Source organism: Pseudomonas sp. Irchel 3H3 (assembly GCF_900187635.1).
Lineage (GTDB): Bacteria > Pseudomonadota > Gammaproteobacteria > Pseudomonadales > Pseudomonadaceae > Aquipseudomonas.
This window is the reverse complement of the sequence record NZ_FYEC01000001.1, coordinates 282,814-507,588: the sequence shown is the minus strand read 5'-3', so window position 1 is coordinate 507,588 and position 224,775 is coordinate 282,814. Positions and strand designations below refer to the sequence as shown.

The window sequence follows — 224,775 nt, the reverse complement described above, 5'->3', positions numbered from 1 at the left end:
AGCACGGCCCATTGGCCCTGGTCGACAACGATATGCCAGTGGTCACCGTGGCGCCGAACAACGAGCTGCTGGAGAAACTCAAATCCAACCTGCAGGAAGTTCGCGCCCGTGGCGGCCAGTTGATCGTGTTTGCCGACGAGAAAGCCGGCATGAGCAACGGCGAAGGCACCCACGTGGTGAACATGCCGCACATTCACGACATCCTGTCGCCGATCCTCTACACCATTCCGTTGCAACTGCTGTCGTACTACGTCGCCGTGCTCAAGGGCACTGACGTCGACCAGCCACGCAACCTGGCGAAGTCGGTGACTGTGGAATAAGTTATCCACAGCGAAATAAAACATGGATTTCAGACAATAGTTTTTGACACGATGCCTAAAGCCTCTGATTTCAGGGGCTTTTTCTTTTTATGTCCTCCACTATATGTCCGATTTTGGTTTGTGATCTTGCCGAAGGCCTATGTGGATGGGGGGGGACGCTTGCCTTGATTTGGCTGTTGAGTCGGTCTAACTGTTACCGAAACATCGTGATCTTGATCAGCTCGCGGAAACGCGAGCACGGTGTGTATCTCGCCGATGTATAAAATACCGCGCTGACGTTTACACGCTATGTCCTAACAGTCAAAAGGACGTGACTCTTTTATTTAAGTTGGAGTTGTTCCAGTAGTGTCCTTGAATAATGGTCAGGGTTGCAGTCATGGGATACCCATTGCCTGCGCAGCATGTCAAATTTGAATGGCAATTTGCGTTATCACGGGAGGGTAGCGAAGTGTTGGATTTGAAGGATGAAAGCCAGCTTAAGGCAGCCTGCGAAGCGCTCGTACATCAAGAGCTGTCCAGGCCGGGAAATCAGCAGTGGATTGCTGAGCTTCTTGAGTGGATGGAGCGCGTTCGAGACGTGACCCGCGAAGAGTTTTTGACTGAGCAATTCCAGCTCGCCCTCTGGGATAACGAGGCGGTCACTTCCACCGGGATGGGCCAGGTCGACATTTCTAATGTGGCCCGTACCCAGGCGATAGCTGAGCAGCTATGGGACCTCAAGACCGGTTTTTCAGCCGCACCTACGGAGGCGGAAAAAGAATCGTTGATACAGGCCGCAAGATCGTCAGTTTCGAAGTCTGTCGGTCTGCTCACCAAGCGCAACCCAAAGCTCAAAATGTACCGGGTGTTTGCACTGTTGTGTCCGGGTGCCTTCACGACAATCGCGCACTATCGCAAGCTTAAAGAACTTGGAGCGTTACTTGGCATCCCTGTTCGGGGTGAGGCACGGCCTGTATTGCACAAGCTGGTGTTGAATCGTATCGAAGAAATCTTGGGGCCGGTGTCAGATCATCTATCTAAAGAGGGTGCGGCACGGTTGGCATTACCATGGATGCTGTACGTTCATTATGTACAGAGCCCCGAGTTTGAACCCACTGAGGTATCAGACCCTGTTACCGGTAAGGAGAAACTGAACCCGCTTCCGGCTGCGCGCAGGAGGCGGGGCATGCTCTCCATTGGGGGCGGGACTGAAACGATTCGGGCAATGATCGAGTTTGCGCTGGAGGGCTGCACGCGGGAAGACTTTATTGAGCATATGCAGTCACTGCACCAGGCGGCCAAAAAGTCTACTTTGAATACCCAGTTCAATGCACTGATCGCTGAGTGGGGTGTCATCAAAACAAACGGCAGCGACCTTGTGCTGACGTCCCGAGGAGAGGCCTTTCTGGAGTCTGGTGACCCTGATGAGGTTCTAGATTTGATGATCACCCGGATCTTGGGTTTCGATTACTTGCTCCATGCGCTGGCTCAAGGTCCGCGTACTATCCGCGAAGCAATTCTGATATTGCGCACAGCCAATCCTGGTTGGACCAAAGATTTTGGTCCAACTAGCTTGATTAACTGGTTCAAACACTTGCAGTTGGCGCACATTTTCGACAAAGAACTGCACCTCACGGGTACCGGGCAGGAATGGGCTCAGCGAATTGACTGGGAGCCTCAGGCACTGCCGGCCGCAGAGGTGCCCGATGCCGTGTTGTTACCGGAGAGTCTCAAGGCGATTCCCGCAACGTCGGTGGTAAGGCCTTCATTGCATCAAGTCATTGACGGCTTTTCGAAAGATTTTCCGTTCAAAAAAGAGCTGATTGCACAGCTTGATGCTGGATTGTGGAGTCACAAACGACGACACCTTGCGGTGCTGACGGGGCTCAGCGGCGCAGGTAAAACGCAGTTGGCCCGAGGTTATGCATTGAGCTTGTGGCAACTCGAAGCCAGCCCCGAAGAAGGACTACTAATAGTGCCAGTCCAACCGGGTTGGCACGACTATTCCAACCTGCTGGGCTACGTCAATCCGCTCGACTCGGAGTCGTACGTGCGCACGCGATTTCTGGATTTTCTCCTGCAGGCCAGTTCGGACCCGGGCAGACCCTATACGCTGGTACTGGATGAGATGAACCTGTCCCACCCAGAGCAGTATTTGGCACCATTGTTGTCTTCGATGGAGACGGGAGATGCAATTGAGCTGCACGGTCAGGCCGATGAGATCAATGGTGTTCCTTCCTGCATTCCTTATCCCAGTAACTTGGTAATCATCGGGACGGTGAACATGGACGAAACCACTCACGGGCTGAGCGATAAGGTTTTAGATCGGGCCACCGTGATTGAGTTCTGGGATATCGATGTTGACAGCTATCCTGGCTGGAAGACGAGCGGGCTCAGCGATGATCAGTGTTCGACCATTCGTGCACTGATGAACGCATTGATGGAGGTGCTGCGCCCCGCCCGCATGCATTTTGGGTGGCGTACATTGAGCGACGTATTGGGATATGTGGAGCAAACCGAGGCCTGCGGGGTCATCGGTTTTGAACATGCACTGGATCACGTCGTTTATGCCAAGCTGCTGCCCAAGCTCAGAGGTGAAGATAGCCCGCGCTTTCAGGAAGTATTTGTTGCCCTCAAGAAGGTCTTGGAAGGCAGGGGGCTGACCGACTCGCACCGAAAAGTCCGGGACATGCATGAAGATCTAATGCACACCGGTTCAACGCGATTCTGGCGGTAACCATGCCGGTCATTCAGTGTTCGACTGCCAAAGGCGTACAATTTGCAGTTGTGCGTGGTGAGATCACCTCGGGATTCTCCGAGCGCTTAACCTACCACTTCAGCGCGACGAAGGGCTGGTCGTTGTTCGTCGACGATGTGCGACTGGAGCTAATTCAAGTTGCAGGTGCGTCTGTATGGTGCTGGTCGCCTGGGTTCTACGCAGGAGAGGTCTGCGCTGAGCTCTTTGATGATCAAGATAAATATGTAGGGCACTACCGCTTGGATGTCGCACCTGACTCCAGCAAGCTGGGAGGTGAGACATTCGCGGCCATGCTGGAGGCTATTCAGGGGTTTGATCCTGTCTTGCTGTTCGGTACCGAGGAGGCTCAACGAGGTATTGGCAGTGAAAATGATATAACTACTCCCCACCTTCAATATGCGCGATTGCGTCGGTATGGTGATCGGCTGCTGGCAGGTCTCAAGCAGGTAACCCACAAACCTTTAACGTCCTTGCGCCGTCAGCGGCAACCTGTCAGTGCCCATCAGATCAAAAGTCTGGATGGTTCTGCGATTCGTAAGGCGCTTCGCAATCCATCAGGGTTGGCGTTGTTACACCCGGGGCCTATTGAGAGACCACCTCTCAATACTGTTTATTTCGATGTCTCAAAAGCCTACGAGGATCAGGACAACCCGGCGAACCAAGCGATGGGGCTAGTACTGTCTGAGGTGATACGGCGGTGTCGGAAGGTCAGCAGTGCTTTGGCGACAGTGGCGAGCAAGACCCGTGTTAGTGAAACTCGATCGCCATTGACGCCCCGCTTGGGGCGACGGATTGCGTATCTGGCCGCTTTGCAACGAAAGCTTGAGCTTCTGGAGCGTGCTCAGCCATTCAGAAACCTGAAGTCTCGGCGTCTGTCTGCAGCGGGATTGAATGCGATCTCTGCCCATCCGGCTTACGCGCGGGCGTATCGTTACGGCTGGTATGCCCTGCGCTCTGGTATCAGTGGAGAGGTCGGGGAGGAGTCTTTATGGATCAGTCCCACCTGGGAAATCTATGAGCGTTGGTGCTACGTGATGGCGGTGAGCGCGCTCAAGCAGCTGTTGCCTCATTTCGAGTGGAAGTGCAGTCGCTTCAAAACCACTGATCGTGTGCTATGGCGCGCCAAGCATGAGGGGGTCACGCTTGATATTTGGCTGCAGGTTGTATGCCCGGCAGTCGACAAAAGGCCTTACAACGACTTTTCGAGTCTGTCTCGACGTCGAGTTCCTGACATAGCCATCACCCTATCGGATGTAACAGGCCCGCAGCGTTTTATAGTTTTAGACGCCAAGTATCGCTCAAGTCGTTTCGGTGTGCTGGACGGGATGAAGTCAGCGCATTTGTACCATGACAGCTTACGCTGGCTGGGGCGTAAGCCGGACGCTTCTTTGCTTGTGATTCCGCGGGGCGGGGCGGTACGACAGTTGGAGGATATTGAGTTCCAGCAACAGCATGGCGTAGGTGTCATTGTTATGGGGACACAATTTGATGCAGAGGCCGTAGGTAAACGTCTGAGTCAAATGCTGGGCATTTTTATGTGTTGAAACCAACGCTACAAGTTCGGTGACCAACAGATGTGATAGGTGGTTTGTGTTGGCGCTGGTGCGTTTTTGACCCAGAGGGAGTGCATAGATAATCTTGGCCTAAGGTTTAACTTTTGTTGACCACAACGCAGGAGCCGGCTGGGTCTGTCCCACCGCCTCCTGCCTTTCGCAACTGGCTTCGCTCCTACCCTTGACCGTCCAACGGGCCGGGATCCTCGCACCTGATGGACGAACACTGAGCAAAAGGCGAAGTTACAGGTGGAAATCGCCCGCCGCCTCCGGCTGGTAAAGCACTTTCCTGATTTCAATCCGGCGGGTTCGGTCAGAAATTCGCCAGTCGATGGCGTCCCCCTCCTGATAGCCCAGGATGGCGGCGCCGATGTCGGAATACACGGAATGCTTCCCTGCGTTGCTGTCCGCGTCTTCGGGGTAGACCAGGACCACTTCGATCTCTTCGTCGTCCAGCTGCAGCAAGGCCCTGGAGTTCATCGTGACGACATTGCACGCCACCTGCTGCGGCTTGACGACAATGGCTCGCTCAAGCTCATGTTCGAGTTCAACCACGGTCGGGCCTTGCTCGAGCACGATTAGACTCTCGAGCCTGGCCTTGTCGATTTCAGTGATGTAGATCCTGGTGGAGTCGTCAACGGCACCTTCGCGCAAGCGCTGGAGGTAGCGCCCCGCCGTCATGGAAAATGACTTCAATGTCGGCGTTTCGCTCTCAAGCACAAAGCCGCTGCGCAAAAAGGCTTTCAGCGAGCGCGCGTTGTCCGGGTGGATCTTGGCGATGAGTTTCTCGGCCCGCATGTCGAGGAAGGCCAGTTTCATGCCTTCGCGGATCGTGCGGGCGCCAAGGTTTCTGCCCCATTTGTCGCTGTCTCCGATGACCAGGACTATCTCGCAATTTGAGCCGGTCTTGATCAGACGGACAAAGCCCACCGGGGCGTCATACCGGTCATAGGCCATGAAGAATCGGCCGCCCCGGTTGAATAGATGGGTCAGGATCGGCGATTGAGTCCGATCGATGACTTGCTCGATGGAGCGGGAAACATGACGCGAATCGCTCAGATAACAGGTGACGCGCTCATCCTCCAACCAATCCATCAGCGTCAGTGCGTGCGCCCGAGTAATTTCAGGGCACAGCGAAATGAAAGGCTTGTTCATCTTCACCACATTTATTTGTAAAGGATGAAAGCCCTTCATGGCTATGGCCATGACGGTTCTTTCGGCAACCGGCTATTTTAAGACATATCGCGAGTAATGCCGAACCCGAATCCGTCAAGCGCTCAAGCCTCGATGAAGCCGACTATCAGTCAGAATGATCAAACTCAATAAGACTTTGGAGGTTTCAATGATCGAAACTCGCCTGCTACAGCAATTCATTGCCGTTGCCGAAGAACTGCACTTCAATCGGGCTGCGGTGCGCCTGCATATGGCTCAGCCGCCCCTGAGCCAAGCCATTCGCCGGCTGGAGAGCGAGATTGGTTTCCCGCTGTTCGAGCGCACGAACCGCAGCGTATTGTTGACGCCTGCCGGCACAGCGTTTCTGCAGACTGCCAGGTGCATTCTTCAGTCTCTCGATGAGGGCGTGACGCATACCCGGCGTGTCGCCGAAGGGCTCGAGGGCCACCTCACGATGACATTCATCAACATTGTGTCCTATGCCCCGTTGCTGCGGGCGCTACGGGGCTTCCGGCTCGCGTCGCCAGGGGTAGCGTTTACCATGAAGGAGGCCACGACCCACGAGCAGGTGGAGGCGCTGGAGAGCGGCGCTGCTGATATCGGCTTCATGCGCACGCCGGGGACGACCACGCCCCATCTGCGCTTCGAGACTATCCTGCGCGAGCCGATATGCGTCGCGCTGCCTGCTGGGCATCGGCTTGAGGATCACGCATCCATCGAGTTGGCGTTACTCAAGGACGAGGCTTTCGTGGCATCGCCCCGACCGCTGGGGCAAGGCTTTCACGATCAACTTATCGGTCTTTGCCAAGCCGCAGGGTTCCTGCCAAACATTGTTCAACAAGCACGGCAATTGCAAACCTTGATCGCGTTAGTGGCCAGCGGGTTCGGCATTGCCCTGGTACCCGCATCGCTGGCGATGGGAATGCATGAAGACATTGTCTTTCGCCCCATCATCGTGGATGCGCCCGAAGAACTGCTGCATTTGGACCTGCTGATGGCGTGGAACGCGAATCAGGACTCGCCGATCCGGGACCGGCTAATCGAGGCAGTCCGAGGCGCTGTTCTGCCACTGACCAATTGAGACGTTCAGCGTCTTGTTTCGCGATAAAAACAGTATTTTACCAACATAGGCACTGGCACTACTGTACGGCAGCACCCGATCCCAGAGTGAGCCCAAGGTCACTCCACTATTGTCGAACCAGGGACTGCCATGCCTGCCGCCATTTATGTCTTTTCATTGTGTACCTTTGCATTCGGCCTCTCCGAGTTTGTCGTCGCAGGTTTGGTTTCCGCCATCGCGGCCGACCTCGACTCAAAAATTGCTGCAGTTGGCACCGCTATTGCCGCTTATGCCATGGGCGCAGCCATTGGCGCACCGTTCATCACAGCCCTCGTCTCGCACTGGAGGGACAAGCACATTCTGATGCTTGCCATGGCGGTCCTCGCTGTCGGCAGCGTGCTGATGAGCCTTTCGCCGAATCTGTCGATGCTGCTGGTGATCCGGTTTCTGGTGGGCCTGGGCCATGGTGTTTTCATGGCGGTAGCATCGGATGCCGCGACGAAGCTGGTTGATCAGAAGCGTTCGGGACGGGCGCTATCCGTGGTGTGGATAGGTTTGACCCTCGCGCTCGCCTTCGGCGTCCCGATTGGCACGTTTCTGGGCAGCATCTGGTCATGGCGGGGCATTTTCCTGTCTATCGGGGTACTCAGCCTGTTGAGCATGCTCGGACTGCTGCTTTTCATGACCAGCAGCACAGAGCCTTCGGACAGCAGGCAAGCGAGCGCATGGAAAGGGATCAAGGCCATCACCCATCCGCAATTGCTCATCACCGCCGGCATCGGCGTACTGGTGAGCATTGCGACCTTTTCATTCTTCACCTTCGTCTCTCCCTACTTGCTGAGAATCACCGAGGTGGACGTGCAGCGGCTGAGTCTGGGCATGCTGCTGTTTGGCCTGTGCTCCATCGTGGGGAATCTGCTTGGCGGCTATCTTGTGGACAAGATGGACGCCAACCGCAGCACCGTGATGGCATTGGCGGGCTTGGCCATAAACTTGATCGGACTTTATTGGTTTAGTGGCTCTGCGCTCATGATGACGCTCTTGGTCGGCACATTGGGGGTCTTTTTCTTTTCCATCGTGACCATGTTGACACTGCGTCTGCTGAAACAGGCCCAGTGCTATATCCCGGAATCAACCGCCGTGGCCGCCGGATTGAATATCGCGTCCTTCAACCTGGGCACAGCACTGGGTGGAGTACTCGGCAGCATCACCATTGCGTTCGGCAGCTTGTCGCACATCCCGCTAGTAGGAGCGTTGGTTGCTGCGTTGGCAGCCTCTGTGCTTTTCTTGCAAACCAAGCACTCCAGCCCGAGGACAGGCAGTGGACCGTTTTCAGGAAATGCAGGTGTTCATGGCCGTGGCCCATGACCAGGGCTTCGCGGCGGCAGCCCGGCGCCTTGGGCTGTCGGCTGCCAGCGTGACCCGGGCGGTGGCGGCGCTGGAAGTGCGGATCGGTGCGCAGTTGCTGATTCGCACCACGCGCACTGTGCAACTGACAGAAGCGGGGCAGCGGTACCTGGAAGACTGTCGACGGATTCTCGCCGATATTCAGGACGCCGAAGAGTCGGCGGCGGGTAGTCATGCCGACCCCCGGGGGCAATTGACGATTACCGCGCCGGTGCTGTTTGGCGATTTGTATGTCACGCCGGTAGTGGTGGGCTTTCTTGAGCAGTATCCGCAGGTCAGCATCAATGCATTGCTGGTGGACCGGGTGGTGAGCCTGGTCGAGGAGGGCGTTGATGTTGCGGTGCGTATTGGCGAGCTGCCGGACAGCAGCCAGTACGCGATTGCGGTCGGTGAGGTACGCCGGGTGGTGTGTGGCTCTGCCGACTACCTCAGGCGTTTTGGTCACCCCCTGCACCCAGAGGAACTCACCCGCGCGCGGATTATTGCCACCTCTGCCATCGGGCAGCAGCGCAGTTGGCCCTTTATGGCGGCGGGCGCCTCGATGAGTGTGCGCCTGGAGCCACGCATGGTGGTGACGGCCAATCAGGCGGCCATCACGGCAGCAACCCTGGGCCTGGGGTTGACCCGCGTGTTGTCCTATCAGGTGGCGGACAAGGTGGCAGCCGGTGAGCTGGAAATTGTCCTCGAGGATTTTGAGCTGCCACCGTTGCCTATCCACGTGGTGTATCAAGGTGGGCGCAAGGCACCGGCGCGGGTGCGCAGTTTTGTCGACTACGCAGTGCAGGCGCTGCGCGAGCATCCGGCATTACGCGGCTGAAGCATTATTGCGGTGGGTGAAATGGTGGATTGCCTTTTCTGGTGATTCTGTTGTTTTTTCAGCTGACGCAAGATGGACTCCATCAGCGCGGTTCGCTCCTGAGCGGCGCGATTTCCCCCTCTGGAGTCGACCATGCACAGCATCAAACTCTACAACTTCCCTCGCTCCGGCCACGCCCATCGGGTGGAGCTGATGCTGTCTTTACTGGATTTGCCCACCGAACTGATTTTTGTCGATCTGGCGAAAGGTGAGCACAAGCAAGCCGATTTCCTCGCGTTGAATGCGTTTGGCCAGGTGCCGGTGATCGATGATCAAGGCGTGGTGCTGGCTGATTCCAACGCCATTTTGCTGTATCTGGCGCAAAAATATGGCCAGGGCCGTTGGCTGCCTGCCGATCCCGTGGGCGCTGCCCGGGTGCAGCGCTGGTTGTCGGTGGCGGCCGGGCCAATCGCCTATGGCCCGGCCGCCGCGCGCCTGATCACGGTATTTGGCGCCTCCCACAACGCGCAAGAAGTCATCGCCCGCGCCCACGCACTGCTCAAGGTGATGGATCAGGAACTCGCCACCTCCCGCTACCTGGTGGGTGATGAGCCGACCATCGCGGATGTTGCCGGCTACAGCTACATCGCCCACGCCCCGGAAGGCAATGTTGCCCTGGACGAGTACACCAACGTGCGGGCGTGGCTGGCGCGAATCGAAGCGCTGCCGGGTTTCGTGGCGATGCCTCGCACTGTCGCCGGCCTGCAAACCGCCTGAAACTGCGCCAAGTGCGCAGGGGAGTTGTGTGATGGACGTTTCACCCTGGCACGCAGGTGAGCGGCAGTTGCAAACCCTGGTGGGAGTTGCCGAACGCATGGAGGCGTTCGGGCGCAAGGTGATCCGCACCGAGATGCCGGAGCAACATCGCCAGTTCTATGCTCAGTTACCCTTCATGCTGTTCGGTGCAGTCGACGCCCAAGGTAATCCTTGGGCCAGCGTTCTCGAGGGCCCACCCGGTTTTGCCCATTCACCGCAACCTGCGCGGTTGCGCCTGGACAGCCTGCCCAGTCTCGATGATCCGGCGCAGGTACGGGCCGGCGCGGCGATCGGGTTACTGGGGATCGAACTGCACAGTCGTCGGCGCAACCGCCTCAATGGCCGGGTGTTGACGGTCGATGAGTTGGGGTTGAGTGTTACGGTCGAGCAGGCCTTCGGCAATTGCCCGCAGTACGTCCAGGTCCGCCAGTTCGAGTCAGTGCCGCTGGCCGACCCATCCGCGCGCATCGTGCACTACCTGGATGCCCTGGATGACGCGGCCCGGGCGCTGATTCGCAGAGCCGACACCTTCTTTGTCGCCAGCTATGTGGATGTGGATAACTCACGGGCGGTGGATGTTTCCCATCGTGGCGGTGATGCCGGTTTTGTCGAGGTGCAGGGCAATCGCCTGACCATCCCCGACTTTGCCGGCAACCGCCACTTCAATACCTTGGGCAACCTGCTGCTCAATCCCCGAGCGGGGCTGCTGTTCATCGATTTCACCACGGGTGATGTGCTGCAGCTCAGTGGTCGTAGCGAAATCATCCTCGACGGGCCGCAAGTGGCGGCCTGCCAAGGCGCTGAAAGGCTGTGGACGCTGCAGGTGGAGCAGGTCGTGCGGCGTCCGGCGGCGCTGGCTCTACGCTGGCGCCGTTCAGGCATAGGACAGTGACTTCTCGGCCAGCACTTCCTCGTACAGCGCCGCCCACTGGCGACCCATTTCTTCAGCGCTGAACAACTGCCGGTAACGAGCCTCGGCCTTGATGCCCATGGCGGCGGCCTGTTGCGGGTTATCCCACAGGGTACGCATGGCCTGGCGCAAGGCCGGTGGGTCGCTTGGTGGCACCACCAGCCCGGTTTCGCCGTGACTGTTGATATAGCTGGTACCGGTACCGATCTCACTGGAGATCATCGGTTTGCCATACATCGCCCCTTCCAGCAGCGAAATGCCAAAGGCTTCCGAGCGCAGGTGCGAAGGAAACACGATGGCATAGCTCAGCTCCAGCAAGGCGGCCTTGTCCTCATCGTCGAGACGACCGAGGAACTGGATATTGCGCAGGCCCAGTGCGGCGGCCTGCGCGTGCAATTCGGCCTCCAGCGGCCCGGCACCGACGATCACCACCGGGTAATCGACACCCTTGAGGGCTTCGAGCAGGATGTGCAGCCCTTTGTAGTAGCGCATCACCCCGACGAACAGGAAAAAGCGCTCGCCCAGGCGCTCCCGCCAACGGGCCATACGCTCAGGGTCAGACGTGGGGTAGGCGGCCTTGTTCAGGCCATAGGGAATGACCCGGGTCTTGTCCGGGAATTTTTTCAGCACTTCGCTGGTATGCAGGTAGTTCGGCGAGGCTGCGACAATCCGATCGGCGCTGGCCAGAAACCGCGTCATCAACGGTTGGTAGAGTTTGAGCAGGAGCTTCTGGCGGATGATGTCCGAGTGGTAGGTCACCACGCTCGGTTTGTTCATGCCGCTGAGAAAATGCACTACATCCATGAACGGCCAGGGGAAGTGATAGTTGATCACGTCAGCTTCGGCCGCCAGCTCACGAAACTGTTTGAGCACGCTGTAGGAGAACCCGGTGGAGGCGATCTGCACATCGAGTTTGGCTCGGTGCACCTGGTGCTGGCCAAATGGGATAACCGCCGGCACGGGGTTGGCGCTCAATGTCAGCACCTGGCTCTCGATGCCATGGGCGGCGCCACTTTCACAGAGTTCGAACATCACGTGCTCGATGCCGCCGAAGGTTTCCGACAGATAGGTTTTATAGAAATGTAGGACGCGCATTCAACCTCCTAAAACCTGGCGATAGGCGCGCGCGGTGAGCGTCGCGCAGCGATCCCAGGAAAAAAGCTTCGCCTGTTGCAGCCCGGCTTCTCGGCTTACCTGCCAATGCACTTGATCGTCGGCCAGCCGGCTCATGGCATCACGCAAGCCGTGCAGGTCCTCGGGTTCAATATAGTTGCCCGCAGCCCCCGCGACCTCCGGCATGGCCGAGCGTCGGGTGAGGATGATCGGGGTACCACTGGCCATGGCCTCCAGCACGGGCAGGCCAAAACCTTCATAGATCGATGGAAATACCAGGGCCCGGGCGCCGGCCACCAAGTGGGCGACTTCCTCATCGGGCAGGTACCCGAGCAGGCAGACATGCCCGCTGGCCAGGCCTTTGCGCAGTTCATCGTCGAGCTGCTGGGCTTTCCAGCCGGCCATCCCGACAATCAGCAAGGGCATGCGCTGGCGCAGCGATTCCGGCAGTTGGGCATGGGCGCGCAGGGCCAGCCCGAGGTTCTTGCGCGGCTCCAGGGTGCCGACGCACAGGAAGTAGCCGCGCGGCTCCACCCCATGCGCCTGCAGTACCGGGTGCAAGGTCGAGTCGGTACGGGGGTGAAAACGCGGAGCGACTCCCAGGGGGGCGACCACGAAGCGTTCCGGACCGAGGCCAAAATACGCTTGTGCCTCATCGGCAATGAACTGGGAATCGGTGAGGATCAGGCTGGCCTGTTTCACCCCCTGTTCCAGGCGTCGCTCGATCTCTTTCAAGCGTGCCGCCGGCTGGGTGGCGGGGTAGTGCACGTGCGTCAGGTCATGCAGGGTGACGACCGTCGGCCCCTTGAATGCCAGCGGCCACAGGCTCGGTTCGTGGTACAGCTGGATGTTGCCGGGGCGGCCCTGATCGAAGCGCCGTTGCTCCAGCCAGCGGCGTGCCTGATACGCCCCGGGGATCTGCCGCAGCACCGGGCTCAGCCGTGAGTAACCGGGCATCGCGGCGCTCGGCAGCTGGGAGCTCCAGCCCCAGCCGTGGAACAACGACAGCGTGATGTCCGGTTCCTGGCCGAGGGCGTTGACCAGCTCCGCCAGGTAATGGCCAATGCCAGTGCGTGGCGCCTGCAGGATTCGCGCATTAAGAGCAATCTGCATGCTGCCTCTCAACCGTCGTCGGGGTCTTGCGCACATGGCGCAGGACGCGCTCCACCAGTTGTGCGCTGGCCTCGCGCCAGCCCAGCCAGCGCCACTCCTTGACGTCGCGCTCCGCCGGGAAGGTGCCGGTGGTTTCCAACTGCGACATCAGATCGACCAGGGTCTGCGGGTTGCTCAAATCGAAATACGCCATGAACGGACCACCGATCTCGCGGAACACCGGGATGTCACTGCCCATCGCCGGCAAACCGCGCTGCATGGCCTCCACCAGCGGCAGGCCGAACCCTTCGACATAGGACGGGAAGACCAGCGCAGTGGCGTTGGAGTAGGCGTACTCCAGGCTCTTGTCGGTGAGGTCATTGAACATGAACAGGCGTTGGTTGAGCTGCGGGTGCTGGCGGATCCGCTCGATCAGCGCATCGCACTTCCAACCGATGCGCCCGGCAATGCACAGCCGCGCGCGCGAACCTTTGGCCCAGGCCAGCTCGAACGCATCGAGCAGGTAGGCGTGGTTCTTGCGCGGCTCGATGGTGCTGACCATCAGGTACACCGGGTCTTTGTTCTTGAACATCTGCTTGAGGGCCGGCTCCACCGGCAACGCGTCGTCGCACAGGTCCAGCTCGCTGCCCAGGTGAAAGTGGTCGAACCAGCGTTGCGCCACTTGCTCGGGCCCGACACGGCGCAGCATCTCATCGCGTACCTGATCGGCAATGGTCGCGGAAATCGCCACGTAACCGTCGGCGGTCTTCGCGATCCAGTCGAACCAGTCGTTGAACACCCGGACCAGTCCGGCGTCGCAGAACTGCGGGTGGGTCAGCGGGATCAAGTCATAGATCACCGAGACAATGCCCACGCCATCGCGCTTGAGTTGTTCGGCCAGGGGGAAAAAATCGGCGTGCCAGGAAGAGTCCAGGAGCACCAGTTGATCACCCGCCTGATGCTGCAGGGGTTGGCAGCGGGTGGGGATCTCCTGGCGCCTGAGGCAGTAATTGAGCAGCCGGATCGGCACGCTCAACGCGGCAAATGCCGCCAGCCGGCAGCCTACATACAACACTCGGCGAGCGAACCGGGATTGGCGAAACGGCGTGCGCCGCTCCAGCGTGCGGTGCATCAGCCAGAACCGGTTGGCGATCTGCTCCAGCCGTACGCGCACGCCCATCAGGTCCAGCTTGGGCACCTTGAGTGGCGCCAGGCTGGTCACTTGATACAGCGCGCCCTTGAGCATCACCACGGGAATGCATTCGACGGCCGGGTTGTTTCTTGGCAGCTCGGTAATGACGTTGCGCACCACGCGCTGAATACCCGAGTTGGCTTGCGGGTGTTCGAACACATAGGTGCATTCAACCAGCAGTCGTGTCATGGGGCGGTCTCCGGCGCCTGAGGTTGTACCGAGGTTTCTGATGAACGGGTGATGCTGGTTTGTGCCTCCAGCCACGAGCAGCCGACAAAGTCTTCCTGGCGGTTGTTGATCACGTGGAACACCAGGCCGTAATCGCGCCATTCGAAGTTGCGGTCCAGGTGCGAGTCCAGGCGTGACAGGCTCAGGGCCACGGAGTAGTTGCCCTTGCCCAGGCGCATGGGGAACGCAAAGCGGTAAGTCACCCGCTCGCCGGCGTGCAGGTCCGTCAGCGCCTGGTCGAGTCGGTGGGTGTTGATGCCGTAGATCGCCTGGCCGAGGCGGTCCTTGATCATGAAGCCCAGCACTAGGCGTTCGATGTCCTGGCGAACATCCACCTGCACCTCCAACACCATGGGCTGACCGACTTCGGCGACTTCCACCGAACGCTGGCGCTGGTCCAGCAGGCGCACACTGTGGATGGTCGCTTCACCGGTACCGGAGATGGTTTGCACCTGGCCGTTGGCGAGCATTTCCTGGCGCACGATCTGGCCTTCGCGCTCGGCGAGCATGGCGTTGTAGTAGTCCATGACTTCTTCCGGCTTGCCGTGCATGGCCATGCGGCCCTTCTCCAGGAGGATCGCGGTGTCGCAGATCGACTGGATGGCCGAGCGATCGTGGGACACGATCAGCAACGTGGTGCCGGCGCGGCGAAAGCTACGGATGCGTTCGAAGCTCTTGTGCTGGAAGTAGGCATCACCGACCGACAGCGCTTCATCGACGATCAGGATGTCGGGTCGGCGCGCGGTAGCCACACTGAACGCCAGGCGCATCTGCATGCCACTGGAATAGGTGCGCACCGGGTGATCGATGGCTTCGCCGATCTCGGCAAACCCTTCGATCTCCGGCATCAGCGCCTCGATCTCCTCGACTTGCATACCCAGCAACTGACCGGCCATGAAGGCATTCTGCCGACCGGTAAAATCCGGGTGGAAACCCATACCCAATTCCAGCAGGGCCGCCACGCGGCCTTGCAGATGAATCTGCCCGCAGGTGGGCTGGGTAGTGCCGGTGATCATTTTCAACAGGGTACTTTTGCCGGCACCGTTGACCCCGACAATGCCCACGGCTTCACCGGCCGGGATTTCGAAATCGACGCCCTGCAGTACCCAATGCTGTTGATGGCGAGGACGGGAGAAGGGCACCAGCCATTCAATCAGCCGGCTCCAGCGGTTCGGGTATTGTTTGTAGGCCTTGCCCAGGCCACTGACGCGTATGGTTCCCATCAGAGCTCATCCACCATTTCACCGACACGCTGGCGGAAAAGCCGCAGCCCCATCACACAGAACAGCAGGCCGATCACCAGCACGGGGGTCAGCGAACTCCAGTCCGGCCACTGGTTGTAGAGAAACACATTCTGGTAGCTGTGCATCAAGGCGGTCAGCGGGTTGAGCGCCAGGACGCGCTGGATGCCTTCGGGCAGGATCGACATCGGGTAGACGATGGGCGTCAGCCAGAACCAGAACTGCAGGAGGATGCCGAAGAATTGCCCGACATCCCGGAAGAACACGTTCAGTACACCAAGAATCATCCCCAGCCCGGCCGAGAACATCACTTGCAGGGCCAGCAACGGCACCAGCGCCAACAACGCCATGCCGGGCAAGCGCCCGGTGATCAGCAAAAAGCCCAGGAACAGGCCGAGGATGATTGCGAAGTTGATCCCGGCGTTGAGCAGCACAATCACCGGCAGGCAAATCCTGGGGAAGCTGATCTTCTTCAGCAGGTTGGCATTTTCCAGGAACATGCTCTGGCTGCGCAGGGTGATCTCGGAGAACAGCCCCCAGGTCAGCAGCCCGGCGCACAGGTACACGCTATAGGCCAGCCCATCCTCCACGCCCGGCAACCGGGCGCGCATGATCTGGGAGAAGATCACCGTGTACACCACGATCATCGACAGTGGGTTGAGCACGGTCCACAAGGCACCGAACAGAGAGTTGCGATAACGCGACTGGAACTCGCGCTTGACGCTGCCGAGGATGAAACCCCGATAGCTGCGCAGTGAGCGATAAAGGTTGAGGAGCATTCAGACTGTCCTGCCGTACTGATCTTCGAACATGACCTACTCCTTGGCGACGCGTTTCATGTCCGCTTCCATCATCATGCGGATCAGGGTCTGCAAATCGGTTTTCGGTTTCCAGCCCAGCAGCCGTTGAGCCTTGGCCGGGTTGCCGAGTAACACGTCGACTTCGGCCGGGCGGAAAAACGCCGGGTCGATCTTCACGAAGTCGCGGTAGTTGAGGCCCACATGATCGAAGGCGATCTGGCACATCTCGCGCACCGTGGTGGTGATGCCGGTGGCAACCACATAGTCGTCGGCCTTGTCCTGTTGCAGCATCAGCCACATGGCTTCGACATAGTCACCGGCAAAACCCCAGTCGCGCTTGGCGTCGATATTGCCCAGGCGCAGTTCCTGCTGTTTGCCCTGCTTGATGCGGGCGGCGGCGTCGGTGACCTTGCGGGTCACGAACTCGATTCCGCGCAGCGGCGATTCGTGGTTGAACAGGATGCCGCTGCTGGCATGCAGGTTGAAGCTTTCGCGGTAGTTGACCGTGATCCAGTGGCCGTAGAGCTTGGCCACGCCGTAGGGGCTGCGTGGATAGAACGGAGTGTTTTCGTCCTGCTGTGCGGCCTGGATCAAGCCAAACATCTCGCTGGTCGAGGCCTGGTAGAAACGGGTGTGTGGACTGAACTGGCGAATCGCTTCAAGCAGGTGGGTCACGCCCAGGCCGTCAACGATTCCGGTGGTCACGGGTTGGTCCCAGGACGCCGCGACAAAACTTTGCGCCGCCAGGTTGTACACCTCATCGGGTGCCGACTTGATTACTGCGCGCTGCACCGAGCAGGCGTCGGCCATGTCGCCGTCCAGGTAGTGGATATCACCTTCCACGCCCATTTCCCGCAGGCGCCAGCGCGAGTCGCTGCTGCGCCGTGCGACCAGGCCAAAAACCTGGTAGCCCTTGTCGAGCAACAGTTTGGCCAGATAGGCGCCATCCTGGCCGGTGATCCCTGTGATCAGTGCACTTTTTGTCATTCTTGTCGTACCCGTGACTCCCAGTCGGACAGGATCGCCCGCAAGGATTGTTGTGTTGTAAGTTCAGGCGCCCATCCGGTGGTCTGGTGCAGCCGGGCATGGCTGCCGCAGACACGCCGCTGCTCGGCACGGCGCATGCGCGCAGGGTCTTGAATCAGTTGCACTGGGACCTGGGCCAGATCGGCCAATTGCTCGATCAGGCCACGTACGCTCTGCTCGATGCCGGAGCAGATGTTGTACACCTGCCCAGGCTCGCCCTTCGCCAGCAAGGCCAGGTAGGCCGACACCACGTCCGCGACGTCGAGGAAGTCGCGCGTCACATCGATATCGCCGACCTGCAGTTGCGCCGGTTGCAGGCCTTGTTTGATCCGGCAGATCTGCCGGGCGGCGCTGGCGACGACAAAACTGTCCATTTGCCCGGTGCCAATGTGGTTGAACGGGCGCGCGACAAGTACCGGCCAGCCCTCGGTCATGCCCCATTGCAGGCACAACAATTCTGCCGAGAGCTTGCTCACTGCATAGGGGTTGCGCGGGCAGGGTGGCTGGTGTTCGTCGATGGGCAAGGCGCTTTCGCTGACCTGGCCATACACATCGCCTGAACTGACATACAGGAAGGTGCCGCTGAAGCCGCGGGCCTTGAGTGCTTGCAACAGGTGGAGGGTGCCCAGCAGGTTGACCTGCAAGGTATTGGCCGGGTCACGGAAGGCTTCGGGAACGAAGGTTTGCCCCGCCAGGTGAATCACTGCGTCTGGCAGTTCCGGCCATAGGCCTTCGAGGCTTTTTGGCTCGCGCAGGTCGTAGCCCGGGGCAATAGGTAGCAGTTGCCACTGCGAGTCGACAGCGTTCAGGCGTGATTGGATATGACGGCCGACGAATCCATTCAGGCCTGTAACGAACAGACGCTTTTTCAAGCAACAGCCCCTCAATCGGTAAACTTTGCCATACCCCAATCAATTCATTGGGCGAACCCGAAAAGCTGTGCTCACTTTTCGGACTGTTCTGATATACAAAGTCGTTGTTGTAGTTGTTTGCGTCAATCTGTGCCAATTGCGCGGCAATTTCAACAGGTCTTAACGTGACCGGGCAGTTCTCGTCAGGACCGTCGGATTTATTCATCGCCGGTGTTCACGAATCCCCAACGGATGTGTTTAGAATGCCCCTCAGCACGATTGCCCAGCGATCAGCAAAGTGGTCCTTCGACCCCACAAAGCTGACCACAAAAACAAGAACGTAGACGGGCATGCAGGCGCTGGACGAACTGCGCTATGGCGGGTAAATCCAGGGCTGTGCCGTCATAAGAATGAGGCTGCCGAAAAGGCGGTTTCAGCGTGGGATGCCATGAATTTCATTCTTTACTCGGATGTGAACGAGCGCTCGATCAGCCAGAGCCTCGGCCGTCCTGAATACAGCTACTACTTCGTCCTCAAGGCTTATCGTCCGGTCCTTGAAAGCCTGGGTCGGGTCCATATGGTGGACGCGATCAGCGAAGTCGACCCACTTTTTCGACGCCTTGCCGTCGAGGGTGAAGAAAGCCTGTTCCTTTCGTTCGCACCGCCACACAAGACGCCTACCGACCTGAGCTGCCCGACGATTTGCGTGGTTGCCTGGGAGTTCGACACCATTCCCACCGAGCACTGGGACAACGACCCCCGGCAGGACTGGAGCCATACCCTGGCGCAGCATGGCCGGGTCATCACCCTGTCCAGCCATACGGCGCAGGCGATGCGTCGGGCCTTGGGCGAAGACTTCCCGGTGCTGGTGCTGCCGACCCCGCTCTGGGAACGGTTCGCCGATATTCGCCAACAGTCCGCGAGCCAGCCGGTCAACCCCGGCACCACCTTGCAGACCCTGGGCTGCATCATCGACAGCCGCACGTTGGGGCTTTCGGCGGACGGCCTGATCGCGCCGATCGTCGCTGAGGCTGAACCGCAACCTGAGCCGCAACCCGAGCCGCAACCTGAGCCCGCTCTTGAGCCTGAAGCGGTGGTTCTGGCGCCACCGCTGACCTGGCATCGGCGTCTGTTCATCACCAAACATTACCTGCGCCAGAGTCTGCGCGAGGCTGCCAGCCAACCCTTGCGCCGGCAGTTGGTGATCTTTCGCCATTACCTGCACCAGGTCTACGGCGAAGGTTTTCGTGATTTGCTGCCGCAAAGCCTGCGAGCACGCCTGCGCGGCGAGCGACCTGCCGCCGAAGTATCGCCGCTTGCCCCGGTAGTGGAGGTGGTTGAAAGGGCGCATGTGCCCCTCGAGGATTCACACCCGCAAGCAGTGTTTCCCGACACCGATCAAGTGGTCGAAATTCAGGTCGAGGGGGTGGTGTACGTCAGCGTGTTCAACCCCGATGACGGACGCAAGAACTGGCACCACTTGATCACTGCATTCTGCTGGGCCATGCGCGATGTCGAAGACGCCACCCTGGTGTTGAAGATGACCCAGAAAGACCTGTCCACCTACTACGTGCACATGCTGACCCTGCTGTCGCAGTTGTCGCCCTTCAGTTGCCGGGTGGTGGTCATCCACGGCTACCTGGAGGACCAGCAGTTTGCCCGGCTGTACGGCGCCGCCAGTTTTTATGTCAATGCCTCGCGCTGCGAAGGGCTGTGCCTGCCACTGATGGAGTTCATGGCCTGTGGCAAGCCGGTGATCGCCCCTCGGCATACGGCGATGCTGGACTACATCGACGACCGCGTGGCCTTTATCGTCGACTCCAGCCAGGAGCCGACTGTGTGGCCGCAGGACAGCCGGATCCTGTTCCGCACTGTCTACCAGCGTCCCGATTGGGGATCGCTGAAAAATGCCTACCTGGCCAGTTATCACATGGCCAAGGCGCAGCCCGAGCGTTACCAGGCCATGGCCAGTGCGGCCAACGAGCGGATGCGCGACTACTGCAATTTCCCAGGAGTGCAGCAACGCCTGGCGGACTTCCTGCGACTGCAACAGCCAACCAACCCGGTGCCTGAGTCGCCGGTCGCGACCGCAGGGGCGGCCTCATGCTGATCATCATTCATTCGGAAACCAACAAAAGTAACATCGAGCAGAATCTCGGCCGTCCCGAGTACAGCTACTACTTTGTGCTCAAGGAGTTCCGTCCGGTACTGGAGCGGCTGGGGCAGGTGATCGAGGTCAGCAACCCCGACGAACTGGTCGACCGCCTGTATTTCGACTGCCAAAGCCGTGGCGAAGACTGCGTGTTCCTGTCGTTCTCGCCGCCCCATCGCACACCGATCCACTACGCCTGTCCGACCATTCCGGTGTTTGCCTGGGAGTTCAGCACCATTCCCACCGACACCTGGCAGGGCGAACCCCGGCACGACTGGCGCATGGTGCTGGATAAAGTCGGCGCCGCGATTACCCATTCCAGTTTTACCGTGACCGCGGTGCGTGATGCCATGGGCCCGGACTATCCGATCAGCGCGATTCCGGCGCCGGTCTGGGACCGTTTTGCCGGGCGCGGGCGCGCGCTCGGGCAGCAGCCGTTGGCCGAACAGGTCAGCCTCAGCCTGCGTGGCCTGCTGATCGACAGCCGCAACCTGGACCTGCGGCCGTATGGCCCGGTGGCGTTGCGTGAAGGCGAGCCGGTGGATTTCGCCGCGCCTGCCGGCGAGCACGAACTGGTGCTCGACGGGGTGATCTACACCTCGGTGTTCAACCCCTACGATGGGCGCAAGAACTGGCAGGACATGCTCAGCGCGTTCTGCACCACGTTCCGCGAGTGTGCCGATGCCACCCTGGTGCTCAAGCTCACGCACCACGACATCACCGACGCCTTGAACGACATGCTGCACCACCTCTACAAGAACCAGCACTACCGTTGCCGCATTGTGTTGATCCACGGCTTTCTCGCCGATGCGGACTATGAGCGCCTGGTGCAGGCCACCAGCTTTGTGGTCAACAGTTCATTCGGTGAAGGCCAGTGCCTGCCGCTGATGGAGTTCATGTCCTGCGGCAAGCCGGCGGTCGCCCCGTGCAACACGGCGATGGCCGATTACATCGATGGGCAAAACACCTTCATCGTCGACTCGACCGACGAACTCACCGCCTGGCCCCATGACCCGCGTGCGGCCTACCGCACCCTGCGGTACGTCACCAATTGGGATTCGCTGTGTTCGGCCTACCAGGCCAGCTATCAGGTGGCGCGTAACGATGCGCCACGCTATGCACGCATGTCGGACCATGCCGTCACTCGTCTGCAGGCGTTCTGCAGCCAAGCGGTTACCGAGCAGCGCTTGCAGGCGTTTCTGGCAAGCGTGATCGCCCAGGCGAAACCAGCATGATCGGCCGCCTGCTCGACTGGCTGCGTCCTGCGCCCGTCCCGGTAGCGGAGCCAGTACCGGCCCCGGTCCCGGTGGTATCGCCGCGTGATTGTGGTTTCACCGATGCGGTACTCGACGGCTGGTTTCTCGGCGGTACTGGGGAATTGCTCAAGGGCTTTGCGATTGGCGCCGACGACACCCTGCTCGACGTCGGTTGTGGCGAGGGCGCGGCGACCTTGTTTGCAGTGCGCCAGGGCGCCGCGGTGATTTTTACCGACAGCGAACAGGACAAGGTCCGCGAACTGGCACGCCAGGTGGATGCCATGACCCAGGCCCCAGCCCTTGGCCTGGTCAGCAACAGCTTGCCGCTGCCGCTGGCGGACGGCTGTGCGAGCAAAGTGGTGTGCATGGAAGTGCTGGAGCACGTCGATACCCCCGAGCAGTTCATGGCCGAGCTGGTGCGCATGGGTCGTCCCGGTGCCCAGTACTTGCTCAGCGTGCCCGCGCCGGTGGGTGAGCACCTGCAACGAGGCATCGCGCCTGCCGCCTATTTCCAGGCGCCGAACCATGTGCAGATCTTTTCCCATGAACGCTTTGCCGCCCTGGTCGAAGACGCCGGGCTGATCATTGAACACCGCCAGGCCACCGGCTTCTTCTGGGTCATGGGCATGATCTTCTTCTGGGCCAGCGAGCGTGCGGCGGGGCGGGATATGGCGGGCGCGGTGCGTGACCGGATCCAGGCGCCTTACCCGCCCCTGATGGAAGGCTGGGCCCGCACCTGGCATGACTTGCTGATGCAGCCCGACGGGTTGGCCATCAAACAGGTGCTGGACCAGTTCATGCCCAAGAGCCAGGTGATCATCGCGCGCAAGCCCATGGCTGGTGAAGTAACGCCGGGGAGCGCGGGATGAGTGACAAGCGGATCATGGACATCGAACTGTTGCGCGGCATTGCCGTGCTCGGGGTGCTGTTCCATCACCTGCAAGACAGCCTGTTCGCCGGGCAGGTCCCGCTGTTGCAAGCCATCCATGCCCTGGGCCAGCCCTGGTGGGGCGTCGATCTGTTTTTCGCGATTTCCGGGTTTGTCATCGCGCGCAGTCTGATCCCCGCGCTGCTGGGTTGCAGTACGCGCCAGGAGTGCTGGGAGCAGACCCGCAATTTCTGGCTGCGGCGCGCCTTTCGACTCTTGCCGTCGGCCTGGTTGTGGCTAGCGCTGATGCTCCTGGCCTGCCTGTTCATCAACCGCTCAGGCGCCTTCGGTACCCTGGCCGCCAACCTGCAGGCGACGCTGGCCGGGGTGTTGCAGTACGCCAACTTCCGCTTCGCCGACAGCTTCTTCCACTATGAGTACGGCACCAGCTTCGTGTACTGGAGCCTGTCCCTGGAGGAGCAGTTCTACCTGTTGTTTCCGTTGTTGATCCTGGTCTGCCGCAAACATCTGGTGTGGGCCTTGCTGGCCCTGGTGGCGGTGCAACTGCTGACGTTGCGCACGCCGATCCTGATGGTGATCCGCACCGACGCGCTGGCGTTGGGGGTGTTGCTGGCCATGTGGAGTGCACAACCTTCCTACCGCCGTTGGCAGCCGACCTTCCTGCGCCGGCCCTGGGCAGGTATCGCGGTGCTGGTGGCCATTGCCATGTTGATGAGCTTTCTGGCGACCGATCGTTTTACCTTCACCTCCTACCGCATCGGCGCCATCGCGCTGCTCAGTGCGGTGCTGGTCTGGCTGGCGTCCTACAACTGTGACTACCTGATGCCACCGGGGCTGTTCAAGCGGGTGATGACCTGGATCGGCAGTCGCTCCTATGGCATCTACCTGATCCATATCCCGGCCTATGCGCTGGTGCGCGAATTGATCTTTCGCTTGCAGGCGGCGTCTTTGCCGAGCCCGGCCGGCCACCCGATCATCACGATCTTGCTGGCGTTCGGCCTGATCGTGCTGTTGAGCGAGCTCAACTACCGCTTTATCGAAATGCCCATGCGTAATCGCGGCGCGGCGTTGGTCAAACGCTTGAGTGCGTCCCGAGCGGCCACCCCATCCCCAGGAGTCACCTCATGCTGAGCCTGTTGAAGAAGCTGGCGGGGGGCGCTGTTGCCCCCGCTGCGGCCTGTCCCCCTGCGCCAGTCGCGCCCCCGGCGGCAACGCCTGCGCCGGCACCCAAGGTCGATCCCTACATGCTGGGCCTGCGCGATGCGGTGCTCAGTGGCTGGTTCAACCAGCAGACCGGCGAACTGTTCACCGGCTTCCCGGTAACGGCCGCCGACACGCTGCTGGACGTGGGGTGTGGTGACGGTGGCAACGTGCACTTCTGTGCTACCCGGGGGGCGCACATCATCATTGCCGACATCGACGCGGCCAAGGTCGAAGCCACTCGCCTGCGCCTGGGCGATACCATCGCGGCCAGCGTCGAGTGCCACGTCACCGACTGCGCGCCACTGCCGATTGCCGATCAGACGGCGACCCGGGTGGTGTCCACCGAGGTCATCGAACACGTCGACGACCCCGCGCAGTTTCTCGCCGAACTGGTGCGCGTCGGCAAGCCGGGCGCGCTCTATCTGCTGAGTGTCCCGCACCCCAGTTCGGAAAATCTGCAGAAAGACATCGCCGCCCCCGAGTACTTCCAGAAGCCTAACCACATCCGCATCATCAGCGAAGATCAGTTCAAGCAGATGGTCAGCGACGCCGGGCTGGAAGTGCTCAGCCACAGCCAGTACGGCTTTTACTGGTCGCTGTGGATGATGTTGTTCTGGGAAGCCAAGGTCGACCTGAGCAGTCCCGACCATCCGCTGCTCAACCACTGGGCCGAGACCTGGGCGGCGGTCCTGGAGTCGCCACGCGGCGAGCAGATCAAGCAGGCGCTGGATGGCGTAGTCGCAAAAAGTCAGGTGATCATTGCCCGCAAGCCATTGGCTGCGTAGGCTGACGCACCGGCCTGGCTGTGTGTGGGTGTGAATGTGGGAGCGAGGTGTATGCGGAATCTGTGGGCACCTAATATCACTGTAGGAGCGAGCCTGCTCGCGATGGTCGTCAACGATGACGCATCAAGCCTGATTCACCGCGGCGCTCTTGCGTCCATCGCGAGCAGGCTCGCTCCCACACAAACACCCACAACAAAACTATCACCCCCAGCGGGCCAGGTCAGTCCTTCAGCCACGGGCCCTTAATGTCTTCGATTTATCTTCTGCGTCGTGCGCTGTTGTTCAGCCTCGCGCTCCTGGGCGGTTGCCAGCAGTCGACCGCGCCCCCCCTCGATCAACAGCTCTACATCTGGCAGCGCCAATGGACCACCGCCCATGCCGAGGCGCTGGCGCAATCGCGTGCCGATTTTTCCACCCTGCGGGTCCTCGCCCTGCAGACTTATCCACAAGGCGGCTGGCGTCGCGCGCAGATCGATGGGTCGTTGTTGCAGCGTGACGGCCGGCCACTGATTGCGGTGGTCCGCCTGGATGGCCAGCTCAAGCACCTGGACCCGGTCGATACCACGGCGCAGATCCTGCAAATGGTCGCCGATTGGCAGGCCTTGGGCTTGACGCTGGCAGGTGTGGAAATCGATCACGATGCCGGGACCGCGCGATTGCCGGCCTATCGCGAGTTCCTGCTGGGTTTGCGCCAGGCCTTGCCCGCCTCCTTGAAGCTGAGCATCACGGCCTTGCCGGCCTGGCTCGACAGTCCCGAGCTGGCGGCCTTGCTGGCGGCGGTCGACAGCAGCGTCTTGCAAGTGCACGCGGTGAGCCGTCCGGAGCTTGGCCTGTTCGACCCGGTGCAAGCCAAGCAATGGGCTGAGCGCTGGAGCCGGATCACTCGGCAACCGTTTTACCTGGCATTGCCGGCCTATGGCATCGCCCTGCTGCCGGGAGAGGGCGGGGCGCCCCTGGTGGAGAGTGAAGTGCCGATCGAACGGGTCGGCCAGCGCCGCGAACTGATGGCCGACCCGCAACAACTGGCGACACTGGCCAGCCAGTTGCGTGCCGAGCCGCCGCCACACCTGGCCGGATTGATCTGGTTTCGCCTGCCGCTCAAGGGCGACCGGCGTGCCTGGAGCCTGACGACCCTGGGGGCCGTAGCGCGCTGTGAGCAACTGCACAGCCGGTTGGCGTTGAACCTTTCCAGCCAGCAAGGTCTGTACGACATCGTGGTCAGAAATGACGGCAACCTCGACGGCACCTTGCCGCAACGGGTGACCCTGGCCGTCAGCCAATGCGTCGCCGTAGATGCGCTCAACGGCTATGCCGTACAGCAGACGCCTGGACAACTGAGTTTCAGCCGCCTCAGGGACGGCCGCTTGCCCGCCGGTGCCGAGCGCACCCTGGGTTGGGCACGCTGCACACAAATTGATCAAGGAGGTTCACATGTATTCCCGTAACTGGTCGCGGCATTTGCTCGCGTTGAGTCTGTTTCTGCCGCTGGGCACTGCCACCGCCTGCGGGCCGGACTTTCCACTGCGCCTGTTGGGCGACCGGGCGATGACCCTGGGTGAGTTGCCGGAAGGCAGTTTCCAGTTCGAGATCAATCGCCTGGGCAAGGTCATCGCCGGCCTGAAACCAGCGGCGACAACTGGCCTGAGCCGCGATTACGACAGTGACCTGGACCCCTACGTACAGGCCCGGATCAACGCTGAACAGCTGGGTCTGACTGACGCGCAGCGCGCGCAGGTAACCCGGCTGCGAACCCTGCAGGACGCGCACCAGGTGTTGGCCGAGAGTGCCGGTCTGGCCCCGGAACTGAGCCTCTATACCGCGGGTGCGGTGGCGTTCAACGCTGGCGATGCGGCCACGGCAGCCGACTACTTCCGCCAGGTGCTGGCGCTCCCGGCCGACCAGCGCGCCCTGCGCAGCACCTGGGCCGCGTACTCGCTCGGCCGGGCATTGATGGCTATCAATCAGCAGGCCAGCGAGCAGAATCAACCCGCCAGCCAGGACGTCTTGCAACAAGCCCGGCAGGCCTTTATCCAGGCCCGTCAACTGAGTGTCGACGGCTTCAGCGACCCGCTCGAACTGGGTATTGCCAGCCTCGGTGAAGAAGCGCGACTGGTGCGCCAGGCGGGTGACTGGAACAGTGCCGTCGAGTTGTACGCGACCCAAAGCCGGCAAGGTTCGCCCGTCGGCTACAGCTCCCTCAAGCAGTTGATCGATGAACTCAATGCCATGCCTGAGGCGCAGCTCATCCCCTTGCTCGAAGGTCAGGCGGTCCAGCAATTGGTCACGGCGGCGCTGATCAGCCACGTAGGCTGGTCCTTCGGTGAGCAACCGCCGGCTGAACAGAAAATCATCAAGGCCCTGATACAGAGCACTACCGGCAGCCTGGAAAATGCTGACCGCCTGGCGGCGCTGAACTACCAGATCGGTGACTACGCCACCAGCAAAACCCTGCTCGAGCATGCCGGTGACGGTGGCCTGGCCTGGTGGCTGCGGGCAAAAATGGCGCTGCGCGACGGCGACAAGGCCTTGGCTGCCAGTGCGTATGCCAAGGCGGCCAAAGCCTTTCCCCAGGATGAAGACTGGGGCCTGCGCAACACCGCCAGCGGTGACTATGAAGCGCTGAAGCCCGGTTGCCGGGTCGAGGGTGAAAGTGCCTTGCTGGCCTTGGAGCGCGGCGACTACCTGCAGGCATTCGAGCAGTTGTACCGCAGCCAGGACCTGTATTGGCAGGATGCCGCGCTGGTTGCGGAGCGGGTGCTGACGGTGGACGAGCTCAAGCAGTTCGTGGACCAGCAGGTGCCGGCCCCCACACCACTGACCCAGGAGCAGCGTGACAACTACGAGCCCCTGCCAGTGAGCGCGCGCTTGCGCGACCTGTTGGGCCGGCGTTTGCTGCGCGAGGAGCGTTATGCCGAGGCCGCGGCGTACTTCGACAACCCTGGGCTGCAGGCGCTGGCCAAGGAGTACGTGGGCTTGCGCGAAACCGCGCAGTCGAGCTGGTGGCCGACCAAACGTGCCGCAGCCTTCTATGACGCGGGCCGGTTGGCCCGGGAACACGGCATGGAGCTGCTCGGTTACGAGATGGCCCCGGATTTCGCCACCTTCGAGGGCAATTTCAGCCTCGACATCCCCGAGATCAAGGCCGCCCCCCTGATCGCCCTCGGCGAAGTCCAGCGTCAGCACGCCAGCGTCGCCCAGCCAAACGAGCGGTTCCACTATCGCTACGTCGCCACCGCGCTGGCGAGCCAGGCGGCCGACCTGCTGCCCCATACCAGCCAGGCCTTCGCCGCCGTGCTGTGCAAGGCCTCGGGCTGGGATACCGGCCTTGAGGACCAGCGTGCGTTGTACCGGCGCTACGTCGAGCAGGGGCCTTATGTGCCGTGGGCAGAGAACTTTGGCCAGCAGTGTGAGGAGCCGGACTTCGCCGCCGCCAACCAGCGCTACGTGACCGAGGCGGTGGACAACGTGCGTTCGGACTTGCGGCCGTACAAGCGCGTGCTGCAGGTCGGTGGGCTGCTTCTGGTGGGGGTAGCGGGCCTGTTGTTGCTGCGGCGCCGGCGCCAGGCTTCCTGAGCCAGTAACGGCGTACCCCGCGTTCGGTTGGTAGCCAGGCGCGGGGTTCCACGTGGAACATGTAGGCGGGACAAATTGTGAACAATCGGCTTTATCGAACTGAAACCAGAAATGACAGTCAACCGCAGTGAGGGCGTGCCTGTGCAGTTGTCTGATTCGATAGCCAGCTAATTTTCTACGATGGTCTACCCTCATTTCAGACGTCTGAAACAAGGGGAATTTTCATGCTCGCGCAACTTCCACCGGCCTTACAGAATCTGCAACTGCCACTTCGCTTGCGACTCTGGGACGGCCACGAATTTAACCTGGGCCCTGCGCCCAGTGTCACGATTGTGGTCAAGGACCCGCAAATGGTCGCGCAATTTACCCACCCCAGCCTGGACCTGTTGGGCGCGGCCTTCGTCGAGGGCAAGCTGGAGCTGGAAGGGTCGATCAGCGACGTGATCCGGGTGTGTGATGAGTGGAGCCAGGCACTGCTCAACGAAGACGATGACGACCAGCCGGTTCGCAGCGTGCATGACAAGGCCACCGATGCGGCGGCGATCTCCTACCACTACGACCTGTCGAATGCCTTCTACCAGCTGTGGCTGGACAGCGACATGGCCTATTCCTGTGCCTATTTCGAAACCGGCAGCGAATCCCTGGAGCAGGCCCAGCAAGCAAAATTCCGCCACCTGTGCCGCAAGCTGCGGCTGCAACCGGGTGAATACTTGCTGGATGTCGGCTGCGGCTGGGGCGGGTTGGCGCGGTATGCGGCGCGGGAATTCGGGGTCAGGGTGTTCGGCGTGACCCTGAGCAAAGAGCAACTGGCGTTGGCTCGGCAGCGGGTCAGCGACGAAGGGCTGGAGGATCTGGTGGAGTTGCAACTGCTCGACTATCGCGACCTGCCGCAGGATGGCCGATTCGACAAGGTGGTAAGCGTCGGCATGTTCGAACACGTCGGCCACGCCAACCTGGCGCAGTACTGCCAGACTTTATTTGGTGCGGTCCGCGAAGGCGGCCTGGTGATGAACCACGGGATTACCGCCAAACATATCGATGGTCGGCCAGTGGGGCGAGGCGCCGGCGAGTTCATCGAGCGTTATGTGTTCCCCAATGGCGAGCTACCCCATCTGTCGATGATCTCGGCCGAGATCAGCGAGGTGGGCCTGGAAATAGTCGATGTCGAAAGCTTGCGCCTGCACTACGCGCGTACTCTGGATCACTGGAGCGAGCGCCTGGAAGACAACCTTGAAGCTGCGGCCAAAGAGGTGCCGGAGCAAGCGCTGCGGATCTGGCGGCTGTACCTGGCAGGCTGCGCCTACGCGTTCGCGCGGGGCTGGATCAACCTGCACCAGATCCTGGCGGTCAAGGCCCATGCCGATGGCAGCCACGAGCTGCCCTGGACCCGGGACGATATCTACACGCCCTAGAGAATCGGCGAAATCAGGCGGGCGACCCGCATACCGAGCTGCCTGAGGCGATGGGTCTCCCGGCCTTCGTCCTCGTTGATCTCGTGGGACACGGCGAAGTCGGCGTTGAGCATCTGTTCCACTTCGCCGGCAAAGGCGCTGTCGACGGTCAACAACATCACCTCGAAATTCAGCCGGAACGAACGGTTGTCCAGGTTGGCGCTGCCGATGGCGCTGATTTCGCTGTCGACCAGCACCACCTTCTGATGCAGGAACCCCGGTTGATAACGGAACACCCGGACCCCGGCCCGTACGGCTTCAAAGGCATACAGGCTGGAGGCGGCATAGACGATGCGGTGATCCGGTCGCGACGGCAGCAGCAACCGCACATCGACGCCACGCAGGACCGCCAGGCGCAGCGCGGCAAACACCGCTTCATCGGGGATGAAGTACGGGCTGGTGATCCACACACGCTGCGTGGCGGCATGAATCGCTTCGACGAAGAACAACGAGCAGGTTTCGTAGGGGTCTGCCGGGCCGCTGGCCAACAACTGGCACAGCACGCCGTCGTCGGGATAGCTCTGTGGCAGGATCAATGGCGGCAGTTCGCGGGCTGCCCAGAACCAGTCTTCGGCGAACGATTCCTGCATGCAGGCCACCACCGGACCGCTGACCGCCACGTGGGTGTCGCGCCATGGCGAGAGCGGGGGCTTGGCGCCCAGGTATTCGTCGCCGACGTTATGCCCACCGACGAAGCCTTGCCGGCCGTCGACCACCACGATCTTGCGATGGTTGCGAAAGTTCACCTGGAACCGATTGAGCCAGCCGCTGCGGGTGGCAAACGCTTTGACCTGGACACCAGCATCGCGCAGCTCCTGCACGTAGCGGTGGGGCAGGGAGTGGCTGCCGATGCGGTCATAGAGCAGGTAGACCGCGACCCCTTGCGCGGCTTTTTTGATCAGCAGGCTTTGCAGGCGCCGCCCGAGCTGGTCGTCATGGACAATGAAGAACTGGATCAGCACCGCTTCCCGGGCCTGCTCGATGGCTTCGAAGATCGCGTCGAAGGTGGCCTGGCCGTTGATCAGCAGGCGCAGTTGGTTGTTCGCCAGGCACGGCATGCGCCCCAGCTTCGGCATGGCGCGCAGCGAGTCGTAGGCATTGGAGGCACGGGCCGTCAGCGCTTCCTCGACCCAGGGGCGCCAGTTCAGGTCAGCGATGGCCTTGCGCATCTCTTCGTTGGCCTGGCGTCGAGCCTTGATGTACGCATCGAAGGTGCTGCGTCCGAACACCAGGTAGGGAATGAGCGTCAGGTAGGGAATGAAGATCAACGACAGGGCCCAGGCAATCGAGCCTTGGGCGGTCCTGACGGTCAGCACGGCGTGGACTGCGGCCATCGTGCCCAGGGAGTGAATGAGCGTGATCAGGTAGGCAAAAAGATGGGGGCCAAAAAAATCCATGGGGCAACCTTGCTCCGGAGAATTCAATGCGTAACAGACCATGTTCTTCGATGAATGTCGCTATTTAATTCGCCATGCAACCGAAGTAGATTGGCGACGTCTAACGGCCATTACTGACTAGGAGTTACTCAATGAACGTACGTCTGCTGGGTTTGGCCATGGCTGTTGGCTTGTCACTTCCTGTGGCCGCTCAGGCGCAGATGCTGCAACCGGGTCTGTGGGAATTGACCTCCAGCAACATGAAGGTCGACAACCAGAATCTGCCGGACCTGCAATTGATCCTCGGGCAGTTGGGTAACCAGATGACCCCGGCACAAAAGGCCGCCCTGGAGAAACAGGGGATCAACATGGGCGGCAAGGGCATCCGCGTTTGCCTGACACCCGAGCAAGTGAAAACCGACGACATTCCGCTGCAGGACGCGCAGTCGGGCTGCAAGCAAGAGATCACCGACCGCAGCGCTAACCAGTGGAAGTTTCGCTTCAGTTGCCCGAAAGCTCAGGGTTCCGGTGTTGCCACCTTCCTCAGCGACCGCGAGTTCAATACCAAGGTCAATGGCACCTTCAATGCCACCGGCATCCAGCAACAGGGCAGCATGGACACCCGTGCCGTGTGGTTGGGGCAGGATTGCGGCACCGTCAAGCCGCGGGCTTAAGCGCTTTGCTGTGGGGCGGCGGAATGCCGCCCGTCACTAACCTTCAGTAAGTATTCGCACACCGCCTGCACACTCATCCTGCCCAGGTCGTCTCCAAAGCCGTCGCGCAGGCTGACAAAACCGCCCTCCATCTCCCGTTGCCCAATCACCAGCACATACTCCACGCCCTGCGATCGATGCTGGCGGATCTTGCTGACGATATGCTCGTTGCGCAGGTCCGAGTGAGCGTGCACCCCGGCGCGGCGCAGGGTGTCGGTCAGCGCTTGGCTGTAGTCGATCTGGCGTTCATCGATGTTGATGACGACCAGTTGCGGGGTGGCTTGCCACGCCTGCAACTCCTGCTGGTCGGTCCAGCACACGCCATAGATGCGTTGCGTTCCCTTGCCACTCAAGTGGCTCAGGGCAAACGCGTTCATCACCCGGGTGGTGGGCACATAGGGGCCTGCGGCCAGCGCGGTGCCGTCCATCGACCAGTAGCTCGCCAGCACGTAATGCAGTGAATGGTTGGCGGCGGCCAGCGCGATCATCCGGGTCTCGATCCGTTGCAGATCTTCAGGGCCCAAGGCTCGCGCCAGGGTGAAATCACAGTAGAAACCATCACCGACTGGCGCTGCGGCAACCAGCTCGGCCTTGGCATGCAGTTGCTTGAGCGCCATGCCCAGCAGCAGTGCGCAGGAGCGCCGTAGAATCTCCAGGCCTTGCGGTTCGCGGGCGGTGATGAGGCTGACGCGGGCGTCCTGGCGGATCATGAACGCGCAGTCCACCAGCAGGCCGTTCACCCGTCCGGCGACCGCTGCTTTCGCTAGCCCCGGGCCTATGCTCGAGGCCAGCTCCGATACTGAGAGCGCCTGGTCGTACTCGCGCACGGTCCCATCGGCCAAGGTGATTTTCAGCATGCTCAGTGACCCCCGGCAGTTTTACGCAAAACCGGATTCAACGCATGAACCGTAAAGGTAAACCCTGGCAGCCGTCATTAATACTTTCGGCGTGCCAGGCGATTTGTCCCGAGACCAGAGTAGTGCTGACGCTGTGGCGAAACTGCCGTCCGGCAAACGGCGTCCAGGCGCATTGCGCGAGAATCGGCTGCTGGTCGACCGCCTTGCCCCCAGGTTCGGGACGGATCAGCACCAGGTCGGCCCAGTATCCTTCGCGCAGGTAACCGCGATCGGGAATAGCAAACAGGTCCGCTACCCGATGGCTGGTTTTCGCCACCAGCGTCGGCAGCGGAATCAGGCCGTCGGCCACCAGTTCCAACAGCGCGGGGAGGGCGTGTTGCACCAGTGGCAAGCCGGCGGGTGCCTGTGGATAAGGCAGCTGTTTCTGCGCCCAGGTATGCGGCGCATGGTCGCTGCCGATGACATCCAGGCGGTGACTCAGCAGGGCCCGGCGCAACGCATCGCGGTCAGCCTGGGTCTTGATGGCCGGGTTGCACTTGATCAGGTTGCCCAGGCGTGGATAGTCACGATCATCGAACAACAAGTGATGCAGGCAGACCTCGGCGCTGATGTGTTTCTGCGCCAGGGGCCGGTCATCGAACAGCGCCAGTTCGCGGGCGGTGGTCAGGTGCAGGACGTGCAGGCGAGTGCCAAACCGCTTGGCCAGGTCGACGGCCAGGGAGGATGACCGAAAGCACGCCTCGGCATCACGAATCAGCGGGTGGGCGCTGGCGGGCACACTGTCGCCGTAACGTTCGGCGAATTCGCTCTCGTTGAGGCGGATGCTGGGGCTGTGTTCGCAATGGGCCAGGAGCAAGGTCGGCACCTCGGCAAACAGCCGTTCCAGAACGCGCGGGTCATCCACCAGCATGTTACCGGTGGACGCGCCCATGAACACTTTGACCCCTGCCACCTCGCTGGGGTTGAGCGCCGCGACGGTGTCCAGGTTGTCGTTGCTGACGCCGAAGTGGAAGCCGTAGTTGGCCACCGAATGCATCGCCGCCCGGCGTTTTTTATCGGCCAGCGCTGCCAGGGTCAAGGTCGCCGGATGGGTGTTGGGCATGTCCATGAAACTGGTAATGCCACCGGCCACCGCAGCGCGCGACTCGCTGTAGAAGCTGCCTTTTTCCGGCGCCCCCGGGTCACGGAAATGCACCTGGTCGTCGATCATTCCCGGCAGCAGCCATTGGCCGTTGGCGTCGATTTGTACCGCAGCGTTTTCGCCGTCGATGCTGCTGGCAATTTTCACGATGCGCCCATGATCCACCAGCAGATCGGCATCGAATACTCGTCCTTCGTTGACCAGTCGCGCATTGCGAATCAGCACACTGGCCATGCTCAAAACTCGTTCTGCAAGGCTTTGTAGCCTCGCACCAGATCGACGTTGGTGCGTGCCACATCTTCGGAAAACTCCGAGGCGCTGACGCTGACCGGCGGGAACTGGGACAGGTCGGTATGGGGGCCGATGCGGGTGGTGGAGGGCACATAGAAATCCCGGGGCAAGTCGCGGCCATCGACCACCGAGTTGTGCCGCACGACACAACCGTCGGCGACCGCACAGTTGAACAGCACGCTGTTGAAACCGATGAACACCCGATTACCGACGGTGCAGGGACCGTGGACGATGGAGCGGTGGGCGATGGAACTGAACTCGCCGATGGTCACCGCCGCACCGGATTTGGAGTGGATGACCACGCCGTCCTGGATATTCGAATTGGCGCCGATGGTGATCGGTTGCATCTGGCCCGACTCATCGACTTCGTCGGCCCGAATCACCGCGTAGGGGCCGACGAACACGTTCTCGCCGATTACCACCTTACCGCAGATGATTGCGGTTTTATCGACGTAGGCGGACTCGGCAATGCGCGGCAAGTCGCCGGAGGGATTCTTGCGGATCATGGTTGCTCCCGGCGCCAGTGACTTTCGGCGACTGCATCATGGGCGTGCAGGCTTTCGGCGTGGACCACGCACACATCGAACGCCTGCAGCCCCGGGAAGCGTTGCAGCGCCAGGTGCAGGCGGCGTGCAGCGTCCTCGCAGAACATCAGGTTTTGCCCGTTGGCCAGGGCGAAGGCCTGCTCGTCCGCGCGCTTGACTGCGGTTTGTACCGCGGTGCCCAGGGCGGCTTCGGCGTGGTTGATGGCGGCGATCAGCGGCAGATCGTCGAGCGTCCCGTCCAGGTGCAAGCACAACTGGGCCGTGCTGCGCTGACTGTGGGGGGTGGCGACTATGCCGCGGGTGGAACCAAGCCAAGCCAGCACTTCGGCGTGCTGCAAAGGTGTGTTGGCAAAGTCATCGACGAACTGCTGCTGAATCAGTTGCCTGGACAGCGCCGCGGAGCAGGGGCAGGTGGAGGAGTAACTGACATCGACACGCAGTTCCACGTGGAACACCGCCCCTTGCAGGCGCGCATCGAGGCTGATCGGGTAACTTTTCCAGCCGGCCAATGGGCTGACCAAGGCTGAGCGCTGCAGCAGGACATCGCTGTGAATACGCAGGTAAGCAGAGGTCGCCAGGCCTTGATGGCTGTCGAGAAAATCTTGCAGTACGCGGCGCAGGAGCGCGGGTGTCAGGTTCTCCTGCTCCAGCATGGCCAGTGCCAGGTACAGGCGCGACATATGTATGCCACGGGCTTGCGCGTCATCGAGGCTGACGCCGGCATCGGCTTTGGCATTCAGGCGCTGGTCGTCGAATAGAACAGGAAGAGCAATGCCGCACATGCCCACCCAGTCCAGGGGCAAGGATTGGCGTGCGGCCTGCGCGGCGATATCCGGCAGAGTCAGCGCATTCATGAGCGGGTCCGTCGTAGGAAATGATTTCGAATGTTATATTATAACAGTAAAATCGACGACAGCTTTTTCAAGCCATGTCCCCTATTGCCCTCAACAGCCCGTAAGGCGGCTGCAGGTGAAACGGGCGCTGGCTCCCCCTGAACTGGAAAACCGGTTGAGGGTGGTCCAGCCAACACGCCGGCTGTAGCCGACCCAGGCCTCGCCATCGGAGGCTAGGCCAGTGAAGAACGTGAGCTGACCGTAACGGCTGGTGGTTTGCGCCCAGTACCGTTTGCCGTTTTGTTCAAAGCCGCGCATGTAGGTGGTATTGCCCGCCGTGGCGACGCTGTAGGCATTGCCTTGCGGGTCGACGCAGGCCAGCAGGGTGGCGCTGCGGGTACAGGTAGCCAGCCCCGGTAGTTGCGCCCAGGCATCGGCCGCGAACAGCAGCAAAAGGCCGAACAAGGTGCATTTCAGGGCATAGGGCATGGGGTTTCTCGGGCAGGTGGCAGGGCCAAGGATTGCGCTCTTCGTCGCGGGCGACAAGCACTGATTGGCTTATTTGCACTGTTATACTATAACATTTGCGCCTTGCCTGATCTGTGATCTCCCGTGACGCCTGCTGCCCAGAGGACTACCTGATGCCCAATCGCCTTCCCGTTACCGTGCTCTCCGGCTTTCTCGGCGCCGGAAAAAGCACCCTGCTCAATTATGTCCTGCGCAACCGCGAGCATCTGCGGGTCGCGGTGATCGTCAACGACATGAGTGAAATCAACATCGACGGCAGCGAGGTGCAGCGCGATGTCAGCCTGAACCGCGCCGAAGAAAAACTGGTGGAGATGAGCAACGGCTGCATTTGCTGCACCCTGCGTGAGGACTTGCTGGAAGAAGTCAGCAAACTGGCCCGGGACGGTCGTTTCGATTACCTGCTGATCGAGTCCACCGGGATTTCCGAACCGTTGCCGGTGGCGGAGACTTTCACCTTCCGTGATGAACAGGGGCAGAGCCTGGCCGACATCGCGCGGCTCGACACCATGGTCACGGTGGTCGACGGGATGAACTTCCTGCTTGATTACCAGGCCGCCGAAAGCCTTGCCTCCCGCGGACAGACCCTGGGCGAGGACGATGAGCGCTCGATCACCGATCTGCTGATCGAGCAGATCGAGTTCGCCGATGTGCTGCTGATCAGCAAGATCGATTTGATCAGCAGTGCCGAGCGGGAGGAGTTGATCGCCATCCTCAAGCGCCTGAATGCCCAGGCGCAGATCATCCCCATGGTCATGGGCGAGGTGCCGTTGCGGCAGATCCTCAATACCGGGCGTTTCGATTTTGCCAAGGCGGCCCAGGCGCCGGGCTGGCTCCAGGAGTTGCGCGGCGAGCATGTGCCGGAAACCACCGAGTACGGCATCGCCTCAACGGCTTACCGGGCTCGCCGGCCGTTTCATCCCCAGCGTTTTTTCAGCTTTATCGACCGGCCCTGGGTGAACGGCAAACTGCTGCGCTCCAAGGGCTTTTTCTGGCTGGCCAGCAAGCACCAGGATGCCGGCAGCTGGTCCCAGGCAGGCGGCTTGATGCGCCACGGTTTTGCTGGGCGTTGGTGGCGTTTTGTACCGAAAGAGCAGTGGCCGGACGATCAGGAAAGCACCGCGGCGATCATGCAAAATTGGCTGCCAGGCACCGGCGATTGTCGCCAGGAGCTGGTGTTCATCGGGCAGAACATCGACTTTGCCCAGCTCACTGCAGAGTTGGATGACTGCCTGCTCAGCGCTGACGAAATGGCCATGGGCGTGGAGGGGTGGCGTTCGCTGGTCGATCCCTTCGGTCCCTGGTTCGACGAGGAGGCGGCATGAGCCGGGCGCCTGCGCTCCAGGCCCGGCCGTTGGTCCGCCAGGCCATTGGCCAGACCCCCGAAGTGTTCACCCGGATCCTTGAGGACGGCACCAACCTGGCGCTGTGGCAGCGTCGGTTGCCATTGCATATCGTCGATTTCGCCACGCTGTTGTTGTCGCTGAACCAGCCGTTGGCCGAATCGCTGGTGGTCGAATTGGCCAATGACGAGGCGCAACCCGACCTGCGCAGCCTGGCGGCTTGTTGCAGTGATCTGCAGGGCTATGAGGGATTTATCGCCGATGTTGCCTGGCTGATCAGTGCCTTTGCCTGCCTGCTCGGGGCACGGCGGATCGGGGTGCGGGTGCGTACCCTGGATAAAGCCATGTGTCCTCGTTTTCACGTCGACCATGTGCCAGTGCGGCTGATTACCACCTACGCGGGGATCGGCAGCCAGTGGCTGGAAGAGGGCATGATCGAGCGTCAGCTCCTGGGCAATCCGCAAGCCGAGCCTGGGCAGTGCCAACAGATGCTCGGTGGTGAAGTGGCGTTGCTCAAGGGGGAGAAGTGGCAGGGCAACGAAGGCGCGGGCCTGATCCACCGTTCGCCGGCCCTGGCGGCGGGAGAGCGCCGCCTGATCCTGACGCTGGACTGGCTGGCGTGAGTCAGGTGGCGATAGTGAATCGGCCGGCGCTCAGGCATATTGCGATGATCTTCCTGTGATGCCGCTCTCTGCCGTGAAATCGCCAAGCCTGTTGCAGAACATCCCTACCCACGTGATTGCCGGCCCCCTGGGTGCCGGCAAGACCAGTCTGATTCGTCACTTGCTGGCGCAGCGGCCGGCGCACGAACGTTGGGCGGTACTGATCAACGAGTTCGGTCAGATCGGCCTCGACGCCGCACTGTTGACCACCGGCGCAGATGGCATTGCGCTGGGAGAAGTGGCCGGCGGCTGCCTGTGCTGCGTGAATGGCGCACCTTTCCAGATCGGCCTGGGTCGGTTGCTGCGCCGCTCACGTCCCGATCGCCTGTTCATCGAACCTTCGGGTCTCGGCCATCCGGCACAGTTGCTCCGGCAATTGAGCGAGGCTCCCTGGCAAGGGGTGCTGGCGCTCCAGCCGAGCGTGATGGTGCTCGACGCCCAGGCGCTGGCCGCCGGCAAGCCATTGCCCGCCGCGCAACAACAAGCGCTGCCCAGCGCCGGGCTGTTGCTGCTGAACAAGGCCGAGCACCTGGCTGCGGCCCAACGGCAACGAATTAGCGGGTTGTTGCCCCAGTGCCCGCTGATCTGGACCGAGCACGGTCGGTTGTCATTCAGCGAGCTGCCAGGCGGGCAAAGCCAGGCCCAGGCGCTTGTGGATAACTTTACTGCCGCCAGGGGCGTAGCACCCGCTCCATTGATCTGGACCGACCCGGCCTTGCCAATCTGTTTGAGTCATCAGCAGGAAGGGGGGTGGAGCATCGGTTGGCGCTGGCACTCGAGCCAGGTATTCGATCGCCAGCGCCTTGCCGCTTGGCTGCAGGGCCTCACCTGGCGTCGGGCCAAACTGGTTATCCACAGCGCCGAAGGCTGGATATCCGCCAATGCCCTGGAGAACGCGGCGCTGGATTGGCGGGCCAGTGAGTGGCGCCAGGATTCACGCCTGGAATTGATCTTCGAGGCGCCGCAAGCGGTGGATGAACTGCAACAGGCCCTGGCCGCTTGCCGGGTGACGCTGGCTTGAGGCCTTAGGGACGCTGCTTGCTGTGATCCTGGCGCCACTGGCTCAGCTCGATCACTTCGGCGCTTGGCATCGCCGGTTTTTCATCATAGGGCATCGGGTAGGGCGCGAGCTCGATCTGTGCGCTGTGCTGGCCGAACTGGGTGATGGTACCCGCATGCCGGGTTTCGCCGGTCACGGTGAACTCAAAATTGTAGATCCGCGCCAGGCGGCGTCGGCCGTTGGCATCTTTGACGAACGCGATTTTCTTCAGCGCCACGTTGCCGTCGAGCAATTCGATGTCGAGTTTGGCGCAGTGGCGCTTGACCCGTTCCAGCGCTCGCTCGCGCAAGCCGTGGTTGTGCCACAGCCATGCTGCACCGGTCGCCAGCAGCATCAGCACGAAGATATTTCCCAGGGTCAGCATCAAACGCACTCCAACTAATTGGTACCAGCTTAACTGCGACATTGGCCTGTCGTACAGGCTGCGTTTAGTCGCATACTGCGCGGCTCGAATTTCAATCGTTTTACGGAAATCCCGCATGAAACGTACACCGCATCTGCTCGCCATCCAGTCCCACGTGGTTTTCGGTCATGCTGGCAACAGCGCCGCGGTTTTCCCGATGCAGCGGGTTGGGGTGAACGTCTGGCCGCTGAACACGGTGCAGTTCTCCAACCACACGCAATACGGCCAGTGGGCCGGCGAGGTGTTGGCGCCCCAGCAGATTCCTGCGCTGGTGGAAGGGATTGCCGCCATCGGCGAGCTGGGCAATTGCGACGCAGTGCTGTCGGGTTACCTGGGCAGCGCGGCGCAGGGGCGGGCGATCCTCAGTGGCGTGGCGCGGATCAAGGCGACCAACCCACAGGCGCTGTACCTCTGCGATCCGGTCATGGGCCATGCCGAGAAGGGTTGCATCGTGCCCGCCGAAGTCAGCGACTTCCTGCTCAACGAAGCGGCGGCCGTGGCCGACTTCATGTGCCCGAACCAACTGGAGCTGGACAGCTTCTCCGGACGCAAGCCGCAGTCGCTGTTCGATTGCCTGGGCATGGCCCGCGCTTTGTTGGCGCGTGGCCCCAAGGCGGTACTGGTCAAGCACCTGGATTATCCCGGCAAGCTGGCGGACGGCTTCGAAATGCTGCTGGTGACCGCCGAAGGCAGCTGGCACCTGCGTCGTCCGCTGTTGGCGTTCCCGCGCCAGCCGGTGGGCGTGGGCGACCTGACGTCGGGGTTGTTCCTGGCGCGGGTGCTAATGGGCGACAGCCTGGTGGCAGCGTTCGAGTTTGCCGCGGCGGCGGTGCATGAAGTGCTGCTGGAAACCCAGGCCTGCGCCAGCTACGAGCTGGAGCTGGTCCGGGCCCAGGACCGCATCGCCCATCCGCGGGTGAAGTTCGAAGCCACTGCGATCAGCCTCTGATTGCTCAGACGTCGGCCTTGATTTCCTGGTAGCGCTTTTCCAGCTCCTGGCGGACCTGGCGCCGCTGTTTGCCCTGGATGTAGCGGCGGCGGTCTTCGCTGTTCTGCGGTTGCAGCGGTGGCACCGCCGCGGGCTTGCGCTGGTCGTCGACCGCCACCATGGTGAAGAAGCAACTGTTGGTGTGGCGCACCGAGCGCTCGCGGATGTTTTCGGTCACCACCTTGATGCCCACCTCCATCGAGGTGTTGCCGGTGTAGTTGACCGACGCCAGGAATGTCACCAGCTCACCGACGTGAATCGGCTCGCGGAAAATCACCTGGTCCACCGACAGAGTCACCACGTACCGGCCGGCATAACGGCTGGCGCACGCATAGGCTACTTCGTCGAGGTACTTGAGCAGGGTACCGCCGTGGACATTGCCAGAAAAGTTGGCCATGTCGGGGGTCATCAGTACTGTCATCGACAGCTGGGCATTTCCGGGTTCCATAGCACACTCACGGTTCTAGGCAGGGATTCAGGGGCGTACCTCTGCGGGCACTTGAGCTGTTTTTCAAAGCATCCTTAACGGGACGCCGCGCCGCTCGCGGTCGTCACGCTTGTATCCATCTGTTTCCATATATTGCACCGCGTTTCTGCCGGAAGTCGCGGTGTTACCCTTCAAAAGCCCGTTCGACAGGATTTTTCTCGCGTCACGCCTACAGCACCCCCATCAAGGAGCCTTCGCCATGCATGCCATCAGTTTCATTCAGGATTTGGCAGTGATCATGCTGGTGGCGGGGGTGGTGACCGTACTGTTCCATCGCTTCAAGCAGCCCGTGGTCCTGGGGTACATCGTTGCCGGCTTCATCATTGGCCCGCACACCCCGCCATTCGGCCTGATCCATGACGAGCAGACCATCAAGACCCTGGCCGAGCTGGGGGTGATTTTCCTGATGTTCTGCCTCGGCCTCGAGTTCAGCTTGCGCAAGTTGTTCAAGGTCGGCGCTACGGCGTTTATCGCGGCGTTCCTGGAAATCGTGCTGATGATCTGGATTGGCTACGAAATTGGCCGCTGGTTCGACTGGAACACCATGGATTCGCTGTTTCTCGGGGCGATCCTGGCGATCTCCTCGACCACCATCATCGTCAAGGCACTCAACGACCTGAAGATGAAGAACGAGCGTTTTGCCCAGCTGATTTTTGGCGTGCTGATCGTCGAGGACATCCTGGGGATCGGTATCATTGCCTTGCTGTCGAGCATCGCGGTGAGCGGTACCGTGAGTTCGGGCGAGGTGTTTTCCACCGTCGGCAAACTCTCGCTGTTCATGATCGTCGCGCTGGTCATCGGCATCCTGCTGGTGCCGCGGCTGCTGGCCTACGTGGCGAAATTCGAAAGCAATGAAATGCTGCTGATCACCGTGCTGGGCCTGTGTTTCGGCTTTTGCCTGCTGGTGGTCAAGCTGGAGTACAGCATGGTACTGGGGGCGTTCCTGATTGGCGCGATCATGGCTGAGTCGCGGCAATTGCTGAAAATCGAGCGCCTGATCGAACCCGTACGCGACCTGTTCAGCGCAATCTTTTTTGTCGCCATTGGCCTGATGCTCGATCCGCTGATTCTGTTGCAGTACGCCTGGCCGATTGCGGTGATCACCGTCGCCGTGGTACTGGGCAAGATGCTGTCCTGCGGCCTGGGGGCCTTTATTGCCGGCAACGATGGACGCACCTCGCTGCGGGTTGGCATGGGCCTGTCACAGATCGGTGAGTTCTCCTTCATCATCGCGGCGCTGGGCATGACCTTGCAGGTCACCAGCAATTTCCTCTACCCGGTGGCGGTCGCCGTCTCGGTGATCACCACGCTGCTGACGCCGTACCTGATTCGCGCGGCTGACCCACTCTCGATCAAGCTCGCCGCGGTCATACCGACGCGCCTTGGCCGGGTGCTGGGAATGTATGGCGAATGGTTGCGCAGTATCCAGCCACAGGGTGAGGGCGCGCTGCTGGCGTCGATGATCCGGCGGATTCTGCTGCAGGTGGGGGTGAACCTGGCGCTGGTGGTGGCGATCTTCCTGTCGGGCGGTTTTTTCGCCGAACGCATGTCGGCTTATCTGCAGGACTGGATCAGCGATCCGAGCTGGCAGAAGGCCCTGATCTGGGGTGGGGCGCTGCTGGTGTCGCTGCCGTTCCTGATTGCCGCCTATCGCAAGATCAAGGCGCTCTCGATGCTGCTGGCGGAAATGGGGGTGAAGCCGGAGATGGCTGGCCGCCACACACAACGGGTGCGCCGGGTGATCGCCGAAGTGATCCCGATTCTCTCGCTGCTGGTGATTTTCCTGCTGCTGGCAGCCTTGTCGGCCAGTATTTTACCGACCAACAAGTTGCTGTTGCTGATTGCCGTGGTCACCGCTGCGGTGGCGGCGCTCCTCTGGCGCTGGTTCATCCGTGTGCATACGCGGATGCAGGTGGCCCTGCTGGAAACCCTGGACAACCACAAGGAGTCGTCCGGCCATTGAAGCGCAGATCCGCAGACCCGTAGCAGCTGCCGAGCCTGCGAGGCTGCGTTCGGCGGCGTAGCCGTCGCCTGTTCGAGGGCCCTGGCGGTTGCTGCGCAACCGAACGCAGGCTTCGCCAGCGGCTACAGCAACCGCAGGCAGGGGGCCAGACTCAGCTTTCCAGCCAGACGTCCCGCGCCCAGTGCCATACCGATTCCCAGGTTTCTTCGGCAACCAGTTCGTCTTCGGCTTGCCACAGCACCACGGTGCCGTCTTCTTCGACGCAGTAGTAGTCGTCACCATCCTGGCAGATAGGGATCAGGCTACGGTCCACGCCTGCGTCCCAGGCGTTGGCGGCAACGTCCGGCAGGTAGGTGTGGGATTGCGGGTCTGTGACAGTCACAGGTTCCAGGCTGCCGTAGACCACGTCGCTGACGGTCAGCAGGAATTCCCTGAAGACAAACGGGATGTCGATGAACAGTTGTTCCTCGATTTCCACCAGTTGGTCTTCGTCAGGCAGCTCCAAGGGCACCGGTACCGGTTCGTTGGCTTCTCGCAGTTGTTCGATGATTTCTTCCACGTCCGGGATCCTCTTGCTCAATGGCGCGGTTTGGTTGGGGCGGTTTATACAGTAGCTTGCTATAGATGCAACCGCGAAATAGAAAACCCCAGCCGAGGCTGGGGTTTTTATTACTGCATGCGAACCGCGCGAGGTATTAGCCGTTCTGGCGAATACCGGCGACCAGCCAAGGCTGGTTGTCGCCTTGCGGACGTTCCATGTTCCAGCTTTCGCTGAACACTTCGCCCTGGTCGAAACGCGAGGTTTTCGACACGCCGCTGAAGGTCAGGGTGGCGATGGTCTTGTCGGCGCGATCATCCACGCCGTCCAGTTGCACGGTGAGGTTGTCGATGTAGGTCGACTGGAAGCCGTCGCCCAGGTCGGCACGTTCGCGCTTGAGGAACTCCAGCAGTTGTGGGGTCACGAACTCGGCGATCTTGTCCATTTCGTTAGCGTCCCAGTGCTGCTGCAGGGACTGGAAGTGGTTGCGCGCGGCTTCAATGAAGCGCTCTTCGTTGAACCAGGCCGGAGCGTTGATCACCGGACGAGCGGCAGCCGGAGCGGCAGAACCACCGAAGATCGAACCCATGGCAGGCTTGTTCTCGAACACTTCACGCTGCATTGGCGCGTGACCGGCTGGGGCCAGGTGCTCTTGCTGCTTGCGACGACGAGCGGCGATGAAGCGGAAGATCACGAAGGCGATGACCGCCATGATCAGGATGTCGAAGATCTGCATGCCCTGGAAGCCACCGCCCATGAACATGGACGCCAGCAGGCCGCCAGCGGCGATACCGGCCAGCGGGCCGAGCCAGCGCGAAGCACCGCCGGCCTTGGCCGCAGCGCCCGCGGCACCGGCAGCACCAGCGGTCGCCGCAGCGCCGCCCATGCCAGGAGAAGAAGGAGCCATTTGGCTGGTCTGGTGAGTCGGCGCAGCGCCGGAGCTCTTGCCGCCACCAAAGCGCTTGGCGTTGGCGTCCAGGCTCATCGTCAGGCCGATGCACAACGCCATGGCGATGCTAAGAAAACGTTTCATAAAGGGAGTTCCCATTTGTGGATGGCACGCGCGCCATGTTGCACAGGTGAAGTGTTGCTGGCTAGCGGCAGAGTGTTTCGGGCTTTTGCCTGACAGGCTGGGTTCAGCTCAGCCGGCCTGCGTAGGGCTATGTACTTTTGTCTGTGGGATGGGCCGACAAGTTCAGAAGGACTAGGAGCAAAGATCAACGCCGCATCCTGTAGGAGCGAGCCTGCTCGCGAATGCACACGCCTCGATGCATCTGATAAACGGCGGTGTAGCTATTCGCAAGCAGACGGAGCGCCGTCCGGCGCTCTCCCACAAGGACGCGCGCGAGCCTTTAGATCGCTTCCAGCTTGGCGTAGCCGAGCATCAGCCACTTGCTGCCTTCGCTGAAGTTCACTTGCACCCGGGCCTGGGCCCCGGCGCCTTCGAAGTTGAGAATCACCCCTTCGCCGAACACCGCGTGCTGCACTTGCTGGCCGAGGCTGAACGCGGTTTCGGGGATTTCCGTGCCGGCGAACATGCTGCTCGAACTCTGCTTCTGGCCACCGCCGAACGGCCGGCTGACGCTATTGGACAGCCGCACTTCCTGAATCAGGCCCTTGGGTACTTCGCGTACGAAACGCGAGACCTTGTTGTAGGTCTCGCTGCCATACAGGCGCCGGGTTTCAGCGTAGGTCATCACCAGGTTCTGCATGGCGCGGGTAATGCCGACGTACGCCAGGCGACGCTCCTCTTCAAGACGGCCGGGCTCTTCCAGGCTCATCTTGTGCGGGAACAGACCCTCTTCCATACCGACCAGGAACACGTAGGGGAATTCCAGGCCCTTGGCGCTGTGCAGGGTCATCAACTGGATGCTGTCTTCGTGCTCGTCGGCCTGGGTATCGCCGGCCTCCAGGGAGGCATGGCCGAGGAAAGCAGCCAGTGGCGTCAGCTCTTCGTCTTCTTCGCTGTTTTCGAAGTTGCGCGCGGCGCTGACCAATTCCTCAAGGTTTTCTACCCGGGCCTGGCCTTTCTCGCCTTTTTCCGCTTCGTGGTAGGCAATCAGCCCCGACTGCTCGATGACGGTCTGGGTCATCAAGTGCAGCGGCATCTCGGCGGTTTTCGCCGCCAGGTTGTCGATCAGCTTGATGAAGGCGCCCAGGGCGCCGGCAGCGCGGCCAGTCAGGCCTTTATTGGCGATCAGCAAGCGCATGGCTTCCCACATCGACACATCGCTGTGGCGAGCGTGGTCGCGGATGGCTTCGACGGTTTTCTCGCCAATGCCACGCGCCGGAACGTTGATCACCCGCTCCAGGGCCGCGTCGTTGCCGCGCCCTTCAAGCAAGCGCAGGTAAGCCATGGCGTTCTTGATTTCAGCACGTTCGAAGAAGCGCTGGCCGCCATAGATGCGGTACGGGATGCGTTCGCGCAGCAGGGCTTCTTCCAACACCCGAGATTGGGCGTTGGAGCGGTACAAAATCGCAATATCGCTGCGCGCCAAGCCGGTTTTCAGCGCACTTTCGATGGTTTCGACAACGTAGCGGGCTTCGTCGTGTTCATTGAAGGCGGCGTAGAGGTTGATCGCTTCGCCTTCACCGCCATCGGTCCACAGTTCTTTGCCCATGCGCCCGGTATTGTTGGCGATCAGGGCGTTCGCCGCCTTGAGGATACCGGCGGTGGAGCGATAGTTCTGTTCCAGGCGAATGGTCTCGGCATCCGGGAAGTCGTCGGAGTACTGATAGATGTTCTCGATTTTCGCCCCGCGCCAGCCGTAGATCGACTGGTCGTCGTCACCCACCACCATCAGGCTGTCGCCGCCCTTGGCCAGCAGGCGCAACCAGGCGTACTGCACGGCGTTGGTGTCCTGGAACTCATCGACCAGAATATGGCGGAAGCGTTTCTGGTAGTGCGCCAGCAAGCCCGGATGGTCGCGCCACAGGTCGAGGGCGCGCAGCAGCAACTCGGAGAAGTCGATGACACCGGCGCGCAGGCACGCGGCCTCGTAGGCCTCATAGATGCTGCGCATGGTGCCCAGGAACAGGTCGCCACTGGCCTGGATGTGTTGTGGACGCAGGCCTTCGTCTTTCTGGCCGTTGATGAACCACTGGGCCTGGCGGGCCGGCCAGCGCTGCTCGTCGAGGCCCAGCTCACGGATCACCCGCTTGACCAGCCGCTGCTGGTCGTCGCTGTCGAGGATCTGGAACGTCTGGCTCAGGCCGGCCTCCTGCCAGTGCGCCCGCAACAGGCGGTGCGCCAGGCCGTGGAAGGTGCCGACCCACATGCCGGCCGGGTTGATACCCATCAGTTGCTCGATGCGATGGCGCATCTCGGCAGCAGCCTTGTTGGTGAAGGTCACCGACAGGATTGAGTGAGGCGAGGCGTTTTCGACCTGGATCAACCAGGCGATACGGTGCACCAGCACACGGGTTTTACCGGAGCCAGCACCGGCCAGGACCAACTGACGACCCACGGAGGCAGCTACGGCCTGGCGTTGGGCATCGTTGAGTGAGTTCAGCAAAAGGGAGAGGTCATCGCGCATCGGGGCATTCTAGGGTGCCGCGTCAAACCGGGCAAACCGAGCTTTGCATTAACCGATGAAAGAGTTGCCGAGGGCGACCACCCAGTCACGCGGCAGCGGCCCTTACAGGCCGCGGCTCTGCGGTTTTGCGCGGTTTTGCCAGGCACTCGCTTTCGTCGATTTTATCCCTCGCGCCAGTTTGGTCAGGGTGCTTGCTTGTGTATGCTCCGTCGACGTTTCGGGCACGCATGCCCCCTCTATAAGAACAAGAATATCGCCTATGACCTTCAGCTCCAGCCTGGCAGGATCCTTCGTGGAGCCGCAGGTTATCCGCAAGCAGTACGCCATGGAGATGGCGGTCGAGCGCACGCGTATGCTGTACCAGGGCTCGCTGCTGCCGACCTTGCTGATGTTGCTCAATGGCCTGGTCTGCGCCGCTTTGCTCTGGGACCCGCAGCGTTATGTGCTGGTCAGTGCCTGGCTGGTCTGGTTGCTGTTGCTGGTGGCATTGCGGGTGATCCAGGTGGCAGCCTTCGACTCGGCCATGCCCAGCCGCCAGGCGCAGCCGATCTGGCGGCGCATGTTCCTGCTGGGGTCGGCCCTCAGTGGCCTGACCTTGGCCGCAGCTGGTATCGCCCTGGTGCCCACCGACAGTTTCCTGCAGCAAGCCTGGGTGTTTGGCCTGATCGGCGCGGCCACCCTGTGCGCCAGTGTCGCCTACGCGGTCAGCCTGTCGGCCTTCCTGTCCTTTACGTTGCCCTGCCTGCTGCCGGCCATCGGCTATCTGTTCTGGGGCGGCGATCAACAGCAGCAGGGCTGGGGCTGGCTCGGCCTGATTCTGCTGGGCTCCTTGAGTGTGGTGGCGTGGCAGGCCAACCGGCTGATCGGGCGAGGGTTGTTGCGCCGCTTTCAGAATCAGGCGCTGATCGAGCATTTGCGGCAGGCGCAAAGCGGTAGTGACCAGCTCAACCAGGAACTGGCGCGGGAAATCGACCAGCGCCGCCAGGCCGAAGCCGAGCTGCGCGCCGCGCAAGTCGGCCTGGAGACTCGGGTGGCGCAACGCAGCCTCGAACTGGACGCCGCCAACCAGGCGCTGAGCAAAAGCGAAGCGCGCTTGGCGCTGGCGTTGAAGGCCAGCGAACTGGGCTTGTGGGACTGGAATCTGCAAACCGACGAAGTGCATCACACCCAGCTCAAGGAGTTGTTCGGGATCGAGCCCGAGTTCATCACCGAGATGCTCAGCCACCTCAAGCCGCGCCTGCATCCCTCGGACTTGCCGCCGCTGCGGCGGGCACTGGTCGCGCATTTGAAGGGGCGCAGCGAGGATTACCAGATCGAGTACCGCGTGCGTCACGGTGACGGGCACTGGGTCTGGATTGAGGACCGGGGGCGCGCGGTGGAGCGCGACCCTGATGGTCGTGTGCTGCGCATGGTTGGCACGCGGCGCGACATCAGCGCCAGCAAAGGCCTGGAAGAACAGCGCCAGTTGGCGGCGACGGTGTTTGAGGCCGCCAGCGAAGGCATTGTGATTTTCGATCCGAATTACGCGTTGATTGCGGTCAATCAGGCGTTCAGCCGGGTAACTGGTTATCAGGCCGAGGACCTGCTGGGGCGCAATGTGATCGAGCTTCCCTGCAGTCGTGACGCCCGCCGCCACTACCCAACGATTCATCAGGCGCTGGAACAAAACGGCAGTTGGCAGGGCGAGTTGGTGGAGGCGCGCAAGAACGGCGAGCTCTACCCGCAATGGTTGCAGCTGAACGTAGTGCGCGATTCTCGGGGAACTGTGAGCCATATTGTGGGCTTCTTCGCCGATCTCTCCGCTCGGCGCGAATCCGAAGAGCGCATGCGCTACCTGACCCACTACGACGAGCTCACCGGGCTGGCCAACCGTGCGCTGTTCCGTGAGCGTCTGCAGGACGCTCATCAGCGGGTGCGCCAGGGCGGTCGCAGCTTGGCGCTGCTGCACATCAACCTGGATCGCTTCAAATTGCTCAACGACAGCCTGGGCCATGATGTGGCCGACCAGTTGTTGCAGAAAATGGCCCGGCGCCTGGTGAACGCGCTGCCGGAGGCGGACACCATCGCCCGTTTGTCCGGGGATGAGTTTGCCGTGCTGTTTGATGCCTATGGCAGCCTGTCGAGTCTGGCGCGGGTCGCCACCCGGTTGGCGGCGAAGCTGCGGGTGCCGTTGAGCATCGATGGGCATGAGCTGGTAGTCAGTGCCTCGATGGGTATCAGCATGCTGCCGGATAACGCGCGGGAAATTTCCGCGCTGGTCAGCCAGTCGAACATGGCCATGCAGCACGCCAAGCACCTGGGCGGCAACAATTTCCAGTTCTACACCGACAGCCTGCAGGCCAGCACCCTTGAGCGCCTGCAACTGGAAAACCAGTTGCGCAAGGCCATCGAAGAGCGACAGCTAAAAGTCTATTACCAGCCCAAGCAGTGTCTGGCCAGCGGTCGCCTGAACGCTGCCGAAGCGCTGGTGCGCTGGGACCATCCGACCATGGGGCAGGTGTCGCCGGCTGAGTTCATCGGCTTGGCAGAGGAAACCGGGTTGATCGGCCCGATTGGCGAATTCGTGTTGCGTCAGGCCTGCTGGCAGGCATGCGAGTGGCAGCGCCAGGGGCTGGCGCCGATCCGGGTTTCGGTGAATTTGTCGGTGCATCAATTGCGCCAGGGCAAGCTGGTCAGCCTGGTGCGCCAGGTGCTCGAGGAAACCGGCCTGGAGCCACGCTACCTGGAGCTGGAACTGACCGAAAGCCAGTTGCTCGACAGCGTCGAACACATCATCGCTACCTTCCAGCAGCTGCGTGATCTCGGGGTGAAACTGGCGATCGATGACTTTGGCACCGGGTACTCATCCCTGAGCTACCTCAAACGCATTCCGGTGGACTACGTGAAGATTGACCAGGCGTTTATCCGCGGCCTGGGCGAGGGCTGTGCCGATGCGGCAATCACCCGGGCAATCATTGCCATGGCCCATGGCTTGTCGCTGAAGGTCGTCGCGGAAGGCGTAGAACGGCAGGAGCAGCTTGAGTTTCTCAAGGCGTCGCGCTGCGATGAGGTGCAAGGCTATCTGATCAGTCGGCCTGTGGAGGCCGTTGCGCTTGCCGAGCAGTTGCGTACCCAGGATGGCAGATGAGGGTCGGCCTTAGGTATGCCAGCCACCGGCTCCTATGGGCCGTTGGCTGGAATGGTCAAGCTCCAGGAATGACTTCCTGAATTCAGTGAGTGACCTGGATCTCATCCAAGTGCACCAGCAAGTTGCCTTCGTAGAAAATGCTGACGGCCATCAGTTTCAAGTCGCCGGATTGCCTGAACTCGACAGTTTTATCCACCTCAACGAGTAGAGCGTTTTGCTCGGTATGCTCCAGCGTAAGGTCCAGTCTCAAGGTGCTTGGGTTAGGTTGCTGGCTGCTTTTGGTCAGCCTGGGGGTAATGCCCGAATGGGCGACGGTGACCGTGCCATAGGTGCGAAAGGTCGGGCTGACTGGCATCAGGTCCTGCTGGGCTACCCAGCCACGTGTAGTCAGACTCATGGTTGTTAACTCCTGTAATGAATAGTGTGTGTCCTGCAATGTCACTATCCTTCTACAGGGGAGGATGAATGCGCTACATAGGTAGTCCATTCGTATGTAGATGTGTTTTTCGTCGGCGTGCAGCGCCGGGTGCCAGGCCGGTCTGCGCTCTGAGGGCTACATGCAGCGCGCATGGCGCAGGCTGGGGACATGGAGTTATGCATTGAGCAGGCAAAAAGTGAATTCTTGTAGTATAACTACAAGCTTGCTACATCCCCGGCGCCTGCCCATAACAATGAGTCCTGCCCTTTGAACCTGTTGCAACATATCGCCCAGTCTCGCCACCTGTTACGCAAATCGGAACTCAAGGTTGCCGACCACGTGCTGCTTGACCCTGCGGCAGTGATGCACAGCTCCATGGCCGATCTTGCCCACAGCGTTGGCATCAGCGAACCGACCATCGTGCGCTTCTGTCGGGCCATCGGCTGTTCGGGTTTCCAGGACCTGAAATTGAAGCTGGCCCAGAGCCTGGCGGCGGGTGCGAGTTTCGGCCAGTTCGCGATCCACGAAGACGATTCGGTCGCCGACTACAGCCTGAAAATTTTCGACACCACCCTGCACACCCTGATGGAGGTTCGCGAGAAGCTCGATCCGATCGAACTGCAGCGGGCCGTGACGCTCATGTCCCAGGCCCAGCGTGTCGAGTTCTACGGTTTTGGTGCGTCTGGCGCGGTGGCGGCGGATGCCCAGCATAAATTCTTTCGCTTGCTGCTGACGGCTGCAGCGTATTCCGACCCGCACATGCAGGCGATGTCGGCGGTCACGTTGAAACCCTCTGATGTGGCGATCTGCATCTCCCAGTCCGGGCGTTCCAAGGACCTGCTGATCACCGCCAATCTGGTGCGAGAGAGCGGTGCATCGTTGATCACCTTGTGCCCGAGCCAGACGCCGCTGGCCGAGCTGTCGACCGTCAACCTGGCGATCGATGTGCATGAGGACACCGAAATCTACACCCCGCTGACCTCGCGTATCGCCCACCTGGTGGTGATCGACGTGTTGGCCATGGGCGTGGCCATGGCGCGTGGCCCGAGCCTGGTCAACCACCTCAAGAGCGTCAAGCGCAGCCTGCGCAGCTTGCGCTTGTCGCCCAAGTCGGTGAAGGCGCTGGACGACTGATTTCGATCGCGATGGTGGCAGGTCTTGGCGATCTTATCGCGAGCCTGCTCGCCAGGACGTCTGCCAATGTTCACATCCCTGTAACCCACGCGCAGCCAAACCGTCATCCCAGCGGCCTATCTTGAAACTCCCGTACTCGCCTTGGGAGACTCGAAATGGCCCAGCCCTACGAAGAACGCAACAGCGCTATCAAAACCCGCCGTCAGCAGGAAGACCAGCGCCGCATGGCGTTCCGCCGCGCGATTGAAGATCGTTGTGAGCGCCGGCAACTTCTCGCCGAGATTGGCGATTTTTCTGACAGCCTTGAGCTCAATTACTGGCAAGCGAGCCCGGCAGCTTCGCGTCGAAGCGCTCAACCAGCGCGCTGATCTGCACCCGTTCATTGCGGATAAATCCCAGGAACGCATGCGCGACCGGTGACAGGCGCTTGGCTTTGGCCTGCACCACGCACCAGCTGCGATACAACGGCAGCTCTTCGACCGGCAGCTCCTTGAGCCCGCCGGTCGCCAACTCCAGGTTCAGGGCGTGGCGCGTCAACAGCGCCACGCCCAGACCCGCCACCACACATTCGCGCTGGGCCTCGGCCGACGAGACCTCCTGGGTCTGGTTGAAGTGCACGCGCTTCTCCTTGAAATACTCTTCACAGGCCAGGCGCGTCCCGGAACCAGGCTCGCGCAACAGCAAGGTGTAAGGCTCAAGGTCCTGCAAGCGCAGGGGGCCCATGTGGCACAGCGGATGGTCAGGCGGGGCGACGGCGACAATCGGGTTATTGAGGAAGGGCAGGAATTCCAGGCCCATGTCCTGCGGCACCATGGACATGATCACCAGGTCGTCGCGGTTATCCGACAGGCGCCGGATCACTTGCCCACGGTTGACTACCGTCAGTTGCAAATTGACTTCCGGGTGCTGGCGCTTGAAGGCGGCGAACAGATGGGGGACGAAGTACTTGGCGCTGGATTCCACCGCCAGTTTCAGCTGTCCTTGCAGCGAACCCTGCATGTCGGACAGCTGCATATCGAGGTTTTCCAGGCGGCCAAAGATGTCCCGACTGGCCCGCTGTAACGCTTCAGCTGCTTCGGTCATGTAGAGCTTTTTACCGACATAATCGAACAATGGCTGCCCAACCAGCTCTTCAAGCTGACGAATTTGTAGGCTGACGGCCGGTTGTGTGAGTGACATTTCCTCAGCTGCGCGGCTGTAGGAACGTAAATCGCAGACTTCATTGAAGATCTGCAATTGCCGTAATGTCATACGCATCAATGACTTACGCATTATATAGGTGCTCTGGTGGCGGGCCTGTCGCTCAACTATAAGTCTTTACTTATAGCTAACCCAATAATTATTGATTTTTGTTAATCCCTTGCGCGGGATAGTGTGGCTCTGCGACTGGCTTGAAACATTTAGTCACTCGCCGACCCGGTCTAGCGGGTCGTGGGTAGCAACCGGCTCAAGGGAAACTCCAAGTGATAACAAAGATCCTGATCGCCAACCGTGGTGAAATTGCCGTACGAATCGTACGTGCCTGCGCCGAGATGGGCATTCGCTCGGTTGCCATTTATTCCGACGCCGACCGTCATGCCTTGCATGTGAAGCGCGCCGATGAGGCCCACAGCATCGGTGCCGAGCCATTGGCCGGTTACCTGAACCCGCGCAAGCTGGTGAACCTGGCCGTGGAAACCGGTTGCGACGCGTTGCACCCAGGTTATGGGTTCCTCTCGGAAAACGCCGAACTGGCAGATATCTGCGCAGAACGCGGGATCAAGTTCATCGGCCCGTCGGCAGAAGTCATTCGCCGCATGGGCGACAAGACTGAAGCGCGCCGCAGCATGATCAAGGCGGGCGTACCAGTAACTCCAGGCACCGAAGGCAACGTCGCGGGCATCGAAGAAGCCCTCACCGAAGGCGACCGCATCGGCTACCCGGTGATGCTCAAGGCCACTTCCGGTGGTGGCGGCCGTGGTATTCGTCGCTGCAACAGCCGCGAAGAACTCGAACAGAACTTCCCTCGCGTCATTTCCGAGGCCACCAAGGCCTTCGGTTCGGCGGAAGTGTTCCTGGAAAAATGCATCGTCAATCCCAAGCACATCGAAGCGCAGATCCTCGGCGACAGCTTTGGCAACGTGGTGCACCTGTTCGAGCGCGACTGCTCGATCCAGCGCCGTAACCAGAAGCTGATCGAAATCGCCCCCAGCCCACAACTGACCCCGGAACAGCGCGCCTACATCGGCGACCTGTCGGTGCGCGCAGCCAAGGCCGTGGGCTACGAGAATGCTGGCACCGTGGAGTTCCTGCTCGCCGAGGGCGAGGTGTACTTCATGGAGATGAACACTCGGGTGCAGGTGGAACACACCATCACCGAGGAAATCACCGGTATCGACATTGTCCGTGAGCAGATCCGCATTGCTTCCGGCCTGCCACTGTCGGTGAAACAGGAAGACATTCATCACCGTGGTTTCGCGTTGCAGTTCCGCATCAACGCCGAAGACCCGAAGAACAACTTCCTGCCCAGCTTCGGCAAGATCACTCGCTACTACGCCCCCGGCGGCCCTGGCGTGCGTACCGACACGGCGATCTACACCGGCTACACCATTCCACCGTTCTACGATTCGATGTGCCTGAAACTGGTGGTTTGGGCTTTGACCTGGGAAGAGGCCATGGACCGTGGCTTGCGCGCCCTCGACGACATGCGCCTGCAGGGGGTCAAGACCACCGCTGCGTACTATCAGGAAATCCTGCGCAACCCGGAATTCCGTAGCGGCCAGTTCAATACCAGCTTCGTTGAAAGCCACCCGGAACTGACCAACTACTCGATCAAGCGCAAACCCGAAGAGCTGGCCCTGGCCATCGCCGCCGCCATCGCCGCCCACGCAGGCCTGTGAGGAATATAACAATGTCCAAGATCCACGTTACCGACACCATCCTGCGCGACGCCCACCAGTCGCTGCTCGCCACCCGCATGCGCACCGAAGACATGCTGCCGATCTGCGACAAGCTCGACAAAGTCGGCTACTGGTCGCTGGAATGCTGGGGCGGCGCCACCTTCGATGCCTGCGTACGTTTCCTCAAGGAAGACCCGTGGGAGCGCCTGCGTAAACTGCGCGCCGCCTTGCCTAACACTCGCCTGCAGATGCTCCTGCGCGGCCAGAACCTGCTGGGCTATCGCCATTACAGCGACGACGTGGTCAAGGCCTTCGTCGCCAAGGCCGCGGTCAATGGCATCGACGTGTTCCGCATCTTCGACGCGATGAACGACGTGCGTAACCTGCGGGTGGCCATCGAAGCGGTGAAAGCTGCCGGCAAACACGCCCAGGGCACTATCGCCTACACCACCAGCCCGGTGCACACCATCGAGGCGTTCGTGGCCCAGGCCAAGCAGATGGAAGCCATGGGTTGCGACTCGGTGGCAATCAAGGACATGGCCGGCCTGTTGACCCCGTACGCCACCGGCGAACTGGTCAAGGCACTCAAGGCCGAACAGTCGCTGCCTGTGTTCATCCACAGCCACGACACTGCCGGCCTGGCCGCGATGTGCCAACTCAAGGCCATCGAAAACGGTGCCGAACACATTGATACCGCCATCTCCAGCTTCGCCTGGGGCACCAGCCACCCGGGTACCGAGTCGATGGTTGCCGCCCTTAAAGGCAGCGAGTTCGACACCGGCCTGAACCTGGAACTGCTGCAAGAGATCGGCCTGTACTTCTACGCCGTGCGCAAGAAGTACCACCAGTTCGAAAGCGAGTTCACCGCGGTCGATACCCGCGTGCAAGTCAACCAGGTACCGGGCGGGATGATTTCCAACCTGGCCAACCAGTTGAAAGAGCAGGGCGCCCTGAACCGCATGAGCGAAGTGCTGGCGGAAATCCCGCGGGTGCGCCATGACCTCGGCTACCCGCCGCTGGTGACCCCGACTTCGCAGATCGTTGGCACCCAGGCGTTCTTCAACGTGCTGGCCGGCGAGCGCTACAAGACCATCACCAACGAGGTGAAGCTGTACCTGCAGGGCGGTTACGGCAAGGCGCCGGGTGCCGTCGACGAGAACCTGCGTCGCCAGGCAATCGGCAGCGAGGAAGTGATCGACGTTCGTCCGGCCGACCTGTTGAAGCCGGAAATGACCAAGCTGCGTGGCGAAATCGGCGCGCTGGCCAAGTCCGAAGAAGACGTGCTGACCTACGCCATGTTCCCGGACATCGGGCGCAAGTTCCTCGAAGAGCGCGAAGCCGGCACCCTGACTCCGGAAGTGCTGCTGCCGATTCCTGAAGCTGGCGGCGTGACCTCGGCGGGTGGCGAAGGCGTGCCGACCGAATTCGTCATCGATGTGCACGGCGAAACCTACCGCGTCGATATCACCGGGGTGGGCGTCAAGGCCGAAGGCAAGCGTCACTTCTACCTGTCCATCGACGGCATGCCGGAAGAAGTGGTGTTCGAACCGCTCAACGAATTTGTCGGCGGTGGCAGCAGCAAGCGCAAGCAAGCCACGGCCCCGGGCCACGTCAGCACCACCATGCCGGGCAACATCGTCGATGTGCTGGTCAAGGAAGGCGACACTGTGAAAGCCGGCCAGGCCGTGCTGATCACCGAAGCGATGAAGATGGAAACCGAAGTGCAATCGGCCATCGCCGGCAAGGTCACCGCCATTCACGTGGCCAAGGGCGACCGGGTCAACCCGGGCGAAATCCTGATCGAGATCGAAGGCTGATTTAACGCCTTCATCTGCAACGTTTTACCTCGGGGGAGCACATGCTCCCCTTTTTTTTGCCTGCTCTACGGCCGACTGCAGGGGTCGGAAAGCCTGGAGGATGGGCTCGCTGGCGCCGAGCAAGAAAGCCTAGCCGCGCTTGGCGTAAGCCTTGCCGTAATGCTTTTCCATGCGCGCCTGAATCAGCTCCAGGCCGATCGACATCAGCCAGTAGATGATCGCCGCGGTGGTGAGCATTTCGATGTAGCGGTAGCTGGAGCGGCCGTAGGACTGTGCCAGGAACATCACTTCCCAGACCCCCATCACCGAAATCAGCGACGAGTCCTTGAGCATCGAGATGAACTGGTTGGTGGTGGGCGGGATGATGGTGCGCATGGCTTGTGGCAGGGTCACGCGCCAGAAGATCACGCTCTCGCGCATGCCCAGGGCGAGCGAGGCTTCACGTTGGCCGTAGGGGACGCCCAGGATGCCGGCGCGGAAGATCTCGCTCAGGTACGCGCCGTAGTTCAGCGACAGGGCAATGATGCCGGCGGCGATGGCGCCCGGGACGATGCCCAGTTGCGGCAGGCCGAGGTAGATCAGCAGGATCTGGATCAGCAGCGGTGTGCCGCGAAAGAACGATGCGTAAAAGCTGGCGATGCCGAAGGCCACGGCGCTGTTCGACAGACGCCCGAGCGCGGTGACGAAGCCCAGCAACGATGAAGCAACAATCGAGCACAGGCACAGGAACAGGGTCAGCGCGGCCCCTTGCAGGAAACCATTGGGGGCCAGGTGCAGGCCTACCAGGTTCGGTAGCTTGTCGAGGATGATCGAGAACTTCAGGTCGAAGCTCAGGAAGAAGCTGGCGAACAACCCGAACATCGCCGCCCAGGTCAGGTACAGGCGGGTGCGAAAACCGCAGAGGCGCTTGAGCAACGACTCAGCCACCGGTTGCGGTGGCTGGGGAGGAGGGAAGGAAGTCATTGGCTGATGTCGGCGCCGATCCATTTCTGCGACAGCTGGCTCAAGGTGCCGTCCTGTTTCAGTTGGGCGAACACCTCACGCACCTTGGCGTCCCACTGGGCATCGCCTTTCTCGATGGCCACCGAGTTGGGCTCTGAATACAGCGGCTCGCCGGCGAGCTTGAAGCGTTGGTCCTGGGTCAGGCGCGGCTGGGCGGTGACCAGGTTGGTGAGGATTGCATCCAGGCGCACACCGGCCCCCAGGCCGAGGTCCTGGAAGGCCACGTTGTCGGTGTCGTAGGGGGCGATCTGCACGTTCTCGAACGGGTACTGCAACTGGGTGTCTTCGGCGCCTTCGATCACCAGGTTCTTGTTCAGGTAGCTTTCGTAGCTGGAGGCGCTGGTGAGGCCGACCTTCTTGTCGCTCAGATCCTTGGCCCCGTGAATGCGCTCATCCTTGGCGTTGACCACGATCACCGCTGGCGAGGCGTAGTACTGCACCGGGAAGTCGAACACTTCGGCGCGAGCCTTGCTCGGGGTCATGGAGCAGATGCAGATGTCGTATCGACCGCTCCAGCGCCCGGCGGCGATCACGTCCCAGGACGGAGTTTCCAGGCGCAGCTTGACCCCCAGTTTGTCGGCAACGGCCTTGGCCACATCCACGTCGAAACCATCGAGCTGGTTCTGTTCGTTGAGGAACGAGAAGGGCGGGTAGCTCTCCATCAGCACCCCTACCAACTCCTTCTTCTGCTCGACCCGGTCCAGGGTTGCGCCGCCAAACGCTTGGGTGGAGGCAGCCAGAATCGTTAGGCCCAGGGCCAGCAGTGGTTGAAATTTCACGGTCGATCCCTGAACAAAAAAGAGGTTGTGATTAACTGAATGGTGCGTATTAAATAGTTATAAGGCTGACTCTGATAGTGAGTTATTTTCATAAGCATATGAGTGAAAAGCATATGGGCGTAGCAAGGACAGTGATTCTGGATGGCGGCATGGGCCGTGAGCTGCAACGCCGAGGAGCGCCATTCAGGCAGCCCGAGTGGTCGGCGCTGGCGTTGAGCGAAGCGCCGCAGGCGGTCGAGGCGGTGCATGCGGCTTATATCGAAAGCGGTGCCAATGTGATCACCAGCAACAGCTACGCAGTGGTGCCGTTTCATATCGGCGAAGCGCGTTTTGCGGTTGAAGGTGAGGCGCTTGCCGCCTTGGCCGGTGAGTTGGCGCGCCGGGCAGTGGACGCTTCGGGTAAACCAGTGCGTGTCGCGGGCTCCTTGCCGCCGCTGTTTGGCTCCTATCGTCCGGACCTGTTCGATGCTGCGCGAGCCAGCGAATTGCTCACGCCTTTGGTCAAGGGCCTGGCGCCCCATGTCGACCTGTGGCTGGCTGAAACCCAGAGCTCGATCGCCGAAGCGCGGGCGATTCACGCCGGGTTGCCCAAGGATGGCAAACCGTTCTGGCTGTCCTTTACCCTCAAGGACGAAGACACCGATGACGTGCCGCGCCTGCGCTCCGGCGAGCCCGTCGCCGAGGCTGCTGCGGTGGCGGCCGAGTTGGGGGTCCAGACCCTGCTGTTCAACTGCAGCCAACCGGAAGTGATCGGGGCGGCAATCGATGCCGCACGGCAAACCTTCGCCCGGTTGGCTGTGGACATTGATATCGGGGCATACGCCAACGCTTTCCCGCCGCAACCCAAAGAGGCCACGGCCAACGATGGTCTGGACCCGCTGCGCGATGACCTGGATCCGCCGGGCTATCTGCACTGGGCGGCCGACTGGCAGCAGCGTGGCGCCAGTCACCTGGGCGGCTGCTGCGGCATCGGCCCGGAGCACATCGCGGTGCTGGCGCAGAAACTGGTTTAAGCAGTTAGGGCCAAAGATCGCAGCCTGCGATCTTTGGCCCTCAAAGCACTTAGGCGCGGCACTCCACCAGGGTCTTCACCTGCCCCGAGTCCGTCTGGTTGTCATTTGCCAACCACTTCTGGAACCCTGCGCCAATCGTCGGCCATTCCGAGTCCAGGATCGAATACCACGCGGTGTCACGGTTTTGGCCCTTGACCACCATGTGCTGGCGAAACACCCCTTCAAAGCTGAAGCCCAGGCGCTCGGCGGCGTACTTGGAGCGGGCGTTGGCGTTGTTGCACTTCCACTCCAGGCGACGGTAGCCCAGGGCAAATGCCTCCTTGGCCAGCAGGTACACGGCCTCGGTGCTTTTCGGTGAGCGCTGCATCGGTGCGCCAAAGGTGACGTGGCCGATTTCGATGCGGCCCTGAGCCGGGACGATCGACATCAGGCTGAGCATTCCCTGTACGTCGCCGCTGGCGCGATCGATGACGGTGAAAAAATACGGGTCGCTGTGGGCGGCGTGGTTGTTCAGCCAGGCATCGAAGACGCTGCGCTCCGGGAACGGGCCGTAAGGCAGGTAGTCCCAGAGTTTCGGGTCGGCGCCGGGGCCTTGCAGGGCCTTGAACAGACCCTCGGCATGGCGCGCCGGGTCAAGTTTCTCCAGGCAGATGAAGCGCCCTTCGAGCCGTTGCGCAGAGGGCGGCGGGGCGCCTTGCCAGTCTGCAAGTGAAGTCGACATGTTGTTCTCCTTGAACCTTAAAGGGCTTTGCGAAACTGGATGAGACCGGGGCGTTCGGCGATGCGCTCGTAGAGTTGGATCGCGGTGGCATTGGTTTCGTGGGTCAGCCAGTGCACCTTGCAGCAGCCCTCGGCCTTGGCGGTACTGTAGACGAATTCGATCAGTTGACGGCCGACTCCAGTGCCGCGGGTTTGCGCTGCCACAAACAGGTCTTGCAGGTAGCAGGAGCTTTCGATGCTCCAGTTCGAGCGGTGGTAGATGAAATTCACCATGCCTATCGCCTTGCCGTCAGCCCAGGCCAGCGCTGCATGGGTCGGCTCGCTCGGGTCGAGCATGCGCTGCCAGGTGCTGTGGCTGACGGTGTCCGGCAGCTCGGTGTTGTAGAAGCCCAGGTAGGCCTGCCACAACGGCAGCCAGGCGGCGTGGTCGTCGGCGCTGACGCGGCGAATCTCGATCTGACTCATGTTCATTCCTTTGGCATCAAGTGGGCGAGTGCCTGGTCATGCGGGTCGGGGCTGGCAGCCAGCCCTTCACGTACGCCGGCGATATCTGTGGTGCTGCGGTTCTGGCTGAGCTTGCGCTTGCCTTCCAGGCGCTGGATGGGCAGGGCGAAGCCGACGATGGCCTTGAGCATACCGTCGATGTAATCGGTGGGCGCGTCGGCGAGTTTCCACGGCTGGGCACGGGCGCTTTCATGGCGCTCGGTCAGGGCGCCCACCAGGTGGCGCAGGCGCTCGGTATCGGTGAACACCTCGGCCGTTCCGTAGGCGTGCACGGCGATGTAGTTCCAGGTCGGCACGACCTTGCCGTGCTCGGCTTTGCTGGGATAAAACCCGGGGCTCACGTAAGCGTCGGCGCCAGCAAAGATCACCAACGCTTCGGCGCCGCCCTGGAGCTCCTGCCACTGCCGATTGGCCCGGGCAAAGTGGCCGTAGAGGGTGCCATGGGGACCTTCGTCGACCTGCAGCAGCAACGGTAAATGGCTGGCTTGCAGGCCCTGCTCGCCATGGGTGACCAGCAGTGCGAGGCGGCTGCCGAGCATTTGTTGCTGCAGTTCGGGCAAATCTTCGACGGCAAAGGCACTGGGTGTGTACATGGAAAAATTCCTTGGCGAATGCCAGCATCCTAGGCAGGCTATTGGTCTGTTGTAAGAGCCATTAACGGCTAATTTCATAGGTCCATTACCCATGACAAGCGTGCCACCTTCCTTGTCGTTCAACCCCGCAGGCATCGAGTTGGATCGACGCCAGGGCTTGAGCCGCCAGCTCTACCAGGCCTTGCGCATGCGCGTACTCGACGGTCGCCTGGCCAGCGGGACACGTTTGCCGGCGAGTCGCGACCTGGCGGCAGCGTTGGCGATTTCGCGCAACAGCGTGGTGCGCGCCTACGACCAGTTGTACGCCGAAGGTTTCATCGAGGGTCGGGTCGGCGATGGCACTTACGTCGCACAATTGCCGCAAAACGGGTTGCCGGCAAAAAAACTATCCACAAATCCATCCACAGGGTTATCAACAGGCTTACCCACAGGTTTATCCACAAAACAGGCAGAAATACCTGGAATTTTATCCAGTAAAGTTATCCACAATGCTGCCTTGGAACGGATGCAAAAGCATCATTTGCCCTCGCCACCGAGTGGCCCGCCGAGGGCTTTTCGGGTCGGCGTGCCAGCGTTCGATCTGTTCCCGTTCGAGGTATGGGCCAAGCTGAATGCGGCTTTCTGGCGCAAGCCGGACTTGCAGCAACTGTGTTACGGCGCCCCCGAGGGTGACGCGCGCTTGCGCGGCTTGATCGCCGCCTATCTGCGCAGTTCGCGAGGCATGCAGTGCAGCGCTGAGCAAATTGTGATCACCAGTGGCGCACAACAGGGGATTAGCCTTTGTGCACAGTTGCTGGTGGAGCCGGGCGATGGGGTAGCGGTCGAGAATCCGGGTTACCGCGCCGCGGGTCATGCGTTCGCGGTGGCAGGTGCGCGTTTGCATGGGGTGGCGGTGGATAGCGAGGGCATCGACTGCGCCGAGCTGGACAGGGTTACCGATTGCCGTCTGGCCTACGTCACCCCATCACACCAGTACCCCACCGGTGTGGTGATGAGTCTCGCGCGGCGTCTGGAACTGCTGGCCTGGGCTGAGCGTACGCAAGGCTGGATTGTCGAGGATGATTACGATGGCGAGTACCGGTATAGCGGAGCACCGCTGGCGCCGTTGGCAGCACTCGATCGCGGTGGCCGGGTGTTGTACGTCGGGACTTTCGGCAAAGTGGCATTCCCGGCACTGCGCCTGGGATACCTGGTATTGCCATTGGGGCTGGTTGAAGCCTTTTCCCGGCGGCGTGCCGTGGACGTTCGCCATTCTGAGGTCAGTACCCAGGCAGTGATGGCCGAGTTCATGGCGGCCGGGCATTTCCAGCGGCATATCCGGCGCATGCGCCGTGCGGCGCTGAGCCGGCGCAATACTCTGCTTAGCGGTTGGCCGGCGGATATCCCGGGCGTGGGCGAGTTACCTGCGATTGCCGCCGGACTGCACATGACCGTGCCTGTCGAGAGCGTGGCGCGTGAGCGTGAACTGATCGAGTTGGCGAGCAGTGTCGACGTCGAGATCAACGGCTTGAGCAGTTATTGGCTACCGACCTGCGCAACCCCGATAGATCAACGTGCGGGGTTGGTGCTGGGGTTTGCGGCAGTACCGGAGACCTCGATCAAGGCGGCGCTGGAACGATTGCGGCCGGTTTGGCGTGTTCGCTGAAGCGGGCGGATTACCCGCCCGCCCGCGGTCGTGCATCAGGGTTGGTCTTGCAGACTGAAGAACAGCGACGGATCACTGATGCGCCGCAGTACGTAGTCGATCGGCGCCAGGGTCGTGAGTACTTTGCGACGTTCGGCAGTGAACTGCTTCAACTTCTCGTCGGCGATCTTCAGGTGCGCCGCGGTGTACTGCGCCAAAGGAGCGTCAGGCGAGTTGTAGTGAAAATGCACAAGCCATAACGGCTGGTCGTTGTCAGTAATGTCGAGCACCTGGTACTCCTGAAAGTAGTCCTGGCGTTTTTTGGTCCTGATTCGGCCTTGTTGGTTGCGCACGACCCTTACCTGGTTGTTGTCCAGCAGCCACTGCAAATAGGCCTGCCGGGGCGGGCGCTCCTTGAGCAGGCTGGCGCGGATACTGATGCCTTGTGTGCGTAAACGAGCGGCGTACTCATTGAGATCTGAGCTCAGGTTAGCCACAGGAAGTCGGGTTCTTCCTGCCTTGTTGATGCGCGCCAGGGCAAGGTCGACATTGATCGCGGCTTGTTCCAGTCGCTGGGCCTGGATATCGAACAGATCCTGCATGTCTGCGGGAATACGGTTAGGTCTGAAGGCATCCTTGCGGGTTCGATCAATAAAACCCTGTACTTCTTCAGTCAAGGTCAGGGCATTGGCAATGATGTCGATATCGTCCAGTTCTGACATCGGTGCAGGACTTTTGCTGGTGGGAACCATTTCCTCGAGCAGTGGCTCGCCGGATGGCGAGGGTCTGGCGGGCACGGGATCCCGTGGTCGGCTCTTGGTGACTTTGCCAGCAGGCCGGGACGGGCCCGCAACTGCGGGTGCCGGTGCGGCCGGCACGGCGCTCGTCCCGCTCACGGGCAGCAGCGCATTGAGTTGTTCCTGCGCCAGTTGCCTGAACTCGCCGATCAATGTGCTGACCCGTTCAAGCCCAGTCGGCTCGACCTTGTCGGGGTATTCTTCGGGGAAGTCTTTAAGACGCTGATCGGCATCGACGTAAATATCGATCAGCCTGCTCAGGGTGTCGATGCGCTGCGCGCTGGTCGCACCGCTATCCGGCGTTCTGATCAAGGCCGTATGCCGGTGGGTGGCGGTTGCGGCCTCGATAATCACCAGGCCCACCGCTTCACGAGCCGGTTCAGCGTTCTGGGTGGCAGTGTTGCGCATGCACAACTCATGCGACATGCCGACTTCGTTGGACTTTAAATCCCACGCGGTGAACACCGGCATCAGTTTTCGCAGGCTTTGTGCAGTGGTCATGCCGGCGCTGCTTACCGCGGCGATTTTCTCCAGCGCCACTTGGGAAATGTGCAGACGGGCGATTATTTCCTGACTCAATGCCAACGCTTGCCTGACACTCTCAACGTGTAGCTGCAATGAGGCGTCTGAGTCGATGGCAGTGTCCTGAGCCAACATGTGGGTGAGTGTTGCATAGGCGTTGCGCTTGAGTACGAGCCATAGGGCGAGGTTCTTTTGCAGCTCGATGGTCATGTGCTGTAAATCTTGGAAATAGCCTTCACTTCCGCCGTTGATGCGCCATTGCTCGAGGTTTTTCAGGGCCTGTTCGTAGTCACCAATCAGTTTTTCCAAGTGAGTGAGGTAGCGCGCTGTCGCCTGTTCGTGCGCTTGCCCGATGGCGCCCATCATCTCTGCCTGGGCCTTTATCAAAATGGCATTGTTCGACGCTTCCAGGCGTTTGAAATTCTCCAGCTCGACACCCAGTTGTTTTTTCTGTTGTTCCTTGGCCTTGCGTTGTGCCTTGAGCTGGCTGCGCAGGCTGGTACCACCGGCACCTGCGCGCAAACGCAAACGAGTGTCGACGAACCACTGGCCTTGTTGGGTATGGCTCAACAGAGGTCCGGTTTTCGAGGGTGTTTGTGGATCAACGATTTGTATCTGCTCGTCGTCATTTTCGATAACGCGGTACCAGCGCTCGCCGACCTTTGCATAGGTCTTTGCATCCAGGCGATACAGGCGCGCGGTATCGCGCAGAAGGGTTTCCACGGTTGGGGCGGTGAGATCGGGAGGCGGTACGCTCAAGGCGCTCAGAAAAACCACCAGGGCCGAGGGCGAGCGATGGGGCACTGAGCCGCTGGCTTCAAGTGAGGAGTAATGGCTGGACGCTAGCTCACCGGTCATGGGAGTGGGAACCAAGGTCACAGTGGGGGCCGCCGGTTTGACCGTCGGCGTGATGTTGGTCTCGGGTAACCTGTCGTGGTCAACCTGCGGTGCCGATGCCGTTCGGGGGTCGGTCTTGCGACGTGTGGCGGCGTGATGTGCCAGGATCATGCCCAGGTTCAGCAGCATATCGGCAACCGCGCTCCATTGCGCATAGGCATCACCACGCTGATGGGCGTCCAGCACCTGCTCGATTTCACTGATGCTTTGCCAGATCCAGACCGCAGCCCCCGCCGGGCCGCTGAGAAAATTCGCGGCAACATTGAACAACGCCCAGCCGCTGTCACGCAGCAAGGCCCATCGTCGTTGTGCATTGGATAACGACTGGCGGTCGGAGAGTTCGGCCATGGCCAGGGCATGGGTCTTGAACAGGACCTTGAAGATGTCGCCGCTCAATTGCACTGACCCGAGTTCGACCGGCCCGGTCCAGTCCACGGTTGTCCAGGGCTCGGAGAGCAACTGCGCCGCCAGCCATGGACTGGGCAGGCCGACGGGGAATGTGTACTGGGCGTATTTGAAAGCGATATCCGAGTCTGGCAGCCACGCCAGCACCGAATCCCTCAACTCTCCCGGTTGATGCAGGGCATACAGCAGGTTCTGCGCTGAAGGGAACTGCAGCAATGGCTGTTCGAATAATGGCCGGTAGAGCAGGCAAGGCCCGGCTGCCGGCTCGCGCGGGGCGATGATGAACATGTTGGCGACGGTGTCGCCTGTGGTTTGCCCTGACTGGATGAACGTCAGTGGGCGAGTGACCACCGGCTGCGAGTGACCGAGGGTTGGCTTGAGCCATTCGCGCACGTAAAGGCAACCCAATTGATCAATGCCACCGATACCACGGATCTTGCTCTCCAGCGCTATCAGCGGCAGCAGGGCACGCATCTGGTCGATGTAAAAATGCTGCTGCAAGGGCGCCTGCAGCGGATCGTCGATCAGCTTGTCCTTGATCAGTTGGGGGTATGCCCCACCGACGTCGACCTTGCTCGCCATTTTCGTCAGGTAGGCAACGCTCAGCCAGTCAGGGAGCGGCTGTGTCGGCTTGAACCGCAGGGTGGCCTGATACGGTGCGCTGTTTTGCAAGGCGTACTCGCCGAGTGTTTCGGTGTGCACGTCGAGCGGATTGGGCAGTGTCAGTCCGCCGGATTCGAAACTGTTGGTGACAGTGATCTCGAGGCTGTCCAGCGGCAACCCGGCGGCGGGTTTCTTATCGGCAATGATTGCGTCGCGCAGGCGGTTCTGGGCGTAGGTCGTGAGGGGCAGAATCCGCACCAGTTTTTTGTCAGTCTGTTTGTACAGTTTTCCCAGCGCATTGACGGATTGGCTGTACTGATCCAGATCGGCAGCCGAAGCACCAAACAGCCAATCGGGTATTGAGTTATCGAGGCCAATGAGTGCCGTTTTTTCCTGGGCGCTGGCGTGTTCCGCCAGAGCGTTTGAATCGAATTTCTGCTGCGTTTCGGCCGTGAGGCTTTCGTGGCTGATTGCGGCAATGGCATCGAGCTGGGTGGTGATCAGCGCCCAAGCCATATGATCGAAAAAATTACCCTCGGGCTCGAACAGCTGCCACTTCAGGTTGCGCCCGGTCGGTTGCGCCTCCACGCGTTCCGGTAACGAAGCCCCCAACTGTTCCAGGGAGTCGAACGTTTCATAACCATTTTCAACGGTGTACATCATCAGCAGGTCACGTTGTTTATAACGGCCAGTGATCACGCAGGCACCGGCCAGTATCAAATGTCGGATATTGCCTTGGGCGTCGACCGAGTCAATATCGATCAGGCATACCCGGATAGTCGAAAGCGCGGAGTCGTGGGCTTGGCGCTGCTTTTTGTCCGGATGGAGCGATATGGCCCGGGCCACCAGGCACTGCTCGTCATCCCAATCCTTGAGGTGTTGCACCTCGAGGGTCTTGCGCAAGGCATCGGACAGTTGCAGCCAGTGCGGCGCCCGTTGCCCGGCTTCGTTCCAATACGCAAGCTGGTGTTCGCCGAAGGCCACGAAGAGCAAGGGGGCGTAGTCGTTGAGCAACCTGGCAATGGCTTCGATGCCGAGGTCCAGATGCACCACGGGCGAGGTTGGCGGATTTAATGTCAGGAAGTGCTCGCCTTCGAGATAGTTGGCAGTGGCCGAGCTGAAAAATTGCCGGACCAGTGCCTGGGTCAGTGATTCGAACCGGGTAGGCATGGCCACGAGCGTACCGTCGACGGACTGCCATTGAGGCGTGCCGATCAGCGTTTGGTCGGGGTCGATATTCCGTTCCGGATACAGCTCTTCCAGCGCCCGGCGCAGCAGTCGGGCGGCAACCTCATCGACAGTGGGACCCCGGCTGGTCTGATGAACGACCTGGCTTTTTTCCAGCAGGGCGTGGGTATCGGTGTTCTCAGTATGTTCAGTCATCGTCATTTTCCTTTTTGACGTCCGCGGCTTACGAAAAGAACAGCGAGTGCGCCAGTTGCGGGCTGATTTCGCTGCGATAGATGGCGATCATCTGGGCGCTGGTGGCCGCGTGTACGTCCAATGCTGCGGTCAGGAATCGCTGATCGCGCAGTTTCAGGTGGGCGGCGGTAAACGCTTTGAGCGGCGCGTCCTGGCTGGAGTAGTGGAAGTGTGCGTACCACAGCGTTTGCCCACCGCGGCGCTGGCGAATTTCATACTCCTGCAAGTAATCCCGGCGCGGGCCTTTGAGCCGGCGTCGATCACCAACCGAAACTATGTCGATTTCATTCTTGGCGAGTAGCCATTCGACACGGGCGGCTGTGGGCGGTTGTTGTTTGATCATCTCGACCCGTATCCGGTAGCCCTCGGCGTTCAGTCGATCGCGTGCCTGGTTGAGTTGCTCGATCTCTGGCACAGGCGCGTTGCTGGTATTGGCGCTGATCCGGGCCTGCTCCAGACTCCTGGCAGCTTCGTCGAGCAGGTCGGCTTTGTGCTGGAACAGTTCTTCGATTTCCACCGGGATACGTCCTGGTTTTTTCGCGCTCGCTTCGGTTTGTCGAATGAAGCTTTCCACGCCATCAAGCAGCGTCCGGCCTTGAGTGATCTGCGCCTGGAGATCGGCTAGTGGTACGGCCGGGCGAGGACGCCTGGGTTGTAACCGCTCAACCCAGACCCCGGGGGTTTTTTCGTGAAAGGTGGCAATCACGTCGCCGGTCATGGGCGCTTTTACGTCCAGCAATATCGGTTGTCCCGGCGCCGAGGGGCGGACCTCGCCAACGACCGTGCCCCGAAAGCGGGTCTTGATTACCCGTTTGCGCGACACTGGCGCCGGCCTTGAAGGGCCGGGCTGGGGCTCCAGCGGGAGTTGCTCGCGGAGCAACTGCGCCAGGTAACCCTCGGCGGCCTGCTGGAACCCGCTGATGCGCATCCGTAGATGTTTGAACGGTTGCTCCAGCACCGCGTCCTTGTGGTTGAGGGCGAAGTCTTCGAATGCCTGGTCGACGGCGGCAAACTGCTCCAGCGTCCCGTTGAGGCCCTCGATACGGTCGCCCGCAACCCAGGCAGCTCCTTCCAGCATCAATTCCTGCGAGGTCTGGATCACCAGATTGGTGGTGTCGAGCAGGCGTTCGAATGAGTTTTGAACTTCGATCAGCGCAGCGCTGGTTGCCTCTTTCAGGCAGACCTCGCGGGCCAGCGAGACCTGAAGCGCCTTGAGGTCATTAAGGCTGAACGCGGGCAGTCTTGCCTGATAGGTGCTGGTGACCTCGGCAGCGCTTCGACCCAGTCGACTCAACTCCTGGAAACGCGATTGAGCAAACTCGATTTTGCCGATCACCTCCTCGGTCAGGTCGATCATTCTCCGGTAGGTTGCGCGGTCGGCAGCCCCCCCTGTGGCTTCTTCGGCCTCAAGCAACACCAGGGTTTGCGTCAGGGTCTGAGCGAAGGTGGGATTGCGCTCATCAAGCCATGTCTGGTTAAAAAACAGCTGGGTACCGAGCATCTCGACCATGGCAGTTCGGTAATTGGGGGCCGAGTCGAGCAGGTTCAGCGATTTCAGCTGTTCGATAGGGGTGGCGTACTCCAGGGTGCGGCGCTCGAGCTTCTCGAGAAACTGCGTTTGGGCTGCAAGCAGGGCGTCACCACTGAGCGATTTCATCGCTTTGCGCGCATCCGTCAGCTCGGCACGTGCCAGTTCGCGTTCGTTATCAAATTCACCGAGTTGTTTTTTGAGCTCGCTGACGCGCGCTCGGTTTTGCTGTTTCAGTGCCTTGCGCCGACTCGACAAACCGCCGCCACGCAGGCGCAAGCGGGTGTCGATGAACCACTCGCCACGCGCATTGCGGATCAACGCAGGACCGCTGCGCACCGGGTTCTGTCGACTGTCGATAAGCGATACCTCACCCACGTCGTCCACGGCCACCTCGAACCAGCGCTCACTCACGGATACGTAGTACGTGTTCTCGTGATGGTAGAGGCCGCGCAGAACAGCGTTTTCACCGGTGGTCAGGGTGATTTTCTCGGGGCGGGTGATTGCGAAGCGATCCAGGGTGCTGGCCAGATTCAGGGTGGCGTCGGTCGTAACCGATGTGCGGTGTTGTGCAGGATGTTCGCCGATCACATCAGGCTGTTGAACAATGGTCTTAGGGGTGACTGCGGGTTTTTCCGGGCTCTCGGTTACTTCGGTTATCGGCACCTTTTCCTCGACTCTGCGGGCCGTCGGTTTGCGTGTGCTGGCGTGGTGGGCGAGGACCATGGCCAAGGTCAGCAACAGGTCGGTCATGGCGGTTTTTTGTTGTGCGCGGTCGCCTGTATCAGCGGCGTCCAGGGTTTGTTCGACGTCATCCAGCACCTGCCAGATCCAGGCGGCCGTCCCGACAGTGCGGCCAAGAAAGGGCAGTGCCGCGTTAAGGATCAACCAGGCTGCATGTTTGAAGGTGCCCCAGCGATTTTGCGCATTGGATACCGATTGTCGCTGCGCCAGCTCGACCAGCGCGTTGACGTTGGCCTTGTACAGCGTGGCCAGGGAATCGCTGGCGAGGACCTCAGAACCCAGGGCAAGCGTGCCGCCCATCTGCAAGGGGGTCAGAGGATCGGCCAGGAGTTGTGAAAGGGTCCAGACCGAAGGCCGGTCACCGGTGAATACGTAGTTGCTGTAATTGGCGCGCGCCGCGTCCGGCAGCCAGGCGAGCACCGATTGGCGTAATGTCGGGGAACGCTTGATGGCATAAATCAGGTTGGCTGGCGTCGGGTGTTGGCTCAGGGGCCGATCGAGCATGGGGCGGTAAAGCAGGCATGGCCCCTTATCCATCTGCCGAGGGCCGATCACGAACATGTTGGTCACTTTGTCGGTCGAGTTACCAATGCGCCAACCGGGTTTGAAAGCCAGTGGGCGAATGACGATCTCCTGACCATCGACCCAGCGATTGGCGTCTAGTACCTGGACCACGGCGGCGACGTAGCGGTAACCCAGTTCGTCGATACCAGCCTGCGCGCGAATCTTTTGCTGCAAGGCCAGCAGTGGCAGTTCGACGCGAAGGTGACTGGTGAACAGGTTCTGTCGCCGCAAGCTGTCCAGCGGATCGTCAAGCAACTTGCTTTTGATCAGTGCCGGGTAGGTCTTGCCGATGTCGACGCTGACGATCAGTGCCTCCAGGTAACTCACCGTCATCCAGGTGGGTAGTGCTGTGGCGCTGGTGCTACGCACGGATTTGTTGCCCAGCGGCAGGGCAATCAGGTTTTGCAGCGCCAGGTCGACCAGGCTCAGGGTGGTGCGCTCAGGCTCCACCAGGGGCGTAAAGCTGCCCCAGACCACCACGCTGTCGACCACGATTTCGATATCAGCCAGGTTCAGTCGCTCGGCATCGGCATGCTCTTTGAGCATGGCCTCGCGCAACTGATCCAGGGCGTACTGACGAATCGGCTTGATCCCATCCTCAAAGGACTGCCCGAGGTTTTGTTCCTGAATGGTTGCCAGGTCCATCAGGTGACGGCTGTAAGCGGTGAGATCGCTGGAGGAAGCGTTGGCCATCCAGTCCGGCAGTGCTTGCTCGACTCGGTTGAATCGCGAAGGTGCCTGTTTGTCCGTCGGATCGAGTTCGTTTTGCGTACGGCTGATGTGGGGCGCCAGGTCAGGGTTGTGGGTTGCGGTATCGTTCGCCAACTCGCCAATCGAGTCGGCTTGCAGGGCAATCAGGTTGCACGCCAGATGGTCGAAGTAATTGCCCTCGGGCTCAATCAGTCGCCACTGCAAGGTATTGTCCGCTGTCGACTCATCGGCGTATGCCTGCAAGGACTCGCCTAGCGCCTGCAAGGAATCATAGGTCTTGAAACCACTGGTGATGGAGTGACTGAGGATTAACGTGCGCGTGCCCACCGTCCCAATGAGTACAGCCATGTCGAGGATATTGAGGTGGTTCGAGAGACCCTTGTCCAGGTAATCCAGGTCGACCAGACATGCACGCGACCGATAGCGGTCGTGAAGCGTGCGAGCGCTTTTTTGCGGGTAGGTGAACAGGTTGCGGGCCATCGCACAGAGGTCATTGCTCCAGTTCGGGTTGGTATCGATGTTCCAGAGCTCGCGCAGGGATTTGGATAATTCTTGCCAACGCGGGGCCGAGGCGCGGGTGAACTGGTTCCAGTAATCGACCTGCTGTTCTTGAAACGCGACAAACAGCAACGGCACCAGCTCGTTTAGCAACTGCCCGATGGCGTCAATACTGACGGGCAACTGAGCCGGCGTCCGCTCCTGGGGTTGCAAGGTGAGGTAGTGCTCGCCATCGAGGTAGACCACCGGCGAACCGGCGACGCCATGGCGTACCAGGGCATCGGTCAGCGATTCGAAATGTCGCGGCCCAGGAACGACGGCTTGGTTGTGCAAGGTCCAGGTCGGCGTTACCACCATCGCCAGCCGTGGGTCGATAGACAGTAGCGGGTACAGGGTTTTCAAGGCGGGTTGCAGGGCATGGGTGGCGACTTCCCTGATCGAGGGGCCGGCCACCAATTGGGTGAGCAGGGCATCTTGATCGGGTGGTAGGCCTGGTACAGCAGAGGGGCTGGAAGACTCAGTCATGGTCACGTCCTTGCGGGGGGCAGAAGGCACCGTGGGATGTTGGGTGCGCAATCCGTTGCAAAGTAGTGATGGGTAGGGAGGCATTGGCGGTAAAAAAATATTGTGGGCAAAAAAAACCTGCGCTAGCGCAGGTCTGGTAACGGTGGAGCGAGGCGGCTATCAGATGCCCGACTCTTCAAGCGCTTTCAAAACCTTCTAGAACGTTCACCGCGTTGATGCCGATTTCTTCGACCGCATAACCGCCCTCCATGACGAACAGGGTCGGTACGCCGAGCCTGGCGATGCGTTTGCCCATGGCCAGGTAGTCCGGGCTGTCGAGCTTGAATTGCGAGATCGGGTCGTCCTTGAAGGTGTCGACACCCAGGGATACGACGACGATGTCGGCGCCGTAGCTTTGGATCTCTTTACAGGCCTGTTCCAGCGCTGCGCTCCAGGTGTCCCAGCCGCTGCCGGCCGCTAATGGATAGTTGAAGTTGAAACCTTCGCCCGCACCTTCGCCCAGTTCATCTTCGTAGCCAAGAAAGAATGGAAACTCGGCTTCTGGATGGCCGTGGATCGAGGTGAACAGCACGTCGCTGCGCGGGTAGAAAATCGCTTGGGTGCCGTTGCCGTGGTGGTAGTCGACGTCAAGGATCGCGACCTTTTGGTGACCCTGGTCGAGGAATGCCTGGGCGGCGATGGCGGCGTTGTTGAGGTAGCAGTAACCGCCCATCAAGTCGCCAGCGGCGTGGTGTCCCGGTGGCCGGCACAGGGCGAAGGCACTATGAGCCCCGGCCTGGATCGCCGCCTGCGCGGTCAGGGCAACCTGTGCAGCGCTGTAGGCCGCTTGCCAGGTGCCGGCGGTGATCGGTGCGCCGCCGTCGAAGCTGTAGTAGCCGAGTTGGCCGTGCAGGCTGGTGGGCCTGATCGCGCGCAGGGTGCGGGCGGGCCAGGTGTAGGGCAGCAGATCGCCGTCGGTGTTGAACTCGGTCCAGCGCGCCCAGGCGCCTTTGAAGAAGTCCAGGTAGTCGCGGCTGTGGATGCGCGCGATCGGCTCAAGACCGAAGTCCTTGGGCGTCTCGACCGGCCCCAGGTTCTGCTGTTGCACCCGTGCCAGCACATGGTCGGCGCGTGACGGCATCTCAAAGCATGGCTTGAGTTGCCCGTCGATCAGTTCGCAACGGCCGTGGTGCAGGTGGTGATCGTCCGAGTAGATGGTCAGCATGTTGTTGTTCTCCGCAGGGCTGATTCGGTTGAACACAGTCTTGCGGCACGCAGGGTTTCAGAGAACGGCAGGAAAGGCCAAAAGGGGATCGATACGGCCAAAAAAGATGACCGAAATTCGCCCCTTGATCCCTCAGGGCCTGAACTGGCTCGGCGCGACACCGCTCCAGCGCACGAACGCATGGCGAAAGCTGGCGGTTTCGCTGAAGCCCAATGCCTCGGCGATCCGGTAGATCGGTAGCTGGTCTTCGCAGAGCATTTGCTTGGCCTGCTCGAAGCGCAATTCGTCGAGCAATTCCTGATAACTGCAGCCCAGGTCCTTGAGGTGGCGGCGCAGGGTGCGCGCCGAGCAATTCATCTGCCCAGCCAGGCCTTCGAGCCCTGGCGCGGCGTTCAATTGCGAGCTGAGCAATTGCCGGATACGCCCCAGCCATGCCTGGCGCCCCGTGAATTCCAGGTTCTGCTTGCGGCAGCGTTCGGCCATGGCCTGGTGGGTGATGACATCGGCCAGCGGCAGCACTTGCTGCAACCAGTGCCTGTCGAAGGCAAACGCAGTGTCGCGTGCGCCAAAATGCAGAGGGCAGTTGAAGTGTTCGGCATAGCTCGCCTCATAGTCCGGTGCTGCATGCTCGAAGCGGACCCCGCGCAACGGCAGCGAATGGCCCAGCAGATCATCACAGATGACTTTCAGCGAGACCAGGCAGAACTCGGCATTGAACACCGCCATCGTCGGGCTTTCGCGGTAATCGGCCGCGACGAACCAGACGCGCTCGCCATCGTCCTCCAGGCTCAGCTCGAAGAGTGTTCCCAGAAGCGCCGGGTAGCGTATCGCCAGGCGCAATGCGTCACCTAAGGTGGCACTGGTGAGCAGGGCGTAACCGAGGATGCCGTAGCAGGAAACGTGCATTCGCCGGCCCAGTTCCAGGCCGATGTCACGCTTGAGCGCGACGGCATTGGCGCAGACCTGCATCTCCTGGTTGGTGGTGATGCGCGTGTCGGCCCGGTTCAGGTCCGCGGCACTGATACCGCTGCCGGCCAACAAGGCATCGCTGGAAAGTCCCTCGGCCTTGAAGGTGTTGAGCACCAGCGAGACGGCGTTGAGCGTGGTGAGGTGGGAGTGCAGCATGGGCAATTCCAGCGATGGGGTACTGGAATAGGCAGCAAGTTATGTGCCTGGCGATGAACGTAGTAGACGCTGTCTTGCCAGTGAAAGCGCGGTGTCAGGCAACAACGCTATCGCTGGCAAGACGTTCTGGGGTGGGCGGTGTGTCAGCTGAGTTCGCCACACAGGTCGAATTCGACCAGCCGCCGGACTTCAGCGGTTTGTAGCCCGGCTCCCAGCAGCGCATGCAGCTTGCCGAATGCCGCCTCGCGGGTCATGCCACCACCCGAGAGTACGCCGGCGTCGCGCAAGCGGCTCCCGGCTTCGTACACATCCAGCTCGACACCCCCTTCATGGCACTGCGTGACCGCAACGACCACTACGCCTTTATCGCGCGCCCGTTCCAGGCTGGCGAGAAACCCAGGGTTATCGCTGGGCCCGGTGCCGCTGCCATAGCATTCGAGCACCAGACCCTGGATGCCGCTGGCGAGCAAGCCATTGAGGATCTCGGCACCGATGCCGGGAAACAGTGGCAACACCGCGACGTTAGCCAGTTGTCTGGGCTGTTTATAGCCAAGCGCCGTCGGTATGCCAGCAGCCTTTTCGCCGCCACCCTGGCGCTCCAGGCGCTTGAACGGGTGCCGGCCGAAGCTGCGCACTTTCGCGCAGCGGGTCGGGTCCAGTAGTTCGCCGTGGAAGTACAGGTGCACGCCCGGTGCCAGCCCCTGGCCGAGGGCGACCAGGGCACCGCTGAGGTTTTCCCAGGCATCGCTGTCGGTCACGCCGGCCGGCAGCATGGAACCGGTGAACACCACGCGGGCGTGCAGGCCCAGCAGTTGGAAACTCATGGCCGCTGCGCTGTAGGCCAGGGTGTCGGTACCGTGCAGGACCAGCACGCTGTCACAGCCGTCGATCTCGACCGCCTCGACTACGGCCTCGCGCAGGCGCTGCCAGTAGGCCGGGGTCATGTTGGCGCTGTCGATCAGCGGCGCCATTTCGCGAAACCGCCACTGCGCCAGCACCAGCTCGGGCTGGCTGTGCAGGTAGTCGCGCATCCGTGTTTCAAAGCCGGACGCCGGCGCCAGGCCATGGGCACTGGCTTGCATGCCAATGGTGCCACCGGTGTAGAGCACCATGACGTGTTGGGCGGCGGGATAGGTAGATGAGTTCATGGTCATTCTCCGAGAACGATGACGGCGTACGACCGAGCATGACCCCGGTCGTACCTTGTGTCACGTCGGGCGCAGGGGATGCACCCGGTTTTTTACCGATCAGCGTTGCGCTGCGGTCACGCCTTGCAGTTGCTCCTGAGCCTGGGGCGCGGCGGGAGGGTTGGCTGGCCAGGCCTTGAGGTCCAGGTCCAGGTCGGGGAACTTGCTGGAGTCGAAAACCGGGGTCTTGATGCCGGCGGCACGCAGGTCATCGTAGTCGCGCAGGATGCGCATACCGACCTTGAACAGCAGGAACAGCGCGATCAGGTTGACGAACGCGAGCATGGTCATGGTGATGTCGGCGAACGCGAACACCGTGCTGAGGTTCTCGATGGCACCCCAGAAGATCAGCACCAGCACCAGGGCGCGATAGCCGATCAGCGCCTTGCGGTTCTCGCCGATCAAGTAGCGCAGGTTGCTCTCGCCCAGGTAGTAGTTGTAGAGGATCGAGGTGAACACGAACAACGCCAGTGCCACGGAGATGAACATCCGGCCCCACTCGCCGACGACGGCGGCCAGGGAGTTCTGGGTCAGGGCGATGCCGTCACCTTCGAACCCCGGGGTGTAGAAACCCGACAGCAGGATCAGCAATGCGGTGCAGGTGCAGATGATAAAGGTGTCGAGAAATACGCTGAACGCCTGGACCACGCCTTGCGCGACCGGGTGCTCGACCGATGCCACGGCAGCGACGTTGGGCGCACTGCCCAGGCCGGCTTCGTTGGCAAACACTCCGCGTTTCACCCCCATGATGATGGCGCTGCCCACCAGGCCACCGAAGGCCTGGTCCAGGCCGAAGGCGCTCTTGACGATGGTCATCAGCATGCCCGGCACCTGGTCGAACTGCAGCACGATCACGTAGATGGTCACCGCGATGTAGACCAGGGTCTTGACCGGCACCAGCAGGTCGGCGATGGCCGCGATGCGCTTGATCCCGCCGACGAACACCAGGCCCAGCAGCACCGCCAGGCCGAGGCCGGTGTAGGTGGTGTCGAGGCCGAAGGCGTTGTTCAGCGAGTGGGTCACGGCGTGGGCTTGCAGGCCGTTGAAGGCGAAGCCGAAGGTGATCAGCAGCAGGAACGCCATGATCATCCCCAGCCAGCGTTTCTGCAGGCCGTGCTGGATGTAATAGGACGGACCGCCACGGTACTGCCCTTCAGAGTCGCAGCGCTTGTAGAGCTGGCCGAGGGAGCATTCGAAGAAGCTGCTGGACATGCCGACCAGCGCGGTCACCCACATCCAGAACACCGCGCCTGGGCCGCCGAGGGTCACGGCAATGCCGACGCCAGCAATGTTGCCCGCACCGACACGGCCGGCGAGGCTGAGCATCAGGGCCTGGAATGAACTGAGCTGGCCAGCGCTGCTTTTGAGGCTGTCGCGGAACACCGCGAACATGTGGAAAAAGTGCCGCAATTGAACGAAACGCGAGCGGATCGTGAAGTAACCACCGAGCCCGACAATGAGCACGATCAGTACTTTCCCTGAGAGGAAGTCGTTAATGACTTCGAGCATGGAGTATTCCTCGCTGTTTTTTGTGTTGGCAAATGCTGACCAGGCAGACACATTCCGTTACACCCGTTTGTGCACAGCACTACAGGCCAAGCGGTATTTGTCCCGGCTTCATATCGCGGGTTTGTTATTAGTTCGGGTTTCGCACGGGTTGGATCTCGCTACCGACGACCGCTCCTGCGAAGAGGGGCGGCACTATACCTATCCATGGAGCACACGTCTGCAACAGCTGATTAAAGGATTCAGCTATAGCCCCCGTACCGAGGGTTTTGCAGGTAAAAAAAAGGGCTTGGAGAATGATCTCCAAGCCCTCAAAAGGTGAGAGGTGTCTAGTCCCTCGACCTGGTGAGCGGTGCTACAGCATCAGGCCTTCAGAGGTACCAGACGCGGGGCAATCATGTTTTCCGGGCGCAGGATGTCGGCGAGCATTTCTTCGTCGAGCAAGCCTTCTTCGCGCACCAGTTCCAGTACGCCGCGGCCGCTTTCCAGAGCGATGCGGGCGATACGGGTGGCGTTTTCATAGCCGATGTACGGGTTCAGCGCGGTGACCAGGCCGATCGAGTGCTCGACCAGTTCGCGGCAGCGGGCTTCGTTGGCGGTGATGCCGACGATGCAGTGCTCGCGCAGCATGTCCATGGCGCGTTGCAGCAGGCGGATCGAGTCGAAGATCTTGAAGGCGATCAGCGGCTCCATCACGTTCAGTTGCAGCTGGCCGCCTTCGGCCGCGATGGTCAGGGCCAGGTCGTTGCCGATGATCTGGAACGCTACCTGGTTGACGGCTTCCGGAATAACCGGGTTGACCTTGCCTGGCATGATCGAGCTGCCTGGCTGACGCGCTGGCAGGTTGATTTCGTTGATGCCGGTGCGTGGGCCGCTGGACAGCAGGCGCAGGTCGTTGCAGATCTTCGACAGCTTGACCGCGGTGCGCTTGAGCATGCCGGAGAACAACACGAAGGCACCCATGTCGGAGGTCGCTTCGATCAGGTCGGCAGCCGGGACCAGCGGTTGACCGCTGATCAAGGCCAGGCGTTCAACGGCCAGGTGCTGGTAACGCGGGTCGGCGTTGATGCCGGTACCGATCGCGGTGCCGCCCAGGTTGACTTCGGTCAGCAGCTCCGGAGCCAGAGTCTTCAGGCGTGCCAGGTCTTCACCCAGGGTGGTGGCGAAGGCACGGAATTCCTGGCCAAGGGTCATCGGCACGGCGTCTTGCAGCTGGGTACGACCCATCTTCAGGACGTGGCCGAATTCTTCACCTTTGGCGGCGAACGACTGGATCAGGCTGTCGAGGCTGGCGAGCAGGGCGTCATGACCCAACAGCAGACCCAGGCGGATGGCCGTTGGGTAAGCGTCGTTGGTCGACTGCGCCATGTTCACGTCGTTGTTAGGGTGCAGGTACTGGTATTCGCCTTTCTGGTGGCCCATGGCCTCCAGCGCGATGTTGGCGATCACTTCGTTGGCATTCATGTTGGTCGAAGTGCCAGCGCCGCCTTGAATCATGTCCACCACGAACTCTTCGTGGAAGTCGCCGCGGATCAGGCGAGCACAGGCTTCGCTGATGGCAGCGTGCTTGGCTTCGCTGAGGTGACCCAGCTCGCGGTTGGCGTCAGCAGCGGCCTGCTTGACCATTGCCAGACCCACAACCAGCTTCGGGTAATGCGAAATCGGAACGCCGGAGAGACGGAAGTTGTTCACCGCTCGCAGGGTCTGGATGCCGTAATACGCTTGAGCCGGTACTTCGAGTACGCCAAGCAGGTCTTTTTCGGTGCGGAAAGATGCAGCGGAGGACATGATAGAAATCATCTCGATATGGACCCGGTCTGTGCCGGAACGCTGTGAATGCTAGGCTTGTAGAGAATTTTGGGCCAATGCTGTTAAACACTGGCCTATGCGTATTCGGCATAATGCCGATGTGACGCCGCCCGAGCGGCGAGCGTGTGACCTAAAATGGTGCGTGTCCGGGAGGACCTGATGAATCTGGAAAGCAAATGGCTGGAGGACTTTAGTGCCCTGGCTGCCACCCGCAGCTTCTCCCAGGCGGCTGAGCGACGTTTCGTCACCCAGCCGGCGTTCAGCCGGCGAATCCGCAGCCTGGAGGCCGCACTGGGCCTGCAACTGGTCAATCGCTCGCGCACGCCGATCGAGCTGACGGCGGCCGGCCAGTTGTTCCTGGTAACCGCACGCACCGTGGTCGAACAACTGGGCGAAGTGCTGCGGCATTTGCACCACCTTGAAGGCGGCCAGGGCGAGGTCATGCAGGTGGCGGCCGCGCACTCCCTGGCCCTGGGGTTCTTCCCGCGCTGGATCGCACAATTGCGCAACGAAGGCCTGAACATCGCCACGCGCCTGGTGGCGACCAACGTCGGCGATGCGGTGCATGCGCTGCGCGAGGGCGGTTGTGACCTGATGCTGGCGTTCTACGACCCGGATGCCGCCATGCAAATGGACCCGGAGATCTTTCCTTCGCTGCACTTGGGCCACACCGAAATGCTGCCGGTGTGCGCGGCCGATGCCGATGGAAAACCGCTGTTCGATCTGGAAGGCGAGGGCAGTGTGCCGTTGCTGGCCTACAGCGCCGGTGCGTTTCTCGGCCGTTCGGTGAATATGCTGCTGCGCCAAAGGGCACTGCGTTTCACCACGATCTACGAAACCGCCATGGCCGACAGCCTGAAAAGCATGGCCTTGGAGGGGCTGGGCATCGCCTGGGTGCCGCAGCTGAGCGTGCGTGCCGAGCTGACGCGTGGCGAATTGGTAGTGTGTGGTGGACCGCAATGGCATGTGCCGCTGGAGATCCGTTTGTATCGCTGTGCGCTGGTGCGCAAAGCGAATGTCCGGTTGTTGTGGCGCAAGCTCGAGAGTGGCGTAGCGGGTGCTACTGTTTGAGTGCCAAAAATTCATGGCCACTGCTGTGGCCATGAATTGCTGTTAATTCGGCGTCAGCGTGTTAATAGCGCAAACACGCCATGCTCGGATTTCCGATCGCGCGATGCGAATCGAACTTACACAAAAGTACTAAGGTGTTTGCGAATGTTTTCCCTGTTCTTATCACTGTATCGATAAGCGTTTCCACGTGCGCTGGAGAATTCGTCCGAGAGCATGATCGTGTCGTGCCACCAGCCGTTATAGATGACTTCGCTGTCTTCATGTGTCGCGCCCAACATGTGGCCTATTTCATGTGCTGGAATTTGTTTGGAGGTGATCGCCGCAATTGCGCAATGACCTTTGACAAGGCCGTATCCGGCTATCCCTCCGAGGAGCCCCCCTGCCTTTGCGTAGATATTGTTTCGGGTCAACAAGAGGACTTTCGTCAGGCCCGGTTCATGTTCTTCGTATTTTAATATCTTTGTATACCAGTCCTGTATCAGGTTTACCCACCCTCGCAGCGCAGCTACACCATCTTCGTTTTTGTAGTTGTATCCTGATAAGTGCGGAACTTCATGATGAGAGTGCAACAAAAATCTGACGTACCGTTCCGAGATGGATTCAAGTTCTGTTTTCAACCAGGAAAAGTAATCAGTGTATAAATCATTTTTTTGATATTCCTGAAGGTCATTGTGAAGGACAACTATTATGGTAATAGGCTTTTTCATATTTGTACTCCCTGTTCAATTATGATTTTTGCCGTTTTATATTTACGTTGTCTGGCGGTGTCCGCAATTTTTTAGTGGGTTTAATTGTTTCGAGTAAGCGTTTTAATAAACTAGCGATCTCGAGATCCGAACACATTCAGGCAGTCAATTGACTGACTTGATAGTCAAGAAATACCTATTTTTCGAGCGCGTGACAGATGGTCGCCACAGGGGCTGTTTATCCGCTTCTTTGAGGTATACTGCGCGGCCTTCGGCCGGTTACGACTGGCCATAATTCGTACAAACAAGCCACGCATCCTGCGTGGCTTGTTGTTTTTTGATGCGCCTGCGGGCGCCCAGAGAGAAGAGGCGCGACGATGAGTGCACTGGTTGGCGTGATCATGGGCTCCAAGTCCGATTGGTCCACCCTTAGCCACACCGCCGATATGCTGGAAAAGCTCGGCATCCCTTACGAGGTGAAAGTGGTCTCTGCCCACCGCACCCCGGACCTGCTGTTCCAGTACGCCGAGGAGGCTGAGTCGCGTGGCATCGAGGTGATTATCGCCGGTGCTGGCGGCGCGGCCCACTTGCCTGGCATGTGTGCGGCCAAGACCCACCTGCCGGTCCTGGGCGTGCCGGTGCAGTCGTCGATGCTCTCGGGCGTTGATTCGCTGCTCTCTATAGTGCAGATGCCTGCGGGCATTCCGGTCGCCACCCTGGCCATCGGCAAAGCGGGCGCGATCAACGCAGCCCTGCTGTCGGCGAGTATCCTTGGCGCCAAGCACCCGCAGTTCCACGCGGTGCTCAAAACCTTCCGTGCTGAGCAGACAGACAGCGTCCTGGAAAATCCAGACCCACGCATCGCCTGAGGTTGTTGACGATGAAGATCGGTGTAATCGGTGGCGGCCAGTTGGGCCGCATGCTGGCCCTGGCGGGAACTCCGCTGGGCATGAACTTCGCTTTCCTGGATCCGGCGCCGGATGCTTGTGCCGCCGCGCTGGGTGAGCATCTGCGGGCCGATTACGGCGATCAGGATCACTTGCGTCAACTGGCCGACGAAGTCGACCTGGTGACCTTCGAGTTCGAAAGCGTCCCGGCTGAAACCGTGGCCTTCCTGTCGCAGTTCGTCCCGGTCTACCCGAGCGCCGAAGCGCTGCGCATTGCTCGCGACCGCTGGTTCGAAAAAAGCATGTTCAAGGACCTGGGGATTCCCACCCCGGCGTTCGCTGACATCCAGTCGCAAGCTGACCTGGACGCCGCCGTGGCTGCCATCGGCCTGCCCGCCGTGCTGAAAACCCGCACCCTGGGTTATGACGGCAAGGGCCAGAAAGTCCTGCGCACCGCGCAAGACGTGGAGGGTACCTTCGCCGAGCTGGGCAGCGTGGCCTGCCTGCTGGAAGGCTTCGTGCCGTTCACCGGCGAAGTCTCGCTGATTGCCGTGCGTGCCCGTGATGGGGAGACGAAATTCTACCCACTGGTGCACAACACCCACGACAGCGGCATCCTCAAGTTGTCCGTGGCCAGCACCGAGCACCCGCTGCAAGCCCTGGCCGAGGACTACTCGAGCCGTGTGCTCAAGCAACTGGACTATGTCGGCGTGATGGCGTTCGAGTTCTTTGAAGTCGACGGTGGCCTCAAGGCCAACGAAATCGCTCCGCGGGTCCACAACTCCGGGCACTGGACCACCGAAGGCGCCGAGTGCAGCCAGTTCGAAAACCACCTGCGCGCCGTTGCCGGCCTGCCGCTGGGCTCGACGGCGAAAGTCGGCGAAAGCGCCATGCTCAACTTCATTGGCGTGGTTCCGCCGGTGGATAAGGTCATCGCCATCGACGATTGCCATCTGCACCACTACGGGAAGGCGTTCAAGGTCGGGCGCAAGGTCGGCCACGCCAACCTGCGCTGCGCCGACAAGGTCACGCTCGAGCAGCAGATCCTCAAGGTCCAGGCGCTGATCGCCGAGCAATAAACCCATGGCGCGCTGGGAACCTTCGGTGCCCAGTGTTCTCTGATGGCAGGATGCCAAAGTCTGTCTAGGCTTTGGCATAGCTATTTCACTCAGAGGGAAGCGCCATGGGAATTATCGGAACCATCTTCATCGGATTGATCGTGGGCCTGCTGGCTCGTTTCCTGAAACCGGGTGATGACAGCATGGGCTGGATCATGACCATCCTGCTCGGTATCGCCGGCTCACTGGCCGCGACCTACGGCGGCCAGGCACTGGGCATCTACCAGGCCGGTCAAGGCGCGGGCTTCCTCGGTGCCCTGGTGGGCGCGGTGGTGCTGCTGGTGATCTACGGTCTGGTCAAAAAGAACTGATTCAAGCGATCAAGCCCGCTGCGCAGTTCACGCGCAGCGGGCTAGAATGCCCGGCGACCTGACTTCCCTTCTTTGCCGAGCACCTTCATGCGCCGTCTTCTGCTGACTCTTGTATTGCTGGGCACTGGCCTGGCCCATGCTGGCGACCTGCCGGAAACCGACTGGCTCGAACTGATGCCCAAGTCGGATCAGAAGGCGTTGGAAGCCATGCCGGAAATCGACCACAACTCTCCGGAAGCCAATGGCACTTTTACCGACAAGGGTGGCTTGAAGCAGAGCAAGGGCTTGCCGGCGGTGATGTATTCGACCAAGACCGTGGCCGCGATGAACCACAAGCAGGTGCGCATCGGTGGTTACCCGGTGCCGCTGGAAACCGACGGCAAGGGCCGCAGCACGCTGTTCTTCCTGGTGCCGTACCCGGGCGCCTGCATTCATGTGCCACCACCACCGCCCAATCAACTGGTGCTGGTGCGCTACCCCAAGGGCTTGAAGCTGGACGACATCTACACGCCCTTGTGGGTCAGCGGCACGTTGAAGATCGAGACGGTCAACAACGACCTGGCCGATGCCGCCTACGCCCTCGATGCAGCCCAGGTACGGGTGGTACAAGAATCCGACCTGTAGGAACTGCCGCAGGCTGCGGTCTTCTTGAGCTAGACCGCCAAACTCGCGATGCTCACACCCAGCGTATGACTCTCCCCGGGCGCCAACGTGACCACATCACCCAGCACATTGGCCGTCTCGATGCACAGCATGCGCTGCCAGCCATCGTCGGCCATGTCGCTGAACGCTGCTGCGCGTTCGATCCAGGGATTCCAGATCACAGCCGAGCGTGAACCGCGGGCGGTCAATTCGATACGTCGCTCCCAGGCCGGGTCGACAATGCTTAGTTTGTCCGGGGTATTGAGGTAAATCCGGTCGGTTTCGCCACTGAACCGCAGATCGCCGTGCTGAGTGACGGTGTTCCAGTTGTCCAGGGTTTCGATGTACTCCAGCCCGTCCACGCCTTCGACGTGCACGTTGCGCACGTCGCTGACCGCGAAGTAACTGTGCAGCGCCTGGCTGATGGTGACGCTGTCAGTGCCCCGGTTGTGGCTGGTCAGATCGATCTGCAGTTGCTCATCCAGACGAATGTTCAGCTTCAGGTCGACCTGATGGGGCCAGCCGGGCAGGCCGTTTTCCGGGATGGGCAGGGCAAACACTACGTTCAGGCTGTCGCCCTCGGTTTCGATGCCTTCCAGTTCCCAGTCCAGCGCCCGCACCAGGCCGTGGGCGTTGGCAGGCTGATCGCTGACGCGCATGGCCTGCACGCTCGGTGGGTTGCGTTCGAAGTTGCCGAACCACGGCCAGCACACGGGCACCCCGGCGCGGATGCTTTTGCCGGTCTGGAACACCGCCTCGTCGTTGAGCCAGATCAGGGGCGGCTGCCCGGCCAGTTGATAGCTGAGGATATGCGCGCCTTGCTGGGCTACCAGCAATTCGGCCTGACCCTGGCGAATCCGCCAGCAGTTCAGTTGATCCAGTTTTACCGCTTCAACATTGGGCGTGTTCATGGGACAGCTCTCGATCGGCAACAGGGGGGATTCAACAGGCTCGCGGGGGTACCGAGCGGGTACGACCGCTGCCGTCGATGGCAACAAACACGAACGCCGCCTCGGTGACCTTACGCCACTCGCTGGACAGCGGATCGTCGCTCCAGACCTCGACCAGCATCTTGATCGACGTACGACCGATTTCCTGGGCCTGGGTATAGAACGAGAGCTGTGCGCCAACGGCGACCGGTACCAGGAAAGCCATGCGATCGATGGCCACGGTGGCAACGCGCCCACCGGCGATCTTGCTGGCCATCGCCGTGCCGGCCAAGTCCATCTGGGACACCAGCCAGCCGCCGAAAATATCGCCAAAACCGTTGGTCTCGCGAGGAAGCGCGGTGATTTGCAGGGCCAGGTCGCCTTGCGGGATCGGATCGTCTTGTTCGAGTTCTATCATGCCGGGGGTGCCTCTAACCCGTGACTCTCATTGGTACTTCAGGTGAATAGCCGTCTTGAGAAAAACGATTCAGCCCGAACATACTACGTTCGTCGCGTTTTCCATAAGGCGTGCTAAAGGGAAACTCTGCGAAATCGACTGGTCGCACCAGCAGCGTCTTCGCACAGCAACCCTTGCAGCGTGTTGCAGGCTGCGAGTATATCGAGCGGTAGACCGCGCGACGACCGTCCGGTTCTCATTTTGACTGTCAATTACGCGCATCCCTGTGCTTTTTCGAACAATTTGCTATCGTGCCGAACCTGCCCAAGCCCCAGCCAGCGTTGTTGGGGTTGCAGATCTGACTATAAGAGAAGCCCTTGCCATGACCACAGCGCCATCGAGCATAGCGTCACCCGCGCAGCCCGCACGTCCCTTGACCCGCAACGACTACAAGACTCTGTCGCTTTCCGCCCTGGGCGGTGCGCTGGAGTTCTACGACTTCATCATCTTCGTGTTTTTCGCCACGGTGGTCGGCAAGCTGTTCTTCCCGGCGGACATGCCCGAGTGGCTACGCCTGATGCAGACCTTCGGGATCTTTGCCGCCGGGTACCTGGCACGGCCACTGGGTGGCATCGTCATGGCCCACTTCGGTGACCTGCTGGGTCGCAAGAAGATGTTCACCCTGAGCATCTTCATGATGGCGGTGCCGACGTTGATCATGGGCCTGCTGCCGACCTACGCGCAGATCGGCATGTGGGCACCGATCCTGCTGCTGCTGATGCGGGTGATCCAGGGCGCCGCCATTGGCGGGGAAGTGCCGGGGGCATGGGTGTTCGTTTCCGAGCACGTGCCTGGGCGGCACATTGGCTATGCCTGCGGCACGCTGACGTCAGGCCTGACCGCCGGCATCCTCCTGGGCTCGCTGGTAGCCACGGCGATCAACAGCATCTATACCCCTGAGCAAGTCGCCGACTACGCCTGGCGGATCCCGTTCCTGCTGGGTGGCGTGTTTGGCCTGTTCTCGGTTTACCTGCGTCGCTGGCTGCACGAAACCCCGGTGTTCGCCGAGTTGCAGCTGCGCAAGGCTCTGGCCGAAGAAGTGCCGCTGCGTGCGGTACTGCGCGACCATCGCGGGGCGATCGCCATCTCGATGCTGCTGACCTGGCTGCTGTCGGCCGGGATCATCGTGGTGATCCTGATGACCCCGACCGTGCTGCAAACCGTCTACCACTTCTCGGCCACCACCGCATTGCAGGCCAACAGCCTGGCGATCGTGTTCCTGAGCCTGGGCTGCGTGGCGTCCGGCGCCCTGGCTGACCGCTTCGGTGCAGGCCGGGTGTTTGTGTTCGGCAGCGGCTTGCTGCTGCTGAGTTCGTGGACCTTCTATCACAGCCTGTTCAATCACCCGGACTGGCTGTTCCCGATGTACTCCCTGACTGGCCTTTTGGTCGGCACCATCGGTGCGGTGCCCTACGTCATGGTCAAGGCCTTCCCGGCCGTGGTGCGCTTCAGCGGCCTGTCGTTCTCCTACAACCTGGCCTACGCCATCTTCGGTGGCCTGACACCGATGGTCGTCACCCTGTTGCTCAAGGAAAGCCCGATGGGGCCGGCCTACTACGTGGCGATCATCTGCGGCGTGGGGATCATCGTGGGTGGGTATCTGTGGAAGAAGGGGCGCTAGGCCCGACTTCTTGCATCATTAGTACTGACATCATTGCAAGCAGACGGAGCGCCGCCCGGCTCTGCGTCTGCTGGCGATTGGAGACACCACGAATCAGCGCGTAACAGCCCATGCTGGCCTTTCATCTAATTGTCATATTCAAGTCATAGAGTGTTCACACGGCCTGCCGATACTTGGCCCCGACCTAAAACACCCTATTACCAGGAGTAAGGCATGAAACTGAAGCGTTTGATGGCGGCAATGACTTTTGTCGCTGCTGGCGTTGCGACTGCCAACGCAGTTGCCGCTGTTGACCCTGCTATCCCGAGCTACACCAAGACCACTGGTGTGTCGGGCAACCTGTCCAGCGTCGGCTCCGATACCCTGGCTAACCTCATGACCCTGTGGGCTGAGAACTACAAAAAAGAATACCCGAACGTCAATATCCAGATTCAGGCTGCCGGTTCCTCGACCGCACCACCTGCGCTGACTGAAGGCACCGCTAACCTGGGCCCGATGAGCCGCAAGATGAAGGACAACGAGCTGCAGGCCTTCGAAACCAAGTACGGCTACAAGCCGACCGCCATCCCGGTCGCCGTGGATGCCCTGGCCGTGTTCGTGCACAAAGACAACCCGATCAAGCACCTGACCATGGAACAGGTCGATGCTGTGTTCTCCTCGACTCGCCTGTGCGGCGCCAAGGCCGACGTGAAAACCTGGGGTGACCTGGGTGTGACCGGCGACCTGGCCAACAAGCCGGTACAGCTGTTCGGTCGCAACTCGGTATCCGGCACTTATGGCTACTTCAAGGAAGAAGCCCTGTGCAAAGGCGACTTCAAGCCAAACGTCAACGAACAACCGGGCTCGGCCTCGGTGGTGCAATCGATCAGCTCCTCGCTGAACGGCATCGGTTACTCGGGTATCGGCTACAAGACCGCTAGCGTGAAGACCGTGGCCCTGGCCAAGAAAGGCAGCACTGACTTCATCGAAGACACCGAAGAAAACGCCCTGAACGGCAAGTACCCACTGTCGCGTTTCCTCTACGTGTACGTCAACAAGGCCCCGAACAAGCCTCTGGCCCCGCTGGAAGCCGAGTTCGTGAAACTGATCCTGTCGAAACAGGGCCAGGAAGTGGTCGTCAAGGACGGTTACATCCCACTGCCAGCCAAGGTAGCCGCCAAGGCACTGGCTGACCTGGGTCTGCACGAAGGTGGCGCTGAAGTCGCAAAAAAGTAAAACCCTGATCCGGGCTAGCCCCGGATCAATGTAGGAGCGGGCAAGCCTCGCTCCTACACATGCCGGTGTTTACCGGCCCTCAATTTTCTATCCGCTGCCAGTTTCCACAGGCGGCGGATTTGTTGCGTCACTGCATTGTCATCTTTCTGTCATACAGGATCGCTAGGGTGTGCGCATGAATGATCTGGCCAATTCCCCAATGACTACGACTTCCCCTCCCAAGCGCATTGATTTCAATACGCCTGAGCTGCAACGCAAGCGGCGCATTCGTGCGCTCAAGGATCGCCTGACCCGCTGGTACGTGCTGATCGGCGGCCTCGCCGTGCTCGGCGCGATCACCCTGATTTTCTTCTTCCTGGCCTATGTCGTCGCCCCGCTGTTCCAGGGTGCCGAGTTGACCGCCAAAGACTCGATCACGCCTGCCTGGATGCAAGACGCCGGCAAGCCGCTGATGATTTCCCTCGAAGAGCAGAACCAGGTCGCCATGCGGGTTTCCGACAAGGGCCAGGCGCTGTTCTTTGACCTCGACAGTGGCGCCGAACTGCGTCGCGTCGACCTGCCGATCCCGGCCGGTACCAGCGTTGCCTCGATCGGTGAAGACCAGCCCGGCAGCCCGCTGGTGATCGTTGGCCTGTCCAACGGCCAGGCCCTGGTGTTCCGTCACACCTATAAAGTCAGCTACCCGGATGGCAAGAAGACCATCTCGCCGGCCATCGAGTACCCCTACGGTGAGGCGCCGATTGCGCTGAACGAGCAGGGCGCCGCGCTGGAGCACGTCAGCCTCAATGCCACCGACACGACCCTGGTGGTCGCCGGTTCCAGCGGTGCGCAGTTGCACGTCCTGGCGCTGACTAAAGAAGAAAACATGATGACCGGTGAAGTCACCAGTGATCAGCAGCGCATCGATTTGCCGCAAATGACCGAGCCGGTGAAGAACATCTTCATCGACCCGCGCCAGCAGTGGCTGTACGTGCTTAACGGCCGGGCCCAGGCCGATGTGTTCAGCCTGCGGGAAAAAAACCTCAACGGTCGCTACAAGCTACTGGAAGATGGCGAAACCCAAGTCACCGCCAGCACCCAGCTGGTGGGCGGTATCTCGCTGATCATCGGTGACTCCAAGGGTGGCCTGGCCCAATGGTTCATGGCCCGTGATCCGGATGGCGAGCAACGCCTGAAGCAGATCCGGACCTTCCAGATGGGCACCGCGCCTATCGTTGAAATCACCGCCGAAGAGCGTCGCAAAGGCTTTGTTGCCCTGGACGCGTCCGGCAAACTCGGCGTGTTCCACAGCACCGCCCACCGCACCTTGCTGGTGGACCAGGTGGTCGACGGCCAGGGCATCTTCGGCCTGTCGCCGCGTGCCAACCGGGTGATCGTGGAGCAGGGCGGCAAGCTGCAACCGTTGCTGCTCGACAACCCGCACCCGGAAGTTTCCTGGAGCGCACTGTGGAGCAAGGTCTGGTACGAAAACTACGACGAGCCTAAATACGTCTGGCAATCGACCGCGGCCAACACCGACTTCGAGCCCAAACTGAGCTTGTCGCCGCTGACCTTCGGTACCTTGAAAGCGGCGTTCTACGCCATGCTGCTGGCCGCGCCACTGGCCATTGCAGCGGCGATCTATACCGCCTACTTCATGGCGCCTGGCATGCGCCGCAAGGTCAAGCCGGTGATCGAGCTGATGGAGGCGATGCCGACGGTGATCCTCGGCTTCTTCGCCGGCCTGTTCCTCGCTCCCTATGTGGAAGGGCACTTGCCGGGCATCTTCAGCCTGCTGCTGCTGATGCCAGTCGGCATCCTGGTGGCGGGTTTCACCTTCAGCCGCCTGCCTGAGTCGATCCGCCTGAAAGTGCCGGACGGCTGGGAAAGCGCAATCCTGATCCCGGTGATCATCTTCGTCGGCTGGCTCTCGCTGTACATGAGCCCGTACCTGGAGACCTGGTTCTTCGGTGGCGACATGCGCATGTGGATCTCCCACGACCTGGGCATTACCTACGACCAGCGCAACGCCCTGGTAGTCGGACTGGCCATGGGTTTTGCGGTGATCCCGAACATCTACTCGATCGCCGAAGACGCCGTGTTCAGTGTGCCGCGCGGCCTGACCCTGGGATCGCTGGCCCTGGGTGCCACGCCATGGCAGACCATGACGCGGGTGGTGATCCTGACCGCCAGCCCGGGTATTTTCTCGGCCTTGATGATCGGCATGGGGCGCGCAGTCGGCGAAACCATGATCGTGCTGATGGCCACCGGCAACACCCCGGTGATGGAGATGAACCTGTTCGAAGGCCTGCGGACCCTGGCGGCCAACGTCGCGGTGGAAATGCCGGAGTCGGAAGTCGGCGGCAGCCACTACCGCGTGCTGTTCCTCTCGGCCTTGGTGCTGCTGCTGTTCACCTTCGTCATGAATACCCTCGCGGAACTGATTCGTCAGCGTCTGCGCAAGAAATACTCGTCGCTTTAAGAAAGGTAGAAGTCTGTGAAACAGAACTCCCTGAAAGGATGGTTCAAGAGCGGCGCCCCCGGCGTCTGGATCAGCGGTGGCGCGGTGGCCATCGCCGTCATCATGACCATTGGTTTGCTGGCAGTGATTGCCGTGCGCGGCCTGGGCCACTTCTGGCCCGCCGACCTGGTGCATGCCCAGTACGATGTGCCGGGCCAGGCCAACCATGTGGTCATCGGCGAAGTGGTGCAGAAGGAACAAGTGCCACGTGAGCGCCTGAAAAGCGCGGGCCTGCCGGTCCCGGACCAGGGCCCTGAGTTCATGACCCGGGAGCTGATCAAGGTCGGCAACCGTGATCTCAACGGCAACGACTTCACCTGGATCGTCGGTGAATGGCTGACCAACCAGACCACGCCGCCGGAACTGATGGCAATCGAGCGTCGTGAATGGGGCAACTTCTACGGCTACCTGGTCAACGTCAAGCAAGACGGCAAGGTCATCGCTGAAGGCGAGGCCGCCTGGCCTGAGCTGCAAGCGCGGATCGAGCGAGTCAGCAAACTGGCGGCTGAACTCAAGACCCTGGAAAAATCCGACATTGGTGCGATCAACGCCGGCCTGGAGCGTATCCGCCTGCACGGTCGCAAGCTGGAACTGGACGGCAAGCTGGACGCCGCGGCCCAGGCCGACATGGAGTCGGATCGCGCCGAGCTCAATGCCCGCTACCAGGACATTGAAAAGCGCTTGGGCGATCTGCATGCGCAGGTCAATCGCGACAGCCTGACGGCCCGCGATGGCAACGGCAAGGAAGTCGAAATCGAACTGGGCAAGGTGGTTCACGCCTTCCAGCCGAACGCGATGAGCACCTTGACCAAGGTCGGCTTCTACTTCAGCAAGGTCTGGGAATTCCTCAGCGACGACCCACGTGAAGCCAACACCGAAGGCGGGATCTTCCCGGCGATCTTCGGCACCGTGATGATGACCCTGATCATGGCGATGATCGTCACCCCGTTTGGTGTACTGGCGGCGGTTTACCTGCGTGAATATGCACGCCAGGGCACCATGACCCGGTTGATCCGCATCGCGGTGAACAACCTGGCGGGTGTGCCGGCGATTGTCTACGGGGTGTTCGGCCTGGGCTTCTTCGTCTATGTCCTGGGTGGCTCGGTTGACCGCCTGTTCTTCCCGGAAGCCTTGCCGGCACCGACCTTCGGTACGCCAGGACTGCTCTGGGCCTCGCTGACCCTGGCACTGCTGGCGGTGCCGGTGGTGATCGTGGCCACCGAAGAAGGCCTGGCGCGGATTCCCCGCACCGTACGTGAGGGCTCGTTGGCCCTCGGTGCGACCAAGGCGGAAACCCTGTGGAAGATCGTGCTGCCGATGGCCAGTCCGGCGATGATGACCGGCATGATTCTCGCGGTGGCCCGAGCGGCCGGCGAGGTAGCACCGTTGATGCTGGTGGGCGTGGTGAAACTGGCGCCGTCGTTGCCGCTGGACGGTAACTACCCGTACCTGCACCTGGACCAGAAGATCATGCACCTGGGCTTCCACATTTATGACGTCGGCTTCCAGAGCCCGAACGTCGAGGCCGCACGCCCACTGGTGTACGCCACGGCGCTGCTGCTGGTCATGGTGATCGCCACGCTCAACCTGTCGGCAGTGTGGATCCGTAACCACCTGCGCGAAAAATACAAAGCACTGGATAGCTAATACAAGTCCTGTGGGAGCTGGCTTGCCAGCGATGGCAGCACTGCGGTGTTGCTGCCAGACCGAGTCGTCTGCTTCGCTGGCAAGCCAGCTCCCACAAGGATCGACGCAAGCCACAGATTTTGAGTATTTCATTGGCTAGGCCAGTGGCTCATAAAACCGAATTTGTTAGCACAGGGAGCCTCCCATGCAGCACGAAGCACATACCCACGGCATCAACATGTCGGCCCTGGGTCGCGACAAACAGAGCCTGAACCTCGAGCAGGAAACCGTAGCCATCGAAGTGCCGGGCCTGAGCCTGTTCTACGGCGACAAACAAGCTCTGTTCGACGTCAGCATGAACATTCCCAAGCAGCGCGTGACCGCCTTCATCGGCCCGTCCGGCTGTGGCAAGTCGACCCTGCTGCGTACCTTCAACCGGATGAACGATCTGGTCGACGGTTGCCGTGTCGAAGGCGCGATCAACCTGTACGGCAACAACATCTACCGCAAGGGTGAAGACGTGGCCGAGCTGCGTCGCCGGGTCGGCATGGTGTTCCAGAAGCCCAACCCGTTCCCCAAGACCATCTATGAAAACGTGGTCTACGGCCTGCGGATCCAGGGCATCAACAAAAAACGCGTGCTCGACGAGGCCGTGGAGTGGGCGTTGAAAGGCGCGGCGCTGTGGGATGAGGTCAAGGACCGCCTGCACGAGTCGGCACTGGGCCTGTCCGGTGGTCAACAGCAGCGTCTGGTGATTGCGCGGACCATCGCCGTGGAGCCGGAAGTGCTGCTGCTCGACGAACCCTGCTCGGCACTCGACCCGATCTCGACGCTGAAGGTTGAAGAGCTGATCTACGAGTTGAAATCCAAGTTCACCATCGTCATCGTGACCCACAACATGCAACAGGCCGCCCGGGTTTCCGACTACACCGCGTTCATGTACATGGGCAAGCTGGTGGAATTCGGCGACACCGACACCCTGTTCACCAATCCGGCGAAAAAGCAGACCGAAGACTACATCACCGGACGGTACGGCTAGTTGAAGCAGCTTCAAGCGGCAAGTTAGAAGCGAAGCGGCATGGATCACCACATAACAGCTTGCAGCTTGTAGCTTGCAGCTCTTGGTTAAACGCTTTTTCGGAGCGAACGCATGATTTCCAAAGAAGGCCTCACGCATCACATTTCCGCGCAGTTCAACGCTGAGCTGGAGGAAGTGCGCAGCCACCTCCTGGCCATGGGCGGGCTGGTCGAAAAGCAGGTCAACGACGCGGTCACGGCGCTGATCGAGGCCGACTCCGGCCTGGCCCAGCAAGTGCGCGAGATCGACGACCAGATCAACCAGATGGAACGCAACATCGACGAAGAATGCCTGCGCATCCTGGCCCGTCGTCAGCCGGCGGCGTCCGACCTGCGTTTGATCATCAGCATCTCCAAGTCGGTGATCGACCTCGAGCGCATCGGCGACGAAGCCACCAAGATTGCCCGCCGGGCCATCCAGTTGTGCGAAGAAGGCGAGGCTCCGCGTGGCTACGTCGAGGTGCGCCACATTGGTGACCAGGTGCGCAACATGGTCCGCGACGCGCTGGATGCCTTCGCCCGCTTCGATGCCGACCTGGCGCTGTCCGTGGCCCAGTACGACAAGATCATCGACCGTGAGTACAAGACCGCGCTGCGCGAGCTGGCCACCTACATGATGGAAGACCCGCGCTCGATCTCGCGCGTGCTGAGCATCATCTGGGTCCTGCGTTCGCTGGAGCGAATTGGCGACCACGCCCGCAACATCTCCGAGCTGGTGATCTACCTGGTGCGCGGCACGGACGTGCGTCACCTGGGTCTCAAGCGCATGAAGGAAGAAGTTGAAGGCACCAGTGGCGAAACCGCTAATGTTCCGGGTGAATCTGACGATAAGTAAGATTGCCCAAGTAAAAACGCCCGGCCATTGGCCGGGCGTTTTTGTTGGTCGGGACAATAACGAGGGGTGGTCGATGAGTAAGGTCAGTGTGTTGGTCGTGGACGATGCTGCGTTCATTCGTGATCTGATGAAGAAGTGCCTGCGCAACTACTTCCCGGGCATGCGCATCGAAGACGCGGTCAACGGCCGCAAGGCGCAAGGCCTGCTGACCCGCGAAACCTTCGACCTGGTGCTGTGCGACTGGGAGATGCCGGAAATGTCCGGCCTGGAGTTGCTGACCTGGTGCCGCGAGCAGGACGCCCTCAAGACCATGCCGTTCATCATGGTCACCAGCCGTGGCGACAAGGAAAACGTCGTCCAGGCGATCCAGGCCGGTGTTTCGGGTTATGTGAGCAAGCCCTTCACCAACGAGCAATTGCTGAGCAAGGTCAAACAGGCCCTGAATAAAATCGGCAAGCTCGATGCCTTGCTGAATCAGGCCCCGGCCAAGCTGGCACCGGCATTCGCCAATGACTCGCTGAATGCCCTGACCGCCGGCAAGGCGCCAGTGGCTGCGGCGCCAGCGCCCAACGCGTATCTGCAAAACCGCCCGGCGGAGCCCGCCAAGGGTTTGCTCAGCAGCCCGCCGATCAAGGCCCCGATGCCGTCGCCCGCCGGTGGCCGTGGCCAGGGCCAGTTGCGCCTGCCCAGCGGCATCCAGGCCTGCGTGATCAAGGCCCTGAGCATCAAGGAAGCGCTGCTGGTGGTCAAACGCAGTGAGACGCTACCGCAAGTGCTCGACAGCGCCGTGCTCGACCTGGAGCAGGGTGACAACGCCGAAATCGCCCGCCTCAACGGCTACCTGCATGCCATCGTCGCCCACGAGCCGAAACCCGACAGCGAGTGGCTGCAACTGACCTTCCGCTTCGTCGACCAGGATGCCCAGAAGCTCGATTACATTTCCCGGCTGATCGCCCGGGGCACGGCGCAGAAGCACTTTGTACCGGGTGCGTAATCAGCTTTTGAAACAGCTGGCGCCAGCCTGGGGCCATTCTGACTGCTAGGCTCACCTCAAGCCTGCCCCGACAGAATGCTGCCCATGCTCGCGCGATTGCTGATTTGCTGTGGCCTGCTCATGGCCTCGAGCCTGGCCGTGGCCACGACCATCTACAAGACCCAGCACGCCAATGGCGTGGTGTCCTATAGCGATCGGCCGTCCCGTGGGTCCCAGGTGTTTGTATTCCGCGACCGGATGGACGAGCGCCTCGACCGCCAGGTGCACCTGCAGATCAAGAAGCAGGCGGGCAGCCACAGCGTGTATGTGCGCAACGACCTGTATGCGCCGGTCGAGGTCGAGTTGAGTTTTCACCAGGTGAAAAACCTCAGTGGCGTGCCCGCCCAGGCCATCCGACAGGTCCTGCCAGCGCGTAGCAGCACCCGTCTGGCGCTGCTCAAGGCGTCCCGCGCCGGCAAGCCGCTGATCTATACCCCCAGGCTCAAATACGCCTTGGGCGACCCCTCAGGCGCCACGCTGAGCTATCGTTACCCGCTACCCTGGCGCGGCGGTCCGTTTCGCCTGAGTCAGGGTGCCAACGGCCAGTACAGCCATTACGGACCGAAGAATCGCTACGCCATGGACATCGCCATGCCTGAAGGCACGCCGATCATTGCGGCACGGGCCGGGGTGGTGGTGAAAACCGAGAACCGCCAGAGCGGTCGCGGCACGGATCCGGCGGGCAACTTTGTGCGGGTGCTGCACAACGACGGGACCATGGGCGTGTACCTGCACCTCAAGCAGGGTTCGGTACGGGTCCGTGAAGGGCAGCGGGTGGCGGTGGGCAGCGCCCTGGCGCTGTCCGGCAATACGGGCAACAGCAGCGGTCCGCACCTGCACTTCGTGGTGCAGCGCAATACCGGGTTGGGGCTGGTGTCGATCCCGTATCAGTTCAGCCAGCCGGTGGGCAGCCTGCCGAACTTCGCGTTGGGGAGATAGGTGGGCCTGCAGATAAAAGATCGCAGCCTGCAGGCTGCGATCTTTCCCGGGTTCAATCGAGCATCAGTACCTTGGCCAGGACGATTTTCGGGCCTTTCATCTTTTTGATGATGATCCGCAAACCTTCGACTTCCAGCACTTCTTCCTCTTCCGGTACCCGCTTGAGGCTGTCGTAGACCAGCCCGGCCAGGGTTTCGGCTTCGACGTGGTCCAGATCCACGCCCAGCAGGCGCTCGACCTTGAACAGCGGGGTGTCACCGCGGACCAGCAGCTTGCCCGGCTGGTAGGCCAGGATGCCGCGCTCGGCCTTGCGGTGTTCGTCCTGGATGTCGCCGACCAGCACTTCCAGCACGTCTTCCATGGTCAGGTAGCCGATGATGTTGCCGTCGGCTTCCTCCACCACGGCGAAGTGCGAGCCGCCTTTGCGGAACTGCTCCAGCAACTGCGACAGCGGCATGTGCCGCGACACGCGCTCCAGTGGGCGGGTCAGCTCGGCCAGGTTGAACGACTCGGGAATGTGGTCCAGCGCGGCCAGTTCCAGCAACAGGTCCTTGATGTGCAGCAGGCCGACGAACTCTTGGCGCTCGCTGTCGTACACCGGGTACCGGCTGAACTTGTGGCGGCGGAACATCGCCAGGATTTCCTTGAGCGGCGCGTTGAACTCCAGCGTCACCAGGTCTTCCCGGGAGTTGGCCCAGTCGACCACTTCCAGCTCGCCCATTTCCACGGCCGAGGCCAGCACGCGCATGCCTTGGTCGCTCGGGTCCTGGCCACGGCTGGAGTGCAGGATCAGTTTCAGTTCTTCACGGCTGTAGTGGTGCTCGTGATGCGGGCCGGGCTCACCTTGGCCGGCAATGCGCAGGATCGCATTGGCACTGGCGTTGAGCAGGTAGATGGCCGGGTACATGGCCCAGTAGAACAGGTACAGCGGCACGGCTGTCCACAGCGACAGCAGCTCGGGCTTGCGGATCGCCCAGGATTTCGGAGCCAGCTCACCGACCACGATGTGCAGGTAGGAAATGATGAAGAAAGCGGTAAAGAACGACACGCCCTTGATCACTTCCGGCGATTCGACGCCCACGGCGCCCAGCAGCGGCTCGAGAATGTGCGCAAACGCCGGTTCACCCACCCAGCCCAGGCCGAGGGAGGCGAGGGTGATGCCCAGTTGGCAGGCCGACAGGTAGGCGTCGAGCTGACTGTGCACGGTGCGCAGGATGTGGCCGCGCCAGCCGTTCTTGTCGGCAATCGCCTCGACCCGGGTCGAGCGCAGTTTGACCATGGCAAATTCCGCCGCAACGAAGAAGCCGTTGAGCAAAACCAGGATCAGTGCAAAAAGAATCATGCCGAAATCGGCGAAGAGTGTAGCGAGGGACAAGCCAGGGGAAGGGTCCATGATGGAGTTTTGCGGGTTCCGTATATTCGAATAAAGGGGGTGCAGACGAGCCTGAAAGGCAGGCCCAAGTCAGCCAATGTAGCGGCTGACAGGGCAATTGCCTAGGGGGAAGTAGCGCGGGGGGCTAGTCGGTCAGGCTGCTGGTGCGTGATTTGCTCACCTGCACCGGCACAAAATGGCAGGTGAAGGTGCTGCCATGGCCTGGCACGCTGCTGATTTCCATCCGGGCGCGGTGGCGCAGCAGCACGTGCTTGACGATCGCCAGGCCCAGGCCGGTGCCGCCGGTGTTGGAGTTGCGGCTCGAATCGACGCGGTAGAAACGTTCGGTCAGGCGTGGCAGGTGCTTATTGTCGATGCCGATCCCCGAGTCCTGCACGCTCAGGTGCGCGCCTTGCTCATCGCCCCACCAGCGGATGCGGATATGGCCTTCGGCCGGGGTGTATTTCACCGCATTGAACACCAGGTTGGAGAACGCGCTGCGCAACTCGGCCTCGCTGCCCTTGAGCTGAATCGAGGGGTCGGCCTCAAGGGTGATTTGCTGGTTGCGTTGCCCGGACAGCGCCAGGGCGTCGCCCTTGATCGACTGCAGCAGGCTGTCGATCGCCACTGGCTGGTTGTCCGAGGGATAGTCGGTGGCCTCGAGCTTGGCCAGTAGCAGCAAGTCATTGAGCAAGGTCTGCATGCGACCGCCTTGCTGCTGCATCTGCTGCAGCGCGCGGGTCCAGCGCGGGTTCACGTCTTCGACGTTGTCCAGCAGGGTTTCCAGGTAGCCGCTGATTACCGTCAGTGGCGTGCGCAGTTCATGGGAAACGTTGGCGATGAAATCCTTGCGCATCTGCTCCAGCTGATGGATGCGCGTCACGTCGCGCACCAGCATCAGGTGCTCATTGTTGCCATAACGGGTGATGTACAGCTGGATGCGCATCCGATCGTTGGTCGGCGAGGGGATTTCCAGCGGCTCGGCGTAGCTGTCTTGCTCGAAGTACTCCTTGAAGCGCGGGTGGCGCACCAGGTTGGTCACCGGTTGGCCGCTGTCCTGGGGCGTCTTGAGTCCCAGCAGGGTTTCGGCGGCGCGGTTCCACCATTCCAGGTTGCCATCGCTGTCGAGCATCACCACCGCGTCCTTGAGTGCCGCTGTGGACTCCTGGACCCGGTCGATCACCGCTTGCAGGCGCCCGCGCACCCGTTGATCGCGGCGTTGCAGGTGGTAGATGCTGTCGAATACTTCGCCCCACAGGCCGTAGCCATCGGGCGGTGCTTCATCGGGTTTGTGCAGGCGCAGCCACTCGTGCAGGCGCAGCAATTGCTTGAGGGTCCAGCCCAGGTAAAGACCCAGGCCCACGGCCAGGCTCCAGCCGTAATAGCCGGTGATCAGGCCGATCACCAGGCAGCCGGTGACCAGCAGCAGCATGTGGCGGATCAGGGTGCCATGCCAGTTTTGGTTCACGGGGGGTCCTAAAGGCAGCTTCTAGTTTCAAGCTGCAAGCTGCAAGTTGAAGCGGCTCTGCTGTTGCTTGCCGCTTGTAGCTTCAAGCTTGCAGCGGTTTTTATGCCTTGGTCGAAAAACGATAGCCGGTACCGCGCACGGTTTGTACCAGACTTTCGTAAGCATCACCCAGGGCTTTGCGTAGGCGACGGATGTGCACGTCCACCGTGCGCTCCTCGACATACACATTGCCGCCCCAGACCTGGTCCAGCAACTGGCCACGGGTGTAGGCGCGTTCCTGGTGGGTCATGAAAAACTGCAGCAGGCGGTATTCGGTGGGGCCCATCTCGGCCGGTTTGCCGTCGATGGTTACCCGGTGGCTGATCGGGTCCAGCAGCAGGCCGCCCACTTCAATCGGGGCTTCACCTTCGGTAGGGCCGGTGCGGCGCAGCACGGCCTTGAGGCGAGCGACCAGCTCGCGGGGGGAAAACGGCTTGGTGATGTAGTCATCCGCGCCCACTTCCAGGCCCTGGATCTTGTTGTCTTCTTCGCCCTTGGCGGTGAGCATGATGATCGGGATATCACCGGTCAGCTCGTCACGCTTGAGGCGGCGGGCCAGTTCGATCCCCGAGGTGCCAGGCAGCATCCAGTCGAGCAGGATCAGGTCCGGTTTGCGGTCGACGATAATGGCGTGCGCCTGTTGGGCGTTCTCCGCCTCCAGGCAGTCATAGCCGGCCATTTCCAACGCAACGGCGATCATTTCGCGAATGGGCGCTTCGTCGTCGACGATCAGAATGCTCCTGCCAACCATGGGTTTAATCCTCTTGTCATTTAACTGTCTTGCGCCGCATTAGATAACGGAATTATTGCAGTCGTGTTACAGCATTCCAGTGTCTCTGCGAGGCGCGTGATCCTGGGCTAAGCTCTAAGTCCGAATCCTGACTACCACAAAAGAAGGTTTCCATGACTGACTATGCTCACTCCTTCAAGGCCTTGGTACTCGCTGCTGCCCTGGCCTTGCCGGCAATCGCCATGGCTGCCGAGCCGGCAATGATGAAAGGCGGCATGATGGTCGATCCCCAGGGCATGACGTTGTACACGTTCGACAAGGACAGTGGTGGAAAGTCGATGTGTAACGATGATTGCGCAAAAAACTGGCCACCGCTGACGGCGCCGGCGGATGCCAAGGCCGACGGCAAATGGACAGCGATCAAGCGTGACGACGGCAAGATGCAATGGGCTTATGACGGCAAGCCGCTGTACACCTTCGTCAAGGACGAAAAGCCCGGCGAAATGAAGGGCGACAAGATGAAAGACGTCTGGCACGTGGTTCACCAGTCGCAGAAATAACCCGTTGTTGTAGCCGCTGGCGAAGGCTGCGTCCGGCTGCGCCAGCTGCTACAAAATCTCCACCGCCCCGTCAGCGCAACGCGTAATCCAGCACGATCCCGACAAAAATCGCCAATCCTGCCCAGTGATTGTGCAGGAACGCCCGGAAGCACTTCAGTCGGTCCCGGTCGCGGGTGTACCAGAACTCCCAGGCGAAACAGCCGGCAGCCGCCAGCAAGCCGAGGTGGAACCAGCCGCCCAGGGCGAACTTCGAGCCGGCCAGCCACAGGCAGCCCAGCGCCAGCCCCTGCAGCGTGAGAATGATTGCCCGGTCGGCATCGCCAAACAGGATCGCCGTGGATTTCACGCCGATCCTCAGATCATCATCGCGGTCGGTCATGGCGTAGTAGGTGTCGTAGCCAACCGTCCACAGCAAGTTGGCGATCCACAGCAGCCAGGCGATGGCCGGCAGCTCGCCGGTCTCGGCGGTGAACGCCATCGGCATGCCCCAGGAGAACGCGGCACCCAGCACCACTTGCGGGTAATAGGTGTAGCGCTTCATGAAGGGGTAGCTGGCCGCCAGTGCCAGGCCACCGAATGACAACCAGATCGTCGCCGCGTTGGTGCACAGCACCAGCAGGAAGCTCAGGCCCATCAGCAGCGCAAAGAACACCAGCGCCTCCCGGGAGCTGATTCTGCCGGCAGCCAGTGGGCGTTGGGCGGTACGCTTTACATGGCCGTCGACCTTGCGGTCGGCCCAGTCGTTGATCACACAGCCGCCGGCGCGGGTCAGTACCACGCCGAGGATAAAAATCACGATGTTGGCCAGGGACGGCGAGCCTTCACCGGCGATCCACAGTGCCCACAGGGTCGGCCATAGCAGCAGGTAGATGCCGATGGGTTTGTCCATGCGCGTCAACTGGACGAAGTCCCAGGCGCGCGGGTTCAAGCGATTCAGCGATTTGAGCAGGTTCTGGTACATCAGCCATTCTCCGCAGGCGCGCCAACCGCCCGCCACAGGGCCGGCAAGAAGATTTCTGCGACCAGCACGCTCAAGCCACCGCGGTCGAAACGCGAACGGCGGCCCCACAAGGCCGGGGCCTGAACCTCAGGGGGCAGCCAATCAACGGGGTAGTGGCAGACCTCGATGGCGCGGCGCTGGAACGCCTGGTCACAGAACAGCAACTCCCCCAGGGAGCGGCTGCCCAATTCATCCATGTTCAAGCCGCCATCGCGCAACGCACTGCGCGCCGCCACGCTGCGGGCAAATACCCAGGCCTGGCCGTGGCCGCGCAAATACACCTCGCGCACCCAACCTTCACTGTCCGCTGGCAAGTCGAGGACGGCGCATTCATCGGCGCGCAACGGCTGCCAACCTTCGTACAGCGGCGTGACGCTGAAACCGTCATTCGACAAGCGCGTCAGGCGTCGGGTGAGCGAGCCTTGATCGAACAGCCAGTCGAGGGTTTGCGCATCGGGAAGGGGTGTCAGCTGGCTTTGCGGTAGCCAGAGCGGAGTCGGGGCGAGGGCGTTTGAGTGCGGCACAGTGAGTCATTATTGGCAGCAAATGAGGCGGCGAGCTTAACATGTTGGTCGGCGATATTGAGTGATCGGACCGGCCTGTGGCGTCGAACACGCTTGCATCTGTCGAGTGCGATCAGTACAAAACGCCCTGAGCCGGACGGCGGACCCTTGGCGGGCGACTGTCCGCGCCAGATAAAGCCTGTGAATCCGAGGAAACAAGCAATGAAGAAGTGGCAATGCGTAGTCTGTGGGCTGATCTACAACGAAGCCGACGGCTGGCCGGATGACGGCATCGCACCGGGTACCCTGTGGCAGGACGTGCCAGAAGACTGGCTGTGCCCGGACTGCGGCGTGGGCAAGATGGATTTCGAAATGATTGAAATCAACTAACCGATTCGAGGAGTAAGGAATGAACGCACCTGTCGTGATCGTCGGCACTGGGCTGGCTGGCTACAACCTGGCCCGGGAGTTTCGCAAACTCGATGGCGAAACTCCGCTGTTGCTGATTACCGCAGATGACGGGCGCTCCTACTCCAAGCCGATGCTCTCCACCGGCTTTGGCAAGAACAAGGACGCCGACGGCCTGAGCATGGCCGAGCCTGGCGCCATGGCCGAGCAGCTCAAGGCCGAGGTGCGCACCCATACGCGCATCAGCGGCATCGACCCGGGCCACAAGCGCCTGTGGATTGGTGAAGAGGCGGTAGCCTATCGCGACCTGATCCTGGCCTGGGGCGCAGAAACCGTGCGTGTGCCGGTGCAGGGGGACGCGCCAGAGGCGATCTTCCCGATCAATGACCTGGAAGACTATGCCCGTTTTCGCGCAGCCGCCGCCGGCAAGCGCCGGGTGCTGTTGCTGGGGGCCGGGCTGATCGGCTGTGAGTTTGCCAATGACCTGATCCTCGGTGGTTATGAGGTGCAACTCGTAGCGCCGTGCGAGCAGGTCATGCCGACGTTGCTGCACCCAGCCGCCGCGGCTGCGGTGCAAGCCGGGCTGGAAAGCCTGGGGGCGAAATTCCACCTGGGGCCGGTGCTCAACCGTTTGCAGCGCACCGCTGACGGCCTGGAAGGGCATTTGTCCGACGGCCAGGTGCTGCCTTGTGACGTGGTGGTCTCGGCCATTGGCCTGCGCCCGCGAATTGATCTGGCGGCGGCCGCCGGTTTGCAGACCAATCGTGGGGTGATGGTGGACCGGCACCTGAAAACCTCCCACGCCAATATCTATGCCCTGGGTGACTGTGCCGAGGTCGATGGGCTGAATCTGCTGTACGTGATGCCGCTCATGAGTTGTGCGCGGGCGCTGGCACAAACCCTGGCCGGCAACCCGACCGCGGTGAGCTACGGAGCGATGCCGATCACCGTGAAAACCCCGGTGTGCCCGCTGGTGGTTTCCCCGCCGCCACGGGGCTCTGAGGGCGTCTGGACGGTGGAGGGGCAGGGCGCCGACATCAAGGCGCTGTGCCGCGACAGCAGCGGCAAGCTCCTGGGTTACGCCCTTACGGGGGCGGCGGTGATGGACAAATTGGCTCTAAACAAGGAGCTTCCGGCGCTTCTGGCATAAATACAGGTCGTTCTGTCGGAATCACCCCGCTTTAACCCCTACAAAGGTCGCGTCGAGACTGGCGTAGCCCGTATCCGCGTGCCATCCTCACACCCGTCTGCCGCAGAGTAGAGCCTGCGGCGCCTTGGGCGCTGTTCCGGAAGAACAGCACGGACATAACAACAAAAAACCGTCAAAGAGGCTTCACTCATGCGTAAACCAGAACTCGCCGCCGCAATCGCCGAAAAAGCTGATCTCACCAAAGAGCAGGCCAACCGCGTTCTCAACGCCGTTCTTGAAGAGATCACCGGCGCACTGCACCGCAAGGACAGCGTCACCCTGGTAGGGTTCGGCACTTTCCTGCAGCGCCACCGTGGTGCCCGCACCGGCAAAAACCCGCAGACCGGTGAGCCAGTGAAAATCAAGGCCAGCAACACCGTCGCGTTCAAGCCAGGCAAATCGTTGAAAGACAGCGTTAATCCGTAACCCCCGACCACCCTCCCGTATAACGGGTGAGCTGGATCGAAAAATGGGCACGCCAATCAGGTTGGGTGCCCATTTTTTGTGGCCGCTGACTTGGGCTGGCTGCGGGCAAAAACTGGCCAGCGGAGGTCTTTGGTTTGAATCGTTGACGGTGACTTGGTAGTCATCTTACGTAAAAAGCAGCTCATCTCCCGACAACGATAGGTAACAGTGGCGTTCCAGTTTGAACTCGTTAAACTGCCCCGGCGTTCACTTTTTTCTTCTGGGGCTTGAGCATGAAATTTCGTTTTCTCCTGTGGATGCTGGGCTTGCTGATGCGCAAGGCCAGCCGGACCAACCCGGCTTTTCAGCAGCAGTTGGCCGACAAGGACCTGGTGTTCCAGTTGCAGACGCAGGACGGCAAGGTGGCACGGCATTTCGTGGTCAAAGACCAGCGCATCACCAGCAAGTCCGGGCTGTATGCCGAGCCGGCCTTCGCCATCGCTTTCAAGGACGCAGCCTACGGTTTCGCCACGATGCAGGCGAAGAACAAGCAACTGGCATTCATGACCGGGATCCAGGACAAGTCGATCCAGATCAAGGGCAACCCAGCGCTGGTGATGTGGTTCCAGGGGCTGACCAAGTATCTGAAACCGCGCAAGGCCAAGCCTAAGGCGTGAGGCCGACGCTGGCGCCGGGCAGCGTAGTGCCTAGGTGTGGGAGAACTGCGACGCCAGTTCGCGCAACAGCACTTCGGCATCCAGCACCTTGCTGACCGCTTCCTCGGCTTTGTCGCGGGTCAGGCCCAGGCGCTCGAGCAGGGCGTCGGGGATGTTGGTGTCCGGGCCGGAACCGACGCCTCGGCTGCGCAGCAGGCGTACGGCCAGGCACACCAGATTGGCATACTCGGCGAATTCGCCGTCGTAGCTTGGGTCGTGCTGGAAGCGCAGGGCGGTGGCCAGTTCGTCGGGCATGTCCCAGTGGCGCATCAGCCAGGCGCCGATCTGTTCCCGGCTGATCCCCAGCAAATGCTGCTCAATATAGGTGTGGCACAGGTGCGGGTTGACCTCCAGGTGACGGCAGATCAGCGAGAAGTGTGGCGGGAAGACATGGGCCAACAGCAGGTAGCCAAAGTTGTGCAGCAGGCCTGCCAGGTAGGTCAGGCCGGCTTCCGGGCGTTGGGCCCGCGGCATGGCCCGGGTCAGGCCTTCGATGACGGCGGCGGTGTAGATCGACTGCTGCCAGTACGGCGTGGCCTGTTGTGGGTGATCCTTGGGCAGGCTCAGGGTTTTCCCCAGGGCCAGGCCCAGCGCCAGGTTGATCACCAGGTCAAAGCCCAGTACGCGGACAATTGCGTCTTCCACCGAGCGGATCTTGCCCGGTGACGCGTAGTACGGCGATGCCGCCCAGCTCACGACCTGGGCGGCGAGTGCCGGATCGGTTTCGACGACGCCGGTGATGTCGTCGATGGTGGCATTGGGGTCGACCCGCAGTTTGATGATTTTCTGTGCGGAACCGGCCAGGGGTGGAATCTCGATGGTCGCTTCCAGGCGTTGCTGGATGCGGCGCGCGGTGAAGGCCTGGACGGCCTGGGTGATTTCCTCGCGGTCATCTCCCGGGCGGTCGAGGTTCGGCCGGATGCGGCTCAGCGGCTCGCCAAAATTTGCGGCGCTGGCCTGGGTGAGCATGCTCTTGAAGTCTTCGCCGCGGATTTCCAGGAGCATGCCTGGCTCGCCGGAATTGATCAGCAGCAGTGGCTGGTCGAGCAGGCTTTGTTCGTACAGGCACGGAGAGCTGGTGAGGGCCGGCAGGCCGGGCAGCAGGCTCAGGTTGTGCTTGCCAAGCATGCGCTCCAGGCGGTCCTGCGGCACTGCGGTGAGGCGGCGACCGGTGAGTTCGGCCAGGCGATTGAGGTCCAGCAACTGGCTCTGCGGGAACAGCACCATGAGCGCACCGATGGCGTCGTCGAGCAGCACTGCCTGGACCTTGCGCTCGGCATTCAGGCCTGGATGTTCAAGCACTTCGGTGTAGCCGATGCCTAGCTTGCCGAGCAATAGCCGGATAACCGACGGCGTGTGCGGGGTTTCGCCAGCGAGAGCAACTTCAGTCATGGTCTGGATCCGATCCCTACAATTTCGAGAGTATAACCAGCTTGCGGGTGCCCTTGCTGGCCAAGCCAGGCGACACGTTACACCTGGCCGTATTGTTGACCATGGCGTAGCCAGCGATCCAGCAACGGGCTGACATGGTGCGGCCAACGTTCCAGCAGCGCCTGCGCCGCGTCGCGCACCGCGGGTAACAGGTCGGCGTCGCGCATCAGGTCGGCGACCTTGAATTGCAGCAGGCCGGTCTGGCGAGTGCCAAGCATTTCGCCGGGGCCGCGCAGCTCAAGGTCCTTTTCGGCGATCACAAATCCGTCGTTGGTTTCGCGCATGATGCCCAGGCGTTGCCGGCCGATCTGCGACAGTGGTGGGTGGTAGAGCAGCACGCAGTGGCTGGCGGCGCTGCCTCGGCCCACCCGGCCACGCAGTTGGTGCAATTGCGCCAGGCCCAGGCGCTCCGGGTTTTCGATGATCATCAAGCTGGCATTGGGCACGTCGACCCCGACTTCGATCACCGTGGTGGCCACCAGCAGTTGCAAGGCCCCGGCCTTGAACTCGGCCATCACCGCGGCCTTTTCCGCAGGCTTCATGCGGCCGTGGATCAGCCCCACCTTCAATTCGCCGAGGGCGGCGGTGAGGTCGGCAAAGGTGGTCTCGGCGGCCTGGCAGGTGAGTTCTTCCGATTCCTCGATCAGGGTGCACACCCAATACGCCTGGCGCCCTTCGGCACAAGCCCCGCGCACGCGCTCGATGACTTCGACGCGGCGCGTGTCGGTGACCAGCACGGTATTGACCGGGGTGCGCCCGGGCGGCAGTTCATCGAGGATCGAGGTGTCGAGGTCGGCGTAGGCGCTCATGGCCAGGGTGCGTGGAATCGGCGTGGCGGTCATGATCAACTGGTGTGGACACATCCGCCCGCCCACGCCTTTCTGGCGCAGCGCGAGGCGTTGCTGGACGCCGAAGCGGTGCTGTTCGTCGATGATCACCAGCGCCAGGTTCTTGAACTGCACTTCATCCTGAAACAGTGCGTGGGTGCCGACCACCATTGGCGTGCCGCTGGCGATCTGTTCGAGGGCGGCGACACGGTTCTTGCCCTTGAGCTTGCCGGCCAGCCAGGCGACTTCCAGGCCCAGGGGCTCGAGCCAGCGCTTGAAGGTGATGAAGTGTTGTTCGGCGAGAATCTCGGTGGGCGCCATCAGTGCCACCTGGTAGCCAGCCTCCAGCGCTTGCAGGGCGGCGAGGGCGGCGACTACGGTCTTGCCGGCGCCGACATCGCCCTGGATCAGCCGCAGCATGGGTTCGTGCTGGCTCATGTCGTAGGCGATTTCATTGCCCACCCGTTGCTGCGCGCCGGTCGGCGGGAAGCCCAGGTTGGCCAGGTATTGGGCCGGCAATCGGCTGGCTTTGGGCATGGCCGGCGCGCGTAGCGAACGCATGCTTTCGCGCAGGCGTTGTTGCGACAACTGATGGGTCAACAACTCTTCGAATGCCAGGCGATGTTGCGCCCAGTGGTGGCCCAGGGCGAGTTCGTCGACATCGGCATCGGCGGGTGGGTGATGCAGGTAGCGGATTGCGTCGTCCAGCGGCGCCAGTTGGTAGTCACGCGCCAGTTCGCTGGGCAACCAGTCCGGCAGGCTGCTGGGGCCGAGCAAGGTCAGGGTTTGCTGGCACAGTTGGCGCAAACGCTGTTGGGTCAGGCCTTCGGTGAGCGGGTAGACCGGGGTCAGGGTTTCATCTACCGGCGGCGGTTCGTCGCCGGTGATGGCGCGGTACTCCGGGTGGTAGATCTCCAGGCCCGATGCACCGGGCCGTGCTTCGCCGTAGCAGCGCACGCGGGTGCCACGTTTCAGGCCTTCCTTTTGCGCGTTGCTGAAATGGTAGAAACGCAGGCTCAAGCCGCCGGTGCCGTCCTGCAGGCGTACTACCAGGCTGCGGCGCCGGCCCATGACCACGTCGGCGCCGCTGACGGTGCCTTCGATCACAGCATCCTGCCCGGGCCGCAAATGACCGATGGGCACCACCCGGGTGCGGTCTTGGTAGCGCAGCGGCAGGTGGAACAGTACGTCCTGGAGGTTCTCCAGGCCGACCTTGGCGAGTTTTTCGGCCATGGCTTCGCCGACACCCTTGAGTGCCGTGACCGACACTTGCGACAGCTCCGTCATGGCGAACGCTTAACCCGCAGCCGTGGCCGGCTTGGCCACCGAGCAGAGACGGATCGAGTCGGCGAGGATTTCAATTGCTTTGGGCCGCGGGAAGCTGGCGCGCCAGGCGATGGCCACGGTGCGGAACGGCACCGGTGGGGTCAGCGGGCGCACTTCGATCACGCCGGGGGCGTAGTGGTGACTGTCGACGGCCGACAGCGGCAGGATCGAGATGCCCAAGCCCGAGGCCACCATGTGGCGGATGGTTTCCAGCGAGCTGGACTCGACCGTGGTGTGCTTGGCACCGTCGTTGCCCTTGGCCAGGGTCGGGCAGGCTTCGAGGACCTGGTCGCGGAAGCAGTGACCTTCACCGAGCAGCAACAGGCTCTTGTCGTTGAGCAGGCTGGCGTCGATGGTGTCTTTCTGGGTCCAGGGGTGCTGGGCCGGCATCAGGACGTAGAACGGCTCGTCGTAGAGTTGCAGGGTCAGCACGTCGGCTTCGTTGAACGGCAGGGCGATGATGATCGCGTCCAGCTCGCCGTTGCGCAGTTTGTCGCGCAGCACGTGGGTGAAGTTCTCTTCGATGTACAACGGCATCTGCGGGGCGACCCGGTGCAGTTGTGGAATCAGGTGCGGGAACAGGTACGGGCCGACGGTGTAGATCGCGCCGACCTTGAGCGGCGCGGTCAACTGGTTCTTGCCGGCCTGGGCCAGTTCACGGATGCCTTGGGCCTGCTCCAGGACCTTCTGCGCCTGGGCGACGATGCCTTCGCCGACCGGAGTCAGGCGCACCGCGCTTTTGCTGCGCTCGAAAATCAGCACACCGAGTTCGTCTTCAAGCTTTTTCACGCCCACCGACAGGGTCGGCTGACTGACGTGGCAGCGTTCAGCCGCGTGGCCGAAATGCTGTTCTTGGGCGAGGGTAACGATGTAGCGTAATTCTGTGAGAGTCATAGCGGGCGTCCGTGAAGTTGCGGGCCAAGCATACCGGCTGCAATCGATAGACGCACGTTATCAGACTGAGTGTGTGGAGTGACACTGGGCAATGCATCTTTGCCGTTGCCGGATATGCAGAAGGCACCTTTCGGTGCCTTCCTTGTAGGGCATTGTGTTGCTTAACGGCGCTTCTTCTCCAGCGAGTACACAAACGGTGCGACGATTTCGATCGAGCCGTTGTTGAGCATATCGGCCGGTGGCTTGGGCAGGGGCTGGGCGCGGCGGATCATTTCCAGGGTGGCCCGATCCAGATCGGCGTTGCCGGAGCGTCCAACCAGCTCATAGGACAACACCTTGCCTTCGGCATCGACCACAAACCGCAAGCGGTTCAGGCCTTCCTTGCCGCGTGCCTGGGCACCCGGCGGGTACTTCTTGTACTTCTGCAGGTGCGCCAGCAGTGTGCCTTGCCAACTGGCCTTGGCGGCATTTTGTGCTGCCGTTGGACCGGGGCTGGGCTGTGCCGATTTGGCGGGCGGTACGTTGCTTGGCTGGGCCTCGGACGGTGGCGTTTCCGAAGGTTTTTCCTTCACCGGCTCAGGCTTTTTCTCTACCGGTTTAGGCGGCTGAGGCTTGGGCTTGGGTTTTGGCTTGGGCACCGAGATCGTCGGTTTTGGCGCCTCGGCCAGTTTCGGCAGCGGCAGTTCTTCTACCGGTGTCGGCGGTTGGGGTGGCGTTACGACCTTGGGCGGTGCCGGTTGCGGTGGCGCCGGAACAGGCGCCAACTCGACCAGCATCGCCATCGGCGGCAGCGTGACGGGGGGCGAGGACTTCCAGTTGAGCGCGAGGATTACCGCGACCGCGTGGACGCCGAGCACCACCGCCAGGCTAGCGCTGTAACGCGTCAGCTTTTGGCGCGTCGTGATCATTTTTTGGCTGCCGTCTCAAGTCCGACCAGGCCGACCTTCAGGTAACCGGCTGCCCGCAGGGCATCCATTACGTGCATCAGGTCGCCATAGTCCACGCCTTTGTCGGCCTGGAAGAAGATGGTGGTGTCCTTCTTGCCCTGGGTGCGAGCATCGAGGGTCGCGCCGAGGGTCTCGGTCTTGACTTCGTCTTCGCCCAGGTACAGCCGTTGGTCGGCCTTGACGCTGAGGAACACCGGTTTCTCCGGTCGCGGCGCCGGCTTGGCGCTGGAGGCGGGCAGGTCAACCTTGATGTCCACGGTGGCCAGCGGGGCCGCCACCATGAAGATGATCAACAGCACCAGCATTACGTCGATGAACGGCGTAACGTTGATTTCGTGGTTCTCGGCGAGGTCGTCGCTCGCGCCTTCCTTCAAATGCAAGCCCATGGCTGATTACCCTACTTTGACCATATGCGGCTGCGAGGAGCGCTCGCTTGGCAGGTGATCGAGGTCGCGGCTGACCAGCAGCAGGACTTCAGCGGAGGCGTCGGAGACCTGAGCCTTGTAGCCGGCGATGGAGCGGGCGAAGACGTTGTAGATGACCACGGCAGGAATCGCCGCCACCAGGCCCAGCGCGGTTGCCAGCAGGGCTTCGGCGATGCCGGGGGCGACCACGGCGAGGTTGGTGGTCTGGGTCTTGGCGATGCCAATGAAGCTGTTCATGATGCCCCACACGGTGCCGAACAGGCCGACGAAGGGAGCGGTGGAGCCGATGGTGGCCAGCACGCCGGTGCCATTGCTCATGTTGCGACCGCAGGCCGCGACCAGGCGCTCCAGGCGGAAGCTGACACGTTCCTTGATGCCTTCCTTTTCACGGCTGTTGGCCGACAGGCGCATCTCTTCCAGGGCGTCATGGACCAGCAGGTTGGCCAGGGTCCCGGCCTTGGTGGCGGTAGCGCTGGCTTCCTTGAGGGTGGTGGCCTTTTTCAGGTGAGTGATTTCACTGCGCAGGCGACGCTTGGCAGCCATCAGCTCGAAGCCCTTGGCGATCCAGATGGTCCAGGTGATGACCGAGGCGATGGCCAGGCCGATCATCACGATCTTCACGATAATGTCGGCGTTCTGGTACATGCCCCACGGCGACAGGTCATGGGCCATGCCCAAGGTGTTGTCGGCTTCCAGGACTTCAGGCTCGTCAGCGCTAGGTGCGTCGCTAGCCAGTGCCGGGTCGGTAGCGACCGGCGTCACGGTTGGCGCTGCGTGGTCGGCGTTGCCATGGGCGGCGTCGGCGGCCGGTGCAGGTGCTACTGCTGGGGCTGGCGCGGTGGCGGAGGTTGGCTCATCGGCGAACGCTGCGGTGGGGGCCAGCAGGAGACTGAACACCAGTGCGGCTACGGCGCTCAAGGCGCGCAACGGGCGGACGGGTGTGGTTGGCGAAGCGGAGAGTGGATTGCGTGTCATGCTGGCCGGACCTGAGAGAAAAAGAGGGTTAATGTCCTTCCAGGCCTCGTGGGGCCGAGAACAAAGTGGCGGGCATTATTGCAATTAATTCTTGTTAACAGAAGTAATAGCGTCTCTTTTTTTCTTCTATTACTAGCCGCTCGTCCATTGTCGAGGCTAGTCTGTGCCTTTATCAGGGGAGTGAATTGATGTCCGCGCCTAGTGTATTGATCGCCGGTTGTGGTGATGTCGGCGGCCGTCTGGCTGAGCAAATGCTGGCAAAAGGCTGGCAGGTCTATGGGTTGCGTCGCACCATTGCCAACCTGCCGGCTGGGGTGATCGGGGTCGCCGGTGATCTGTTCAACGAAGATTGCCCAGAGACCTGGCCTGTCGGAGCTGTGGACTACCTGGTGTATTGCGCGGCAGCCACCGATCACGACGAGGCGGGCTATCGCGCGGCCTATGTGCAGGGCCTGCAGCATGTGCTGGGCTGGCTGGACGACTACGGCCAGGTGCCCGAGCGTTTGCTGTTTGTCTCCAGCAGCAGTGTCTACGAGCAGCAGGACGGTGGTTGGGTCGATGAAACCGCTCCGGCCAAGGCTTCGGCGTATTCCGGGCGGGTGATGCTGGAGGCCGAGCAGATAGCACTGGGCAGCGGCATCCCGGCCAGCGTGGTGCGCTTGACCGGAATTTACGGTCCGGGCCGCGAGTGGCTGTTGACCCAGGTGCGTCGTGGCTATCGTGTGGCCGTGGACCCGCCGTTGTATGGCAACCGGATTCACGCCGACGATGCGGCCGGGTTGCTGGCGTTCCTGCTCGATGCCAACCATCAGGGTGTGGCGCTGGACGATTGCTACATTGGCGTCGACGATGCACCCGCCCCGCTGGCCGAGGTGGTGATGTGGCTGCGCGAATACCTGGGAGTGACGGAGTGGGCCGAAGACGCCAGCGTGCGGCGTACCGGCAGCAAGCGTTGCAGTAATGCGCGGGCGAAGGCGTTGGGCTGGAAGCCCCGGTATCCGACTTATCGCGAGGGCTATGCGGCGATTCTGGCGGGCAAGGCCTGAGGCGGGAGCGAGTCGGGCGGGATTGCGGCTGCGCGCGATGCACGTCATCGATTACGCGCGCTGCCTGAGGCCATGCGTTAGCCCTGAGTTCATCGCGAGCAGGCTCGCTCCCACCGTTTCCTGGCGGCTTACTGCTTTTCCAGGGTCCACTGGCGAGTGCCAGGGGAGAACGACGGCTTTTCATCGGCCTGTGCGCCGTTGACCGCCTGGAAAATCTCCATGTCATCGCCCTTGCGGGTAAAGATCCATGGGTTGCCCTGCTCGTTGAGTTGCAGCCAGATGGTGTCATTGCCACCGCTCATCGACGCGCAATCACCGGCCAGGCACAAGGCGTAGCGATCGGCACCCGGCAAACCCTGCACTGAGCCGTCGGCCTGGAACTGCACAGTATTGCCTTCTCCAGGGCCGTTGACGATCTTCCAGCCACCGCCCAGGTAGGCCGAATAAAGTGCACGCTCAAAGCTGGCACCCAGCGGGGCGCCTACGGGAACGGCTTCCTTGGGCAGGTCAAACGTCTGCTCCGGCTCATTGTCGTTGGCCGCTTGTTGCAGTTGTTTGCCATCGCGTTTCAATTCGCTGCCGGAGCTGCCGTACACCTCGATCTTCCAGGTGCCGGATTGTTCGCCGAGGATCTTGCCTTCGATGTTTTCAAAGCCATTGGTGTAGCGCGCCTGGCTGGCCTTGGTGTTGACGTCCCATTCCAGGTTCGGGCCATTGGCTTGCAGGGCTTCACGCAGCGGAACGCCCTTGGCTGCGGCATCGATAGCCGCCTGGTTGATCCAGGTGCCGCTGATGTCGCGGTCGGCAGGGTCACTGGCACAGCCGCCGAGCAGCACCGCAAGCAACGAGAGAGCTAGCGCTTTGCGCATGAGGAAATCCTTTGGGAGCGGGGTCGGCGTTACCTGTCAGGTAACGCCGCGCGTGTTACTCGATTACCAGAATGGCGTCCATTTCAACCTGGGAGCCCTTTGGCAGGGCAGCCACGCCGATGGCGGCGCGGGCAGGGTAAGGCTGGTCGAAGTACTTGCCCATGATCTCGTTGACCTTGGCGAAGTGGCTCAGGTCGGTGAGGAAGATGTTCAGCTTGACGATGTCCTTGAAGGAACCGCCGGCAGCTTCTGCTACTGCCTTGAGGTTCTCGAACACCTGGACGGTCTGGGCTTCGAAGCCTTCAACCAGTTCCATGGTTTTTGGGTCGAGCGGGATCTGGCCGGACATGTAGACGGTGTTGCCGGCCTTGATCGCCTGGGAATAAGTGCCGATAGCGGCTGGGGCCTTGTCGCTGGTGATAACTGTCTTGGTCATTGATGACTCCTTGTAATGGCTTGGCTACGTTAGCGAGCTATGCACGCATGCGGGTGATGCGGATCACCCCGGTCAGGGCGCGCAGTTTCTTGATCACGCGGGCCAGGTGCACGCGGTCGTGTACGCTGACCACCAGTTGAACCACGCTGATGCGACCATCGCGTTCGTCCATGCTGATTTTCTCGATGTTGCCGTCGGCGGCATTGACGCTGCTGGCCAACAGGGCGATCAGGCCGCGCTGGTGTTCCAGTTCGACGCGCAGCTCGACGTTGAATTCGCCGGTGACATCCTTGGCCCACGACAACTGGATGCATTTTTCCGGGTTGTGGCGGATTTCGCTGATGTTGCGGCAGTTGTCCAGGTGCACGACCATGCCTTTGCCCGCGGACAGGTGGCCGACGATCGGATCGCCCGGAATCGGCGTGCAGCACTTGGCGTAGCTGAGCACCAGGCCTTCGGTGCCGCGGATTGCCAGCGGACCTTCCGGGCTGGGCAGTTGTTCGCCTTCGCCCAGCAGGCGGCGGGCCACGACATAGGCCATGCGATTGCCCAGGCCGATGTCTTCGAGCAGGTCTTCGATCAGTTCGAGGCGGTACTCGGCGAGCATGGCCTTGACCCGCTCGGCCGGGATTTTTTCCAGCGAGCTGTCAAAGCCGTTGAGCACCTTGTTCAGCAGGCGTTCGCCGAGGCTGATGGATTCGGAACGGCGTTGCAGTTTCAGGGCATGGCGGATGTGGGTGCGTGCCTTGCCGGTGACCACAAAGTTGAGCCACGCCGGATTAGGTCGAGCGCCCGGGGCGCTGACGATCTCGACTGTGGAGCCGCTTTGCAGGGGCTCGGACAGCGGTGCCAGGCGGCGGTTGATCCGGCAGGCGATGCAGCTGTTGCCGACGTCGGTGTGCACCGCGTAGGCGAAGTCGACCGCCGTGGAGCCTTTGGGCAGCTCCATGATCCGGCCTTTGGGCGTGAATACGTAGACCTCGTCCGGGAACAGGTCGATCTTCACGCTTTCAATGAATTCCAGCGAGTTGCCGGCGCGTTGCTGCATTTCCAGCACGCCCTTGACCCACTGGCGGGCGCGGGCATGGGTGCCTTTGGGCTGCTCGTCACCGCTGGACTTGTACAGCCAGTGCGCGGCGATGCCATTGTTGGCCATCTCTTCCATTTCACGGGTACGGATCTGGATCTCGATCGGTACGCCGTGCATGCCGAACAGCGTGGTGTGCAGCGACTGGTAGCCGTTGGCCTTGGGGATTGCGATGTAATCCTTGAAGCGCCCCGGCAGTGGTTTGTACAAATTATGTACAGCACCTAGCACGCGGTAGCAGGTATCGACCTTGTCGACGATGATCCGGAACGCGTAGACGTCCATGATCTCGTTGAAGGCCCGACGTTTGCCGCGCATTTTTTTGTAGATGCCGTAGAGGTGTTTCTGCCGGCCGCTGACTTCGCCCTGGATTTCATCGATGGCCAGGCAGTGGCTCAAGGACTCTTCGATCTTGTTGACGATTTCCTTGCGGTTGCCCCGGGCGCGTTTAACGGCCTGGTTGATCCGCGCGGAACGCATTGGGTGCATGGCCTTGAAGCCGAGGTCTTCGAACTCTATGCGGATGGCGTGCATGCCCAGCCGGTTGGCAATGGGGGCATAGATTTCCAGGGTTTCCTTGGCGATGCGCCGGCGTTTTTCACCGGACAGCACTTCCAGCGTACGCATGTTGTGCAGGCGGTCGGCCAGCTTGACCAGGATCACGCGAATGTCGCGCGCCATGGCCATGGCCATTTTCTGGAAGTTTTCCGCTTGGGCCTCAGCCTTGGTCTCGAAATTCATCTGGGTCAGTTTGCTGACCCCATCGACCAATTCGGCCACGGTTTCGCCGAACTGCGCTTGTAGCGCTTCCTTGGCAATACCGGTGTCTTCGATCACGTCATGCAGCATTGCCGCCATCAGGCTCTGATGGTCCATGTGCATGTCGGCAAGAATATTGGCCACGGCAAGAGGATGCGTGACGTACGCCTCGCCACTGCGGCGGCGTTGGCCGTCGTGGGCTTGTTCGGCGTAGAAATACGCTCGGCGGACCAGGTTGACCTGGTCATTGCCGAGGTAGGTCGATAAGCGATCGGCGAGGGCGTCTATGCTCGGCATGATGACTCCTGCCGATGGCTGTGATCCCGCGCCGTGCTACGTCGACCAGGCATAGGCTTAGACGGCCTCGTTGGACTCGTCCTCGAACGCTGCGAACAGCGGTTCGTCTTCGACGATTTCAGCATTGGCGATGAACTCGTAGCTCATCAGGCCTTCGGCGATTTCACGCAGGGCGACAACGGTAGGCTTGTCGTTTTCCCACTGGACCAGTGGCTCTTTGCCGCCGGTGGCCAGTTGACGGGCACGCTTGGTAGAGAGCATGACCAGCTCAAAGCGGTTTTCCACGTGTTCTAGGCAGTCTTCAACGGTTACGCGGGCCATGGTATTCCTCGGAGCGAATGCAATATGCGCGCTGCCCGGTTGGGCGAGCGGACTCAACAGTTTAAAAAATCACCAGCGATTAGGGAAGCGCTGATTTTTTAACCAAGCTCTTCAACGCGCTGCAAGTGCCAATGTAAAGCCCTTGCAGCGGTTTTGGGAAGTGCTGTTTAACCGAGCAATTCGGCCAGAAGTTTGCCGTGAAGCTGCTGCTGGCGCTTCTGATGCAGCTGATTGGCGCGAAAGATCGCCTGCAAATCGTGCAAGGCGTGGGCGAAATCGTCGTTGATGATCAGGTAGTCATAGTCGACGTAGTGGCTCATTTCGCTGACGGCTTCGCGCATCCGGCCGTCAATGATCTCGTCGCTGTCCTGGCCGCGATTGGTCAGGCGCTGGTGCAATGCCTGCAGGGACGGCGGCAGGATGAAGATCGAGCGGGCCTGCGGCATCAATTTGCGCACTTGCTCGGCGCCTTGCCAGTCGATTTCCAGGATCAGGTCATGGCCTTCGTCCAGGGTCTGCTGCAGGTGGCTTTGCGAGGTGCCGTAGAGGTTGCCGAACACCTCGGCGCGCTCGAGGAAGTCGCCGTGCTCGATCATCTTCACGAACTCGCTGCGCTCGACGAAGTGATAGTTCACCCCGTTCTCTTCACCGGGGCGCATGGCGCGGGTGGTGTGGGAGACCGAGACGCGGATCCGCTGGTCGGCGTCCGTCAGGGCCTTGACCAGGCTGCTCTTGCCTGCGCCCGAGGGGGCGGAAATGATGTACAGGGTGCCGGTGCTGTGGGTCATGTCGGGGTTGCCTTACTCAATGTTCTGCACTTGTTCGCGCATTTGCTCGATCAACACTTTGAGGTTGACCGCAGCCTGGGTGCTGCGCGGGTCGAAAGCTTTGGAGCCCAGGGTGTTGGCTTCGCGGTTGAGCTCCTGCATCAGGAAGTCCAGGCGCCGGCCGGCGGCGCCGCCGGACTTGAGGACGCGGCGAACTTCAATGATGTGGGTGCTCAGGCGGTCCAGTTCCTCGGCGACGTCGCTCTTTTGCGCGAGCATGACCATTTCCTGCTCCAGGCGCTGCGGGTCGAGTTCGGCCTGCATGTCGGCAAAGCGGTCGAGGACTTTCTGGCGCTGGGTGGCGAGCATCTGCGGGACCAGTTCGCGCAGGGTCACGACGTCTTCTTCAATGGCGCTCAGGCGCTCGCTGATCAGTCGCGCCAACTCCGCGCCTTCGCGCTCGCGGCCAGCCTTGAGCTCCTTGAGGCCCTGGTTGAACAGCGCCAGCGCCTCGGCATTCAGCGCTTGCGGGTCGCTGGCATCGGCCACCAGGACTCCCGGCCAGGCCAGCACTTCCAGCGGGTTGAGTGCCGCGGGATTGCTGATCAGGCTGGCAATGGTTTCGGCGGCGGCGATCAGTTGCGCGGCGCGCTCGCGGTCAACCTGCAGCGCCTTGCCGGCGGTTTCTTCGGTAAAGCGCAGGGTGCATTCGAGCTTGCCTCGCGACAGGCCTTGGCGCAGTGCCTCGCGCACGTTGCCTTCGAGGTCACGGAAGGACTCTGGCAGGCGCAGGTGCGGTTCCAGATAGCGGCTGTTGACCGAGCGCAACTCCCAGCTCAGGGTGCCCTGGCTGCCGGCTTTTTCGACGCGGGCAAAGGCGGTCATGCTGTGCACCATGGCGGTACCTCGCGATGCAGGTCGCTAGCGAACCCCGGGGTTCGGCGGACCTGCTTGAATGAATTAAAGCCCACAGGCAACAAAGGCGCGCGATTGTAGCGCAGTGCAGCGGGAGCTCCCAAACGAGGCGTGCGACAAAGCGCTGCAGCTCGTCGCAGCGTGCGCTGCAGAGCCCTCGCTCGTCGCCGGTTTTTTTTAGAAGTGCCCAGGCGTGCCCGGCCGCCCTATAATGCTCGGCAGATTTCCGTCCTTCGTACAGGTATCCCCTATGAAACGTCCAAGTGGTCGCGCTGCCGATCAGCTTCGCTCGATCCGCATCACCCGCAACTACACCAAACATGCCGAGGGATCTGTACTGGTCGAGTTCGGTGATACCAAGGTGATCTGCACCGTCAGCGTCGAGAACGGCGTACCGCGCTTCCTCAAGGGCCAGGGCCAGGGCTGGTTGACCGCCGAGTACGGCATGCTGCCGCGCGCCACCGGTGAACGTAACCAGCGTGAAGCGAGCCGTGGCAAGCAAGGCGGCCGCACCCTGGAAATCCAGCGCCTGATCGGCCGTTCGCTGCGCGCTGCGCTGGATATGTCGAAACTTGGCGATGTGACCCTGTACGTCGATTGCGACGTGATCCAGGCCGACGGCGGTACTCGTACTGCCTCGATCACCGGCGCCATGGTGGCCTTGGTCGATGCCTTGAAAGTGATCAAGAAGCGTGGCGGCCTGAAAGGCGGCGACCCGCTCAAGCAAATGATCGCAGCCGTGTCGGTGGGCATGTACCAGGGCGAGCCAGTGCTGGACCTGGACTACCTGGAAGATTCGGCAGCCGAGACCGACCTGAACGTGGTGATGACCAGCACCGGTGGTTTCATCGAAGTGCAGGGCACCGCCGAAGGCGCGCCGTTCCAGCCTGAAGAGCTGACCGCGATGCTGGAACTGGCGAAAAAAGGCATGGCCGAGATTTTCGACCTGCAACAGGCTGCGCTGGCTGACTGATTGTTCCGGTCGCCAGCAAGGAGAGCGTCATGAGTGATGAGCAACTGCCGCTGCCCGTGCCGAGCCGTGAGGTTCGCCAGTGGGCGATGTTCTGTCATCTCTCGGCCTTGCTGGGGATCTGGGTGCCCTTCGGCTCGCTGATCGGCCCGCTGATTCTGTGGCAAATGAAGCGTGAGATGGACCCGTTCATCGACGACCAGGGCAAGGAGGCGCTGAATTTCCAGATCAGCGTGGCCATTGCCTCGGCGATCTGCCTGCTGTTGATGGTGGTGGTGATCGGCTTCTTCTTGTTTGGCCTATTGGCCATTGGTGCGTTGGTGCTGACCATCATTGCCGGAGTCAAGGCCAATGAGGGGCAGGTGTATCGCTACCCGTTCACCTGGCGACTGATCAAATAATAACCAGGTGCATTGCCGGTGGGAGCGGGCTTGCCCGCGATAGCGATCTGGCAGGCAGCACATGGGCTGAAGGTCATGGCCTCATCGCGGGCAATCCCGCTCCCACAAAAAAGCCGACATCGCTGTCGGCTTTTTTGTGTCTTGCGAAACGACGCCTAGATGGTCAGCGTCCAGTCGTAGTCCACGATCAGCGGTGCGTGCTGCGAGAACCGCGGTTGACGTGGCAGGCGTGCACTGCGAACAAAGCGGCGCAGGCCTGGGGTCAACAGCTGGTAGTCGAAGCGCCAGCCCAGGTTGAGCATCTCAGCCTGTTCGTTGTCTGGCCACCAGCTGTACTGGTCGCCTTCACGGCTGACTTCGCGCAGGGCGTCGACATAACCCATGTTGCCGACAATCTCGTCCATCCAGGCACGCTCAGGTGCCAGGAAGCCCGGGGATTGCTGGCTGTCGCGCCAGTTCTTGATATCCAGCTTCTGTTGCGCCACGTACAGCGAGCCACAATAAATGTACTCGCGCCGCTTGCGCCGCTGTTTATCCAGATAACGGGCGAAATCGTCCATTAGCTTGAACTTCTGGTTCAAGTCTTCATCGCCGTTCTGCCCCGAAGGGAGCAGCAAGGTCGCGATGCTGACCTTGTCGAAATCGGCTTGCAGGTAGCGCCCGTAGCGGTCGGCCGTCTCGAAACCGAGACCGCTGATGACAGCCTTCGGTTGCAGCCGCGAATACAAAGCCACGCCACCTTGGGCGGGGACTTCGGCATCGCAGGCATAAAGGAAGTAGCCATCCAGTTGGAAGGCTGGATCGTCCAGTTCAAAGGCGGAGGCGCGGGTGTCCTGCAGGCAGATGACGTCGGCATTCTGGGCTTGCAGCCAACTGAGCAAACCGCGCTCGACTGCCGCCTGAATACCATTGACGTTCACACTGATGATCCGCATAAATGGCCCCAAAAATCGCGTGCGTGTATGATACACGGCGTCAAGCTAATTAGCTAAATCCGTGGTATTTGGGGTTTTTTGCATGCAAGCGTATCAGCGCGATTTCATTCGTTTTGCCATCGATCGCGGCGTTTTGCGCTTCGGTGAGTTCACCCTGAAGTCCGGGCGCACCAGCCCTTACTTCTTTAATGCCGGCCTGTTCAACTCCGGCAGCGCCTTGGCGCAGCTGGGTCGCTTCTATGCGGCGGCCATTGTCGAGAGCGGTATTGCCTTCGACGTGCTGTTTGGTCCGGCGTACAAGGGCATCCCGTTGGCGGCCACCACCGCAGTGGCCCTGGCTGAACACCACGACCGTGACCTGCCATGGTGCTTCAACCGCAAGGAAGCCAAGGCCCACGGCGAGGGCGGCAGCTTGGTTGGCGCGCCGCTGACCGGCGAAGTGCTGATCATCGACGACGTGATTACCGCGGGCACCGCGATCCGTGAAGTGATGCAGATCATTGCTTCCCAGGACGGTGCCAAGGCCGCTGGCGTGTTGATCGCCCTCAACCGTCAGGAGCGTGGTAATGGCGAACTGTCGGCGATCCAGGAAGTGGAGCGTGACTTCGCGATTCCGGTGATCAGCATCGTTTCGTTGAACCAGGTCCTGGAGTTCCTGGCCGATGATCCTCAGCTCAAGCAGCATCTGCCAGCCGTAGAAGCCTACCGCACGCAGTTCGGCGTCTGATACGCCGCCCTGTAGGAGCGAGCCGCAAGCGGGCACTCGCTCCTACAAGGACCGCAGGCAAAAAAAGACCCCGCTCAGCCAGGCTGAGCGGGGTCTTTTTGCAGGTGCCAGCGCTTAAGGACGCTTGCGATTGCTGATCAGGGTGCCCACGCCGGTATCGGTGAAGATTTCCAGCAGGATCGCATTGGGTACCCGGCCATCGATGATCAGCGAACTGCCCACGCCGCCCTGTACGGCCTCCAGCGCGCAACGGATCTTCGGTAGCATGCCACCGTAGATGGTGCCGTCGGCGATCAGTTCGTCGACCTGTTGGGTCGTCAGGCCAGTCAGCACAGTGCCTGATTTGTCCATCAGGCCGGCGATGTTGGTCAGCAGCATCAGCTTCTCAGCTTTCAGCGCTTCGGCCACTTTACCGGCCACCAGGTCGGCGTTGATGTTGTACGACTCACCGTTGGCCCCCACGCCGATTGGCGCGATCACCGGGATGAAGTCGCCCTTGACCAGCAGGTTGAGCAGATCGGTATTGATCCCGACCACTTCGCCCACTTGCCCGATGTCGATGATTTCCGGTTGGGTCATCTCCGGCGTCTGGCGTGTAACGGTGAGCTTCTTCGCGCGAATCAGCTCGGCGTCCTTGCCGGTCAGGCCGATGGCGCTGCCGCCATGGCGGTTGATCAGGTTGACGATGTCCTTGTTGACCTGACCGCCGAGGACCATCTCCACCACGTCCATGGTCTGGGCGTCTGTCACGCGCATGCCGTCGATGAAATGACTCTCGATCGACAGGCGCTTGAGCAGGTCACCGATTTGCGGGCCGCCACCGTGCACCACCACCGGGTTGATGCCCACGGCTTTCATCATCACGATGTCGCGGGCGAAGCCGGTTTTCAGCTCCTCGCTTTCCATCGCGTTGCCGCCGTATTTGATCACCAGCGTCTTGCCGACATAGCGGCGAATGTAAGGCAGCGCTTCGGACAGGACCTTGGCGGTGTTGGCGGCGGCTTCGCGTTCGAGGGTCATTCAGGGCTCCGGCACTTGTGTAAAAGGCGCTTCAAATAATCAAAACGGGAGTTGGAGGTCAGGTGCGACACGTTTCAGTTGAGCGTGGAACACATCCTTGATGCGCTGCAATTCGGCCTCGTCGTCGGCCTCGAAGCGCAGCACCAGCACCGGTGTGGTGTTGGAGGCGCGAACCAGGCCCCAGCCCTTGGCGTAGTCGACCCGTACACCGTCGATGGTGGTCAGGTCGGCGCCGTCGCCCCACTGGGCGTCGTGCAGTGCATCAATGATGCTGAATTTGCTCTCTTCGGTCACATGGATATTGATTTCCGGCGTAGAAATATCGTTCGGGAAGGTCTCGAACAGTTCCTGGGCCGTGGATTTCTCCTGGCTGAGGATCTCCAGCAGGCGAGCGGCGCTGTAGATGCCGTCGTCGAAACCGAACCAGCGCTCCTTGAAGAAGATGTGCCCGCTCATTTCGCCAGCGAGCAGGGCGCCGGTCTGCTTCATTTTTTTCTTGATCAGCGAGTGACCGGTTTTCCACATCAGTGGTCGACCGCCGTACTCCTTGATCAGCGGGGTCAGGCGACGGGTGCATTTGACGTCGAAGATGATCTCGGCGTCCGGGTTGCGTGCTACCACGTCCTTGGCAAACAGCATCAGCAGGCGGTCCGGGAACACGATGTCGCCGGTATTGGTCACTACGCCGACACGGTCACCATCACCGTCGAAGGCCAGGCCCAGGTCGGCATTGGTTTGCTTGACCTTGGCGATCAGGTCCACCAGGTTTTCCGGTTTGCCCGGGTCCGGGTGATGGTTGGGGAAGTTGCCGTCGACTTCGCAGAACAGCGGGATCACTTCGCAATTCAGGGCCTCGATCAGCTGTGGGGCAATCACGCCGGCAGCGCCGTTACCGCAGTCAACCACCACTTTCAGGCGGCGTGCGAGCTTGATGTCCTGGACAATCTGGGCGCTGTAGCGATCGAGAATCTCGACCTTGGTGATACTGCCTTGGCCGCTGGTCAGGTTGTTGCTTTTCAGGCGCTGGTGCAGGGCCTGAATCTGTTCGTTGGCCAGGGTGTCGCCAGCGATCACGATTTTGAAGCCGTTGTAGTCCGACGGGTTATGGCTGCCGGTGAGCATCACCCCGGACTTGCCCGCGAGGACGTTGGCGGCGTAGTACAGCGCCGGGGTTGGCACCAGGCCGACGTCGCTGACATGGCAGCCGGCATCGGCCAGGCCCTGGATCAGTTGCTCGACCAGTTCCGGACCGGACAGGCGGCCGTCACGACCGACGCTGATGTTCGGCTCATCCTGGGCCAGGGTCTGGGCGCCGATGGCGCGACCGATCCAGTAGGCCGTTTCAGCGGTCAGGGTCTGCGGGACCACGCCACGGATATCGTAGGCGCGAAAGATGCTGTCGGGAAATGCAGGGGCGACGCGGGTTGTGTTGCTCATCACTGGGGTTGCTCCAACTCAAAGGTTGCTGGACGGGCCGACGAGAGGTTCGTCGACGGGTTCAAACTGAAGGCTTTGACGGCGTTTTCGGTACAGAGTTCGTGGTGCACAAGTGCCATGCCATGGGGCTGGCACTGGTGCAGTCGACTGTTGTCTTGAATTCGCTCGCCAGATCCTGCAGTTGGCGTCTGTGCAAGGTTCATCCTGAAATGCAAAGCGTAGTGCCAGGGCCGTGCAGAGCGCCCGGTCCTGGCACTGGTGTTATCAGTGGCTGCCGGAATGGCCGAAACCACCGGTGCCGCGTTCGGTTTCAACGAACTCTTCAACTAGATCGAAGTGCGCCTGCACCACCGGTACCAGCACCAACTGGGCCAGCCGCTCACCCACCACGATGTTGAAGTCGGTCTGGCCACGGTTCCAGCAGGACACCATCAGTGGCCCCTGGTAGTCGGAATCGATCAGGCCGACCAGATTACCCAGCACGATGCCATGTTTGTGGCCCAGGCCAGAGCGCGGCAGGATCAATGCAGCCAGGCCCGGATCGCCGATGTATACCGACAGGCCAGTAGGGATCAGCAGGGTTTCTCCCGGCTTGATGACGGTGTCCTGTTCCAGCATCGCCCGCAGGTCAAGGCCGGCGGAACCGGGAGTGGCGTACTGGGGCAGCGGAAATTCGCTGCCGATGCGTGGGTCGAGGATCTTGGCTTGCAAAGCGTGCATACGAATTAAACCTGGTTCAGACGTTCGGCGATAAAAGTGATCAGCTGGCGGGCAATCTTGCCCTTGCTGGTCTGGGCAAAAAGGGTGGCGTGCAACTCACGGTCGATCACGCTGCAGGCGTTTTCCTCGCTGTTGAAGCCAATGCTGGGGTTGGCCACGTCGTTGGCGACGATCAGGTCGAGGTTCTTGTCCTTGAGCTTGCGTGCGGCGTAATCGAGCAGGTGTTCGGTTTCGGCGGCGAATCCGACGCTGAACGGACGATCAGGTCGGGTGGCAATGGTGGCCAGAATGTCAGGGTTGCGCACCATTTGCAGGACGAAGCCGTCGCCAGTCGTAGGGTCTTTCTTGAGTTTTTGCGGGGCGACGACTTCCGGCCGGTAGTCCGCAACCGCAGCAGACGCGATGAACAGGTCGCAAGGGATCGCAGCCTCGCAGGCGGCCAGCATGTCGCGGGCGCTGACCACGTCGATGCGCGTCACCCGGTCCGGAGTCGGCAGGTGCACGGGGCCGGTGATCAGGGTCACACGGGCGCCGGCTTCCACCGCAGCTTCGGCCAGGGCAAAGCCCATTTTTCCGGAGCTGTGGTTGGTGATGTAGCGCACCGGGTCAATGTTTTCCTGGGTCGGACCGGCAGTGATCAGCACGTGCCGACCGGTCAGCGCCTGACGCTGGAAGCAATCGGCGGCGCACTGGGCCAGGTCATCGGCCTCCATCATGCGGCCCATGCCGACGTCGCCGCAGGCCTGGCTGCCCGAGGCCGGGCCGAAGACCTTGAAGCCGCGCTTTTCAAGCAACTGGGTATTGGCCTGGGTGGCCGGGTCGCGCCACATCGCCTGGTTCATGGCCGGCGCCAGAGCCACGGTGGCGTCGGTGGCCAACACCAGGGTGGTCAGCAGGTCGTTGGCGATGCCTTGGGCCAGACGGGCGATCAGGTCCGCCGTGGCGGGGGCGATCAGCACCAGGTCAGCCCACTTGGCGAGCTCGATGTGGCCCATCGCGGCTTCGGCCGCAGGGTCCAGCAGGTCCAGGTGCACCGGGTGCCCGGAGAGGGCCTGCATGGTCAGCGGGGTGATGAACTCGCTGCCGCCGCGGGTCATGACCACGCGCACTTCGGCGCCCTGGTCGATCAGGCGGCGAACCAGTTCGGCGCTCTTGTAGGCAGCAATGCCGCCGCCGACGCCCAGAACGATGCGTTTCCGATACAGCCGCTGCATAGGTCTGCCTTTCAATTCGTTGGTGACATACGTGGCGAAACCCCCTCCCCAGGGAACAATCGCCCGCAAAAAAGATGGGCTACGATATCACAGCGACCGCTAGGGAACAGCGGCGCCCATCGACAGGGAGGTGCTATGAGCATTCGAGATTGGCCGACGACAGAGCGGCCGCGGGAGAAACTTCTGGAGCAGGGTCCGGCGAGTCTGTCCGACGCCGAATTGCTGGCGATCTTTCTGCGCACCGGGGTCGCCGGGAAAAGCGCGGTGGACCTGGCCAGGCACTTGCTGCAGCAGTTTGGCGGCTTGCGTAACTTGCTGGAGGCGGACCAGCAAACGTTTGTCGGCCAGTTGGGGCTGGGGCCGGCGAAATTCGCCCAGTTGCAGGCGGTGCTGGAGATGGCGCGTCGGCATTTGGCCGAGCACCTGCGCCAGGCATCCGTACTCAAGAGTCCGATCGAGGTGCGCAACTACCTCAAGGCCATGCTGCGGCATGAGCCCCATGAGGTGTTTGCCTGTCTGTTCCTCGATTCCCGGCATCGGGTCCTGGCATTCGAAATCCTCTTTCGCGGCTCGATCGACACCACCAGCGTGCATCCGCGCCAGGTGGTCAAGCGCGCCCTGGCACACAACGCGGCGGCGTTGATCCTGTGCCATAACCACCCCTCGGGAAACGCCGAGCCGAGCCCGGCCGACCGGGTGCTGACCAAGCGTTTGCAGGAGACGATGGAGTTGGTCGATGTGCGGGTGCTCGACCATTTCATCGTCGGTGATGGTGATCCGTTGTCGATGGCCGAATATGGCTGGATCTAGGTGCCGAATGCGCCCCCCATCCATGGCCATGCGGGAGCTCCGCTTGCTCGCGATAAACTAAATTCGCGAGCAAGCGGAGCGCCGCCCGGCTGCTCCTACGGTTTGATTTTCGAGAAGTCCTGGCGCCCGAACGGGCTGACCGAGTAACCCTGGACATCCTTGCGGGTCAGGGCATAGGCGGTCGGGTGGGCCAGGGGTAGCCACAGCGCCTGCTGCTGGATCTGCCCCTGGGCCTGTTCGTAGAGCTTGGTGCGCACGCCCTGCTCGGTGGTGGTCTTGCCGGCGTTGATCAGCTTGTCCAGGCCTTGATCGCAGTATCGTGCGAAGTTGGTCCCGGACTTCACACCCGCGCAGGAGAATTGCGGGGTCAGGAAGTTGTCTGGATCGCCGTTGTCACCGGCCCAGCCCATGAACAGCAGGTCGTGCTCGCCGGCTTTGGCCCGACGAATCAGTTCGCCCCATTCGATCACGCGTATTTCTGCCTGAATCCCGATTTCCGCCAGGTCAGCCTGCAACAATTGAGCGCCCAGGCTTGGGTTGGGGTTGAGCAGGCTGCCGGAAGGGCGGGTCCAGATCGTGGTCTTGAAGCCGTCCTTGAGTCCTGCCTTGACCATCAGCGCGCGGGCCTTGGTGAGGTCCTTCGGGTAGCCCGGCAGGTCCTTGGCATAGCTCCAGGTGTTGGGCGGGTAAGGGCCGTTGGCGGCTTGGGCGGTGTCCTCGAACACGGCCTTGAGGTAGCTGGCCTTGTCGAAGGCCAGATTGATCGCCTGGCGCACCTCCGGTTTGTCCAGCGGCGGATGCTGGCTATTGATGGCGACGAAGGCGGTCATGAAGGCCGGCGTGCTCTCGATCTTGAGGTTCGGCTCCTTGGCGGCAGCCTGGACGTCCAGCGGCTTGGGCGACAGGGCGATCTGGCACTCGTTGCGCCGCAGCTTCTGCAGGCGCACGTTGGCGTCCGGGGTGATGGCGAACACCAGGGTGTCGATCGCGGGCTTGCCAGCGAAGTAGTCGCGGTTGGCCTTGTAGCGGATCGATGCGTCTTTCTGGAAGCGCCCGAAAATGAACGGCCCGGTGCCAATCGGCTGGTTATTGAGTTTCTCGGGTGTGCCAGCCTTGAGCAACTGATCGGCGTATTCAGCCGAGTAGATCGAGGCGAAACCCATGCTCAGCGTGGCGAGGAAGGTCGAGTCGGGGTGGTCAAGGGTGAAACGAATGGTCAGCGGGTCGAGTGCGTCGATTTTCTTGATCAGCGCAGGCAACTGCATGGATTGGGCGTGCGGGAAGCCACTCTGGGCGATTTTGTGCCATGGCTGCGCGGGGTCCAGCATGCGGTCAAAGCTGAACTTCACGTCTTCGGCGGTCAAGGTACGCGTCGGGGTGAAGTACTCGGTGCGATGGAACTTCACCTCCGGGTGCAGCTTGAAGACATAGGTCAGGCCGTCGGCCGAGACTTCCCAGCTATCGGCCAGGCTCGGCACGACCTTGCCACTGGCGGTGTCAAAGTCCACCAGGCTATTCATCAACACGTCGGCCGAGGCGTTGGTGGTGGTCAGCGAGTTGTATTGAACGACATCGAACCCTTCCGGGCTGGCCTCGGTGCAGACGCTCAGGGCGGCAGCCTGGGCCAAAGGGCTCAGCAAGAGTGGGGCAAGCAACAGCGGTAGGGCAGCGAGGCGCATGTGTGGATTCCTTTGCAGATCGAAGGCCCATCTGCGAGTGCAGTCTGGAAAAGGCTTACCCTAGTGGCCTGCCCGGCAAATGACTATCCCCTTTTTGTTTTGTGTCCTGCTCGACGGTACGTATTTTTGCCGTTTATTGCGCTTCGGGCGCAGCGAATTAGCGTAAGGTGGCGTGCCGGTACCCTCCATATGGGGGAGCAGGGTGATGCTCTGCGACGAGCGGTCGCTACCATCGATAGCCTTTATCCAAGGCGTCTGGCGCCGTAATTCCGGGGTTTTTGAAAACTCTCTTCACACCAATAGTTGTTGCTATGGGGTCTTTCTGGTATAAAGCAGCGCTCTTTTCTAGGGGCCCGGTTCCTTCACTGTAGGTGTAGCCGGTAAGACCTCTAAAGAAACGCGGCGCCTGGCGCCAAATGACTGAGAGATTAAGCGGCCAACCCATGCCGGGTTGGGCATGTGGTTTTAGAGGGCTGAGGCATGTCGAGAGTATGTCAAGTTACCGGTAAGGGTCCGGTGACTGGGAATAACATTTCCCACGCAAACAACAAAACCCGTCGTCGTTTCCTGCCGAACCTGCAGCATCATCGCTTCTGGGTTGAAGAAGAGAAACGTTTCGTGCGTCTGCGCGTATCTGCCAAAGGCATGCGTATCATCGACAAGCGTGGCATCACTGTCGTGCTGGCCGAAATCCGCAAAGCTGGCAAGATCTAAGGGAGCTAATCATGCGTGAATTGATTCGTTTGATTTCGAGCGCCGGTACTGGTCACTTCTACACTACCGACAAGAACAAGCGCACTACTCCGGACAAAATCGAGATCAAGAAATTTGATCCGGTTGTTCGCAAGCACGTGATCTACAAGGAAGGCAAAATCAAGTAATTGATTTTTCCCTCTTGAGAAAAAGGCCCGTATCGCAAGATACGGGCCTTTTTTGTGGGCCTGGGAAAAGCTTCAGGTGCTCAACCGCACTGAATGCTGACGATGACATTGTCGGCATTGGTCAGCAGGCTGATCCGTCGCGGGACTCGCTTGCGGTCTGATGCATGGCGAGGGCCGGTGACCCGCACCGGTGCGCCATTGGCCAGTGCTCGCACTTCCTCGAGCAACTGAGGGGTGTAGGTCTGGCCGATGGTGTACTCAGCGATGGTGACGTCGCATGAGTCTGGAGTATCGGGCATGTTGCCTCCTTGCGTTGTAGGTCTGGATTGAGGCACGTCCTGTGCGCTCCTGTTGGAAAGGCCGGTATCGCGAGATGCAAGCCTTTTCATGGGTCCCTGGGGACGGCTCGATCCTCCTCCTGGCCATGACCCGCTATGCGGTATTTATTTATGGCTTTTGTTCAAACGCCACGTAGATCTTTCGGCACGTTTCCAGGACTTCCCAGGTGCCACGGAACCCGGCCGGGATGACAAATCGGTCACCGGTGCGCAGGGTCTTGGCATTGCCGTCGGTGTCGCGCAACACCGAAACCCCCTGGACGATTTCGCAGTATTCGTGTTCGGTGAAATTCACCGTCCACTGACCGACTGCGCCTTCCCAGACCCCGGCATTGAGCTGGCCGCATGGGCTGTTGTAGTGGTTGTAGACGGTCTGCTCAGGGTCGCCCTTGAGGATTTTGGCCGCGTCCGGGCGGTAGCGTTCGGCGGCGGTGCCGGCCTGGCTGAAATCGACGATGTGCTGGATGCTCATTCTGGTAATCCCCCCGTGTTTGCTTGGAAAGCCCCGAGTCTATGTTTATTAAAATGAACATCGCAAGGTCGTTTGCCGGCCTTGTGTCAAATATATTGAAACTTGAGGTGTGGCTGGTTTAGGGTGGCGGGTGCCTAGGGCCGATTGCAAGGCTGGCCGGGCAGAATTCCTGACAGCGCCCGCGAAGAACGCGGGTGTCGTATTCAATAAGAGGAGGACACTCGTATGACCACCCTGACTCGTGCCGACTGGGAACAACGTGCCCGCGACCTGAAAATCGAAGGCCGCGCCTACATCAATGGCGAATACACCGATGCGGTCTCCGGCGAGACCTTCGAGTGCATCAGCCCGGTCGATGGCCGTCTGCTGGGCAAGATTGCCAGCTGTGATGCCGCCGACGCCCAGCGCGCCGTGGACAACGCCCGCGCCACGTTCAATTCCGGTGTCTGGTCCCGCCTGGCCCCGGCCAAGCGCAAGGCCGTGATGATTCGCTTCGCCGGCCTGCTCAAGCAAAATGCCCAGGAGCTGGCCCTGCTGGAAACCCTGGACATGGGTAAGCCGATCAGCGACTCCCTGGACATCGACGTTCCTGGTGCCGCCCAGGCGCTGAGCTGGAGCGGTGAAGCGATCGACAAGATCTACGATGAAGTGGCCGCGACCCCTCATGATCAACTGGGCCTGGTGACCCGTGAGCCTGTGGGCGTGGTGGGCGCTATCGTGCCGTGGAACTTCCCGCTGATGATGGCGTGCTGGAAACTCGGTCCTGCGCTGTCCACCGGTAACTCGGTGATCCTCAAGCCGTCCGAAAAATCCCCGCTGACCGCCATCCGCATCGCGGCCCTGGCCGTCGAGGCCGGTATCCCCAAAGGCGTGCTCAACGTACTGCCAGGCTACGGCCACACCGTGGGCAAGGCCCTGGCCCTGCACATGGATGTCGATACCCTGGTGTTCACCGGTTCGACCAAGATCGCCAAGCAACTGATGATCTACTCCGGCGAGTCGAACATGAAGCGCGTCTGGCTGGAAGCCGGCGGCAAGAGCCCGAACATCGTGTTTGCCGATGCGCCGGACCTGCAGGCCGCCGCTGAATCCGCTGCCGGCGCGATTGCCTTCAACCAGGGCGAAGTCTGCACCGCCGGTTCACGCCTGCTGGTCGAGCGTTCGATCAAGGACAAGTTCCTGCCACTGGTGATCGAGGCCCTGAAAACCTGGAAGCCAGGCAACCCGCTGGACCCGTCCACCACCGTGGGTGCGTTGGTCGATACCCAGCAAATGAACACCGTGCTGTCGTACATCGAGTCTGGGCATACCGACGGCGCCAAGCTGGTGGCGGGCGGCAAGCGCATCCTCGAGGAAACCGGTGGCACCTACGTGGAGCCGACGATTTTCGACGGCGTGAGCAATGCCATGAAGATTGCCCAGGAAGAAATCTTCGGCCCGGTACTGTCGGTCATCACCTTTGATACCGCCGAGGAGGCTATCCAGATCGCCAACGACACGCCGTATGGCCTGGCCGCAGCGGTATGGACCAAGGACATTTCCAAGGCTCACCTGACCGCCAAGGCACTGCGCGCCGGTAGCGTGTGGGTCAACCAGTACGATGGCGGCGACATGACCGCACCGTTCGGCGGCTTCAAGCAATCGGGCAACGGCCGTGACAAGTCGCTGCACGCGTTCGACAAGTACACCGAGCTGAAGGCGACCTGGATCAAGCTGTAAGCCTTTCAGGGAGCCTGGCTCCCTGAACGACGTAGATCCCTTGTGGGAGCGAGCTTGCTCGCGATAGCGGTATGACAGTCGACGTCGTGTTGAATGTTGCGCCGCCATCGCGAGCGGGTTCGCTCCCACATTGCTTTGTGCCACACATAAGAATATCCACAGGAGCGTGGAACATGCGTTGGGCGACTTATTTCGCCGTTCTGGCCTCGGTCCTGAGTGTCGGCCTCGCCCTGGGCGTGAGCATGCCGTTGGTGTCGTTTCGCCTGGAAAGCTGGGGTTATGGCGCGTTTGCAATCGGGGTGATGGCGGCCATGCCGGCAATTGGCGTCCTGCTGGGGGCGAAGATCTCCAGCCACCTGGCGGCTCGCCTGGGTACGGCTAACCTGATGCGCCTGTGCTTGTGGGCCGGAGCCCTCTCCATTGGCCTGCTGGCGTTGTTGCCCAGCTACCCGGTGTGGCTGGTACTGCGGCTGATGATCGGGGTCATCCTGACCATCGTGTTCATTCTCGGCGAGAGCTGGATCAACCAGTTGGTGGTTGAGCAATGGCGTGGCCGGCTGGTGGCGCTGTATGGCTGCAGCTATGCCTTGAGTCAATTGGCTGGACCGTTGTTGCTGGGGGTGCTGGGTACCGACAACGATATCGGTTTCTGGGTCGGGGTCGCGCTGCTGGTGACTTCGCCGCTGGTCTTGATGGGGCGTAGCGGGGCACCGAGCAGCGAAGCCCTGAGTGTGACCTTCAGTGACCTGTTGGGTTTCTGCCGTGGCCTGCCGGCGATCGCTTGGGCGGTGTCGTTGTTTGCTGCGTTCGAGGCGATGATCCTGACCCTGCTGCCGGTGTATTGCCTGCAACAGGGGTTCACCGCAGAAATTGCCCTGGCCATGGTCAGCACCGTGGTAGTCGGCGATGCGTTGCTGCAATTGCCCATTGGCGCCCTTGCGGACTATCTGTCGCGGCGAACCTTGTTTGCCGGCTGCGCGGTGATACTGATGCTGTCGAGCCTGGCGATTCCGCTGTTGCTCGACACCTTGCTGATCTGGCCGCTGTGGGTGCTGTTCGGTGCCAGTGCCGGCGGCTTGTTCACCTTGTCGCTGATTCTGGTGGGCGAGCGTTATCGCGATGATGCGCTGGTGCGGGCCAACGCCCACATCGCCCAACTCTGGGGTATCGGTTGCTTGATTGGCCCGCTTGCAGCGGGTGCCGGCAGTCAGTGGGTCAGCGGACACGCCTTGCCATTACTGATGGCGGCCGGGGCCTTTGGCCTGGTGTTGTTGTTGCTGCGCCAAGGGGCGTTTGGCGAGGCGGCGGCGCCGATCTGAGATCCGGGTTTACAGTATCCGCTCCAGGCCCAGGGTGTCGCTGAACCAGGCATTGAAGCGGCGCCACCAGTTTCCCGGCTCGCGAGTCAGGGTGTGCAGCTTGCCATCGTCTTCAGTGACCCAGACCAGTTGGCCCTCCTGTAACCGCACCGCATAGCTGAGAGGAGGCGCCATGCCTTCCAGGGCGAGTTCGCGAACACGCTCGGCAAGCGCCGGGCTGTCGACCAGCACCCCGACTTCGGTGTTCCACAGCACCGAGCGCGGGTCAAAGTTGAATGAGCCGATGAACGCCTTTTGGCGATCGAAGATGATCGCCTTGCTGTGCAGGCTGGATTCGGAGCCGCGGTAGCTGGAACTGCGAAACAGGCTTGGCCCGCTACCGCCGCCTTCGCCCGGTTGCCGGCGTAGTTCAAACAGTTGCACGCCGTGCTCCAGCAGCGCCTTGCGGTAAGGGGCGTAGCCGCCGTGGACGGCGGGCACATCGGTGGCCTCCAGCGAGTTGGTCAGGAAGCTGACGGACACTCCGGCATCGGCCCGCCCGGTGAGATACACCAGTCCGGGTGGGCCGGGCACAAAGTAGGCTGAGATCATGATCAGCTCTTTGCTCACCCCTTGCAGTTCGGGGGCCAGTTGGGTAGTCAGTAGCAGTTGCGGATCCGGCTCACCCTTGGCCAGCACTTTGCTCGGAGCGTCCCACAACGCCTGGTTCCAGGCCCAGATCAGCTCGCTGCGCCAGAGGTCCAGGCGCGGATCGGTCTGGTAGGCCTTCAACTGCTGGTACAGGGCCTGGTTCTGCCGATGGCTTTCGTCCAGGGACGCTTGCAGCTGCGCGCGGGTCTCGGCCAGGTCCTTGGCCGTGGGCTGGCTGGAGACAAACTCATCGATCGGCTTGCTCAGGGCGCTGTTCCAGTACTGATCGAAGCTGTGGCCGAGCTGCTCAGCGACGGGTCCGACACCCAGCAGGTCGATGTCGGTGAAATTCAGCTTGGGCTGCGCATCGAAGTACTCGTCGCCCAGGTTGCGCCCGCCGACAATCGCGGCGCTGTTGTCCGCCAGCCACAGCTTGTTGTGCATGCGCCGGTGCTGCAGCGAGAGATTGAGCAGTCGGCCCATGGTGCGAGTGACGCCGGTGCTGCGGCCCAGTTCCAATGGATTGAACAGGCGAATCTGAATCTGTGGGTGAGCGGCCAGTGTGGCAATGGTCTGGACCTGGCCATCGCTGGTGAGGTCGTCGAGCAGGATGCGCACGCGCACGCCTCGGTCAGCGGCCTTGAGCAGTTCGCTGACCAGCAGTCGGGTGCTGATACCGTCGTGGACGATGTAGTACTGCAGGTCGAGGCTGCGCTGCGCATTGCGGATCAACTCGGCACGGGCGGCGAAGGCTTCGCTGCTGTCCGATAGCAGGCGAAATCCGGATCGCCCTTCATGGGGGGCGGCCTGGGCCTGGATCGAGCGCCCGAAAGAGGACTCGGCAGCAGGCAATGCCTGGCTAGGCTCGCGGGGCACGTTGAGCGAGGCGCAACTGCTCAGCAACGCGGCGAGTATCAGGCAGAGCAGGGCTTTTTTTCGGCGCAAGTCGAATGTTCCTGCAGATGGGCAGGTAGGGAGTATGGCACGGCTGGCGAAGTCGTCGCGGCGTGCCGATGGCGCCTGGGAAGCTCTCGGGCATCGAGTTCCCAGATGAACTAGCTGGCCTCGGCCAGCAGGGCGATCGCCGCTGCACCCACCTTACGCACCGCTTCCTCGACCTGAGCCGTGGGTTTGGCTGCGTAGTTCATTCGCAGGCAATTACGGTACTTGCCCGAGGCGGAGAAAATGCTGCCCACGGCGATCTGTACGCCCTGGTCGAGCAGCACCCGATTGAGCTTGAGCGTATCAAACCCTTCCGGCAGTTCGACCCACAGCATGAAGCTGCCCTGGGGGCGGCTGGCGCGGGTGCCGAGGGGAAAGTAGCGGCTGACCCAATCGAGCATCAGGTCGCGATTGCGCTGGTACTGGTTGCGCATCCGCCGTAGATGCGGCTCGAAATGCCCGGCCTTGAGGAACTCGGCGATGGCAATTTGCGGTTGTGGCGCGGTCGAGCCGGTGCTGATGTATTTCATGTGCAGCACCCGCTCCAGGTACCGTCCGGGAGCGACCCAGCCGATCCGCAGGCCAGGTGCCAGGGTCTTGGAGAACGAACTGCAGAGCAGCACGCGACCGTCTTCATCGAAGGACTTGATGGTGCGCGGTCGAGGGTAGGTGTAGGCCAGTTCGCCATACACATCGTCTTCGATAATCGCCACGTCAAACCGTTGTGCCAGGGTCAACAGCGCACGTTTACGCGACTCCGGCATGATGTAGCCGAGCGGGTTGTTGCAGTTGGGGGTCAACTGTATGGCTTTGATCGGCCACTGCTCGAGGGCCAGTTCAAGGGCGTCGAGACTGATCCCGGTGAGGGGGTCGGTGGGAATCTCCAGGGCCTTCATGCCCAGCCCCTTGAGAGTCTGCATGGCACCGTGAAAGCTCGGCGAGTCCACCGCGACGATGTCGCCTGGTTCGCAGATGGCGCGAATGCTGGTGGACAACGCTTCGTGGCAGCCCGTGGTGATCACCAGGTCGCTGGCGCTCAGTTGGCTGCCTGAGTCGAGCATCAGGCGGGCGATCTGCTCGCGCAGTTCCAGCACCCCGTAGATATTGTCGTAGTACAGCCCCGGCATGTCCTGGCGCCGACTGATCCGCGCCAGGCTGCGCAGCAGGGGCTGCATGGTCGGCGTGGTGATATCCGGCATGCCGCGGCCCAGTTGCACCACGTCCTTGCGTGGCACGGCGCGGATCAGCTCCAGCACCTGGTCCCACTGGGATATGTCGACCGGGCGCTGGGCCGGGCGGCCCACCGCCGGCAGTTCGGGCAGTTCCCGCCCCACGGGGACAAAGTAGCCGGACTTGGGCTTTGGCCGCGCCAGCCCGCTGTCCTCCAGCACTCGATAGGCCTGCTGCACCGTGCTCAGGCTGACCCCATGCTCGACACTCAAGGCCCGCACGGAAGGCAGACGGTCACCGGGCCGGTAGAAGCCCTGTTCGATGCGCGTGCCGAGCAATTCGGCGAGGTTGACGTACAGCGTCATGTTTTAGCCTCGGTGTGAGAGGAGGGACCAGTACAGATCAGGAAAAAAACCATCATTCAGCGGTTAATTCAGCAAATCTGTATGGAGGTAATACAGGTCCATTGAATCTGTAATGGTTTTGCCTGCCCGCGCATCATGGAATCTCTGGCTACCCAAGTAAACAGGAGCACTAAAAATGAACGGTTTGAGCGATGTGCGGCTGACGTTACACAGTCAGGAACTGGTGGCAGGGCACGACCAGGGCATGCCGACGGCGATCCGCAATGCCCCGTCCTGCCTGGGGCGCTGGGGTTTGCTGTGGCACCGTCTGCACACGCGCAAGACCCTGCTCGAACTCACCCCGGAACAACTGCGCGATGTCGGCTTGAGTCGTGAGCAGGCGAGGGAGGAGGGGCTGAAGCCGTTCTGGCAGCTTTGAGCGGCTCTTCGGATCAGGCCAGCTCTTTGAGTCGGTGCCACAACATCCCCAGGGCCAGCAATGGCGAGCGCAAGTAGCGGCCGCCCGGGAAGGTCACGTGCGGTACTTTGGCGAACAGGTCGAAACCGCCGCTATGCTGGCCGCTGATGGCTTCACCCAGTAGTTTGCCGGCCAGGTGAGTGGCATTCACCCCGTGTCCGGAGTACGCCTGGGCGTAATACACATTCGGCTGGTCCTTGAGCCGGCCAATCTGGGGCAGGCGGTTGGCGCCGATGCCGATCATGCCGCCCCACTGATAGTCGATCTTCACCGCGCTCAATTGCGGGAAAACCTCCAGCATCTTCGGTCGCATGTAGGCGCCGATGTCCGCCGGATCGCGGCCCGAATAGTGGCAGGCGCCGCCGAACAGCAGGCGTCGGTCTGCCGAAAGCCGGTAGTAGTCCAGCGCCACGCGTTGGTCGCACACGGCCATGTTCTGCGGCAGGAGGGCGTGGGCCTGCTCTTCACTCAAGGGTTCGGTGGCGATGATGTAGCTGCCGGCGGGCAGCACTTTGCCGCTCAGGTGCGGGTTGAGGTGATTGAGGTAGGCGTTGCAGCCCAGCACCAGGGTCTTGGCGCGGACCGAACCTTGCGCGGTGTGGACCTTGACCTCGGGGCCGTAGTCGATGCGGGTCACTGCCGATTGCTCGAACAGACGGACCCCCAGTTGCTGGGCGGCAGCGGCTTCACCCAGGGCCAGGTTCAGCGGGTGCAGGTGCCCCGAGCCCATGTCGATCAGTCCGCCCACGTAGCGGTCTGAGCCCACCACGCTGTGCATCTCGTGCGCTTGCAGCAGGCGGGTGGTGTGGCGATAACCGAGGCTGCGCAGTTCGTCCGCGTCCGCGGCGAAACCTTCCAGGTCGCGGGGTTTGTTGGCGAGGTCGCAGTAGCCCCAGGTCAGGTCGCAGGGGATCTGGAACTGCTCGACCCGCTGGCGAACGATGTCCACTGCCTCCAGGCCCATCAGTTTCATCTGGCGTACGCCTTCGGCCCCCAGCACATTGCTGAATTGGTCCAGGCCATGGCCGACACCACGAATCAACTGCCCGCCATTACGTCCGCTGGCGCCCCAGCCGATTTTGTGTGCTTCCAGCAGCACCACGCGAAGACCGCGCTGGGCCAGTTCAATGGCTGTGTTCAGGCCGGAAAAACCACCGCCCACCACGCACACGTCGGCCAGTTGCTCACCGGCAAGTACCGGATGATCCGGCTGCGGCAGGCTGCTGGCGGCGTAATAGGAGGCGATATGGGTGCTCGGGACAGGCGGCTGAACACGGGCAGTCATGGGTTGATCCTGATTATCGGGTGTTGAGTAAATTTTACGGAGCATAAGCCGGACCTTTCTGCCTGGGCAACACTGGTCGGTTGTTGCTGTCTGGCGCAGGGCTTTTAGGGCAAAATCCAACCTTGTTCACCTTAGGGGTATTTGTTTCGATGAGCTGCAACCGCGAGACCGTTCGTACCCTGCGCCAGCAGATTCCCTCGTTCGAGTGCGTGCCTGGCTGTCATGACTGCTGTGGTCCGGTCACCACCTCGCCGGAAGAAATGTCCCGCCTGCCGCGCAAGACTCGCGCCGAGCAGGATGCCGCCCTGGACGAGCTGAACTGCGTACACCTGGGTCCCAATGGCTGCACCGTGTATGGCGAGCGGCCGCTGATCTGTCGCTTGTTCGGCACCACCAAGACCCTGCCATGCCCCAACGGTCGCGGACCGGTGGAGTTGATCCACCCACGGGTCGAGGCGCAGGTGTTCGAGTACATGGCTGCTAACCGACAGGTTTTGGTGTAGGTCACAGCGCACGGACACTTACCACAGGCCTCAATCCGGAATCGGCAAGCTCAGGCTCTCCTTCACCTCTTCCATCACGATGTAGCTCTTGGACTCACGCACGTGGGGCAGTTTGAGCAGGATATCGCCGAGCAATTTGCGGTACGAGGCCATCTCGGAAATCCGTGCCTTCACCAGGTAGTCGAAGTCCCCGGATACCAGGTGGCATTCCAGTACGTGCGGCAGTTTCAGCACCGCGCGGCGGAACTCTTCGAAGGTGTCACCGGACTTGTAGTCCAGGCTGATCTCGACGAACACCAGCAAGCTGCCCTTGAGGTGTTGCGGATTGAGCCGGGCGTTGTAGCCCATGATGATCCCTTCGCGCTCCAGGCGCCGCACCCGCTCGGTACAGGGCGTGGTCGACAGGCCGACCTTCTCCCCCAGCTCAGTAAACGAAATGCGCCCGTCAGCCTGGAGGATGCGCAGGATGTTGCGGTCGATCTTGTCCAGCTCACGTTTGGTTTGAGTGTTGGTCCGCATAGGGGATGCGCCTCCGTGAAAAGCCAAATTGCCGAGAATTGTCGCCAAATATAGGCACTTATATAGTGAAAAGCACTGGCAAATGTTTTTTACACTGCGCTCATCATTGCTTGTACACAACAACGTCAGCGGTTTGCCGCGATGAGGGATAAAAAAATGCGCGTTCTGGTCTTGGGTAGCGGCGTAATCGGTACCGCCAGTGCCTACTATCTGGCTCGGGCCGGCTTTGAAGTGACGGTCGTGGATCGTCAACCGGCCGCTGCCATGGAAACCAGTTTCGCCAACGCCGGCCAGGTATCGCCGGGCTATGCGTCGCCATGGGCTGCTCCGGGTGTGCCGCTCAAGGCCATCAAGTGGCTGTTGCAGCGCCACGCCCCGCTGGCCATCAAGGCCACCGCCGATATCGATCAGTACCTGTGGATGGCGCAGATGCTGCGCAACTGTACCGCCAGCCGTTATGCGGTGAACAAGGAGCGCATGGTCCGCCTGTCCGAGTACAGCCGTGACTGCCTCGACGAATTGCGCGCCGAAACCGGTATCGCCTACGAAGGCCGCAGCCTGGGGACCACCCAGCTGTTCCGTACCCAGGCGCAACTGGATGGCGCCGCCAAGGACATCGCGGTACTCAAGGAGTCCGGTGTGCCGTTCGAGCTGCTCGACCGCGCCGGCATTGCCCGCGTCGAACCGGCCCTGGCCAGTGTCACCGACATCCTGGCCGGTGCCCTGCGCCTGCCGAACGATCAGACCGGCGACTGCCAGATCTTCACCACCCGCCTGGCGGAAATGGCGATCAAGCTGGGCGTTGAATTCCGCTTCGGCCAGGACATCCAGCGCCTGGACTTCGCCGGTGACCGGATCAACGGTGTGTGGATTGACGGCAAGCTGGAAACCGCCGACCGCTACGTGCTGGCGCTGGGCAGTTACTCGCCGCAGTTGCTCAAGCCGTTGGGCATCAAGGCCCCGGTGTATCCGCTCAAGGGTTACTCGCTGACCGTGCCGATCACCAATCCGGCCATGGCTCCGACCTCGACCATTCTCGACGAGACCTACAAGGTCGCGATCACCCGTTTCGACAACCGCATCCGCGTCGGTGGCATGGCGGAGATTGCCGGTTTTGACCTGTCGCTGAACCCGCGTCGGCGTGAAACACTGGAGATGATCGTCAACGATCTCTATCCTCAGGGCGGCGACCTGCAGCAAGCCAGTTTCTGGACCGGCCTGCGTCCGACCACGCCGGATGGCACGCCGATTGTTGGTGCCACCCCATTCAAGAACCTGTTCCTGAACACCGGTCACGGCACGCTCGGCTGGACCATGGCCTGTGGCTCCGGCCGCCTGCTGGCCGATCTGATGGCCAAGAAAACGCCGCAGATCAGCGCCGAAGGCCTCGATATTTCTCGCTATGGCAACACCCACCAGGAGTCTGCAAAACATGTCAATCCAGCGCCAGCTCACCAATGAGCGTTTGAGCCAGATCGTAGTCCACAGCGGTACGGTGTACCTGGCAGGACAGGTCGGCGACGACATGAACGCCGGAGTTGAACAGCAGACCCGCGAGACCCTGGCCAACATCGAGCGTTTGCTCGATCTGGCCGGTACCGACAAGACCCGGTTGCTGTCGGCGACGATCTACCTGAAAGACATCGATGCCGACTTCCAGGGCATGAACAGTGTCTGGGACAGCTGGCTGCCGAAAAACGTCGCGCCAGCGCGGGCGACGGTGGAAGCCAAGCTGTGCGAACCAGAAATCCTGGTAGAAGTGTCGATAGTCGCCGCGCTGCCGTAAACGATCCCTCTGCCGGTGCTGTCGGCGGTTCATACTGTCTTCAGCGCCGGTTTTTTCTTCCCTCCCCGCCAACCGCCTGGAAGCCTGCCGCCATGCGTCCTGCTCGTGCCCTGATTGATCTGCAAGCCCTGCGTCACAACTACCAACTGGCCCGTGAAGTCTCGGGGGCGCGCGCCCTCGCGGTGATCAAGGCCGATGCCTATGGCCATGGCGCAGTGCGCTGTGCCCAGGCGCTGGAAGCGGATGCCGATGGGTTTGCCGTAGCCTGCATCGAAGAAGCCCTGGAGCTGCGCGCTGCTGGCATCCGTGCGCCGGTGTTGCTGCTCGAAGGCTTTTTCGAAGCCGATGAGCTGTCGCTGATCGTCGAGCAGGATTTGTGGTGTGTGGTGCATTCGTTGTGGCAGCTCGAAGCGATCGAGCAGGCGACGCTGCGCAAGCCGATCACCGTCTGGCTCAAGCTGGACTCGGGCATGCACCGGGTCGGCCTGCACCCAGCGGATTATCAGGCGGCGTATCAACGGCTGCTGGCCAGCGGCAAGGTCGCGAAGATCGTGCTGATGAGCCACTTCGCCCGCGCCGATGAGCTCGATAGCAGCAGCGCAAGCGAGCAGGTCGCGGTATTTGAAGCGGCGCGCCAGGGCTTGTCGGCGCAGGTCAGCCTGCGTAACTCGCCGGCCGTGCTGGGTTGGCCGCAGGTGCCCAGCGACTGGGTGCGCCCCGGCATCATGCTGTATGGCGCCACCCCGTTCGAGGAAGCCAACTCTGTGGCCGCGCGTTTACAGCCGGTGATGACCCTGGAGTCGAAAGTCATCAGTGTGCGCGAATTGCCGGCCGGCGAACCCGTGGGTTATGGCGCCCGTTACATCACGCCAAAACCCATGCGCCTGGGTGTGGTCGCCATGGGCTATGCCGACGGTTATCCGCGGCAGGCGCCGACCGGTACGCTGGTGCTGGTGGCGGGGCAGCGCAGTCAGTTGCTGGGGCGTGTGTCGATGGACATGCTGTGTATCGATTTGACCGATGTGCCCCAGGCTGGCCTGGGTTCGACGGTCGAGTTATGGGGCAAAAACATCCTCGCCAGCGATATCGCGATGGCTGCGGGCACCATTCCTTACCAGATCTTCTGCAACCTGCGTCGGGTGCCACGCCTCTATTCCGAGGCCTGACGGGCCGCGGGGTACAGCCGCTGGCGTTCTGCCGAACCGGACCTGGGCTCAAGTGTTGTAAATACTGAACGCTGTCGCCATGATAACGCTCAATATTTACATAACCTGAATCCTGGGAGGCAAATGCATTGGACGTCGGTGAACGACTGCAATCGATCCGCAAACTAAAAGGTCTTTCCCAGCGTGAGCTCGCCAAACGCGCGGGTGTGACCAACAGCACCATTTCCATGATCGAGAAAAACAGTGTCAGCCCTTCCATCAGTTCGCTGAGGAAGGTGCTTGGCGGCATCCCCATGTCCATGGTCGAGTTCTTTTCCGAAGAGATCCTCCAGGAAAAACCAACGCAGATCGTCTATAAAGCCAACGAGCTGATCGATATCTCCGATGGCGCGGTGACCATGAAACTGGTGGGCAAGGCCCATCCGAGCCGTGCAATCGCCTTCCTCAACGAGATCTATCCACCGGGTGCCGATACCGGTGAAGAGATGCTTACCCACGAAGGGGAGGAAACCGGGATTCTGCTCGAAGGGCGCCTGGAATTGGTGGTCGGGCTTGAGACCTTCGTGCTCGAAGCCGGTGACAGCTACTATTTTGAAAGCACCAAGCCACATCGTTTCCGCAATCCGTTTGATGCGCCTGCGCGACTAATCAGCGCAGCCACACCAGCCAATTTCTAAGAAAAGAGGCGTCCGCCAAGGTTTTTCGAGGCGCCCGAGCAGTATTTCGCCATGACTTAATACCCCTAGGACTTTAGGGTTGTTTCAGTGTGGCGGGCTAACCGTTATACTTGCGCCCGCCTGCGAAACCGTGGCCGTGGGCGTGACTAGCCACCATTGAGGGTGTACGCGTGAACCTAATTATGAAAATGCTGGCCGCACCAGCAACCGTATTGGCCCTTTGGGCAGTCAGCGCTCAAGCTGCGACCAACGACGATATTGCCAAGCGCCTTGAACCAGTCGGCCAGGTCTGTGTGCAAGGTCAGGAGTGCAAGGGGATGGAAGTCGCTGCTTCGGCAGGCGGCGGCGGGGCGAAAACCCCGGATGAGATTATTGCCAAACATTGCAACGCTTGCCACGGTAGTGGCCTGCTGGGCGCACCGAAAATCGGTGACACTGCAGCCTGGAAAGAGCGTGCCGATCACCAGGGCGGCCTTGACGGCATCCTGGCCAAGGCCATTACCGGGATCAACGCAATGCCTCCTAAAGGCACCTGCGCAGATTGCTCCGATGATGACCTCAAAGGCGCCATCCAGAAGATGTCCGGCCTGAAATAAGCCGCCGTCTTCAGCAAAAAAAGCCGCTTGCGAGCGGCTTTTTTGTGCCTGGGATTTGACCTCAAGACTGGTCATGGCACGCAAGACCCGGCAAGCTCGGGTTAGCGTCATTCATGGATAGGTCGGGAGGGGTCTGATGGTGCAGTCCGTTTCAATCGAGCAGGCAGTCGATGAAGTACTGGCGCGGTTACCCGCGCACATCCACCTCGGCATGCCGTTGGGATTAGGCAAACCCAACCGCTTCGTCAACGCGCTCTATCAACGCGTCGCCCAACTGCCCGAGCGCCAGCTGACGGTCTACACCGCTTTGAGCCTGGGTCGTCCGCCCTTTGGTGACGGCCTGCAGCGACGGTTCCTGGAGCCTTTCATCGAGCGCGTGTTTGGCGACTACCCGGAGCTCGACTTCCTCGCTGACCTGCGTAAAGACCAAACGCCCGCAAACATCCACATCCAGCAGTTTTTCATGCAGCCTGGCAGCTTGCTGCACAGCGCTTCGGCACAGCAGGACTACGTCAGCAGCAATTACAGCCACGCCGCCCGGGATATCAACGCCGCCGGCTTGAACCTGGTGGCGCAACTGGTGGCCCACGACCCACGGCACCCTGGCCGCTTGAGCCTGAGCTGCAATCCCGATATCACCCTCGACCTGCTGCCCATGATTGCCAAGCGCAGGGCGGCGGGTGAAACCATCCTGATGCTCGGCCAGGTGCACAGCGACCTGCCGTACATGCCCGGTGATTCAGAAGTCGACCGCGAGACGTTCGACTGGCTGATCGACGAGGAGGAGCGCAGTACCCTGTTTTCCACCCCCAACATGCCAGTGGGTTTCCAGGATCATTTCATCGGCTTGCACGCTAGCACCCTGGTGCGCGACGGTGGCACCCTGCAGATCGGCATTGGCTCCATGGGCGATGCGCTGACCGCCGCGTTGCTCGCGCGGCAAGCGGACAACGAGCATTACCGCGCGCTGCTGACCGACCTCGACGCGCACTACTGGGCACCCCTGATCAGTCGCGAAGGGGGTGTCGAGCCTTTTGCCAAAGGGTTGTACGGTTGCAGCGAAATGTTCGTCAACGGCCTGTTGGCGTTGTCTGACGCCGGCATCGTGCGGCGCAAGGTTTACCCCGACGTTGCCCTGCAACAGCAGGCCAATGCCGGCACCCTGGATGAGTCGATGGCGCAGGGCGGCGTGTCGATTCACGGTGGATTTTTCCTCGGCCCGCGCAGCTTCTACCAACGCCTGCGCGATCTGCCCCAGGACCAGCTCGGCGAATTCAACATGACCGCCATCAGCTATATCAACGAGCTGTACGGGCAGGAGCAGCTCAAGCGCCTGCAGCGCCAGGATGCACGCTTCATCAACAGTGCCTTCACCATGACTCTGATGGGGGCCGGGGTAGCGGACCAACTGGAGGATGGGCGAGTGCTGAGTGGGGTCGGCGGGCAATACAACTTTGTCGTCCAGGGCCATGCCCTGGAGGGCGCGCGCTCGATCCTGATTCTGCGCAGTTGCCGTGAGTCGGGCGGCGACATCAGCTCCAACATCGTCTGGCAATACGGCCACTGCACGATCCCGCGCCACCTGCGCGACATCGTGATCACCGAGTACGGGATCGCCGACCTGCGCGGTCAAACCGATGCCAAGGTCATCGAATTACTGCTGAACATCAGCGATTCACGTTTCCAGCCGGGCTTGATCGAGCAGGCGCAGAAAGCCGGCAAGCTGGCCAAGGATTTCCGCCTGCAAGAGCGCTTCACCGACAACACCCCGCAGCGCTTGCAGGCCATCGCCGCACGGCACCCACAGTTGTTCCCGGAGTATCCGTTGGGCAGTGATTTTTCCAGCGAGGAACGGGACTTGTTGCGGGCGTTGAACTGGCTCAAGAGCAAATTCAAGCTGACCGAGATCCTCCAGTTGGGCAAGGCCGCGCTGGATGCGCCGCAGGCGTCGGAGTACCCGCAGCACCTGGCGCGCATGCAACTGACAAAGCCTGAGGGCTTGAAGGAGGATCTGTATCAGCGCTTGCTGCTGGCAGGCTTGAAGGCCACGGCGCAGTAGCAGCCCCCACCAAACACCGGTGGGAGCGAGCGGGGGGCATTACTCGATGAAGGTCACTACGCCGCCTGCCAGGGATTTGACCCGGGCCAGGGATTCCACGCGGTAGCCTTGGGAATCCAGCTCGGCACGGCCGCCCTGGAACGACTTTTCGATCACGATGCCCAGGCCGGCCACGGTGGCGCCTGCCTGCTTGATGATCGAAATCAGGGCCTGGGACGCCTTACCGTTGGCCAGGAAGTCGTCGATGATCAACACGCGGTCGCTGCTGGTCAGGTGGCGCGGGGAGATGGCCACGGTGCTTTCGGTCTGCTTGGTGAACGAGTAAACGGTCGCCGACAGCAGGTTTTCAGTCAGGGTCAGGGACTGGTGCTTGCGGGCGAAGATCACCGGAACGCCCAGGTTCAGGCCGGTCATGATGGCCGGGGCGATGCCCGAGGCTTCGATGGTGACGATCTTGGTGATCCCCGAATCCTTGAACAGCGCGGCGAATTCGTCGCCGATCAGCTTCATCAACGCCGGGTCGATCTGATGGTTCAGAAAGGCGTCGACTTTCAGGACCTGGTCGGAAAGCACGATGCCTTCTTCGCGAATTTTCTTGTGCAGTGCTTCCACAACAGCTTCCTCTGGTGGCGCGACGGGCGCCGAAAGTAGATTAAAAAGTAGTCGATTCTAGCGCTTTAACATCGCGCGTATATCTGCCAATGCGGTATTACCGCGCACGGCTTTGACTTCGGTCGGGGTGTCGTCATTGCCTTCCCAGGCCAGGTCGTCCGGCGGCAACTCATCGAGGAACCGGCTCGGGGAGCAGTCGATGATCTCGCCGTACTGCTTGCGCTTGGCGGCGAAGGTGAAGGCCAGGGTCTGGCGTGCGCGGGTAATCCCGACATAGGCCAGGCGCCGTTCTTCCTCGATGGTGTCGGCTTCGATGCTGGAGCGGTGCGGGAGGATTTCCTCCTCCATGCCCATGATGAATACGTAGGGAAATTCCAGGCCCTTGGAGGCGTGCAAAGTCATCATCTGCACGCCTTCGGCGCCGTCTTCCTCTTCCTGCTGACGTTCGAGCATGTCACGCAGGACCAGCTTGCCGATGGCATCCTCCACGGTCATGTCGCCTTCTTCGTCCTTCTCGAGGGTGTTCTTCAACGCCTCGATCAGGAACCAGACGTTGCCCATGCGGTAGTCGGCGGCCTTGTCGCTGGAGCTGTTGGTGCGCAGCCAGTTTTCGTAGTCGATGTCCATGACCATGCTGCGCAGGGCCGAAATCGGATCTTCGCCGGCGCACTGCTCGCGGACCTTGTCCATGAAGCGCTTGAAGCGCGCCAGGCGGTCGGTGAAGCGGCTATCCAGGTGCTCGCCCAGGCCGATCTCGTCGGTGGCGGCGTACATCGAAATCTTGCGTTCGGTAGCGTAGTTGCCGAGTTTTTCCAGGGTGGTCGAGCCGATTTCCCGGCGCGGGACGTTGATCACGCGCAGGAAGGCGTTGTCGTCATCCGGGTTCACAATCAGCCGGAAGTAGGCCATCAGGTCTTTCACTTCCTGGCGTCCGAAAAAGCTGTTGCCGCCGGACAGGCGATACGGCACCTGGTGGTGCTGCAACTTCAGCTCGATCAGCTTGGCCTGGTAGTTACCCCGGTACAGGATCGCAAAATCGCTGTATGGGCGGTCGGTACGCAGATGCAGACTGAGGATCTCCACGGCTACGCGCTCGGCTTCGGCATCTTCGTTGCGGCAGCGGATCACGCGGATCTCGTCACCGTGGCCCATCTCGCTCCACAGCTGCTTTTCAAACTCGTGGGGGTTGTTGGAGATCAGCACGTTGGCGCAACGCAGGATGCGGCTGGTGGAGCGGTAGTTCTGCTCCAGCATCACCACTTTCAAAGACGGGTAGTCGTCCTTGAGCAGCATCAGGTTTTCCGGACGGGCGCCGCGCCAGGCGTAGATCGACTGGTCGTCGTCGCCCACCACGGTGAACTGGTTGCGCTTGCCGATCAGCAACTTCACCAGCAGGTACTGGCTGGCGTTGGTGTCCTGGTACTCGTCCACCAGCAGGTAGCGAACTTTGTTCTGCCACTTTTCGAGGATGTCGGCGTGTTCCTGGAACAGCTTGACCGGCAACAGGATCAGGTCGTCGAAGTCCACCGCGTTGAACGCCTTGAGCGTGCGCTGGTAGTGGGTGTAGACGATGGCCGCGGTCTGTTCTTTCGGATTGCGCGCATTTTCCAGCGCCTCGGGCGGCAGGATCAGGTCGTTCTTCCAGGCGCCGATCATGTTCTTGATCTCGTCGACGCCGTCGTCGCCCGAGTATTCCTTCTGCATGATGTCGGTCATCAGGGCTTTGACGTCGGTCTCGTCGAAGATCGAGAAACCGGGCTTGTAGCCCAGGCGCACATGCTCCTTGCGGATGATGTTCAGCCCCAGGTTGTGGAAGGTGCACACCGTCAGGCCGCGGCCTTCACCGCCCTTGAGCAGGGTGCCGACGCGCTCCTTCATCTCGCGCGCCGCCTTGTTGGTAAAGGTCATGGCGACGATGTACTGGGCGCGGATGCCGCAGTTCTGGATCAGATGCGCAATCTTGCGGGTGATCACGCTGGTCTTGCCGGAGCCAGCGCCGGCGAGCACCAAAAGAGGGCCGCCGACGTAGCTCACGGCTTCTTGCTGCCGGGGATTGAGTCGGGACATGGCGGAAAAAGGAGTCGTTTGCGAAAAGGGCGGGCATTTTAACAGGATGCACGGATTCTGCCGCCTCTCTCCGACTTGTGACGTAGCACTCGATCTGTATTTGCCGGTTTTGTTACTTTCGCGCAGGATGCAGGGAGAATTTGCGTCTAATGTTCGATCTCTGAAGTGGCACAAATTTATGATTGAGAATCAATGACATTTGTCATTGTTCAGCTGTGCGTCATAATGCCACCGCCAACATCTTTGCAGAGTCTAGGGAGCTAGCTTGTCTACGCCTGTCGAACCCTTGCGTTTGCTGCTGCTGGCCGAAGAGCCAGTATGGGCAGCGTTGTTGCGCGAGTGTCTGGCTCCGATGGGGAGCTCGGCTGTGCTGATCAGTGCACCGACCTGGGAGTCGGTGAGCAGTCTATTTACCGATAACCGCTCTGCGGTCCTGCTGACTATTCCTGCTCTGCAACCGGAACCTGGGCGGTGCAGCCTGCCGACGGTGTTGCTGCTCGAACATGAACCCCTCAACCCACCGGACGGTGTCAGCGACTGGCTGGTGCGCGATGCGCTGGATGCCGGCATCCTGCGGCGTTGCCTGCGGCATGTGCGTGAACGTGGGGTGCTGGAAAACACCTTGCAACGTCTTGCCGAACAGGACCCGTTGACCGGCATCGCCAATCGCCAGGGCTTCCAGACCTTGCTAGCCACGCGCCTGGCGGAAAACGACGGCCGGGGCCTGGCGCTGGGGCACCTGGATCTCGACAATTTTCGCTACGCCAACGACGCCCTGGGCCATCAGGCCGGCGACCGGTTGATCCTGCAGGTGGTCGCGCGGCTCAAAGGCCAGCTTGAGGCCGGTGATCAACTGGCGCGCCTGGGCAGTGACGAATTTGCCTTGCTCATCGACACCCGCCGCGCGCCGCAACGCGCCGAGTGGATGGCCGAGCGCATCACCGAAGCCTTGTCCGAACCCTACTGGATCGACGGTGAAAGCCTGTTGATCGGCGCCAGCCTGGGGATTGCCCACGCGCGTGCCCAGGCCGGTGCCGACCCGCTGATGTGGCATGCCCATATCGCCATGCAGCAGGCCAAGAGCACCCAGGGTTGCACCTTCCATATCTTCAACGAGCGGATCAACCGCAACGCCCGCAGCATGGCTGACCTGGAAAGCGAGTTGCGCCGAGCCTTGCGCCGCGATGAGCTGGAGCTGCATTACCAGCCACGGCTGAACCTGGATGACGGGCAAATTGTCGGCCTCGAAGCCCTGGTGCGCTGGCGGCATGCCGAGCGTGGCTTGTTGCCGCCCAGTGAGTTCGTGCCGCTGGCCGAGCAGAGCGGGCTGATCGTGCCGCTCGGTTACTGGGTCATCTCCCGCGCCCTGCGGGACATGCAGGCGTTGCGCGAGCGCGGCCTGCCGCCGTTGCACATGGCGGTCAATCTGTCGTTCCGCCAGTTTCAGGACAGCCAGTTGCTCTCGACCTTGAGCCGCTTGATCGCCGAGCGGGGAGTCGATGCGCAGTGGCTGGAGTTCGAACTCACCGAAACCGCGGTGATGCGGCGCAGTGATCTGGTCCAGCAGACTATGGATGCCCTGGGTCGCCTCGGCGTGCGGTTTTCCCTGGACGACTTTGGCACCGGGTTCTCCTCGTTCGTGCACCTCAACAGCCTGCCGATCGCCTTGTTGAAAATCGACAAGAGCTTTGTTGGCGGTATGGAAGGGCGTGAAGAGAATCGCAAGCTGGTCCACGCGATGATCAACCTGGCCCACAACCTCCATCTGGAAGTCGTCGCCGAGGGCGTCGAAACCCCGGAGCAGCTTGAGTTGTTGCGTGGCTTTGGTTGCGACCAGGTGCAGGGCTACCTGATCAGCAAGCCGTTGCCGCTGTCTGAACTGGTGGAGTACCTGACCTTCGGCTCCAGCCAGCAGACAGTGCTGGAAATCGTCAACTGAGCTCGCCCCACAGGCAGGTCAGTCCGGCTGAGACATCTGGAAATCAGCTTGCGGCGCCGGCTCTTGCCGGATCATCCGCTTCATCTTCCACTCGAACCCCAGCGTCAGGCTCACAGCCGCGCAGGCCAGCCCCAGGGCCAGGCCCCACCAGACTCCGGTCGGCCCCCAGTGCAGGTGGAAGGCCATCCACCAGGCGGCCGGTGCGCCGATCAGCCAGTAGCAACCCAGGCCCACCAGAAAGGTGGTCTTGGCGTCCTTGAGGCCACGTATGCAGCCCATGGCGATGGTCTGCACACCGTCGAACAGCTCGAACCATGCGGCCACGGCCAGCAGGCTGACGGCCAGTTGGATGACGTCGGCAAACTGTGGGTCGTTGTGGTCCAGGAACAAACCGACCAGTTGATTGGGCAGCAGCCAGAACACCATGGCGAAACCCAGCATCGCCACCGCGCCAAAGCCGATCCCGACCCGTCCGGCCAGGCGTGCGTCGAGCAGTTGCCCGGCGCCGTAATGCTGGCCGATGCGCATGGTGATGGCATAGGACAGCCCTGCCGGCACCATGAACGCCACCGAGACAATTTGCAGGGCAATTTGGTGGGCACCCAGTTGCGTGCTGCCCATGGTGCCCATGCATAGGGCCGCGAAGGCGAACAGCCCGACCTCGACCGCATAAGTTCCGCCAATCGGCAGGCCCAGGCGCCACAACTCCCGCAGGTACTGGCGATTGGGCCGGGACAGGCCTGCGCGCAATGGGTACGCCTCGTACGCCGGGTGCCGGCGAATGTGCCAGGCCAGGCCCAGGGCCATGCAGTTGGCCACGATCGCGGTCACCAGGCCGATCCCCACCAGGCCCATTTTCGGCAGGCCGAACATGCCGGTGATCAGCGCGTAGTTGAGCAGGAAGTTGGCCAAGGTGCCGATGACGCTGATGACCATCACCGGAGTGGCCCGGCCGATGGCGCTGGTGAAGCCGCGCAACGCCATGAAGCTTAGGTAACCAGGCAGGGCAAACGGCAGGATCAGCAGGAACTGGCCGGCCATCTCGACGTTACTGGCCGTCTGGCCGAACAACAGCAACACCGGTTTGAGGTTCCACAACAGCAGGCCCGCGACCAATGCCATCAACCAGGCCAACCATAGCCCGGCCTGGGTCAGGCGTGCCGCACCGGGAATATCGCCCGCGCCCTGGCGGATCGACACCAGCGTGCCGACCGCGGCGATCACGCCGATGCAGAAAATCGACACGAACGAATAGGTCGCCGCTCCCAGGCCACCACCCGCCAGCGCCTCGGGGCTGATTTTGGCCATCATCAAGGTGTCGGTGAGCACCATCAGCATGTGCGCCAACTGCGAGGCGATCAACGGCCCCGCCAGCCGTAGGATGGCCCGCAATTCGGTACGTGCTGGATGCTGCATGGTCATCACGCGTGTTTCCTGGAAATAAGGGGGAGCCGCTGATTCTCGGCGCTCTCAGACGAATGCACAAAGGGATAAAAACGATCACTGGCATGATTAAAACTCATGCTGGCGAGTTTCTGCTAGGGTTTGCCCATTGCGCTATAGGAGCTTTCCTGATGTCCCGTCGTCTTCCTCCGCTGTATGCCCTGCGTGCTTTCGAGGCTGCGGCGCGGCACAGTTCGTTCACCCGTGCCGCGCAAGAACTGTCGATTACCCAGAGCGCCGTCAGCCGGCATATTCGTACGCTGGAAGAGCACTTTGCCTGCCGACTGTTTCAACGCAGTGGTCGCAACCTGCAATTGACCGAGGCCGCTCGCCTGTTGCTGCCCGGAGTGCGTGAAGGTTTTGGTGCACTGGAGCGCGCCTGCAACACCTTGCGCAGCGAAGATGACATCTTGCGCATGAAGGCTCCTTCGACCCTGACCATGCGCTGGTTGCTGGCGCGGCTTAGTCGCTTTCGGCATCTGCAGCCGGGCAATGAAGTGCAACTGACCAGCGCCTGGATGGACGTCGACTCGGTGGATTTCAATCATGAACCCTTCGACTGTGCGGTACTGCTGAGCAACGGGCATTTTCCACCGGACTGGGAAGCCAGTTACCTGTTCCCGGAGCTGTTGATACCGGTCGGTGCGCCGAACCTGCTCAACGATCAGCCCTGGGATCTCGAGCGGCTGGCCAGTACCGAACTGCTGCACCCCACCCCTGATCGTCGCGACTGGCGCAGTTGGCTGGAGCGCATGGGGCTCTCCGAGCAGGTGTCGCTCAAGGGCGGGCAAGTGTTCGATACCCTGGAACTGGGGATGATCGCCGCGGCACGTGGCTATGGTGTGTCCATGGGCGACCTATTGATGGTGGCCGAGGATGTGGCGCAGGGACGCCTGAGCCTGCCCTGGCCGACCGCCGTTGCCAGTGGCCTGAATTACTACCTGGTCTGGCCGAAAACCCGTCCGGGCGGTGAGCGTTTGCGGCGGCTCAGCGACTTCCTGCAAGGCGAGGCGCAGGCCATGGAGCTGCCGGACGTCGAGCGTCTGGACTGAGTCGGCAGCGGGGTTATTGATTGGCCGGCCGATAGTGCAGTGCTTCAGCCAGGTGTTCGCGGCTGATGCCCTGCGCCTGTTCGAGATCGGCCAGGGTCCGGGAGACCTTGAGTAGTCGATGGGCCGCCCTGAGCGACAGGGTCAGGCGTTCGCAGGCGCTTTCCAGCCAGCGTTCGTCCACTGTGGACAACTGGCAATGCTGGCGCAGGCCCGACAGGTCGAGGAAGGCGTTGGCGCAGCCCTGGCGCTGCTGCTGAATCTCACGAGCCATGGCAACGCGCTCGGCAGCACGGGCGGAGTTGTCGCCCGGCTGGGTGGCGGGATTGAGTGCAGTGGTTTCGCGGGCGACGGTCAGGTGCAGGTCGATGCGGTCGAGCAGCGGGCCGGAGAGCTTGTGCCGGTAACGCTGGACCATCTCCGAGGTGCAGGAGCAGCGGCCGCTGGGCTCGCCCAGGTAGCCACAGGGGCAGGGATTCATGGCCGCCACCAGTTGGAAACGCGCCGGGAAGCGCACTCGATCCCGGGCGCGGGAAATCACGATATAGCCAGATTCCAGCGGCTCTCGTAATACCTCCAGCACCTTGCGATCGAACTCCGGTAGCTCGTCGAGAAACAGCACGCCGTGGTGGGCGAGGGTGATTTCCCCGGGCTGGGGTTTTGAACTGCCGCCTACCAGCGCCGGGCCGGACGCCGAGTGATGGGGCTGGCGGAAAGGACGTTGCGGCCAATGACTCAACGGCACACCGCTGGCGACCGACTGGATCGCCGCCACCTCCAGGGCCTCACTTTCCGTCAGCGGCGGCAGCAACCCGGGCAAGCGACTGGCCAGCAGGGTTTTCCCGGTCCCGGGTGGCCCGCTGAACAGTAGGTTATGGGCGCCCGCCGCGGCTATCAGCAGGGCCCGCTTGGCGGCGGCCTGGCCTTGTACTTCGCTCAAGTCGGGGTAGGGCTTGCTGGCATGGAGCAAACCGTTGGAGCGGTAAGGCTCGATGGGGGTATGGCCGTTGAAGTGAGCGACCGCTTCCAGCAAATGATGCACCGCGAGCACCTTGAGCCCGGAGGCCAGGCAAGCTTCCTCGGCATTCGCCCAGGGCACCACCAGCGCCCGCCCGGCCTGGCGCGCCGCCAAGGCGGCCGGTAACACGCCGCGAACCGCCCGCACCTCACCGGAAAGCGCCAGTTCCCCCAGGCACTCCACGTCATCCAGGGTCAGGGTTGGCACCTGCACGCTGGCCGAAAGAATCCCCAGGGCAATCGCCAGGTCAAAGCGCCCACCGTCCTTGGGCAAGTCGGCGGGAGCGAGATTCAAGGTGATGCGCCGCGCTGGAAACTGCAGGCCCGAATTGATGATCGCGCTGCGCACCCGGTCCTTGCTCTCTTTCACCGCCGCTTCGGGCAAGCCGACCATCGTCAGTGATGGCAAGCCATTGGCCAGGTGGACTTCGACAGTGACAGCCGGTGCCTCCACGCCAATCTGGGCGCGGCTGTGGACGATGGACAGGGACATGAGCATTCCTTGAACGAAAAAGAGCCGCTTCCTGCGGTTGTTCAAGGGTAGTTGCGAGGGGGTGTTTTAGCACCGCGCGAGACGCGCCAAACGTTCGCAGGATGTTGCCGGTGGCCTGCGCGGCGTTCGTGTAGGAGCGAGCTTGCTCGCGAAGAACTCGAGGGCGACGCGTTGAGTCAGGCTTGACGCGTTATCGTTGATGTCCATCTCGAGCAGGCTCCCACAGTGTGATCAGCCAGTGCCCACAAGGGGCAGGGAATTACTCGGCAGGCGGATTGAGCCTGGCTTCCAGCTCCGCGACTTTCGCTTCAAGGCTTTCCAGGCGTGCCCGGGTGCGGGCCAGGACGACCATCTGGCTGTCGAATTCTTCCCGGCTGACCAGGTCCAGCTTGCTGAAGCCGCTTTGCAGCAGGGCCTTGAACTGGCTTTCGATTTCGCTTTTGGGCAGCGGGGTGTCGCCGCTGAACAGGCGGGAGGCGTGGCCGCTCAGGGCGTCGAGGAGGTCTTTGGGCGCGAGCATGTAGGGAGTCCTTAAACTGATGGCGGGCAGTGTATCACGCAGTGTTCAGGCTCATTTATCCCGGTGCGGCGCACGCTTTTCGCGCATCGGTCCGTCTGTCGGCGCACCGTTATTGTGCGTATCTCTGGGCGCGCATTTCTGCACTGGCCTGGGTTTAAAGGCAAGAGATTGAAATCAGTGGTTTTTCTGGAGATGGCAAGCTTTCTGCTAAGGCTTGAGTAACCCATGCACTGATGCAGTCGCTGTGACGAATGCAGTGCGGCAGGCGAAACGGGGAGTTTCGTCGGCAGCGGTTAACTGGCGTCAGTCGGGCAGGTACGGCCGACGATGCGTTACAAAGCCAGGCACTGCGCTTAGACTTGAGTCGGGTTTGTTTTCCTGGGGCAAGTCCACCAATTCGGGAGAGAGTTTTCATGAAGCTAGTCACTGCCATCATCAAGCCGTTCAAACTGGATGACGTCCGCGAGGCACTGTCCGAGATCGGCGTGCAGGGCATTACCGTCACTGAGGTCAAAGGCTTCGGTCGGCAGAAGGGTCACACCGAGCTGTATCGCGGCGCGGAGTACGTGGTCGATTTCCTGCCCAAGGTGAAGATCGATGTCGCCATTGACGACAAGGATCTGGACCGGGTTATCGAGGCGATAACCAAGGCGGCCAACACCGGCAAGATTGGTGACGGCAAGATTTTCGTGGTCAATCTGGAACAGGCTATTCGCATCCGTACCGGCGAAACCGATACCGACGCGATCTAAGCCGCCACAACCCCAACGCCCCAGGAGAAAACAATATGACTCTGCGTAAATTCGCAGGGCTAGGAGCCCTGTTGTCCCTCGTAATGCCCAGCCTGGCCATGGCGGCAGACGAAGTGGCGGCTCCAGTCCTCAACTCCGGCGATACCGCCTGGATGCTGACCGCGACAGCCTTGGTGCTGTTCATGACCATTCCCGGCCTTGCGCTGTTCTACGGCGGCATGGTGCGCTCCAAAAACATTCTTTCCGTGATGATGCAGTGCTTCGCCATTACCGGTCTGATCAGCATCCTGTGGGTCATTTATGGCTACAGCATTGCGTTCGACACCGCGGGCATGGAGCAGGGCGTCGTCAACTTCAACTCTTTCTTCGGCGGCATGGGCAAGGCGTTCCTCGCCGGTGTCACCCCGGCGAGCCTGACAGGGCCGGCGGCACTGTTCCCTGAAGCGGTGTTCATCACCTTCCAGATGACTTTCGCCATCATCACCCCGGCGCTGATCGTCGGTGCCTTCGCCGAGCGGATGAAGTTCTCCGCAATGCTGATCTTCATGGGTGTGTGGTTCACCCTGGTGTACGCACCGATCGCGCACATGGTCTGGTCCGGCCCCGGTGGCCTGATGTGGGACTGGGGCGTCCTGGACTTCGCAGGCGGCACCGTGGTGCACATCAACGCCGGTATCGCCGGTCTGGTGGCCTGCCTGGTGCTGGGCAAGCGCAAGGGTTTCCCGACCACCCCAATGGCTCCGCACAACCTCGGTTACACCTTGATGGGCGCGGCCATGCTGTGGATTGGCTGGTTCGGCTTCAACGCCGGTTCCGCCGCGGCGGCCAACGGTACTGCCGGCATGGCGATGCTGGTAACCCAGATCGCAACCGCTGCCGCAGCCCTGGGCTGGATGCTGGCCGAGTGGCTGACCCACGGCAAACCTAGCGCCCTGGGCATCGCCTCGGGTGTGGTTGCCGGCCTGGTGGCCATTACTCCAGCCGCTGGCACCGTGGGCCCGATGGGCGCCCTGGTGATCGGCTTGTCGGCCGGCGTGGTGTGCTTCTTCTGCGCTACGACCCTGAAACGCAAAATGGGCTACGACGATTCCCTCGACGCCTTCGGCGTGCACGGTATTGGCGGTATTCTCGGTGCGATCCTCACCGGCGTATTTGCTGCACCGTCGCTGGGTGGCTTCGGCACCGTGACCGACATCGCTGCACAAGTCTGGATTCAGTGCAAAGGCGTGGGTTTCACGGTGATCTACACCGCGATCGTCACCTACGTCATCCTCAAGGTATTGGACGCCGTCATGGGTCTGCGCGTGACCGAAGAGGAAGAGGCAGTCGGCCTGGACCTGGCACAACACAACGAGCGCGGCTACAACCTGTAAGCATGCGCGGAAAAAAACTTGCCCGGCTTGCCGGGCATTTTTTTGTTCTGGATTTGTCACTCAGGCCTAGGCTGAAAGGATTTTTCTGACAGCTTTGCCGGGGTTTTCCGCAGCGGTTTTTCCAGGGGCGATGGCTTACAGCATGGCGCGAATATTAGGGTCTTTGTTTTTTCCCAGAGCGCGCTAGAATGCGCCCCGAACGTGCGGAGAACTGTATGTGGCAACAGACTCTGATTACCCTGCGGGCCAAGCCCCGGGGCTTTCATCTGGTAACGGACGAGTTACTCGCCGGCCTGCCTGAACTCAAGGCATGCCGGGTCGGTCTGTTGCACTTGTGGCTGCAGCATACCTCGGCGTCGTTGACCATCAACGAGAACGCCGATCCGGCGGTACGTCGCGACTTCGAACGGTTTTTCAACCGGTTGATCCCACAAGGCGCAACCGGTTATGAGCATAACGACGAAGGCCTGGACGACCTCCCGGCGCACTTCAAGGCCAGTTTGCTAGGCTGTCAATTGAGTTTGCCGATCACGGCGGGCCGATTGGCGTTAGGTAGCTGGCAAGGTGTTTATCTGGGCGAGCACCGAGATCATGGCGGTGCTCGTAAAGTCCTCGCCACCGTGCACGGTGAAGGGGCATAAACCGCTGGTTACCAGTGGATTTTGAATTTTTTCTGGCAGTCGTCGACAGACGACGAAGCTGGGCTATAACTAATCTGCTTTTCGCAAGTCATGAGGTAGAACATGAGCGACGATGATCTGGAAAACGACGACCTCGAAGTAGGCGACGAAGACGAGGCCGAAGAAGGCCTTGAAGCTGCGGCGGAAGACGTTGCTGACGACGATGGTGGCGACGATACGCCGGCCCCGACCGCCAAAGGCAAGGCCAAGGCTGCGGTGTCGGTAGACGAGCTGCCGAGCGTTGAAGCCAAGAACAAGGAGCGTGATGCTCTGGCCCGTGCGATGGAAGAGTTCCTGGCCAAAGGCGGCAAGGTTCAGGAAGTCGAGGCCAACGTGGTGGCCGATCCACCAAAGAAGCCTGATAACAAGTACGGCAGCCGGCCTATCTAAGGGTCTGCACTGTGTTTGCTGAAAAAGCCCGCCGTCGCTGCGGGCTTTTTTATGGGTGGTGGTGGGTGGATCCGTTGCTGCGGTAACGGCTGCTTAGGGTTTCGCCCTTACGTGAACTGCCCCCCAATCCCCCGTAGCAGCTGCCGAGCCCGCGAGGCTGCGTTCGAGGACGCAGTCCTCGCCACCGTCAATACCACAAGCAGGGGCTTAACGCAGGTCCGACCAGCGTGCCAGCAACTCCGGCAGTTCTGTCAGGCAACGAATCTCGGCATCCGGTGCCTGGTCTGCTTCCCATGCCTTGCCCGCCGGGTTGAACCAGATTGCGCGCAACCCCGCTTGCTGGGCCCCGGCGATGTCATCACCGGGATGATCGCCGACATGCACCGCATTGGCGGCAGTGGTTGCACCGCGCTGCAGGGCTTCGTGGAACAGGCGGGCATCGGGCTTGGCGATGCCGATGTCTTCGGCGCACAGGGCAAACTTGAAGTAATCGGCCAGCCCCAGGCGGCGTACGTCGGCGTTGCCGTTGGTGACCACGCCCAGGGCGTAGCGGTTGCGCAGGATCTCCAGTGTCGGTTGCACCTCGGGGAATATCTCGAGCTGGTGCCGTGCGTGCAGGAAGACTTCGAAGGCCTGTTCGGCCAGTTCGCTTGCCTGTGGGTGGGCGTAGCCGGCTTCTTCCAGGGCGTGCAGCAACACCCGGCGGCGCAAGGCGCTGATGCGATGTTTGAGCTGCGGTTCGAGGCCCAGTACCCGTTCACGGATGGCCCACAAATGCTCGACCGGCAAGGCACCCAGGACCGGCGTGTGCTCGGCCAGCCACTGGCGCAGTGTGGCTTCCGCGCTGACGATCACCGGGGCGGTGTCCCACAGGGTATCGTCGAGGTCGAAGGTGATCAGTTGGATTGTCATTGCTCATCGCCCTTGATGCGTTTGGCCCGAGGGTGGGCGCTGTCGTAGACCGTGGCCAGGTGCTGGAAGTCCAGGTGGGTGTAGATCTGGGTAGTCTTGATGTCCGAGTGGCCAAGCAACTCCTGCACGGCGCGCAAGTCTTGGGAAGACTCCAGCACGTGGCTGGCGAAGGAGTGCCTGAGCATGTGCGGGTGCAGGTTCTGCCCCAGCTCCCGCTCGCCTGCGGCCTTGACCCGAAGTTGCACGGCGCGTGAACCGAGGCGTCGGCCTTTTTGGCTGACGAATAGCGCATCGTCCGGCGGATTGGCCAGGGCGCGCAAGGGCAGCCAGCACTCCAGGGCCTCGCGGGCTTTCCTGCCGATGGGCAGCACCCGGGTCTTGCTGCCCTTGCCGAGCACTTGCACCAGGCCGTCCGCGAGGTCGAGCTGGTCGAGGTTCAGGCCGGTGAGCTCCGACAGGCGCAGGCCACTGGAGTAGAACAGCTCGAGAATCGCCTGGTCGCGACGGGCCAGGAAGTCGTCCTCGACGGCCCCTTCGAGCAGTTGCAGCGTGCGGTCGGTGTCGAGGGTCTTGGGCAGGCGTCGCTCGCCTTTGGGCGGGGCCAGGCCGTTGGCCGGGTCGTGGTCGCACAGGCCTTCGCGGTTCAGGTAGTGATAGAGCCCGCGCACGGCCGACAGCAAGCGCGCCAGGCTGCGCGAGGACTGGCCCTGGGCATGCAGACGCGCGACCAGGCCGCGCAGGCGCTGGATGTCCAGTGCGCTCCAACTGCCGATGTGCAGTTTCTCGCAGTGTGCCAGGACCTTGTTCAGGTCACGGCGGTAGGCTTCAAGCGTGTGCGGCGACACCTGACGCTCACTGCGCAGGTGCTCGCAGTAGGCGTCCAGTTGCCGTTCCATGGTCAGCGCACCGAGCGCAGGGTGCTGTTGACCCGTGGCAATACGCGGCCCATGACTTCGGCGATGTAGCTGAGGAACAGGGTGCCGACCGAACTCTTGTAGTGCTGCGGATCGCGGCTGGCGATGGCTAGCACGCCATGCAGGCCCTGGTGACTGATGGCAACCACGGCCGTGGAGCCGATCTGCAGGCGTTGTTCTTCGCCAAACAGGAAGTCCAGTTCATGCTCGCGCAGGGTGCCGCTGACGCTTTTGCCTTCGGACAGCAACCCGCCAATGGCCTTGTGCGCTTCGGCGTCGCTGACCCAGCGGCCGACCGGCAAGGGCTCGTCGCTGAACAGGATCAGACTGACAAAGGGCACCTGGAAGTCCTGGCGCAGGCTGTCTTCAACACTGATGACCAGGTCATCCAGGCTGTTGGCGTCCATCAGGGCGAGGATCAGGCGGCGGGTCTTGTCGAACAGCCGATCGTTGTCGCGGGCGACATCCATCAACTGCGAAAGACGGTGGCGCATCTCGATGTTGCGTTCGCGCAGGATTTTCATCTGCCGCTCGACCAGCGAGATGGTATCGCCACGCTGGTGCGGTATGCGCAGGGCCGGGAGCAGTTCTTCGTGCTCGACGAAGAAATCCGGATGAGCCTCAAGGTACGCGGCAATCGCCGCCGCCTCCAGGCTCTCGGAAGGGCATTCGTCGGGCTGCGGGGCTGGAACCTTGGGCTGATCAGTCATGGATTTAGCTCACTCAAAGACGCACTTGTCCTTCGTATACGCGTACTGCCGGACCGGTCATCATCACCGGTTGGCCAGGACCTGCCCATTCAATGGACAAGCGCCCGCCGGGCAGGTCGATCAATAGCGGCGAATCCATCCACCCCTGGCTGATCGCGGCCACTGCAGCGGCACAGGCGCCGGTACCGCAGGCCTGGGTTTCCCCGGCGCCCCGCTCCCAAACGCGCAACTGCGCACGATTGCGGTCGATGACCTGGAGGAAACCGACGTTGACCCGTGCCGGAAAGCGCGGGTGATGTTCGATCTTCGGCCCCAGTGCATGCACCGGCGCGTTGTTGATGTCGTTCACGCGCAGCACAGCGTGCGGGTTGCCCATGGACACCGCGGCCAACTCGACGGTCTGGCCGTCGACCTCGACCGGGTAGCTGTTGGCTTGCGCGTCGGCCTGGAACGGAATGTCCGCTGGCACCAGGCGTGGTGCCCCCATGTTGACGCTGATCTGACCGTCATTGCGAATATCGAGTTCGATTATGCCGCTCTTGGTCTCGACGCGGATCTGGCGCTTGGCCGTCAGGCGCTTGTCCAGCACAAAGCGGGCGAAGCAGCGCGCGCCATTGCCGCATTGCTCCACTTCGGAACCGTCGGAGTTGAAGATCCGGTAACGGAAATCCACCTCCGGGTTGCTCGGTGCTTCGACAATCAACAACTGGTCGAAGCCGACACCGGTGTGGCGGTCGCCCCATTGCTTGGCGTGCTTGGGCAGAATGTGCGCGTGCTGGCTGACCAGGTCGAGGACCATGAAGTCGTTGCCCAGGCCGTGCATCTTGGTAAAACGCAGCAGCATGGGTTTACTCCGGCAGCAGGCTTTCGCCAGCAAACAACTCGGCTACCGTCTCGCGGCGACGCACTTCGAATGCCTGATCACCGTCCACCAGCACTTCGGCGCAACGGCCGCGGGTGTTGTAGTTGGAGCTCATGACAAACCCGTAGGCACCGGCCGAATGCACGGCCAGCAAGTCGCCTTCTTCCAGCGCCAGTTGACGATCCTTGGCCAGGAAGTCACCGGTTTCGCAGATCGGGCCGACGATGTCGTAGGCGCGTGCCGCAGTGTCGCGTGGGCGCACGGCCGTGACGTCCATCCAGGCCTGGTACAGCGCCGGGCGGATCAGGTCGTTCATGGCCGCGTCGACGATGGCGAAATCCTTGTGTTCGGTGTGCTTGAGGTACTCGACCTGGGTCAGCAGCACGCCGGCGTTGGCGACGATGAAGCGGCCCGGCTCGAACACCAGCGCCAGGTCGCGACCGTCGATACGTTCGCGCACGGCCTTGATGTAGTCGGCAGCCAGCGGTGGCTCCTCATCGCGATAACGCACACCCAGGCCGCCACCCAAGTCGATGTGGCGCAGGTAGATCCCGCAATCGCTGAGGCGGTCGATCAGCGCCAGCAGGCGGTCGAGGGCATCAATGAAGGGGGGCAGGGTGGTCAGTTGCGAACCGATGTGGCAATCGACGCCGACCACTTCCAGGTTCGGCAGTTGGGCGGCGCGCACATAGACGTCTTCGGCGTCGGCGATGGCGATGCCGAACTTGTTTTCTTTGAGGCCGGTGGAGATGTACGGGTGGGTGCCGGCATCGACGTCCGGGTTCACGCGCAGCGAGATCGGTGCACGCACACCCAGCTCGGCGGCCACCACTTGCAGGCGCTCCAGCTCGTCGGTGGACTCGACGTTGAAGCAGTGCACGCCGACTTCCAGGGCGCGGCGCATGTCGTCGCGGGTCTTGCCCACGCCGGAGAATACGATCTTGTCGGCCGCACCGCCTGCAGCCAGGACCCGTTCCAGCTCGCCACGGGAGACGATGTCAAAACCGGCGCCCAGACGCGCCAGGACATTCAGTACGCCCAGGTTGGAGTTGGCCTTGACCGCGAAGCAGACCAGGTGCGGGGTGCCAGCCAGGGCATCGGCATACGCCAGGTACTGGGCTTCGATGTGCGCACGGGAGTAGACATAGGTGGGGGTGCCAAAGCGCTCGGCGATGGCGGACAAGGCAACACCTTCCGCGAACAGCTCACCGTCACGGTAGTTAAAAGCGTCCATGATGTTCCCTTAGTAGGTGCTGTTGCTGTTGCTGTGTTCGTGCGCTTTGGACTGCGACGATTTGGCCTGTTCATCTGCAGGCTTGCTGTCATCGGGCAGGTACAGCGGGCCTTTTTGACCGCAGGCCGATAACAGGCAGGTAAAAGCGACGAGCGAAGCGAGCGCAGCAAGGGAAGAGATCAGGCGCTTCATGGCGAAATCCTTGAGAATGCGTTAATTGCGCCGGAGTATACCGGCCACCCGGCAGCTTGCCTATGCGACGGGCCACCCGTCCGGCGGGCCTTTGCCCGTGGCTTGCGATCGAGCAGACAATGGCAGGCGGTTATTGGTCCACCTTGCCCGGTGCTTGGTCGGTATCCTTTGCAATCGCCGGGGCGCGTCCGTATCTTGCGGCGCTTGAGCGTAAGTAGACACTTTTTGAGGTTGCCGCAATGAGTTTGACTGAAGCCCGTTTCCACGACCTGGTCGATGCCACCCAGCAGACACTGGAAGATATTTTCGACGACAGCGGCCTGGATGTTGATCTGGAAAGTTCGGCTGGGGTCCTGACCGTCAAGTTCGAAAGCGGCAGCCAGTTGATCTTCAGCCGCCAGGAGCCACTGCGCCAGTTGTGGCTGGCAGCGGTGTCCGGCGGGTTCCACTTCGACTACGACGAAGAAAGCGAGCGCTGGATGTGTGACAAGAGCGAAGAGCAGCTGGGCGAAATGCTCGAGCGCATCGTCAAGCAGCAAGCCGATGCCGAGCTCGACTTCGAAGGTCTCTGACAGCGTGACTGAACCTGCCCCCGTTCGTGCGCCCAAGCCGCTGTACAGTAATGTCAGCCCGGCCGTGCCATCGCCCTGCACCAATGTCTGCCGGCTGGATGAGGAAAAAGTCTGCAAGGGCTGTTTCCGCCATGTCGAAGATATTCGTGAATGGCGTTCGGCGGACGATGAACGACGCCGGGTGATTTGCGCCCAGGCGCACAATCGCCGCGCCCACGTCGCTCGGTAGGCGCCACCTGCCGCGACCGGCTTGTATATTTTTTGAGCTGTGATAGTGTCCGGTTACGCCTCAACCCATCGAGGCGCGTGAAAACCCCGCCTGTTTTATGGCGGGGTTTTGCTTTTTTCGTGCAGAAGAAAGGAGTCTGCCTGAATCATGACCGTACCTTCCATCACTCTTACCCGTCTGGACGTACAACGTCTGGAGCGCCTGATCGACAGCCTGGATGACACGCTGCCGGGCGTGATCGCGCTGCAAACCGAACTGGATCGCGCCGATACTCTGGTCGGTCACGATGAGGTGCCTGCCGATGTCGTAACCATGAACTCGCGTGTTCATTGCCGTGAAGAAAGCGGCGGCAAGGACTATCACCTGACCCTGGTCTACCCCAAGGACGCGAATGCCGATGAAGGCAAGATTTCCATTCTTGCGCCGGTCGGCAGTGCACTGCTGGGCCTGAAGGTTGGCCAGCACATCGACTGGCCAGCACCGGGTGGCAAGACCCTGAAGCTGACCCTGCTCGAAGTCGAGAACCAGCCAGCCAATGGCGGCGATTTCTCCCTCTGAGAAGGCTTCAAACCTGTTCGAGCGCCTTGTTCAAAGCGCGCTCCAGGTCTGCCTTGTAGCGCAGGTACAGATTGCTCGAGCCGGGGCTGTCAGCCAACAGTCCTGACAGATCCAGGTCGGTGATATAGCAGCGATAGGGCTGCATCTCCCGGCGACGCCCGACTATCTCCCGCGCCACCACGGCAAACAACTGATCGCCGTACTCCAGTTCGCTGTACTCCCGTTGATTGCAATACAGGGTGACCTGCACCTTCCCCGGCGCAGCTTTGCCGACAATCGCCTGCACGTCATAGAACGGCCTGTCGGCGGGGATCTGCGGTGCTGGCTGCGGCTCTACCCGGCGGGCCCGCCCCGTGCCCGCGGGCAGTAACTGGTAGTAGTGGATGTCCAGCTGCGGCAGTGGCTGCGTGGCGTCCATGGGCAGCATGGCGTCGCGGCGAAACAGGATCGACTGCACGAACCGCTGCAGGGGCACCAGCAGGCTGTTGTCATCGTGATAGGGCTGGCGCTGGTACCACAGGGCGTTGAACTCATCCAGCACATACAGCTCGGCCCCGCTGTCGCCGACGCGGTAGAACACTTGAATGCAGCCGGGCTGGCCCATGGGCAGGATCAGCGCCAGGTCGTGTTCTTCCAGGGCCATTGGGTCCAGGTGCAGCGGGCTGTAGGCGGTCTGTTCCTGGCCCAGGTAATCGAGCAGGGCGGGCAGGGTGCCCAGGGCCATATGCCGGACCTGGCCGGGTACCAGCTCCAGCACGTGGTAGTGCTGCTGGACCTGGATCAGGTAGCGCTGGTTGAGGTCGCTCAGCAACAGGTGCTGCGCGGTGTCGAAGATCTCCTCGACCCGCCGGGCAATGAACTGTGCGCGGTTGTGGCAGAAGCACTGGACCCGCAGGCGCGGCTGCCGGGGGCCTTGGGGCAAGTGGTTGAGGTAATCGCGCAGGCAGTCGAGCAGGGCGTGGGGCCCGTCATGACGATTGACCAGCACTTCATTCCAGCTGTTGAGCGTGACCTGGTCGAGGGTCAGTACCAGGTTTTCACGGACCCCGGCATAACTCAGCGAGTCGGTGCGCTCGGTGGTCATCAGGATGTTCAGGTCGCGGTGATGCTTGAGCGGGTCGATGCCCACGTTCACCAGAATCAGCACCTCGGCTGGCTCGATGGCACGCAGCAGTTGCTCCTCGTCGACGCTGGCCAGGGGCAGGGCGATGGTCTGCTGCAGGCTGCCCAGCAGGTTGAACAGCTCGAACTCACTCAGGTCGCTGTTGCCTGGGTGCAGCGCCAGGCGCGTACTGCTGTCGATCACGCCGTTTCGGTGGCACCAGGTCAGCAACTCGAGGAGGTGGCTGCTGCGTTTGAGCGGCGCGAAGTGTTCCCACTCCAGGTTACCCAGGCTGCCGTTGTACAGGCCCCAATGGGTCTGCCCGGGGGCTTTTTTGTTGGCCGACTGCACCAGCGTCAGGGTGTCTTCGGCCAGGTCCGGGGCAATGCCCGGGTTGATGAACTCGACCTTGTCGGCCTTGCGTTCGAAGGCCGCATAGAGCCGGCGGCCGAGTACATTGAGGTCGCGTTTGTTGATCAGGCTGACGCTGCGTTCAGTGCGGGCAAACTGGCTGAGGAAGCGATAGCTGTAGTTGAGCTCGTTGACCAGGGCCCGACGCTCGGCACTGACCTGGCGGACCTTCCACTGGCTGCGGCTGTCGAGCAATGCCAGTTGTCGATGGTCCCAGCGCCACTCCTCGGCCAGCCGTTGCAGGAGCTGGCTCTGCCAGCGGCTGTTGCGTTGAGCGCTGGTGCCGGTGAGCTTGCGGTTGACCTTGAGGTACAAGGCGCGTCGCACCAGCTCCAGGCGTTCCGTTTCGCCCCGGGCGTTGAGGTATTGCTCGATACGGCGGTACACCATGATGTAGGGGTCGAGTTCGTCCAGCTCCAGGCGGTTGGCGAACACCGCTTGCTTGAAGCGCAGGCTCAGGCATTCGACCTGCGGATGCTCGCTGGCGTAGACCTCGATCAGCAGCAGTTTGAGCACCGACTTGTAGGGCGATTCGATGCCTTTGAACAGTTGCCAGAGCCCGGCGCCGATGAATTCCCCGGGCGGAATGTGCGCCAGGTGACCGAGGTCGAGGGTCTCCTCGGCGCGCACAAAACGCTTGGACAACAGGGTGTGGGTGTACAGCTCGTAGCCGGGTTCTTCATACACCGGCACCAGCCACCAGATTGGCGTGCGCCCGGCGAGCCAGATCGCAGTGCGATAGAACTCGTCCAGCAGCAGATAGTGCTGGCTGGTGCCGCAGTCTTCTGAGCTGAGCTGGCTATCGCGCTCGCCGCGGACAAACCGCTGTGGCTCGATCAGGAAACAATGGGCCTCGGCGCCCTGGCTGGTGGCCCAGGCTTCGAGCAACTGAGCCTTTTTTCCCAGTTCAGCGAGTTCGTCCGCGCGAAGGTCCGGGGCGTGGCAGATCCACAGGTCCATATCGCTCTGATCGGCCTGGGCCAGGGTGCCGAGGCTGCCCATCAGGAACAGGCCGTGAATCGGCTGTGGCGGGTTGCCGCGACGGGCCTTGTAGGAAAAGGATCGGGTCAGGCGCTGCGCTTCCGCGAGGGTGCCGGCATCAGGTTCGAAATTCGCCACGCCGGCGGGGGTGCTGCTCGAGACGTAGCCCGGCAACAGGGGATGATTGACATGGAAAAACAGTGGCAGCAGCTTGAGGACCATTTGCTGGCGCGGTGTTAACCCTTCCATGGCCCGGGCCATGCGGCCGTTATTGAGCGTGAGGAAGCGTGCGCGCAACTGGCTGAGAACCTTGCGATCGATTCCCTCGTCCAGGTCGGGGCGGATTTCATGGGTGCGGGTCATGTCAGCTCAAACCGGCTCGCAGTCAACGAACGTGGGAAAGTTTCAGGTGCTGGGGCAGTCTACAGCCTCGCGCACAGGACTTTTAAGCTGATTGTTGATTTCTGGCGCCAAACATCTATCGGTTGGCGACAGTCTGCCCGCGGAAATCCCGATGCAGGGGTTCCCGTGGGCGATACCGGTGTCGTTATGCGGTTTCTTCGACGGACAGGATGGTCAGTACAGTCTGCACATTCTGCGCGGCGTCACGCCCCAGGCTGGTCAGATACCCGCCATCGGGTTGATCGATCAATTCTTTTTCGAACAGGCGTTGTGCGGCAGCAATAGCTTTCGGGGCAGCGGTCTGATGAATTTTCAAACCTTCCTGGGAACTGTCCAGGTTGAAGAGTGCAAGGATTTCCAGTTCGGCAACCAGCTCAGGGGTAAGCGACATAAGGACTCCAGACTTTCTAGGAATATGACTGTAGCGCCCCTAAGGTGAACGCACTCGGGCGAGCTGTCCAGTGTTGGCTGCGGGCTTTTCGCCCGCCCGGGTGATTCTTATTTCTTTTCCGGCGGCAGCTCGGGTAGGGCACGCAGGGCAGCTTCGTACCACTGGGTGTCGAACGCGCGGTCTTCTTCGAGGATCGCGTCGATTTCCACCGCCAGCACGTGGGCCATCAGGCTGAGAATTTCCTCGCGCTCGTAACCCACCAGGGTCAGTTTGTTGAAGGTGGCTTTGGCCGCGGGCGGGTTGTCGCTTGCGATCTGGTTTTCGATGGCTTCGACCAGGGTGTTCTCGGCGAACTCTTCGTCGTCGATATCGTCGTTCGTATTGGTGCCGGGGGTCAGCTCGCTCATGGCAGGCTCCTCAAGGTAAGGCCGGCAGTTTACCTGCATTCAGCGCCGTGATGCTGCTGGCGAGAGTGCCCCTGAGGATCTATAACAGTCGCTGCCAACCCCCTGCACGGCCTGGAGGCTTTGTGATGCTCAAGCTTTATGGTTTTTCCGTCAGCAATTACTACAACATGGTCAAACACGCCTTGCTGGAGAAGGGCCTGGCATTCGAGGAGGTCGCCTTTTATGCCGGTCAAAGCCCGGAGGCGTTGGCGATCAGCCCGCGCGGCAAAGTGCCGGTGCTGGGGGTCGAACAGGGATTTATCAACGAAACCAGCGTGATCCTGCAGTACCTCGAAGACACCCAGGGAGGCACTGTGCTGTTACCCAAGGCGCCGTTCGAGCGGGCCCAGGTGCTGGCACTGGCCAAGGAAATCGAGTTGTACATCGAACTGCCGGCCCGCGCGTGTTTCGCCGAGGCGTTTTTTGGCATGCCGGTACCTGACGCGATCAAGGAAAAAGCCAAGGGCGAGCTGCTGCTGGGTATTGCGTCCCTGGGGCGGCACGGCAAGTTTTCCCCTTACGTGGCGGGTGACAGCCTGAGCATCGCCGATCTGTACTTCCTGTACAGCGTCAGCCTGGCCTGTGCGGTGGGGAAAAAACTGTTCGAGCTGGACCTGTTGGCAGAGCTGCCGGCGGCCAGGGCATTGCTGGAGCGCTTGCAGGAAACGCCGATTGCGCAGCGCATCAATGCCGACAAAGAGGCGGGGATGCCTGCATTTTTGGCGATGATCGCTTCAAAGAAGTGAAGCTTTCGCTGGCGAGCCGCAAGCGGGCGTCGCCAGCGAAGCTTCCAGCGATTTAGCGACTGGCCAACAGCGCCTGGCCGCGAATCACCGCCGCCTTCACCTGAGCCGGTGCAGTGCCGCCAATGTGGTTACGGGCATTGACCGAACCTTCCAGTGTCAACACGGCGAATACGTCCTGCTCAATCTGGTCGCTGAACTTGCGCAGCTCCTCCAAGCTCATTTCCGCCAGGTCCTTGCCACTTTCCACGCCGTACTTCACGGCGTGACCGACGATTTCGTGGCAGTCACGGAACGGCAGGCCGCGGCGTACCAGGTAGTCGGCGAGGTCGGTTGCGGTGGAGAAACCACGCAGGGCCGCTTCACGCATGATGGCGTGTTTTGGCTTGATCGCCGGGATCATGTCGGCGAAGGCCCGCAGCGAGTCGCGCAGGGTGTCGGCAGCGTCGAACAGCGGTTCCTTGTCTTCCTGGTTGTCCTTGTTGTAGGCCAGGGGCTGGCCTTTCATCAGGGTCAGCAAGCCCATCAGTGCGCCGAACACCCGGCCGCTCTTACCGCGCACCAGTTCCGGAACGTCGGGGTTTTTCTTTTGCGGCATGATCGAGCTGCCGGTGCAGAAGCGATCAGGCAGATCGATGAACTGGAACTGCGCACTGGTCCACAGCACCAGTTCTTCGGAGAAGCGCGACAGGTGCATCATGGCGATGCTCGCGGCGGCGCAGAATTCGATGGCGAAGTCGCGATCCGAGACGTTGTCCAGCGAGTTGCCGCCCACGGCGTCGAAGCCCAGCAGTTGTGCGGTCAGCTCGCGGTCGATCGGGTAGGTAGTGCCAGCCAGCGCGGCGCTGCCCAACGGCATGCGGTTGGTGCGCTTGCGGCAGTCGACCAGGCGCTCGTAGTCACGGCTGAGCATTTCGAACCAGGCCAGCAGGTGATGTCCGAAGGTCACTGGCTGCGCGGTCTGCAGGTGCGTGAAGCCCGGCATGATGGTCTCGGCTTCGCGCTCGGCCTGCTCCAGCAGGCCTTTTTGCAGGCGAGTGATTTCAGCCAGGATCAGGTCGATCTCGTCGCGTAGCCACAGGCGGATATCGGTCGCTACCTGATCGTTACGGCTGCGGCCGGTGTGCAGCTTCTTGCCGGTGACGCCGATGCGGTCGGTCAGGCGCGCTTCGATGTTCATGTGCACGTCTTCGAGGTCGATGCGCCAGTCGAAGGTACCGGCCTCGATTTCACCCTGGATGGTGCGCAGGCCGTCGATGATGCTGTCGCGCTCGGCGTCGGTCAGCACGCCGACCTTGGCCAGCATGGTGGCGTGGGCGACGGAGCCCATGATGTCGTGGCGATACAGGCGCTGGTCGAAAGTGACGGAGGCGGTGAAGCGGGCGACGAAGGCGTCGACGGGTTCACTGAAGCGGCCGCCCCAGGACTGATTGGTCTTGTCAGTGCTCATGAATTCGCTCGTGATCGGCTGAAGGAGAATGGCGTAAAAACCTGCGGCGGATAATAACAGGGTTGCCAATCGTGTCGTTGACGCTGGTCGATACGTTTTTTCCTGATGGAGGGCCATACTCAAGAGGTCGCCGCCACGAATGCGCAACGATATTTGTCAATTGCCCACTTTTGGCACGGCGAGCGTCTACAGTTGCACGTTAGGAGCCGCGCGAACGATACGCGCAGGGCTCAGACGCCAGGCCGAAAACCAACGAGCGGGGTGTTCATATTGGCTACCAACATTCCCTGCGGTGATGCCTGGCCAGGACTGATTTTGAACGCGTCTGCACCGGCACCGATAAATATTGCTGTCCGACGTGCGGCACTTTTTGGCGCTCGCGCTAGTCTTAGCGTGGATCGCGGTGACGGATGTCACTTCACCTGTCTACGCTATCCTTGTGCGAGACTCACGCAGGAATCCAGCGCAATATGAATGTCCTGATCGTTGATGACGAACCCCTAGCCCGCGAGCGCCTGAGCCGTATGGTCGGCGAACTCGAGGGATACAGTGTCCTGGAGCCCAGCGCCACCAATGGCGATGAGGCGTTGACCCTGATCGACAGCCTGAAACCTGACATCGTGCTGCTCGATATCCGTATGCCCGGCCTGGACGGGCTGCAAGTCGCTGCCCGCTTGTGCGAGCGTGAAACGCCACCAGCGGTGGTGTTCTGCGCAGCCCAGGATGAATTTGCCATTGAGGCCCTGCAAGCCAGCGCAGTGGGCTACCTGGTCAAGCCGGTGCGTTCGGAGCAACTGCTCGAAGCCCTGAAAAAGGCCGAGCGGCCCAACCGGGTACAGCTCGCGGCTCTGACCCGCCCGGCGGCCGAAAGCGGCAGCGGGCCACGCAGCCATATCAGCGCCCGTACCCGCAAAGGCATCGAGCTGATTCCGCTGGGGCAAGTGGTCTATTTCATTGCCGACCACAAATACGTGACCTTGCGCCACGAAGGCGGCGAAGTGCTGCTGGATGAACCCCTCAAGGCCCTCGAAGACGAATTTGGCGACCGTTTCGTGCGCATCCACCGCAATGCGCTGGTGGCCCGCGAGCGTATCGAGCGTCTGCAACGTACACCACTGGGGCATTTCCAGCTGTTTCTCAAAGGCCTCAACGGCGATGCGCTGATTGTCAGCCGGCGCCATGTCGCCGGTGTACGCAAGATGATGCAACAGCTGTAGAGCGTGTCGGGCAACGATTACGCGGCCTTTTCGCGGGCAAGCGAGGCCAGGGAGGCCGCGCTGTTTCTGATACAAGTCAAAGCGAATTTGGCTGAGCTGTTATTATCCGCCGTATCTATTCAGTACGGATTGATCCATGTCCCCTCGCGAAATCCGCATCGCTACCCGCAAAAGTGCCCTGGCCTTGTGGCAGGCCGAATACGTCAAAGCTCGTCTGGAGCAGGCTCATCCCGGCCTGATCGTGACGCTCGTGCCCATGGTCAGTCGCGGCGACAAGCTGCTTGATTCGCCCCTGTCGAAGATCGGTGGCAAGGGCTTGTTCGTCAAGGAACTGGAAACCGCGCTGCTCGAAAACGAAGCCGACATTGCCGTGCACTCGATGAAAGACGTGCCCATGGACTTCCCCGAAGGCCTGGGCCTGTTCTGCATCTGTGAGCGCGAAGACCCGCGCGATGCCTTTGTCTCCAACACCTACGCCAGCCTCGACGCGTTGCCCAAGGGCAGTGTGGTCGGCACTTCGAGCCTGCGTCGCCAGGCGCAACTGCTGACCCGTCGTCCGGACCTGCAGATCCGCTTCCTGCGGGGCAACGTCAACACGCGCCTGGCCAAGCTGGATGCCGGCGAGTACGACGCGATCATCCTCGCCGCCGCGGGGCTGATTCGCCTGGGCTTCGAAGACCGCATCAGCGACTCGATCAGCGTCGACGACAGCCTGCCGGCCGGTGGCCAGGGCGCCGTGGGCATTGAATGCCGCAGCGCCGACAGCGAGATTCACGCGCTGCTGGCGCCTCTGCATCACCAGGACACTGCTACCCGGGTCACTGCCGAGCGCGCCCTGAACAAGCACCTCAATGGTGGCTGTCAGGTACCGATCGCCTGTTACGCCGTGCTTGAAGGCGAACAGCTGTGGTTGCGTGGCCTGGTCGGCGATCCGAACGGTGGCCTGTTGCTCAGTGCCGAGGCCCGTGCGCCGCGCGCCGCTGCCGAGGCCTTGGGTGTGCAAGTGGCCGAAGACCTTCTGCGCCAGGGTGCCGATGACATTCTGAAAGCGGTCTACGGTGAGGCAGGTCACGAGTGACCGGCTGGCGCCTGCTGCTGACGCGTCCGGCAGAGGATTCGGCGGCACTGGCGAGCCTGCTGGCCGAACAGGGGATTTTCAGCAGCAGCTTGCCGCTTTTGGAAATGGCACCCCTGGCATTGACTGACACAATGCGTGCGGTGATCGACGGTTTCGACCGTTACTGCGCGGTGATAGTGGTCAGCAAGCCGGCGGCCAAAATGGGCCTGGCCCTGCTCGAGCAACGCTGGTCGCCGTTACCACGCTTATCGTGGTTCAGCGTCGGCGCGGCGACGGCCCAGGTCCTGCAGGCACACGGCCTGGACGTCAGCTTTCCGCTGGAGGGCGATGACAGCGAAGCATTGCTGCAGGTCAGGCAGTTGCGTGAGGCGATCGCGCAGCCCGCCGCGCGCGTGTTGATCCTGCGCGGCGAGGGTGGGCGCGAGCTGCTGGCTGAGCGTTTGCGCGAGCAAGGTGCTAGTGTCGATTACCTGGAGGTGTACCGTCGCGACTTGCCGCAGTACGCCGAGGCGGCCTTGCCTGCGCGGATTCAAGCGGAACGCTTGAACGGCCTGGTGGTCAGCAGTGGACAGGGTTTTGCGCACCTGCACCAAATGGCCGGTGATGCCTGGCCGGCGTTGGCGCAGTTGCCCTTGTTTGTGCCGAGCCCGCGTGTCGCCGAGATGGCACGGGCGGCAGGCGCCCGAACAGTTGTGGATTGTCGTGGTGCCAGTGCCACGGCCTTGCTAACGGCGTTGGGAGCAACCCGACCCGTTCTCTAATGCAAAGGATGGATACGTGAGCGAAACAACCTTGCCTAAAGATGACGTCCAGCTCGCGCTCGAGGCGCCGGTTGAAACTGTGAACAGCCCAGAGCCACGCCGGGGTAACGGGCTGGCGATTCTGGCGTTGTTGGTGGGCGCCGCGGGCGTGGCCGTTGGCGGCTGGGGCGTCTGGCAGATGCGCAGTCTGCAGGCCAACACCCAGCAACAAGTGGCGCAATTGCAGGCACTGAGCGACCAGGCGCAAGGCCTCAAGCTCAATGAGCAACGCCTGACGACACGCCTGGAGCAATTGCCGGGCGCCGACGAACTGGACGCCCGGCAGCGCCTGGTCACCCAATTGCAAGGCGACCAGCAGCGCTTGAACCAGCGATTGGAAACCGTGCTGGGGGCCAGTCGCAAGGACTGGCGTTTGGCTGAGGCCGAACATTTGTTGCGCCTGGCCAGCCTGCGTTTATCCGCCCTGCAAGACATCAGCAGCGCCCGGGCATTGGTCCAGGGTGCTGACGAAATCCTTCGTGAGCAGAATGATCCCGGTGCCTTTGCGGCCCGCGAGCAGCTCGCCAAGAGCCTGGCAGCGTTGCGCAGCACCGAGCAGCCGGACCGCACCGGGTTGTTCCTGAAGCTGGGCGCCTTGCGTGACCAGGTCGCCGAGCTCACCGAACTGGCGCCCGAGTACCACGACCGCGGCGACTCGCTGCTCGGCCTGACCGCCGATGGCGATGGGGCCAGTCGCTGGGCGCAGTGGTGGGATCAAGTCTCGCGCTACATCCGCATCGATTTTAATGCCGACAAAAACATCCGTCCGTTGCTTGCCGGCCAGAGCCTGACCCAGGTCCGCCTGGCCTTGAGCCTGGCGATCGAGCAGGCGCAATGGGCCGCGCTCAACGGTCAGGCGCCGGTCTACAGCCAGGCGCTGACCGAGGCACGGGATGTGCTCAAAGGCAGCTTCAATCAGGACAACCCGCAAAGCCAGGTGATGCTTGAACAGCTCAATGAGCTGAGCCAGCAGCCGGTCACGGTGCTGACCCCTGATCTGGCGACCACCTTGAGCGCGGTCCAGGGTTATCTGGAGCGGCGTAACGTGAATGCCGAGGAGTCGGTCAAACCTGCAGCCAAGGCCGCTGCGGGCGTCACGCCGGAGACCAGCCCATGAAACGTCTCTATGTGATTGTGTTCCTGGTGATCGCCGCCGCTGGCGCTTTGGGGCTGGCGATTGCCCAGCACTCTGGGTACGTACTGATCGCCTACAAGACCTTCCGTTATGAGTCGAGCCTGTGGGCGACCTTGCTGCTGGTCGCGCTGATCTGGCTGGTGCTGTGGGGGATCAAGGCCCTGGTCGAGTTGGTGGCGGTCTCCAGCGGTGTAGTCAACCCCTGGTCGAACCGCAACCGCAGTCGGCGGGTTCAGGTGGCGATCGAACACGGTCAGCTGGATCTCGCCGAAGGCCGCTGGGCGAGCGCCCAACGCCACCTGCAGCGGGCCGCCGAAGCCGAGCGCCAGCCGCTGCTCTACTACCTGGGTGCTGCCCGGGCAGCCAATGAGCTGGGGCGCTATGAAGAAAGCGACAACCTGCTGGAGCGCGCCCTGGAGCGCCAGCCCCAGGCCGAGTTGGCGATTGCCCTGAGCCACGCGCAATTGCAGACCGACCGTGGCGATACCGACGGCGCCATGGCCACGCTGCTGGCCATGCACGAACGTCATCCCCACAGTGTTCAAGTGTTGCGCCAATTGCAGCGCCTGCATCAGCAACGTGGCGATTGGTCCTCGGTGATCCGCCTGTTGCCCGAGCTGCGCAAGGACAAGGTCTTGCCGGCCAGTGAACTGGCTGAGCTGGAGCGGCGGGCCTGGGGTGAAAACCTGACCCTGGCGGCGCGCCAGGAAGAGGGTGGGGCCGTGGGCTTGCAATCGCTCAATCGCGCCTGGCAGCAACTGACTTCGGCCCAACGCCAGGAACCACAACTGGTGCTGGCCTATGCCGAGCAGTTGCGTCAGCTGGGCGCCGAGGTCGAAGCCGAAGAGGTCCTGCGGGCAGCCCTCAAACGTCAATACGACAGCCACCTGGCGCGCCTGTATGGGTTGTTGCGCGGTAGTGATCCGGCGCGCCAGTTGCAGACTGCCGAGGGTTGGCTGAAGCAGCACCCCGACGATCCGAGCCTGTTGCTGACTCTCGGCCGCCTGTGTCTGCAGACCAGCCTGTGGGGCAAGGCGCGAGACTATCTGGAGAGCAGCCTGCGTCTGCAGCGCAATCCGGAAGCCTGTGCCGAGCTGGCGCGGCTGTTGGCTCAACTGGGTGATACCGACCGCAGCAATCAACTCTTCCAGGAAGGGCTGGGGCTGCTGGATGAGCGCCTGTTGGCTTCACCGTTACCGGTTCCCGTTCGCGCGTAGGATGGGGTCAGGCAGGGCCGTCCAAAAGGGGCGGACCTGCCGTGTCACGAAGGCCGGATTACACCTCGATCTTCGCGCTGTAGGCGCAGTCTTACAGTGGGCTACATGGAGTCCTGCTGCGCCTATTGGCATTTCCCTACGTTCTTGTCGAAGTCTCCACGTCCCCCCGCCTTGAAAGGCCTCAGCGCTTTCCTCTACCGTAATGGCCTGTCCCTTCTTCTACGGATAAGCCATGTCTTTGGCCTGCTCACGCTCCTTGTTCTTCATGGCGTTCCTTGCTGGTGCCATGGCCTTGGGCGCTTCGTATTATCTGGAGTACGCCATCGGCCTCGAGCCTTGTGGCCTGTGCATGCTGCAGCGGGTCTGTCTGCTGCTGTTCACGCTGGTCTGCATGAGTGCTGCCTTGCATGGCCCCCAGCGCCTGGGCAGCGTCGTGTACTGGCTGGCGGGCCTGACCTGTGCCGGTGCGGGCACGGCCATCGCGTGGCGCCAGGTGCTGTTGCAAAGTGACCCGGTCAAGCAATTGGTGGCCTGTGCGCCAGAAACCCTGGGCTATTCACCCGACACTCCGTTGTTGTGCCTGCTCAAGCGAATGTTCAATGGCACTGTCGATTGTGCGCATATTTCCTGGTCGCTGTTCGACCTGAGCATCGCTGAGTGGAGCCTGATGTTTTTTGTCGCGGTGCTGATTCTCGCCACTTACCAAACTCTGCGACTGGTCTGGTATGCCTGTCAGCGACCGTCCAGCGGCGAGTCGTCGCACCCGGGCTGGACAACGGATTAAACACTTGTATGAACTTTATCTCCTGCGTACCTTGAAGCAGTTGGCGTGCGAGCATAATCTGGCCCGCACGTGTCATTGGATTCATGTTGCTCGATGGTGCCTTGCCTGGCCGAACCTTGATCCTCAAGTCTTGCGGCCAGCGCGGGTGGCATTACCCAAAAGGGAAGAGAGATCACCATGCTCGAAAGTTGTCAGAATGCTCAGGAACGCTGGGGTGGAGTGCACCTGCTGATCGATCGCTGGTTGCAGGAGCGTCACGAGCTGGTTCGGGCCTATGATGCTCTCGGTGCCAAGCCCGAGGCGCTGGGCGACAATCGACAGCCTTTACAGGAGTTCTGCGGGGTCCTGGTCGACTACGTCTCTGCCGGCCATTTCGAGATCTACGAACAGCTCACCGGCGAGGCCAAGGCGTTTGGCGACAAGCGCGGTCTGGAGTTGGCTGAAACCCTCTACCCACGCATCGACGTCATCACTGAAAAGCTGCTGGCGTTCAATGATCTGTGCGATGCCGGCAAGTGTGTTGCCGAGAAGTTCAAGGAGCTGGGTGGTTTGCTCCACGAGCGCTTCGAACTGGAAGACTGCCTGATCGAAGTGCTGCACACCGCCCACAAGGAAGAGGCTCCGGCACAAGCCTGAACCTCGAGCGGTTGGTAACCTCCAAAACGGTGCGCATGGCGCGCCGTTTTGCGTTTTCGCGGATTGATCAGCCGGAGACGCCGAGCAGCTCCACTTCAAATACCAAGGGTGTAAACGGGGCGATCAGGTCTGCGGCGCCGTCGGCACCATAGGCCTGTGCCGAAGGAATCACCAGGCGCCATTTTGCCCCCACCGGCATTTGCTGCAGGGCGGTGCGCCAACCACGAATCACGCTGTCGAGACTGAACCATTGTGGCTGCTCGTTCTGATCGAACACCGTGCCGTCGGGTAGCCTGCCAATGTAGCGAACCTGGACCTTGCCATGGGGGCCGGCCTTGGCGCCGCTGCCGGCAACTTGTTCGGTCAGCAGAATGCCGTCCGCCAGTTCGCGCACGCCCGGGCGGGACTTTTCGCTAGCCAGAAAACGCTGCTCCGTTTGCAGGGCAACTTCACTTTGCGGTACGCCTGGCCGCTCGCTCATTCGTGCTTCGTGCTCGGTCAGGATCCGCTCGATCTGCTGGTCGTCGAGCGCCAGCGGCTTGCCTTGATAGGCCTGTTGCAAACCTTCGATCAGCGCCTGGATCTGCAGGTTGGGAGCCTCCTGGCGCAGGCGTTCACCCAGGCTCGCACCGAGGCTGTAGGCGAGATCATGAGCCTCATCCCCAGGTTTTTTTTCAGCAGCCTGCGCCATTGAAAAAATCAGGCACAGGGGTAAAAAAAGCAGACGCGACATGAGCATTCTCCAGCGTGGAATGCGCAGGATTATGCCAGTGAGAATGCCTCGGTCGGTGAACTGCTTTGAGGTGCAGGCGGAACATTTTCAGTTCCGTGCAACCCACGGCAATCGATACTGTCAACATGCCCTAGCGGCGGTAGCAGCAGAGGTCTAGTATGAGCCGCACTCACGTCAGCCAGGAGGTAACCCATGTCGGCCAATAAGAAGCCTGTAAATACTCCGTTGCACTTACTCCAACAGCTTTCGGGCAGCCTGCTCGAACATTTGGAAAATGCTTGTTCACAAGCCTTGGCTGATGCTGAAAAACTGCTCGCCAAGCTGGAAAAGCAACGCGGAAAAGCTCAGGAAAAACTGCACAAATCGCGCACCAAATTGCAGGACGCTGCGGCGGCCGGCAAGTCCAAGGCACAGGCCAAGGCCAAGGGTGCGGTCAAGGAACTTGAAGACCTGCTCGACGCGCTCAAGGACCGTCAATCCGAGACGCGCAACTACATCCTCAATCTCAAACGCGATGCCCAGGAAAGCCTGAAACTGGCCCAGGGTGTAGGCCGGGTGAAAGAGGCCGTTGGCAAGGTCTTGACCCAGCGTTCGGCCAAGCCAGCACCGGCGGCAAAAAAACCTGCGGCCAAACCGGCAGCGACCAAGGCTCCAGCTAAAACTGTGGCCAAGCCTGCAGCCAAGACCCCGGCTAAAACTGCAGCGGCCAAACCAGCGGCCAAGCCAGTGGCAAAAACCGCTGCCGCCAAACCAGCGGCCAAGCCAGTGGCGAAAACTGCTGCGGCCAAACCAGCAGCCAAGCCAGTGGCAAAACCAGCCGCCGCCAAGCCTGCCGCGAAAACCGCCGCCGCAAAACCGGCCGCCAAGCCAGTAGCGAAAACCGCTGCCGCGAAACCGGCCGTCAAGCCAGCAGCCAAACCGGTTGCCGCTAAACCAGCGGTCAAGCCGGCTGCTAAACCAGCCGCCAAGCCTGCTGCCAAGGCACCTGCCAAGCCAGCAGCAAAACCTGCGGCAGCCAGCGCTGCGAAACCTGCAGCCAAGCCAGTAGCGGCCAAGCCCGCCGCCAAGCCTGCGGTGAAAAAGCCGGTGGCCGCGAAACCGGCTGCTGCCAAGCCTGCCACCGCTGCCGTGGCTGCCAAACCGGCGACCCCCACGCCAGCCGCTGCGCCAGCGTCAGCGCCGGTCGCAGTGACCAGCACCGCGCCAGCCGCCACCAACAGCACCACCAACACCCCGACCAGCGCTTCCTAAGCCGAGGTCAACGCGACGCGCAGCTGCTGCAGCGCGTCGCGATCAAGGTTGGCGGCGTCCGTCGCCAATCCTTCCAGCCACGCGGCCAAGTCGTTCGCTTGAGCTGCCGGCCAGTCCTGTGCCGAACTTTCCAGACGCCCCAACAGTTGCCGCTCGGCTGCAAGCTCCAGTGCCTTGACCTGCGCGCGCAGAGTCGCGAGCTGTGGGTCAGCTGCCGCGGCGAGTTTCCATGACGTGCGCAATTGCCGGAGGGGCTCCACCACGTCGCGGGACCAGGGCAAGGCGACTTGCTGAAGGTCTAGAAGGCGTTGGCGGTTGCAGGCGACACCCCGTGCACCGAGCCAGGCCGCGCAGAGCAGCAGGCAGACATTGGCCCCGGCGCCTTGCAATCGCAGGCACGCGTCCTCCACGCAAGGTCGTGCATAGGTGTCGAGGGAAAAGCTCCACAGGTCAGAGGACATAGTGCTACTCGCGCTAGTTGCGAGCGAAGCTGGTAGACTCCGCCGCCATTATGATTCGACTTCAGAACCTGACTTTACAGCGTGGCCCGCAACGTCTGCTAGAAGACGCCGAGCTGACCCTGCACGCCGGCCACAAAGCCGGCCTCATCGGTGCCAACGGCGCCGGCAAATCGAGCCTGTTCGCCTTGATCCGGGGCGAGCTGCACCCGGATTCGGGTGACTGCTTCCTGCCGGCCGATTGGCGTATCGCCCACATGCGCCAGGAAATCGAGACGCTCGAACGCCTGGCGGTCGACTACGTGCTCGATGGCGACCTGCGCCTGCGCGAGGTCCAGCGCGACCTGGCGACAGCCGAAGCGGCCCATGATGGTGCCGCCCTGGCGCGCCTGCATTCGGAACTCGATAGCGCCGACGGCTATACCGCCGACGCCCGTGCACGCAAATTGCTCGCCGGGTTGGGGTTCACCAACGAGCAGATGGACCGTCAGGTCGGAGATTTCTCCGGTGGCTGGCGGATGCGTCTGAACCTGGCGCAGGCATTGATGTGTCCATCGGACCTGTTGCTGCTCGATGAGCCGACCAACCACTTGGACCTCGACGCCATCATCTGGCTCGAAGAGTGGCTAAAGAGCTACCCCGGCACCCTGCTGCTGATTTCCCACGACCGTGACTTCCTCGATGCGGTGGTCGATCACGTGGCCCACGTCGATCAGCGCAAGATCACCCTGTACCGCGGTGGCTACACGGCGTTCGAACGGGCCCGTGCCGAACGTCTGGCGCAGCAGCAACAGGCCTACGAGAAGCAGCAGGCTCAGCGGGCGCACATGGAAAGCTACATCGCCCGTTTCAAGGCCCAGGCCACCAAGGCCCGCCAGGCCCAGAGCCGGATCAAGGCGCTGGAGCGGATGGAGGAGTTGTCCGCTGCCCACGTCGATTCGCCGTTCGACTTCGTGTTCCGCGAGTCGACAAAGATCTCCAGCCCACTGATCGACCTGTCCGACGCCCGCCTGGGGTATGGCGACAAGACCATCCTGGAGAAGGTCAAGCTGCAACTGACCCCCGGCGCCCGGATCGGCCTGCTCGGCCCCAACGGTGCGGGCAAGTCGACCCTGATCAAGAACCTAGCCGGTGAGCTCGAGCCGCTGGCAGGCCGCCTGACCCGTGGCGAGAACACGGTGGTGGGTTACTTTGCCCAGCACCAACTGGACTCGCTGGATGCCAAGGCCAGCCCGTTGCTGCACTTGCAGCGCCTGGCGCCAACCGAGCGTGAGCAGACCCTGCGCGATTTCCTCGGCGGCTTCGACTTCCGTGGTGCACGGATCGACGAGCCGGTGCTGAACTTCTCCGGCGGCGAAAAAGCTCGCCTGGCGCTGGCCCTGATCGCCTGGGAGCGGCCGAACCTGCTGCTGCTCGACGAACCGACCAACCACCTGGACCTGGAAATGCGCCTGGCGCTGACCATGGCCCTGCAGGAATTCAGTGGTGCGGTACTGGTGGTCTCCCACGACCGTCACTTGCTCAAAAGCACCACCGACAACTTTTTCCTGGTGGCCGATGGCAAGGTCGAGGAGTTCGACGGCGACCTGGAAGACTACGCCCGCTGGCTGGTCGAGTATCGCCAGCGCAACGCGCCGGTGAGTAGCACACCGGTCAACCCGGACAAGACCGACAAGAAGGCCCAGCGCCAGGCAGCCGCGGCGTTGCGTCAGCAACTGGCACCGCACAAGCGCGAAGCCGACAAGCTGGAAGCCGAGCTGGGCAAGTTGCACGAGAAACTGGCCAAGGTCGACACCAGTCTGGGCGACAGCGATATCTACGAGCCGGCGCGCAAGAACGAATTGCGTGACCTGCTGGCCGAGCAGGCCAAATTGAAAGTCCGTGAAGCCGAGCTTGAAGAGGCCTGGATGCAAGCCCTGGAACTGCTGGAAGGCATGCAGGCGGAGCTGGAGGCGTTGTCGTGATGGAAGCCTTCAAGCTGCCATTGCCGGCCGTGTGGGTCGAGCCGATCTGGCTCGGCGTGCAGATCCTGCTGATCCTGTTGGCGGGTTACCTGACGCAGCGCTTCGTGGCGAAAGGCCTGACTCGTCTGGGTGAGCGTTACCCGTTTCCGCCGCAGTTGCTGATGCCGCTGCGCGGCGGCCTGCGCTGGCTGATCATGGGCAGTGCGCTGATCTTTGTCCTCGAGCGCCTGGGGGTTTCCGCCACGGTGCTGTGGACCGCTCTATCCGGCTTTGTCGCGGTCGCCGCGGTGGCGTTCTTCGCCATGTGGAGTGTGCTGTCGAACCTGCTGTGCGCGATCCTGATCTTCACCGTCGGGCCGTTTCGCCTGGGGGATGTGGTCGAGTTGGTGGACACCACCGACAAGCCCGGCGTCAAGGGTCGAGTGGTGGCGATCAACCTGCTGTACACCACGTTGATCGAGGCCGAGGAACTGGGCACCGGTAGCGCCATGGTGCAAGTGCCCAACAGCCTGTTCTTCCAGCGCTCCGTGCGCCGCTGGCGCGGTAGCGACGTACTGCCTTCCAGCGGCTTTGAAAAATAGCCGACACGCTGGTCGGCAGCGGCCACTTCCTGCAAAAAATCGATAGTCATTCGCCGGCTGGCGCATTAGCTTAGACGCCTGACAAGAAGCTTGAGTCGAGGTGTGCGATGGTGCTTGAAACATGGCTGGCGTTTTTTGCCGCCTGCTGGGTGATCAGCCTTTCTCCGGGCGCCGGCGCCATCGCGTCGATGTCCAGCGGTTTGCGCTACGGGTTCTGGCGCGGTTATTGGAACGCCCTGGGCCTGCAACTGGGCCTGGCCTTGCAGATTGCGATCGTCGCGGCCGGGGTTGGGGCGATTCTCGCGACGTCGGCCACTGCGTTTTATGTGATCAAGTGGTTTGGTGTTGCCTACCTGGTGTTTCTCGCCGTCAAGCAATGGCAAGCGCTGCCCAGCGACCTGAACGATGATGCGGCGGTTCGCCCGATCGGCAAGCCCTTGGCCCTGATGTTCCGCGGTTTCCTGGTGAACGTTAGCAATCCCAAGGCATTGGTGTTCATGCTGGCGGTACTGCCACAGTTCATTGACCCGCACGCACCGCTGGTGGCGCAGTACCTGATCCTGGGGGCGACGATGATCTGCGTCGACCTGGTGGTGATGGCCGGCTACACGGGCCTTGCGTCCAAGGTGCTGCGCCTGCTGCGTACTCCCAAGCAACAGAAACGCATGAACCGTACCTTTGCTGGTTTGTTCATTGGTGCTGCGGCGTTTATGGCGACTCTGCGTAAAGCGGTGGTGTAAGCCGTCCGGCACCCGGCAAGGCGACCCCGAGGGGTCGCCTTTTTCATTTCTGCGCGGGATAAAACGCCCAAAGCACGACAAAGCTTGAGTGAAGCTCATTCGAAGTGAACAATATGTAACTTCGTATTTCCAATTGAGATTCATTCATGACTGCCCCGTCCCGTTTTCTGGCCTGGCTGGTGCTCCCGTGGTTATCGCTGTGCAGTTTCAATCTGCTGGCCGACACCGTGGAAGGCGCTCCCCAGGCCCTGCACGTACTCGATTACATTGGCGCCGATTACCCGGCGGCGGTCGAGGCAGGCAAGGTGATCGATGCCGCCGAGTATCAGGAGCAGGTCGAGTTTCTGCGGGCGCTGCAGGGTTTTATCGCGGGATTGCCGGCCAGGCCGCAGAAGCCTGAGTTGGAGCAGGGCGTGCTCGCACTGAGCAAGGCGGTCGCCGAGCGCCAGGACGGTGTGAGTGTCGCCCGCCAGGCGCGGCAGTTGGGTGCGAAGCTGGCGGTGGCCTACGAGGTCAGCCAAGCGCCGATCATTACCCCCGACCCCGTGCGCGGTGCACCGTTGTATGCCCAGCATTGCTCGGTGTGCCATGGCGCCAGCGGTGCTGGCGATGGCCCCGCCGGGGTCGGCCTGGAGCCTGCGCCGGCGAACCTGCGGGATAGCTCGCGCCAGGACCGCCTGAGTCTCTACGCGATCTACAGCACCCTTGGGCAGGGCATCGAAGGCACCGACATGCCGGCGTTCGCCGATCAACTGGACGAGCGTCAGCGCTGGGACCTGGCGACTTACATCGCTAGTTTCAGCGTCGACCCGGCGGCGGTGAAAAACCAGCAGACCTACAACCTGGCCGATCTGGCGCGCCAGACGCCGGCCGAAGTGCTGGCGGCCGACGGACCTGAAGCGGCGGCCACCTTCCGTGCGCAACGGGCCCAGCCTCCGCAAGTCAAGCGTGGCCCGGGGCAGTTGCTCGACTACACCGCCGCGACCCTGGACAAGAGCATCGCCGCCTATCGTGCCGGCGACCACGACCAGGCCTACGACCTGTCGGTGGCGGCGTATCTGGAGGGGTTCGAGCTGGTCGAGAGCTCGCTGGATAACGTCGACGCCACAGTGCGCAAAGACACCGAAAAGTCGCTGATGGCCTACCGTCAGTCGCTGCAGGACGGTTTGCCGGTGGAGCAGGCCCAGCAGCGCCTGGATACCGCCAAAGCCAAGCTCAAGGAGTCCGCCAGCCTTCTGGGCAGCGATGGCTTGAGCTGGTCGCTGAGCTACATCTCTGGCCTGTTGATCCTGTTGCGCGAAGGCCTGGAGGCGATCCTCGTACTGGCGGCGATCCTCGCGTTCCTGCGTAACACTGGCCAGCAATCGGCGGTGCGCAGTGTCAATGTCGGCTGGGGCCTGGCCTTGCTGGCCGGTCTTGCCACCTGGGCGTTGGCCGCCTATGTGATCGATGTCAGTGGCGCCCAGCGCGAACTGCTCGAAGGGGCGACCGCCCTGTTCGCCAGCGTCATGGTGCTATGGCTGGGTGTCTGGATGCACGACCGTCGCCATGCGGCGGCCTGGCAGGATTACATCAAGAGCAGCCTGGTGGGCGGAGGTGGGCGTTTCGGTTTTGCGATCCTGGCGTTTTTCTCGGTGTACCGCGAGCTGTTCGAAGTGATCCTGTTCTACGAAACCCTGTGGCTGCAAGCCGGCCCGGCCGGGCACAACGCGGTGCTGGCGGGTGGTGCAACCGCGCTGGTGCTGCTGATCGGCCTGGCCTGGGTGATTTTGCGCGGCTCGGCGAAATTGCCCCTGGCCCTGTTCTTCGGCATCAATGCCGGGCTGCTCTGCGCCTTGTCGGTGGTGTTTGCCGGGCATGGTGTGAAAGCCTTGCAGGAAGCCGGGGTCTTTGGCACGCGTCCGGTGCCATTCTTTGACTTCGACTGGCTGGGGATTCACGCTGATGCCTATTCGCTCGGTGCGCAGGCAGTGGCGATCCTGGCGATTGTCGTGTTGTACAGCCGCAGTCGTATGGCCGAGAAGCGGCGCATGCCGGTTTCGTAACCAGCATTCGCCTTGCCCGCGATGCTTTCAACAGAGGAAAACACAATGCGAGTCTGGATCGATGCCGATGCCTGCCCCAGGGCGGCGAAGGATCTGGTAGTGAAGTTTGCCCTCAAGCGTCAGTTCGAGGTGTTGCTGGTGGCGGGGCAGCCGCAGACCAAGCCGGGCCTGGCGCTGGTCAAGTTGATCGTGGTGCCCAGCGGCCCGGATGCGGCGGACGACTACCTGGTGGAGCATGCCGTACCCGGCGAGTTGGTGATCTGCAGCGATGTGCCGCTGGCCGACCGCCTGGTGAAAAAGGGCGTTGCCGCGCTGGACCCGCGCGGCAAGGAGTTCGATGCACAGAACATGGGCGACCGCCTGGCGGTGCGCAATCTGTTCACCGACCTGCGTGAACAGGGGCAGATGAGTGGCGGTCCGGCGCCGTTCGGCGAACGGGAAAAACAGGCGTTCGCCAATGCGCTGGACCGGATCCTGACCCGGCTCAGCCGCCAGGCCTGAACGTTGCCACCCAGGCCCTTTGCGCTGGCACGCCAGCGCCTGCTGCGGGGTAGGTCAGGCGTCGTTTTCGTGGGTCAGTTCGAGCACCCGGTCCACCAGCTTGTTGATACCTGAAGCCACTTCGCTGATCGACTGCGCCAGCATGTAGGCCGGGGTGCTCACCAGTTTGCGCGCCTTGTCTTCGACGATGTCGGTGACGGCGCAGTCGGTGTGGGTGGCGCCCATCTTGGTCAGCGCCGCAGCGGTATCGGCATCGTTGCCGATGGTGCAAGTGACGCCGGGACCGTAGATCTTCGCCGCCAGGGCCGGGGAAATACAGATCAGGCCCACCGGCTTGCCGGCTTCGGCAAAAGCCTCGGCCAGGGCCAGGACTTCTGGTTGCAGGCTGCAGCCCGCGCCTTCGATGGCAAAGTTGGAAAGGTTCTTGGCGGCGCCAAACCCTCCGGGAACGATCAGCGCATCAAAGTCCTCGGCGTTGGCGTCACGCAGGTCCTTGACCTGGCCACGGGCGATGCGGGCCGACTCCACCAGCACATTGCGCGACTCGGGCATTTCTTCGCCAGTCAGGTGATTGATCACATGCAACTGGGTGATGTTCGGGGCAAAGCACTGCACCTGTGCGCCACGCTGGTCGAGGCGCAGCAGGGTAATCACGCTTTCGTGGATCTCGGCGCCGTCATAGACGCCACAGCCGGAAAGTATCACTGCAACTTTTTTGCTCATGGGTTCTTCTCCAGGTTCATGGCGCTAAATGTCCACTAATTTGTCGCTCGTTGCCATAGGGTTGCTGCGTGTCTGGGCCTAATCTCTGGACAACCACTGCCCACGGGTCGCGTCATGAATTTCATTTTGTATGCGGTGCCGTTTTTCTTCGTGCTGATTGCCATCGAGCTGCTGGCCGACCGTTGGCGGGGAGTCAGTCATTACCGCCTGGCGGACGCGATCAACAGCCTCAGCACGGGCGTGTTGTCGACCACCACCGGGCTGCTGACCAAGGGCGTGGGCCTGCTGACCTACGCCTTTGCCCTCGAGCACCTGGCGCTGTTCGAACTGTCGGCGGACAACCCGTGGACCTGGGTGTCGGCCTTTGTCCTCTATGACTTGTGCTACTACTGGCTGCACCGCTGTGGCCATGAGCGCAACATCCTCTGGGCGGCACATTCGGTGCACCATCAAAGCGAGGACTACAACCTGTCCACGGCGCTGCGCCAGACCAGCACCGGGTTCCTGCTGGGCTGGATCTTCTATCTGCCGCTGGCAGTGCTCGGCGTGCCCCTGCTGGTGTTTGTCAGTGTCGCGGCGCTGAACCTGCTGTACCAGTTCTGGGTCCACACCCGGCACATTCCCAAGCTGGGCTGGTTCGAGTGGTTCTTCGTGACCCCATCCAATCATCGTGCTCACCATGCACAGAACGCTCTCTACATGGATCGCAACTATGGCGGGGTGTTCATTATTTGGGACCGGCTGTTTGGTTCTTATCAGGAAGAGGACGACAACGAGCCGGTGATTTTTGGCGTGACCACGCCGCTGGCCAGCTGGAATCCGTTGTGGGCGAACGTGCAGTTCTACGCGCAGTTGTGGACCGATGCGCGGCGCGCCGAGCGGCTATGGGACAAGCTGCGGATCTGGTTCATGCGTACCGGCTGGCGGCCAGCGGACGTTGCCGCCAAGTACCCGTTGCACAAGCCGCAGTTGAGCCAGTTCCGCAAGTTCGAGGTGCCATTGGCCGGGCGCCAGCAATTGTACGTAGCCCTGCAGTTCTGCCTGTACGTTGCCTTGGGCAGTTACCTGCTAGGTCGTGAGCAACACCTGCCCGGCAGCGCGTTGCTGCTGGGTTGGGTCGCGCTGGCGTTCGGTCTGTTTGTGCTGGGCATGGCCCTGGAGAATCGCCCGCAGGCGCTCAGGCTGGAACTGCTGCGGCTGCTATCGAACCTACCGCTGGTATGGCTGGCACCGCTGGCGGGGCTATGGCCGGCCAGCAATCTGATCTGGGTCGGCCTGAGCGCTTACAGTGTGCTGAGTGGGATTGCGTTGTACGCTTGCCAAAAGTCGTTCACTCGGCTGGCGTCGTAGGCTCGTTCTTGGCCTTTTCGGCGATCAAGGCCTGCTCGTCGGCATAGACCTGGCGGGCCAGGCGAGCGTTCTTGAAACGGCGACGCAGCCACAGGACGACGCCCAGCACCAGCAGGGCGCCAAGCACCCATAGCTCGTATTTCTTGACGCTGCCCAGCATGCCTTCGAGTACGGCGCCAAAATGATAGGCGGCAGCCGCCAGCGCGGTAGCCCAGATCGCCGCGCCGATGCCGTTGAGGATCAGGTAGCGTCCCGGCGGGTATCCCGACAGGCCGATGGCCACCGGCATCACCGTGCGCAGGCCGTAGACGAAACGAAAGCTCAGGACCCAGATGTCCGGGTGCTTGCGGATATGCTCCAGCGCCCGGTCGCCCATCATTTGCCAGCGTGGTTTGCGCGCCAGCAGCTTGCGCCCGTGCTTGCGTCCCAGGAAGTACCACAGCTGGTCACCGGCATAGCTGCCGAGGAACGCCACGACCACCACCACATTGATGTCCATGTATCCGCGGAACGCGAGGAATCCCGCAAGAACCAGGATGGTTTCGCCTTCGAAGAACGTGCCTAGAAAGAGGGCAAAGTAGCCAAAATCATGCAGGAATTGTTGGAGCATTGTCTGGGTGCTGGCGAAATGAACGCGCAGCCTAACCCTTCGGGCTCAGGGAGGAAAGTATCCAAATGTGTCTCGACGTGAACATTTCCTACAAGGACAATGAATGCGGCTACTGGTCACAGGGGTGCACACAACTGTCATACGACGGTCATAATGAGCGCTTATAACTGTCACGCTCGCCCGCCAGCGCGGGCTCAGGAGTCTGCCGTGAGCTTTACCCCCGCCAACCGTTTGTTTCCTGCAACCCGCCTGCGTCGCAACCGTCGCGATGACTTTTCGCGCCGTCTGGTGCGGGAAAATGTCCTGACCAGCAACGACCTGATTCTGCCGGTGTTTGTGCTGGACGGTGAGAACCGTCGCGAAGCGGTGGCCTCGATGCCAGGCGTAGAGCGCCTGACCATCGACTTGTTGCTCGAGGAAGCGGCCCAGTGGGTAGAACTTGGCATCCCGGCCATCGCGCTGTTCCCGGTGACCCCGAGCGAGCTCAAGTCCCTGGACGCCGCCGAGGCCTGGAATCCGGACGGCATTGCCCAGCGCGCTACCCGCGCGCTGCGTGCACGGTTCCCGGAGCTGGGGGTAATCACCGATGTCGCACTGGACCCGTTCACCACCCACGGCCAGGACGGTATCCTTGATGAAGAAGGCTACGTGCAGAACGACATCACCGTCGATGCATTGGTCCGCCAGGCTTTGTCCCATGCTGCGGCAGGTGCCCAGGTGGTGGCCCCCTCGGACATGATGGATGGACGGATCCAGGCGATCCGCGAAGCGCTGGAGCTGGCCGGTCATGTCAACGTGCGGATCATGGCTTACTCGGCCAAGTACGCCAGTGCCTACTACGGTCCGTTTCGCGATGCAGTCGGCTCGGCCCTGAACCTGGGCAAGGCAAACAAGGCGTCCTACCAGATGGACCCGGCCAACGGCAACGAAGCCTTGCATGAAGTGGCTAGCGACTTGTCAGAAGGTGCGGATATGGTCATGGTCAAGCCAGGCATGCCGTACCTGGATATTCTTTATCGAGTCAAAGAAGAATTTAAAGTGCCGACCTTTGTCTATCAGGTCAGCGGTGAATACGCCATGCACATGGCGGCAATCCAGAATGGCTGGTTGAGCGAAGGGGTGATTCTTGAATCCCTGACCGCTTTCAAACGCGCCGGTGCTGATGGCATCCTCACCTACTTTGCCGTACGTGCCGCTCAATTGTTACGAGAGCAAAAATAGCCCTCCCAGGAACACGCGATGAATACCGAAGGACTCACTGAAGTTGCTGTAAACGAAGCTCAGCCCGTGGTCGAGCCCGTCGTTGAATCCACCCCCGAAGCGCTGCCGGAACGTGAACCGGTCGCAGCGCCGCCGGTGGTGGTCGCCGACGCCGCCCCGGCGGCGCCGGCCATCGCGATCCCGGGCCTGGATGACAGCAGCCTGTATATCCATCGCGAGCTGTCGCAACTGCAGTTCAACATCCGCGTGCTGGAACAGGCGCTGGATGAGTCCTATCCCTTGCTGGAGCGGCTGAAGTTCCTGCTGATCTTCTCCAGCAACCTGGACGAGTTCTTCGAGATTCGTGTCGCCGGGCTGAAGAAACAAATCACCTTCGCCCGCGAACAAGCCGGTGCCGACGGCCTGCAGCCGCATCAGGCGCTGGCCCGCATCAGCGAACTGGTGCACGGCCATGTCGATCGCCAGTACGCCATCCTCAACGACATCCTGTTGCCGGAGCTGGAGAAACATCAGGTCCGCTTCATCCGTCGGCGTCACTGGAACACCAAGATCAAGACCTGGGTACGCCGCTATTTCCGCGACGAGATCGCACCGATCATCACCCCGATCGGCCTCGATCCGACGCACCCGTTCCCATTGCTGGTGAACAAGAGCCTGAACTTCATCGTCGAGCTCGAGGGCATCGACGCCTTCGGTCGTGACTCCGGCCTGGCGATCATCCCGGCACCACGTTTGCTGCCACGGGTCATCAAGCTGCCGGAAGAAGTCGGCGGCACCGGCGATAACTATGTGTTCCTGTCGTCGATGATCCATGCGCACGCCGACGACCTGTTCCAGGGCATGAAGGTCAAGGGCTGCTACCAGTTCCGCCTGACCCGAAACGCCGACCTGTCGGTCGACACCGAAGATGTCGAAGACCTGGCCCGCGCCCTGCGCGGCGAGCTGTTCTCGCGGCGCTACGGCGATGCGGTGCGCCTGGAGGTGGCCGACACTTGCCCGAAACACCTGTCCGACTACCTGCTCAAGCAGTTCAACCTGCACGAGACCGAGTTGTATCAGGTCAACGGCCCGGTCAACCTGACGCGCCTGTTCAGCATCACCGGCCTGGACAGTCACCCCGAGCTGCAATACACGCCGTTCACCCCGCAGATCCCGAAACTGCTGCAGAACAGCGAGAACATTTTCAGCGTGATCAGCAAGCAGGACATTCTGTTGCTGCACCCGTTCGAGTCGTTCACCCCGGTGGTCGACCTGCTGCGCCAGGCTGCCAAGGACCCGCATGTGCTGGCGGTCCGCCAGACCCTGTACCGTTCCGGCGCCAACTCGGAAATCGTCGATGCCCTGGTCGACGCCGCGCGTAACGGCAAGGAAGTCACTGCGGTGATCGAGCTGCGTGCGCGCTTTGATGAAGAGTCCAACCTGCAACTGGCCAGCCGCTTGCAGGCTGCCGGTGCGGTGGTGATCTACGGTGTGGTCGGCTTCAAGACCCACGCCAAGATGATGCTGATCCTGCGTCGCGAGGCTGGCGAAATCGTCCGCTACGCGCACCTGGGTACCGGTAACTACCACGCCGCCAACGCCCGCCTGTATACCGACTACAGCTTGCTGACGTCCGACGATGCCTTGTGCGAAGACGTCGGCAAACTATTCAGCCAGTTGATCGGCATGGGCAAGACGCTGCGCATGAAGAAGCTGCTGCATGCGCCGTTTACCCTGAAGAAGGGCATGCTCGACATGATTGCCCGCGAAACCCAGTTTGCGCTCGACGGCAAGCCGGCACATATCATTGCCAAGTTCAACTCGCTGACCGATCCGAAGATCATCCGCGCGCTGTACAAGGCCAGCCAATCAGGGGTGCGCATCGACCTGGTGGTGCGTGGCATGTGCTGCCTGCGGCCAGGCATCGCCGGGGTCTCGCACAACATTCACGTGCGCTCGATCATCGGTCGCTTCCTCGAGCACACGCGGGTGTTCTACTTCCTCAATGGCGGCGAGGAGCAGATGTTCCTGTCCAGTGCCGACTGGATGGAGCGCAACCTGGATAAACGGGTTGAGACCTGCTTCCCGGTAGAAGGCAAGAAACTGCTGACCCGGGTCAAGAAAGAGCTGGAGCTGTACCTCAGCGACAACACCCACAGCTGGAGCCTGCAGTCGGACGGTCGGTACATCCGCAACACCCCGACCGGCAACCAGAACCCGCGCAGTGCGCAGGCGACGTTGCTCGAGCGTCTGGGTAGCCCGATCTTGCCGGTCAGCAGTTGATCGACAGGTAGCAGGCAAAAAAATGGCGATCCCTGGGGATCGCCATTTTTGTTTCTGCACCGCTCAGGCCATGCCTCAGCGCACGTTGAGGGTGAACCCGATCCGCGCCAGCCACTCGGCCTCCAGGGCGAAGTCGGCCTGGGTCAGCTGATTGTCGTCCAGCCACTGCTCCGGGAACTGCACTTCCAGGCTGTCGCGGTTGGCGTGCAGGGTGACCTGGGGCATCGTCTGGGTGCCGCGGATGTGATGGAACAGGATCGCGAAGCGCAGCAGCACGCACAGGCGGATCAGCTTGATGCCTTCGTCGCCGAACTCGGCAAACTTGTCCTTGGGAATGTTGCGTCGGTGACCACGTACCAGCAGCGCCAGCATCAGTTGGTCTTCGCGGGAGAAGCCGGCGAGGTCGGAGTGCTCGATCAGGTAGGCGCCATGCTTGTGGTAATGGTAGTGGGCGATGTCCAGGCCGACTTCATGGACCTTGGCGGCCCAGCCCAGTAGCTCGCGCCACACTCCGTCATCCAGCTCCCAGTCCACCGCCACCTGGTCGAACGCGTGCAGGGCCTTGCGTTCAACCCGAGCGGCTTGCTCCAGGTCGACGTGGTAACGGTCCATCAGCGAGCTCAGGGTGCGCTCACGGACGTCTTCGTGGTGATGGCGGCCCAGCAGGTCGTACAGCACGCCTTCGCGCAGGGCGCCGTCGCAATGGTCCATGCGCTGCAGTTCAAGGGCGTCGAAGATGGCTTCGAGAATCGCCAGGCCGGCCGGGAAGATCGCCCGACGGTCAGGCTTGATGCCTTCGAAGTCGATCTTCTCGGCGTCGCCCAGCTTGAACAGCTTGCGCTTGAGCCAGGCCAGGCCTTCGGCATTGACCTCGCCCGCGCCGTGGCCGCCGGCCTTGAGGGCCAGGCCGATGGCGCGAATGGTGCCCGAGGAGCCGATGGCCTCATCCCAGGTCAGGCGGTGCAGGGCGTGTTCGATGCTCATGATCTCCAGGCGCGCTGCGGTGTACGCCTGGGCGTAGCGTGCCGGGGTGATCTTGCCGTCCTTGAAGTAGCGCTGGGTGAAGCTCACGCAGCCCATTTGCAGGCTTTCGCGCAGCAGCGGCTCAAAGCGCTGGCCAATAATGAATTCGGTACTGCCGCCACCGATATCGGCGACCAGGCGCTTGCCCGGAGTGTCGGCGAGGGTGTGGGAGACGCCCAGGTAAATCAGGCGCGCTTCTTCACGCCCGGAGATGACTTCGACCGGGTGGCCGAGGATTTCTTCGGCGCGGCGGATGAATTCGCCACGGTTGCGCGCTTCACGCAGGGCGTTGGTGCCGACGATCCGCACCGCACCCAGGGGCATGCCGTTGATCAGTTGGGCAAAACGCTTGAGGCAATCGAGCCCGCGCTGCATGGATTCTTCGTTGAGTTGGCGCGCCTCGTCGATCCCGGCCGCCAGTTGCACCTTTTCGCCGAGCCGCTCGAGAATGCGGATCTCATTGTGGTGAGCCTTGGCCACGACCATATGGAAGCTGTTCGAGCCCAGGTCGATAGCGGCGATCAGGGACAGATTCTTGGCTTGGGATTGGGGCATGGTCTAGAGGTCTCGGTCGATAACCCGACCATCGTGCCACGATCAATCGCTGCCGCCAACGCGCAGTGTTTAAAGCATTGATCCAACTCAGTTGTGTGGGTGAGCGCTGTGGGGGCAATCGCGAGCAGGCTCGCTTTCACATGGACTCAGGCAATGCACGCGACGGGCGGTCGGCGAACCGCCAAATCCTGCTGGGCGTCGCCAAATTGCGTCCCTGGCTCCCGCCGCCGCCGGAGTTGAGCTATACCCAAACTCACGCAACACCATAGCGAGACTCAATCAACTGCGGCTTCCTGAACGAGGGAAGGGCGGCTATGATGGGCCACGTTTTTTTGCTTACAACCTGGAGACTTCCATGAGCAGCGATCTTATCAAACACGTTAGCGACGCTAGCTTCGAAGCTGACGTACTCAAGGCCGAAGGTGCTGTACTGGTCGACTACTGGGCTGAGTGGTGCGGTCCATGCAAGATGATCGCTCCGGTCCTGGACGAAATCGCTGAGACCTACAAAGGCAAGCTGACCGTTGCCAAGCTGAACATCGACGAAAACCAGGAAACCCCGGCCAAGCACGGCGTGCGTGGTATTCCGACGCTGATGCTGTTCAAGAACGGCAACGTCGAAGCCACCAAGGTCGGTGCGCTGTCGAAGTCGCAACTGGCTGCCTTCCTCGACGCCAACATCTAAGCGTCGTTGCAGGTGGTACCCGAAAAGCCCCGCAAATTGCGGGGCTTTTTCGTTATTGAGGGCTAGACGCTCCGAAACTCAGGTGGTACATTCGGCCCCGCACTGGTTTCTCCATTGCCCCCTGCTAGCCGTCGCCGACGCACTCCTTTTCGAATAAGTACGCGATCCTGTCGCCTTCTCTGCGGCGCGGCCTCATTAAGCCAAAAGCTTAATTTCCCCCCCTCCATAAATGATTACGTCATTCCTATATGAATCTGACTGAACTCAAGCAAAAGCCGATTACCGAACTGCTCGAATTGGCCGAACAGATGGGCATAGAAAATATGGCCCGTTCGCGCAAGCAGGACGTGATTTTCTCCCTGCTGAAAAAGCACGCGAAAAGCGGCGAGGAAATCTCCGGTGATGGCGTGCTGGAGATCCTCCAGGACGGCTTCGGCTTCCTGCGCTCTGCAGACGCTTCCTATCTCGCCGGCCCAGACGATATCTACGTCTCGCCGAGCCAGATCCGCCGTTTCAACTTGCGCACCGGTGACACCATCGTTGGCAAGATCCGCCCTCCAAAGGAAGGCGAGCGTTACTTCGCACTGCTCAAGGTCGACACGATCAACTTCGATCGTCCGGAGAACGCGAAGAACAAGATTCTCTTCGAGAACCTGACCCCGCTGTTCCCGACCGTGCGCATGAAGATGGAAGCCGGCAACGGTTCCACCGAAGACTTGACCGGTCGTGTCATCGACCTGTGCGCCCCGATCGGCAAAGGCCAGCGCGGTCTGATCGTTGCACCGCCGAAAGCCGGTAAAACGATCATGCTGCAAAACATTGCAGCGAACATCGCCCGTAACAACCCGGAAGTTCACCTGATCGTGCTGCTGATCGACGAGCGTCCGGAAGAAGTAACCGAAATGCAGCGCACCGTGCGCGGCGAAGTGGTTGCCTCGACGTTCGATGAGCCGCCAACCCGCCACGTGCAGGTTGCCGAAATGGTTATCGAGAAGGCCAAGCGCCTGGTTGAGCACAAGAAAGACGTGGTCATCCTGCTCGACTCGATCACTCGTCTGGCGCGTGCCTACAACACCGTGATCCCGAGCTCCGGCAAGGTCCTGACCGGTGGTGTCGATGCCCACGCCCTGGAGAAGCCAAAACGTTTCTTCGGCGCGGCACGGAACATCGAAGAAGGCGGCTCGCTGACCATCATCGCCACCGCGCTGGTTGAAACCGGCTCGAAGATGGACGAAGTGATCTACGAAGAGTTCAAGGGTACCGGCAACATGGAACTGCCCCTGGACCGCAAGATCGCTGAAAAACGCGTCTTCCCGGCCATCAACATCAACCGTTCCGGCACCCGCCGCGAAGAGTTGCTGACTGCCGACGACGAGTTGCAGCGTATGTGGATCCTGCGCAAGCTCCTGCATCCTATGGATGAAGTGGCTGCCATCGAGTTCCTGGTCGACAAGCTGAAACAGACCAAGACCAACGATGAGTTCTTCCTGTCGATGAAGCGCAAGTAAGTCGAGCGGGACCGCAAGAGCCGGGGAAACCCGGCTTTTTGCTATCTGACTTTTCATGATCTGAGCTGTCACTATTTTGAACCGTCGGGTTCGGCGCTAAACTCATGCCCCCGAACGCCACGGCCAAGCGAGGCTAACGCATGCAGTATCGCGACTTGCGCGACTTTATCAGCGGCCTGGAACAGCGCGGCGAACTCAAGCGCATCCAGGTTCCAGTGTCCCCTGTGCTGGAAATGACCGAGGTTTGCGATCGCACCCTGCGGGCCAAAGGGCCGGCGTTGCTGTTCGAGAACCCCACCGGCTACGACATCCCTGTGCTCGGCAACCTGTTTGGCACACCTGAGCGCGTGGCGCTGGGCATGGGCGCCGAAGCGGTCAGCGAACTGCGCGAAATCGGCAAGCTGCTGGCCTTCCTCAAGGAGCCAGAGCCGCCGAAGGGGCTCAAGGACGCCTGGTCGAAGCTGCCGATCTTCCGCAAGATCATTGCCATGGCGCCCAAGGTGGTCAAGGACGCGGTGTGCCAGGAAGTGGTCATCGAGGGCGACGACGTCGACCTGGCGATGCTGCCTGTGCAGACCTGCTGGCCGGGCGACGTCGGCCCGCTCATCACCTGGGGCCTGACGGTCACCAAGGGGCCGAACAAGGACCGCCAGAACCTGGGCATCTATCGCCAGCAAGTGATTGGCCGCAACAAGGTCATCATGCGCTGGCTGAGCCACCGTGGCGGCGCGCTGGACTACCGCGAATGGTGCGAGAAGCACCCGGGCCAGCCGTTCCCGGTGTCCGTGGCCCTGGGGGCAGACCCTGCGACCATTCTCGGCGCGGTGACGCCCGTGCCGGACAGCCTGTCCGAGTACGCGTTCGCCGGGCTGCTGCGCGGTAACCGCACCGAGCTGGTGAAGTGCCGTGGCAACGACCTGCAAGTGCCGGCCACGGCCGAGATCATCCTCGAAGGCGTGATCCATCCGGGTGAAATGGCCGACGAAGGTCCCTATGGCGACCACACCGGCTATTACAACGAAGTCGACAGCTTCCCGGTGTTCACGGTCGAGCGCATCACCCACCGCGTCAAGCCGATCTACCACAGCACCTACACTGGCCGGCCGCCAGATGAGCCGGCGATTCTCGGCGTGGCGCTCAATGAAGTGTTCGTGCCGATCCTGCAAAAGCAGTTCCCGGAGATCACCGACTTCTACCTGCCACCCGAAGGTTGCTCGTACCGCATGGCGGTGGTGACCATCAAGAAGCAGTACCCGGGCCACGCCAAGCGGGTAATGCTGGGTGTCTGGTCGTTTTTGCGACAGTTCATGTACACCAAGTTCGTTATCGTCACTGACGACGATATCAACGCCCGCGACTGGAACGACGTGATCTGGGCCATCACCACGCGCATGGACCCCAAGCGCGATACGGTGATGATCGATAACACGCCGATCGATTACCTCGACTTCGCCTCGCCGGTTTCCGGCCTGGGCTCGAAGATGGGGCTCGATGCCACGCATAAATGGCCTGGTGAAACCACCCGCGAGTGGGGCCGGGTTATCGTCAAGGATGAGGCGGTGACGCGCCGGATCGATGCCATCTGGAATCAGTTAGGAATAGATTGATGCGTGTAACCTTGCAGCCGTCCGGAGCAGTGCTTGAGATACTGCCCGGCGAGCGGATCCTCGATGGGGCGCGGCGCCTGGGCTACGACTGCCCGCAGAGCTGCCGCAATGGCAATTGCCACGTGTGCGCGGCGTTGCTGGTCGAAGGCCGGGTCGAGCAGAGCGGTCATGTGCGCGACCACGGCGAGTTCTACACTTGCATTGCAGAGCCGCTGGAAGACTGCATCGTGTTGTGGGATGGCGTCCTTGCGCTGGGAGAACTGCCGGTGCGCAGCGTGTCGTGTCAGGTAATTGAGTGCGTGGACGTGGGTGGCGATACCTGGCGGGTACGCTTGCGCGCGCCGGCAGGCAAGCCGCCGCGCTATCACGCCGGCCAGTACCTGATGATCGAACGGGAAAACGGCGAAAAGTCGGCGTTTTCCCTGGCCTCGGCGCCCCACTCGGGGCGTGACCTGGAAATCCACGTGCTCGCCCGCGAAGCCAGTGCCCTGAGCCTGATCGAGCAGTTGCAACGCAACCGCATGGCCCGGGTCGAGCTGCCATTCGGCGATACCCACCTGGCCGAGTTACCGGAGGGCCCGCTGGTGCTGATTGCGGCGGGTACCGGCATGGGGCAGATCCACAGCCTGCTCGAACATTGCCGGGCCAAAGGCTTCAAGTACCCGGTGCACCTGTACTGGGGCGTGCGCCGCCCGGAAGATTTCTACCAGATGGAGCACTGGGACGAATGGCTGAAGTTGCCCAATCTGTTCCTGCACCAGGTGGTCAGCGACCTGTGTGGCTGGGAAGGGCGCTGCGGCATGTTGCATCAAGCGGTCTGTGAGGATTTCCCGGACCTCAAGCCCCTGCATGTCTACGCCAGCGGCTCGCCGGCCATGGTCTATGGCACGCTGGATGCCTTGGTCGAGGCGGGTATGGACGCCCACCAGATGCGCGCCGACGTATTTGCATATGCGCCTCGATCTTGATCCGCGCTCTTGAGTTCGAAACTTCGTTATAACTCCCTATATAGCCCATCGGTATTTATTCAAACGGATAAATACCGATAGGCTATATGTCATTCAGGCGCTGGATTAATTTCGGTGCCATGCTCTATAAACTGTCTTAAAACAAATGTGCCTTATTGTTACAGCGGTGCGTTCTATTAAGTAATTGTTTACCCGCGGGGAGCTGAACGCTATTCGCCATGACAGCCATTGAATCTGATTTTCTCAATCTGGCTTACCCTCCGCGGCTCGATCTGGGGCCGCAGCTGACGCACGAGCAATTGCTCCACTCCATGCAAAGCACCATGGCCCGCCATCAGGGTGGACCGGTCTGGTTGTTCGCCTACGGCTCGTTGATCTGGCGCCCCGAATGCTCGGCGGTCGAGCGGGTGCGCGGTCGAGTGCATGGCTACCATCGTGGTTTGTACCTGTGGTCCCACGAACACCGGGGTACGCCGGAGTTGCCAGGGCTGGTATTTGGCCTGGATCGCGGCGGTTCATGCAGTGGTTTTGCCTACCGCTTGCCCGAGGAGCAACTGCAAGCATCGTTGTTTGCCCTGTGGCAGCGCGAAATGCCGGTCCCGTCGTACCGCCCACACTGGCTCAACTGCCGCCTGGAAGATGGCAGCAAGGTTCAGGCATTGGGTTTTGTCCTGGAGCGGCACCTGCCCAGCTATGCCGGCAACTTGCCGGACCATGTGCTCAGCCAGGTCTTTGAAAGTGCCAGCGGACGCTATGGCAGCACGCGCGATTATGTCGAGCAGACCGCCAGCGCCCTGCGCAGCCACGCCATGCCAGACCGGAATCTGGAGGCGCGGCTCAAGCGTTGTGGGTCATCCAGGGATCAGGCGATGGCTTCGCGACCCTGACTGGCGATTTGCTTGTGGCGCAGGGTTGGCGCCAGGAACGCCATGGCCAGCAGGCACGCACCGATCAACAGCACAAACCCGCCATCCCAACCGAAGTGGTCGACGGTGTAGCCCATGGCCGCACTGGCGGCGACCGAGCCGCCCAGGTAACCGAACAGTCCGGTGAAGCCCGCCGCCGTACCTGCGGCTTTTTTCGGTGCCAACTCCAACGCCTGCAAGCCGATCAGCATCACCGGGCCGTAGATCAGGAAGCCGATGGACACCAGGGCGATCATGTCGACGGTCGGGTTGCCGGCTGGGTTCAGCCAGTACACCAGGGTCGCCACGGTCACCAGCGCCATGAACACCATGCCGGTCAGGCCACGGTTACCGCGAAACACCTTGTCCGATAGCCAGCCACACAGCAGCGTGCCCGGAATACCGGCCCACTCGTAGAGGAAGTAGGCCCAGGACGTCTTGTCGACGGTGAAGTGCTTGGCTTCCTTGAGGTAGGTCGGAGCCCAGTCCAGCACGCCATAGCGCAGCAGGTAGACAAACACGTTGGCGAGGGCGATGTACCAGAGCATTTTGTTGCGCAGCACGTATTTGACGAAGATTTCCTTGGCGCTGAATTCTTCTTCATGGCTGGCATCGTAGCCGTGGGGATAGTCGTTCTTGTACTGCTCGATGGGCGGCAAGCCCACGGATTGCGGGGTGTCGCGCATCACGATGAAGGCAAACACCGCCACCAGCAGGGCCACTGCAGCGGGTACATAGAATGCCGCATGCCAGTCGTTGAACAGGCCCATGCCGATCAGGAACAGTGGGCCGATCAGGCCGCCGCCGACGTTATGCGCAACGTTCCACACCGACACCACGCCGCCGCGCTCTTTCTGCGACCACCAGTGCACCATGGTCCGCCCGCTCGGCGGCCAGCCCATGCCCTGGGCCCAGCCGTTGATGAACAGCAGGATGAACATCATCGTCACGCTGGAGGTGGCCCAGGGCGCGAAACCGAACACGAACATCACCCCAGCCGACACCAGCAGGCCGAAAGGCAGGAAGTAACGCGGGTTGGAGCGGTCGGACACCAGGCCCATCAGGAACTTGGACAAGCCATAGGAAATCGCGATCGCCGACATCGCCAGGCCGAGCTGGCCCCGGGTGTAGCCTTCTTCGATCAGGTAGGGCATGGCCAGGGAGAAGTTTTTGCGCAGCAGGTAATAACCCGCATACCCAATGAAAATCCCGGCGAAAATCTGCCAGCGCAAGCGCCGGTAGGTGCTATCAACGTCTTCTTCAGGCAAGGGTGCCTGGTGGGCGGCAGGGCGAAAAAAAGCAAACATTCAAGAGCTCCAAATTTCTTGTTTTGACTGCGGATGCGAATGTTACAGTTTCGTTACCGAAAATAGCACTGCATCTCATCTGCAAAACAGTCGTAAACGAACAAAGTCGCGCGTTCTTTTATGAACATGTCGCTCAGATATAACTGGAGGGCGGTGTAGGAGATTTCCCCGGAGGCGAACTCCGGCGGTTGCCTGGTAAAAAACGGCAATGATTTGGGAGACATCCCGCGAAGCTGTCGGAAGTTGGGGGATAGGGCGGCAAAGCCCTTCGCCTTAACCTTTTGCGTAGGTGCCAACAGTGGCACAGAGATCGCGGAGGGTGTCATGCGTTGGTTAGGTTTGCTTTTGGTCTGGTGTATTTCGAGTGACGGCTTGGCCGCGCAGTTGTTCCTGATTCCAGAGAACACGCCCAAACCGGTTTATCCCCGGGCACTGCATAGGGCTGGGATCAACGGTGAGGTACGGGTAGGTTTTACGGTGCAGGCCGATGGTTCGGTGAGCGGGGTCAGGATTCTCGAAAGTGTTCACCCGGATCTCAGCGCGGTAAGCCAAGAGGCGATTGAGCAGTGGCGCTTCAAGCCCTGGACGGTGGGGGGCGAGAAGCCGGCTGAACTGGAAGTCATAGCGCCGATGCAGTTTCACCTGGATGATTCGACCGGCCTCAACCAATGGCTCAAAGAGGTGAAATGCCGAGAGATCAACCCGGGTTTCGCCCATACCGCCGATTACCTGTGGGTCGACCTCGCAGCGTTCCGATACACCCGGGCTTACTTGTCGAGTGGCTTTTTCCAGCATCAATGGACGACGGCAGAGCGCCTGGCAATGATTAAAAGGCTGAACCGCCAGGTGCTGAGCATTGCCAGGCGCTGCCTGGATTACCCCGCATCCAGGTTCTTCCGGTTCCTGCCGGAGGAGATTCGCAAGGTGCTTTAGCCGGTACGCTCTGTACAGCGTTGTCAGCTGTACAGCGCGCGCCCCGACTCAGCGAACCTGCACCACCACCTTGCCCACCGCCTTGCGCTGGCCCAGGTCATTGATGGCCTGGGCCGCGTTGGCCAGGGGATAGACCTGCGACACCAGCGGCTTGAGCTTGCCTTCGGCAAACCAGCCGAACAGTTGCTGGAAGTTCGCCGCGTTGTCCTGGGGTTGGCGTTGGGCGAACGAACCCCAGAATACTCCGACCACAGCAGCGCCCTTGAGCAGGGCGAGGTTCACCGGCAATTCAGGGATCCGCCCGCTGGCGAAACCGACCACCAGCAGGCGGCCGTTCCAGGCGATGGACCGGATGGCCTGGTCGAACAGGTCGCCGCCGACCGGGTCGTAGATCACGTCGGCGCCCTGGCCGTCAGTCAGGCGCTTGATTTCGTCCTTGAGGTTGGTTTCGCTGTAGTTGATCAGCTCATCGGCACCGGCGGCCTTGGCCACTGCCAGTTTCTCGGCGCTGCTGGCCGCGGCGATGACCCGGGCACCCATGGCCTTGCCGATTTCCACGGCAGCCAGGCCCACGCCGCCGGATGCACCCAGCACCAGCAGGGTTTCCCCCGGCTGCAGGTGGCCGCGTTGTTTGAGCGCGTGCATCGAAGTGCCGTAGGTCATGCTGAAGGCGGCGGCGGTGTTGAAGTCCATGGACGCAGGGATAGGCAACACGTTGTAGCCCGGTACCGCGACCTGCTCGGCAAAACTGCCCCAGCCGGTCAGCGCCATGACCCGGTCGCCGACCTTGAGGTGGCTGACCTTCTCGCCCACCGCGCTGACCACGCCGGCCGCCTCACCCCCCGGGGAAAACGGGAAGGGTGGCTTGAACTGGTACTTGCCCTCAATGATCAGCGTGTCCGGGAAGTTGACCCCCGCGGCGTGCACTTGCAGGAGGATTTCGTTCTTCTTGGCGACAGGACTGGCGACTTCTTCCAGCACCAGCGATTCGGCAGGGCCGAAGGCTTTGCACAGCACGGCTTTCATCAGGGCTATTCCTTTGGGAGTGATGGCCGATAAGTGTAGGTGGGTGAGTCAAGGGGTCAACGAGCATGCCCCACCCTGATAGCCGCCCATAAGCTTTGCGCTTGGGCGCTGGGGGGTGGATGGTTATGCTAGGCCGTAAACCGGATAAGGAGCGAAGTGTGAAAGCGTGGATCATGTTGATGCTGGCCCTGTCGCTGCCTATGGCAGCGCAGGCCGAAGAAGCCAAGGAAGCCAAAGAGGGCGAAGCGCCGAAAGTCAGCTATATCAGCCTGACCCCGCCGTTCGTGGGCAATTACGGCCTGGACGGCACGGCCAGGCTCAAGGTCTATAAAGCCGACGTGGCGCTGCGGGTCACCGGCGAGGAGGCCGCCAAGGCGGTCAAGGCCAATGAGCCGTTGATTCGTAACCAACTGGTGGCGCTGTTCGGCCAGCAAACCAGCGAGACCATGAACAACGTCGAAGCCAAGGAAAAACTGCGCCAGGAAGCCCTGAAGCAGACCCAGCAAGTGATGAACGACGAAACCGGCAAGCCGATGGTCGATGATCTGTTGTTCAACAACCTGATCATCCAGTAATGCTGGATCTGTAGGAGCGAGTGCCCGCTTGCGGCCTGCTCGCGATAGCGGTGCATCGAGCGCCATCGATGGTGAATGCACCGCCCCCATCGCGAGCAAGCTCGCTCCCACAGGGTCCTGGGGGTTTGCAGGTTTCGCATCTACCCCGCAAACCTGGGTGGGAGCGAGCTTGCTCGCGATAGCGGTCTGTCAGGACGCCAAGCTCTTGCGGAACCGCGCCAGGGCAATCGCAAAGAACGCCAGGCCGATCACTGCCAGTGCCAGCAGGTCCGGCCAGACCACGTCGAGCGCGGCATCGCGGAACAGGATCGCCGCACTGAGGCTGACGAAGTGGGTGGAGGGCGAGCCCTGCATCACCCACTGCAGCCACTGCGGCATGCTGTCCAGCGGGGTGCTGCCGCCCGAGAGCAGCAGCATCGGAATGATCACCGGAATCGCCAGCAGGCCGAACTGCGGTGTCGAGCGGGCCAGGGTTGCGAGGAATATCCCCAGCGCCGTGCTCGCGAACAGATACAGCGCAGTCACCAGCAGGAACAGCCCCAGGGAGCCCGCTAGCGGAACTCCCAACAGCCCTTTGACCACCACCTCCAGCGACACCCAGGTGCACAGCACCACCACCAGCATGTTGCTGCCGATTTTCGCCAGCATGATTTCCAGCGCCGTCAGCGGCAGCACCAGCAAATGGTCGAGGGTGCCGTGTTCGCGCTCGCGCAGCAGCGCGGTGCCGGTCAGGACGATGGCGAGGATGGTGATGTTGTTGACGATCTGGATCACCGCCAGGAACCAGCCTCCCTCCAGATTGGTGTTGAACAGTGCGCGGGTGGTCAGCAGGGCCGGTGCCTTGCTGGCCGTATCCGGCTGCCCGCCGTAGTTGAGCAGTTCACGCTGGAAGATCCGCCCGATGTAGCCGGCCCCCATGAAGGCCTGGCTCATGGCGGTGGCGTCGACGTTGACCTGCACGGCCGGCGAGCGCCCCGCCAGGAGGTCGGCCTGGAAGTTGGCCGGCACGTTGATCACAAAGGTGTACTGCCCGCGGTCCATGACCTGGTCCAACTGGTCGTAAGGCAGCGGCACGGCAGCCTGGAACTGCGGCGGTTGCAGGGCGTCGGCGAGCTGGCGCGAGAGATGACTGTGGTCTTCGTCGACGATTGCCACGCTGGCGTTGTTGACCCCGATCACCGAGCCGGCGGCGGGCATGTAGATCGCCACGCTGAAGGCGTACAGCAAGAACAGCAGCAAGACGCTGTCGTGGCGCAGGCTGGTGAGCTCCTTGAGCCCCAGGCGCAGGATGTGCGAGAGCTGGTGCATCAGACCTCCTGCTTCTTGAGCATGATCAGGCTCAGCCCGGTGAAACCAAGGAAAAACCCGAACAGTGCCAGGCACTGTGGCCACAACTGGCGCACATCCAGGGCTTTGGTGAAGGTGCCGACGGCGATGTCGAGGAAGTAGCCGGCCGGGAACAATTGCCCCATCAGGGCTGCGGCGCCTTCGAGCGAGGAACGCGGCACGATCAGGCCGGAGAACTGGATGGTCGGCAGGCTGGTGATAATCATGGTGCCGAGGATGGCGGCGATCTGGGTGCGGGTGAACGCCGAAATCAGCAGGCCCATGCTGGTGGTCGCCAGCACATAGAGCAGGCCACCGAAGGCCAGGGTCAGACCGCTGCCTTTGAACGGCACGCCGAATAGCCAGCGGTTCATTGCCACCAGTAAACCCAGATTGACCAGGCTGACGGCCAGGTAGGGCGCCTGTTTGCCCAGCAGGAATTCCAGGCGGGTCAGCGGCGTGGCGTAGAAGTTGGTGATCGAGCCCAGCTCTTTTTCCCGGACGATGCCCAGCGCGGTGAGCATGGCCGGGATGAAAGCCAGGATCAGCGCCATGACTCCCGGGCCGATGGCGTTCACGCTGACCACGTCCTGGTTGTAGCGAAAGCGCGTTTCCAGTCTGGCCGCTGGGCGTTGGTTGAGCGCCGGGCTGCTTTGTGCGGCCAGTTGCTCGAGGTTGGCCTGATGCACCGCCTCGACGTAGTTGCGGCTGGTCTCTGCACGAAACGGCATGCCGCCATCGAGCCACGCGGCCACGGCCGGTTGACGCCCGGCGTACAGATCGCGGCCGAAGCCTGGGGGAATTTCCAGTGCAAGCTTGATCTCCGAGCGTTGCAGGCGCTGGTGTAATTGCCTGGCATCGTGGATAGGCGCTTGTTCGGCGAAGTAGCGCGAGCCGCGAAACGCCTCGAGGTAAGCGCGGCTTTGCGGGGTCTGGTCCTGGTCGTAGACGGCGAAAGCCAGTTTCTCGACGTCCAGGGAGATGCCGTAGCCAAAGATCACCATCATGAACAAGGCCCCGGCGAGGGCGAAGGCCAGGCGCACTTTGTCGCGCAGTAACTCCTTGCCCTCGCGGCTGGCCACGGCAATCAACCGCCGCAGGCTGAATGCGGCGCCGCCCGTAGGTGCCGGAGCTGTCGCGGCGTTGACCGCTGCCGGGGGTGGCGCTGCCGGGCTGGCGTCCTGCGCATCTTGCAGGCAGCGGACGAAGGCGTCTTCCAGGGTGTCTCCAGCAAACTGCTGCTGCAGCGCCGCCGGGGTGTCGCAGGCCAGCACCTTGCCAGCGTGCATCAGCGAGATCCGGTCACAGCGCTGGGCTTCATTCATGAAGTGGGTCGACAGGAAGATCGTCACCCCTTGCTCGCGGGACAGCTCGATCAGCAGTCGCCAGAAATCATCCCGGGCGGCCGGGTCGACGCCGGAAGTCGGTTCGTCGAGGATCAGCACTTCCGGGCGGTGCAGCACCGCGACCGCCAGTGACAAGCGCTGTCGCAAGCCCAGCGGCAGTGCTCCCGACTGTTGCCCGGCAATGCTGCCCAGGTCGAACCGCTGGATCAGTTCCTCGATGCGCGTGGCGCTCTCGGCCTTGGGCAAGTCGAACAGCCGCGCGTGCAACTCGAGGTTCTGGCGCACGCTGAGTTCGCCGTAGAGCGAGAAGCTCTGCGACATGAAACCGACCCGCTTGCGCGTAGCCAGGTCCTTGGCATCCACCGGTTTGCCGAGCAACGTGGCGCTGCCTTCGCTGGCTGGCATCAGGCCGGTGAGGACCTTCATGGTGGTGGTCTTGCCGCAGCCGTTGGAGCCGAGGAAACCGAAAATCTCGCCACGACCGATGGCAAAGCTGACCTTGTTCACGGCCGTGAAGTCGCCGAAACGCAGGGTCAGTTCGTGGGCCTGGATGGCGATGTCGAGGTTGTCGTGGGGGCGCGGTGGAATAACCAGCGGTTGGCTACTGCGTTTGCGGTCACCTTGAAAGTAGGTGAACGCATCGTCCAGTTTGCCGCTGGGGGTCACGGCTGCCAGGTCGCGACTCAGGCCGTCGGCGATCAGCTTGCCGGCGTCGAGCATCAGGCAGTGCTCGAACTGTTCGGCCTCCTCCATATAAGCGGTGGCGACCAGCAGGGTCAGTTGTGGGCGCTGGCGGCGGACATCCTCTACCAACTCCCAGAAGTGCCGGCGGGACAGCGGGTCGACGCCGGTAGTCGGCTCATCGAGGATCAGCAGGTCCGGTTCATGGATCAGCGCGCAGCACAGGCCGAGTTTCTGCTTCATCCCGCCGGACAGCTTGCCCGCCGGCCGCTCGGCAAACCGTGCCAGGTCGGTGGCCAGCAACAGGCTGTGCATGCGTTGTTCGCACTCGTCCTTCGACAGGCCGAACAGGGTGGCGAAGAAGCGGATGTTCTCGTTGATCGACAGGTCCGGATACAGGTTGCCACCCAGGCCCTGGGGCATGAAGGCGATGCGCGGGTACAGGCTGTTGCGATGGCGGCGCTGGTCGATAGAGCCGCCCAGCACCTGCAGGTCTCCGCGTTGCAGTTTCTTCACCCCGGCAATCAGCCCCAGCAGGCTGGATTTGCCCGCACCATCGGGGCCGATCAGGCCGCAGCGTGTGCCGCTGGGTAGGCTGAACGCGATGTCGATCAGTGCCTGTTGTGCGCCGTAGGCATGGCACAGGCCTTTGGCCTGCAGCGCCAGGGCGCTCATTGCAGGTTGGCCGGCCAGACCACCGTCGCCGTGCGCACATAGCCGGCGCCCGGCATCCCCGGCTTGGCCTCGGGCACGGCGGCCGGTTCAGTCAGTTTGAGCTTGACCCGGAACACCAGCTTTTGCCGCTCGTCACGGGTTTCCACTTCCTTGGGGGTGAATTGCGACTTGGCCGCGACAAAACTGATTCTGGCCGGCAATGGCCGGTCGGGCAGGGCGTCGAGCAGGATGCGCGCCTCGGCACCGACGGTCAGGCGCCCAGTGACCGAGGCCGGCAGATAGAGGTTCATGTACTGGTCGTTTGGGTCGATCAACAGCAGTACCCGGCCGCCGGCACCGAGTACTTCGCCCGGTTCCGCCAGGCGCAGCTGGATCACCCCGTCGATGGGCGAGCGCAAGCTGCTGTCTTCGATTTCACTGGTCAGTTGCGCGACTTGCGCCTGGGCTGCACCGATCGCCGCCTGCACTGCCGCGACCTGGGCATTGGCGGCCTGGACTGCAGCGTTGCCGGTATTCAGGCGAGCCTGCTGTTGGTCGAGAATCTGCTGGCTGGCGAAACCGCGATTGAACAGTTCCCGTGAGCGCTTGATTTCCTGGCTGGCCAGCAGCAGTTCGCTTTGGCGCAACTGCACATTGGCCTCGGCCGCCGCGTAGTTTTGCCGGGCGCGCAGCACCTCGGCCTCGGCCTGGTTGCGCTGGGCCTCCAGGGTGCGGGTGTCCATGCGCGCCAGCAACTGGCCCTTGAGCACCTTGTCGCCTTCGTCGACATGCACGTCGGCGAGGCGTCCGGGGAGCTTGCTGGCAATCTGCACTTCGGTGGCTTCAAGCCGCCCATTGCCCATGCTCAGGCCTTCGGGCAGGCGGTCGCGCAGGGATTTCCAATAGCCGAAACCGCCGGCGGCGACCAGCAGGACCATTAACGAAACGGCAAATAGACGGGATGAGCGATGGTTTGTCGACATGAGTGCATCCTGCAACTGTAGCGTCCTAGTCTGACGGGTTCAGCGCAGTGGCGACTTGATGCCCGTCAAATGAAAGGCGAGCCTAACCCTTACTGGGGGCTTATGCATCCGCTGCGGGCGTGACCGCCGGGTTCTGCTGTTCAGCGCAAGGCGAGCACCGCCGCCCATTGCTCGGCCGTGACCGGCATCACCGACAGCCGGCTGCCTTTTTGCACCAGGGGCATCTCTGCCAATGCCGCTTGCTGCTTGAGGTAATCGAGCTTGAGCACCTTGGCGAAGGTGTCCACGTGCGCGACGTCGATCGCGCTCCAGGGATTTTTTTCGGCGTTGGCCTTGGGGTCGTGGTAGTGGCTTTGCGGGTCGAGGGCCGTCGGGTCCGGGTAGGCGGCTTCGACGATCTTGCCGATCCCGGCAATTCCCGGCTCCGGGCAACTGGAGTGATAGAAGAAGAACTCGTCACCCACCGCCATGGCCCGCAGGAAGTTGCGGGCCTGATAGTTGCGAACCCCATCCCAGCGGGCTTGCCCGAGCTTTTCCAGGCCCTTGATCGAGAGCTCGTCGGGCTCGGATTTCATCAGCCAATAGGCCATCTTTTTTGCTCCAGAAGAGGGGGGCGGAAAAGGGTTCCGGCAAATACATGACAAACCGACGGTCGGTTGACGCCAGCGTTTGCGTGTCGCCTCACGTTACCGCAAAATGCCGGACTTTTAAGCAAGACGCGGCAAGCACGGCCTGTAACGGACACCGCTGCTGACATCGTGTGTGAAATGCCTTGAGGGGGGCAATCGATGAAACGCAAACCGGATTTACTCTGGGTTCTGGTCATAGTGTTCGGTTTGGGTGTGGTGACTACCGGCTACGCGCAGAGCCTGTGGGCGAACAAAACCGATGCTCCGATCGAGCTCGCGCAACAGATTCAACCCTTCAAGCGCTGATCTTCACGCAACAGGGTTCGCTGCCAGCGGACCCGCGACATACCACTGGCGATCAGTCACCGTTCCTTGCAACGGCACATCCCAGCTCGCCTGATCCAGCTTCGCGACCTTCTGACATTCATGGGCCAGGCCCAGCAGCGTTGGCTTGCGCCAGCTCTGGCGGCGTGCCAGGTAAGCCAGGCTGCGGTCATAAAACCCACCGCCCATGCCCAGGCGTCCACCTTCCTGATCAAAGCCGACCAATGGCAGCAGCACCAGGTCCAAGGTCCAGACCTTGCGCTGGCGCGCCTGGTTGGCCCGTGGTTCGAGAATGCGGAAACGATTGGGCCGCAGTTTTTCGCCCGGGCGAATGCGCTGGAACACCATCTTGGTGCGTGGCCAGGCGCTGAGCACCGGCAGGTAGGTAGCCTTGCCCCGACGCTGTGCCGCACGCAGCAGTAGGCGCGGATCGATTTCACCGTCGGTGGGCAGGTACAGGGAGATGTGTCTGGCGCGGCGGAACAGCGCGTGTTGGGCCAGTTGCCGATACAGCCCGTGGGCGGCTTGGCGTTGCTGGCTGGCGCTCAGTGCGCGGCGGGCCTGGCGCAGCTTGCGTCGAAGTTGCGGGCGGGAAAGCGGCGCAGGTTCGGTCATCGTCATGGGCTGTTCGAGTGGCGAGGGCACCAGCACGGTGGTCGCGTAATAAAGCCGATGCCAGCATGGGCTGGCATCGGCTTGAATCAGGCTCCCCGGATGAACCGCTGCTGACTTAGCCCTTGAACCCGAAAGTTCAAGGTGGAAGATGCAGTAGGCTTTCAGGCTTTCCGTCTAGCGGACATGCACACCAGCCCAACGTGCAACCTCCAGGGTAGTGCGAATCGGCTCAGGGACATCGTCAACTGGCAAGCACCCCAGGGAGTGGCGCGAGTATACCGCAACCACCCCGAGGAATCAGCCTTTGCTGACATCCGGATCGGTGGCCAGCACCAGGTCCACACGATCGAGCAGGTCGCGCACTTGCTCGCGAGTCGAGCCGCTGGCCTGCACGTCCGGTCGTTCCTGGCTGTGCAGCAGGTCGTGGGTGATGTTCAAGGCGGCCATCACGGCGATGCGGTCGGCGCCGATGACTTTGCCGCTGCTGCGGATTTCGCGCATCTTGCCGTCCAGGTAACGGGCAGCGCTCACCAGGTTGCTGCGCTCTTCCTGTGGGCAGATGATCGAATACTCTTTGTCGAGAATCTGCACGGTAACGCTATTGCTTGAACTCATGAGTCTTGCTCCAGGGCCTTGAGGCGCGAAATCATCGATTCGACCTTACGCCGGGCGATTTCATTTTTTTCAATGAGGTGCGCGCGTTCCTCGCGCCAGGTCTTTTCCTGAGCTAATAAGAGTCCGTTTTGGCCCTTAAGTTGCTCGACCCGGGTAATTAGCAGTTCGAGTCTGGCCATCAGCGCTTGCAGGTCGGTGTCTTCCATAGCGTTCCACGGTTTTTGTCTGATGGGCGGTAACTGGCGGACAGCCTTTAATAGTCTTGGCGAGTCTGTCGATGTAGGATACAAGGCCTTCATTCTAGACATAGCGCCGCTTGGCGCCTAGCTGCCCATGACCAATCAGAATTCCCCGTATAACGCCTTTGCCACCCTGCTGAGCACCAGCGGCCATCCTTGCTCTCCTGCCGAGCTTCACGGCGTGCTGCTGGGCCGCAGTTGCACCGGAGTCGGCTTTGATGCCGACAACTGGCTGGCGGATGTCGCCGAACTGCTGGAAACCGAACCTGCGGAAAACGTACGCAACGCGCTGATCGGCCTGCAGGAAATGGTCAAGGGCGAGTTGACGGGCGACGAAGTCACTGTAGTCCTGCTGCTGCCGACCGACGACGCGCCGCTTACCGAGCGTGCTGCCGCGCTGGGCCAATGGTGCCAGGGCTTCCTCCACGGCTTCGGCGTCAACGCCTCCGGCCTGGATCTGAGCACCGATGCCCGTGAAGTGCTGCAAGACCTCGCTGCCATCTCCCAGGTGCAAGACGCCCTGGAAGAGTCCGAAGACGGTGAAAGCGACTATATGGAAGTGATGGAATACCTGCGCGTTGCGCCGCTGCTGTTGTTCGCCGAGACCAAAAAACCGGTTGTACCGGCTGCACCCAAGCCGTCGCTGCACTAAGAAAGGATCCCCATCTGCCCATGATCCATATCCCGAAGTCGGAATACGCGCGCCGGCGCAAGGCGCTGATGGCGCAGATGGAACCCAACAGCATCGCAATCCTGCCGGCCGCCGCCGTGGCGATCCGCAACCGTGACGTCGAGCACGTGTATCGCCAGGACAGCGACTTCCAGTACCTCAGTGGTTTCCCCGAGCCTCAAGCCGTCATCGTCTTGATGCCTGGCCGCGAGCATGGCGAATACCTGCTGTTTTGCCGTGAACGCAACGTCGAACGCGAGTTGTGGGATGGCCTGCGCGCCGGCCAGGAGGGCGCAATTCGCGACTTCGGGGCCGACGACGCCTTTCCGATCACCGATATCGACGACATTCTGCCGGGCCTGATCGAAGGCCGCGACCGGGTTTACTCGGCCATGGGCAGCAATCCGGAATTCGATCGGCATTTGATGGACTGGATCAACGTGATCCGCTCCAAGGCGCACCTGGGTGCGCAGCCGCCGAACGAATTTGTTGCCCTGGATCATCTGCTGCACGACATGCGCCTGTATAAATCGGCGGCAGAAGTGAAGGTGATGCGCGAGGCGGCGCGGATTTCCGCCCAGGCCCATGTTCGTGCAATGCAGGCCAGCCGTGCCGGGCTGCATGAGTTCAGCCTGGAAGCAGAGCTGGATTACGAGTTCCGCAAGGGTGGGGCGAAAATGCCGGCCTACGGCTCGATCGTCGCTGCCGGGCGCAACAGCTGCATCCTGCATTACCAGCAGAACGACGCGGTGCTCAAGGACGGTGACCTGGTATTGATCGACGCCGGGTGTGAAATCGACTGCTATGCCAGCGATATCACCCGCACCTGGCCGGTCAACGGTACGTTCACCGCGGAGCAGAAGGCGATCTACGAACTGGTGCTGGCTTCCCAGGAAGCGGCCTTTGCCCAGATCGCGCCGAACAAGCACTGGAACCAGGCCCACGAGGCGACGGTCCAGGTGATTACCGCCGGGCTGGTGCACCTGGGCCTGTTGCAGGGTGACGTTGACGAGCTGATCGCCAGCGAAGCCTACAAGGCGTTCTACATGCACCGCGCCGGCCATTGGCTGGGCATGGATGTGCACGACGTGGGTGAGTACAAGGTGGGCGGTGAATGGCGGGTGCTGGAAGTCGGCATGGCCTTGACCGTCGAGCCGGGCATCTACATTGCTCCGGACAATCTGCAGGTGGCGAAGAAATGGCGCGGCATTGGCGTGCGCATCGAGGATGACGTGGTGGTAACCAAGCAAGGCTGTGAAATCCTGACCCGTGGCGTACCCAAGACAGTCGCCGAGATCGAGGCCCTGATGGCCGCGGCACGGGGCCAAGCGGCATGAGCCGGGTCAACCTGGCGATCATCGGTGGCGGGCTGGTGGGCGCCAGCCTGGCGTTGGCGCTGCAGGCCGGGGCCAAGGCCCGTGGCTGGAAGATCGTGCTGATCGAACCCTTCGCCCCCGGCGACAGCTACCAGCCCAGCTACGACGCACGTTCCTCGGCGTTGTCCTTCGGTGCCCGGCAGATCTACCAGCGCCTGGGCCTGTGGCAGGAGATCTCCCGCCGGGCCGAGCCGATCAAGCAGATTCACGTCTCCGACCGTGGACGGTTTTCCACCGCCCGCCTGTCCGCCATGGAAGAGGGCGTTCCGGCGCTCGGTTACGTGGTGGAAAACGCCTGGCTCGGCCAATGCCTGTGGCAGGGCCTGGACAAGGACGTGATCACCTGGCGTTGCCCGGCCGAAGTCACGCGCATGGAACCCTTGGTGGATGGCTACCGCCTGACCCTCAACGATGAAACCAGCCTGGATTGCGACCTGGCGGTGCTGGCCGACGGCGGCCGCTCGGGGTTGCGCGAGCAGTTGGGGATCGGCGTCAAGACGCGTCCCTATAACCAGAGCGCGCTGATCGCCAACATCACGCCCAGCGAAGCCCACAACGGCATGGCGTTCGAACGGTTCACCGATGACGGCCCGATGGCCCTGTTGCCGCTGCCGGAAAATCGCTGTGCGCTGGTCTGGACCCGCCTGGGCATGGACGCACAACGCCTGGCGCAGCTGGATGAACGCAGTTTCCTCAGTGAATTGCAGGGCGTGTTCGGCTATCGCCTGGGTACGCTCAAACAAGTGGGCGCGCGGCATCTGTATCCGTTGTCGCTGATCGAGGCCGAGGAGCAGGTGCGCCCGCACCTGGCGGTGCTCGGTAATGCCGCCCACAGCCTGCATCCGATAGCCGGGCAGGGCTTCAACCTGTCGTTGCGCGATGCCCAGGCCCTGGCCGAAGCCCTGCTTGGCAGTGACCAGCCGGCGGGCGACTTCGCCACCTTGCAGGCCTATCGCGAGCGCCAGCGCCTGGACCAGAACCTCACCGTGGGTTTCTCCGACCAGGTCACCCGTTTGTTTGGCAGCACCCAGCCACTGGTGTCCCTGGGCCGCAACCTCGGCCTGCTGGGGCTCGATCTGTTACCGCCGGCCAAGCGCTGGTTCGCTCGCCAGGCCATGGGGTTGGGAACCCGGGCCGATGGTTAAGTGGCTGACCCGGCGGCTGGGCAAGGCGCGGTTGCTGCGTTGGTTCATGGGTTTCTACCCGCCGTACCTCGGCGCGGGCGTGCGGGTGCGCCCTATCAGCGATGACATTCACGACGGCGCTGGCACCTTGGTAGCCCGGGTCGAAAAAACCCTTTACGTGCGGCTCAAGCCGCAAGCGAGACAGGCTTAAAGCATGGAAATGCGCGCAGATCTGCTGATTGTCGGGGCCGGGATGGTCGGCAGTGCCTTGGCACTGGCCCTCCAGAACAGTGGCCTGGAAGTCCTGTTGCTCGATGGCAGCCCGATGAGTGTCAAACCCTTCGATGGGCAATCGGCCTTCGAGCCGCGAGTCAGTGCCTTGTCGGCCGCCAGCCAGCGCATTCTCGAGCGCCTGGGAGTGTGGGACGGTGTGCTGCGGCGCCGTAGCAGTCCCTACTGCGACATGCAGGTGTGGGACGGCAGCGGCACCGGGCAGATTCACTTTTCTGCTGCCAGCGTGCACGCCGAAGTCCTGGGACATATCGTCGAGAACCGCGTGGTGCAGGATGCGTTGCTCGACCGTCTGCACGACTGCGACCTGGGCCTGCTGGCCAATGCGCGCCTGGAGCAGATGCGGCGCTCCGGCGACGATTGGCTGCTGACCCTGGCCGATGGCCGGACCTTGCGCGCGCCCTTGGTGATCGCCGCCGATGGCGCCAACTCGGCCGTGCGGCGCTTGACCGGGGTGGCGACCCGGGAATGGGATTATCTGCACCACGCCATCGTCACCAGTGTGCGCAGCTCCCGGCCACACCAGATGACGGCCTGGCAGCGTTTTACCGATCACGGCCCGCTGGCCTTCCTGCCCCTTGCGCGCGACGGCCAGCAGGATTGGTGCTCGATCGTCTGGTCGACCACCCCCAGCGAAGCCGAGCGCCTGATGGCGCTGGACGAGCAGGCTTTCTGTGCAGAGCTTACGCGCGCTTTCGAAGGGCGCCTGGGCCAGGTGCTGAGTGCCGACCCGCGCCTCTGTGTGCCCCTGCGCCAGCGTCACGCCAAGCGTTATGTGGCCGAAGGCCTGGCGCTGATCGGTGACGCCGCGCACACCATTCACCCGTTGGCCGGGCAGGGGGTCAACCTGGGTTTCCTCGATGCCGCGGTGCTGGCCGAGGTGCTGTTGCAAGCAGCGGCACGGGGCGAGCGGTTGGCGGATGTGAAAGTATTGAGCCGCTACGAACGCTGGCGCATGCCCCACAACCTGGCGTTAATGGCGGCGATGGAAGGCTTCGAGCGCTTGTTCCAGGCCGATCCCTTGCCCGTGCGCTGGTTGCGCAATACCGGCTTGAAGCTGGTCGACCAGATGCCCGAGGCCAAGGCGCTGTTCGTGCGCCAGGCGCTGGGCTTGAGCGGTGATCTGCCGGAGCTGGCCAAGGCTTGAGGGGGCGGTTGGGGCGAGCCTCCGCGAGGCCGTGCAACATCTGGTAACTCCTCCACAGAGGGATCGGTTGAGATGGCAAATGTGACTCCTTATCATTTGGCCTCATTTCTGATATCGAGAGACCGCTCCCATGTTGGCACCGAAGCGTCTACTGACAGCCATCGCCCTGACCCTGATTGGCACCACGGCGCAGGCCGCCGACGAAGTGGTGGTCTACTCCTCGCGTATCGATGAGCTGATCAAGCCGGTCTTCGATGCCTACACCGAGAAAACCGGTGTCAAAGTGAAGTTCATCACCGACAAGGAAGCGCCGCTGATGCAGCGCATCAAGGCCGAAGGTGAAAACGCCACCGCCGACCTGCTGCTGACCGTCGACGCTGGCAACCTTTGGCAGGCCGAGCAGATGGGCATCCTGCAGCCGTTCACCTCGAAGGTGATCGATACCAACATTCCCCTGCAATACCGCGCCGCGTCCCACGCCTGGACCGGCCTGAGCCTGCGTGCACGGACGCTGGCCTACTCCACCGAGCGGGTCAAGCCTGAGGAAATGACCACCTACGAAGCCCTGGCCGACAAGAAGTGGGAAGGCCGCCTGTGCCTGCGCACGGCGAAGAAGGTCTACAACCAGTCGTTGACCGCGACCCTGATCGAAACCCATGGCGCCGGCAAGACCGAGGAAATCATCAAGGGCTGGGTCAACAACCTCGCCACTGACGTGTTCTCCGATGACACCGCCGTGCTCGAAGCCATCGCCGCCGGGCAGTGCGACGTCGGCATCGTCAACACCTACTACTACGGCCGCCTGCACAAGCAGAAGCCGGAACTGCCGGTCAAACTGTTCTGGCCAAACCAGGCCGACCGTGGCGTGCACGTCAACCTGTCGGGCATTGGCCTGACCAAACATGCGCCACACCCGGAAGCCGCCAAGGCCCTGGTGGAGTGGATGACCACTGCCGAAGCCCAGAAGATCTTCGCCGACGTCAACCAGGAGTTCCCGGCCAACCCGAACGTCAAGCCGTCGGCTGAAGTCGAGGCCTGGGGCAAATTCATCCCGGACACCCTGCCGGTCGAAGTGGCTGGCCTGCGCCAGGCCGAAGCGATTCGCCTGATGGACCGCGCTGGCTGGAACTGAGTTATCAAGGGGGGCCACCCCCGAGCTATTTGTAGGAGCGAGCTTGCTCGCTCCCACTGGTTTTGTGCAGGACCTATGGGGGGCAATCTCCTCTGCACAAAACAAAGCTGTTAGCCTTCGCTCCCCCGGCCCCGCCTTTTTCGAGACATCCCTTGGCCCATCCCGCACAACGTCGCTGGTATCCGCTGGTTTTCACTGTCGCCGCCCTGGTGCTGCTGCCGCTGAGCGTACTGCTGCTGTCGTGGCAGAGCGTCGACCTGCAGATCTGGTCGCACCTGTGGGACACCCAGATGCCGCGTCTGCTGGGCAACACCTTGACCCTGATCCTCGGGGTTGGCGTTGGCGTCACGCTGCTGGGCGTCAGCCTGGCCTGGCTCACCAGCCTTTGCGAGTTTCCCGGCCGGCGCTGGCTGGACTGGGCATTGATGCTGCCCTTTGCCATTCCGGCCTACGTCCTGGCCTTCGTGTTTGTCGGCTTGCTGGACTTCTCCGGCCCGGTACAGACCCTGCTGCGTGAATGGTTCGGCAGTGGCCTGCGCCTGCCACGGGTGCGCTCCACTGGCGGGGTGATACTGGTGCTGGTGCTGGTGTTCTATCCCTACGTCTACCTGCTCGCCCGCACGGCGTTCCTGGCCCAGGGCAAGGGCTTGATGGAAGCGGCGCGGGTGCTCGGCCAATCCCCCTGGCAAGCCTTCTGGCGAGTGGCCCTGCCTATGGCGCGACCGGCGATCGGTGCCGGTGTGGCCTTGGCATTGATGGAGACCCTGGCGGACTTCGGCGCGGTCTCGGTGTTCAACTTCGATACCTTCACCACTGCGATCTACAAGACCTGGTATGGCTTCTTCAGCCTGTCCAGCGCGGCCCAACTGGCCAGCCTGTTGCTGCTGGTGGTGATGCTGTTGCTGTACGGCGAGCGCCGTGCCCGGGGCGCCAGCCGAGCGAGCAACGAGCGGCCACGGGGCAAGGCGCTCTATCACCTGCATGGCTTCAAGGCGCTGGCGGCCAGCAGTTGGTGTGTCCTGGTGTTCGCCTGCGCATTTGTCATTCCCTTGCTGCAACTGCTGGCGTGGTTCTGGCAGCGCGGGCGCTTCGATCTCGACGAGCGGTATGCCGGGCTGATCCTGCACACCCTGTACCTGGGCGCCATGGCCGCGCTGATCACCGTCAGCGTCGCGCTGCTGCTGGCGTTCGCCCGGCGCCTGGCGCCGACCCGGGCGATCCGCTCCGGGATCAGCGTGGCCAATATCGGCTACGCCTTGCCCGGCTCGGTGCTGGCGGTGTCGATCATGCTGGCGTTCAGTTACCTGGACCGTGAACTGGTGGTGCCCCTGTCGAGCTGGCTGGGCGGTGCCGGTAAACCGCTGCTGCTGGGTAGTCTGTCGGCCTTGCTGCTGGCGTACCTGGTGCGGTTCATCGCGGTGGCCTACGGGCCGCTGGAAAACAGCCTGGCGCGGATTCGCCCCTCATTGCCGGAAGCCGCCCGCAGCCTGGGAGTGAGTGGGCCACGACTGTTTTTCAAAGTGTATCTGCCATTGTTGCTGCCCGGCACCCTGAGCGCAGCGCTGCTGGTGTTCGTCGATGTGCTCAAGGAAATGCCGGCGACCTTGCTGATGCGCCCGTTTGGCTGGGACACGCTGGCTGTGCGGATTTTCGAAATGACCAGTGAAGGCGAATGGGCGCGGGCCTCGTTGCCCGCCTTGAGCCTGATTCTGGTGGGCCTGTTACCGGTGATTGGCTTGATCCGGCGTTCGGCTCAGCGAATCGGTTAGGTGCCAGTCCTACATCATGCGGCTACAATGCGCGGCATTCGGTGTGGATCGTCCTTCAGACCAGGTTCCTGAAATTGACTGAAAGCCTTCTATTTCAAGGCTTTCAACCAACCAGCGCCTGTCCGCACCTTCGCCACGCCCGGAAGGAGAAACCCATGGGACAGCGTACGCCTCTCTATGACCTTCATCTCGCCCTCGGCGCGAAGATGGTCGATTTTGGCGGTTGGGATATGCCACTGCATTACGGCTCGCAGGTCGAGGAGCACCATCAGGTGCGTCGCGACTGTGGGGTTTTTGATGTGTCCCACATGACCGTGATCGATGTCAGCGGCCCCCAGGCAAAGGCCTGGCTCCAGTATTTACTGGCCAATGATGTCGAACGCCTGCACAACTGCGGCCGTGCCCTGTACAGCACCATGCTCAATGAGCGGGGCGGGGTGGTCGACGACATGATCGTCTATCGCCTGGAAGACTGTTACCGCCTGGTAGTGAACGCTGCCACTCGGGACCAGGACCTGGCCTGGATGCAGGCGCAAGTCGGCGACTATCAAGTGCAACTGCACGAGCGCAGCGAACTGGCGATGCTGGCCATCCAGGGCCCGCACGCTCGGCAGAAAATTGCCGAGCTGGTAACGCAGGCGCGCGGTGCACTGATCCAGCAACTCAAGCCCTTCGAAGGCCAGTACGACGGTGACTGGTTCATCGCCCGTACCGGCTATACCGGCGAAGACGGCCTGGAAATTGCCATTCCGGCCAGCCAGGCGCCGGGCTTTTTCAACGATCTGGTCGGTGCCGGCATTTCGCCCATCGGTCTCGGCGCGCGCGACACCTTGCGCCTTGAGGCGGGCATGAACCTTTATGGCCAGGACATCCACCAGGATGTTTCGCCACTGGCCTCGAACATGGCCTGGAGCATCGCCTGGGCACCGGCCACTCGTCAGTTCATCGGCCGGGCCGCGTTGGAGGCTGAGCTTGCCGCCGGCGTACAGCACAAACTGGTCGGCCTGGTACTCGAGGAACGTGGGGTTTTACGGGCGCACCAGGTGGTTCGTATCGCCGATGTTGGCGAAGGAGAGATCACCAGTGGTAGTTTCTCTCCTACGCTTAGCAAATCGATCGCCCTGGCGCGGGTGCCGATGGCTACCGCCGACCGCGCCGAAGTGGAAATCCGTGGCAAGTGGTACCCGGTCCGGGTGGTAAAACCGACCTTCGTGCGTCATGGCAAAACCTTGATCTAACTATTTCCGGCGGACCAATACCGCTGACATTTCTTCTTGAGGACACAGAACATGAGCGATATCCCTGCCGACCTGCGTTTTGCCGAAAGTCACGAATGGGCCCGTCTGGAAGCCGATGGCAGCGTGACCGTGGGCATCAGCGATCATGCCCAGGAAGCCTTGGGTGACGTGGTCTTCGTTGAGCTGACCGAAGTGGGCACTGCGTTCGGCGCTGGCGATCAGGCAGGCGTGGTGGAGTCGGTCAAGGCTGCCTCGGACATCTACTCCCCGGTTGCCGGCGAAGTGATCGCGATCAACGAAGAACTGAGCGCCAACCCCGAGCTGCTCAACTCCGACCCGTACGGTGCGTGGATCTTCAAGCTCAAGCCAAGCAACAGCGCCGACCTCGACAAATTGCTCGACGCGGCAGGCTACAAGGCGGCGATCGGCGAGTAATCGCGCCAACCTGTGGGGTGCATGCACAACCTGCAAGCACCCACAGGGTCATTTTTGTAGAACTGCTTTTACCGCCGCGACAACCCGCTCGACATCATCGGTGCTCATGCTCGTGAACATCGGCAGCGACACGATCAGCCGGCCAACCCGCTCGGCCACCGGGAACATCCCGTCCTTGAAACCGCGCTCGCGGTACAGACTCAGCAGATGAATCGGCGGGTAGTGATAGCCGACGCCAACTCCTAGTGCCTGCATCTTTTCCATGAACGTGGCCCGTGCCGGTTGGCCATCCGCACGTTCTGGCAGCACCAGCTGGAACAGGTGCCAGTTGCTCTGGGTGAAATCGGCCGGCGGTAGCTGTGCACCGTACCGGGCCTCGAAATCACCGCCAAAACACGCGAAGTAATGTTGCGCCAGCATGCGGCGATGGGCGGTGATCGCCTCGATCCCGGCAAACTGGCCCAGGCCGATGGCGGCGGCGACGTCGGTCATGTTGAACTTGCCACCCAGCACGTCCACGTCCAGGCCATCAAAACCGCTGCGGGTCACGCCTTGCAGACGGTACTTCTCGGCCAGCCGCGCTTCTTGCGCGTTGTTCAGCACCAGGCAGCCGCCCTCCGAGCAGGTGATGTTCTTGTTCGCCTGGAAACTGAACGACACGAAGTCCCCCGTCGCCCCGATGCGCTGCCCATTCCAGCTTGAGCCCAGCGCTTGGGCGGCATCCTCGACGATGCGCAGGCCGTGCTTGCGCGCAATGCCGTACAGGCGCTCCATGTCCAGCGGCAACCCGGCCAGGTACACCGGGATTATTGCCTTGGTGCGCGGGGTGATGGCGGCTTCCAGCTGGTCCAGGTCGATGTTGCGGGTGATCGGGTCGATGTCGGCGAACACCGGGGTGGCGCCGACTTCGAGAATCACGTTGGCCGTGGCCACCCACGAGATCGGTGTAGTGATCACTTCATCACCGGCGCCGATCCCGGCGATGCGCAAGGCGATCTCCATGGTGCAGGTGCCCGAGTTGAACGTACGCACCGGCCGTCCGCCGAAATACTCGGACAGCTGGGCTTCGAAGGCCTGGACCTTGGGCCCGCTGGTGATCCAGCCGGAGCGCAGGACATCGCCCACGGCGGCAATAGTGGCTTCATCAATGACGGGTTTGGAAAACGGCAGAAAAGGCTGTTGGCTCATGGCGATCTGGGGACCCGAGTGGCGGACGTGGGTGATGCGCTGCACAGAATGGCTCCGATTGGCCGAAGACACCATACCGTGCGCACAGGGCAGCTATGCTGCCAGAACCGAGTTGAACAGACGCTGAGCGCCATTCAAGAGAGAGCCCGTCATGTCCCAGTTGCCCAGCTTGAGCCAGTTACGCGATCCCAATGCCTTCCTGCGCCGCCACCTGGGGCCGGACGCCGCCGAGCAGCAGGCCATGCTCGACAGCCTCGGGCTTGGCAGCCGGGTCGAGTTGATCGAGCAGACGGTACCGCCGGGCATTCGCCTGAATCGACCGCTGGACCTGCCCCCGGCCCTGGACGAGCAGAGCGCCCTGGCCAAGCTGCGCGGTTATGCCGAACAGAATGAGGTCTGGACCAGCCTGATCGGCATGGGCTACCACGGCACCCTGACGCCCGCCGTGATCCTGCGTAATGTGCTGGAAAACCCCGGTTGGTATACGGCCTATACCCCGTACCAGCCGGAAATCGCCCAGGGCCGGCTCGAGGCGCTGCTCAATTTCCAGCAATTGACCATCGACCTGACAGGCCTGGAGCTGGCCAACGCGTCGCTGCTCGATGAAGCCACGGCGGCGGCGGAAGCCATGGCCCTGGCCAAGCGTGTGGCCAAGTCGAAAAGCAATCTGTTCTTCGTCGACGAAAACTGCCATCCGCAGACTATTTCCGTGGTGCAGACCCGGGCCGAGGGGTTTGGCTTCGAACTGATCGTCGACGCTGTGGATAACTTGCCCCGGCACCAGGTGTTTGGCGCGCTGCTGCAGTACCCCGACACCCACGGCGAGATTCGTGACCTGCGGCCCCTGATCGACCATCTGCACGCCCAGCAGGCCCTGGCCTGCGTGGCTGCCGACCTGCTGAGCCTGTTGTTGCTGACCCCGCCCGGTGAAATGGGCGCCGACGTGGTGTTCGGTTCGTCCCAGCGCTTTGGCGTGCCCATGGGCTATGGCGGCCCGCATGCGGCGTTTTTCGCCAGCCGTGACGAATACAAGCGGGCGATTCCCGGGCGCATCATCGGTGTCTCGAAAGACGCCCGGGGCAATGTTGCCCTACGCATGGCCCTGCAAACCCGCGAGCAACATATCCGCCGCGAGAAGGCCAATTCGAACATCTGCACCGCCCAGGTGCTGCTGGCCAATATTGCCAGCTTCTATGCGGTCTACCACGGCCCGCAGGGCCTCAAGCGCATTGCGCAACGGGTGCACCGCCTGACGTGCATCCTCGCCGCCGGCCTTGAGCGCAACGGCATTACCCGGCTCAACCAGCGGTTTTTCGACACCCTGACCCTGGAAGTCGGCGGCAGCCAGACGGCAATCATCGAATCGGCCAAGGCGGAGCAGATCAACCTGCGGATTCTCGGTCGCGGCCAGGTCGGCCTGAGCCTCGACGAAAGCTGCGACGAAAGCACGGTGGCGAAGCTGTTCGACGTGTTCCTCGGTGCCGACCATGGACTGCAGGTGGCCGAACTGGATGGGCAGGCGCTGGCCTCGGGCATCCCGGCAAGGTTGCTGCGCACCAGTGGTTACTTGCGCCACCCGGTGTTCAACGCGCACCACAGCGAAACCGAGATGCTGCGCTACCTCAAGCAACTGGAGAACAAGGACCTGGCGCTTAACCAGTCGATGATCCCGCTGGGCTCCTGCACCATGAAACTCAACGCCACCAGCGAGATGATCCCCATCACCTGGCCAGGTTTCGCCAACCTGCACCCCTTTGCCCCGAAAGAGCAGGCGGCGGGCTACGGGTTGATGATCGGCGAGCTGGAGCGCTGGTTGTGTGCGATCACCGGTTTCGATGCGATCTGCATGCAGCCCAACTCCGGCGCCCAGGGCGAATATGCCGGGTTGTTGGCGATCCGCAAATATCACGAAAGCCGTCAGCAGGGTGCGCGCGATATCTGCCTGATCCCGGCATCGGCCCATGGCACCAACCCGGCGTCGGCGCAGATGGCCGGGATGCAGGTGGTGATCGTCGAGTGTGACGCTGCCGGCAACGTCGACCTTGAAGACTTGAAGAACAAAGCCGCAGCGGCCGCTGACAAGCTGGCTTGCCTGATGGCCACCTACCCCTCGACCCATGGGGTGTACGAGGAGGGCATCAGCGCGATCTGCGAAGTTATCCACAGCCACGGCGGCCAGGTGTACATGGACGGCGCCAACCTCAACGCGCAGGTCGGGCTGGCGCGGCCGGCGGATATCGGTGCCGATGTGTCCCACATGAATCTGCACAAGACCTTCTGCATTCCCCACGGCGGCGGCGGGCCGGGGATGGGGCCGATTGGCGTGCGCGCGCACCTGGCGCCGTTCGTGGCCAATCACCCGGTAGTGCCGCTGGATGGTCCGGACCCGAAGAACACTGCAGTCAGCGCCGCGCCCTGGGGCAGTGCAAGCATCCTGCCGATCAGTTGGATGTACATTGCAATGATGGGCCCGCAACTGGCCGATGCCAGCGAAGTGGCGATCCTGTCGGCCAACTACCTGGCCGAACACCTGTCTGGCGCCTTCCCGGTGCTGTTCAGTGGGCGTAACGGGCGGGTGGCCCACGAATGTATCCTTGATCTGCGACCGCTCAAGGCCCAGACCGGGATCAGTGAAGAGGACGTGGCCAAGCGTCTTATGGACTACGGCTTCCATGCGCCGACCATGTCGTTCCCGGTGGCGGGGACCTTGATGGTCGAGCCCACCGAAAGTGAGTCCAAGGCGGAGCTGGACCGTTTTATCGGTGCGATGTTGAGTATCCGCGCGGAAATTACCGAAGTGCAGAACGGCAACTGGCCGGCCGACGACAACCCGCTGAAGCGCTCGCCCCATACCCTGGCGGACGTTACCGGGGTCTGGGAGCGGCCCTACAGCATTGAACAGGCGGTGACCCCGGATGCCCACACCCGGGCGCACAAGTACTGGCCGACGGTGAATCGGGTGGACAACGTCTACGGCGATCGCAATCTATTCTGTGCCTGCGTGCCGCTGGATGAGTATCGATAAGGGCTGATTGCCAGGCAAAAAAATGCCGCTCGAACGAGCGGCATTTTGCTTTCGACAACGAGTTACTGTTGCGCGAGGGTGTTGTTGGCCAGGATCGCGTTGGCCAATTCCATGTCGGTGGCCTGTAGGCCCGGGTTGTCGGCACGGACTTTTTGCAGCGCCGACTCGAGGAACGGGCCACGAATGTTGCCATCACTGGCCACGAAGCTCCCGGCGTCGTCCTGGGCGGCAAGCACCATCTTGTGGTCCTTGGAGGTCAGGTAGGTGGAAGCGGTGGTCGCCCCCGAGGAGATGACATTGCGCCAGAAAGTATCGGCCATAGCGGACCCGGCAGACAGGGAGAGCAGGGCAAGGGTAGCGGCAGCTAGTTTTACACGCATAAGTAAGTTGACTCCAATGGGATAAATGACTGGCGGTTATGATCGGAAAACCGCAACTGAGTTCCGTGACGCTAATCAACCTGCTCAATCAGGATCGCCATCCCATCAAGGTCCACTGCATGTGCTCTGGTCCCCTCCTGGGTGTCGGGCCTCCTGGCCACGCAGGCAATAAAGGTACAGGCCCGAGTCTAGTGGCGCGGGCTTGCAGCAGACACGCTTTACTTTGCTTCAGTTTGTGGCGTGACCCGCAGCACTTCTTCGACGGTGGTCAAGCCTTGCGCGACCTTTTCCGCACCCGCCAGGCGCAGGCTGCGCATGCCGTCCCGGGCGGCCTGGCGGCGGATGGCCGGCAGGTCGCTGTCGGCGCCGATCAGGGCCTTGAGACTAGCGCTCAGTAGCATGATTTCGTAGACCCCGACGCGGCCGCGATAGCCGCTGTCGCGGCACTCCAGGCAACCGACGGCGTGGCACGCCTGGTGGGGCATAGGCACGTGACTGGGTTGGTTCAGGCTGTGCCAGGTGTCGGCGTCCAGGGCCAGCGGTGCCTTGCAGTGCGGGCACAGGGTGCGCACCAGGCGCTGGGCCATGACGCCGAGCACGGTGGCCTTGATCAGATAGGGCGCGATACCCAGTTCCAGCAGACGGCTGATGGCGCTTGGCGCATCGGTGGTGTGCAGGGTCGATAGCACCAAGTGTCCAGTGAGCGCCGCCTGGATGGCCATCTCGGCGGTTTCCAGGTCGCGGATTTCACCGATCATGATGATGTCCGGGTCCTGGCGCATCAGGGCGCGTACGCCGCTGGCAAAACTCAGGTCAATGTTGTGCTGGACCTGCATCTGATTGAACGCCGGCTCGAGCATCTCGATCGGGTCCTCGATGGTGCAGAGGTTGATCTCGGGTGTCGCGAGTTGCTTGAGGGTGGTGTAGAGCGTGGTGGTCTTGCCCGAGCCGGTGGGTCCGGTGACCAGGATGATGCCATTGGGCTGGCGGGTCATGTCCTGCCAGCGGCGCAGGTCGTCGGCGCCAAAGCCCAGTTGATCGAAGTCCTGGAGCAGCACCTGGGGGTCGAAGATGCGCATCACCAGTTTTTCACCGAAGGCGGTGGGCAGCGTCGACAGGCGCAATTCCACTTCACCGCCTTCTGGCGCCCTGGTCTTGACCCGGCCGTCCTGGGGTTTGCGTTTTTCGGCGACGTTCATCCGTCCCAGGTTTTTCAGGCGACTGACCATTGCCAGGGTGACCTGCGGCGGGAACTGGTAGACGTTGTGCAGCACGCCGTCGATGCGAAAGCGCACGGTGCCTTGTTCGCGCCGCGGTTCGATGTGGATATCGCTGGCGCGTTGCTGGAAGGCGTACTGGAACAACCAGTCGACGATGTTGACGATGTGCGCGTCATTGGCGTCGGGCTCCTGGTTACTGGCGCCGAGGTTGAGCAGTTGTTCGAAGTTGCCCTGAGGGGTGGGAGGCTGATCCCCATGGCTGGCGCCGATGACCGATTTGGCCAGGCGATAGAACTCCACACAATAGCGCCGGATCTCCAGCGGATTGGCCACCACGCGCCTGATTGGCAGTTGCAGGACATGGCTCAGGTCGGCTTCCCAGCTGCGCACGTAGGGCTGCGCGCTGGCCACAGTGACAGCCTCGCGGTCGATTGCCAGCGCCAGAATTGCGTGGCGTTGGGCAAAGGCATAGGACATTAACGGGGTGATGCGCGCGACGTGGATTTTCAACGGGTCGATGCGCACATAGGGCTGGCCGGCCTGCTGCGCCAGCCATTGGGTCAAGCGTTCGAGGTCCAGCGGCTGACCGCCGTGCAGGGAGTCGGCCAGGTGTTGGTCGGCGAGTAGCTCCAAGGGGTGCAACTGATGGTTGGCGGCGCTGCGGCGTGCGCTCAGAGCCTGTTCGGCCGCGGCCTGGCCGATCACGCCTTGAGCGATCAGGTCACGCAGCAATTGATTGAAATCCAGCCAGCGATCCTGGGGGGCGAATTGAACGGACATCCGGACTCCTTGGGTAATAACCCTGCACTCGGCGCTGTCGATCGCTGTGTCGGCAGCTCTGAATGCCAAGCCTAGTCCCCGTGCGGGCCGTCCGTTCGAGCCTGGCCCGATCAAGCGTTGCGAGGTTTTACCGCGAGCCTCAGCCTGCCGCCTGTACCGGTGCAAGCCATTGTGAATCAGCCGGTTGCAACTGGACCGAGCAGACGCTGATCAAGTTACGTAGTTTTTCTGCGAGCACCTCGGCGCGGTGCCAGCTCAGGCCGTCGATCACGATATCGAGGGACAGCAAATCATTCTCGCGGGTCATGTGGACGGCTTGTGGCAGTAGCAACTGCAGGGCAAACAGGTTCAGTGCCCGGCACAACAGGTCGGGTTCGGCTTCGGCGAGCACCTGGTAGTGCACGCAGCAGTGGGCGTTGCCGGCATGCCAGGCATCGGCGCGGCTAGGGGTGGTGCTGACGGCTTCGAGTGGGGGCATGGTAGGTCTCCAGATCAATGGAGGAATTTTTACATTCGAAGCCGGGTATTTCTTATCTATGATGGGGCATATTGGCTTGATATCGAATCAAGCAATTCATCAATTACGTATTCAAGGGTTTTTTTATGCACAGTGAGCTGGACGTCTATGACCGCCGCATCCTCGCGCTATTGCAAGAGGACGCCTCGCTGTCCAGCGCGCAGATTGCCGAGCAGGTCGGTTTATCGCAGTCACCTTGCTGGCGCAGGATCCAGCGGATGAAGGAGGAGG

General features: G+C 61.7%; 206 protein-coding genes, 1 other RNA gene and 2 pseudogenes (2 of these 209 cut by a window edge). 110 read left to right on the top strand and 99 right to left on the bottom strand.

The window, feature by feature from the left end:
- From glmS to CKW24_RS02345, 3 genes are all read left to right on the top strand, one after another.
- Nucleotides 1-320, top strand: the 3' portion of a protein-coding gene (gene glmS / locus CKW24_RS02355; RefSeq protein WP_095165058.1) for a glutamine--fructose-6-phosphate transaminase (isomerizing). The gene continues 1,513 nt to the left of window position 1, outside the view; 320 of the gene's 1,833 nt are visible here — the last part of the coding sequence; the start codon falls outside the window, past its left edge; the stop codon is at nucleotides 318-320.
- 376 nt (nucleotides 321-696) lie between these two features.
- Nucleotides 697-3,036, top strand: coding sequence for an McrB family protein (locus tag CKW24_RS02350; protein WP_177440553.1), 2,340 nt, complete (start codon nucleotides 697-699; stop codon nucleotides 3,034-3,036).
- A gap of 2 nt (nucleotides 3,037-3,038) precedes the next feature.
- Complete coding sequence (locus CKW24_RS02345; protein WP_095165057.1) at nucleotides 3,039-4,601, top strand: DUF2357 domain-containing protein; 1,563 nt, start codon at nucleotides 3,039-3,041, stop codon at nucleotides 4,599-4,601.
- A 252-nt stretch (nucleotides 4,602-4,853) separates the two neighbouring features.
- Here the strand turns inward: CKW24_RS02345 and CKW24_RS02340 are convergent, their stop codons facing one another.
- Nucleotides 4,854-5,816, bottom strand: coding sequence for a bifunctional GNAT family N-acetyltransferase/nucleoside diphosphate kinase regulator (locus CKW24_RS02340; protein WP_177440551.1), 963 nt, complete (start codon nucleotides 5,814-5,816; stop codon nucleotides 4,854-4,856).
- A 136-nt stretch (nucleotides 5,817-5,952) separates the two neighbouring features.
- Between CKW24_RS02340 and CKW24_RS02335 the strand changes: the two genes are divergently transcribed.
- From CKW24_RS02335 to CKW24_RS02315, 5 genes and pseudogenes are all read left to right on the top strand, one after another.
- Nucleotides 5,953-6,864 (top strand): LysR family transcriptional regulator, encoded by a 912-nt coding sequence (locus CKW24_RS02335; RefSeq protein ID WP_095165200.1) that lies wholly within the window; start codon nucleotides 5,953-5,955, stop codon nucleotides 6,862-6,864.
- Between the two features lie 129 nt (nucleotides 6,865-6,993).
- On the top strand, nucleotides 6,994-8,211 hold the full coding sequence (locus tag CKW24_RS02330) for an MFS transporter (protein ID WP_095165056.1): 1,218 nt from the start codon (nucleotides 6,994-6,996) through the stop codon (nucleotides 8,209-8,211).
- Nucleotides 8,165-9,067, top strand: coding sequence for a LysR family transcriptional regulator (locus CKW24_RS02325; protein ID WP_095165054.1), 903 nt, complete (start codon nucleotides 8,165-8,167; stop codon nucleotides 9,065-9,067). The genes CKW24_RS02330 and CKW24_RS02325 overlap by 47 nt, the downstream gene beginning before the upstream one ends.
- A 132-nt stretch (nucleotides 9,068-9,199) precedes the next feature.
- Nucleotides 9,200-9,823 (top strand): glutathione S-transferase family protein, encoded by a 624-nt coding sequence (locus tag CKW24_RS02320; protein ID WP_095165053.1) that lies wholly within the window; start codon nucleotides 9,200-9,202, stop codon nucleotides 9,821-9,823.
- Between the two features lie 31 nt (nucleotides 9,824-9,854).
- Nucleotides 9,855-10,745: pseudogene (locus tag CKW24_RS02315) on the top strand (pyridoxamine 5'-phosphate oxidase family protein); the annotation flags it as partial.
- Here CKW24_RS02315 and CKW24_RS02310 read toward each other — a convergent pair.
- The 7 genes from CKW24_RS02310 to CKW24_RS02280 are packed head-to-tail and all read right to left on the bottom strand — an operon-like array spanning nucleotide 10,737 to nucleotide 18,336.
- The gene (locus CKW24_RS02310) at nucleotides 10,737-11,867 is read right to left on the bottom strand and encodes a glycosyltransferase family 4 protein (RefSeq protein ID WP_095165051.1); all 1,131 of its coding nucleotides are present in this window, start codon (nucleotides 11,865-11,867) and stop codon (nucleotides 10,737-10,739) included. The pseudogene CKW24_RS02315 and the gene CKW24_RS02310 sit on opposite strands and share 9 nt — an antisense overlap.
- Nucleotides 11,868-12,998, bottom strand: a complete 1,131-nt coding sequence (locus tag CKW24_RS02305) for a glycosyltransferase family 1 protein (protein ID WP_095165050.1) — start codon at nucleotides 12,996-12,998, stop codon at nucleotides 11,868-11,870.
- The gene (locus CKW24_RS02300; RefSeq protein WP_095165048.1) at nucleotides 12,982-14,358 is read right to left on the bottom strand and encodes a glycosyltransferase family 1 protein; all 1,377 of its coding nucleotides are present in this window, start codon (nucleotides 14,356-14,358) and stop codon (nucleotides 12,982-12,984) included. Before CKW24_RS02300 ends, CKW24_RS02305 begins: the two co-directional genes overlap by 17 nt.
- On the bottom strand, nucleotides 14,355-15,620 hold the full coding sequence (locus tag CKW24_RS02295; protein ID WP_095165046.1) for an ABC transporter ATP-binding protein: 1,266 nt from the start codon (nucleotides 15,618-15,620) through the stop codon (nucleotides 14,355-14,357). The genes CKW24_RS02300 and CKW24_RS02295 overlap by 4 nt, the downstream gene beginning before the upstream one ends.
- Complete coding sequence (locus CKW24_RS02290) at nucleotides 15,620-16,417, bottom strand: ABC transporter permease (RefSeq protein ID WP_095165044.1); 798 nt, start codon at nucleotides 16,415-16,417, stop codon at nucleotides 15,620-15,622. Before CKW24_RS02290 ends, CKW24_RS02295 begins: the two co-directional genes overlap by 1 nt.
- Nucleotides 16,418-16,453: 36 nt before the next feature.
- Nucleotides 16,454-17,425 carry a GDP-mannose 4,6-dehydratase gene (gmd, locus tag CKW24_RS02285; RefSeq protein WP_095165043.1) on the bottom strand — a complete coding sequence of 324 codons (972 nt, stop codon included), beginning with the start codon at nucleotides 17,423-17,425 and terminating at the stop codon, nucleotides 16,454-16,456.
- Nucleotides 17,422-18,336, bottom strand: a complete 915-nt coding sequence (locus CKW24_RS02280) for a GDP-mannose 4,6-dehydratase (RefSeq protein WP_095165041.1) — start codon at nucleotides 18,334-18,336, stop codon at nucleotides 17,422-17,424. The genes gmd and CKW24_RS02280 overlap by 4 nt, the downstream gene beginning before the upstream one ends.
- A gap of 427 nt (nucleotides 18,337-18,763) precedes the next feature.
- On the opposite strand from CKW24_RS02280, the gene CKW24_RS02275 reads away from it, so the two are divergent.
- The 8 genes from CKW24_RS02275 to cfaB all read left to right on the top strand — a co-directional run bounded on the left by CKW24_RS02275 (nucleotide 18,764) and on the right by cfaB (nucleotide 29,585).
- Complete coding sequence (locus CKW24_RS02275) at nucleotides 18,764-20,425, top strand: glycosyltransferase (protein WP_095165039.1); 1,662 nt, start codon at nucleotides 18,764-18,766, stop codon at nucleotides 20,423-20,425.
- Nucleotides 20,419-21,702 (top strand): glycosyltransferase, encoded by a 1,284-nt coding sequence (locus tag CKW24_RS02270; RefSeq protein ID WP_095165037.1) that lies wholly within the window; start codon nucleotides 20,419-20,421, stop codon nucleotides 21,700-21,702. Before CKW24_RS02275 ends, CKW24_RS02270 begins: the two co-directional genes overlap by 7 nt.
- On the top strand, nucleotides 21,699-22,592 hold the full coding sequence (locus tag CKW24_RS02265) for a bifunctional 2-polyprenyl-6-hydroxyphenol methylase/3-demethylubiquinol 3-O-methyltransferase UbiG (protein WP_095165035.1): 894 nt from the start codon (nucleotides 21,699-21,701) through the stop codon (nucleotides 22,590-22,592). Before CKW24_RS02270 ends, CKW24_RS02265 begins: the two co-directional genes overlap by 4 nt.
- Nucleotides 22,589-23,743 carry an acyltransferase gene (locus CKW24_RS02260; protein WP_095165033.1) on the top strand — a complete coding sequence of 385 codons (1,155 nt, stop codon included), beginning with the start codon at nucleotides 22,589-22,591 and terminating at the stop codon, nucleotides 23,741-23,743. Before CKW24_RS02265 ends, CKW24_RS02260 begins: the two co-directional genes overlap by 4 nt.
- Complete coding sequence (locus CKW24_RS02255; RefSeq protein WP_095165031.1) at nucleotides 23,737-24,600, top strand: bifunctional 2-polyprenyl-6-hydroxyphenol methylase/3-demethylubiquinol 3-O-methyltransferase UbiG; 864 nt, start codon at nucleotides 23,737-23,739, stop codon at nucleotides 24,598-24,600. Before CKW24_RS02260 ends, CKW24_RS02255 begins: the two co-directional genes overlap by 7 nt.
- A 245-nt stretch (nucleotides 24,601-24,845) precedes the next feature.
- Nucleotides 24,846-26,045: a DUF3142 domain-containing protein gene (locus CKW24_RS02245; RefSeq protein WP_095165027.1), complete on the top strand. Its 1,200-nt coding sequence runs from the start codon at nucleotides 24,846-24,848 to the stop codon at nucleotides 26,043-26,045.
- Nucleotides 26,032-28,173 (top strand): hypothetical protein, encoded by a 2,142-nt coding sequence (locus CKW24_RS02240; RefSeq protein ID WP_095165025.1) that lies wholly within the window; start codon nucleotides 26,032-26,034, stop codon nucleotides 28,171-28,173. Before CKW24_RS02245 ends, CKW24_RS02240 begins: the two co-directional genes overlap by 14 nt.
- A 224-nt stretch (nucleotides 28,174-28,397) precedes the next feature.
- Entirely contained in the window at nucleotides 28,398-29,585 is a 1,188-nt protein-coding gene (cfaB, locus tag CKW24_RS02235; protein WP_095165023.1) for a C17 cyclopropane fatty acid synthase CfaB, read from the top strand.
- Here the strand turns inward: cfaB and cls are convergent.
- Nucleotides 29,582-31,021, bottom strand: coding sequence for a cardiolipin synthase (gene cls / locus CKW24_RS02230; RefSeq protein ID WP_095165021.1), 1,440 nt, complete (start codon nucleotides 31,019-31,021; stop codon nucleotides 29,582-29,584). The genes cfaB and cls overlap by 4 nt on opposite strands.
- A 131-nt stretch (nucleotides 31,022-31,152) precedes the next feature.
- On the opposite strand from cls, the gene CKW24_RS02225 reads away from it, so the two are divergent.
- Nucleotides 31,153-31,674 carry a DUF3617 domain-containing protein gene (locus CKW24_RS02225; RefSeq protein ID WP_095165019.1) on the top strand — a complete coding sequence of 174 codons (522 nt, stop codon included), beginning with the start codon at nucleotides 31,153-31,155 and terminating at the stop codon, nucleotides 31,672-31,674.
- Here the strand turns inward: CKW24_RS02225 and CKW24_RS02220 are convergent.
- From CKW24_RS02220 to CKW24_RS02200, 5 genes are all read right to left on the bottom strand, one after another.
- On the bottom strand, nucleotides 31,671-32,570 hold the full coding sequence (locus CKW24_RS02220; RefSeq protein WP_095165017.1) for a His/Gly/Thr/Pro-type tRNA ligase C-terminal domain-containing protein: 900 nt from the start codon (nucleotides 32,568-32,570) through the stop codon (nucleotides 31,671-31,673). The two genes, CKW24_RS02225 and CKW24_RS02220, sit on opposite strands and share 4 nt — an antisense overlap.
- 37 nt (nucleotides 32,571-32,607) lie before the next feature.
- Nucleotides 32,608-33,945, bottom strand: a complete 1,338-nt coding sequence (locus tag CKW24_RS02215; protein ID WP_095165015.1) for a dihydroorotase — start codon at nucleotides 33,943-33,945, stop codon at nucleotides 32,608-32,610.
- Between the two features lie 2 nt (nucleotides 33,946-33,947).
- Nucleotides 33,948-34,508: a carbonate dehydratase gene (locus CKW24_RS02210; RefSeq protein ID WP_095165013.1), complete on the bottom strand. Its 561-nt coding sequence runs from the start codon at nucleotides 34,506-34,508 to the stop codon at nucleotides 33,948-33,950.
- Nucleotides 34,505-35,401, bottom strand: a complete 897-nt coding sequence (gene folE2 / locus CKW24_RS02205) for a GTP cyclohydrolase FolE2 (protein WP_095165011.1) — start codon at nucleotides 35,399-35,401, stop codon at nucleotides 34,505-34,507. Before folE2 ends, CKW24_RS02210 begins: the two co-directional genes overlap by 4 nt.
- A gap of 90 nt (nucleotides 35,402-35,491) precedes the next feature.
- Entirely contained in the window at nucleotides 35,492-35,869 is a 378-nt protein-coding gene (locus tag CKW24_RS02200; RefSeq protein WP_095165010.1) for a glutamine synthetase, read from the bottom strand.
- A gap of 152 nt (nucleotides 35,870-36,021) precedes the next feature.
- Between CKW24_RS02200 and zigA the strand changes: the two genes are divergently transcribed.
- The 3 genes from zigA to CKW24_RS02185 all read left to right on the top strand — a co-directional run bounded on the left by zigA (nucleotide 36,022) and on the right by CKW24_RS02185 (nucleotide 38,931).
- Nucleotides 36,022-37,230, top strand: coding sequence for a zinc metallochaperone GTPase ZigA (gene zigA, locus CKW24_RS02195; RefSeq protein WP_095165008.1), 1,209 nt, complete (start codon nucleotides 36,022-36,024; stop codon nucleotides 37,228-37,230).
- A complete protein-coding gene (locus CKW24_RS02190; protein WP_095165006.1) occupies nucleotides 37,227-37,871 on the top strand; it encodes a DUF1826 domain-containing protein in 645 nt (214 codons plus the stop codon). Before zigA ends, CKW24_RS02190 begins: the two co-directional genes overlap by 4 nt.
- 88 nt (nucleotides 37,872-37,959) lie before the next feature.
- Complete coding sequence (locus tag CKW24_RS02185) at nucleotides 37,960-38,931, top strand: GTP-binding protein (protein WP_095165199.1); 972 nt, start codon at nucleotides 37,960-37,962, stop codon at nucleotides 38,929-38,931.
- A gap of 4 nt (nucleotides 38,932-38,935) precedes the next feature.
- Here the strand turns inward: CKW24_RS02185 and CKW24_RS02180 are convergent, their stop codons facing one another.
- On the bottom strand, nucleotides 38,936-39,334 hold the full coding sequence (locus tag CKW24_RS02180; protein ID WP_095165005.1) for a DUF3301 domain-containing protein: 399 nt from the start codon (nucleotides 39,332-39,334) through the stop codon (nucleotides 38,936-38,938).
- 115 nt (nucleotides 39,335-39,449) lie between these two features.
- Here CKW24_RS02180 and pdxY point away from each other — a divergent pair, with 115 nt between their 5' ends.
- Nucleotides 39,450-40,322, top strand: a complete 873-nt coding sequence (gene pdxY / locus CKW24_RS02175) for a pyridoxal kinase PdxY (RefSeq protein WP_095165003.1) — start codon at nucleotides 39,450-39,452, stop codon at nucleotides 40,320-40,322.
- 4 nt (nucleotides 40,323-40,326) lie between these two features.
- On the opposite strand, the gene CKW24_RS02170 is transcribed toward pdxY, so the two are convergent.
- Complete coding sequence (locus tag CKW24_RS02170) at nucleotides 40,327-40,809, bottom strand: acyl-CoA thioesterase (protein ID WP_095165001.1); 483 nt, start codon at nucleotides 40,807-40,809, stop codon at nucleotides 40,327-40,329.
- A 238-nt stretch (nucleotides 40,810-41,047) separates the two neighbouring features.
- On the opposite strand from CKW24_RS02170, the gene CKW24_RS02165 reads away from it, so the two are divergent.
- Nucleotides 41,048-42,811, top strand: a complete 1,764-nt coding sequence (locus tag CKW24_RS02165; protein ID WP_095164999.1) for a cation:proton antiporter — start codon at nucleotides 41,048-41,050, stop codon at nucleotides 42,809-42,811.
- A gap of 151 nt (nucleotides 42,812-42,962) precedes the next feature.
- Here CKW24_RS02165 and CKW24_RS02160 read toward each other — a convergent pair whose 3' ends face one another.
- The 3 genes from CKW24_RS02160 to uvrD form a co-directional block, all read right to left on the bottom strand.
- Complete coding sequence (locus CKW24_RS02160) at nucleotides 42,963-43,370, bottom strand: SMI1/KNR4 family protein (protein ID WP_095164997.1); 408 nt, start codon at nucleotides 43,368-43,370, stop codon at nucleotides 42,963-42,965.
- A 136-nt stretch (nucleotides 43,371-43,506) separates the two neighbouring features.
- On the bottom strand, nucleotides 43,507-44,382 hold the full coding sequence (locus CKW24_RS02155; RefSeq protein ID WP_095164995.1) for a Tim44 domain-containing protein: 876 nt from the start codon (nucleotides 44,380-44,382) through the stop codon (nucleotides 43,507-43,509).
- A gap of 319 nt (nucleotides 44,383-44,701) precedes the next feature.
- Nucleotides 44,702-46,885, bottom strand: a complete 2,184-nt coding sequence (gene uvrD, locus CKW24_RS02150) for a DNA helicase II (RefSeq protein ID WP_095164992.1) — start codon at nucleotides 46,883-46,885, stop codon at nucleotides 44,702-44,704.
- Between the two features lie 259 nt (nucleotides 46,886-47,144).
- Here uvrD and CKW24_RS02145 point away from each other — a divergent pair, with 259 nt between their 5' ends.
- The gene (locus CKW24_RS02145; protein ID WP_095164991.1) at nucleotides 47,145-50,012 is read left to right on the top strand and encodes a GGDEF domain-containing phosphodiesterase; all 2,868 of its coding nucleotides are present in this window, start codon (nucleotides 47,145-47,147) and stop codon (nucleotides 50,010-50,012) included.
- Nucleotides 50,013-50,094: 82 nt separating this feature from the next.
- Here CKW24_RS02145 and CKW24_RS02140 read toward each other — a convergent pair whose 3' ends face one another.
- Nucleotides 50,095-50,409 (bottom strand): hypothetical protein, encoded by a 315-nt coding sequence (locus tag CKW24_RS02140; protein WP_095164989.1) that lies wholly within the window; start codon nucleotides 50,407-50,409, stop codon nucleotides 50,095-50,097.
- 288 nt (nucleotides 50,410-50,697) lie between these two features.
- Between CKW24_RS02140 and hexR the strand changes: the two genes are divergently transcribed.
- Nucleotides 50,698-51,564 (top strand): transcriptional regulator HexR, encoded by an 867-nt coding sequence (hexR, locus tag CKW24_RS02135; protein ID WP_095164987.1) that lies wholly within the window; start codon nucleotides 50,698-50,700, stop codon nucleotides 51,562-51,564.
- Nucleotides 51,565-51,719: 155 nt separating this feature from the next.
- The gene (locus CKW24_RS02130) at nucleotides 51,720-51,932 is read left to right on the top strand and encodes a PA3496 family putative envelope integrity protein (RefSeq protein ID WP_095164985.1); all 213 of its coding nucleotides are present in this window, start codon (nucleotides 51,720-51,722) and stop codon (nucleotides 51,930-51,932) included.
- Here the strand turns inward: CKW24_RS02130 and CKW24_RS02125 are convergent.
- Nucleotides 51,874-52,836, bottom strand: a complete 963-nt coding sequence (locus CKW24_RS02125; protein ID WP_095164983.1) for a LysR family transcriptional regulator — start codon at nucleotides 52,834-52,836, stop codon at nucleotides 51,874-51,876. The genes CKW24_RS02130 and CKW24_RS02125 overlap by 59 nt on opposite strands.
- Before the next feature lie 191 nt (nucleotides 52,837-53,027).
- On the opposite strand from CKW24_RS02125, the gene CKW24_RS02120 reads away from it, so the two are divergent.
- Both CKW24_RS02120 and oadA read left to right on the top strand, forming a co-directional pair.
- Nucleotides 53,028-54,443, top strand: a complete 1,416-nt coding sequence (locus CKW24_RS02120) for an acetyl-CoA carboxylase biotin carboxylase subunit (RefSeq protein WP_095164982.1) — start codon at nucleotides 53,028-53,030, stop codon at nucleotides 54,441-54,443.
- Nucleotides 54,444-54,454: 11 nt separating this feature from the next.
- Nucleotides 54,455-56,260, top strand: coding sequence for a sodium-extruding oxaloacetate decarboxylase subunit alpha (oadA, locus tag CKW24_RS02115; protein WP_095164980.1), 1,806 nt, complete (start codon nucleotides 54,455-54,457; stop codon nucleotides 56,258-56,260).
- 129 nt (nucleotides 56,261-56,389) lie between these two features.
- Here oadA and CKW24_RS02110 read toward each other — a convergent pair whose 3' ends face one another.
- Nucleotides 56,390-57,223 (bottom strand): amino acid ABC transporter permease, encoded by an 834-nt coding sequence (locus CKW24_RS02110; RefSeq protein WP_095164978.1) that lies wholly within the window; start codon nucleotides 57,221-57,223, stop codon nucleotides 56,390-56,392.
- Nucleotides 57,220-58,041, bottom strand: coding sequence for an ABC transporter substrate-binding protein (locus CKW24_RS02105; protein WP_095164976.1), 822 nt, complete (start codon nucleotides 58,039-58,041; stop codon nucleotides 57,220-57,222). The genes CKW24_RS02110 and CKW24_RS02105 overlap by 4 nt, the downstream gene beginning before the upstream one ends.
- A gap of 113 nt (nucleotides 58,042-58,154) precedes the next feature.
- Between CKW24_RS02105 and CKW24_RS02100 the strand changes: the two genes are divergently transcribed.
- The gene (locus CKW24_RS02100) at nucleotides 58,155-59,054 is read left to right on the top strand and encodes a homocysteine S-methyltransferase family protein (RefSeq protein WP_095164974.1); all 900 of its coding nucleotides are present in this window, start codon (nucleotides 58,155-58,157) and stop codon (nucleotides 59,052-59,054) included.
- Nucleotides 59,055-59,103: 49 nt separating this feature from the next.
- Here CKW24_RS02100 and CKW24_RS02095 read toward each other — a convergent pair whose 3' ends face one another.
- Genes CKW24_RS02095 through CKW24_RS02085 form a run of 3 tightly spaced genes read right to left on the bottom strand, consistent with a single transcriptional unit; the run spans nucleotide 59,104 to nucleotide 60,871 of the window.
- Nucleotides 59,104-59,775 (bottom strand): GNAT family N-acetyltransferase, encoded by a 672-nt coding sequence (locus tag CKW24_RS02095; RefSeq protein ID WP_095164972.1) that lies wholly within the window; start codon nucleotides 59,773-59,775, stop codon nucleotides 59,104-59,106.
- A 17-nt stretch (nucleotides 59,776-59,792) separates the two neighbouring features.
- Nucleotides 59,793-60,239, bottom strand: coding sequence for a GNAT family N-acetyltransferase (locus tag CKW24_RS02090; RefSeq protein ID WP_095164970.1), 447 nt, complete (start codon nucleotides 60,237-60,239; stop codon nucleotides 59,793-59,795).
- Between the two features lie 2 nt (nucleotides 60,240-60,241).
- Nucleotides 60,242-60,871 carry an FMN-binding negative transcriptional regulator gene (locus CKW24_RS02085; protein ID WP_095164968.1) on the bottom strand — a complete coding sequence of 210 codons (630 nt, stop codon included), beginning with the start codon at nucleotides 60,869-60,871 and terminating at the stop codon, nucleotides 60,242-60,244.
- 91 nt (nucleotides 60,872-60,962) lie between these two features.
- Here CKW24_RS02085 and CKW24_RS02080 point away from each other — a divergent pair, with 91 nt between their 5' ends.
- Nucleotides 60,963-62,516: a PLP-dependent aminotransferase family protein gene (locus CKW24_RS02080; RefSeq protein ID WP_095164966.1), complete on the top strand. Its 1,554-nt coding sequence runs from the start codon at nucleotides 60,963-60,965 to the stop codon at nucleotides 62,514-62,516.
- Between the two features lie 35 nt (nucleotides 62,517-62,551).
- Here the strand turns inward: CKW24_RS02080 and CKW24_RS02075 are convergent, their stop codons facing one another.
- The 6 genes from CKW24_RS02075 to CKW24_RS02050 all read right to left on the bottom strand — a co-directional run bounded on the left by CKW24_RS02075 (nucleotide 62,552) and on the right by CKW24_RS02050 (nucleotide 76,736).
- Nucleotides 62,552-67,102: a dermonecrotic toxin domain-containing protein gene (locus CKW24_RS02075; RefSeq protein WP_095164964.1), complete on the bottom strand. Its 4,551-nt coding sequence runs from the start codon at nucleotides 67,100-67,102 to the stop codon at nucleotides 62,552-62,554.
- A 28-nt stretch (nucleotides 67,103-67,130) separates the two neighbouring features.
- Nucleotides 67,131-71,711 carry a DUF6543 domain-containing protein gene (locus CKW24_RS02070; protein ID WP_095164962.1) on the bottom strand — a complete coding sequence of 1,527 codons (4,581 nt, stop codon included), beginning with the start codon at nucleotides 71,709-71,711 and terminating at the stop codon, nucleotides 67,131-67,133.
- Between the two features lie 175 nt (nucleotides 71,712-71,886).
- A complete protein-coding gene (locus CKW24_RS02065; protein ID WP_095164960.1) occupies nucleotides 71,887-72,915 on the bottom strand; it encodes a histone deacetylase family protein in 1,029 nt (342 codons plus the stop codon).
- A gap of 132 nt (nucleotides 72,916-73,047) precedes the next feature.
- A complete protein-coding gene (locus CKW24_RS02060) occupies nucleotides 73,048-74,040 on the bottom strand; it encodes an AraC family transcriptional regulator (protein WP_095164958.1) in 993 nt (330 codons plus the stop codon).
- A gap of 143 nt (nucleotides 74,041-74,183) precedes the next feature.
- Complete coding sequence (locus CKW24_RS02055; protein WP_095164956.1) at nucleotides 74,184-75,188, bottom strand: asparaginase; 1,005 nt, start codon at nucleotides 75,186-75,188, stop codon at nucleotides 74,184-74,186.
- A gap of 99 nt (nucleotides 75,189-75,287) precedes the next feature.
- Nucleotides 75,288-76,736, bottom strand: a complete 1,449-nt coding sequence (locus tag CKW24_RS02050; protein WP_095164954.1) for a sodium:alanine symporter family protein — start codon at nucleotides 76,734-76,736, stop codon at nucleotides 75,288-75,290.
- Here CKW24_RS02050 and CKW24_RS02045 point away from each other — a divergent pair.
- Nucleotides 76,735-77,055, top strand: coding sequence for a hypothetical protein (locus CKW24_RS02045; protein ID WP_095164952.1), 321 nt, complete (start codon nucleotides 76,735-76,737; stop codon nucleotides 77,053-77,055). The genes CKW24_RS02050 and CKW24_RS02045 overlap by 2 nt on opposite strands.
- A 41-nt stretch (nucleotides 77,056-77,096) precedes the next feature.
- Here the strand turns inward: CKW24_RS02045 and aspA are convergent, their stop codons facing one another.
- Nucleotides 77,097-78,521 (bottom strand): aspartate ammonia-lyase, encoded by a 1,425-nt coding sequence (gene aspA, locus CKW24_RS02040; protein WP_095164950.1) that lies wholly within the window; start codon nucleotides 78,519-78,521, stop codon nucleotides 77,097-77,099.
- 180 nt (nucleotides 78,522-78,701) lie between these two features.
- Here aspA and CKW24_RS02035 point away from each other — a divergent pair, with 180 nt between their 5' ends.
- The gene (locus tag CKW24_RS02035; RefSeq protein ID WP_095164948.1) at nucleotides 78,702-79,613 is read left to right on the top strand and encodes a LysR substrate-binding domain-containing protein; all 912 of its coding nucleotides are present in this window, start codon (nucleotides 78,702-78,704) and stop codon (nucleotides 79,611-79,613) included.
- A gap of 116 nt (nucleotides 79,614-79,729) precedes the next feature.
- Here the strand turns inward: CKW24_RS02035 and CKW24_RS02030 are convergent, their stop codons facing one another.
- On the bottom strand, nucleotides 79,730-80,320 hold the full coding sequence (locus CKW24_RS02030) for a hypothetical protein (RefSeq protein ID WP_095164946.1): 591 nt from the start codon (nucleotides 80,318-80,320) through the stop codon (nucleotides 79,730-79,732).
- Nucleotides 80,321-80,676: 356 nt separating this feature from the next.
- On the opposite strand from CKW24_RS02030, the gene purE reads away from it, so the two are divergent.
- From purE to CKW24_RS02010, 4 genes are all read left to right on the top strand, one after another.
- Nucleotides 80,677-81,168 (top strand): 5-(carboxyamino)imidazole ribonucleotide mutase, encoded by a 492-nt coding sequence (gene purE / locus CKW24_RS02025; RefSeq protein WP_095164944.1) that lies wholly within the window; start codon nucleotides 80,677-80,679, stop codon nucleotides 81,166-81,168.
- Between the two features lie 11 nt (nucleotides 81,169-81,179).
- Nucleotides 81,180-82,265: a 5-(carboxyamino)imidazole ribonucleotide synthase gene (locus tag CKW24_RS02020; RefSeq protein ID WP_095164942.1), complete on the top strand. Its 1,086-nt coding sequence runs from the start codon at nucleotides 81,180-81,182 to the stop codon at nucleotides 82,263-82,265.
- Nucleotides 82,266-82,369: 104 nt separating this feature from the next.
- The gene (locus tag CKW24_RS02015) at nucleotides 82,370-82,615 is read left to right on the top strand and encodes a GlsB/YeaQ/YmgE family stress response membrane protein (RefSeq protein WP_095164940.1); all 246 of its coding nucleotides are present in this window, start codon (nucleotides 82,370-82,372) and stop codon (nucleotides 82,613-82,615) included.
- An 87-nt stretch (nucleotides 82,616-82,702) separates the two neighbouring features.
- Nucleotides 82,703-83,239 carry a DUF3299 domain-containing protein gene (locus CKW24_RS02010; protein WP_095165198.1) on the top strand — a complete coding sequence of 179 codons (537 nt, stop codon included), beginning with the start codon at nucleotides 82,703-82,705 and terminating at the stop codon, nucleotides 83,237-83,239.
- Between the two features lie 29 nt (nucleotides 83,240-83,268).
- On the opposite strand, the gene CKW24_RS02005 is transcribed toward CKW24_RS02010, so the two are convergent.
- The gene (locus CKW24_RS02005; RefSeq protein WP_095164938.1) at nucleotides 83,269-84,168 is read right to left on the bottom strand and encodes a D-hexose-6-phosphate mutarotase; all 900 of its coding nucleotides are present in this window, start codon (nucleotides 84,166-84,168) and stop codon (nucleotides 83,269-83,271) included.
- Between the two features lie 31 nt (nucleotides 84,169-84,199).
- Nucleotides 84,200-84,604 carry an acyl-CoA thioesterase gene (locus CKW24_RS02000; RefSeq protein WP_095164936.1) on the bottom strand — a complete coding sequence of 135 codons (405 nt, stop codon included), beginning with the start codon at nucleotides 84,602-84,604 and terminating at the stop codon, nucleotides 84,200-84,202.
- A gap of 361 nt (nucleotides 84,605-84,965) precedes the next feature.
- On the opposite strand from CKW24_RS02000, the gene CKW24_RS01995 reads away from it, so the two are divergent.
- The 8 genes from CKW24_RS01995 to CKW24_RS01960 all read left to right on the top strand — a co-directional run bounded on the left by CKW24_RS01995 (nucleotide 84,966) and on the right by CKW24_RS01960 (nucleotide 95,489).
- Complete coding sequence (locus CKW24_RS01995; RefSeq protein WP_095164934.1) at nucleotides 84,966-86,264, top strand: MFS transporter; 1,299 nt, start codon at nucleotides 84,966-84,968, stop codon at nucleotides 86,262-86,264.
- A 213-nt stretch (nucleotides 86,265-86,477) separates the two neighbouring features.
- A complete protein-coding gene (locus CKW24_RS01990; protein WP_095164933.1) occupies nucleotides 86,478-87,479 on the top strand; it encodes a phosphate ABC transporter substrate-binding protein PstS in 1,002 nt (333 codons plus the stop codon).
- Nucleotides 87,480-87,906: 427 nt separating this feature from the next.
- Nucleotides 87,907-89,940 (top strand): ABC transporter permease subunit, encoded by a 2,034-nt coding sequence (locus tag CKW24_RS01985; RefSeq protein ID WP_177440565.1) that lies wholly within the window; start codon nucleotides 87,907-87,909, stop codon nucleotides 89,938-89,940.
- A gap of 15 nt (nucleotides 89,941-89,955) precedes the next feature.
- Complete coding sequence (gene pstA / locus CKW24_RS01980; protein ID WP_095164929.1) at nucleotides 89,956-91,626, top strand: phosphate ABC transporter permease PstA; 1,671 nt, start codon at nucleotides 89,956-89,958, stop codon at nucleotides 91,624-91,626.
- Nucleotides 91,627-91,810: 184 nt separating this feature from the next.
- Nucleotides 91,811-92,644: a phosphate ABC transporter ATP-binding protein PstB gene (gene pstB, locus CKW24_RS01975; protein WP_033042681.1), complete on the top strand. Its 834-nt coding sequence runs from the start codon at nucleotides 91,811-91,813 to the stop codon at nucleotides 92,642-92,644.
- 111 nt (nucleotides 92,645-92,755) lie between these two features.
- Complete coding sequence (gene phoU / locus CKW24_RS01970; RefSeq protein WP_095164928.1) at nucleotides 92,756-93,517, top strand: phosphate signaling complex protein PhoU; 762 nt, start codon at nucleotides 92,756-92,758, stop codon at nucleotides 93,515-93,517.
- Nucleotides 93,518-93,590: 73 nt separating this feature from the next.
- Entirely contained in the window at nucleotides 93,591-94,511 is a 921-nt protein-coding gene (locus CKW24_RS01965; RefSeq protein ID WP_095164926.1) for a response regulator, read from the top strand.
- A gap of 84 nt (nucleotides 94,512-94,595) precedes the next feature.
- Complete coding sequence (locus tag CKW24_RS01960) at nucleotides 94,596-95,489, top strand: peptidoglycan DD-metalloendopeptidase family protein (RefSeq protein ID WP_095164924.1); 894 nt, start codon at nucleotides 94,596-94,598, stop codon at nucleotides 95,487-95,489.
- Between the two features lie 52 nt (nucleotides 95,490-95,541).
- Here the strand turns inward: CKW24_RS01960 and CKW24_RS01955 are convergent, their stop codons facing one another.
- From CKW24_RS01955 to phoB, 3 genes are all read right to left on the bottom strand, one after another.
- Nucleotides 95,542-96,882 (bottom strand): hemolysin family protein, encoded by a 1,341-nt coding sequence (locus CKW24_RS01955; protein WP_095164922.1) that lies wholly within the window; start codon nucleotides 96,880-96,882, stop codon nucleotides 95,542-95,544.
- Nucleotides 96,883-97,006: 124 nt separating this feature from the next.
- Nucleotides 97,007-98,293 (bottom strand): phosphate regulon sensor histidine kinase PhoR, encoded by a 1,287-nt coding sequence (gene phoR, locus CKW24_RS01950; protein WP_256585382.1) that lies wholly within the window; start codon nucleotides 98,291-98,293, stop codon nucleotides 97,007-97,009.
- Between the two features lie 136 nt (nucleotides 98,294-98,429).
- The gene (gene phoB, locus CKW24_RS01945) at nucleotides 98,430-99,119 is read right to left on the bottom strand and encodes a phosphate regulon transcriptional regulator PhoB (RefSeq protein WP_095164918.1); all 690 of its coding nucleotides are present in this window, start codon (nucleotides 99,117-99,119) and stop codon (nucleotides 98,430-98,432) included.
- A 152-nt stretch (nucleotides 99,120-99,271) separates the two neighbouring features.
- On the opposite strand from phoB, the gene CKW24_RS01940 reads away from it, so the two are divergent.
- Nucleotides 99,272-99,658, top strand: a complete 387-nt coding sequence (locus tag CKW24_RS01940) for a hypothetical protein (RefSeq protein ID WP_095164916.1) — start codon at nucleotides 99,272-99,274, stop codon at nucleotides 99,656-99,658.
- 70 nt (nucleotides 99,659-99,728) lie between these two features.
- Here CKW24_RS01940 and ubiA read toward each other — a convergent pair whose 3' ends face one another.
- On the bottom strand, nucleotides 99,729-100,619 hold the full coding sequence (ubiA, locus tag CKW24_RS01935; protein ID WP_095164914.1) for a 4-hydroxybenzoate octaprenyltransferase: 891 nt from the start codon (nucleotides 100,617-100,619) through the stop codon (nucleotides 99,729-99,731).
- On the bottom strand, nucleotides 100,619-101,182 hold the full coding sequence (locus CKW24_RS01930; protein ID WP_095164913.1) for a chorismate lyase: 564 nt from the start codon (nucleotides 101,180-101,182) through the stop codon (nucleotides 100,619-100,621). Before CKW24_RS01930 ends, ubiA begins: the two co-directional genes overlap by 1 nt.
- A 201-nt stretch (nucleotides 101,183-101,383) precedes the next feature.
- Here CKW24_RS01930 and CKW24_RS01925 point away from each other — a divergent pair, with 201 nt between their 5' ends.
- The 4 genes from CKW24_RS01925 (at nucleotide 101,384) to CKW24_RS01910 (ending at nucleotide 103,840) form a co-directional block, all read left to right on the top strand.
- The gene (locus CKW24_RS01925; protein ID WP_007954349.1) at nucleotides 101,384-101,551 is read left to right on the top strand and encodes a rubredoxin; all 168 of its coding nucleotides are present in this window, start codon (nucleotides 101,384-101,386) and stop codon (nucleotides 101,549-101,551) included.
- Between the two features lie 19 nt (nucleotides 101,552-101,570).
- A complete protein-coding gene (locus CKW24_RS01920) occupies nucleotides 101,571-102,719 on the top strand; it encodes an NAD(P)/FAD-dependent oxidoreductase (RefSeq protein WP_095164911.1) in 1,149 nt (382 codons plus the stop codon).
- 189 nt (nucleotides 102,720-102,908) lie between these two features.
- Nucleotides 102,909-103,184, top strand: a complete 276-nt coding sequence (locus tag CKW24_RS01915) for an HU family DNA-binding protein (RefSeq protein WP_003213368.1) — start codon at nucleotides 102,909-102,911, stop codon at nucleotides 103,182-103,184.
- Between the two features lie 272 nt (nucleotides 103,185-103,456).
- Nucleotides 103,457-103,840: an SCP2 sterol-binding domain-containing protein gene (locus tag CKW24_RS01910; RefSeq protein ID WP_095164909.1), complete on the top strand. Its 384-nt coding sequence runs from the start codon at nucleotides 103,457-103,459 to the stop codon at nucleotides 103,838-103,840.
- 30 nt (nucleotides 103,841-103,870) lie between these two features.
- Here the strand turns inward: CKW24_RS01910 and CKW24_RS01905 are convergent, their stop codons facing one another.
- From CKW24_RS01905 to exbB, 6 genes are all read right to left on the bottom strand, one after another.
- A complete protein-coding gene (locus CKW24_RS01905) occupies nucleotides 103,871-105,271 on the bottom strand; it encodes an aminoacyl-tRNA deacylase and HDOD domain-containing protein (RefSeq protein ID WP_095164907.1) in 1,401 nt (466 codons plus the stop codon).
- Between the two features lie 77 nt (nucleotides 105,272-105,348).
- On the bottom strand, nucleotides 105,349-107,424 hold the full coding sequence (gene recG / locus CKW24_RS01900) for an ATP-dependent DNA helicase RecG (protein ID WP_095164905.1): 2,076 nt from the start codon (nucleotides 107,422-107,424) through the stop codon (nucleotides 105,349-105,351).
- Between the two features lie 9 nt (nucleotides 107,425-107,433).
- Nucleotides 107,434-108,357: a hydrogen peroxide-inducible genes activator gene (locus CKW24_RS01895; protein ID WP_095164903.1), complete on the bottom strand. Its 924-nt coding sequence runs from the start codon at nucleotides 108,355-108,357 to the stop codon at nucleotides 107,434-107,436.
- A gap of 161 nt (nucleotides 108,358-108,518) precedes the next feature.
- Nucleotides 108,519-109,265: an energy transducer TonB gene (locus tag CKW24_RS01890; protein ID WP_095164901.1), complete on the bottom strand. Its 747-nt coding sequence runs from the start codon at nucleotides 109,263-109,265 to the stop codon at nucleotides 108,519-108,521.
- Nucleotides 109,262-109,690, bottom strand: a complete 429-nt coding sequence (gene exbD / locus CKW24_RS01885; RefSeq protein WP_095164900.1) for a TonB system transport protein ExbD — start codon at nucleotides 109,688-109,690, stop codon at nucleotides 109,262-109,264. The genes CKW24_RS01890 and exbD overlap by 4 nt, the downstream gene beginning before the upstream one ends.
- A 6-nt stretch (nucleotides 109,691-109,696) precedes the next feature.
- Nucleotides 109,697-110,704 carry a tonB-system energizer ExbB gene (gene exbB, locus CKW24_RS01880; RefSeq protein WP_095164898.1) on the bottom strand — a complete coding sequence of 336 codons (1,008 nt, stop codon included), beginning with the start codon at nucleotides 110,702-110,704 and terminating at the stop codon, nucleotides 109,697-109,699.
- A 188-nt stretch (nucleotides 110,705-110,892) separates the two neighbouring features.
- Here exbB and CKW24_RS01875 point away from each other — a divergent pair, with 188 nt between their 5' ends.
- Complete coding sequence (locus tag CKW24_RS01875) at nucleotides 110,893-111,750, top strand: SDR family oxidoreductase (RefSeq protein WP_095164896.1); 858 nt, start codon at nucleotides 110,893-110,895, stop codon at nucleotides 111,748-111,750.
- A 128-nt stretch (nucleotides 111,751-111,878) separates the two neighbouring features.
- On the opposite strand, the gene CKW24_RS01870 is transcribed toward CKW24_RS01875, so the two are convergent.
- The 6 genes from CKW24_RS01870 to CKW24_RS01845 form a co-directional block, all read right to left on the bottom strand.
- On the bottom strand, nucleotides 111,879-112,619 hold the full coding sequence (locus CKW24_RS01870; protein ID WP_095164894.1) for a hypothetical protein: 741 nt from the start codon (nucleotides 112,617-112,619) through the stop codon (nucleotides 111,879-111,881).
- 55 nt (nucleotides 112,620-112,674) lie between these two features.
- Nucleotides 112,675-113,055: a RidA family protein gene (locus tag CKW24_RS01865; protein WP_003229509.1), complete on the bottom strand. Its 381-nt coding sequence runs from the start codon at nucleotides 113,053-113,055 to the stop codon at nucleotides 112,675-112,677.
- A 37-nt stretch (nucleotides 113,056-113,092) separates the two neighbouring features.
- Entirely contained in the window at nucleotides 113,093-115,198 is a 2,106-nt protein-coding gene (spoT, locus tag CKW24_RS01860; protein WP_095164892.1) for a bifunctional GTP diphosphokinase/guanosine-3',5'-bis pyrophosphate 3'-pyrophosphohydrolase, read from the bottom strand.
- A 57-nt stretch (nucleotides 115,199-115,255) separates the two neighbouring features.
- A complete protein-coding gene (rpoZ, locus tag CKW24_RS01855; protein ID WP_003177259.1) occupies nucleotides 115,256-115,519 on the bottom strand; it encodes a DNA-directed RNA polymerase subunit omega in 264 nt (87 codons plus the stop codon).
- 167 nt (nucleotides 115,520-115,686) lie between these two features.
- Nucleotides 115,687-116,307, bottom strand: coding sequence for a guanylate kinase (gmk, locus tag CKW24_RS01850; protein ID WP_095164889.1), 621 nt, complete (start codon nucleotides 116,305-116,307; stop codon nucleotides 115,687-115,689).
- Nucleotides 116,308-116,319: 12 nt separating this feature from the next.
- The gene (locus CKW24_RS01845; protein WP_095164887.1) at nucleotides 116,320-117,183 is read right to left on the bottom strand and encodes a YicC/YloC family endoribonuclease; all 864 of its coding nucleotides are present in this window, start codon (nucleotides 117,181-117,183) and stop codon (nucleotides 116,320-116,322) included.
- A 268-nt stretch (nucleotides 117,184-117,451) separates the two neighbouring features.
- Between CKW24_RS01845 and rph the strand changes: the two genes are divergently transcribed.
- Both rph and CKW24_RS01835 read left to right on the top strand, forming a co-directional pair.
- A complete protein-coding gene (gene rph, locus CKW24_RS01840) occupies nucleotides 117,452-118,174 on the top strand; it encodes a ribonuclease PH (protein WP_095164885.1) in 723 nt (240 codons plus the stop codon).
- Nucleotides 118,175-118,203: 29 nt separating this feature from the next.
- Nucleotides 118,204-118,572, top strand: coding sequence for a DUF4870 domain-containing protein (locus tag CKW24_RS01835; protein WP_095164884.1), 369 nt, complete (start codon nucleotides 118,204-118,206; stop codon nucleotides 118,570-118,572).
- A 155-nt stretch (nucleotides 118,573-118,727) separates the two neighbouring features.
- Here CKW24_RS01835 and CKW24_RS01830 read toward each other — a convergent pair whose 3' ends face one another.
- Nucleotides 118,728-119,507 (bottom strand): exodeoxyribonuclease III, encoded by a 780-nt coding sequence (locus CKW24_RS01830; RefSeq protein ID WP_003176915.1) that lies wholly within the window; start codon nucleotides 119,505-119,507, stop codon nucleotides 118,728-118,730.
- 82 nt (nucleotides 119,508-119,589) lie between these two features.
- On the opposite strand from CKW24_RS01830, the gene pyrE reads away from it, so the two are divergent.
- Nucleotides 119,590-120,234 carry an orotate phosphoribosyltransferase gene (pyrE, locus tag CKW24_RS01825; RefSeq protein WP_095164882.1) on the top strand — a complete coding sequence of 215 codons (645 nt, stop codon included), beginning with the start codon at nucleotides 119,590-119,592 and terminating at the stop codon, nucleotides 120,232-120,234.
- A gap of 114 nt (nucleotides 120,235-120,348) precedes the next feature.
- On the opposite strand, the gene argB is transcribed toward pyrE, so the two are convergent.
- The 4 genes and pseudogenes from argB to coaBC form a co-directional block, all read right to left on the bottom strand.
- Nucleotides 120,349-121,254 (bottom strand): acetylglutamate kinase, encoded by a 906-nt coding sequence (gene argB, locus CKW24_RS01820; RefSeq protein WP_095164880.1) that lies wholly within the window; start codon nucleotides 121,252-121,254, stop codon nucleotides 120,349-120,351.
- Nucleotides 121,255-121,293: 39 nt separating this feature from the next.
- A pseudogene (locus CKW24_RS01815) lies at nucleotides 121,294-122,700 on the bottom strand (phosphomannomutase/phosphoglucomutase); the annotation flags it as partial.
- A gap of 255 nt (nucleotides 122,701-122,955) precedes the next feature.
- Nucleotides 122,956-123,411 carry a dUTP diphosphatase gene (gene dut, locus CKW24_RS01810; RefSeq protein WP_095081992.1) on the bottom strand — a complete coding sequence of 152 codons (456 nt, stop codon included), beginning with the start codon at nucleotides 123,409-123,411 and terminating at the stop codon, nucleotides 122,956-122,958.
- Nucleotides 123,412-123,416: 5 nt separating this feature from the next.
- Nucleotides 123,417-124,625, bottom strand: coding sequence for a bifunctional phosphopantothenoylcysteine decarboxylase/phosphopantothenate--cysteine ligase CoaBC (gene coaBC / locus CKW24_RS01805; RefSeq protein ID WP_095164876.1), 1,209 nt, complete (start codon nucleotides 124,623-124,625; stop codon nucleotides 123,417-123,419).
- Between the two features lie 135 nt (nucleotides 124,626-124,760).
- Between coaBC and radC the strand changes: the two genes are divergently transcribed.
- Nucleotides 124,761-125,435, top strand: coding sequence for a DNA repair protein RadC (gene radC, locus CKW24_RS01800; RefSeq protein WP_095164874.1), 675 nt, complete (start codon nucleotides 124,761-124,763; stop codon nucleotides 125,433-125,435).
- Between the two features lie 95 nt (nucleotides 125,436-125,530).
- Here radC and CKW24_RS01795 read toward each other — a convergent pair whose 3' ends face one another.
- Nucleotides 125,531-127,114, bottom strand: a complete 1,584-nt coding sequence (locus tag CKW24_RS01795) for an ABC transporter substrate-binding protein (RefSeq protein WP_095164872.1) — start codon at nucleotides 127,112-127,114, stop codon at nucleotides 125,531-125,533.
- A gap of 480 nt (nucleotides 127,115-127,594) precedes the next feature.
- On the opposite strand from CKW24_RS01795, the gene rpmB reads away from it, so the two are divergent.
- On the top strand, nucleotides 127,595-127,828 hold the full coding sequence (gene rpmB / locus CKW24_RS01790; RefSeq protein ID WP_007894701.1) for a 50S ribosomal protein L28: 234 nt from the start codon (nucleotides 127,595-127,597) through the stop codon (nucleotides 127,826-127,828).
- An 11-nt stretch (nucleotides 127,829-127,839) separates the two neighbouring features.
- On the top strand, nucleotides 127,840-127,995 hold the full coding sequence (gene rpmG / locus CKW24_RS01785; protein ID WP_007894709.1) for a 50S ribosomal protein L33: 156 nt from the start codon (nucleotides 127,840-127,842) through the stop codon (nucleotides 127,993-127,995).
- A gap of 80 nt (nucleotides 127,996-128,075) precedes the next feature.
- Here rpmG and CKW24_RS01780 read toward each other — a convergent pair whose 3' ends face one another.
- Together CKW24_RS01780 and CKW24_RS01775 are read right to left on the bottom strand one after the other, a co-directional pair.
- Nucleotides 128,076-128,294, bottom strand: a complete 219-nt coding sequence (locus CKW24_RS01780) for a peptidase inhibitor (protein ID WP_095164869.1) — start codon at nucleotides 128,292-128,294, stop codon at nucleotides 128,076-128,078.
- Between the two features lie 148 nt (nucleotides 128,295-128,442).
- Nucleotides 128,443-128,805 carry a cupin domain-containing protein gene (locus tag CKW24_RS01775; protein WP_095164866.1) on the bottom strand — a complete coding sequence of 121 codons (363 nt, stop codon included), beginning with the start codon at nucleotides 128,803-128,805 and terminating at the stop codon, nucleotides 128,443-128,445.
- Between the two features lie 225 nt (nucleotides 128,806-129,030).
- Between CKW24_RS01775 and CKW24_RS01770 the strand changes: the two genes are divergently transcribed.
- Nucleotides 129,031-130,524 carry an aldehyde dehydrogenase gene (locus tag CKW24_RS01770; RefSeq protein ID WP_095164864.1) on the top strand — a complete coding sequence of 498 codons (1,494 nt, stop codon included), beginning with the start codon at nucleotides 129,031-129,033 and terminating at the stop codon, nucleotides 130,522-130,524.
- Nucleotides 130,525-130,697: 173 nt separating this feature from the next.
- Nucleotides 130,698-131,843, top strand: a complete 1,146-nt coding sequence (locus CKW24_RS01765; protein WP_095164862.1) for an MFS transporter — start codon at nucleotides 130,698-130,700, stop codon at nucleotides 131,841-131,843.
- 9 nt (nucleotides 131,844-131,852) lie between these two features.
- Here CKW24_RS01765 and CKW24_RS01760 read toward each other — a convergent pair whose 3' ends face one another.
- Both CKW24_RS01760 and CKW24_RS01755 read right to left on the bottom strand, forming a co-directional pair.
- Complete coding sequence (locus tag CKW24_RS01760; RefSeq protein ID WP_095164860.1) at nucleotides 131,853-133,418, bottom strand: phospholipase D family protein; 1,566 nt, start codon at nucleotides 133,416-133,418, stop codon at nucleotides 131,853-131,855.
- Between the two features lie 110 nt (nucleotides 133,419-133,528).
- A complete protein-coding gene (locus CKW24_RS01755; protein ID WP_095164858.1) occupies nucleotides 133,529-134,950 on the bottom strand; it encodes a PLP-dependent aminotransferase family protein in 1,422 nt (473 codons plus the stop codon).
- Nucleotides 134,951-135,125: 175 nt separating this feature from the next.
- Between CKW24_RS01755 and CKW24_RS01750 the strand changes: the two genes are divergently transcribed.
- A complete protein-coding gene (locus CKW24_RS01750; RefSeq protein ID WP_095164856.1) occupies nucleotides 135,126-135,368 on the top strand; it encodes a DUF1127 domain-containing protein in 243 nt (80 codons plus the stop codon).
- A gap of 13 nt (nucleotides 135,369-135,381) precedes the next feature.
- Here the strand turns inward: CKW24_RS01750 and CKW24_RS01745 are convergent, their stop codons facing one another.
- Nucleotides 135,382-136,692, bottom strand: a complete 1,311-nt coding sequence (locus CKW24_RS01745; protein WP_095164855.1) for an FAD-binding oxidoreductase — start codon at nucleotides 136,690-136,692, stop codon at nucleotides 135,382-135,384.
- A 149-nt stretch (nucleotides 136,693-136,841) separates the two neighbouring features.
- Between CKW24_RS01745 and CKW24_RS01740 the strand changes: the two genes are divergently transcribed.
- Entirely contained in the window at nucleotides 136,842-137,195 is a 354-nt protein-coding gene (locus CKW24_RS01740; protein WP_095164853.1) for a YkgJ family cysteine cluster protein, read from the top strand.
- Nucleotides 137,196-137,225: 30 nt separating this feature from the next.
- On the opposite strand, the gene CKW24_RS01735 is transcribed toward CKW24_RS01740, so the two are convergent.
- A complete protein-coding gene (locus CKW24_RS01735; RefSeq protein ID WP_003177284.1) occupies nucleotides 137,226-137,714 on the bottom strand; it encodes an Lrp/AsnC ligand binding domain-containing protein in 489 nt (162 codons plus the stop codon).
- A 156-nt stretch (nucleotides 137,715-137,870) separates the two neighbouring features.
- Between CKW24_RS01735 and dadA the strand changes: the two genes are divergently transcribed.
- The 6 genes from dadA to CKW24_RS01705 all read left to right on the top strand — a co-directional run bounded on the left by dadA (nucleotide 137,871) and on the right by CKW24_RS01705 (nucleotide 143,998).
- Nucleotides 137,871-139,175, top strand: a complete 1,305-nt coding sequence (dadA, locus tag CKW24_RS01730) for a D-amino acid dehydrogenase (protein ID WP_095164851.1) — start codon at nucleotides 137,871-137,873, stop codon at nucleotides 139,173-139,175.
- The gene (locus tag CKW24_RS01725; protein ID WP_095164849.1) at nucleotides 139,147-139,500 is read left to right on the top strand and encodes a RidA family protein; all 354 of its coding nucleotides are present in this window, start codon (nucleotides 139,147-139,149) and stop codon (nucleotides 139,498-139,500) included. Before dadA ends, CKW24_RS01725 begins: the two co-directional genes overlap by 29 nt.
- 92 nt (nucleotides 139,501-139,592) lie before the next feature.
- Nucleotides 139,593-140,666, top strand: a complete 1,074-nt coding sequence (gene alr, locus CKW24_RS01720; protein ID WP_095164847.1) for an alanine racemase — start codon at nucleotides 139,593-139,595, stop codon at nucleotides 140,664-140,666.
- A 128-nt stretch (nucleotides 140,667-140,794) separates the two neighbouring features.
- Nucleotides 140,795-141,343, top strand: coding sequence for a cupin domain-containing protein (locus tag CKW24_RS01715; protein ID WP_019694258.1), 549 nt, complete (start codon nucleotides 140,795-140,797; stop codon nucleotides 141,341-141,343).
- Nucleotides 141,344-141,525: 182 nt separating this feature from the next.
- Entirely contained in the window at nucleotides 141,526-141,939 is a 414-nt protein-coding gene (locus tag CKW24_RS01710; protein ID WP_095164845.1) for a cytochrome c5 family protein, read from the top strand.
- Between the two features lie 136 nt (nucleotides 141,940-142,075).
- Nucleotides 142,076-143,998: an acetyl-CoA hydrolase/transferase C-terminal domain-containing protein gene (locus CKW24_RS01705; protein ID WP_095164843.1), complete on the top strand. Its 1,923-nt coding sequence runs from the start codon at nucleotides 142,076-142,078 to the stop codon at nucleotides 143,996-143,998.
- A gap of 39 nt (nucleotides 143,999-144,037) precedes the next feature.
- On the opposite strand, the gene CKW24_RS01700 is transcribed toward CKW24_RS01705, so the two are convergent.
- Both CKW24_RS01700 and rep read right to left on the bottom strand, forming a co-directional pair.
- A complete protein-coding gene (locus CKW24_RS01700) occupies nucleotides 144,038-144,610 on the bottom strand; it encodes a xanthine phosphoribosyltransferase (protein WP_095081958.1) in 573 nt (190 codons plus the stop codon).
- Nucleotides 144,611-144,667: 57 nt separating this feature from the next.
- Complete coding sequence (gene rep, locus CKW24_RS01695) at nucleotides 144,668-146,677, bottom strand: DNA helicase Rep (protein ID WP_095164841.1); 2,010 nt, start codon at nucleotides 146,675-146,677, stop codon at nucleotides 144,668-144,670.
- A 265-nt stretch (nucleotides 146,678-146,942) separates the two neighbouring features.
- Here rep and CKW24_RS01690 point away from each other — a divergent pair, with 265 nt between their 5' ends.
- Nucleotides 146,943-148,616, top strand: a complete 1,674-nt coding sequence (locus CKW24_RS01690) for a bifunctional diguanylate cyclase/phosphodiesterase (protein ID WP_095164839.1) — start codon at nucleotides 146,943-146,945, stop codon at nucleotides 148,614-148,616.
- Nucleotides 148,617-148,634: 18 nt separating this feature from the next.
- Here CKW24_RS01690 and CKW24_RS01685 read toward each other — a convergent pair whose 3' ends face one another.
- The gene (locus CKW24_RS01685; protein ID WP_095165196.1) at nucleotides 148,635-150,032 is read right to left on the bottom strand and encodes a NorM family multidrug efflux MATE transporter; all 1,398 of its coding nucleotides are present in this window, start codon (nucleotides 150,030-150,032) and stop codon (nucleotides 148,635-148,637) included.
- 158 nt (nucleotides 150,033-150,190) lie between these two features.
- On the opposite strand from CKW24_RS01685, the gene CKW24_RS01680 reads away from it, so the two are divergent.
- Nucleotides 150,191-151,111, top strand: coding sequence for a LysR substrate-binding domain-containing protein (locus CKW24_RS01680; protein WP_095164837.1), 921 nt, complete (start codon nucleotides 150,191-150,193; stop codon nucleotides 151,109-151,111).
- 13 nt (nucleotides 151,112-151,124) lie between these two features.
- Here CKW24_RS01680 and CKW24_RS01675 read toward each other — a convergent pair whose 3' ends face one another.
- Both CKW24_RS01675 and CKW24_RS01670 read right to left on the bottom strand, forming a co-directional pair.
- Nucleotides 151,125-152,618 carry a YifB family Mg chelatase-like AAA ATPase gene (locus CKW24_RS01675; protein ID WP_095164835.1) on the bottom strand — a complete coding sequence of 498 codons (1,494 nt, stop codon included), beginning with the start codon at nucleotides 152,616-152,618 and terminating at the stop codon, nucleotides 151,125-151,127.
- Between the two features lie 259 nt (nucleotides 152,619-152,877).
- Complete coding sequence (locus CKW24_RS01670) at nucleotides 152,878-153,138, bottom strand: accessory factor UbiK family protein (RefSeq protein WP_095164833.1); 261 nt, start codon at nucleotides 153,136-153,138, stop codon at nucleotides 152,878-152,880.
- A 413-nt stretch (nucleotides 153,139-153,551) separates the two neighbouring features.
- Here CKW24_RS01670 and glnK point away from each other — a divergent pair, with 413 nt between their 5' ends.
- The 4 genes from glnK to sutA all read left to right on the top strand — a co-directional run bounded on the left by glnK (nucleotide 153,552) and on the right by sutA (nucleotide 156,333).
- On the top strand, nucleotides 153,552-153,890 hold the full coding sequence (glnK, locus tag CKW24_RS01665) for a P-II family nitrogen regulator (RefSeq protein WP_095164831.1): 339 nt from the start codon (nucleotides 153,552-153,554) through the stop codon (nucleotides 153,888-153,890).
- 35 nt (nucleotides 153,891-153,925) lie between these two features.
- Entirely contained in the window at nucleotides 153,926-155,263 is a 1,338-nt protein-coding gene (locus tag CKW24_RS01660; protein WP_095164829.1) for an ammonium transporter, read from the top strand.
- A 215-nt stretch (nucleotides 155,264-155,478) separates the two neighbouring features.
- Nucleotides 155,479-155,904, top strand: a complete 426-nt coding sequence (locus CKW24_RS01655; protein ID WP_095164827.1) for a secondary thiamine-phosphate synthase enzyme YjbQ — start codon at nucleotides 155,479-155,481, stop codon at nucleotides 155,902-155,904.
- Between the two features lie 102 nt (nucleotides 155,905-156,006).
- Nucleotides 156,007-156,333 (top strand): transcriptional regulator SutA, encoded by a 327-nt coding sequence (gene sutA / locus CKW24_RS01650; RefSeq protein ID WP_095164825.1) that lies wholly within the window; start codon nucleotides 156,007-156,009, stop codon nucleotides 156,331-156,333.
- 207 nt (nucleotides 156,334-156,540) lie between these two features.
- Here sutA and CKW24_RS01645 read toward each other — a convergent pair whose 3' ends face one another.
- Genes CKW24_RS01645 through CKW24_RS01620 form a run of 6 tightly spaced genes read right to left on the bottom strand, consistent with a single transcriptional unit; the run spans nucleotide 156,541 to nucleotide 161,157 of the window.
- Complete coding sequence (locus CKW24_RS01645) at nucleotides 156,541-157,245, bottom strand: HAD family hydrolase (RefSeq protein WP_095164823.1); 705 nt, start codon at nucleotides 157,243-157,245, stop codon at nucleotides 156,541-156,543.
- Entirely contained in the window at nucleotides 157,242-158,141 is a 900-nt protein-coding gene (gene xerC / locus CKW24_RS01640) for a tyrosine recombinase XerC (RefSeq protein WP_095164821.1), read from the bottom strand. The genes CKW24_RS01645 and xerC overlap by 4 nt, the downstream gene beginning before the upstream one ends.
- A 2-nt stretch (nucleotides 158,142-158,143) precedes the next feature.
- Complete coding sequence (locus tag CKW24_RS01635; RefSeq protein WP_095164819.1) at nucleotides 158,144-158,869, bottom strand: DUF484 family protein; 726 nt, start codon at nucleotides 158,867-158,869, stop codon at nucleotides 158,144-158,146.
- 13 nt (nucleotides 158,870-158,882) lie between these two features.
- Nucleotides 158,883-159,713 carry a diaminopimelate epimerase gene (gene dapF, locus CKW24_RS01630; protein ID WP_095164817.1) on the bottom strand — a complete coding sequence of 277 codons (831 nt, stop codon included), beginning with the start codon at nucleotides 159,711-159,713 and terminating at the stop codon, nucleotides 158,883-158,885.
- 4 nt (nucleotides 159,714-159,717) lie between these two features.
- On the bottom strand, nucleotides 159,718-160,965 hold the full coding sequence (gene lysA / locus CKW24_RS01625; RefSeq protein WP_095164815.1) for a diaminopimelate decarboxylase: 1,248 nt from the start codon (nucleotides 160,963-160,965) through the stop codon (nucleotides 159,718-159,720).
- A 9-nt stretch (nucleotides 160,966-160,974) separates the two neighbouring features.
- A complete protein-coding gene (locus CKW24_RS01620; protein WP_095164813.1) occupies nucleotides 160,975-161,157 on the bottom strand; it encodes a lipoprotein in 183 nt (60 codons plus the stop codon).
- 239 nt (nucleotides 161,158-161,396) lie between these two features.
- Between CKW24_RS01620 and cyaY the strand changes: the two genes are divergently transcribed.
- The 3 genes from cyaY (at nucleotide 161,397) to rnk (ending at nucleotide 162,516) form a co-directional block, all read left to right on the top strand.
- Nucleotides 161,397-161,729 carry an iron donor protein CyaY gene (cyaY, locus tag CKW24_RS01615; RefSeq protein ID WP_095164811.1) on the top strand — a complete coding sequence of 111 codons (333 nt, stop codon included), beginning with the start codon at nucleotides 161,397-161,399 and terminating at the stop codon, nucleotides 161,727-161,729.
- A 4-nt stretch (nucleotides 161,730-161,733) separates the two neighbouring features.
- Entirely contained in the window at nucleotides 161,734-161,958 is a 225-nt protein-coding gene (locus CKW24_RS01610; RefSeq protein ID WP_095164809.1) for a DUF1289 domain-containing protein, read from the top strand.
- A gap of 147 nt (nucleotides 161,959-162,105) precedes the next feature.
- The gene (rnk, locus tag CKW24_RS01605) at nucleotides 162,106-162,516 is read left to right on the top strand and encodes a nucleoside diphosphate kinase regulator (protein ID WP_095164808.1); all 411 of its coding nucleotides are present in this window, start codon (nucleotides 162,106-162,108) and stop codon (nucleotides 162,514-162,516) included.
- Nucleotides 162,517-162,523: 7 nt separating this feature from the next.
- Here rnk and CKW24_RS01600 read toward each other — a convergent pair whose 3' ends face one another.
- From CKW24_RS01600 to CKW24_RS01590, 3 genes are all read right to left on the bottom strand, one after another.
- Nucleotides 162,524-165,373, bottom strand: coding sequence for a class I adenylate cyclase (locus CKW24_RS01600; protein WP_095164806.1), 2,850 nt, complete (start codon nucleotides 165,371-165,373; stop codon nucleotides 162,524-162,526).
- Nucleotides 165,374-165,557: 184 nt separating this feature from the next.
- Nucleotides 165,558-165,803, bottom strand: coding sequence for a TIGR02647 family protein (locus CKW24_RS01595; RefSeq protein ID WP_095164804.1), 246 nt, complete (start codon nucleotides 165,801-165,803; stop codon nucleotides 165,558-165,560).
- A gap of 107 nt (nucleotides 165,804-165,910) precedes the next feature.
- The gene (locus CKW24_RS01590; RefSeq protein ID WP_095164803.1) at nucleotides 165,911-166,210 is read right to left on the bottom strand and encodes a hypothetical protein; all 300 of its coding nucleotides are present in this window, start codon (nucleotides 166,208-166,210) and stop codon (nucleotides 165,911-165,913) included.
- A gap of 125 nt (nucleotides 166,211-166,335) precedes the next feature.
- Between CKW24_RS01590 and CKW24_RS01585 the strand changes: the two genes are divergently transcribed.
- Entirely contained in the window at nucleotides 166,336-166,995 is a 660-nt protein-coding gene (locus tag CKW24_RS01585) for a glutathione S-transferase family protein (protein ID WP_095164801.1), read from the top strand.
- 52 nt (nucleotides 166,996-167,047) lie between these two features.
- On the opposite strand, the gene argH is transcribed toward CKW24_RS01585, so the two are convergent.
- Nucleotides 167,048-168,442 carry an argininosuccinate lyase gene (argH, locus tag CKW24_RS01580; protein WP_095164800.1) on the bottom strand — a complete coding sequence of 465 codons (1,395 nt, stop codon included), beginning with the start codon at nucleotides 168,440-168,442 and terminating at the stop codon, nucleotides 167,048-167,050.
- Nucleotides 168,443-168,912: 470 nt separating this feature from the next.
- On the opposite strand from argH, the gene CKW24_RS01570 reads away from it, so the two are divergent.
- The 7 genes from CKW24_RS01570 (at nucleotide 168,913) to rsd (ending at nucleotide 175,309) form a co-directional block, all read left to right on the top strand.
- Nucleotides 168,913-169,659 carry a LytTR family DNA-binding domain-containing protein gene (locus tag CKW24_RS01570; RefSeq protein WP_095164799.1) on the top strand — a complete coding sequence of 249 codons (747 nt, stop codon included), beginning with the start codon at nucleotides 168,913-168,915 and terminating at the stop codon, nucleotides 169,657-169,659.
- A gap of 136 nt (nucleotides 169,660-169,795) precedes the next feature.
- On the top strand, nucleotides 169,796-170,737 hold the full coding sequence (gene hemC, locus CKW24_RS01565) for a hydroxymethylbilane synthase (protein ID WP_095164797.1): 942 nt from the start codon (nucleotides 169,796-169,798) through the stop codon (nucleotides 170,735-170,737).
- Nucleotides 170,734-171,498 carry a uroporphyrinogen-III synthase gene (locus CKW24_RS01560; RefSeq protein ID WP_095164795.1) on the top strand — a complete coding sequence of 255 codons (765 nt, stop codon included), beginning with the start codon at nucleotides 170,734-170,736 and terminating at the stop codon, nucleotides 171,496-171,498. Before hemC ends, CKW24_RS01560 begins: the two co-directional genes overlap by 4 nt.
- A gap of 16 nt (nucleotides 171,499-171,514) precedes the next feature.
- Complete coding sequence (locus tag CKW24_RS01555) at nucleotides 171,515-172,654, top strand: uroporphyrinogen-III C-methyltransferase (RefSeq protein ID WP_095164793.1); 1,140 nt, start codon at nucleotides 171,515-171,517, stop codon at nucleotides 172,652-172,654.
- A complete protein-coding gene (locus CKW24_RS01550; protein ID WP_095164791.1) occupies nucleotides 172,651-173,889 on the top strand; it encodes a heme biosynthesis protein HemY in 1,239 nt (412 codons plus the stop codon). The genes CKW24_RS01555 and CKW24_RS01550 overlap by 4 nt, the downstream gene beginning before the upstream one ends.
- Before the next feature lie 232 nt (nucleotides 173,890-174,121).
- Entirely contained in the window at nucleotides 174,122-174,673 is a 552-nt protein-coding gene (locus tag CKW24_RS01545; protein ID WP_095164789.1) for a disulfide bond formation protein B, read from the top strand.
- Between the two features lie 177 nt (nucleotides 174,674-174,850).
- Entirely contained in the window at nucleotides 174,851-175,309 is a 459-nt protein-coding gene (gene rsd / locus CKW24_RS01540; protein ID WP_095164787.1) for a sigma D regulator, read from the top strand.
- A gap of 67 nt (nucleotides 175,310-175,376) precedes the next feature.
- Here rsd and CKW24_RS01535 read toward each other — a convergent pair whose 3' ends face one another.
- On the bottom strand, nucleotides 175,377-176,042 hold the full coding sequence (locus CKW24_RS01535; protein WP_095164785.1) for an FKBP-type peptidyl-prolyl cis-trans isomerase: 666 nt from the start codon (nucleotides 176,040-176,042) through the stop codon (nucleotides 175,377-175,379).
- 192 nt (nucleotides 176,043-176,234) lie between these two features.
- On the opposite strand from CKW24_RS01535, the gene CKW24_RS01530 reads away from it, so the two are divergent.
- The gene (locus CKW24_RS01530) at nucleotides 176,235-177,293 is read left to right on the top strand and encodes an AlgP family protein (protein WP_095164783.1); all 1,059 of its coding nucleotides are present in this window, start codon (nucleotides 176,235-176,237) and stop codon (nucleotides 177,291-177,293) included.
- Here CKW24_RS01530 and CKW24_RS01525 read toward each other — a convergent pair.
- Nucleotides 177,290-177,754 carry a TIGR02444 family protein gene (locus tag CKW24_RS01525; protein ID WP_095164781.1) on the bottom strand — a complete coding sequence of 155 codons (465 nt, stop codon included), beginning with the start codon at nucleotides 177,752-177,754 and terminating at the stop codon, nucleotides 177,290-177,292. The two genes, CKW24_RS01530 and CKW24_RS01525, sit on opposite strands and share 4 nt — an antisense overlap.
- Nucleotides 177,755-177,804: 50 nt before the next feature.
- Between CKW24_RS01525 and CKW24_RS01520 the strand changes: the two genes are divergently transcribed.
- The 5 genes from CKW24_RS01520 (at nucleotide 177,805) to CKW24_RS01500 (ending at nucleotide 183,582) form a co-directional block, all read left to right on the top strand.
- Nucleotides 177,805-179,715 (top strand): ATP-binding cassette domain-containing protein, encoded by a 1,911-nt coding sequence (locus CKW24_RS01520; protein ID WP_095164779.1) that lies wholly within the window; start codon nucleotides 177,805-177,807, stop codon nucleotides 179,713-179,715.
- Complete coding sequence (locus tag CKW24_RS01515; RefSeq protein WP_095081887.1) at nucleotides 179,715-180,296, top strand: mechanosensitive ion channel family protein; 582 nt, start codon at nucleotides 179,715-179,717, stop codon at nucleotides 180,294-180,296. Before CKW24_RS01520 ends, CKW24_RS01515 begins: the two co-directional genes overlap by 1 nt.
- A gap of 107 nt (nucleotides 180,297-180,403) precedes the next feature.
- Nucleotides 180,404-181,036 carry a LysE family transporter gene (locus CKW24_RS01510; RefSeq protein ID WP_095164777.1) on the top strand — a complete coding sequence of 211 codons (633 nt, stop codon included), beginning with the start codon at nucleotides 180,404-180,406 and terminating at the stop codon, nucleotides 181,034-181,036.
- Nucleotides 181,037-181,182: 146 nt separating this feature from the next.
- Nucleotides 181,183-183,081, top strand: coding sequence for an FTR1 family protein (locus tag CKW24_RS01505; RefSeq protein WP_095164775.1), 1,899 nt, complete (start codon nucleotides 181,183-181,185; stop codon nucleotides 183,079-183,081).
- 45 nt (nucleotides 183,082-183,126) lie between these two features.
- The gene (locus CKW24_RS01500; protein WP_095164772.1) at nucleotides 183,127-183,582 is read left to right on the top strand and encodes a YaiI/YqxD family protein; all 456 of its coding nucleotides are present in this window, start codon (nucleotides 183,127-183,129) and stop codon (nucleotides 183,580-183,582) included.
- 54 nt (nucleotides 183,583-183,636) lie between these two features.
- Here CKW24_RS01500 and elbB read toward each other — a convergent pair whose 3' ends face one another.
- Nucleotides 183,637-184,305 (bottom strand): isoprenoid biosynthesis glyoxalase ElbB, encoded by a 669-nt coding sequence (gene elbB / locus CKW24_RS01495; RefSeq protein ID WP_095164770.1) that lies wholly within the window; start codon nucleotides 184,303-184,305, stop codon nucleotides 183,637-183,639.
- Between the two features lie 114 nt (nucleotides 184,306-184,419).
- Between elbB and CKW24_RS01490 the strand changes: the two genes are divergently transcribed.
- Complete coding sequence (locus tag CKW24_RS01490) at nucleotides 184,420-185,655, top strand: sterol desaturase family protein (protein ID WP_095164768.1); 1,236 nt, start codon at nucleotides 184,420-184,422, stop codon at nucleotides 185,653-185,655.
- Here the strand turns inward: CKW24_RS01490 and CKW24_RS01485 are convergent.
- The gene (locus CKW24_RS01485; protein WP_095164766.1) at nucleotides 185,636-186,265 is read right to left on the bottom strand and encodes a DedA family protein; all 630 of its coding nucleotides are present in this window, start codon (nucleotides 186,263-186,265) and stop codon (nucleotides 185,636-185,638) included. The two genes, CKW24_RS01490 and CKW24_RS01485, sit on opposite strands and share 20 nt — an antisense overlap.
- Before the next feature lie 207 nt (nucleotides 186,266-186,472).
- Between CKW24_RS01485 and hemB the strand changes: the two genes are divergently transcribed.
- Both hemB and ppk1 read left to right on the top strand, forming a co-directional pair.
- The gene (gene hemB / locus CKW24_RS01480) at nucleotides 186,473-187,486 is read left to right on the top strand and encodes a porphobilinogen synthase (protein WP_095164764.1); all 1,014 of its coding nucleotides are present in this window, start codon (nucleotides 186,473-186,475) and stop codon (nucleotides 187,484-187,486) included.
- An 18-nt stretch (nucleotides 187,487-187,504) separates the two neighbouring features.
- Complete coding sequence (gene ppk1, locus CKW24_RS01475) at nucleotides 187,505-189,748, top strand: polyphosphate kinase 1 (RefSeq protein WP_095164762.1); 2,244 nt, start codon at nucleotides 187,505-187,507, stop codon at nucleotides 189,746-189,748.
- A 75-nt stretch (nucleotides 189,749-189,823) separates the two neighbouring features.
- Here ppk1 and ppx read toward each other — a convergent pair whose 3' ends face one another.
- A complete protein-coding gene (gene ppx, locus CKW24_RS01470; RefSeq protein ID WP_095164760.1) occupies nucleotides 189,824-191,326 on the bottom strand; it encodes an exopolyphosphatase in 1,503 nt (500 codons plus the stop codon).
- Nucleotides 191,327-191,681: 355 nt separating this feature from the next.
- On the opposite strand from ppx, the gene trxA reads away from it, so the two are divergent.
- The 5 genes from trxA (at nucleotide 191,682) to CKW24_RS01445 (ending at nucleotide 196,981) form a co-directional block, all read left to right on the top strand.
- A complete protein-coding gene (gene trxA, locus CKW24_RS01465; RefSeq protein ID WP_003206727.1) occupies nucleotides 191,682-192,011 on the top strand; it encodes a thioredoxin TrxA in 330 nt (109 codons plus the stop codon).
- A 248-nt stretch (nucleotides 192,012-192,259) separates the two neighbouring features.
- On the top strand, nucleotides 192,260-193,519 hold the full coding sequence (gene rho / locus CKW24_RS01460; protein WP_025216061.1) for a transcription termination factor Rho: 1,260 nt from the start codon (nucleotides 192,260-192,262) through the stop codon (nucleotides 193,517-193,519).
- Nucleotides 193,520-193,659: 140 nt separating this feature from the next.
- A complete protein-coding gene (gene ubiD / locus CKW24_RS01455; protein ID WP_095164758.1) occupies nucleotides 193,660-195,126 on the top strand; it encodes a 4-hydroxy-3-polyprenylbenzoate decarboxylase in 1,467 nt (488 codons plus the stop codon).
- Nucleotides 195,126-196,094: a CDP-6-deoxy-delta-3,4-glucoseen reductase gene (locus tag CKW24_RS01450; protein ID WP_095164756.1), complete on the top strand. Its 969-nt coding sequence runs from the start codon at nucleotides 195,126-195,128 to the stop codon at nucleotides 196,092-196,094. The genes ubiD and CKW24_RS01450 overlap by 1 nt, the downstream gene beginning before the upstream one ends.
- Nucleotides 196,095-196,312: 218 nt before the next feature.
- Nucleotides 196,313-196,981, top strand: coding sequence for a gamma-glutamylcyclotransferase (locus CKW24_RS01445; protein ID WP_095164755.1), 669 nt, complete (start codon nucleotides 196,313-196,315; stop codon nucleotides 196,979-196,981).
- Here CKW24_RS01445 and glpT read toward each other — a convergent pair.
- Nucleotides 196,957-198,306, bottom strand: a complete 1,350-nt coding sequence (gene glpT, locus CKW24_RS01440; RefSeq protein WP_095164753.1) for a glycerol-3-phosphate transporter — start codon at nucleotides 198,304-198,306, stop codon at nucleotides 196,957-196,959. The two genes, CKW24_RS01445 and glpT, sit on opposite strands and share 25 nt — an antisense overlap.
- 324 nt (nucleotides 198,307-198,630) lie before the next feature.
- On the opposite strand from glpT, the gene CKW24_RS01430 reads away from it, so the two are divergent.
- A complete protein-coding gene (locus tag CKW24_RS01430) occupies nucleotides 198,631-199,239 on the top strand; it encodes an energy transducer TonB (RefSeq protein ID WP_095164749.1) in 609 nt (202 codons plus the stop codon).
- 48 nt (nucleotides 199,240-199,287) lie between these two features.
- On the opposite strand, the gene CKW24_RS01425 is transcribed toward CKW24_RS01430, so the two are convergent.
- A complete protein-coding gene (locus CKW24_RS01425; RefSeq protein WP_095164747.1) occupies nucleotides 199,288-200,265 on the bottom strand; it encodes an NADPH:quinone oxidoreductase family protein in 978 nt (325 codons plus the stop codon).
- A 158-nt stretch (nucleotides 200,266-200,423) separates the two neighbouring features.
- Between CKW24_RS01425 and CKW24_RS01420 the strand changes: the two genes are divergently transcribed.
- A complete protein-coding gene (locus CKW24_RS01420; RefSeq protein WP_095164745.1) occupies nucleotides 200,424-200,840 on the top strand; it encodes a flagellar basal body-associated protein FliL in 417 nt (138 codons plus the stop codon).
- Between the two features lie 189 nt (nucleotides 200,841-201,029).
- On the opposite strand, the gene CKW24_RS01415 is transcribed toward CKW24_RS01420, so the two are convergent.
- From CKW24_RS01415 to CKW24_RS01400, 4 genes are all read right to left on the bottom strand, one after another.
- A complete protein-coding gene (locus CKW24_RS01415; RefSeq protein WP_095164743.1) occupies nucleotides 201,030-202,148 on the bottom strand; it encodes an ABC transporter permease in 1,119 nt (372 codons plus the stop codon).
- Complete coding sequence (gene rbbA, locus CKW24_RS01410) at nucleotides 202,148-204,868, bottom strand: ribosome-associated ATPase/putative transporter RbbA (RefSeq protein WP_095164741.1); 2,721 nt, start codon at nucleotides 204,866-204,868, stop codon at nucleotides 202,148-202,150. Before rbbA ends, CKW24_RS01415 begins: the two co-directional genes overlap by 1 nt.
- Entirely contained in the window at nucleotides 204,865-205,830 is a 966-nt protein-coding gene (locus CKW24_RS01405) for an HlyD family secretion protein (protein WP_095164739.1), read from the bottom strand. Before CKW24_RS01405 ends, rbbA begins: the two co-directional genes overlap by 4 nt.
- 140 nt (nucleotides 205,831-205,970) lie before the next feature.
- Nucleotides 205,971-206,420 (bottom strand): EVE domain-containing protein, encoded by a 450-nt coding sequence (locus CKW24_RS01400; protein ID WP_095164737.1) that lies wholly within the window; start codon nucleotides 206,418-206,420, stop codon nucleotides 205,971-205,973.
- Nucleotides 206,421-206,618: 198 nt separating this feature from the next.
- Between CKW24_RS01400 and CKW24_RS28215 the strand changes: the two genes are divergently transcribed.
- Nucleotides 206,619-206,765, top strand: a complete 147-nt coding sequence (locus CKW24_RS28215) for a hypothetical protein (protein WP_095164735.1) — start codon at nucleotides 206,619-206,621, stop codon at nucleotides 206,763-206,765.
- Between the two features lie 3 nt (nucleotides 206,766-206,768).
- Here CKW24_RS28215 and CKW24_RS01390 read toward each other — a convergent pair whose 3' ends face one another.
- From CKW24_RS01390 to CKW24_RS01375, 4 genes are all read right to left on the bottom strand, one after another.
- On the bottom strand, nucleotides 206,769-207,398 hold the full coding sequence (locus tag CKW24_RS01390; protein WP_095165195.1) for a 5-formyltetrahydrofolate cyclo-ligase: 630 nt from the start codon (nucleotides 207,396-207,398) through the stop codon (nucleotides 206,769-206,771).
- 88 nt (nucleotides 207,399-207,486) lie between these two features.
- A non-coding RNA gene (gene ssrS / locus CKW24_RS01385) (6S RNA) lies at nucleotides 207,487-207,665 on the bottom strand.
- 30 nt (nucleotides 207,666-207,695) lie between these two features.
- Nucleotides 207,696-208,013 carry a cell division protein ZapA gene (locus CKW24_RS01380; protein ID WP_095164733.1) on the bottom strand — a complete coding sequence of 106 codons (318 nt, stop codon included), beginning with the start codon at nucleotides 208,011-208,013 and terminating at the stop codon, nucleotides 207,696-207,698.
- The gene (locus CKW24_RS01375; RefSeq protein WP_058413757.1) at nucleotides 208,010-208,219 is read right to left on the bottom strand and encodes a TIGR02449 family protein; all 210 of its coding nucleotides are present in this window, start codon (nucleotides 208,217-208,219) and stop codon (nucleotides 208,010-208,012) included. The genes CKW24_RS01380 and CKW24_RS01375 overlap by 4 nt, the downstream gene beginning before the upstream one ends.
- Nucleotides 208,220-208,346: 127 nt before the next feature.
- Here CKW24_RS01375 and CKW24_RS01370 point away from each other — a divergent pair, with 127 nt between their 5' ends.
- The 9 genes from CKW24_RS01370 to gcvH all read left to right on the top strand — a co-directional run bounded on the left by CKW24_RS01370 (nucleotide 208,347) and on the right by gcvH (nucleotide 217,434).
- Nucleotides 208,347-208,904: a YecA family protein gene (locus CKW24_RS01370; RefSeq protein WP_095164731.1), complete on the top strand. Its 558-nt coding sequence runs from the start codon at nucleotides 208,347-208,349 to the stop codon at nucleotides 208,902-208,904.
- A gap of 20 nt (nucleotides 208,905-208,924) precedes the next feature.
- Complete coding sequence (pepP, locus tag CKW24_RS01365) at nucleotides 208,925-210,259, top strand: Xaa-Pro aminopeptidase (RefSeq protein WP_095164729.1); 1,335 nt, start codon at nucleotides 208,925-208,927, stop codon at nucleotides 210,257-210,259.
- Nucleotides 210,256-211,443: a 2-octaprenyl-6-methoxyphenyl hydroxylase gene (ubiH, locus tag CKW24_RS01360; protein ID WP_095164727.1), complete on the top strand. Its 1,188-nt coding sequence runs from the start codon at nucleotides 210,256-210,258 to the stop codon at nucleotides 211,441-211,443. The genes pepP and ubiH overlap by 4 nt, the downstream gene beginning before the upstream one ends.
- Nucleotides 211,436-211,633 carry a hypothetical protein gene (locus tag CKW24_RS01355; RefSeq protein WP_095164725.1) on the top strand — a complete coding sequence of 66 codons (198 nt, stop codon included), beginning with the start codon at nucleotides 211,436-211,438 and terminating at the stop codon, nucleotides 211,631-211,633. The genes ubiH and CKW24_RS01355 overlap by 8 nt, the downstream gene beginning before the upstream one ends.
- Nucleotides 211,634-211,642: 9 nt before the next feature.
- Nucleotides 211,643-212,860 (top strand): 2-octaprenyl-3-methyl-6-methoxy-1,4-benzoquinol hydroxylase, encoded by a 1,218-nt coding sequence (locus tag CKW24_RS01350; protein ID WP_177440563.1) that lies wholly within the window; start codon nucleotides 211,643-211,645, stop codon nucleotides 212,858-212,860.
- Between the two features lie 130 nt (nucleotides 212,861-212,990).
- On the top strand, nucleotides 212,991-213,992 hold the full coding sequence (locus tag CKW24_RS01345; RefSeq protein ID WP_095164722.1) for an extracellular solute-binding protein: 1,002 nt from the start codon (nucleotides 212,991-212,993) through the stop codon (nucleotides 213,990-213,992).
- Between the two features lie 152 nt (nucleotides 213,993-214,144).
- On the top strand, nucleotides 214,145-215,761 hold the full coding sequence (locus tag CKW24_RS01340; protein ID WP_095164720.1) for an iron ABC transporter permease: 1,617 nt from the start codon (nucleotides 214,145-214,147) through the stop codon (nucleotides 215,759-215,761).
- Between the two features lie 155 nt (nucleotides 215,762-215,916).
- Nucleotides 215,917-216,999 (top strand): glycine cleavage system aminomethyltransferase GcvT, encoded by a 1,083-nt coding sequence (gcvT, locus tag CKW24_RS01335; RefSeq protein ID WP_095164718.1) that lies wholly within the window; start codon nucleotides 215,917-215,919, stop codon nucleotides 216,997-216,999.
- Between the two features lie 51 nt (nucleotides 217,000-217,050).
- Entirely contained in the window at nucleotides 217,051-217,434 is a 384-nt protein-coding gene (gene gcvH, locus CKW24_RS01330; protein WP_095164716.1) for a glycine cleavage system protein GcvH, read from the top strand.
- A gap of 48 nt (nucleotides 217,435-217,482) precedes the next feature.
- Here the strand turns inward: gcvH and CKW24_RS01325 are convergent, their stop codons facing one another.
- Complete coding sequence (locus CKW24_RS01325; RefSeq protein ID WP_095165194.1) at nucleotides 217,483-218,622, bottom strand: DegT/DnrJ/EryC1/StrS aminotransferase family protein; 1,140 nt, start codon at nucleotides 218,620-218,622, stop codon at nucleotides 217,483-217,485.
- A 151-nt stretch (nucleotides 218,623-218,773) separates the two neighbouring features.
- Here CKW24_RS01325 and gcvP point away from each other — a divergent pair, with 151 nt between their 5' ends.
- On the top strand, nucleotides 218,774-221,647 hold the full coding sequence (gene gcvP, locus CKW24_RS01320) for an aminomethyl-transferring glycine dehydrogenase (protein WP_095164714.1): 2,874 nt from the start codon (nucleotides 218,774-218,776) through the stop codon (nucleotides 221,645-221,647).
- A 62-nt stretch (nucleotides 221,648-221,709) separates the two neighbouring features.
- Here the strand turns inward: gcvP and CKW24_RS01315 are convergent, their stop codons facing one another.
- From CKW24_RS01315 to CKW24_RS01305, 3 genes are all read right to left on the bottom strand, one after another.
- Nucleotides 221,710-222,027 (bottom strand): DUF2388 domain-containing protein, encoded by a 318-nt coding sequence (locus CKW24_RS01315; RefSeq protein WP_095164712.1) that lies wholly within the window; start codon nucleotides 222,025-222,027, stop codon nucleotides 221,710-221,712.
- 218 nt (nucleotides 222,028-222,245) lie between these two features.
- Nucleotides 222,246-224,027: a GspE/PulE family protein gene (locus CKW24_RS01310; RefSeq protein WP_095164710.1), complete on the bottom strand. Its 1,782-nt coding sequence runs from the start codon at nucleotides 224,025-224,027 to the stop codon at nucleotides 222,246-222,248.
- 139 nt (nucleotides 224,028-224,166) lie between these two features.
- Nucleotides 224,167-224,505 carry a hypothetical protein gene (locus tag CKW24_RS01305; RefSeq protein ID WP_095164708.1) on the bottom strand — a complete coding sequence of 113 codons (339 nt, stop codon included), beginning with the start codon at nucleotides 224,503-224,505 and terminating at the stop codon, nucleotides 224,167-224,169.
- Between the two features lie 125 nt (nucleotides 224,506-224,630).
- Here CKW24_RS01305 and CKW24_RS01300 point away from each other — a divergent pair, with 125 nt between their 5' ends.
- Nucleotides 224,631-224,775: the start of an Lrp/AsnC family transcriptional regulator gene (locus CKW24_RS01300; protein ID WP_095164706.1), read on the top strand. The gene runs 329 nt beyond the window's last position; only the first 145 of its 474 coding nucleotides appear in the window; it begins with the start codon at nucleotides 224,631-224,633; its stop codon lies beyond the right edge, outside the window.

Bases quoted from the DNA above. Each gene is read 5' to 3' on its own strand.
- CKW24_RS02350 (WP_177440553.1), top strand. From the start codon at position 697: ATGGGATACCCATTGCCTGCGCAGCATGTCAAATTTGAATGGCAATTT.
- CKW24_RS02345 (WP_095165057.1), top strand. From the start codon at position 3,039: ATGCCGGTCATTCAGTGTTCGACTGCCAAAGGCGTACAATTTGCAGTT.
- CKW24_RS02340 (WP_177440551.1), bottom strand. From the start codon at position 5,816: ATGGCCATAGCCATGAAGGGCTTTCATCCTTTACAAATAAATGTGGTG.
- CKW24_RS02335 (WP_095165200.1), top strand. From the start codon at position 5,953: ATGATCGAAACTCGCCTGCTACAGCAATTCATTGCCGTTGCCGAAGAA.
- CKW24_RS02330 (WP_095165056.1), top strand. From the start codon at position 6,994: ATGCCTGCCGCCATTTATGTCTTTTCATTGTGTACCTTTGCATTCGGC.
- CKW24_RS02320 (WP_095165053.1), top strand. From the start codon at position 9,200: ATGCACAGCATCAAACTCTACAACTTCCCTCGCTCCGGCCACGCCCAT.
- CKW24_RS02310 (WP_095165051.1), bottom strand. From the start codon at position 11,867: ATGCGCGTCCTACATTTCTATAAAACCTATCTGTCGGAAACCTTCGGC.
- CKW24_RS02305 (WP_095165050.1), bottom strand. From the start codon at position 12,998: ATGCAGATTGCTCTTAATGCGCGAATCCTGCAGGCGCCACGCACTGGC.
- CKW24_RS02300 (WP_095165048.1), bottom strand. From the start codon at position 14,358: ATGACACGACTGCTGGTTGAATGCACCTATGTGTTCGAACACCCGCAA.
- CKW24_RS02295 (WP_095165046.1), bottom strand. From the start codon at position 15,620: ATGGGAACCATACGCGTCAGTGGCCTGGGCAAGGCCTACAAACAATAC.
- CKW24_RS02290 (WP_095165044.1), bottom strand. From the start codon at position 16,417: ATGCTCCTCAACCTTTATCGCTCACTGCGCAGCTATCGGGGTTTCATC.
- gmd (WP_095165043.1), bottom strand. From the start codon at position 17,425: ATGACAAAAAGTGCACTGATCACAGGGATCACCGGCCAGGATGGCGCC.
- CKW24_RS02275 (WP_095165039.1), top strand. From the start codon at position 18,764: ATGAATTTCATTCTTTACTCGGATGTGAACGAGCGCTCGATCAGCCAG.
- CKW24_RS02270 (WP_095165037.1), top strand. From the start codon at position 20,419: ATGCTGATCATCATTCATTCGGAAACCAACAAAAGTAACATCGAGCAG.
- CKW24_RS02265 (WP_095165035.1), top strand. From the start codon at position 21,699: ATGATCGGCCGCCTGCTCGACTGGCTGCGTCCTGCGCCCGTCCCGGTA.
- CKW24_RS02260 (WP_095165033.1), top strand. From the start codon at position 22,589: ATGAGTGACAAGCGGATCATGGACATCGAACTGTTGCGCGGCATTGCC.
- CKW24_RS02255 (WP_095165031.1), top strand. From the start codon at position 23,737: ATGCTGAGCCTGTTGAAGAAGCTGGCGGGGGGCGCTGTTGCCCCCGCT.
- CKW24_RS02245 (WP_095165027.1), top strand. From the start codon at position 24,846: ATGTCTTCGATTTATCTTCTGCGTCGTGCGCTGTTGTTCAGCCTCGCG.
- CKW24_RS02240 (WP_095165025.1), top strand. From the start codon at position 26,032: ATGTATTCCCGTAACTGGTCGCGGCATTTGCTCGCGTTGAGTCTGTTT.
- cfaB (WP_095165023.1), top strand. From the start codon at position 28,398: ATGCTCGCGCAACTTCCACCGGCCTTACAGAATCTGCAACTGCCACTT.
- cls (WP_095165021.1), bottom strand. From the start codon at position 31,021: ATGGATTTTTTTGGCCCCCATCTTTTTGCCTACCTGATCACGCTCATT.
- CKW24_RS02225 (WP_095165019.1), top strand. From the start codon at position 31,153: ATGAACGTACGTCTGCTGGGTTTGGCCATGGCTGTTGGCTTGTCACTT.
- CKW24_RS02220 (WP_095165017.1), bottom strand. From the start codon at position 32,570: ATGCTGAAAATCACCTTGGCCGATGGGACCGTGCGCGAGTACGACCAG.
- CKW24_RS02215 (WP_095165015.1), bottom strand. From the start codon at position 33,945: ATGGCCAGTGTGCTGATTCGCAATGCGCGACTGGTCAACGAAGGACGA.
- CKW24_RS02210 (WP_095165013.1), bottom strand. From the start codon at position 34,508: ATGATCCGCAAGAATCCCTCCGGCGACTTGCCGCGCATTGCCGAGTCC.
- folE2 (WP_095165011.1), bottom strand. From the start codon at position 35,401: ATGAATGCGCTGACTCTGCCGGATATCGCCGCGCAGGCCGCACGCCAA.
- CKW24_RS02200 (WP_095165010.1), bottom strand. From the start codon at position 35,869: ATGCCCTATGCCCTGAAATGCACCTTGTTCGGCCTTTTGCTGCTGTTC.
- zigA (WP_095165008.1), top strand. From the start codon at position 36,022: ATGCCCAATCGCCTTCCCGTTACCGTGCTCTCCGGCTTTCTCGGCGCC.
- CKW24_RS02190 (WP_095165006.1), top strand. From the start codon at position 37,227: ATGAGCCGGGCGCCTGCGCTCCAGGCCCGGCCGTTGGTCCGCCAGGCC.
- CKW24_RS02180 (WP_095165005.1), bottom strand. From the start codon at position 39,334: ATGCTGACCCTGGGAAATATCTTCGTGCTGATGCTGCTGGCGACCGGT.
- pdxY (WP_095165003.1), top strand. From the start codon at position 39,450: ATGAAACGTACACCGCATCTGCTCGCCATCCAGTCCCACGTGGTTTTC.
- CKW24_RS02170 (WP_095165001.1), bottom strand. From the start codon at position 40,809: ATGGAACCCGGAAATGCCCAGCTGTCGATGACAGTACTGATGACCCCC.
- CKW24_RS02165 (WP_095164999.1), top strand. From the start codon at position 41,048: ATGCATGCCATCAGTTTCATTCAGGATTTGGCAGTGATCATGCTGGTG.
- CKW24_RS02155 (WP_095164995.1), bottom strand. From the start codon at position 44,382: ATGAAACGTTTTCTTAGCATCGCCATGGCGTTGTGCATCGGCCTGACG.
- uvrD (WP_095164992.1), bottom strand. From the start codon at position 46,885: ATGCGCGATGACCTCTCCCTTTTGCTGAACTCACTCAACGATGCCCAA.
- CKW24_RS02145 (WP_095164991.1), top strand. From the start codon at position 47,145: ATGACCTTCAGCTCCAGCCTGGCAGGATCCTTCGTGGAGCCGCAGGTT.
- CKW24_RS02140 (WP_095164989.1), bottom strand. From the start codon at position 50,409: ATGAGTCTGACTACACGTGGCTGGGTAGCCCAGCAGGACCTGATGCCA.
- CKW24_RS02130 (WP_095164985.1), top strand. From the start codon at position 51,720: ATGGCCCAGCCCTACGAAGAACGCAACAGCGCTATCAAAACCCGCCGT.
- CKW24_RS02125 (WP_095164983.1), bottom strand. From the start codon at position 52,836: ATGCGTAAGTCATTGATGCGTATGACATTACGGCAATTGCAGATCTTC.
- oadA (WP_095164980.1), top strand. From the start codon at position 54,455: ATGTCCAAGATCCACGTTACCGACACCATCCTGCGCGACGCCCACCAG.
- CKW24_RS02110 (WP_095164978.1), bottom strand. From the start codon at position 57,223: ATGACTTCCTTCCCTCCTCCCCAGCCACCGCAACCGGTGGCTGAGTCG.
- CKW24_RS02100 (WP_095164974.1), top strand. From the start codon at position 58,155: ATGGGCGTAGCAAGGACAGTGATTCTGGATGGCGGCATGGGCCGTGAG.
- CKW24_RS02095 (WP_095164972.1), bottom strand. From the start codon at position 59,775: ATGTCGACTTCACTTGCAGACTGGCAAGGCGCCCCGCCGCCCTCTGCG.
- CKW24_RS02090 (WP_095164970.1), bottom strand. From the start codon at position 60,239: ATGAGTCAGATCGAGATTCGCCGCGTCAGCGCCGACGACCACGCCGCC.
- CKW24_RS02085 (WP_095164968.1), bottom strand. From the start codon at position 60,871: ATGTACACACCCAGTGCCTTTGCCGTCGAAGATTTGCCCGAACTGCAG.
- CKW24_RS02080 (WP_095164966.1), top strand. From the start codon at position 60,963: ATGACAAGCGTGCCACCTTCCTTGTCGTTCAACCCCGCAGGCATCGAG.
- CKW24_RS02075 (WP_095164964.1), bottom strand. From the start codon at position 67,102: ATGACTGAACATACTGAGAACACCGATACCCACGCCCTGCTGGAAAAA.
- CKW24_RS02070 (WP_095164962.1), bottom strand. From the start codon at position 71,711: ATGACTGAGTCTTCCAGCCCCTCTGCTGTACCAGGCCTACCACCCGAT.
- CKW24_RS02065 (WP_095164960.1), bottom strand. From the start codon at position 72,915: ATGCTGACCATCTACTCGGACGATCACCACCTGCACCACGGCCGTTGC.
- CKW24_RS02060 (WP_095164958.1), bottom strand. From the start codon at position 74,040: ATGCTGCACTCCCACCTCACCACGCTCAACGCCGTCTCGCTGGTGCTC.
- CKW24_RS02055 (WP_095164956.1), bottom strand. From the start codon at position 75,188: ATGAACTCATCTACCTATCCCGCCGCCCAACACGTCATGGTGCTCTAC.
- CKW24_RS02045 (WP_095164952.1), top strand. From the start codon at position 76,735: ATGGAGTATTCCTCGCTGTTTTTTGTGTTGGCAAATGCTGACCAGGCA.
- CKW24_RS02050 (WP_095164954.1), bottom strand. From the start codon at position 76,736: ATGCTCGAAGTCATTAACGACTTCCTCTCAGGGAAAGTACTGATCGTG.
- aspA (WP_095164950.1), bottom strand. From the start codon at position 78,521: ATGTCCTCCGCTGCATCTTTCCGCACCGAAAAAGACCTGCTTGGCGTA.
- CKW24_RS02035 (WP_095164948.1), top strand. From the start codon at position 78,702: ATGAATCTGGAAAGCAAATGGCTGGAGGACTTTAGTGCCCTGGCTGCC.
- CKW24_RS02030 (WP_095164946.1), bottom strand. From the start codon at position 80,320: ATGAAAAAGCCTATTACCATAATAGTTGTCCTTCACAATGACCTTCAG.
- purE (WP_095164944.1), top strand. From the start codon at position 80,677: ATGAGTGCACTGGTTGGCGTGATCATGGGCTCCAAGTCCGATTGGTCC.
- CKW24_RS02020 (WP_095164942.1), top strand. From the start codon at position 81,180: ATGAAGATCGGTGTAATCGGTGGCGGCCAGTTGGGCCGCATGCTGGCC.
- CKW24_RS02015 (WP_095164940.1), top strand. From the start codon at position 82,370: ATGGGAATTATCGGAACCATCTTCATCGGATTGATCGTGGGCCTGCTG.
- CKW24_RS02010 (WP_095165198.1), top strand. From the start codon at position 82,703: ATGCGCCGTCTTCTGCTGACTCTTGTATTGCTGGGCACTGGCCTGGCC.
- CKW24_RS02005 (WP_095164938.1), bottom strand. From the start codon at position 84,168: ATGAACACGCCCAATGTTGAAGCGGTAAAACTGGATCAACTGAACTGC.
- CKW24_RS02000 (WP_095164936.1), bottom strand. From the start codon at position 84,604: ATGATAGAACTCGAACAAGACGATCCGATCCCGCAAGGCGACCTGGCC.
- CKW24_RS01995 (WP_095164934.1), top strand. From the start codon at position 84,966: ATGACCACAGCGCCATCGAGCATAGCGTCACCCGCGCAGCCCGCACGT.
- CKW24_RS01990 (WP_095164933.1), top strand. From the start codon at position 86,478: ATGAAACTGAAGCGTTTGATGGCGGCAATGACTTTTGTCGCTGCTGGC.
- CKW24_RS01985 (WP_177440565.1), top strand. From the start codon at position 87,907: ATGCAAGACGCCGGCAAGCCGCTGATGATTTCCCTCGAAGAGCAGAAC.
- pstB (WP_033042681.1), top strand. From the start codon at position 91,811: ATGCAGCACGAAGCACATACCCACGGCATCAACATGTCGGCCCTGGGT.
- phoU (WP_095164928.1), top strand. From the start codon at position 92,756: ATGATTTCCAAAGAAGGCCTCACGCATCACATTTCCGCGCAGTTCAAC.
- CKW24_RS01965 (WP_095164926.1), top strand. From the start codon at position 93,591: ATGAGTAAGGTCAGTGTGTTGGTCGTGGACGATGCTGCGTTCATTCGT.
- CKW24_RS01960 (WP_095164924.1), top strand. From the start codon at position 94,596: ATGCTCGCGCGATTGCTGATTTGCTGTGGCCTGCTCATGGCCTCGAGC.
- CKW24_RS01955 (WP_095164922.1), bottom strand. From the start codon at position 96,882: ATGGACCCTTCCCCTGGCTTGTCCCTCGCTACACTCTTCGCCGATTTC.
- phoR (WP_256585382.1), bottom strand. From the start codon at position 98,293: ATGCTGCTGCTGGTCACCGGCTGCCTGGTGATCGGCCTGATCACCGGC.
- phoB (WP_095164918.1), bottom strand. From the start codon at position 99,119: ATGGTTGGCAGGAGCATTCTGATCGTCGACGACGAAGCGCCCATTCGC.
- CKW24_RS01940 (WP_095164916.1), top strand. From the start codon at position 99,272: ATGACTGACTATGCTCACTCCTTCAAGGCCTTGGTACTCGCTGCTGCC.
- ubiA (WP_095164914.1), bottom strand. From the start codon at position 100,619: ATGTACCAGAACCTGCTCAAATCGCTGAATCGCTTGAACCCGCGCGCC.
- CKW24_RS01925 (WP_007954349.1), top strand. From the start codon at position 101,384: ATGAAGAAGTGGCAATGCGTAGTCTGTGGGCTGATCTACAACGAAGCC.
- CKW24_RS01920 (WP_095164911.1), top strand. From the start codon at position 101,571: ATGAACGCACCTGTCGTGATCGTCGGCACTGGGCTGGCTGGCTACAAC.
- CKW24_RS01915 (WP_003213368.1), top strand. From the start codon at position 102,909: ATGCGTAAACCAGAACTCGCCGCCGCAATCGCCGAAAAAGCTGATCTC.
- CKW24_RS01910 (WP_095164909.1), top strand. From the start codon at position 103,457: ATGAAATTTCGTTTTCTCCTGTGGATGCTGGGCTTGCTGATGCGCAAG.
- CKW24_RS01905 (WP_095164907.1), bottom strand. From the start codon at position 105,271: ATGACTGAAGTTGCTCTCGCTGGCGAAACCCCGCACACGCCGTCGGTT.
- recG (WP_095164905.1), bottom strand. From the start codon at position 107,424: ATGACGGAGCTGTCGCAAGTGTCGGTCACGGCACTCAAGGGTGTCGGC.
- CKW24_RS01895 (WP_095164903.1), bottom strand. From the start codon at position 108,357: ATGACTCTCACAGAATTACGCTACATCGTTACCCTCGCCCAAGAACAG.
- CKW24_RS01890 (WP_095164901.1), bottom strand. From the start codon at position 109,265: ATGATCACGACGCGCCAAAAGCTGACGCGTTACAGCGCTAGCCTGGCG.
- exbD (WP_095164900.1), bottom strand. From the start codon at position 109,690: ATGGGCTTGCATTTGAAGGAAGGCGCGAGCGACGACCTCGCCGAGAAC.
- exbB (WP_095164898.1), bottom strand. From the start codon at position 110,704: ATGACACGCAATCCACTCTCCGCTTCGCCAACCACACCCGTCCGCCCG.
- CKW24_RS01875 (WP_095164896.1), top strand. From the start codon at position 110,893: ATGTCCGCGCCTAGTGTATTGATCGCCGGTTGTGGTGATGTCGGCGGC.
- CKW24_RS01870 (WP_095164894.1), bottom strand. From the start codon at position 112,619: ATGCGCAAAGCGCTAGCTCTCTCGTTGCTTGCGGTGCTGCTCGGCGGC.
- CKW24_RS01865 (WP_003229509.1), bottom strand. From the start codon at position 113,055: ATGACCAAGACAGTTATCACCAGCGACAAGGCCCCAGCCGCTATCGGC.
- spoT (WP_095164892.1), bottom strand. From the start codon at position 115,198: ATGCCGAGCATAGACGCCCTCGCCGATCGCTTATCGACCTACCTCGGC.
- rpoZ (WP_003177259.1), bottom strand. From the start codon at position 115,519: ATGGCCCGCGTAACCGTTGAAGACTGCCTAGAACACGTGGAAAACCGC.
- gmk (WP_095164889.1), bottom strand. From the start codon at position 116,307: ATGACCCACAGCACCGGCACCCTGTACATCATTTCCGCCCCCTCGGGC.
- CKW24_RS01845 (WP_095164887.1), bottom strand. From the start codon at position 117,183: ATGGTGCACAGCATGACCGCCTTTGCCCGCGTCGAAAAAGCCGGCAGC.
- rph (WP_095164885.1), top strand. From the start codon at position 117,452: ATGAAACGTCCAAGTGGTCGCGCTGCCGATCAGCTTCGCTCGATCCGC.
- CKW24_RS01835 (WP_095164884.1), top strand. From the start codon at position 118,204: ATGAGTGATGAGCAACTGCCGCTGCCCGTGCCGAGCCGTGAGGTTCGC.
- CKW24_RS01830 (WP_003176915.1), bottom strand. From the start codon at position 119,507: ATGCGGATCATCAGTGTGAACGTCAATGGTATTCAGGCGGCAGTCGAG.
- pyrE (WP_095164882.1), top strand. From the start codon at position 119,590: ATGCAAGCGTATCAGCGCGATTTCATTCGTTTTGCCATCGATCGCGGC.
- argB (WP_095164880.1), bottom strand. From the start codon at position 121,254: ATGACCCTCGAACGCGAAGCCGCCGCCAACACCGCCAAGGTCCTGTCC.
- dut (WP_095081992.1), bottom strand. From the start codon at position 123,411: ATGCACGCTTTGCAAGCCAAGATCCTCGACCCACGCATCGGCAGCGAA.
- coaBC (WP_095164876.1), bottom strand. From the start codon at position 124,625: ATGCAGCGGCTGTATCGGAAACGCATCGTTCTGGGCGTCGGCGGCGGC.
- radC (WP_095164874.1), top strand. From the start codon at position 124,761: ATGAGCATTCGAGATTGGCCGACGACAGAGCGGCCGCGGGAGAAACTT.
- CKW24_RS01795 (WP_095164872.1), bottom strand. From the start codon at position 127,114: ATGCGCCTCGCTGCCCTACCGCTGTTGCTTGCCCCACTCTTGCTGAGC.
- rpmB (WP_007894701.1), top strand. From the start codon at position 127,595: ATGTCGAGAGTATGTCAAGTTACCGGTAAGGGTCCGGTGACTGGGAAT.
- rpmG (WP_007894709.1), top strand. From the start codon at position 127,840: ATGCGTGAATTGATTCGTTTGATTTCGAGCGCCGGTACTGGTCACTTC.
- CKW24_RS01780 (WP_095164869.1), bottom strand. From the start codon at position 128,294: ATGCCCGATACTCCAGACTCATGCGACGTCACCATCGCTGAGTACACC.
- CKW24_RS01775 (WP_095164866.1), bottom strand. From the start codon at position 128,805: ATGAGCATCCAGCACATCGTCGATTTCAGCCAGGCCGGCACCGCCGCC.
- CKW24_RS01770 (WP_095164864.1), top strand. From the start codon at position 129,031: ATGACCACCCTGACTCGTGCCGACTGGGAACAACGTGCCCGCGACCTG.
- CKW24_RS01765 (WP_095164862.1), top strand. From the start codon at position 130,698: ATGCGTTGGGCGACTTATTTCGCCGTTCTGGCCTCGGTCCTGAGTGTC.
- CKW24_RS01755 (WP_095164858.1), bottom strand. From the start codon at position 134,950: ATGACGCTGTACGTCAACCTCGCCGAATTGCTCGGCACGCGCATCGAA.
- CKW24_RS01750 (WP_095164856.1), top strand. From the start codon at position 135,126: ATGAACGGTTTGAGCGATGTGCGGCTGACGTTACACAGTCAGGAACTG.
- CKW24_RS01745 (WP_095164855.1), bottom strand. From the start codon at position 136,692: ATGACTGCCCGTGTTCAGCCGCCTGTCCCGAGCACCCATATCGCCTCC.
- CKW24_RS01740 (WP_095164853.1), top strand. From the start codon at position 136,842: ATGAGCTGCAACCGCGAGACCGTTCGTACCCTGCGCCAGCAGATTCCC.
- CKW24_RS01735 (WP_003177284.1), bottom strand. From the start codon at position 137,714: ATGCGGACCAACACTCAAACCAAACGTGAGCTGGACAAGATCGACCGC.
- dadA (WP_095164851.1), top strand. From the start codon at position 137,871: ATGCGCGTTCTGGTCTTGGGTAGCGGCGTAATCGGTACCGCCAGTGCC.
- CKW24_RS01725 (WP_095164849.1), top strand. From the start codon at position 139,147: ATGTCAATCCAGCGCCAGCTCACCAATGAGCGTTTGAGCCAGATCGTA.
- alr (WP_095164847.1), top strand. From the start codon at position 139,593: ATGCGTCCTGCTCGTGCCCTGATTGATCTGCAAGCCCTGCGTCACAAC.
- CKW24_RS01710 (WP_095164845.1), top strand. From the start codon at position 141,526: ATGAAAATGCTGGCCGCACCAGCAACCGTATTGGCCCTTTGGGCAGTC.
- CKW24_RS01705 (WP_095164843.1), top strand. From the start codon at position 142,076: ATGGTGCAGTCCGTTTCAATCGAGCAGGCAGTCGATGAAGTACTGGCG.
- rep (WP_095164841.1), bottom strand. From the start codon at position 146,677: ATGTCCCGACTCAATCCCCGGCAGCAAGAAGCCGTGAGCTACGTCGGC.
- CKW24_RS01685 (WP_095165196.1), bottom strand. From the start codon at position 150,032: ATGCAGCATCCAGCACGTACCGAATTGCGGGCCATCCTACGGCTGGCG.
- CKW24_RS01680 (WP_095164837.1), top strand. From the start codon at position 150,191: ATGTCCCGTCGTCTTCCTCCGCTGTATGCCCTGCGTGCTTTCGAGGCT.
- CKW24_RS01675 (WP_095164835.1), bottom strand. From the start codon at position 152,618: ATGTCCCTGTCCATCGTCCACAGCCGCGCCCAGATTGGCGTGGAGGCA.
- CKW24_RS01670 (WP_095164833.1), bottom strand. From the start codon at position 153,138: ATGCTCGCGCCCAAAGACCTCCTCGACGCCCTGAGCGGCCACGCCTCC.
- glnK (WP_095164831.1), top strand. From the start codon at position 153,552: ATGAAGCTAGTCACTGCCATCATCAAGCCGTTCAAACTGGATGACGTC.
- CKW24_RS01660 (WP_095164829.1), top strand. From the start codon at position 153,926: ATGACTCTGCGTAAATTCGCAGGGCTAGGAGCCCTGTTGTCCCTCGTA.
- CKW24_RS01655 (WP_095164827.1), top strand. From the start codon at position 155,479: ATGTGGCAACAGACTCTGATTACCCTGCGGGCCAAGCCCCGGGGCTTT.
- sutA (WP_095164825.1), top strand. From the start codon at position 156,007: ATGAGCGACGATGATCTGGAAAACGACGACCTCGAAGTAGGCGACGAA.
- CKW24_RS01645 (WP_095164823.1), bottom strand. From the start codon at position 157,245: ATGACAATCCAACTGATCACCTTCGACCTCGACGATACCCTGTGGGAC.
- xerC (WP_095164821.1), bottom strand. From the start codon at position 158,141: ATGGAACGGCAACTGGACGCCTACTGCGAGCACCTGCGCAGTGAGCGT.
- CKW24_RS01635 (WP_095164819.1), bottom strand. From the start codon at position 158,869: ATGACTGATCAGCCCAAGGTTCCAGCCCCGCAGCCCGACGAATGCCCT.
- dapF (WP_095164817.1), bottom strand. From the start codon at position 159,713: ATGCTGCTGCGTTTTACCAAGATGCACGGCCTGGGCAACGACTTCATG.
- lysA (WP_095164815.1), bottom strand. From the start codon at position 160,965: ATGGACGCTTTTAACTACCGTGACGGTGAGCTGTTCGCGGAAGGTGTT.
- CKW24_RS01620 (WP_095164813.1), bottom strand. From the start codon at position 161,157: ATGAAGCGCCTGATCTCTTCCCTTGCTGCGCTCGCTTCGCTCGTCGCT.
- cyaY (WP_095164811.1), top strand. From the start codon at position 161,397: ATGAGTTTGACTGAAGCCCGTTTCCACGACCTGGTCGATGCCACCCAG.
- rnk (WP_095164808.1), top strand. From the start codon at position 162,106: ATGACCGTACCTTCCATCACTCTTACCCGTCTGGACGTACAACGTCTG.
- CKW24_RS01600 (WP_095164806.1), bottom strand. From the start codon at position 165,373: ATGACCCGCACCCATGAAATCCGCCCCGACCTGGACGAGGGAATCGAT.
- CKW24_RS01595 (WP_095164804.1), bottom strand. From the start codon at position 165,803: ATGTCGCTTACCCCTGAGCTGGTTGCCGAACTGGAAATCCTTGCACTC.
- CKW24_RS01590 (WP_095164803.1), bottom strand. From the start codon at position 166,210: ATGAGCGAGCTGACCCCCGGCACCAATACGAACGACGATATCGACGAC.
- CKW24_RS01585 (WP_095164801.1), top strand. From the start codon at position 166,336: ATGCTCAAGCTTTATGGTTTTTCCGTCAGCAATTACTACAACATGGTC.
- argH (WP_095164800.1), bottom strand. From the start codon at position 168,442: ATGAGCACTGACAAGACCAATCAGTCCTGGGGCGGCCGCTTCAGTGAA.
- CKW24_RS01570 (WP_095164799.1), top strand. From the start codon at position 168,913: ATGAATGTCCTGATCGTTGATGACGAACCCCTAGCCCGCGAGCGCCTG.
- hemC (WP_095164797.1), top strand. From the start codon at position 169,796: ATGTCCCCTCGCGAAATCCGCATCGCTACCCGCAAAAGTGCCCTGGCC.
- CKW24_RS01550 (WP_095164791.1), top strand. From the start codon at position 172,651: ATGAAACGTCTCTATGTGATTGTGTTCCTGGTGATCGCCGCCGCTGGC.
- CKW24_RS01545 (WP_095164789.1), top strand. From the start codon at position 174,122: ATGTCTTTGGCCTGCTCACGCTCCTTGTTCTTCATGGCGTTCCTTGCT.
- rsd (WP_095164787.1), top strand. From the start codon at position 174,851: ATGCTCGAAAGTTGTCAGAATGCTCAGGAACGCTGGGGTGGAGTGCAC.
- CKW24_RS01535 (WP_095164785.1), bottom strand. From the start codon at position 176,042: ATGTCGCGTCTGCTTTTTTTACCCCTGTGCCTGATTTTTTCAATGGCG.
- CKW24_RS01530 (WP_095164783.1), top strand. From the start codon at position 176,235: ATGTCGGCCAATAAGAAGCCTGTAAATACTCCGTTGCACTTACTCCAA.
- CKW24_RS01525 (WP_095164781.1), bottom strand. From the start codon at position 177,754: ATGTCCTCTGACCTGTGGAGCTTTTCCCTCGACACCTATGCACGACCT.
- CKW24_RS01520 (WP_095164779.1), top strand. From the start codon at position 177,805: ATGATTCGACTTCAGAACCTGACTTTACAGCGTGGCCCGCAACGTCTG.
- CKW24_RS01515 (WP_095081887.1), top strand. From the start codon at position 179,715: ATGGAAGCCTTCAAGCTGCCATTGCCGGCCGTGTGGGTCGAGCCGATC.
- CKW24_RS01510 (WP_095164777.1), top strand. From the start codon at position 180,404: ATGGTGCTTGAAACATGGCTGGCGTTTTTTGCCGCCTGCTGGGTGATC.
- CKW24_RS01505 (WP_095164775.1), top strand. From the start codon at position 181,183: ATGACTGCCCCGTCCCGTTTTCTGGCCTGGCTGGTGCTCCCGTGGTTA.
- CKW24_RS01500 (WP_095164772.1), top strand. From the start codon at position 183,127: ATGCGAGTCTGGATCGATGCCGATGCCTGCCCCAGGGCGGCGAAGGAT.
- elbB (WP_095164770.1), bottom strand. From the start codon at position 184,305: ATGAGCAAAAAAGTTGCAGTGATACTTTCCGGCTGTGGCGTCTATGAC.
- CKW24_RS01490 (WP_095164768.1), top strand. From the start codon at position 184,420: ATGAATTTCATTTTGTATGCGGTGCCGTTTTTCTTCGTGCTGATTGCC.
- CKW24_RS01485 (WP_095164766.1), bottom strand. From the start codon at position 186,265: ATGCTCCAACAATTCCTGCATGATTTTGGCTACTTTGCCCTCTTTCTA.
- ppk1 (WP_095164762.1), top strand. From the start codon at position 187,505: ATGAATACCGAAGGACTCACTGAAGTTGCTGTAAACGAAGCTCAGCCC.
- ppx (WP_095164760.1), bottom strand. From the start codon at position 191,326: ATGCCCCAATCCCAAGCCAAGAATCTGTCCCTGATCGCCGCTATCGAC.
- trxA (WP_003206727.1), top strand. From the start codon at position 191,682: ATGAGCAGCGATCTTATCAAACACGTTAGCGACGCTAGCTTCGAAGCT.
- rho (WP_025216061.1), top strand. From the start codon at position 192,260: ATGAATCTGACTGAACTCAAGCAAAAGCCGATTACCGAACTGCTCGAA.
- ubiD (WP_095164758.1), top strand. From the start codon at position 193,660: ATGCAGTATCGCGACTTGCGCGACTTTATCAGCGGCCTGGAACAGCGC.
- CKW24_RS01450 (WP_095164756.1), top strand. From the start codon at position 195,126: ATGCGTGTAACCTTGCAGCCGTCCGGAGCAGTGCTTGAGATACTGCCC.
- CKW24_RS01445 (WP_095164755.1), top strand. From the start codon at position 196,313: ATGACAGCCATTGAATCTGATTTTCTCAATCTGGCTTACCCTCCGCGG.
- glpT (WP_095164753.1), bottom strand. From the start codon at position 198,306: ATGTTTGCTTTTTTTCGCCCTGCCGCCCACCAGGCACCCTTGCCTGAA.
- CKW24_RS01430 (WP_095164749.1), top strand. From the start codon at position 198,631: ATGCGTTGGTTAGGTTTGCTTTTGGTCTGGTGTATTTCGAGTGACGGC.
- CKW24_RS01425 (WP_095164747.1), bottom strand. From the start codon at position 200,265: ATGAAAGCCGTGCTGTGCAAAGCCTTCGGCCCTGCCGAATCGCTGGTG.
- CKW24_RS01415 (WP_095164743.1), bottom strand. From the start codon at position 202,148: ATGCACCAGCTCTCGCACATCCTGCGCCTGGGGCTCAAGGAGCTCACC.
- rbbA (WP_095164741.1), bottom strand. From the start codon at position 204,868: ATGAGCGCCCTGGCGCTGCAGGCCAAAGGCCTGTGCCATGCCTACGGC.
- CKW24_RS01405 (WP_095164739.1), bottom strand. From the start codon at position 205,830: ATGTCGACAAACCATCGCTCATCCCGTCTATTTGCCGTTTCGTTAATG.
- CKW24_RS01400 (WP_095164737.1), bottom strand. From the start codon at position 206,420: ATGGCCTATTGGCTGATGAAATCCGAGCCCGACGAGCTCTCGATCAAG.
- CKW24_RS28215 (WP_095164735.1), top strand. From the start codon at position 206,619: ATGAAACGCAAACCGGATTTACTCTGGGTTCTGGTCATAGTGTTCGGT.
- CKW24_RS01390 (WP_095165195.1), bottom strand. From the start codon at position 207,398: ATGACCGAACCTGCGCCGCTTTCCCGCCCGCAACTTCGACGCAAGCTG.
- CKW24_RS01380 (WP_095164733.1), bottom strand. From the start codon at position 208,013: ATGAGTTCAAGCAATAGCGTTACCGTGCAGATTCTCGACAAAGAGTAT.
- CKW24_RS01375 (WP_058413757.1), bottom strand. From the start codon at position 208,219: ATGGAAGACACCGACCTGCAAGCGCTGATGGCCAGACTCGAACTGCTA.
- CKW24_RS01370 (WP_095164731.1), top strand. From the start codon at position 208,347: ATGACCAATCAGAATTCCCCGTATAACGCCTTTGCCACCCTGCTGAGC.
- pepP (WP_095164729.1), top strand. From the start codon at position 208,925: ATGATCCATATCCCGAAGTCGGAATACGCGCGCCGGCGCAAGGCGCTG.
- ubiH (WP_095164727.1), top strand. From the start codon at position 210,256: ATGAGCCGGGTCAACCTGGCGATCATCGGTGGCGGGCTGGTGGGCGCC.
- CKW24_RS01355 (WP_095164725.1), top strand. From the start codon at position 211,436: ATGGTTAAGTGGCTGACCCGGCGGCTGGGCAAGGCGCGGTTGCTGCGT.
- CKW24_RS01350 (WP_177440563.1), top strand. From the start codon at position 211,643: ATGCGCGCAGATCTGCTGATTGTCGGGGCCGGGATGGTCGGCAGTGCC.
- CKW24_RS01345 (WP_095164722.1), top strand. From the start codon at position 212,991: ATGTTGGCACCGAAGCGTCTACTGACAGCCATCGCCCTGACCCTGATT.
- gcvT (WP_095164718.1), top strand. From the start codon at position 215,917: ATGGGACAGCGTACGCCTCTCTATGACCTTCATCTCGCCCTCGGCGCG.
- gcvH (WP_095164716.1), top strand. From the start codon at position 217,051: ATGAGCGATATCCCTGCCGACCTGCGTTTTGCCGAAAGTCACGAATGG.
- CKW24_RS01325 (WP_095165194.1), bottom strand. From the start codon at position 218,622: ATGAGCCAACAGCCTTTTCTGCCGTTTTCCAAACCCGTCATTGATGAA.
- gcvP (WP_095164714.1), top strand. From the start codon at position 218,774: ATGTCCCAGTTGCCCAGCTTGAGCCAGTTACGCGATCCCAATGCCTTC.
- CKW24_RS01315 (WP_095164712.1), bottom strand. From the start codon at position 222,027: ATGCGTGTAAAACTAGCTGCCGCTACCCTTGCCCTGCTCTCCCTGTCT.
- CKW24_RS01310 (WP_095164710.1), bottom strand. From the start codon at position 224,027: ATGTCCGTTCAATTCGCCCCCCAGGATCGCTGGCTGGATTTCAATCAA.
- CKW24_RS01305 (WP_095164708.1), bottom strand. From the start codon at position 224,505: ATGCCCCCACTCGAAGCCGTCAGCACCACCCCTAGCCGCGCCGATGCC.